At 43.9% G+C, this 230,686-nt stretch carries 186 protein-coding genes and 2 tRNA genes (2 of these 188 cut by a window edge); 111 read left to right on the forward strand and 77 right to left on the reverse strand.

Annotated elements, in window-relative coordinates:
• From QQL36_RS12880 to QQL36_RS12895, 4 genes are all read left to right on the forward strand, one after another.
• Positions 1-1,600, forward strand: partial view of a TonB-dependent receptor gene (locus tag QQL36_RS12880; RefSeq protein ID WP_321569901.1) — the 3' portion only. The gene continues 1,592 nt to the left of window position 1, outside the view; only the last 1,600 of its 3,192 coding nucleotides appear in the window; the start codon falls outside the window, past its left edge; its stop codon occupies positions 1,598-1,600.
• A 68-nt stretch (positions 1,601-1,668) separates the two neighbouring features.
• Complete coding sequence (locus QQL36_RS12885; RefSeq protein WP_321569902.1) at positions 1,669-3,066, forward strand: hypothetical protein; 1,398 nt, start codon at positions 1,669-1,671, stop codon at positions 3,064-3,066.
• Between the two features lie 27 nt (positions 3,067-3,093).
• Entirely contained in the window at positions 3,094-3,897 is an 804-nt protein-coding gene (locus QQL36_RS12890) for a hypothetical protein (RefSeq protein ID WP_321569903.1), read from the forward strand.
• 24 nt (positions 3,898-3,921) lie between these two features.
• On the forward strand, positions 3,922-4,530 hold the full coding sequence (locus tag QQL36_RS12895; RefSeq protein ID WP_321569904.1) for a hypothetical protein: 609 nt from the start codon (positions 3,922-3,924) through the stop codon (positions 4,528-4,530).
• Between the two features lie 130 nt (positions 4,531-4,660).
• Here the strand turns inward: QQL36_RS12895 and QQL36_RS12900 are convergent, their stop codons facing one another.
• Positions 4,661-5,974: a S41 family peptidase gene (locus tag QQL36_RS12900; RefSeq protein ID WP_321569905.1), complete on the reverse strand. Its 1,314-nt coding sequence runs from the start codon at positions 5,972-5,974 to the stop codon at positions 4,661-4,663.
• 23 nt (positions 5,975-5,997) lie between these two features.
• On the reverse strand, positions 5,998-6,519 hold the full coding sequence (locus tag QQL36_RS12905) for an RNA polymerase sigma-70 factor (RefSeq protein WP_321569906.1): 522 nt from the start codon (positions 6,517-6,519) through the stop codon (positions 5,998-6,000).
• A 125-nt stretch (positions 6,520-6,644) separates the two neighbouring features.
• Between QQL36_RS12905 and QQL36_RS12910 the strand changes: the two genes are divergently transcribed.
• The 8 genes from QQL36_RS12910 to QQL36_RS12945 all read left to right on the forward strand — a co-directional run bounded on the left by QQL36_RS12910 (position 6,645) and on the right by QQL36_RS12945 (position 17,407).
• The gene (locus tag QQL36_RS12910; RefSeq protein WP_321569907.1) at positions 6,645-7,253 is read left to right on the forward strand and encodes a DUF4254 domain-containing protein; all 609 of its coding nucleotides are present in this window, start codon (positions 6,645-6,647) and stop codon (positions 7,251-7,253) included.
• A 3-nt stretch (positions 7,254-7,256) separates the two neighbouring features.
• Entirely contained in the window at positions 7,257-8,261 is a 1,005-nt protein-coding gene (locus QQL36_RS12915) for a glycosyltransferase family 9 protein (protein WP_321569908.1), read from the forward strand.
• Positions 8,262-8,345: 84 nt separating this feature from the next.
• Positions 8,346-8,416 (forward strand) — tRNA-Gln (locus QQL36_RS12920).
• Between the two features lie 53 nt (positions 8,417-8,469).
• Positions 8,470-9,258 carry a carbon-nitrogen hydrolase family protein gene (locus QQL36_RS12925; protein ID WP_321569909.1) on the forward strand — a complete coding sequence of 263 codons (789 nt, stop codon included), beginning with the start codon at positions 8,470-8,472 and terminating at the stop codon, positions 9,256-9,258.
• Between the two features lie 672 nt (positions 9,259-9,930).
• A complete protein-coding gene (locus QQL36_RS12930; RefSeq protein ID WP_321569910.1) occupies positions 9,931-12,936 on the forward strand; it encodes a TonB-dependent receptor in 3,006 nt (1,001 codons plus the stop codon).
• A 19-nt stretch (positions 12,937-12,955) separates the two neighbouring features.
• Positions 12,956-14,461, forward strand: coding sequence for a RagB/SusD family nutrient uptake outer membrane protein (locus tag QQL36_RS12935; RefSeq protein ID WP_321569911.1), 1,506 nt, complete (start codon positions 12,956-12,958; stop codon positions 14,459-14,461).
• On the forward strand, positions 14,461-16,047 hold the full coding sequence (locus QQL36_RS12940; protein WP_321569912.1) for a glucoamylase family protein: 1,587 nt from the start codon (positions 14,461-14,463) through the stop codon (positions 16,045-16,047). Before QQL36_RS12935 ends, QQL36_RS12940 begins: the two co-directional genes overlap by 1 nt.
• Position 16,048: 1 nt before the next feature.
• Positions 16,049-17,407 carry a glucoamylase family protein gene (locus QQL36_RS12945; protein ID WP_321569913.1) on the forward strand — a complete coding sequence of 453 codons (1,359 nt, stop codon included), beginning with the start codon at positions 16,049-16,051 and terminating at the stop codon, positions 17,405-17,407.
• Between the two features lie 61 nt (positions 17,408-17,468).
• Here the strand turns inward: QQL36_RS12945 and QQL36_RS12950 are convergent, their stop codons facing one another.
• Positions 17,469-17,675, reverse strand: coding sequence for a hypothetical protein (locus tag QQL36_RS12950; RefSeq protein WP_143708875.1), 207 nt, complete (start codon positions 17,673-17,675; stop codon positions 17,469-17,471).
• A gap of 81 nt (positions 17,676-17,756) precedes the next feature.
• On the opposite strand from QQL36_RS12950, the gene QQL36_RS12955 reads away from it, so the two are divergent.
• The 10 genes from QQL36_RS12955 to QQL36_RS13000 all read left to right on the forward strand — a co-directional run bounded on the left by QQL36_RS12955 (position 17,757) and on the right by QQL36_RS13000 (position 37,055).
• On the forward strand, positions 17,757-19,679 hold the full coding sequence (locus tag QQL36_RS12955; protein WP_321569914.1) for a beta-N-acetylhexosaminidase: 1,923 nt from the start codon (positions 17,757-17,759) through the stop codon (positions 19,677-19,679).
• 408 nt (positions 19,680-20,087) lie between these two features.
• On the forward strand, positions 20,088-22,268 hold the full coding sequence (locus QQL36_RS12960; protein ID WP_321569915.1) for a fasciclin domain-containing protein: 2,181 nt from the start codon (positions 20,088-20,090) through the stop codon (positions 22,266-22,268).
• A 9-nt stretch (positions 22,269-22,277) separates the two neighbouring features.
• Positions 22,278-25,553 (forward strand): SusC/RagA family TonB-linked outer membrane protein, encoded by a 3,276-nt coding sequence (locus QQL36_RS12965; RefSeq protein ID WP_321569916.1) that lies wholly within the window; start codon positions 22,278-22,280, stop codon positions 25,551-25,553.
• A 10-nt stretch (positions 25,554-25,563) separates the two neighbouring features.
• Complete coding sequence (locus tag QQL36_RS12970) at positions 25,564-27,042, forward strand: RagB/SusD family nutrient uptake outer membrane protein (RefSeq protein WP_321569917.1); 1,479 nt, start codon at positions 25,564-25,566, stop codon at positions 27,040-27,042.
• Positions 27,039-28,670: a fasciclin domain-containing protein gene (locus QQL36_RS12975; RefSeq protein ID WP_321569918.1), complete on the forward strand. Its 1,632-nt coding sequence runs from the start codon at positions 27,039-27,041 to the stop codon at positions 28,668-28,670. The genes QQL36_RS12970 and QQL36_RS12975 overlap by 4 nt, the downstream gene beginning before the upstream one ends.
• Before the next feature lie 14 nt (positions 28,671-28,684).
• On the forward strand, positions 28,685-30,082 hold the full coding sequence (locus QQL36_RS12980; protein ID WP_321569919.1) for a fasciclin domain-containing protein: 1,398 nt from the start codon (positions 28,685-28,687) through the stop codon (positions 30,080-30,082).
• Between the two features lie 15 nt (positions 30,083-30,097).
• The gene (locus tag QQL36_RS12985; protein ID WP_321569920.1) at positions 30,098-33,115 is read left to right on the forward strand and encodes a SusC/RagA family TonB-linked outer membrane protein; all 3,018 of its coding nucleotides are present in this window, start codon (positions 30,098-30,100) and stop codon (positions 33,113-33,115) included.
• 13 nt (positions 33,116-33,128) lie between these two features.
• The gene (locus tag QQL36_RS12990; protein WP_321569921.1) at positions 33,129-34,874 is read left to right on the forward strand and encodes a RagB/SusD family nutrient uptake outer membrane protein; all 1,746 of its coding nucleotides are present in this window, start codon (positions 33,129-33,131) and stop codon (positions 34,872-34,874) included.
• A complete protein-coding gene (locus QQL36_RS12995) occupies positions 34,875-36,641 on the forward strand; it encodes a rhamnogalacturonan lyase (protein ID WP_321569922.1) in 1,767 nt (588 codons plus the stop codon). It abuts the gene before it with no gap.
• Positions 36,642-36,665: 24 nt separating this feature from the next.
• Complete coding sequence (locus QQL36_RS13000) at positions 36,666-37,055, forward strand: acyl-CoA thioesterase (protein WP_083723817.1); 390 nt, start codon at positions 36,666-36,668, stop codon at positions 37,053-37,055.
• A 108-nt stretch (positions 37,056-37,163) separates the two neighbouring features.
• Here the strand turns inward: QQL36_RS13000 and QQL36_RS13005 are convergent, their stop codons facing one another.
• Positions 37,164-37,955 carry a class III extradiol ring-cleavage dioxygenase gene (locus tag QQL36_RS13005; protein WP_321569923.1) on the reverse strand — a complete coding sequence of 264 codons (792 nt, stop codon included), beginning with the start codon at positions 37,953-37,955 and terminating at the stop codon, positions 37,164-37,166.
• A 31-nt stretch (positions 37,956-37,986) separates the two neighbouring features.
• Positions 37,987-38,760, reverse strand: coding sequence for a TerC family protein (locus QQL36_RS13010; protein WP_083723813.1), 774 nt, complete (start codon positions 38,758-38,760; stop codon positions 37,987-37,989).
• A 150-nt stretch (positions 38,761-38,910) separates the two neighbouring features.
• On the opposite strand from QQL36_RS13010, the gene QQL36_RS13015 reads away from it, so the two are divergent.
• Positions 38,911-39,618 (forward strand): HAD family hydrolase, encoded by a 708-nt coding sequence (locus tag QQL36_RS13015; protein ID WP_083723811.1) that lies wholly within the window; start codon positions 38,911-38,913, stop codon positions 39,616-39,618.
• Here the strand turns inward: QQL36_RS13015 and QQL36_RS13020 are convergent.
• Both QQL36_RS13020 and QQL36_RS13025 read right to left on the reverse strand, forming a co-directional pair.
• Positions 39,590-40,330: an ABC transporter permease gene (locus tag QQL36_RS13020; protein ID WP_321569924.1), complete on the reverse strand. Its 741-nt coding sequence runs from the start codon at positions 40,328-40,330 to the stop codon at positions 39,590-39,592. The two genes, QQL36_RS13015 and QQL36_RS13020, sit on opposite strands and share 29 nt — an antisense overlap.
• Positions 40,331-40,487: 157 nt before the next feature.
• The gene (locus QQL36_RS13025; protein ID WP_083723807.1) at positions 40,488-41,234 is read right to left on the reverse strand and encodes an ABC transporter ATP-binding protein; all 747 of its coding nucleotides are present in this window, start codon (positions 41,232-41,234) and stop codon (positions 40,488-40,490) included.
• Between the two features lie 175 nt (positions 41,235-41,409).
• Here QQL36_RS13025 and QQL36_RS13030 point away from each other — a divergent pair, with 175 nt between their 5' ends.
• Both QQL36_RS13030 and QQL36_RS13035 read left to right on the forward strand, forming a co-directional pair.
• Entirely contained in the window at positions 41,410-43,443 is a 2,034-nt protein-coding gene (locus QQL36_RS13030; protein WP_321569925.1) for a beta-L-arabinofuranosidase domain-containing protein, read from the forward strand.
• A 21-nt stretch (positions 43,444-43,464) separates the two neighbouring features.
• Positions 43,465-45,723, forward strand: coding sequence for a glycoside hydrolase family 78 protein (locus QQL36_RS13035; protein ID WP_321569926.1), 2,259 nt, complete (start codon positions 43,465-43,467; stop codon positions 45,721-45,723).
• A 182-nt stretch (positions 45,724-45,905) separates the two neighbouring features.
• On the opposite strand, the gene QQL36_RS13040 is transcribed toward QQL36_RS13035, so the two are convergent.
• Positions 45,906-46,703 (reverse strand): hypothetical protein, encoded by a 798-nt coding sequence (locus QQL36_RS13040; RefSeq protein ID WP_321569927.1) that lies wholly within the window; start codon positions 46,701-46,703, stop codon positions 45,906-45,908.
• 306 nt (positions 46,704-47,009) lie between these two features.
• Here QQL36_RS13040 and QQL36_RS13045 point away from each other — a divergent pair, with 306 nt between their 5' ends.
• Positions 47,010-49,214, forward strand: coding sequence for a GH92 family glycosyl hydrolase (locus tag QQL36_RS13045; protein ID WP_321569928.1), 2,205 nt, complete (start codon positions 47,010-47,012; stop codon positions 49,212-49,214).
• A gap of 38 nt (positions 49,215-49,252) precedes the next feature.
• Here the strand turns inward: QQL36_RS13045 and QQL36_RS13050 are convergent, their stop codons facing one another.
• Entirely contained in the window at positions 49,253-49,546 is a 294-nt protein-coding gene (locus QQL36_RS13050) for a helix-turn-helix transcriptional regulator (RefSeq protein ID WP_320580717.1), read from the reverse strand.
• 96 nt (positions 49,547-49,642) lie between these two features.
• Between QQL36_RS13050 and QQL36_RS13055 the strand changes: the two genes are divergently transcribed.
• The gene (locus QQL36_RS13055; RefSeq protein WP_321569929.1) at positions 49,643-50,266 is read left to right on the forward strand and encodes a hypothetical protein; all 624 of its coding nucleotides are present in this window, start codon (positions 49,643-49,645) and stop codon (positions 50,264-50,266) included.
• 134 nt (positions 50,267-50,400) lie between these two features.
• Entirely contained in the window at positions 50,401-51,141 is a 741-nt protein-coding gene (locus QQL36_RS13060) for an SDR family oxidoreductase (RefSeq protein WP_321569930.1), read from the forward strand.
• Between the two features lie 155 nt (positions 51,142-51,296).
• Here QQL36_RS13060 and QQL36_RS13065 read toward each other — a convergent pair whose 3' ends face one another.
• The 6 genes from QQL36_RS13065 to QQL36_RS13090 all read right to left on the reverse strand — a co-directional run bounded on the left by QQL36_RS13065 (position 51,297) and on the right by QQL36_RS13090 (position 55,321).
• Positions 51,297-51,929, reverse strand: a complete 633-nt coding sequence (locus QQL36_RS13065) for a hypothetical protein (protein WP_321569931.1) — start codon at positions 51,927-51,929, stop codon at positions 51,297-51,299.
• A gap of 9 nt (positions 51,930-51,938) precedes the next feature.
• Positions 51,939-52,133 (reverse strand): hypothetical protein, encoded by a 195-nt coding sequence (locus tag QQL36_RS13070; RefSeq protein WP_083730228.1) that lies wholly within the window; start codon positions 52,131-52,133, stop codon positions 51,939-51,941.
• Between the two features lie 131 nt (positions 52,134-52,264).
• Positions 52,265-52,459: a hypothetical protein gene (locus QQL36_RS13075; protein WP_083730230.1), complete on the reverse strand. Its 195-nt coding sequence runs from the start codon at positions 52,457-52,459 to the stop codon at positions 52,265-52,267.
• Between the two features lie 295 nt (positions 52,460-52,754).
• Positions 52,755-54,284, reverse strand: a complete 1,530-nt coding sequence (locus tag QQL36_RS13080) for a TROVE domain-containing protein (RefSeq protein WP_321569932.1) — start codon at positions 54,282-54,284, stop codon at positions 52,755-52,757.
• Positions 54,285-54,365: 81 nt separating this feature from the next.
• The gene (locus QQL36_RS13085; protein ID WP_321569933.1) at positions 54,366-55,181 is read right to left on the reverse strand and encodes an ATP/GTP-binding protein; all 816 of its coding nucleotides are present in this window, start codon (positions 55,179-55,181) and stop codon (positions 54,366-54,368) included.
• Positions 55,182-55,195: 14 nt separating this feature from the next.
• Positions 55,196-55,321, reverse strand: a complete 126-nt coding sequence (locus QQL36_RS13090) for a PQQ-dependent sugar dehydrogenase (protein ID WP_321569934.1) — start codon at positions 55,319-55,321, stop codon at positions 55,196-55,198.
• Positions 55,322-55,487: 166 nt separating this feature from the next.
• On the opposite strand from QQL36_RS13090, the gene QQL36_RS13095 reads away from it, so the two are divergent.
• From QQL36_RS13095 to QQL36_RS13105, 3 genes are all read left to right on the forward strand, one after another.
• Positions 55,488-56,117 (forward strand): YiiX family permuted papain-like enzyme, encoded by a 630-nt coding sequence (locus tag QQL36_RS13095; protein ID WP_321569935.1) that lies wholly within the window; start codon positions 55,488-55,490, stop codon positions 56,115-56,117.
• Positions 56,118-56,279: 162 nt separating this feature from the next.
• A complete protein-coding gene (locus QQL36_RS13100) occupies positions 56,280-56,597 on the forward strand; it encodes a hypothetical protein (RefSeq protein ID WP_083730235.1) in 318 nt (105 codons plus the stop codon).
• 56 nt (positions 56,598-56,653) lie between these two features.
• The gene (locus tag QQL36_RS13105) at positions 56,654-57,022 is read left to right on the forward strand and encodes a DoxX family protein (protein WP_321569936.1); all 369 of its coding nucleotides are present in this window, start codon (positions 56,654-56,656) and stop codon (positions 57,020-57,022) included.
• 3 nt (positions 57,023-57,025) lie between these two features.
• Here QQL36_RS13105 and QQL36_RS13110 read toward each other — a convergent pair whose 3' ends face one another.
• The gene (locus tag QQL36_RS13110) at positions 57,026-58,372 is read right to left on the reverse strand and encodes a hypothetical protein (protein WP_321569937.1); all 1,347 of its coding nucleotides are present in this window, start codon (positions 58,370-58,372) and stop codon (positions 57,026-57,028) included.
• 223 nt (positions 58,373-58,595) lie between these two features.
• On the opposite strand from QQL36_RS13110, the gene QQL36_RS13115 reads away from it, so the two are divergent.
• Both QQL36_RS13115 and QQL36_RS13120 read left to right on the forward strand, forming a co-directional pair.
• Positions 58,596-59,135, forward strand: coding sequence for a hypothetical protein (locus QQL36_RS13115; RefSeq protein ID WP_321569938.1), 540 nt, complete (start codon positions 58,596-58,598; stop codon positions 59,133-59,135).
• 104 nt (positions 59,136-59,239) lie between these two features.
• Entirely contained in the window at positions 59,240-59,404 is a 165-nt protein-coding gene (locus tag QQL36_RS13120; RefSeq protein WP_179091371.1) for a hypothetical protein, read from the forward strand.
• 85 nt (positions 59,405-59,489) lie between these two features.
• On the opposite strand, the gene QQL36_RS13125 is transcribed toward QQL36_RS13120, so the two are convergent.
• Positions 59,490-59,951, reverse strand: a complete 462-nt coding sequence (locus QQL36_RS13125; RefSeq protein WP_143709161.1) for a hypothetical protein — start codon at positions 59,949-59,951, stop codon at positions 59,490-59,492.
• 94 nt (positions 59,952-60,045) lie between these two features.
• On the opposite strand from QQL36_RS13125, the gene QQL36_RS13130 reads away from it, so the two are divergent.
• Entirely contained in the window at positions 60,046-60,459 is a 414-nt protein-coding gene (locus QQL36_RS13130) for a hypothetical protein (protein ID WP_143709162.1), read from the forward strand.
• 151 nt (positions 60,460-60,610) lie between these two features.
• Here the strand turns inward: QQL36_RS13130 and QQL36_RS13135 are convergent, their stop codons facing one another.
• Positions 60,611-61,063, reverse strand: coding sequence for a hypothetical protein (locus QQL36_RS13135; protein ID WP_083730241.1), 453 nt, complete (start codon positions 61,061-61,063; stop codon positions 60,611-60,613).
• Positions 61,064-61,280: 217 nt separating this feature from the next.
• Here QQL36_RS13135 and QQL36_RS13140 point away from each other — a divergent pair, with 217 nt between their 5' ends.
• Positions 61,281-61,679, forward strand: a complete 399-nt coding sequence (locus QQL36_RS13140; protein ID WP_321569939.1) for a hypothetical protein — start codon at positions 61,281-61,283, stop codon at positions 61,677-61,679.
• Positions 61,680-61,894: 215 nt separating this feature from the next.
• Here QQL36_RS13140 and QQL36_RS13145 read toward each other — a convergent pair whose 3' ends face one another.
• The 4 genes from QQL36_RS13145 to QQL36_RS13160 all read right to left on the reverse strand — a co-directional run bounded on the left by QQL36_RS13145 (position 61,895) and on the right by QQL36_RS13160 (position 63,919).
• Positions 61,895-62,068, reverse strand: coding sequence for a hypothetical protein (locus tag QQL36_RS13145; protein ID WP_321569940.1), 174 nt, complete (start codon positions 62,066-62,068; stop codon positions 61,895-61,897).
• Between the two features lie 97 nt (positions 62,069-62,165).
• On the reverse strand, positions 62,166-62,603 hold the full coding sequence (locus QQL36_RS13150) for a hypothetical protein (protein WP_143709175.1): 438 nt from the start codon (positions 62,601-62,603) through the stop codon (positions 62,166-62,168).
• Positions 62,604-62,776: 173 nt separating this feature from the next.
• The gene (locus tag QQL36_RS13155; RefSeq protein ID WP_321569941.1) at positions 62,777-63,220 is read right to left on the reverse strand and encodes a hypothetical protein; all 444 of its coding nucleotides are present in this window, start codon (positions 63,218-63,220) and stop codon (positions 62,777-62,779) included.
• 321 nt (positions 63,221-63,541) lie between these two features.
• Positions 63,542-63,919 (reverse strand): hypothetical protein, encoded by a 378-nt coding sequence (locus tag QQL36_RS13160; RefSeq protein ID WP_321569942.1) that lies wholly within the window; start codon positions 63,917-63,919, stop codon positions 63,542-63,544.
• A 152-nt stretch (positions 63,920-64,071) separates the two neighbouring features.
• Here QQL36_RS13160 and QQL36_RS13165 point away from each other — a divergent pair, with 152 nt between their 5' ends.
• The 7 genes from QQL36_RS13165 (at position 64,072) to istB (ending at position 71,648) form a co-directional block, all read left to right on the forward strand.
• Positions 64,072-65,595 (forward strand): ISL3 family transposase, encoded by a 1,524-nt coding sequence (locus QQL36_RS13165; RefSeq protein WP_321569943.1) that lies wholly within the window; start codon positions 64,072-64,074, stop codon positions 65,593-65,595.
• A gap of 226 nt (positions 65,596-65,821) precedes the next feature.
• Positions 65,822-66,607: an IS21 family transposase gene (istA, locus tag QQL36_RS13170; RefSeq protein ID WP_321569944.1), complete on the forward strand. Its 786-nt coding sequence runs from the start codon at positions 65,822-65,824 to the stop codon at positions 66,605-66,607.
• Between the two features lie 109 nt (positions 66,608-66,716).
• The gene (locus QQL36_RS13175; protein WP_321568522.1) at positions 66,717-67,976 is read left to right on the forward strand and encodes a site-specific integrase; all 1,260 of its coding nucleotides are present in this window, start codon (positions 66,717-66,719) and stop codon (positions 67,974-67,976) included.
• Positions 67,969-68,943 (forward strand): tyrosine-type recombinase/integrase, encoded by a 975-nt coding sequence (locus QQL36_RS13180; protein WP_321568521.1) that lies wholly within the window; start codon positions 67,969-67,971, stop codon positions 68,941-68,943. Before QQL36_RS13175 ends, QQL36_RS13180 begins: the two co-directional genes overlap by 8 nt.
• 4 nt (positions 68,944-68,947) lie before the next feature.
• Positions 68,948-69,967, forward strand: a complete 1,020-nt coding sequence (locus tag QQL36_RS13185; protein WP_321569945.1) for a tyrosine-type recombinase/integrase — start codon at positions 68,948-68,950, stop codon at positions 69,965-69,967.
• 154 nt (positions 69,968-70,121) lie between these two features.
• Positions 70,122-70,874 (forward strand): Mu transposase domain-containing protein, encoded by a 753-nt coding sequence (locus QQL36_RS13190; RefSeq protein WP_321569946.1) that lies wholly within the window; start codon positions 70,122-70,124, stop codon positions 70,872-70,874.
• 72 nt (positions 70,875-70,946) lie between these two features.
• Positions 70,947-71,648 carry an IS21-like element helper ATPase IstB gene (gene istB, locus QQL36_RS13195; RefSeq protein WP_321569947.1) on the forward strand — a complete coding sequence of 234 codons (702 nt, stop codon included), beginning with the start codon at positions 70,947-70,949 and terminating at the stop codon, positions 71,646-71,648.
• Positions 71,649-72,211: 563 nt separating this feature from the next.
• Here istB and QQL36_RS13200 read toward each other — a convergent pair.
• The 11 genes from QQL36_RS13200 to QQL36_RS13250 form a co-directional block, all read right to left on the reverse strand.
• Positions 72,212-72,829 (reverse strand): hypothetical protein, encoded by a 618-nt coding sequence (locus QQL36_RS13200; RefSeq protein ID WP_321569948.1) that lies wholly within the window; start codon positions 72,827-72,829, stop codon positions 72,212-72,214.
• A 169-nt stretch (positions 72,830-72,998) separates the two neighbouring features.
• Entirely contained in the window at positions 72,999-73,268 is a 270-nt protein-coding gene (locus QQL36_RS13205) for a hypothetical protein (protein WP_321569949.1), read from the reverse strand.
• Positions 73,269-73,356: 88 nt separating this feature from the next.
• Positions 73,357-74,310, reverse strand: a complete 954-nt coding sequence (locus QQL36_RS13210) for an IS3 family transposase (protein ID WP_321568416.1) — start codon at positions 74,308-74,310, stop codon at positions 73,357-73,359.
• Positions 74,270-74,602, reverse strand: a complete 333-nt coding sequence (locus tag QQL36_RS13215; protein WP_321566443.1) for a transposase — start codon at positions 74,600-74,602, stop codon at positions 74,270-74,272. The genes QQL36_RS13210 and QQL36_RS13215 overlap by 41 nt, the downstream gene beginning before the upstream one ends.
• Entirely contained in the window at positions 74,565-74,894 is a 330-nt protein-coding gene (locus tag QQL36_RS13220) for a hypothetical protein (protein WP_321569950.1), read from the reverse strand. Before QQL36_RS13220 ends, QQL36_RS13215 begins: the two co-directional genes overlap by 38 nt.
• Positions 74,895-75,146: 252 nt before the next feature.
• Positions 75,147-75,680: a hypothetical protein gene (locus QQL36_RS13225; RefSeq protein ID WP_321569951.1), complete on the reverse strand. Its 534-nt coding sequence runs from the start codon at positions 75,678-75,680 to the stop codon at positions 75,147-75,149.
• Positions 75,681-75,711: 31 nt separating this feature from the next.
• Positions 75,712-76,128, reverse strand: a complete 417-nt coding sequence (locus QQL36_RS13230) for a hypothetical protein (RefSeq protein WP_321569952.1) — start codon at positions 76,126-76,128, stop codon at positions 75,712-75,714.
• Between the two features lie 132 nt (positions 76,129-76,260).
• Positions 76,261-76,578, reverse strand: coding sequence for a hypothetical protein (locus QQL36_RS13235; RefSeq protein WP_321569953.1), 318 nt, complete (start codon positions 76,576-76,578; stop codon positions 76,261-76,263).
• 79 nt (positions 76,579-76,657) lie between these two features.
• Positions 76,658-77,290: a transposase gene (locus tag QQL36_RS13240; protein WP_321569954.1), complete on the reverse strand. Its 633-nt coding sequence runs from the start codon at positions 77,288-77,290 to the stop codon at positions 76,658-76,660.
• A gap of 266 nt (positions 77,291-77,556) precedes the next feature.
• Positions 77,557-77,811, reverse strand: coding sequence for a hypothetical protein (locus QQL36_RS13245; RefSeq protein WP_321569955.1), 255 nt, complete (start codon positions 77,809-77,811; stop codon positions 77,557-77,559).
• Positions 77,812-77,826: 15 nt separating this feature from the next.
• Complete coding sequence (locus tag QQL36_RS13250; protein ID WP_321569956.1) at positions 77,827-78,495, reverse strand: M91 family zinc metallopeptidase; 669 nt, start codon at positions 78,493-78,495, stop codon at positions 77,827-77,829.
• Positions 78,496-78,702: 207 nt separating this feature from the next.
• Here QQL36_RS13250 and QQL36_RS13255 point away from each other — a divergent pair, with 207 nt between their 5' ends.
• Positions 78,703-78,954: a hypothetical protein gene (locus tag QQL36_RS13255; protein WP_415751057.1), complete on the forward strand. Its 252-nt coding sequence runs from the start codon at positions 78,703-78,705 to the stop codon at positions 78,952-78,954.
• Here QQL36_RS13255 and QQL36_RS13260 read toward each other — a convergent pair.
• The 9 genes from QQL36_RS13260 to QQL36_RS13300 form a co-directional block, all read right to left on the reverse strand.
• The gene (locus QQL36_RS13260; protein WP_321569957.1) at positions 78,949-79,452 is read right to left on the reverse strand and encodes a hypothetical protein; all 504 of its coding nucleotides are present in this window, start codon (positions 79,450-79,452) and stop codon (positions 78,949-78,951) included. The genes QQL36_RS13255 and QQL36_RS13260 overlap by 6 nt on opposite strands.
• A gap of 3 nt (positions 79,453-79,455) precedes the next feature.
• Positions 79,456-79,857, reverse strand: coding sequence for a hypothetical protein (locus QQL36_RS13265; RefSeq protein ID WP_321569958.1), 402 nt, complete (start codon positions 79,855-79,857; stop codon positions 79,456-79,458).
• Between the two features lie 83 nt (positions 79,858-79,940).
• Complete coding sequence (locus tag QQL36_RS13270) at positions 79,941-80,315, reverse strand: hypothetical protein (RefSeq protein WP_321569959.1); 375 nt, start codon at positions 80,313-80,315, stop codon at positions 79,941-79,943.
• Between the two features lie 5 nt (positions 80,316-80,320).
• Positions 80,321-81,253 (reverse strand): RHS repeat-associated core domain-containing protein, encoded by a 933-nt coding sequence (locus QQL36_RS13275; RefSeq protein WP_321569960.1) that lies wholly within the window; start codon positions 81,251-81,253, stop codon positions 80,321-80,323.
• Positions 81,254-81,282: 29 nt separating this feature from the next.
• Positions 81,283-81,729 (reverse strand): hypothetical protein, encoded by a 447-nt coding sequence (locus QQL36_RS13280; RefSeq protein ID WP_083730323.1) that lies wholly within the window; start codon positions 81,727-81,729, stop codon positions 81,283-81,285.
• Between the two features lie 3 nt (positions 81,730-81,732).
• Positions 81,733-82,524, reverse strand: a complete 792-nt coding sequence (locus tag QQL36_RS13285; RefSeq protein ID WP_321569961.1) for a hypothetical protein — start codon at positions 82,522-82,524, stop codon at positions 81,733-81,735.
• Positions 82,525-82,658: 134 nt separating this feature from the next.
• Complete coding sequence (locus tag QQL36_RS13290; RefSeq protein ID WP_321569962.1) at positions 82,659-83,093, reverse strand: DUF4265 domain-containing protein; 435 nt, start codon at positions 83,091-83,093, stop codon at positions 82,659-82,661.
• Between the two features lie 4 nt (positions 83,094-83,097).
• Positions 83,098-83,475, reverse strand: coding sequence for an HNH endonuclease signature motif containing protein (locus tag QQL36_RS13295; RefSeq protein WP_321569963.1), 378 nt, complete (start codon positions 83,473-83,475; stop codon positions 83,098-83,100).
• A 372-nt stretch (positions 83,476-83,847) separates the two neighbouring features.
• Positions 83,848-84,294: a hypothetical protein gene (locus QQL36_RS13300; RefSeq protein WP_321569964.1), complete on the reverse strand. Its 447-nt coding sequence runs from the start codon at positions 84,292-84,294 to the stop codon at positions 83,848-83,850.
• Between the two features lie 92 nt (positions 84,295-84,386).
• Here QQL36_RS13300 and QQL36_RS13305 point away from each other — a divergent pair, with 92 nt between their 5' ends.
• Positions 84,387-84,704, forward strand: a complete 318-nt coding sequence (locus QQL36_RS13305; RefSeq protein WP_321569965.1) for a helix-turn-helix transcriptional regulator — start codon at positions 84,387-84,389, stop codon at positions 84,702-84,704.
• A gap of 92 nt (positions 84,705-84,796) precedes the next feature.
• Here the strand turns inward: QQL36_RS13305 and QQL36_RS13310 are convergent, their stop codons facing one another.
• The 7 genes from QQL36_RS13310 to QQL36_RS13340 all read right to left on the reverse strand — a co-directional run bounded on the left by QQL36_RS13310 (position 84,797) and on the right by QQL36_RS13340 (position 91,278).
• Complete coding sequence (locus QQL36_RS13310; protein ID WP_083730257.1) at positions 84,797-85,243, reverse strand: DUF4265 domain-containing protein; 447 nt, start codon at positions 85,241-85,243, stop codon at positions 84,797-84,799.
• Between the two features lie 10 nt (positions 85,244-85,253).
• Positions 85,254-87,350, reverse strand: a complete 2,097-nt coding sequence (locus tag QQL36_RS13315) for an RHS repeat-associated core domain-containing protein (protein ID WP_321569966.1) — start codon at positions 87,348-87,350, stop codon at positions 85,254-85,256.
• A gap of 399 nt (positions 87,351-87,749) precedes the next feature.
• Positions 87,750-88,073 (reverse strand): hypothetical protein, encoded by a 324-nt coding sequence (locus QQL36_RS13320; protein ID WP_321569967.1) that lies wholly within the window; start codon positions 88,071-88,073, stop codon positions 87,750-87,752.
• Positions 88,074-88,574: 501 nt separating this feature from the next.
• Positions 88,575-88,769: a hypothetical protein gene (locus QQL36_RS13325; RefSeq protein ID WP_321569968.1), complete on the reverse strand. Its 195-nt coding sequence runs from the start codon at positions 88,767-88,769 to the stop codon at positions 88,575-88,577.
• Between the two features lie 52 nt (positions 88,770-88,821).
• The gene (locus QQL36_RS13330; RefSeq protein ID WP_321568416.1) at positions 88,822-89,775 is read right to left on the reverse strand and encodes an IS3 family transposase; all 954 of its coding nucleotides are present in this window, start codon (positions 89,773-89,775) and stop codon (positions 88,822-88,824) included.
• A complete protein-coding gene (locus tag QQL36_RS13335) occupies positions 89,735-90,067 on the reverse strand; it encodes a transposase (RefSeq protein WP_321566443.1) in 333 nt (110 codons plus the stop codon). The genes QQL36_RS13330 and QQL36_RS13335 overlap by 41 nt, the downstream gene beginning before the upstream one ends.
• A gap of 719 nt (positions 90,068-90,786) precedes the next feature.
• Positions 90,787-91,278, reverse strand: a complete 492-nt coding sequence (locus tag QQL36_RS13340) for a hypothetical protein (protein WP_321569969.1) — start codon at positions 91,276-91,278, stop codon at positions 90,787-90,789.
• A 172-nt stretch (positions 91,279-91,450) separates the two neighbouring features.
• On the opposite strand from QQL36_RS13340, the gene QQL36_RS13345 reads away from it, so the two are divergent.
• A complete protein-coding gene (locus tag QQL36_RS13345) occupies positions 91,451-93,022 on the forward strand; it encodes an IS5 family transposase (protein ID WP_321566779.1) in 1,572 nt (523 codons plus the stop codon).
• 39 nt (positions 93,023-93,061) lie between these two features.
• Here QQL36_RS13345 and QQL36_RS13350 read toward each other — a convergent pair whose 3' ends face one another.
• The 4 genes from QQL36_RS13350 to QQL36_RS35650 all read right to left on the reverse strand — a co-directional run bounded on the left by QQL36_RS13350 (position 93,062) and on the right by QQL36_RS35650 (position 94,697).
• Positions 93,062-93,382, reverse strand: a complete 321-nt coding sequence (locus tag QQL36_RS13350) for a hypothetical protein (protein WP_321569970.1) — start codon at positions 93,380-93,382, stop codon at positions 93,062-93,064.
• Between the two features lie 96 nt (positions 93,383-93,478).
• The gene (locus QQL36_RS13355; protein WP_321569971.1) at positions 93,479-93,655 is read right to left on the reverse strand and encodes a hypothetical protein; all 177 of its coding nucleotides are present in this window, start codon (positions 93,653-93,655) and stop codon (positions 93,479-93,481) included.
• Between the two features lie 152 nt (positions 93,656-93,807).
• Positions 93,808-94,536, reverse strand: coding sequence for a DUF4262 domain-containing protein (locus QQL36_RS13360; RefSeq protein ID WP_321569972.1), 729 nt, complete (start codon positions 94,534-94,536; stop codon positions 93,808-93,810).
• Entirely contained in the window at positions 94,536-94,697 is a 162-nt protein-coding gene (locus tag QQL36_RS35650; protein WP_415751074.1) for an HNH endonuclease, read from the reverse strand. The genes QQL36_RS13360 and QQL36_RS35650 overlap by 1 nt, the downstream gene beginning before the upstream one ends.
• A 346-nt stretch (positions 94,698-95,043) precedes the next feature.
• Here QQL36_RS35650 and QQL36_RS13365 point away from each other — a divergent pair, with 346 nt between their 5' ends.
• Positions 95,044-95,379, forward strand: coding sequence for a helix-turn-helix transcriptional regulator (locus QQL36_RS13365; RefSeq protein WP_321569973.1), 336 nt, complete (start codon positions 95,044-95,046; stop codon positions 95,377-95,379).
• Between the two features lie 38 nt (positions 95,380-95,417).
• Here QQL36_RS13365 and QQL36_RS13370 read toward each other — a convergent pair whose 3' ends face one another.
• From QQL36_RS13370 to QQL36_RS13380, 3 genes are read right to left on the reverse strand one after another with little or no spacing between them, the layout of a single operon-like run.
• Positions 95,418-95,777 carry a DUF1493 family protein gene (locus QQL36_RS13370; RefSeq protein WP_321569974.1) on the reverse strand — a complete coding sequence of 120 codons (360 nt, stop codon included), beginning with the start codon at positions 95,775-95,777 and terminating at the stop codon, positions 95,418-95,420.
• Between the two features lie 4 nt (positions 95,778-95,781).
• Positions 95,782-99,951 carry a DUF6443 domain-containing protein gene (locus QQL36_RS13375; RefSeq protein WP_321569975.1) on the reverse strand — a complete coding sequence of 1,390 codons (4,170 nt, stop codon included), beginning with the start codon at positions 99,949-99,951 and terminating at the stop codon, positions 95,782-95,784.
• Positions 99,952-99,955: 4 nt separating this feature from the next.
• Positions 99,956-105,097: a DUF5977 domain-containing protein gene (locus tag QQL36_RS13380; protein ID WP_321569976.1), complete on the reverse strand. Its 5,142-nt coding sequence runs from the start codon at positions 105,095-105,097 to the stop codon at positions 99,956-99,958.
• Positions 105,098-105,421: 324 nt separating this feature from the next.
• On the opposite strand from QQL36_RS13380, the gene QQL36_RS13385 reads away from it, so the two are divergent.
• Both QQL36_RS13385 and QQL36_RS13390 read left to right on the forward strand, forming a co-directional pair.
• Positions 105,422-105,655 (forward strand): hypothetical protein, encoded by a 234-nt coding sequence (locus tag QQL36_RS13385; RefSeq protein ID WP_321569977.1) that lies wholly within the window; start codon positions 105,422-105,424, stop codon positions 105,653-105,655.
• Between the two features lie 6 nt (positions 105,656-105,661).
• Complete coding sequence (locus tag QQL36_RS13390) at positions 105,662-106,063, forward strand: hypothetical protein (RefSeq protein ID WP_321569978.1); 402 nt, start codon at positions 105,662-105,664, stop codon at positions 106,061-106,063.
• A 38-nt stretch (positions 106,064-106,101) separates the two neighbouring features.
• Here QQL36_RS13390 and QQL36_RS13395 read toward each other — a convergent pair whose 3' ends face one another.
• On the reverse strand, positions 106,102-106,371 hold the full coding sequence (locus QQL36_RS13395; RefSeq protein WP_235644009.1) for a helix-turn-helix domain-containing protein: 270 nt from the start codon (positions 106,369-106,371) through the stop codon (positions 106,102-106,104).
• 86 nt (positions 106,372-106,457) lie between these two features.
• Here QQL36_RS13395 and QQL36_RS13400 point away from each other — a divergent pair, with 86 nt between their 5' ends.
• Complete coding sequence (locus tag QQL36_RS13400) at positions 106,458-106,757, forward strand: immunity 53 family protein (protein WP_321569979.1); 300 nt, start codon at positions 106,458-106,460, stop codon at positions 106,755-106,757.
• 737 nt (positions 106,758-107,494) lie between these two features.
• Here QQL36_RS13400 and QQL36_RS13405 read toward each other — a convergent pair.
• The 8 genes from QQL36_RS13405 to QQL36_RS13440 all read right to left on the reverse strand — a co-directional run bounded on the left by QQL36_RS13405 (position 107,495) and on the right by QQL36_RS13440 (position 117,185).
• Positions 107,495-107,565 (reverse strand) — tRNA-Gln (locus QQL36_RS13405).
• 202 nt (positions 107,566-107,767) lie between these two features.
• Positions 107,768-109,330 carry a S8 family peptidase gene (locus tag QQL36_RS13410; RefSeq protein WP_321569980.1) on the reverse strand — a complete coding sequence of 521 codons (1,563 nt, stop codon included), beginning with the start codon at positions 109,328-109,330 and terminating at the stop codon, positions 107,768-107,770.
• Positions 109,331-109,473: 143 nt separating this feature from the next.
• The gene (locus tag QQL36_RS13415; protein ID WP_083721737.1) at positions 109,474-109,854 is read right to left on the reverse strand and encodes a hypothetical protein; all 381 of its coding nucleotides are present in this window, start codon (positions 109,852-109,854) and stop codon (positions 109,474-109,476) included.
• Between the two features lie 69 nt (positions 109,855-109,923).
• Positions 109,924-111,324, reverse strand: a complete 1,401-nt coding sequence (locus QQL36_RS13420) for an efflux transporter outer membrane subunit (RefSeq protein WP_083721738.1) — start codon at positions 111,322-111,324, stop codon at positions 109,924-109,926.
• 3 nt (positions 111,325-111,327) lie between these two features.
• Positions 111,328-114,468, reverse strand: coding sequence for an efflux RND transporter permease subunit (locus tag QQL36_RS13425; protein WP_321569981.1), 3,141 nt, complete (start codon positions 114,466-114,468; stop codon positions 111,328-111,330).
• Positions 114,469-114,489: 21 nt separating this feature from the next.
• Positions 114,490-115,641 (reverse strand): efflux RND transporter periplasmic adaptor subunit, encoded by a 1,152-nt coding sequence (locus tag QQL36_RS13430; protein ID WP_321569982.1) that lies wholly within the window; start codon positions 115,639-115,641, stop codon positions 114,490-114,492.
• A gap of 67 nt (positions 115,642-115,708) precedes the next feature.
• Positions 115,709-116,293 carry a TetR/AcrR family transcriptional regulator gene (locus QQL36_RS13435; RefSeq protein WP_321569983.1) on the reverse strand — a complete coding sequence of 195 codons (585 nt, stop codon included), beginning with the start codon at positions 116,291-116,293 and terminating at the stop codon, positions 115,709-115,711.
• A gap of 94 nt (positions 116,294-116,387) precedes the next feature.
• Entirely contained in the window at positions 116,388-117,185 is a 798-nt protein-coding gene (locus QQL36_RS13440) for an AraC family transcriptional regulator (RefSeq protein WP_321569984.1), read from the reverse strand.
• 84 nt (positions 117,186-117,269) lie between these two features.
• On the opposite strand from QQL36_RS13440, the gene QQL36_RS13445 reads away from it, so the two are divergent.
• From QQL36_RS13445 to QQL36_RS13455, 3 genes are read left to right on the forward strand one after another with little or no spacing between them, the layout of a single operon-like run.
• Positions 117,270-118,607 (forward strand): TolC family protein, encoded by a 1,338-nt coding sequence (locus QQL36_RS13445; RefSeq protein ID WP_321569985.1) that lies wholly within the window; start codon positions 117,270-117,272, stop codon positions 118,605-118,607.
• A 5-nt stretch (positions 118,608-118,612) separates the two neighbouring features.
• On the forward strand, positions 118,613-119,665 hold the full coding sequence (locus QQL36_RS13450; protein ID WP_321569986.1) for an HlyD family secretion protein: 1,053 nt from the start codon (positions 118,613-118,615) through the stop codon (positions 119,663-119,665).
• The gene (locus QQL36_RS13455) at positions 119,662-121,263 is read left to right on the forward strand and encodes an MFS transporter (RefSeq protein ID WP_321569987.1); all 1,602 of its coding nucleotides are present in this window, start codon (positions 119,662-119,664) and stop codon (positions 121,261-121,263) included. Before QQL36_RS13450 ends, QQL36_RS13455 begins: the two co-directional genes overlap by 4 nt.
• Here QQL36_RS13455 and QQL36_RS13460 read toward each other — a convergent pair.
• Positions 121,260-122,549 (reverse strand): hypothetical protein, encoded by a 1,290-nt coding sequence (locus QQL36_RS13460; RefSeq protein WP_321569988.1) that lies wholly within the window; start codon positions 122,547-122,549, stop codon positions 121,260-121,262. The genes QQL36_RS13455 and QQL36_RS13460 overlap by 4 nt on opposite strands.
• A gap of 251 nt (positions 122,550-122,800) precedes the next feature.
• Here QQL36_RS13460 and QQL36_RS13465 point away from each other — a divergent pair, with 251 nt between their 5' ends.
• A complete protein-coding gene (locus tag QQL36_RS13465; protein WP_321569989.1) occupies positions 122,801-123,082 on the forward strand; it encodes a hypothetical protein in 282 nt (93 codons plus the stop codon).
• Here QQL36_RS13465 and QQL36_RS13470 read toward each other — a convergent pair.
• Positions 123,079-124,554 carry a hypothetical protein gene (locus QQL36_RS13470; RefSeq protein ID WP_321569990.1) on the reverse strand — a complete coding sequence of 492 codons (1,476 nt, stop codon included), beginning with the start codon at positions 124,552-124,554 and terminating at the stop codon, positions 123,079-123,081. The genes QQL36_RS13465 and QQL36_RS13470 overlap by 4 nt on opposite strands.
• 592 nt (positions 124,555-125,146) lie before the next feature.
• Here QQL36_RS13470 and QQL36_RS13475 point away from each other — a divergent pair.
• The 17 genes from QQL36_RS13475 to QQL36_RS13555 all read left to right on the forward strand — a co-directional run bounded on the left by QQL36_RS13475 (position 125,147) and on the right by QQL36_RS13555 (position 150,422).
• The gene (locus QQL36_RS13475; protein WP_321569991.1) at positions 125,147-127,996 is read left to right on the forward strand and encodes a SusC/RagA family TonB-linked outer membrane protein; all 2,850 of its coding nucleotides are present in this window, start codon (positions 125,147-125,149) and stop codon (positions 127,994-127,996) included.
• Positions 127,996-129,501 (forward strand): RagB/SusD family nutrient uptake outer membrane protein, encoded by a 1,506-nt coding sequence (locus QQL36_RS13480; RefSeq protein ID WP_083721275.1) that lies wholly within the window; start codon positions 127,996-127,998, stop codon positions 129,499-129,501. The genes QQL36_RS13475 and QQL36_RS13480 overlap by 1 nt, the downstream gene beginning before the upstream one ends.
• On the forward strand, positions 129,498-131,063 hold the full coding sequence (locus QQL36_RS13485) for a carbohydrate-binding protein (RefSeq protein WP_083721276.1): 1,566 nt from the start codon (positions 129,498-129,500) through the stop codon (positions 131,061-131,063). Before QQL36_RS13480 ends, QQL36_RS13485 begins: the two co-directional genes overlap by 4 nt.
• A gap of 5 nt (positions 131,064-131,068) precedes the next feature.
• On the forward strand, positions 131,069-132,091 hold the full coding sequence (locus tag QQL36_RS13490; protein ID WP_179090985.1) for a DUF5007 domain-containing protein: 1,023 nt from the start codon (positions 131,069-131,071) through the stop codon (positions 132,089-132,091).
• Positions 132,092-132,103: 12 nt separating this feature from the next.
• Positions 132,104-135,223: a SusC/RagA family TonB-linked outer membrane protein gene (locus QQL36_RS13495; RefSeq protein ID WP_321569992.1), complete on the forward strand. Its 3,120-nt coding sequence runs from the start codon at positions 132,104-132,106 to the stop codon at positions 135,221-135,223.
• 9 nt (positions 135,224-135,232) lie between these two features.
• Positions 135,233-136,771, forward strand: coding sequence for a RagB/SusD family nutrient uptake outer membrane protein (locus tag QQL36_RS13500; protein WP_083721279.1), 1,539 nt, complete (start codon positions 135,233-135,235; stop codon positions 136,769-136,771).
• Between the two features lie 10 nt (positions 136,772-136,781).
• Positions 136,782-137,483: a fasciclin domain-containing protein gene (locus tag QQL36_RS13505; protein ID WP_083721280.1), complete on the forward strand. Its 702-nt coding sequence runs from the start codon at positions 136,782-136,784 to the stop codon at positions 137,481-137,483.
• 18 nt (positions 137,484-137,501) lie between these two features.
• Positions 137,502-139,076 carry a DUF5008 domain-containing protein gene (locus QQL36_RS13510; RefSeq protein WP_321569993.1) on the forward strand — a complete coding sequence of 525 codons (1,575 nt, stop codon included), beginning with the start codon at positions 137,502-137,504 and terminating at the stop codon, positions 139,074-139,076.
• A gap of 9 nt (positions 139,077-139,085) precedes the next feature.
• Positions 139,086-140,810, forward strand: coding sequence for an alkaline phosphatase family protein (locus QQL36_RS13515; RefSeq protein WP_321569994.1), 1,725 nt, complete (start codon positions 139,086-139,088; stop codon positions 140,808-140,810).
• A 10-nt stretch (positions 140,811-140,820) separates the two neighbouring features.
• Positions 140,821-142,182, forward strand: a complete 1,362-nt coding sequence (locus tag QQL36_RS13520; RefSeq protein WP_321569995.1) for a BT_3987 domain-containing protein — start codon at positions 140,821-140,823, stop codon at positions 142,180-142,182.
• A 57-nt stretch (positions 142,183-142,239) separates the two neighbouring features.
• Complete coding sequence (locus QQL36_RS13525) at positions 142,240-142,722, forward strand: O-acetyl-ADP-ribose deacetylase (protein ID WP_321569996.1); 483 nt, start codon at positions 142,240-142,242, stop codon at positions 142,720-142,722.
• 32 nt (positions 142,723-142,754) lie between these two features.
• Entirely contained in the window at positions 142,755-143,516 is a 762-nt protein-coding gene (locus QQL36_RS13530) for a hypothetical protein (RefSeq protein WP_321569997.1), read from the forward strand.
• Between the two features lie 32 nt (positions 143,517-143,548).
• Entirely contained in the window at positions 143,549-143,821 is a 273-nt protein-coding gene (locus QQL36_RS13535; RefSeq protein WP_235643467.1) for a hypothetical protein, read from the forward strand.
• Between the two features lie 283 nt (positions 143,822-144,104).
• The gene (locus tag QQL36_RS13540; protein ID WP_321569998.1) at positions 144,105-147,299 is read left to right on the forward strand and encodes a SusC/RagA family TonB-linked outer membrane protein; all 3,195 of its coding nucleotides are present in this window, start codon (positions 144,105-144,107) and stop codon (positions 147,297-147,299) included.
• A gap of 11 nt (positions 147,300-147,310) precedes the next feature.
• Positions 147,311-148,792: a RagB/SusD family nutrient uptake outer membrane protein gene (locus tag QQL36_RS13545; RefSeq protein WP_321569999.1), complete on the forward strand. Its 1,482-nt coding sequence runs from the start codon at positions 147,311-147,313 to the stop codon at positions 148,790-148,792.
• A gap of 18 nt (positions 148,793-148,810) precedes the next feature.
• The gene (locus tag QQL36_RS13550) at positions 148,811-149,452 is read left to right on the forward strand and encodes a hypothetical protein (protein ID WP_321570000.1); all 642 of its coding nucleotides are present in this window, start codon (positions 148,811-148,813) and stop codon (positions 149,450-149,452) included.
• A 1-nt stretch (position 149,453) separates the two neighbouring features.
• The gene (locus QQL36_RS13555; RefSeq protein WP_321570001.1) at positions 149,454-150,422 is read left to right on the forward strand and encodes a hypothetical protein; all 969 of its coding nucleotides are present in this window, start codon (positions 149,454-149,456) and stop codon (positions 150,420-150,422) included.
• A gap of 11 nt (positions 150,423-150,433) precedes the next feature.
• Here the strand turns inward: QQL36_RS13555 and QQL36_RS13560 are convergent, their stop codons facing one another.
• On the reverse strand, positions 150,434-150,787 hold the full coding sequence (locus QQL36_RS13560) for a DoxX family protein (protein ID WP_321570002.1): 354 nt from the start codon (positions 150,785-150,787) through the stop codon (positions 150,434-150,436).
• A gap of 78 nt (positions 150,788-150,865) precedes the next feature.
• Positions 150,866-151,258: a response regulator gene (locus tag QQL36_RS13565; protein ID WP_179090987.1), complete on the reverse strand. Its 393-nt coding sequence runs from the start codon at positions 151,256-151,258 to the stop codon at positions 150,866-150,868.
• Positions 151,259-151,597: 339 nt separating this feature from the next.
• On the opposite strand from QQL36_RS13565, the gene QQL36_RS13570 reads away from it, so the two are divergent.
• From QQL36_RS13570 to QQL36_RS13655, 18 genes are all read left to right on the forward strand, one after another.
• Positions 151,598-152,557: an Ig-like domain-containing protein gene (locus QQL36_RS13570; protein ID WP_321570003.1), complete on the forward strand. Its 960-nt coding sequence runs from the start codon at positions 151,598-151,600 to the stop codon at positions 152,555-152,557.
• A 521-nt stretch (positions 152,558-153,078) separates the two neighbouring features.
• Entirely contained in the window at positions 153,079-153,510 is a 432-nt protein-coding gene (locus QQL36_RS13575; protein ID WP_321570004.1) for a MauE/DoxX family redox-associated membrane protein, read from the forward strand.
• A 91-nt stretch (positions 153,511-153,601) separates the two neighbouring features.
• Positions 153,602-153,850 carry a hypothetical protein gene (locus QQL36_RS13580; protein ID WP_143708717.1) on the forward strand — a complete coding sequence of 83 codons (249 nt, stop codon included), beginning with the start codon at positions 153,602-153,604 and terminating at the stop codon, positions 153,848-153,850.
• 547 nt (positions 153,851-154,397) lie between these two features.
• Positions 154,398-157,550 (forward strand): TonB-dependent receptor, encoded by a 3,153-nt coding sequence (locus QQL36_RS13585; protein WP_321570005.1) that lies wholly within the window; start codon positions 154,398-154,400, stop codon positions 157,548-157,550.
• Between the two features lie 11 nt (positions 157,551-157,561).
• The gene (locus tag QQL36_RS13590; protein ID WP_321570006.1) at positions 157,562-159,331 is read left to right on the forward strand and encodes a RagB/SusD family nutrient uptake outer membrane protein; all 1,770 of its coding nucleotides are present in this window, start codon (positions 157,562-157,564) and stop codon (positions 159,329-159,331) included.
• Between the two features lie 18 nt (positions 159,332-159,349).
• Entirely contained in the window at positions 159,350-161,446 is a 2,097-nt protein-coding gene (locus tag QQL36_RS13595) for a DUF3826 domain-containing protein (RefSeq protein ID WP_321570007.1), read from the forward strand.
• On the forward strand, positions 161,436-164,447 hold the full coding sequence (locus QQL36_RS13600; RefSeq protein ID WP_321570008.1) for a DUF6298 domain-containing protein: 3,012 nt from the start codon (positions 161,436-161,438) through the stop codon (positions 164,445-164,447). The genes QQL36_RS13595 and QQL36_RS13600 overlap by 11 nt, the downstream gene beginning before the upstream one ends.
• A 7-nt stretch (positions 164,448-164,454) precedes the next feature.
• A complete protein-coding gene (locus tag QQL36_RS13605) occupies positions 164,455-165,789 on the forward strand; it encodes a glycoside hydrolase family 140 protein (protein ID WP_321570009.1) in 1,335 nt (444 codons plus the stop codon).
• 46 nt (positions 165,790-165,835) lie between these two features.
• Positions 165,836-166,741 carry a glycoside hydrolase family 43 protein gene (locus tag QQL36_RS13610; protein WP_321570010.1) on the forward strand — a complete coding sequence of 302 codons (906 nt, stop codon included), beginning with the start codon at positions 165,836-165,838 and terminating at the stop codon, positions 166,739-166,741.
• A gap of 1 nt (position 166,742) precedes the next feature.
• A complete protein-coding gene (locus QQL36_RS13615) occupies positions 166,743-169,547 on the forward strand; it encodes a SusC/RagA family TonB-linked outer membrane protein (RefSeq protein WP_321570011.1) in 2,805 nt (934 codons plus the stop codon).
• A gap of 10 nt (positions 169,548-169,557) precedes the next feature.
• Positions 169,558-171,261 carry a RagB/SusD family nutrient uptake outer membrane protein gene (locus tag QQL36_RS13620; RefSeq protein ID WP_321570012.1) on the forward strand — a complete coding sequence of 568 codons (1,704 nt, stop codon included), beginning with the start codon at positions 169,558-169,560 and terminating at the stop codon, positions 171,259-171,261.
• Between the two features lie 12 nt (positions 171,262-171,273).
• Positions 171,274-173,022 (forward strand): exo-alpha-sialidase, encoded by a 1,749-nt coding sequence (locus QQL36_RS13625; protein WP_321570013.1) that lies wholly within the window; start codon positions 171,274-171,276, stop codon positions 173,020-173,022.
• Positions 173,022-176,666: a family 78 glycoside hydrolase catalytic domain gene (locus QQL36_RS13630; protein ID WP_321570014.1), complete on the forward strand. Its 3,645-nt coding sequence runs from the start codon at positions 173,022-173,024 to the stop codon at positions 176,664-176,666. The genes QQL36_RS13625 and QQL36_RS13630 overlap by 1 nt, the downstream gene beginning before the upstream one ends.
• On the forward strand, positions 176,639-177,646 hold the full coding sequence (locus QQL36_RS13635) for a sugar phosphate isomerase/epimerase family protein (RefSeq protein WP_321570015.1): 1,008 nt from the start codon (positions 176,639-176,641) through the stop codon (positions 177,644-177,646). Before QQL36_RS13630 ends, QQL36_RS13635 begins: the two co-directional genes overlap by 28 nt.
• Entirely contained in the window at positions 177,639-181,850 is a 4,212-nt protein-coding gene (locus QQL36_RS13640) for a glycosyl hydrolase (RefSeq protein WP_321570016.1), read from the forward strand. Before QQL36_RS13635 ends, QQL36_RS13640 begins: the two co-directional genes overlap by 8 nt.
• 368 nt (positions 181,851-182,218) lie before the next feature.
• Positions 182,219-187,240 (forward strand): family 78 glycoside hydrolase catalytic domain, encoded by a 5,022-nt coding sequence (locus QQL36_RS13645; RefSeq protein WP_321570017.1) that lies wholly within the window; start codon positions 182,219-182,221, stop codon positions 187,238-187,240.
• A 313-nt stretch (positions 187,241-187,553) separates the two neighbouring features.
• A complete protein-coding gene (locus tag QQL36_RS13650) occupies positions 187,554-190,643 on the forward strand; it encodes a TonB-dependent receptor (RefSeq protein ID WP_321570018.1) in 3,090 nt (1,029 codons plus the stop codon).
• Positions 190,644-190,667: 24 nt separating this feature from the next.
• Positions 190,668-192,149, forward strand: a complete 1,482-nt coding sequence (locus QQL36_RS13655) for a RagB/SusD family nutrient uptake outer membrane protein (protein WP_083721425.1) — start codon at positions 190,668-190,670, stop codon at positions 192,147-192,149.
• Positions 192,150-192,250: 101 nt separating this feature from the next.
• On the opposite strand, the gene QQL36_RS13660 is transcribed toward QQL36_RS13655, so the two are convergent.
• The 5 genes from QQL36_RS13660 to QQL36_RS13680 all read right to left on the reverse strand — a co-directional run bounded on the left by QQL36_RS13660 (position 192,251) and on the right by QQL36_RS13680 (position 201,725).
• Positions 192,251-194,812 carry a zinc-dependent metalloprotease gene (locus QQL36_RS13660; protein ID WP_321570019.1) on the reverse strand — a complete coding sequence of 854 codons (2,562 nt, stop codon included), beginning with the start codon at positions 194,810-194,812 and terminating at the stop codon, positions 192,251-192,253.
• 27 nt (positions 194,813-194,839) lie between these two features.
• On the reverse strand, positions 194,840-196,219 hold the full coding sequence (locus QQL36_RS13665) for a RagB/SusD family nutrient uptake outer membrane protein (RefSeq protein ID WP_321570020.1): 1,380 nt from the start codon (positions 196,217-196,219) through the stop codon (positions 194,840-194,842).
• 20 nt (positions 196,220-196,239) lie between these two features.
• Positions 196,240-199,596, reverse strand: a complete 3,357-nt coding sequence (locus QQL36_RS13670; RefSeq protein WP_321570021.1) for a SusC/RagA family TonB-linked outer membrane protein — start codon at positions 199,594-199,596, stop codon at positions 196,240-196,242.
• A gap of 235 nt (positions 199,597-199,831) precedes the next feature.
• Positions 199,832-201,010 carry a FecR family protein gene (locus QQL36_RS13675; RefSeq protein ID WP_321570022.1) on the reverse strand — a complete coding sequence of 393 codons (1,179 nt, stop codon included), beginning with the start codon at positions 201,008-201,010 and terminating at the stop codon, positions 199,832-199,834.
• Positions 201,011-201,134: 124 nt separating this feature from the next.
• The gene (locus tag QQL36_RS13680; RefSeq protein WP_083721310.1) at positions 201,135-201,725 is read right to left on the reverse strand and encodes an RNA polymerase sigma factor; all 591 of its coding nucleotides are present in this window, start codon (positions 201,723-201,725) and stop codon (positions 201,135-201,137) included.
• Between the two features lie 111 nt (positions 201,726-201,836).
• On the opposite strand from QQL36_RS13680, the gene QQL36_RS13685 reads away from it, so the two are divergent.
• The 22 genes from QQL36_RS13685 to QQL36_RS13790 all read left to right on the forward strand — a co-directional run bounded on the left by QQL36_RS13685 (position 201,837) and on the right by QQL36_RS13790 (position 225,992).
• Positions 201,837-202,811 carry a pectinesterase family protein gene (locus QQL36_RS13685; RefSeq protein ID WP_321570023.1) on the forward strand — a complete coding sequence of 325 codons (975 nt, stop codon included), beginning with the start codon at positions 201,837-201,839 and terminating at the stop codon, positions 202,809-202,811.
• A 20-nt stretch (positions 202,812-202,831) separates the two neighbouring features.
• Complete coding sequence (locus QQL36_RS13690; protein WP_321570024.1) at positions 202,832-204,280, forward strand: MGH1-like glycoside hydrolase domain-containing protein; 1,449 nt, start codon at positions 202,832-202,834, stop codon at positions 204,278-204,280.
• A gap of 145 nt (positions 204,281-204,425) precedes the next feature.
• Positions 204,426-206,717, forward strand: coding sequence for a beta-glucosidase BglX (gene bglX, locus QQL36_RS13695; protein ID WP_083721313.1), 2,292 nt, complete (start codon positions 204,426-204,428; stop codon positions 206,715-206,717).
• Between the two features lie 493 nt (positions 206,718-207,210).
• Positions 207,211-208,065 (forward strand): ATP phosphoribosyltransferase, encoded by an 855-nt coding sequence (hisG, locus tag QQL36_RS13700; RefSeq protein WP_321570025.1) that lies wholly within the window; start codon positions 207,211-207,213, stop codon positions 208,063-208,065.
• 12 nt (positions 208,066-208,077) lie between these two features.
• Positions 208,078-209,352, forward strand: coding sequence for a histidinol dehydrogenase (gene hisD, locus QQL36_RS13705; RefSeq protein WP_321570026.1), 1,275 nt, complete (start codon positions 208,078-208,080; stop codon positions 209,350-209,352).
• A gap of 14 nt (positions 209,353-209,366) precedes the next feature.
• Positions 209,367-210,416, forward strand: a complete 1,050-nt coding sequence (gene hisC / locus QQL36_RS13710; protein WP_321570027.1) for a histidinol-phosphate transaminase — start codon at positions 209,367-209,369, stop codon at positions 210,414-210,416.
• A complete protein-coding gene (gene hisB / locus QQL36_RS13715) occupies positions 210,416-211,552 on the forward strand; it encodes a bifunctional histidinol-phosphatase/imidazoleglycerol-phosphate dehydratase HisB (protein ID WP_321570028.1) in 1,137 nt (378 codons plus the stop codon). The genes hisC and hisB overlap by 1 nt, the downstream gene beginning before the upstream one ends.
• Positions 211,553-211,959: 407 nt before the next feature.
• The gene (locus QQL36_RS13720) at positions 211,960-213,366 is read left to right on the forward strand and encodes an anthranilate synthase component I family protein (RefSeq protein WP_321570029.1); all 1,407 of its coding nucleotides are present in this window, start codon (positions 211,960-211,962) and stop codon (positions 213,364-213,366) included.
• A 1-nt stretch (position 213,367) separates the two neighbouring features.
• Positions 213,368-213,937: an aminodeoxychorismate/anthranilate synthase component II gene (locus QQL36_RS13725; RefSeq protein WP_321570030.1), complete on the forward strand. Its 570-nt coding sequence runs from the start codon at positions 213,368-213,370 to the stop codon at positions 213,935-213,937.
• Positions 213,938-213,948: 11 nt separating this feature from the next.
• A complete protein-coding gene (trpD, locus tag QQL36_RS13730; protein ID WP_321570031.1) occupies positions 213,949-214,944 on the forward strand; it encodes an anthranilate phosphoribosyltransferase in 996 nt (331 codons plus the stop codon).
• Complete coding sequence (gene trpC, locus QQL36_RS13735) at positions 214,941-215,741, forward strand: indole-3-glycerol phosphate synthase TrpC (protein ID WP_321570032.1); 801 nt, start codon at positions 214,941-214,943, stop codon at positions 215,739-215,741. Before trpD ends, trpC begins: the two co-directional genes overlap by 4 nt.
• Entirely contained in the window at positions 215,742-216,362 is a 621-nt protein-coding gene (locus QQL36_RS13740) for a phosphoribosylanthranilate isomerase (RefSeq protein WP_321570033.1), read from the forward strand.
• Positions 216,363-216,383: 21 nt separating this feature from the next.
• Positions 216,384-217,595: a tryptophan synthase subunit beta gene (gene trpB, locus QQL36_RS13745; protein WP_321570034.1), complete on the forward strand. Its 1,212-nt coding sequence runs from the start codon at positions 216,384-216,386 to the stop codon at positions 217,593-217,595.
• 8 nt (positions 217,596-217,603) lie between these two features.
• Complete coding sequence (trpA, locus tag QQL36_RS13750; RefSeq protein ID WP_083721324.1) at positions 217,604-218,374, forward strand: tryptophan synthase subunit alpha; 771 nt, start codon at positions 217,604-217,606, stop codon at positions 218,372-218,374.
• A gap of 5 nt (positions 218,375-218,379) precedes the next feature.
• Positions 218,380-218,976 carry an imidazole glycerol phosphate synthase subunit HisH gene (hisH, locus tag QQL36_RS13755; RefSeq protein WP_083721325.1) on the forward strand — a complete coding sequence of 199 codons (597 nt, stop codon included), beginning with the start codon at positions 218,380-218,382 and terminating at the stop codon, positions 218,974-218,976.
• A 3-nt stretch (positions 218,977-218,979) separates the two neighbouring features.
• Positions 218,980-220,122, forward strand: coding sequence for a 1-(5-phosphoribosyl)-5-[(5-phosphoribosylamino)methylideneamino]imidazole-4-carboxamide isomerase (gene hisA, locus QQL36_RS13760; protein ID WP_083721326.1), 1,143 nt, complete (start codon positions 218,980-218,982; stop codon positions 220,120-220,122).
• A gap of 12 nt (positions 220,123-220,134) precedes the next feature.
• Positions 220,135-220,890, forward strand: a complete 756-nt coding sequence (hisF, locus tag QQL36_RS13765; RefSeq protein WP_083721327.1) for an imidazole glycerol phosphate synthase subunit HisF — start codon at positions 220,135-220,137, stop codon at positions 220,888-220,890.
• A 49-nt stretch (positions 220,891-220,939) separates the two neighbouring features.
• Positions 220,940-221,545 (forward strand): bifunctional phosphoribosyl-AMP cyclohydrolase/phosphoribosyl-ATP diphosphatase HisIE, encoded by a 606-nt coding sequence (gene hisIE, locus QQL36_RS13770; protein ID WP_083721328.1) that lies wholly within the window; start codon positions 220,940-220,942, stop codon positions 221,543-221,545.
• Between the two features lie 24 nt (positions 221,546-221,569).
• On the forward strand, positions 221,570-222,658 hold the full coding sequence (locus tag QQL36_RS13775; RefSeq protein WP_083721329.1) for a TlpA disulfide reductase family protein: 1,089 nt from the start codon (positions 221,570-221,572) through the stop codon (positions 222,656-222,658).
• A 123-nt stretch (positions 222,659-222,781) separates the two neighbouring features.
• Complete coding sequence (locus QQL36_RS13780) at positions 222,782-223,921, forward strand: TlpA disulfide reductase family protein (RefSeq protein WP_083721330.1); 1,140 nt, start codon at positions 222,782-222,784, stop codon at positions 223,919-223,921.
• 152 nt (positions 223,922-224,073) lie between these two features.
• Complete coding sequence (locus tag QQL36_RS13785) at positions 224,074-224,433, forward strand: BlaI/MecI/CopY family transcriptional regulator (RefSeq protein WP_083721331.1); 360 nt, start codon at positions 224,074-224,076, stop codon at positions 224,431-224,433.
• Positions 224,434-224,435: 2 nt separating this feature from the next.
• The gene (locus QQL36_RS13790; RefSeq protein WP_321570035.1) at positions 224,436-225,992 is read left to right on the forward strand and encodes a M56 family metallopeptidase; all 1,557 of its coding nucleotides are present in this window, start codon (positions 224,436-224,438) and stop codon (positions 225,990-225,992) included.
• 146 nt (positions 225,993-226,138) lie between these two features.
• Here the strand turns inward: QQL36_RS13790 and QQL36_RS13795 are convergent, their stop codons facing one another.
• On the reverse strand, positions 226,139-227,176 hold the full coding sequence (locus tag QQL36_RS13795) for a formylglycine-generating enzyme family protein (RefSeq protein ID WP_321570036.1): 1,038 nt from the start codon (positions 227,174-227,176) through the stop codon (positions 226,139-226,141).
• 156 nt (positions 227,177-227,332) lie between these two features.
• Between QQL36_RS13795 and QQL36_RS13800 the strand changes: the two genes are divergently transcribed.
• Complete coding sequence (locus QQL36_RS13800) at positions 227,333-228,691, forward strand: GH1 family beta-glucosidase (protein ID WP_321570037.1); 1,359 nt, start codon at positions 227,333-227,335, stop codon at positions 228,689-228,691.
• A 57-nt stretch (positions 228,692-228,748) separates the two neighbouring features.
• Here the strand turns inward: QQL36_RS13800 and QQL36_RS13805 are convergent, their stop codons facing one another.
• Together QQL36_RS13805 and QQL36_RS13810 are read right to left on the reverse strand one after the other, a co-directional pair.
• Positions 228,749-230,005 (reverse strand): hypothetical protein, encoded by a 1,257-nt coding sequence (locus QQL36_RS13805; protein ID WP_083721335.1) that lies wholly within the window; start codon positions 230,003-230,005, stop codon positions 228,749-228,751.
• On the reverse strand, positions 230,005-230,686 hold the 3' portion of the coding sequence (locus QQL36_RS13810) for a DUF4270 family protein (protein ID WP_083721336.1). It continues 671 nt past the right edge of the window; the window shows 682 of its 1,353 coding nt (coding positions 672-1,353); the start codon falls outside the window, past its right edge — the gene reads right to left on this strand; it ends in the stop codon at positions 230,005-230,007. The genes QQL36_RS13805 and QQL36_RS13810 overlap by 1 nt, the downstream gene beginning before the upstream one ends.

Consider the following 230,686-nt stretch of genomic DNA (forward strand, 5'->3'; position numbering starts at 1 on the left):
AACAGACCTTTGGCAACATCAGTTAAAAGGTGAACATTCCATAGGTAACAAGGGCGTGAAATTCAAGTGGATGGGTAATTATTTAGTAATGGACAAACAGAAGCCGGACAATCACCAGATGCTGGCCAATGTGATTACAGATGACAAACTGGAATCCAATGAATTCAACATCAGCAATCCATTTAGCAGTGGTATCAGTGAAGGGGTTTTGCGCTGGTGGAGCCGTGCTTATGAGAAGAACTACAACTGGGATGCAGGTGTGACAGTACCATTCAATTTCAGTCCGGGCAACTTTGTTTCCCGGAATATATTCAAAGCTGGGTACGCCGGCTGGAGGAAAGACAGGTTATTTTATGTATTGAATACCGGTTCTAAAAACTACAATACAACTGACTACCCGCCATTAGCACAGGCATTTACACCAGAAAGAGGAGGCAGTATTTATATCAGTGATTTCTCTGATGATTTTCATAAAACAGCTTCATTGCATGGTATGTACCTGATGCTGGATAACAAAATCGGCGATAAATGGCGCCTGGTATGGGGGGTAAGAGCCGAATACTACAACCTGAACAAAGCGAATGATGCACTGGATTCATTGTTCCATTATATCAATAGTAGCCGTGGCAGTGACGAGCAGTTTGATTATAGTGAGTTACTAAACAGGGAGCCTAACTGGAATTTCTTCCCTTCCGTAAACCTGACTTATAGCCTGACGCCTATGATGAACCTGCGTCTGGCATACTCAAAGAGTATTATTCGTCCTGACCTTCGTGAAATGTCTTTCTTCAGGGAATACGATTTTGAATTGGGTGGTATTTACCAGAGTGAACTGGTACGGTCAACGATTGCTCACCACTACGATTTCCGTTATGAATGGTATCCGGGAGCAGGAGAGGTGCTGTCTATGTCTCTGTTCTATAAGGAGTTTGGCTACTCTATGGAGATTTATAATGACGAGCAGAGTGGTGGTATCTATAACCTGAAGAACAATAAAAACGCAAAGAACTACGGGTTGGAAGTGGAAGTGCGCAAGTCGCTTAACTTTACGAAAGTACCTGTATTGCGTAACATTATCCTATATGGAAACTTTACTACACTGCGGGCATATGTAACGCCAATGACGGTGAATTACAACTCAGTAGACCCAACGAATCCATTGAAAGTAACACCGCTTGAAACGATAGGAAAAGAAGAAAGGAGGCCCCAGACTGGCGCCAGCAATTACATGTTGAATGCAGGTATCTTTTACGATGTAAAACCTGCTTCATTCAGTCTGGTGTACAATTATATATCAAACCGTATGTTCCGTCCGGATGTAGCTTTTATCTATTCACTGTATGAGCGTCCGCTGGAATCGCTGGATGCGCAGCTGGCAGTACGGTTTATGAAGCAGAAGGGAGAAGTAAAACTGAATATTTCCAACCTGCTGAACAGTTCGTCGCTTGTGTATCGTAACAGCTATAGTGATGGTGACATTACCAACGGGAAAAAGACACCATCTACCAAAGAATTGCTGTATCAGAACGGGAAAGATCTGATCAACTACGAAGCGAAGCCAGGCCGTACTTACAGCATTACAATCAGTTACAAGTTCTAGTAAACGCGTTTCACACATATATCCTGATCAGGTATGCAATTTTTAACCTTTAAGAAAACATCAACAAGATGAAAAGAAAACCCTTAATTTTCGCCGCTCTGGCCTCAGTTGCAATCATCAGCGCAGCTCTGGTAAGCTCTTGTAAGAAAGATGCAGGTATAGCAGGCGATCGTGCATTGTCCGCAACCCAGGTAGTTCCTACCAGTTCCACACTGTCTGGTGTTTTAGGTACCGGCCACACTGTAGTAGATAGTATTCACCTGACCAGCAGCGTAGCCTGGCACCTGAGTGGTCTGGTATATGTAGATTCAGCAGACGTGCTGATCATTGATGCTGGTACTACTATCAGAGGAGATCTGAGCACAAGTTCTTCAGTACCTGGTGGTGGTCTGGTTATCACCCGTGGTGCGAAGCTGCTTGCTCAGGGTACAGCTGCAAGCCCAATTGTATTCACATCTGCAGCAACTACCCCTGTTTCAGGTGACTGGTCTGGTATTGTTCTCTTAGGTAATGCGCCAACTAACCACAGTGGCCGTGTACAGGTAGAAGGTATTCCAACAAATCCTCCAGCTGATGCTACTTACGGTGGTACTACCGGTACCAGCTGTTCAGACAACTCTGGTATTCTGACTTATGTTCGTATCGAGTATGCTGGTTATGAACTGTCAACTGATAACGAAATTAACGGTCTGACATTAGCTGGTGTTGGTTCCGGTACTACTATTAACCACGTAGAGGTTTACAAATCTAAAGATGACGCATTCGAATTCTTCGGTGGTTGCGTTAGCCCTTCTTACCTGATCGCTGTTGACGCGTTGGACGATATGTTCGATTTCGACAATGGGTTCTCTGGTACAATTAACTATGCATTAGGTCTGTCTGATACTACCCGTGCAGACAAGAGCCAGTCTAACGGTATCGAAAGCGATAACAATTCAACTGGTGATTCTACTGCATCTCCTGTAACACTGCCAGTAGTTAACCACATGACTATCGTAGGTGTAACTCCAACCCGTGCTTCTATCACCAATGGTCAGCCATCTGGTACTGGTAGCTATGGTCGTGCTGCTCACCTGAGAAGAAGTTCCCGTTTCAACATCCAGAATTCAGTATTCCTGGGCTTCAACAAAGGATTCTCCCTGGATGGTACAGCGGGTAATACACCATGTGCTTACTTCAGAGGTCTGTCTGCACTGACTAACAACATTGTGCATGCATATGTTACTCCGTTCGGTACAGAAGGTACGAGCCCTTGCTCTGTATCCCTGACCAGCGGCAACGTAGCTATTACCAACTCAAGCAATGCCAACGCAGCTATTCAGCTGGTAGCTCCGTTCTCAAGACCTGCTACTGCTTCTGCTGCTAACTGGTTCCCTGCTTCTGCTGCAAGCCCTGCACAGGTGAAGTTGTCAGGTGCATTCACTTTCGGTGGTACAGACTGGACTTCTGGTTGGTCCAGGTACTAATATTCTTTCAGTTTCTATCATTCAAGTGTGGAGAGTTTTTCTCCACACTTGCTTTTAAAAATTAATCAACAAATGCTCAAGTTTACTTTATTTTTTTCATTGGCCGCGCTGACATTGATGACGGCTTGTAGAAAGGGGGATCCAGTTAAAGAATATGCTTTTGGTTCTTTTTCTGCTGAAATGCTGGCATTGCCGGGTTCAGGTACATTAGATGTTTATGTCGGGGATAGCAAAGTAGGTTCCCTGACCGGTGGAACTGCTATTGGAAATGCTTCTCCGCTGATGTTGACAGCCGGAAAATCAACAACTATTTCATTTAAAACAGCAGATAAGGATTCGGTAATACTTGATACTATTATATCTGTTGGTGCAGGAGAAAAGGTGGGCTTAAAAATCGCATATAGCGAGGCATTGGGAATAAACGCATTTACCAGCGCAAGTGATGCGAGTGTAGGTGCTGATTCTACCGCATTTTTCCTCTTCAATGGCTTGCCTGAAGGTGCAGTGGCCGATGAAAAGGTAGATGCTTATCTGTTTAAATTGAATAATACAGATGGAAATTTTGAAGAAACGGATATCGTGTGGAGAGATGTAGAAAGGGGTAAACTTCATCCAAATCTGACAACAATCAAGGTGACCGACGACGATGGTTCATCTATCATATATGCTATTAAAATAAAGAGTCAAACTACCGGAGAATTTATCATGGATGGTATTGGCTCAGCGTATTTATCCCCATATTTTGAGGCAGGCAAGCGTGAGATCATCACCTTGAATGCGCTTGATTTGGGAGGTTTGTATATGTATTTACCGGATTATGCTATTTATTAGTGAGCTATTATAGCAGTTACTATCATGAAAACCCTGTTTTTATATATCGCTATTTTGCTCCTGCTGGCATCCTGCGATAAGGAGGATGCACCACTTCGGTCCACGAAAGAGGAGATCGTACCCGTCAATGATACATTGCGGGGCGTGTATAGTGCCAATACACTATTGACGAATGACCGTAAGTGGTGTGTGAAGGGATGGGTATATATTATCAACAGGTCTTCATTGCGTATAGAACCCGGAACGAAAATCAGGGTATTACCAGATCCTGCTGCCAAAAGTGGCGGCGGGATCATCATTGTTCGTGACTCAAAATTGGTGGCCCAGGGTACTACGGGTTTACCAATCAGATTGCAGTTTATAGACACTGTCCATACACGACTAAATGGGTTGATAATAATGGGAAATGCATTTCAGCGGAAAGCATTTTTATTGCCGGAGGGTAAAGAGTTGTCTTACGGCGGCGATTTGCCTGAAGATAGTTCAGGAATCATTGATCATGTGGAGATGAGCTTTCATCACATGATATCACCTGGTATTTTACTGCTGGGAGTGGGAAGTAAAACCCGCATTGACCATGTTAACATGGATAAAGGAGTTTCTATCAGTACTGAAGGTTATAATGATCTTTGATAAATGTTTGATGCAGGTATACTGTTTCTACAGTATACGGTATAGGTCTCTCAATAAAATATTTGAAGTTAGCATTAAAACAATCCCCATTTAAAAGAAAAAAGTTGGCTGTATCTACAGCAGACTTTTATTATCTGCATATCATTATTCCTTTTTGTGCAGCCGGTATTTGTGAATTATAATAATGTCTGATGGTACCAGTATGGGTAGTGGTTTTTGCATTGCCATCGATGATAGAGATAGCTTTGGCGATAAGGGGATCGGTATGATTGCCGAGCGTTTTTAACGGAAGTTCAGACATTTCATCGATGGTATAATCAGGGGAGATACCACTGGTGTATCCGCCAGTACCGTTAGCATTTAACAGGTTGTAAGTAATGGGCATGAGGGTCCAGGGAATCCGGGCGTCACTGATGATGACAGCTCCTTTATCTTTTCCAAACGTTTTTTCGCCGATCTGTATGACCTGTGTATACGGCTTTAGTGAGTTGATCGTAAGCTCTGCTGCGGAAGCAGTCGCTTCTCCGGAAATTATAAATACCCGTGAGAGGGAGAGGCGTTTATCGGTCAATGCGGAAAAAGAAATGGGGTTGCCGCTTTCGGGTACAGAGAGTGCAGATTTGTAGGTAACGTCTCTACTACCCAGGTGGTTATTACCTGTATATTTTGCAAAAAGACTTTGTTCACTAATACCCGGGGCGATCATGGCATTCAGTAAAGCAGCTGCAGCAACACTTCCTCCGGGATTATAGCGCAGATCAAGAATTAATTCTGATGCACCGGCGTTTTTAAAGGCCTGAAAGGCTTGTTGCAAAGCGGTGTTATAGGTATCGTTGAAGTAATTGTAGAACAGGTAGGCAACTACTTTGTCTTTCACCATAAAAGTATCCTTCTGGTACAGCGGGTCCTCCCCCAGCTGCTGGGCGGGCAGGGTAATGACAGCATCGTTAACGGTGAGGGTAGCGGAGGTACCGGCCAGCATAGCGGCTGTCAGCTCACTGGCATTACTGCTGGTAAGGGTGTTGCCATTGATTGCAGTGAAATAGTCGCCTCTTTTGATACCATTCAGGGCTGCAACGGAACCGGGAATGACGAGTTGGACAACGCCTTTGGGGCCATCCTGCTCAATAACAGAAAATAGGATGCCGTACTGGTACAGCATATATTTAGGATACGTGGAGTTGTCACTGGGTTTGTACAGGAAAGAAAAACGGTCTTCGGCGTTTTTCAGGCTGGCAAAGTAATCGGTGGTACTCAGGGTCGTATCGACAGTGGCAGGCAGCGTACTATTCCAAAGATAGAAGTAACGCATACTATCCAGTATCCACTTATTGGTTTCCTGCTGGGTGACAGGGCCAGTGGGTGTCACATCGGGTGCATTATCCTTGTGGCAGGCCGCAAAAAAAATTAATACTGTCAGTGCAATAATAGCTGGGCGGAGCATAAGAAAAGATTAATTGGGTGAGGTCACATGTCGTAATGGGCCATCATTTCGCGCCTGATGTATTGCAGGGCGAGGTTGAGATGGTTTCTTACAGTGGCTGGTGATAAGCTAAGCTGATCGGCTATTTCCTTATAACTTTTTCCTTTATCACGGCTTAGCAGGTAGATATTCCGGCGCTGTTCCGGCATTTTTTCAATCAGTTTCTGGATCTGTTCGCGGAATTCTTTGTGCAGTAAAGTCTGGTCTTCCCGGTGTTCGCTTACGGGGGGATGACCGGAGGAGATATGGGCAAGAGATTTCCGTTCCCGGTAAAGCTTCCGGGTTTCATCGATGACAATATGCTTGACATAGACGAACAGCAGAGGAAATACATCCTGATTGACCTGTACTTTATGTATGTTTTCCCATAACTTAATAAAACATTGTTGTGTCACCTCCTGTGCTCGTAACCGGTCGTCAGTAAGCTTGTATGCGAACCTGTACACTTTTTCCCTGTTCGCTTCAAACAGCTGACCGAAGAGAATCCTGGATGGGTTATCAGACATATAGTGTTGATATAAGGTTGCTAAAATGCGAATTAAATGTAAGCAGCAATTGTTACTTGAATGTTAAAGTTCGGATGATTAAAATCTCTATTTACCTATTTAACCATTTTGTATACATTTGCTCCATGTTTACAGAACTTTGCAATCAAATATTTGATCAGAGCATAGCTGATTATCATGTGCATAACAGCGTGTACCAACCTATTCTGAATCCCTATGAAAAAACTACGATAGAGCACCTTTTATATCTGAAAAACTGGATTGACACCGTACAATGGCACCTGGAGGATATTATCCGTGATCCATTGATTGATCCGGTCAAGGCATTGGAAATCAAGCGTTGGATTGATAAATCTAACCAGGAGCGTACAGATGTCGTAGAATATATTGATAGTTATTTCCTTGAAAAATATAAAGATGTAACGCCTGGAGTGGGTGCATCTATCAATACAGAGAGTCCGGCCTGGGCAGTAGACCGTTTGTCTATCCTGGCACTTAAAATTTACCACATGCGGGAAGAAGCTACCCGTACAGATGCGACTCCTGCGCATCGTGAAGCATGTCAGCGTAAACTGGATGTGTTGCTCGAGCAAAGGAGGGACCTGGGTACGGCGATCAACCTGTTGCTGGAAGATATTGATGCCGGTAAAAAGTATATGAAGGTGTACAAGCAGATGAAGATGTACAACGATCCTTCTCTGAATCCTGTTCTCTACAAGAGCGCTTCCAATTAATTTATGAGGACATTACTGGCCATCCGTTTTTCGGCCATGGGCGATGTGGCAATGACGATACCTGTTATGCAGCGGGTATTACAGGCTTATCCGGATGTGGAAATCGTATTTGTGTCAAACAAGAACTGGGGTGCTTTGTGTGAAGGTATTCCAAGGTTGCACTTTTTCCCTGCTGATCTGAAAGGCGCCCATAAGGGAGTGAAAGGGTTGTACCGGCTATTTAAAGCCGTGCGTGCGCAATATCGTATTGATGCGGTGGGGGATCTGCACCAGGTGCTGAGATCACAGATCGTGAGGACGTTTTTTAGGTTGACTGGTCGTAAAGTGGCGGTAATTGATAAAGGACGGTCCGGGAAAAAGGCATTGGCGCGGCAGGAGAATAAGGTGTTACAGCCTTTGAGGAGTACGATAGAGCGGTATGCGGATGTGTTTCGTAAACTGGGATATGCTGTGGATATGAGTACGACACCTCCGGTGTTCGGGAAACGAGCCTTGCCAGTGGGCATGGAGGCGAAGGGGGATTTGAAATGGATAGGACTGGCGCCTTTTGCGACTTATAAAGAGAAAACGTATCCTTTTGATAAAATAGCGGCGTTGTTAGGGCAGTTGGTGGAGCGTAAGGATACGAAGGTATTGTTGATGGGGGGGGGTGCTGGTGAGGTAGCAAAGCTACAGGAGCTGGCGGAACGGTATCCACAGGCGATAGTGGTGGCAGGAAGGTTTAAATTGCCGGAAGAGTTGGCTATTATTAGTCAGATGGATACCATGATCAGTATGGATTCGGCCAATATGCATCTGGCTTCATTATTTGGTGTGCCGGTGGTATCAGTATGGGGTGCGACGCATCCTTTTGCAGGATTTATGGGGTATGGGCAGAAGATTGAGAAAGCAGCGCAGGTGGATTTGTACTGTAGGCCGTGTAGTATTTTTGGTAATAAACCGTGTTTCAGGGGAGATCATGCATGTATGGAACAACTGCCGGTATCAGGAATTCTGGAAAAGATTTAAAGGTTTTTTTGGTGGGTTAGAAAATTTTACTAATTTCGCCATCCCAAATCGCAGCAACATGTTGTTGAAGGATACGGGAGGTATTGTCCTATAGTATAATGGTAGTACATCTGATTTTGGTTCAGACTGTCTAGGTTCGAATCCTGGTAGGACAACTTACTTAAAGGCTCGCTTCAATAGCGGGCCTTTTTTTTGTATTTTTATTTCCATGAAAGTAGCTTTAGCCTCTCCTCCCTTCCCCTCCTCTATCCAAGATGGATTGACCTGGACTGAAAAATTAACCAAAGAAGCTGCCAGCCAACAAGCAGCAATCATTTGTTTTCCTGAGTCTTATATTCCCGGTTATCCTGGTATGGGATATTCTCCTGAAGAACGTACGCCTGAAAAATTACAAAGCGCGTTGAACAGCGTCTGTGCTATTGCAGCAGAAAATAAAATCGCAATTATAATGCCCTTGGACTGGTATGCCGCAGAAGGTTTACTAAATGTAGCATTTGTGATAGATGCAAATGGGCAGGTATTGGGTTATCAGACTAAAAACCAATTAGACCCTACAGAAGATGTGATGTGGGTACCGGGTACAACAAGAAGTATATTTGAGATAGATGGGGTGAAGATCGGGATTACGATCTGTCATGAAGGATTCAGGTATCCTGAGTCTGTGAGATGGGCGGCGCAGCAGGATGCGAAGATTGTATTCTTCCCGCATTTTGTAGGTAGCAATGCGGAAGGTGTGTTACCGAAGGAATGGGGGAGTATAGAGAGTCCTTATTATGAAAAGGCGGTAATGTTGAGAGCGATGGAGAATACTATTTTTGTAGGGAGTTCTAATTATGCCTCTAAATATCCGGAAGCGGCGTCTTCGTTGATTGCACCGGATGGTAGATGTGTTGTGCATGGGGAGTATGGAAAGCCGGGTGTGGTGGTAGCGGATATAGATGTGTCGCTGGCTACAGGATTACTGGCAAAGCGATTTAAGAATTGGTTGTATGTATAAAGGTAAAGCCACTGCCTAAAATATACACAGGAGATTTGTAGTGAATACGAAAAAAGGATTGCTTTGTTTTTAGTATTACTCACTCTTAAGGGATCATATTATTTATAAAAGAATAAAATAAACGTCCAGTTAAAAAACTGGAAAATTAGCCTCCAAAACACAACCTTTCCACTCTTATTTTTGTTACTGCCAACTTACATGTCGCAACATTTATCTATGTATTTCCCCTATATATCGATAAATAAACATTCATTATCATCAAAATACATTTTCCTTTGCCTTCCCTCCACTAATACTTTTGCTAAATACAATAATCTTCCTATCTTACGGCCGTATTGTTATGTAAATGTTAAAATTCGGAAATCACATAGAGTGAGTTAAACTATTTAACTGATACTTTTTATTTAACAACAGTGAAAATCCATGACGTAATGAAAAAAAAACTGGGACACGTGCTCCATTGATTTTGACCTAAGCTGCGGGCGTGATCTACAGATAGGCGGTTAGATATTTTGACTGTTAAATTCCACTACAATGAGCAAGAATAATCATGAACAATCACCTTAATTTCTGGTAAATAAATAGGGAGAATGTTGGCGCATTCCCCCCTGTTTACAATCGAAATAAACCCAGTCTTGGCGGGCTGGATTCATCATCTCAATACATAAAATTATGAATTCTACAGTTATGGCTGTTCACAAAAAGTGGACGGCTGGATGGTTGTTTGTAGTACTTTTCCTAACTCTTTCATTACCAGCAACTATGTTTGCTGCTTCCTATGCTGATATCGTTATTAAAGGAAAGGTAATCGACGAAACCGGCGAACCTATGCAGGCCGTTTCAGTCGCTATCAAAGGGACATCAAGAGGAACAACTACAGCACAGGATGGTACATTCTCCATCTCAGCAAATGAAAATGCAACACTTGTATTCTCCTTCATCGGTTATGCCAACCAGGAAGTACCTGTAAACGGACAGGCTACGCTGAATGTTACTTTAAAGAAAAATGCCAGCCAGCTCGACCAGGTAGTTATAGTAGGTTATGGTACCCAGCGTAAAAGCCAGGTAGTTGGTTCCGTGAGTTCTGTAAAAGGTGCTGAAGTGACCAAGCAACCGGTATTGACCGCTGCACAGGGCTTACAGGCTAAAACTCCGGGTGTGCAGGTAACTGCTTCCGGTACGCCAGGTGCACAGCCTCAGCTGCGTATCCGTGGTGTGAGTTCCGTATCTGGTGATGCTAACCCTATCTACGTAGTAGATGGTGTGATCACTACAGATATTACGAACATCAACAACTCCGATATCGAATCTATTTCAGTATTGAAAGATGCTTCTTCACAAGCAATCTACGGTAGCCGTGCAGGTAATGGTGTGGTACTGGTAACTACTAAGAAAGGTAAATTAGGTGGAATGAAAGTAAGCCTGGATGCTTATTCAGGTTTCAGAACACCAACTTCCAAAGTGAAAATGGCAAGTGGTAAAGCATATGCACAATATTCCAACGAAGCGAATATCCGTGGTGGCTCCAGCGCTATTTTCGACGTGGATACTATCAATACCAGCACTGACTGGTTTGATCAGATCACCCGTAACGGTATTGTTCAGAACTATAATATCAACCTGAGCGGTGGTACTGAGAAAACTACTTACTTCTTCAGCGCCGGTTATTTCAATGATAACGGTATCCAGAAAGGTACTGGCTTTAAACGTGGTGTAATCAGGATTAACAACGAATACAGACCAGCTACCTGGTTGAAATTCGGTCATAACCTGAACCTGAGCATTGCTCATACTGATAACAAAAACAACGAATTCACCAATGCTTATCGTATGGCGCCATCTACACCAGTTAAATATGCTGATGGTTCCTGGGGTTTTGAACAGAACCTGAGCGTGGCTAACCCTGTGGCTGATATCGCTTACACCAATAACTACCTGAACGGATTGAGAATGCAGGGTAATGCATACCTGGATATCTCTCCAATCAGAGGTCTGAACCTGCACAGCAGCTTCAACTTTGATAACCGTAATCTGAATGCAACTGAATATACACCTGCTTACCTGGTATGGAGTGGTCAGAAAAATGATACCTCTATCCTGAAAATAGGTCGTGCAAAGAATTTCTACTATATCATAGATAATAACCTGACCTACAACACCACTTTCGAAGGTGGTCATGAGATCTCAGCAACTGTAGGTTACTCTGCAGAACGTACCAAAGGTGATACGCTGAATGGCTCTGTAAAAGGAGTACCTAACAAGAAAAACCTGTGGTACCTGGGACAGGGTGACCTGACAAACGTAACCATCTACAACTCCGGTATACTGATTCAAAGAGCTTCTGCTTATGGCCGTCTGACTTACACTTACAAACGTAAGTATAACCTGAGTGGTAGCATCAGAAGAGATGGTTCCAGCAACTTCCCTACAAATCAGAAATGGGGTACTTTCTACTCAGCAGGTGCTTCCTGGATCGTGACAGAAGAAAACTTCATGAAGGAGCAGAACTTCTTTGATGACCTGAAACTGCGTGTTGGTTATGGTCGTGTAGGTAATGATAATGTGAGCGGTCTGAGCACCCTGAATAGTGTGACCGTAGATGGTTATTACTACAACTTCGGTGGAAATGCTTATTCCCCACAACAGGCTATCACTATCAACCAGATCAGAGATGCAAGTGCTAGCTGGGAACCAACCACTGGTGTGGATGCGGGTCTTGAATTCACCGTGCTGAAAAAACAACTGAGTGGTAGTGTGAGCTACTATAACAAGCTGACTAATGCTTATATCAATGTAACCGTTCCTGCTACCCTGGGTGATGCTGACCAGACAGTTTATTCCAGAGCTGCTGACGTTAGAAACAAAGGTGTGGAAGTTACCCTGAACTGGAACAAGTCTGTCAATAAAGACTTCTCCTACTTCATCGGTGGTAACATTACTTTCAACAAAAACAATGTTGAAAAAGTAAATGGTAACCTGCAGCTGAAAGGTGGTAGCCTTGGCAACGGTAATATCGTAACTTATACTGTAGAAGGTAAAGAAATCGGTAGCTTCTGGGTATATGAAACAGATGGTATCTACCAGTCTCAGACTGATATTGACAACACTGCACACATCACCGGCGCTACTGTAGGTGACTTCAAATACAAAGACAATAATAATGACGGTACTATCGATGATAACGACCGCGTTTTCAAAGGTTCTTATCAGCCAAAAGTGTTCTATGGTATCAATGCTGGTTTCAACTACAAGGCATTTGATTTCTCTGTAGATATGTACGGCAATGCTGGTAACAAAGTATTCAATGGTAAGAAAGCCGTTCGCCTGGGTAACGATAACGTAGAAGCGAGTGTGGCTGCAAACCGTTGGACATCTACTAACACAAACACAAGTGTGCCAAGAGCTTCCAACGCTATTCCAACTCCATCTGATTATTTCGTGGAATCAGGTTCATTCTTCCGTATTAACAATATCACCCTTGGTTATAGTGTGCCTGTAAACAGCTGGGCTGGTATCAGCAAACTGCGCGTATTTGCTACTGCACAGAACCCTATCATCTTCAAGAAGTATAGCGGTTATACGCCTGAATTGCCTGGTTCAGCCATCGCTTCTGGTATAGAACTGGACATCTATCCGGTAAGTTCTACTTACATGGCAGGTTTTAATCTTACTTTCTAATCGTCTAAATGTGTGATATATGAAAAAGTTTAGTTTATTCATCATAACAGTAGGGGCTGTGGCGATCTCACTGACTGCCTGTAAAAAGGACTGGTTAAATGTGGACGCGGAAGACCAGTTATCTACCAGTGATTCTATTTATAACGATAACAGCAACGCTACCAAATTTACAAACGCATGTTATACTAACCTGCTTACCTGGGCCGAAACCAGCTTTGCATGGTTAGGTACCAGCAGCATTACTTCTGACGATGCTGATAAAGGTAGTTCCTCAGGTGATAACGGTTCTGACAAGGACCAGATGGACGCCATTACTTACACTGCTACTTCAGGTAGTGTGAGCGATGGATGGAAAGGTAACTATCAGGGTGTATCCAACTGTAACGTGGCACTGCAACAAATTCCACTGTTCACTACACTGGATGCAAGCACTGCTACACAGCTAAAAGGTGAAGCCCGCTTTCTGAGAGCTTACTATTATTTCAACCTGGTGAGAATGTTTGGTAACATTCCATTGGTTGATACAGTATTAAATGCAGATGATGCAGCTTCTCTGGCAAAAGGTAATACACAGGTATCTTCCAGTGAAATCTATACATTCATCGAAGCTGACCTGAACTACGCTATCAGCGTACTGCCTACTGTTGACAACCAGGCATCAAAAGACATCGGCCGTGCAAACAAAGGTGCTGCTACCGCATTGCTGGCTAAAGTAAGTCTGTATGAAAAGAAATACCAGCAGGCATATGACCTGACTACCCAGATCATCAATGGTGCTGTAGGTACTTATTCACTGGTAAGCGACTATAGCCAAATCTGGCGCGAAGTGGGTGAAAACAGCTCTGAGTCACTGTTCGAAGTACAGGCTAAATCCGGTAGTCCTACCGCTGGTGTACAACAATATTCTGTGACACAGTCTATCCGCGGTGGTACCTTTGCTGGTGTAACTACAGTTGTAACCGGCTGGGGTTTCAATACACCTAGTGAAGACCTGGATGATTCATATGAAACAGGTGACCTGCGTAAGAAAGCAACCATCATCCACGTGGGTGATACCCTGTTCGATGGTGTAATTCTGACAAGCGCAGTAAACGAGCGTTATAACTATAAAGCATATGTAAGCGCTACACAGGAAACATATAGTGGGGACGCGGATCTGGCTAACAAGAACGTGCGTATCCTGCGTATGGGTGAGGTCTACCTGATCCATGCAGAAGCTGCAAATGAACTGGGTAATACTGCTACTGCCATCACTGATGTTGATAAGATCCGTACCCGTGCTGGTCTGGCAGGTACTACTGCTGCTACTCAGAGCGATTTGCGTACAGCTATCTGGAATGAAAGAAGATGGGAACTGGCTATGGAACATGACCGTTTCTTCGATCTGATCAGACAAGGTCGCGCAGGTACCGTACTGCGTGCACTGGGTAAGAGCTTCGTAGATGGTAAGAACGAAGTATTCCCGATTCCTCAATCTGAAATCAGCGCCAGCGGTGGTGCATTGAAACAGAACAGCGGATACTAATGAAAAAATTATTAGTGGTCAGCTACAGCTTACTCCTGCTCTGGACGGCTGTCAGTTGTAAAAAAGAGCAAAACGTTACGGAGTCCCCCACGGACTCCGTAACTACTTCTATACCAGACCTCACCATCATAAATGAGGTGCAGAAAGCCAGCTTTGGGTACTTTTGGGATGGAGCGCATGCCAGCTCCGGAATGGCTTTAGAGCGCAGCAGTAGCGGAGATGTAGTGACTACCGGTGGTACCGGTTTCGGTATCGCGGGTATCGTAACAGCTACTTCCAGGGGATGGATCTCCCGTACTGATGCAGTCAACCGATTACGTACTATCTGCACTTTTCTGGGAGCTGCTGATCGTTTCCATGGCGCCTGGCCACATTGGCTGAATGGTGCTACGGGCAGGGTGCAGCCTTTCAGTACTTATGATAACGGTGGCGATCTGGTAGAAACGGCATTTTTAGTAAACGGGCTCCTCATTGCCCGCGCTTACTTCACAGGTTCAGATACGGCAGAGACCAATCTCCGGAACACCATCACCACTCTCTGGGAAGAGGTGGAGTGGAACTGGTACGCCAGCAGGGGAGATAACAAACTCTACTGGCACTGGAGTCCGGATTATGACTGGACCATCAACATGCCTATCACAGGTTGGGATGAGGCACTCATCACCTATGTGCTCGCAGTAGCTTCACCTACACACCCGATTGACGTAAGCGTTTATAATAACACCTGGATTACTTCCGGCTTTGGGGTACAAAATTCTTATCAGGGTTACACCGTCTCAATTTCAAGTAATGACTACATCGGCCCATTGTTTTTTTCTCATTATTCCTTCATTGGGTTAGATCCCCGTCAGCTGGAAGATAACTATACCAATTACTGGCAGCAGGTGGTAAAGCATGTGATGATCAACCGATCTTATTGCATCTATAACGCCCCTTCTACCTACGGTTATAGTGCTACCTTATGGGGATTGACTGCGAGTGACGGACCTGATGGCTACAATGCTTTTCAGCCCACCAGCGACAATGGTACGATAGCGCCTACAGCGGCCTTATCTTCCATTGCGTACACTCCTTACTATTCACTGCAGGTGATGCGGAATCTGTATGAAAACAAGAAAGCCCTGTATGGCAAGTATGGTTTTTACGATGCATTGAATGTAAGCAGGAGCTGGATGGACAATGAATACCTGGCCATCGATCAGGGACCCATCGTCGCCATGATAGAAAACTATCGCAGCGGTCTGTTGTGGAATCTGTTTATGAATATCTCTGAGGTAAAGACTTCACTGACACAACTAGGATTTCATACACCCGTGCGCAGTACAGGGTTCTACCTGTCTGTTCCCGAAGTAGAAAACAAAGTGGTAGATTTGGTGAAGCATCCGGATACAGATACTTACCAGTTGGATGTATACATGACCACTGCAGGTACATTTACACTTGAAAAATCAGATGGTACCGTAGTGAGCACTACTTCGCTCAATGCGGGTAGTACACCCGTCACATTCAATACCCCGGTAGGAAAATATACAGCACGATTAAAAGGTAGTTCAGATAATATTACACAGGTAGTTCAACTTCACTAACATGAGAACATTACTATTTGCAGGGTTGATTGCGCTGGTGGCAAATACAGGTTGTCATCAGGCAAACAAATCCGCTTCAAAAGACACATTGGTAGATACAACATTGACTACCGATTCTATTTTCAACTTAGTAGAGAAGCAAACTTTCGAGTACTTCTGGGATGGGGCAGAGCCGCATAGCGGACTGGCAAGAGAACGGTATCATGTGGATGGCGACTATCCGGAGCATGATCAGAATGTGGTGACCACAGGTGGTTCCGGATTCGGTATCATGTCGATCCTGGTAGGTATTGAAAGAGGGTACATTACCCGTCAGCAAGGGTTTGAGCGTTTATCGCATATTGCTGATTTCCTGGAAAAGGCAGATCGTTTTCATGGTGCATGGCCTCACTGGATATATGGTGAGACTGGTAAGGTAAAGCCTTTCGGACAGAAAGATAATGGAGGAGACCTGGTGGAAACAGCCTTTATGATGCAGGGGTTGCTCTGTGTAAGACAGTATTTTGCCAATGGTAATGAGCAGGAAAAAGCACTGTCTGCAAAGATCAATAAACTGTGGGAAGAGGTAGAGTGGAGCTGGTATCGTAATGGTAAAAATATACTCTACTGGCATTGGTCACCCACCTATGAATGGCAGATGAATTTTGCTGTGACAGGGTATAATGAATGTCTGATCATGTATGTACTGGCAGCGTCTTCCCCGACTTATAGCATTCCTGCTGAAGTGTATCATGAAGGATGGGCAAAAGGGGGTAAGATCAGGGACAGTGTAAATGCATATGGATATACACTGAAGCTGCATCATAACTATGCACGTGAATTAGGTGGTCCGTTGTTCTGGGCGCATTATTCTTATTTAGGCCTGGATCCACATGGATTGAAAGATAAATATGCTGATTACTGGGAGCATAATGTAAATCAGGTGTTGATCGACAGAGCATGGTGTATAGAAAATCCCAAACACTTCAAGGGGTATGGTGCTGATAGCTGGGGATTGACTGCGAGCTATTCTGTGAGTGGCTATGCGGCACATGCACCCGGTAAGGAGACTGACTTAGGAGTGATTTCTCCTACAGCAGCATTGTCTTCTATGCCGTATACACCGGAGTATTCCAAACAGGCAATGGTACATTGGTATAAGAATTACGAGGGTAAACTGTTTGGTAAGTATGGTTTTTATGATGCATTCAGCGAGACTGATCACTGGTATCCGCAGAAGTATCTTGCTATCGATCAGGGTCCGGAAGTGGTGATGATGGAGAATTATAGGAGTGCGTTGTTGTGGAAGTTGTTTATGAGCTGCCCTGAAGTGCAGGGCGGGTTGAAGAAACTTGGCTTCGAGAGTCCATATATTAAATAAACAAAATGGCCGGCCTTTCGGCCGGCCATTTTGTTTATTTAATTGAAAATTCTTTTTCGCATCAACATACACGACCCATCACCCCTGCTTTATCCCCTAACTGAGACAACCTTAACTTCGTATCATTATTCCCCAAACTCAAACTAAACTTCTTTATCGCGCTCTTCACCGGCAGGTACAAACTATCACCTGTCGCCGCTATACTGATGGGAATAAAATGGCGTCCGGAATATGGTGGGATGCGGCACAGTAACCCGTTCTGCCACACATCACACAGATTACGAATAGTAAATAAAAAGTATTATACTTATAGCCTATCGTTAATTTGTTAAGCAATTCAATTTAAATTATGACTACAGCACGATTGTTAGATTTTAGGTTAAGGTTGCTCTTATCAAGGAGCGGATTAATTCTTTTCTTTGCCCTGATAATGGTTCGTACCTATGCTAATGATGGAAGAATCAAAATCATCCCTGAGCCAGTGAAGGTGACGGAACAAAGTGGGGAATTTACGCTGGATAATGGAACTGTATTATCCCTCTCTGATAGCAAATTAAAGGAAACAGCAGACTGGTTCACTACCAGGCTAAAAGCCAGTACTGGTTATGATCTGAAACGCAGTAATAGCGGAAAGAAAAGTATCCGTCTTGAGCTGAATGCAAAAGCGGACGATGCGATTGGCGAGGAAGGCTATACCCTGAAGGTAACTCCTTCTGAAGTAGTGCTGAAAGCCAATACCACCTCCGGTATCTTTTACGGTTTGCAGACTATCCTGCAACTGTTGCCTCCCGATATCGAAAGCCAGTCAGTAAAGAACGTAGCCTGGACGATGCCCTGCGCTGATATTCTCGACTATCCCCGTTTTGGATGGAGAGGATTGATGCTGGACGTATCCCGTCACTTCTTTACCAAGGAAGAAGTAAAGCAGTTCATGGACGAGATGATCCGCTATAAATACAATACCCTGCACCTACACCTTGCGGATGATGAGGGATGGCGTATCGAGATCAAGAGTCTGCCCGAACTGACGAAGGTAGGCGCGTGGAGAGTACCACGCACGGGTCGCTGGGGTAAACTGCCAGCAGACCTGGCCAATGAGAAAGCGACTGATGGCGGTTTCTATACTCAGGAGGATATTAAGGAACTGCTGAAATATGCAGCTGCCAGAGGTATCACTATCTTACCTGAAATAGATGTGCCGGCACATAGCCTGGCTATGATCGCATCTTATCCTAATCTCTCCTGCACACAACTACCTTACAAGGTAAATGCAGGCCGCGAGTTCTACACCCGCGAAGACAATGTACTTTGCGTAGGCAACGACAGTATCTTCACCGTATTAGACAAAGTGTTCACTGAACTCGCTGCATTATTCCCTTCCAAATACATTCACGTAGGGGGAGACGAAGCATACAAAGGTTTCTGGAAAACCTGCCCCAGATGTAAGGCCAGGATGGAACATGAGCATCTGAAAGATGTAGACGAACTGCAGAGCTATTTCGTTAAGAGAATGGAGACCATGCTCAAAGCAAAAGGTAAAAAGATGATCGGGTGGGACGAGATCCTGGAAGGTGGTCTGGCGCCTGAAGCAACCGTGATGAGCTGGAGAGGCATGAGTGGTGGTATCACCGCTGCCAAAATGAATCATCATGTAGTAATGACGCCATGGGACTTTGTATACCTGGATCTGTATCAGGGTGAGCAGTCTGCAGAGCCACCTACCTATGGTATGTGCCGCCTGTCTGATTCTTACAACTACGATCCCGTACCTGACAGCGTAGATGAAAAATACATACTGGGTGGTCAGGGCAACCTCTGGACAGAATCAGTTCCCGTGTTCCGCCATGTAGAATACATGACATGGCCGCGTTCTATCGCGCTCTCCGAAGTATACTGGAGCCCTAAGGCAAAAAGGAACTGGGATGACTTCATTCCAAGACTGGAAGATAACTTCAAAAGACTGGATGCCGCGGATATCAAGTATGCCCGCAGCGTATACAATGTGATCTTCAGGCCGGTGAGAATTAATCGTTACGATTATGAAATCAACCTGGCGACTGAGATCAAAGGACTGGATCTGTATTACAGCTTTGATAATACCAACCCTGATGCACATTATCCAAAATATACGGGTCAGCCCCTCAGGTGGCCTGTAGGTGCCAATATCCTGAAAGTGATCACCTATCGCAACGGCAAGCCGGTAGGCGCACAGGTAGATATCACCAAAGAAGACCTGGCTAAGCGGCTGGATGAGAAACGTCACGTATATTAATGTAAAGCACGATATCCGGTGTGTAATGGAACAGGTCAATCGGCCGTAAATCTGTCCCGCTGAAAGGAAACTTATTTTAAGGGCCTTTTCACCTCCCAGGACAAGAGTTGTACTGCTATTAACTATTAAATCAAAAAATGAGGGTGATGCTGTAGGCGTCACCCTCATTTTTTGTATAATTTTCCATCCCCCCACCAATTATTCCATCCCCAAAAATGTCAATTATTCCATGCAATAGTACTATTCTACATTTTTTATTATCTGGCACCACTCTAACTTAGCCTTACTGATACAATAGCACATTTTCTGACTGTAATTAAGCGCCGGGGGATAAAAATTCCAGATCATCTAAATTCCAATATCGACCAAAATGTAGCATTCCACAAAATGCCCTGAAATATCGTTGTTATGAAAATACTCTTCCGAAGATCCCTGGTCTTTGGTGTGGGATTCCTTTTGCTTGCCATCACCGCCTGCAGAAAAAAGGAGTTCGATGCCTACTATGGACGTCCCGATTGGTTGGCACAACCAATATACCAGCAACTTGAAGCCCGCAAAAACTTCACCCATTTGCTTGCTACCATCGACAAAGCAGGCTACAAAGACATTCTTGGCAAAGCCGGTTACTGGACCTTTTTTGCACCTACTGATTCCGCTTTTGAAAACTACTTCAAAGCCAACGGCCTCAGTGGTGACGACGCTATCGACTCTGCCCACGCCAGAAGGATCGTAGCCTACGAGCTGGTATATAATGCGTATAGAAAAGAACAGCTGGTGGATCAACAGACAAGCGCAGGGCCGGATACCAACCAGGCCTTTAAGCGCAAAACCGCTTATTACGACTGGGTATATGCTGAAAATGGCCGGCTACTCATCGCTGCCAATAGAAATGGTACCTACGCTACCAATGATAATAATAACAAGAACATTCCTTACTTCATAGATGGATTCCTGTCGCAAAATGGACTTAGTGCTGCTGACTATAATTACTTCTATCCCGGTGCCTTTTATAGTGGCTTCAATGTAGCAGATGCAAAAGTACTGGAAGCCGATATCCCCGCTGAAAACGGCATTATCCACACCATTGATAAAGTCATCACCCCGCTGGACAACCTGGAAAGGTACCTCGCTTCAAATCCCAACTACAGTGAGTTTCGTAGTCTGTTGGAAAAGCTTGTTACCTATCAGTCCAATGCCGATATCACACATCGTAATATGGTGCTGACCGGCGATGCAGATTCTGTATTTGTAAAAGTATATAGTGCGGCCCTGGCATTCTCACCAAACAATGAGAACTACCTGGCCTCCGGCACCGATGCGCAGAAGTCAGGCTGGACGCTGGTCGTACCTACCAATGATGTGCTCATACCTTACGAAAAAAAGATCCTTGAATTCTACCAGACTTTTGAAGCAGCACCCCCTTCCGTACTCACGAACCTGCTGAATGCACACATGTGGCAGACAGCCGTATGGCCAAATAAAATGAGTCATACCACGAATAGTCAGCAGGAGGTACCCACCTTCACCCAATCGAATATTGTGGACAAAAAGGTATTAAGTAATGGGTTCTTTTATGGTATTAATGCTGTGCAGGATGCCAATGTATTCAGAACGATTTATGCCAAGGCTTTTCTCGATCCGAACTATTCACTCATGACCCGTGCACTGGATGCTGACCTGAAATATTCCATCATCAACCCCAGCATCAGTTATACCATGTTCATGATGCCGGACAATCTGTTGCGTGCCGCCGGATACGATTGGAGCTCTGAAAGAAATGACTGGTCTTACCTCGCATCCGGTAGTAGTATCCAATATGGTTCCGGTGCCATGGACAGGGTATACCGCATATTACAAACCTCCATCCTCACCACCAATAATGGTGAAATGGACGACCTCTCCGGTGAAGGTATCATGGAAGCATGGAATGGTGAATACATCAAATATAAAAACAACACCGTATGGGCCAGCGGTAATGCAGATGCCGGCACCGTATTGCATATCAACAGCATCGGCAAAGCCGCCAATGGACAAGTCTTTTACACAGATGGGCTGCTTACTTTCACTGAGAACACCATCGGTTACCACCTGGAAAAACTCGCTACCAACGATCCTGCTGGCTTCAACAGTTTCTTCCAGTACCTGAAGAATTCTACGCTGTGGACCGCCGCCACCAAGGATATCGTTGGCACAGTACCGGGTACCAGCTACACCATTTTTGTACCTGTGAACAGTGCCATTACACAGGCGGTGCAGGACGGGGTATTACCAGGTGATAAAACCACCGGCACACCTAATTATACCCCCACTACTGATGCGGATAAAGACAAGGTGGTCCAGTTTATCAACTTCCACATCCTGAACCGCAACACTGTAGTACCTGATGGTAAAAAGGAAGGCGCTTTTGAAACATTGATGAAGACCAGCGATGGCGACCTCTCTTTCATATTTATCAACAGTCAGCATCCCAATAGTATGGAGCTCAGAGATTCATACAATGATATTGCCTACCTGGATTACACACGTAGCAACAACCTCTCTGCCCGTACTGTCATCCACGCCATTACCCACTACCTCAGAGGGAAATAAAAAACTGTTATGAACAAACTACTGTTTATCATCTGTCTTTTATACAGCGCTGCACTGTTCGCCCGCCAGGAACAGTTACCACAAAAGAAAACCATTCGTGGAAAGGTAACAGATGCCACTACCCACCTGCCGGTGATTGGCGCCTCAGTGGTAGAGCTGGACAAGGATAAGCGTACGGTAACAGGTGTAGCCACCAATATAGATGGCAATTTCGCCATTCGTGTCGCTGATTTACAACACCAGCTCTCCGTATCTTTTATCAGCTATAAAACCATCATACAGGGCATCAATGGGCGTAATACTATCAACGTACAGCTCCAACCCAATACCCGTGATCTGAACGAATTCAATGTCGTTGCACGGCAAACGGTGAACAATGGTACTGGTATGAATATCGAAGCGCGCAACTCTACGCTGGCCACTGCCACCATTCAGGCAAAGGAACTGGAAGAACTCTCCGCTGCCTCTATCGATCAGGCTTTGCAGGGAAGGCTGCCCGGTGTGGATATCGGTACCACCTCCGGTGACCCCGGTGCAGGCATGTCTATCCGTATTCGAGGTACAGCTTCCATCAATGGATCTGCGAATCCACTGATCGTATTGGATGGAATGCCTTATGATACAGAAGTACCTTCTGATTTTAACTTTGGCAGTGCAGATGAACAGGGTTATGCACAATTGCTCAACATTGCTCCCTCTGATATCAAAGAGATCACTGTGTTGAAAGATGCTGCTGCAACGGCTGTATGGGGCTCCCGCGCGGCGAATGGTGTACTGATCATCACGACTAAAAGAGGGATGGTAGGCAGGCCTGCCATCACGTATAATTTCAAAGGTACCTTTGGTAAGCAACCCCGCAATATTCCGCTCCTGAATGGCGATCAGTATTCTACCCTCATACCTGAAGAAATTGCAAACACCAATGGGCTGCCGCTGAACATCAATGTGAATAAAGAATTCCTCTACGATCCATCCGATCCATACTGGTATTACAATTATAGTAACAATACGGATTGGGTAAAGGCCATCACCCGTATCGGCTATTCACAGGATCATAATATTTCTATGACCGGCGGTGGTGAAAAAGCCCGCTACTACGCATCCATCGGCTACTTCGACCAGAAAGGAACGACGAAAGGTACCGCATTGACAAGGATCACATCCAAAATTAACCTGGACTACAACGTATCCAACCGTATTCGTTTCCGTTCAGACATTACCTACACACATGTGGATAACCACCTGAATTATGTTCCTGACAAAGACTACCAGGTACGCGGTATCGCTTATACCAAAATGCCGAATATGGCCATCTATGAATATGATGAATATGGTAATGTGACACCGAATTACCTGTCGCCTGCTTCCAACATACAAGGTTACTATTATACTACCTACAACCCGGTAGCGATGGTAATGGAAAGCCTTTACAGACAACAAGGGGAACGCATCACACCGAAGTTCAACATCCAGTATGATATCGTCCCATCTGTGCTCACATCTACCTTCGATGTACAGTTCGATATTAACAATACAAAAGCGCAGACCTTTCTGCCACAGGTGGCTACCGGCCGCCCGGTTACTGAAACTGTGGTAAACAGGGCAGGGGATAGTGATGGGGATATCTTCGATGTCTATACAAAAACGAACCTCATTTATACTCCAAAAACGAATACGCAGAAACACCAGCTGCAGGCACTGTTATCGCTGCAAACAGAAGACAGAAGTTATGTTACGCACAATGTGCTTACCTCCAACACCGCTTCTTCCAATTTTCAGGATCCATCCAATCCCAGCCGTACGGCAAATTCTGATCTGGATCTTGAATCTACTTCAGGCAGAACAAGAAGCGTAGGATTGCTCTTACAGGGGCAGTACGGATTATTGGACAGGTACATCATCAATGCAGGTGTAAGAGGCGACGGTAACTCCCGTTTCGGTCCTGATTACCGGTATGGTTTATTCCCTTCCGTATCTGTGCGCTGGCGTACCTCTGGTGAGAAATTTATGCGGAAGTATAAGTTCATAGACGACCTCAGTTTCAGGGCATCCTACGGACAGAGTGGCGCCGCCCCTCCTGACAAAGCAGTCTGGAACTACTTTAATACCTATCAGCCTTATTCATACACTTATTTAGGCATGTCGGGAGTATACCCCTCCAATATGGAACTCACCAGCCTGAAATGGCAGACAGTCGTTGGTACAAACCTGGGCTTTAACCTGTGGGTACTGAAAAACAGGATCCGTATTGATGTGGAAGCTTACCGTAACCGTACCAGAGATATGTTCTACGAAAATCTGCAGATCCCTACCTATTCTGGTTTTTCAACGGTTGCGATGAATGTGGGTACCATGGATAACCAGGGTTGGGAAGTACTGTTAAATACCATTCCTTACCGCAGTAAGAACCTGACGATCGGCTTCGATCTGAACATTGCCCGCAATGTGAATGTTGTGCGAAAAATATCTGAGTTCTTCCCAAGAGAAAACAGCGTAGCCATCAACCAGAATGGTGTGTATAAAACGTATCTGCAAATAGGGAATCCATTTGGTTCCTACTATGGGTTCCGCTACAAAGGTGTGTACAAAGACAAAGATGCGACTATCGTAAGAGACGCCAATGGAAAAAAGATCGACGGCGCCAATGGGCAAACACTCTACATGCGTTTCAACTATCCCGGTACTGACTACGTATTCCAACCCGGCGATGCAATGTATGAAGACATCAACCATGATGGTAATATCGACAACAAAGATATCGTATACCTCGGTAATGGTATCCCCAAAATAACCGGAGGTTTTGGTCCGAATATCACCTTCAAAGGTAACCTGAAACTCACCACCTACTTCGTTTACCGGGTAGGCTACCAACTGGTGAACAGGGCGGATATGATCACCAGCAACATGTATGGTTATGACAACCAAAGTACCGTTGTCCTCAAGCGCTGGCGCAATCCGGGCGATGAAACCAACGTACCCAGGGCACTCTACAGATCAGGTTACAACTGGTTAGGTTCTGACAGGTATGTACAGGATGCATCTTTCATCAGGTTGCAATCACTGACCCTTCGCTACAACTTTACCAAAAAAGTGCTGGATAAACTGAATATACGCAACGCGAGTTTCTACTTCACTGTGGAAAACCTCGCTACCTGGACAAAGTACAAAGGCCAGAACCCTGATGTATCCATGAAGGGAGATAACGATCCATTCGCTTACCCGGTGGACAATGCACTCACGCCACCTGCCAGGAATTTCCTGATGGGTATTAGTGCCAGTTTTTAAAAATATAACTATGAAAAAATATATTCTGATAGTCGCCCTGTTGCTCACCTCATCCTGCGGTAAATGGCTGGATGTAAAACCACAGGACGGCATCATCCGCGACAACTACTGGCAAAATAAGGAGCAGCTAAAAGCCGCTGTCATAGGTTGTTATTCCTCTTTGCTCAACAATGGACTGGTGTCAGAACTCTTTGTATGGGGAGAACTACGTGCCGATATGGTCAGCAGTACACTCAATACTGCTGTAGATGAAGTAAATATCATGCAGGCGAATATCCTGGCTACAAACAGCTACACCAGCTGGTCATATGTATACAGCACTATCAATTACTGCAATACCGTGATCGACTATGCGGCCAAAGTAATGGAGACCGACAAGACACTCACACAGGCAGCGCTGGATGGTTATCTTGCCGAAGCTCATGGTCTGCGGGCACTCATGTACTTCTACCTCCTGCGCACCTTTGGCGAAGTCCCCTTACAACTCAAAGCTACCGATAGTGACAATAGCCTGGATCAATTGGAAAAAAGCACACAGGACCAGGTGTATGCACAGATCGTCGCAGACCTCACCTTTGCAGAAACCCACGCACTGGAAACTTACGGTAGTACCGCACAGGATAAAGGTCGTCTTACAAAATATGGAATCTACGCACTGGAAGCCGATGTATATCTGTGGAATGAAAAGTACGATGACTGTATCGCTGTCTGTGATAAAGTGATCAACTCCGGCCGCTATGGATTGATGGATGGCAGTGTACAATCCCAATGGTTCAACAATGTATTTTATATAGGCAACTCTGCCGAGAGCATTTTCGAATTCCAGTTTGACCAGCAGCAGCTGAATCCTTTCTATTCCATGTTTATAGTGGCTACCAATCGTTTCATCGGCTCCTCAAGAGTAATGGATGAAGTTTATGGCATAGACCTTACCGACGCGACTAAAAAAGACATTCGGGGAGATGGCGGTAGCATACGGGCAACTGATCAGATGATCTGGAAGTTTGCCGGCGCCACAGGTGGTACGACTTCCGTTGCCAGAACTGCCGCAGACTCCTGGGCACACTGGTTTGTATACCGCTATTCCGACATCCTGCTGCTCAAAGCAGAAGCACTGGCATGGGTAGAGAGAGGGCAGGAGGCACTGGACCTGGTGACCACTATCCGTACCCGGGCAGGTGCTATAGATGGTACCTCAGAATCACCTGATCCCGGTTCTGCAATAGACGTATCCAATTATATACTGAATGAAAGAACCCGTGAGTTTGCCTTCGAAGGCAAGCGCTGGTATGACATACTGCGCCATGCAAAACGGAATAACTACGCACATCTGGAAATCATGCTCGATATGGTTGCCATGACAGCTCCCGGCAGTATGCAACAGTCGATTATCAATAAATACAAAGATGTACGAAGCCACTATTTACCCATCAACCAGTATGAGTTACAAGCTGACAAAAAACTGGTACAAAACCCGTACTATCAATGAAAGCGTTCTATATTATCTTAATTCTTTTTATTGCGGGTTGTAAAAAGTCGCCCATCGTTTCGCAAACCTCAGATGAAGTGACCATCATCGGTTACCTGGAAAACTATCCTGACCAGTTCTCCGAATTCCGGAAGATCCTCAACATCACCGGCGATGATGGATTCCTGGGGGTATACGGTACGTACACTGTCTTTGTTCCTAACAACAATGCGGTGGCATCGTTCCTGAAAAGTACAGGACATTCCACCCTGGAATCAATGGATGTGCAAAAGCTAAAGGACATCGTGAAGTTTTGTATCATACAGGATACCATCAATACTACTACTTTCTCTGATGGTAAGTTGTCAAAGCTCACCATGTTTGGGCAATACCTCATCACAGGTGCGGCAAATGTGAGTGGTGAAACCAGGATCACGGTGAACAGACAGGCGAATATTTTAAAAGCAAATATCCGTGTAAGCAATGGCATCGTTCACGTAGTGGATAATGTATTAACTCCTGCCACAGAAACATTGGCAGGCATGCTCGCCAATAATCCAAAGTACAGCATATTCACACAGGCACTCCGTGAAACGGGTTTGTATGATACCCTGAATGTGCCGGCCGGCAGTAATACAGATAGCAGTCGAAGATGGTTGACGGTGTTGGCAGAATCTGACTCTGCCATCAATGCTGCGGGCTTTGGTACTTATGCAGCGCTCAAAGCACGTTATTCACATACCGGTGATCCAACACAATTGGAAGACAGTTTGCATTTATATGTAGACTATCACATCCTGTATGGCGTAAAATACCTCGCTGACATTGTCACTTCCTCTTCGCATACTACCCTGGCGCCACTGGAAGTAGTCACCGCTAAACTCTCCGGCCAGCATGTACTGATCAATGATGATGACTTCAATGGTGTGCATGAAACAGGTGTAGAGCTTGAAAGAAGTACTTCTGACAACTCTGCTACCAATGGTGTATTGCACAATTCCCTCGGCCATTTCGCTGTCAAGATCAGGAACCCGGTACCTGTCTACTGGGATGTAGCCGACTTTCCTGAAATCCGCAACCTGCCAGCTTATTTCCGCAAGCAGGCCTATGCGTATTCTCTCACGAATATGCCGGCGGACTTCGTTGTGCCCGGACCTTCTACCATGACTTATTCCGTAGGCAGCACGTATGTAAACGGCGATTTTCTAATGATACCCTTAGGTGGTCCTGGTCGCAGTACTTACATCGATATGAAAACACCGCTGTTGGTAAAAGGGAAATATAAAGTATGGATCTGCTATCGTGTACAGAAACAATCGAATAGTTCCAACAACCTGAACCAGATCTCTATAGACGGCGAAGTGATGCAGCGTACCATGAACTTCACTACTGCCATGCCGGCTAGTACCGCAGGTGAAATGGAAGCACAGGGCTGGAAATGGTATACTGATCCTACCTCCAACAACTGGGGCGCACGACTGGTGGGGACCATTGAAATCAAAACTACTGAACGCCATACCCTCCGGTTTACAACGCTACAGGGAACACAGAACAATAACAATCTGGACATGATCCACTTTATCCCACAGGATATGGATCAGCTCTATCCACGTTTCAAAGCTGATGGTACACAGGTACCAAGGCCATGACTTTCAAATTTTGAATGATGATACGATACCTGATCATAATAGGTTTATTGCTGGGCATATCCTGCCGCAAGGAGAAATGGAATGACCGGAACAAGCCAGCTACCACCCAAAACCTGTTGCAAACCATACAGGCCAATACTGAACTTAGTCAGTTCTATACATACCTTGTCAAGACGGGCTATGATCAGGTACTGGCTTCTTCCAAAACCTTCACGGTATGGGCCCCGGTCAATAGTGCATGGGCAGCAGTAGATCCTGCCTTGTTGAATGATACGGCGCTACTACGCTTACTCATCGCTAATCATATCAGCACCCTATCTTATACTGGTACTGCCGATGAACAAAGGATCGCTACCCTGAATGGTAAGAAGATCGCATTTACAGCCGGTAGTGTAGAAGGTATCAAAGTGAGCGAAGCCGATCAATATACTGCCAATGGTGTATTGCAGGTAATTGATGCCGCTATCATTCCTAAGCAAAATGCCTGGGAATACCTGAATAGCACCAGCTATCAGCAAAAGACGTTTCTGCAATCCCTGGCATACATCGGGATAGACACAGCGACTGCCGAACAGATCGGCGTTAATCCTACTACCGGTGCACCTATCTATAAGCCCGGCACCGGCGAAGTAGCGCTAAATCATTTCCTTGAAAGCGTAAATATCAATAACGAAGATTCTCTGCTCACCTATGTAATCTTAGCAGATGATGTTTATAAAGACGAGCAACAAAGATTAACCAAATACTTTACAGACAGTACAGAAGCCGTTACGGATACTACTACCCAGTGGAATGTGATCAAAGATCTTGTATTCAATGGTGTGTACGACAAAGAACATTTACCCGCAACCCTCTATAGTATTCGCGATAGTGTACAGTTTCATATCAATGCCAGTGACATCATCAGCTCGCAGAAGGTAAGCAATGGCATCGTGTATATAGTTAATCATATCGACTATGATCTGTCTACTAAGATCAAACCTGTCATCATTGAAGGAGAATACTACAGTGGAGTAAAAGATGCAACAAAGACCATCGCCATTCGTACACGTGTCAATTCCAATACCGGCAATATATTCAGGGATGTGTACATGTACAATTATGGTGTGGCTTCCTACTGGCTGAATTACAGGGCACGATTAAATTCAGTGGCATACCAGGTGTATTGGATATCTGTCAATGATGTGCAGACAGGCACGTATCCCATGCGGGTGGCTTTTGACGATCCGGGTGTCATAACTATACCATATACCACGGTTCCGGTTCTTAATTACAATGAACAATACGTAGGGAACTATACCAATGTCCGCTATGGTGTGCACAATGTATATCTCGTGGGCAATTCGGTCACGACCAATGGTAGCAATACAATCCTGCTGGATTATATCAAACTGGTACCTATTCTGAACTGATCATCTCAATCTATTATGAAGGCATTTATTTACATAACGCTGGCGGTTTTATTGGGGTTTCATGCAAAGGCGCAGGATACAGTAGTGGTAACAGGACTGATCAAAGAAGCAGCTACTGGCACGACAATACCCGGTATCAATATTAGTATACCAGGATTCTCTGCTGCCATCACTAATGAAAAAGGAGAGTTCCGCATCAAAGCACCTGATTACCGCACCGCCCTTACTGTATCCGGACCCGGCTACCAAACGAAGATCATCACCCTGAATGGCAGGCATGCAGTCACCGCGAGTCTGCATGAAGAAACATTCAATTCTATCTACGACCGCAAGCAGACCACAGATCCTGTTACCACTCTCAATACAACCGACAACTGGCAGCAGATCACTACCTCCCCTGAAAACTATTTACAGGGCAAAGTACCGGGGGTACAGGTCATCAGGCGTAGCGGTACACCCGGTATGGGCGCTGATTTATTTATGAGGGGATATACCTCTCTCTATGCGACTAACAGACCACTGGTAGTCGTGGATGGCATGATCTACGATACCAATGAATACGGTGGCTCCTTAATAAACGGCTATGTGAATAACCCACTGGCAGATATCGATATCAAGGATATAGACAACATCACCGTCATGAGAGACGGTACCAGTACATATGGTACCAAAGGCGCTAACGGTGTGATCCTCATCACTACCTCACATGCAAAGGAACTAGCTACCCGCATCGATTTCGGTGTGATGGGCGGATTTAATACACCACCTGCGCAGCTTCCTGTAATGGAATCAGGTGATTACCGTTTATATCTCTCTGACCTGTTACAAAGTAGTGGAAAGACCCCTGCGGAAATAGCTGCATTACCTTACATGAATGACAATCCTAATCCGGATTATTATCGCTATCACAATAATACAAACTGGCAGAAAGAAGTCACGAACCAAAGTTTCAATCAACAGTATTTTCTGAAGGTAGCCGGTGGTGATGATATTGCCACTTATGGCTTATCACTGGGATACCTCAAACAAAGCGGTACTATCCGTCGTACAGATCTGGGCCGCTACCAAACCCGTTTTAATGCGGACCTGAACCTGTCTGCAAAACTCAAGGCGGCTATCAATCTCGCATTTACCAGCAATACGCAGAAAGACAAAGATCAGGGTATTTCGCCTAAGACAAACCCATTATACCTCGCGCTCATCAAAGCACCTTTCCTCCACCGTCAGGCCATTAGTGATGAAGGCATTGCTTCGCCCAGTCTCGCTGATTATGACATCTTTGGCGTTTCCAATCCTGCTTCCATCATCGACAAGATGCAGGATATTAACAAAAACTATCGCTTCTTTGGTAGCATCCGGTTCAACTACCTTGTTACAAAAAATATCAGCATCAATACCATCACAGGTGTCACTTTTGATAAAGTAAGAGAGACCTTCTTTATTCCTGAAGCTGGTGTTAAACCTGATACACTGTCAAACGCTGTCGCATACAATCGCTCAGGTAGCAATGTAGAAAGATATTATAGCCTATACAACGATACCCGTATCACCTACGATAAGCAATTCACCAGATACCATCATCTCAATACAGGTTTGGGTGTACGCTATAGCAATAATAACAGTGAATCAGATTACGGCTTAGGTTATAACTCTGCCACTGATGAATTTGTCAGCGTGGGGATGGGACAAAACCAACTGAGAAAAGTAAGTGGTACAATTGGCAAATGGAACTGGCTGAATACTTACTTTAATGCTGATTACTCCTATAGAGATAAATACTTCCTGCGCTTCAACCTGGCCGTAGATGGCTCTTCAAGATATACCTTTACCCGCAATCAATACGCCGTGATGCCCGGTTTATCTGCCGCCTGGCTCATTGTCTCAGATCAGCACAATATCGATGCGCTCAAACTCAGAGCCGGTATCAGCAGAACAGGCAATGATGACATCGGCAATTATACCTCCCGGCAATATTACATTTCTCAGAACCTCTTAGGCTTACAGGGATTAGTACGCGCTAATATCGCCAACCCTTACCTGAAATGGGAAACGGTCACAAAATACAATGCCGCACTGGATGGTGCCTTCTATAACGAAAGGCTAAGTTTCAGTCTTGATATCTTTCAGCATCGTACCACAGATATGCTGACCATAGAACCTGTGGCCGCTGCCACCGGATTCGATCATGTGATCACCAACAACAGCGCAATGGAAACACATGGTATAGAAGTATCACTATTTGGCCGTGTAATAGATCATATCCTGAAGTGGGATGTAGGTCTCACGCTATCTACCTATAAGAATAAAATTACCAAAATACCCGGCAACCAATTGCTCACAACCTACGGAGATGCCACCATCCTCACAGCTGTAGGCCATGCCGCCAATCTGTTTTACGGCTATAAAACCAAAGGCATCTACAAAACTAATGAAGAAGCCAATAAAGCAGGTATGGGTGCTCAGGGAGGAGATATTCGCTTTGTGGATACGAATGGCGATCACAAGATCGATGAGAATGACAGACAGATTATTGGGGACCCCAATCCCGATTTTACCGGTGCTTTCACGAACCATGTAAGCTGGCGGCGCTGGGCGCTGGATGCCATCTTTACCTTCAGTCATGGCAATGATATCTACAACCACACCCGTGCAAACCTGGAATCTATGAGCAATTACAACAACCAAACCTTAGCAGTACGCAACCGCTGGAAACAGGATGGCCAGGAAACGAATGTCCCCCGTGCTGCATGGGGTGATCCTAATGGCAACGCACGTTTCTCCGATCGCTGGATAGAAAAAGGTGAATACATCCGCCTGCAACAACTGAGCCTCTGTTATGAACTTACACTGAAGCATGGCGCCATGAAATATGTACGCATCTCTGCCACTGCCAATAACTTATTTACCCTGACTAATTACCTGGGCTTTGATCCTGAGTTCAGCAGCGGCAATAGCGTGTTCACACGTGGTATCGACGACGGCTTATTTCCTCAATACAGAACGGTACAACTAGGTATCAGGATGGGCTTATAAAATTAACAAGAACATGAAACGATTACTATATACTGGACTGCTTTGCTGTAGCATATTGTGCAGCTGTAAAAAACTATTCGACATCAAACCTGAAGAAGCACTTGATCATTCACAGGTCTACGAAAATGTGAATGATGCAGATGCCGCCGTGATCGGGATTTATGGGAAAGTCATGGGATTGGCAGACAGGTACATGATCCTCAATGAACTGAGAGGCGATCTGGTAGATGTTACTACATCCACAACAGATAAGTATCTGCAGGAACTCAATATCCACGAAGTCAGTGCAGATAATACCTACGCTGATCCCCGCCCATTCTATGAAGTGATCATGAACTGCAACGATGCACTGAAGAACTTCGATGCCATGCTACAGGATAAGCGGATCAGCAATGACGATTATATACTACGCTACGCTGCTGTAGGGGCGATGCGTACCTGGTTATATTTACAATTGGGTATTCACTATGGAGAAATACCTTACATCACTGATCCATTAGAAACTATCGATGCCATTAAGGATGTATCCAAATTTCCCCGTGTCACCTTCAATGAATTGCTGAGTAAACTCATCACCTTTACAGAAGGCTTACCTTACAAATATCCCTTCCCGGCCGGCACCTCATTGCTCATTACAACAGATGGTTATTCCACAGAAAAGTTCTTTATCAATATAAAATGCTTACTCGGCGAGTTGTATCTCTGGAATGGCAATTATACACAGGCAGCAACTAACTACCGTGTCATGATGAACTATGCAGATGTGTTGTACCCAGCCATGAACAGTGAACAATGGTACGAAGTATACAGAGTGGGATATACTGCTAACCTGTCCGGTGCCTTATGGAGCAACATTTTCAGCCAGCCATACGGAGAGCGTTATTCCAATTACGAAATCATCTGGAACCTGCCATTCGACAAGAACTTTACACCAGCTAATCCTTTCATAGAACTCTGTGACAATGTAAGTGGTAGCTACCAGATACGCCCTTCCGACCTGGCGATCGCCAACTGGAATAAGCAATTCAGAAGTGATAATACCCCTATAGACCTGCGGGGGCCAAATATCTCTTTCAAGTATTCAGGTACACAACCAGTCATCAAAAAATACACGTACAACTATACTTCTTTACTACCTTTCGAAACCTCCAGTAAGTGGATACTGTTCCGCGCAGCCGCCCTGCACCTGCACTATGCAGAAGCTGCCAACCGCGACAATCGTGATAAGATCGCCTATGCACTCCTGAATACCGGTATCAAAAATACCTACGACCCTGTGTATATGGCTACTGGTGTAACAGGAGGCGAGGGCCGCAATGTCACCGATATAGAGCAGACAAAGGATGTGCCTCCTTATGACTTTGATGCCCGTGATGGCAACTACCCACAGTTCCGCAATGTCTGGTACCGAAATATAGGGGTACGCGGTAGGGTAGGGCTAAAGTCAGTAAAAGTAGACTCCACCGGTGTATTTGAGATGAGTGACCCACTGCTTACCGATAAACCTGTCATAGACAGACCTACACTCACAAACAGGATGGAAGATCTGTTAATAGATGAAGATGGATTGGAACTTGCCTTCGAAGGTTATCGCTGGCCTGACCTGTTGCGTGTTGCACTCCGCAGGCAAGCTACTGATCCTGCCTGGCTGGCTAATAAGATCGCAGCTAAATTTGTAGCTGCCAACGATAGCAGGGCAGAAGCTGTGAGATCAAGATTAATGAACAAAGCAAACTGGTACTTACCTTTTAAATGGTAGATGATGATGCACCTCTTATTTCTTTTATTATTCGCACCCGGTGAAAAACTGGATCGTGGCCTCATTGCTATTCCGCAATCACCTACCCAGACTTTCCTCAGCTGGCGCCTGCTTGACACAGATCCATCTGCTATTACTTTCAATATCTACAGGCAAACAGATGGTCAACTGCAAAAGTTATCTTCCCAGTCTGTCACCAACTATGTGGATAACCACGCCGATATTCACCATACCCATACATATCTGGTCAAATCTGTCATTGGTGGAAAAGAAACCAACACGGCTACTTACACCATCCAGGCAGATGCACCCATTCAGCAATACCTCACTATTCCCCTCAAAACACCACCTGGTTACACACCCAACGATGCCTCGGCCGCGGACCTGGATGGTGATGGCCAATACGAGATCATCCTCCATCAAACCGGCCGGGGCAAAGACAATTCCCAATCCGGCATTACCGATCCGCCCATCTTTCAGGCCTACAAACTGGATGGCACCTTCCTTTGGGAAATTAACCTGGGGCGTAACATCCGCGAAGGCGCCCACTATACCCAGTTCATGGTCTACGACTTAGATGGTGATAGCATTGCCGAATTTGCCTGCAAAACCGCCGATGGCACTATCGATGGCAAAGGGAAGGTAATTGGCGACAGCACAAAAGACTACCGCGATCTGGACCCGACCTCCAAATCATTCGGCAGGATCCTGACAGGGCCTGAATACTTTACGATCTTCAGTGGCAAGACCGGCGAAGCACTGGCTACTACCGATTACATCCCTGGTCGTGGCGATATTGGTGGCTGGGGCGGTTATGGAGGCAATGGTGGTACAGACCATTACGGCAATAGGGTAGACCGCTTTCTTGCCTGCGTAGCTTACCTCGATGGCAAGCGCCCCAGCGTAGTCATGTGCAGAGGTTACTATGGCCGCATCGTACTCGCTGCCTGGGATTTCCAGGACGGCAAACTCACTTCCCGCTGGGTATTCGATACCAAAGACGGACGTAGTCCTTACTCCGGTATGGGCAACCACAACCTGAGTGTGGCCGATGTGGATAACGATGGCAAAGACGAGATCATCTATGGCTCCATGTGTGTAGACGATGATGGCAAAGGGCTTTACACCACTGGCCTGCGTCATGGCGATGCCCTGCATGTAGGTGACCTGGATCCTGATCACCCGGGTTTGGAAGTGTTTGGAATTCATGAACTGGAAAATGGCGCCAAAGGCACTGGCGCTGCATTGTACGATGCCCGCACCGGCCAGATCCTGTTCAGGGGGTCCATAGATCAGGATGTAGGTCGTGGGGTCGCTGAAAATATCGATAGCACCCGCAAAGGCGCCCAACTCTGGTGGTCAGGCTCCAAAGGACTCTACGACACAAAAGGCAACCGTATTGGCGATGCGCCCCGCTCTACGAACTTTCTCATCTGGTGGGATGGAGACCTGAGCCGCGAACTCCTCGATGGCAACCATATCGACAAGTATGGCAGAGGAACCATTTTCACGGCTGAAGGTTGTGTTGCAAATAACGGCACCAAGGCCACACCTACCTTAACAGCGGACCTTTTTGGCGATTGGAGAGAGGAATTAGTCATGAGAACGTCAGATAATCAATCTCTGAGAATTTATACCACAACCATCCCTACCACCCACAGGATCATTACTTTAATGCAGGATCACCAGTACAGAATGAGCATCATATGGCAGAATGTGGGCTATAACCAGCCGCCCCATACAGGGTTTTATCCTGGAAAGTTTTAATTTTGCGTTGCAATAGAATGTGCAATGAATTTTTATACTAGAAAATGGGTAAAACCGGAGGATTTAAATGCTCACGGTTCTTTGTTCGGCGGTAGTTTATTATCCTGGATCGATGAAGAGGCCGCCATATACGCCATCATCCAGTTAGGTACCAACCGTTGTGTGACTAAGTACATGTCTGAAATCAATTTCATCAGCTCCGCCAAGCAGGGGGATATCCTGGAATTAGGTATCAAGGCAGTGCACTTTGGTAACACCTCTCTGACCCTTACCTGCGAAGCCCGTAACAAAATTACCAAGAAGAGCATCCTGACCATCGATAAGATGGTATTTGTGAGTGTAGATGAGAATGGTAAACCACTGGCACACGGCAAGACGGAGATTACCTATACCGACGAGCGCCTGCGCGAATAATACCCGCGTACTTTACAATTTCATAATCGTTACTAACTTGTAGAAGATCATCCTTTTACAGGATGAAAAGTCTGCTGACTTTACTATTCAAATAGAAAAGAAGGTGAATCATCCTACTCTGAAGCATCGCATACTGAATGCTGAAAATACTTCTTCATAAGTGTATTGAATCTTCTCATGCTTATCTGCCATTGCAATGGCATACAGCATGGGAATATAATGATCTGTGGTAGGTACTGCTTTCAAGGCGATCTTACCCAGATTATTATAGTAAAACAAACTACCGAAATCCCGTTCGTCAATTCGCTTTTTTACCCATTCATCGAACTCAATCGCCCATGAATAAGGTTTCGCTTTGAAAAATCCCTTTTCAAGGTTATGTACAATATTGCCACTCCCAATGATCAGTACACCTTTTTCCCGCAGCGGTTTCAGGTACTGCGCCAGTTTCCAGTGGTAATCCAGTCGCTGTGCCATGGGGATACTTAACTCCATCACCGGTACATCCATCTCAGGCGCCATATGTCGCAATACTGAAAATGCACCGTGGTCCATATCCGTACTTTCGTCCACGGTCACCTGCGGCACTTTATCTTTAAAAGCAGTGGCACCGTACACGCTGTAGTAAGGACAATTGAAATGTCCGGGTACTTTCAGGTAAGATTCTTCGGCGGTGAGGTAATGTGCCGAAATCACCATGATGGCTGTGGGCTTACGGGGTAGTTCTTTCCCCATTTTTGCGAGGGCCTGCGTAAAAGGATTATCCCGGAAAGCATTTTCCGGATCGCCATGTCCTACAAAAAATAGAGGCATTTTCTCCGTTGGCTGGAACATACCTGGCAGGTTCAGCGCCTTTTCTATCTGTGAAGAGTAAGGCAAAAATGGCAGCAATGCTGCCATTTTGATAAATGATTTCCGGTGCACTGTTCTATTATAATTTCGTCTGTTTGAGCTTTACCGGATGAGCGCTCTTTGCACGCATTTTCAGATTTAATAATTCGATAAATACGGAGAACGCCATCGCAAAGTAAATATACCCCTTTGGAATGTGCTGATCAAATGCTTCTGCCAGTAATGACACACCGATGAGTAGCAGGAAGGACAGTGCCAGCATTTTCACGGTAGGATGTATGTTCACAAATTTACTGATCCCTTCTGATGCCAGCAGCATAATACCGACAGCAATGATCACGGCCGCGATCATAATTTCAATATGATCTGCCATGCCCACAGCGGTGATCACAGAATCCAGGGAGAAGACAATATCCAGGAGTAAGATCTGGATGATCGTCTGTGAAAAACTGGTTACTTTAGGCGTATTGGTAGTATGCTCTCCGCCTTCCAGTTTCTCATGAATTTCTGATGTGCTTTTGTAAATCAAAAAGAGACCACCAATGAGCAGAATGAGATCCCTGCCAGAGATTTCCGCCATTTCCAGCCACTTAGGATTTTGAATGCCAATCCAGTTACCCGGATTGAAAAGCGGGGCTGTCAATGACATGATCCAGCTGATAGACATCAATAAGCCAATGCGGATAAACATGGCCAGGGTCAAACCCAGCCTCCGGGCTTTTTTTTGTTGTTCTTCCGGCAGCTTGCCGGCAAGGATAGAAATAAATACAATGTTGTCTATACCCAAAACAATTTCGAGTACGCTTAAGGTTAACAGGCTGATAAGAGAATCAACTGTAAACAAATTTTCCATGACAGTAGGTTTAATTTAGTTCGCAGGGGCAAGATAGGTCAGAAAAAAATCAGTTTGCCGAAGGCGTATTGATTTTTTTTGCAATCTCTTCACTGCACCCGATTCTCCATCAAAAAGAATTATTTTAGTATTGTAACCCGTTGTTAACTTATGAGTATAAAAGTAATCGCATTCGATGCAGACGATACACTCTGGGTCAATGAACCCTATTTTCGTGAAACAGAGAACGAGTTCTGCCAACTAATGGAAGCCTACCTGCCCCAGCACACTGTAGCCAGGGAACTGTTGCACACAGAAATCAAGAACCTCACCCTTTATGGGTATGGTATCAAAGGATTCATGCTTTCCATGATTGAGACAGCTCTTACTGTCAGCAATAATACCATCGACATCACTGCCGTTGACAAGATCATCACCTATGGCAAGGCGTTATTGGCACGCCCTATCGTAGTACTGGATGGTGTGGAAGAAGTATTGCAATCACTAAAAGGTGATTATCGGCTGGTAGTAGCTACCAAGGGAGACCTGCTGGACCAGGAACGGAAACTTAAAAACTCCGGCCTGGATCATTACTTCCACCATGTAGAAGTAATGTCCGAAAAGCAACCGAAGGACTATAAGAAGTTATTGAAACACCTGGACATCCAGCCAGAACAATTCCTGATGATAGGCAATAGTCTGAAGTCGGATGTACTGCCGGTACTGGATTTAGGGGGTCATGCTATCCATATTCCTTTTCACACTACCTGGGCGCATGAACATATAGATGTGCACATAGACAGCCCTAACTTCAGGCAGGTGGAACAGATACTGGATATATTGCCAATGTTTATTTCACCGCCCAGCGAAATTTCCTGATACCGATTCCGGCAAAAACGACCGCATAGATCAGGCAGAACGCCAGCGCCTGGGTACTAGTGGTATCCCAGTGTCCTGGCTGCATGCCTGTACTGATGATCGCCTTCACTGTTCCATAAGGTGACCAGATGGACACCGTTTTTAATTTATCACCCAGTGTACCCAGTTCACCCAGCATACCTACCATGATAAACACAAAGTAGATCATCCTGGTAGCGCCATTCACTGACTCTGGATTGGTGATAAGCCCCGTGATCAGTTGGCCGAGACTCAGGTAAACAGCACCACCTATTAAAGCGGTAAAGAAGGTGACCACATAGCCCTGTGTAGAAATCGTGATGCCATCAAAATAATAACCACTCACGAAAATTAGGATCGTTAACACAAAGATCATCATGAGCTGCACGAGCAACTTGCTGGCCATAATCAAGGCAGGGTTAAAAGGGGCGACCCGTAGCCGCTGGAACACGCCTTTGTCCCTGTCGCGGGATATGGTGGCTGAGTAGCCCATGAGGCCAATGGAGATCAAACCTAAAGTGAGGCAGGTACTTAATACGAAGTAAGGGCCGATTTTGGCAACTGCATTTTTCCAGCAGAAGAGGATAAATACAGGGATCAGCAGGACCATGAAAACCGCTCTGCGGTTACGCCATTGAATAAGGAGGTCTGCTTTGAATAAGGCTTTGAAAACATTAGTAGAAGAAGGTAGCATATAAAAGAATATTTTGTTTCATTTAAAAGCCGGCCGCAGGCCACGCCTCGGGTCTGACCAAAAAGGTTATCCCCTCTCGGGTAGGTGATGGAGCCGAAATTGCTTTTACGCAATTCTGAACGCCTTCATTTTACTTTTTAGTCAGGCCCGAATATTTCTAAAATCTAACCGCCCGTCCGGTCAGGGCAATAAATACATCCTCGAGTGTAATCTTCCCTTTCCTTGATACACTCACCACCTCCGGATCATCCCTATATTTCTCTATCAACCCTTCTGGCGTATCAATCGTCAACACCCTTCCATGATCAATAATTGCCAATCTATCACACACTGCCTCGGCCTCCTCCATACTATGTGTAGTCAACACCACCCCATTCCCGTTTTCCCTGATAGCCTCTATCTTCTCCCACAGGTTTCTCCTCGATTGTGGGTCCAGCCCTGTCGTTGGTTCATCCAGCAACACCAGTTTAGGATTGTGAATAGTAGTAATAAGCAAACTCACCCTTTGTTGCTGTCCACCTGACAATTCAGACATTTTCTTATGGGGAGGTATTTCTCCCAGCTTTTCCAACCGTGGTTCCACCCCATATAATCCTGCATACAAACTAACGATCTCCGCCACTGTCAGCTCCGGTTGAAAACTGGTGCTTTGCAGTTGTACCCCCATATTAGCTTTTGCAAGCAGCGGCTGCTGTCGTATATCGTAACCGGCTATATGGACCTGCCCGGATTGTGGACGAAGTAAACCTTCAATCGCGCTAAGTGTACTGGTTTTCCCGGCCCCATTCGGACCGAGCAACCCAAAGATTTCACCTGCCTTTACATCGAACGAAACATCCTGTACGGCGTGCAGGGAACCATACCTGACATTAAGCCCGGATACGGTGAGGATACTGTTTTCCATGAGAGTGAATTATTAAACAAATTTGCTATTCTTCCGGTAAAAGCACAATAGAAGAGAGGTTAATACGACTAATATTGCCGGTGAAAATGGGGTTAACTTCGGTAAACATTATATTTTTACCGCTTATTTTTCTACCTTACCTCCTCACGTTATTATTGTACTCAAGTCTCAACGAATGAAAATCAATTTCCTCGCGGGTTGTACCCTTGCCGTATTATCCATACTCCCGGCAAGGGCCCACATCTCTCCACATGCGGACTCCTACCATCCCCCCGTGTACACCACCCTACCTCTTGGTAGCATCAAGCCAGCCGGTTGGCTCCGCCACCAGCTCCTCATCATGCGGGACGGCTCCACAGGTCACCTGGACGAATACTATGCTAAATTAAAAAACGACAATGGCTGGCTCGGCGGCAAAGGCGACGGCTGGGAAGAAACGCCCTACTGGCTTGACGGCGCCCTTCCTCTCGCTTATCTCCTTGACGACAAAGCATTAAAAGAAAAAGTTCTCCGCTACGTCAACTGGACCCTCGACCACCAGCGCCCCAGCGGCTACTTCGGCCCTCTCACCGGTGCTGAAAGAGAAAAACACACCAGCGTAGAAGTTGCCAACGCCACCGACGGCGACGACTGGTGGCCCAAAATGGTCATGCTCAAAGTACTGCAGCAATACTATTCCGCCACCGGCGATCAGCGTGTCATCACCTTCATGACCAAATACTTCCAGTACCAGCAGAAAGCCCTCGACATTGCCCCCATCGGCAAATGGACTGACTGGGCAGCTTCCAGAGGTGCGGACAATGTAATGATGGCCCAATGGCTCTACAGCATCACCAAAGATCCCTCCCTCTTACAACTGGCAGACAAGATCGAACAGCAATCCTTTCCCTGGACCCGCTGGATGGGTGGCCATGAATGGGTGATCAGCACCACCACCTATGCCCACATGGGCAACTGGATGAACCGTCACGGTGTGAACGTAGCCATGGCCCTGAAATCGCCCGCTATCAACTACCAGCGTACCGGCGATCCGCAGGACTTACAGGCACTCCACACCGGCTGGCATGACCTCATGACCGTTCATGGTCTGCCCATGGGCATCTTCAGCGGCGATGAAGACCTGAATGGTAATGAACCTACTCAGGGTATTGAGCTCTGCGCCATCGTAGAAGCCATGTACTCATTGGAAAACATCATCTCCATCACCGGCGATGTTCACTACATGGATGCATTGGAAAAAATGGCCTTCAACGCCCTGCCTACGCAGACAACAGATGACTATAATAACAAACAATACTTTCAGGTAGCCAACCAGGTACAGATCAGCAAAGGCGTATTCGATTTCTCCCTGCCTTTTAGCAGAGAAATGTGTAACGTACTCGGTCCCAGAAGCGGTTATACCTGCTGCCTTGCAAATATGCATCAGGGCTGGACAAAGTTCACTGCTCAACTCTGGTACAGCACACCAGACAACGGCATTGCCGCCCTGTCTTATGCACCAAATGACCTGACCACCAAAGTTGGCGCAGCGCAAACGGAAGTGACGATACATGAAGCCACTACTTATCCTTTCAATGATGAGATCAGCTTCACGCTTTCATTGAAAAAAACAGCGAGCTTCCCATTACAGTTACGCATCCCTGCATGGTGTAAAGATGCTACCATTCTCCTGAATGGACAGCCACTCCGCAAGGACACCGGCAATCAGGTGATCACCATCAACCGGAGCTGGAAAAACAACGACAAACTGGTATTACAATTACCAATGGATATCACCACTACTGTATGGGGCCGACATTCCCGCGCCATAGAAAGAGGCCCGCTGGTATACGCCCTGAAACTGAATGAAAGCTGGGAGAAAGCGACGGACGAAGTAGAAGGCGAATACTTCAGTGTATATCCTACAGACAAATGGAACTATGCGCTGATCAGGGACAATGTGGATAAACCTGCTGCTCATTTTAAAGCAGCTGTGGTAAAACAGGTAGACGACCAGTTCGTATGGAATCTGGCACATGCTCCTGTCACCATCACCGTACCGGCCAAATCCATCCCTTCCTGGAAAGAACTGAATGGTGTGGCCTTTCAGCCACCTACCGACAGGGAAGGTATTTACAAAGGAAAAGTAGACAATACAGTACAGGATATTACGCTCGTGCCTTATGGTTGTACCAAAGTACGCATCGTAGCTTTCCCTGTAGTGCCATAAATCACAAAAAAAACAGAAACCTTGCAACGTATTTTATTTTGCCTGCTATGTTGCCTGCCCGGTTTCCTGTATGCACAGGTCAACTGGTCAGGTAGCTGGATCACGAATACCACAGATACCACTATCACAAAAGCACCTTTTTTCAGGAAAGTATTTCATACGGGTAAGCCATTGCAAAGTGCAGTCGCTTACGTATCCGGTGTAGGGTATCATGTGTTGTATGTAAACGGAAAACCTGTCACCGATGCCGTGCTGGAACAGGGCTATACCCGCTATGACAAAAGATTGCTGTACAACACCTACGACATTACCGCCCTGTTGGCTAATGGAGACAACGTCGTAGCAGCAGAACTGGGAAATGGCTGGTACAATGTACAATCCCATGCAGTATGGGAATTTCACAAAGCACCGTGGCGCAATACACCCCGCATGCTCATCAACATCCTGCTCATCTACAAAGATGGTAGTAAAGAAACCATCGTTACGGATCGTAGCTGGAAGTGCACCACCGGACCTAGCCAGTACAACAACCTGTACACCGGCGAAATCTACGATGCCCGGGCAGAACTACCGGGCTGGAACAAGCTGGGGTACAATGATGCCAGCTGGCAGACCGCCCTTGAAACCCATTCTCCCGGTGGTGTACTGGTGCCACAGGAAATGCCTTCTATTAAGATCATCAGGCGTATCAAACCTGTAAGTGTAAAACAGGTAGATAAGGATGAATATCTCTTCGATATGGGCCAGAACTTTGCCGGCGTTGTGACCTTAAAAGTAAAAGGTACAGCAGGTACTAAAGTGACCCTTTCCTACAGAGAGGTATTGAAAGATGGTAAAATAGACCTTGCTCATAACACAGAACACATGCGTAGCTGGCCGGGTGAACTGCCTTTCCAGACAGATGTGTATATCTTAAAAGGGAACGGTGGTATCGAAACTTTCACACCGCAATTCACCTATCATGGCTTTCAGTATGTATCAGTGAAAACTGATGCAAAACTGGATAAGAATGCCATCGAAGGCCTATTCTACAGTACAGACTTTGAAGAAGCCGGTCATTTCACCAGCTCTGATCCTATGATCAATAAGCTGTACGAAGCAGCCCGTCAATCTTACAGAAGCAATTTCCTCAGTATTCCTACCGACTGTCCACAGCGTGAAAAGAACGGCTGGACGGCTGATGCGCATATCTCCGCAGAAATCGGTCTGTGGAATTACAAATCTGCACCGGGTTATCGCAAGTGGCTGAATGACATCCGGGATGCGCAGACACCGGATGGATCTATTCCAGGTATCGTTCCTTCCAATGGCTGGGGCTATGACCGCAAGGACTTTACCTTTGGTCCGGCATGGGGTAGTGCACTGCCCATCATCACCTGGTATTTATACCTCTATGAAGGCGACACCGCTGCGATAAGAGAGAACTACGATGCGATCAAAAAATACACTGACCTGCTCACCAGCGAAGCGCAGAACCATATCTTCAAAATGGGCCTGGGCGACTGGATGTCATTGGTAGAAACCCCCGTGCCATTTACATCTACAGCCTGTTATTACACCGACGCGGTGCTGGTGTCTAAAATGGCACGTGTATTAGGTAAAGACGAAGATGTGACTGCATATACTGCACTGGCAGAAAAGATCAGTGCTGCTTTCAACAAGGAGTATTATAATACGCAGACCATGCAGTACAATGTGACCACTGCCACGGCTCTCAGTACCACTGTATACCACGAGCTGGTGCCAAAGCCTGCGTTGACTAAAACAGTAGAGCAACTGGCAAAGAAGATCACAGACAACCATTATCATGCTGATTTCGGCGTATTAGGTACCAAATATGTGCTGCCTTCACTCAGTGATAACGGACATGTAGAACTGGCTATGAAAATGCTGACAGATACAGGTTATGCAGGTTGGGCACACTGGATTGCAAACGGTGCCACTTCCTTGTTCGAAGACTGGCCGGGGGAATTATCACACAATCATATCTTCTTTGGAGACTATTGTGCATGGTTCTACAAAACATTGGCGGGTATCCGTCCGGATGAAACAGCGCCCGGGTTTAAGCATTTCTTTATTCAACCCTCATTTGTGTCTCAGCTCACTTTTGCAAAGGCTGATTATCAATGCCGCTATGGTAAGATCGTCTCTTCCTGGAAGCGGAATGGGAAACAGGTGATGTTGGAAGTGGAAGTACCCGCAAATACAACCGCGACATTAAAATTACCAGGTAAGAAAGATCAACTTTTACAACCGGGGAAACATAAGCTAACTATATAAAAAAAACGAGGCTGACTAAAAGTAAAATGAAGGCACTGAGAGTTGCGTAAAAGCCATTTCGTCTCCATCACCTACCCGAGAGGGGGACCCTTTTTAGTCGGCCTCGTTTAATTCGGCTACCTAATGGAAATAGGTAGTCCTTTAAGCACTTCTGAAGAGGTTTATTTATTTTTGATACGCTCTCATTTAAATATATGTGAATAGAAAAACAGATCCGGTTTCTTCCCCTCACTGATCGTCAGGTATCCCTTATTATCCACGCTAATCGTTACCGCTTCTCCTTGTTTTTCACGCACATATGGCAATAAGGTCGCCGGCCGTGCCATCGTCATTTCGATAGCTTCATTGCCTTTACGTCGCCAGTAATAAATATGTGATTCGTCTTTGATAACAATGTGTTCTCCATTCTGCGAGATGTCGCCGGCTGTAATCCAGGTGTAGGGTAAGGTCAATACCTTTTCCAGTGTTACCTGTTGCTGATCTTTAAAATTGAAGTATTGTGCTGGTACCTTATACAGGCTCACCTGTTTTTCTCTTTTGCTTACAACATACATACATTTTCCAATCGGATCAATCATTAGTGACTCTGCATCTCTGGCGCCATCAGGAAACCTGATAAAGAGCGCATCCGCATGCACAGATGTTTTATCACCCGGTACGGTCAAAAAATCCGGAAACCTGTAGATCTGCATATCTATGTTCAACGCGTGGTTATTGCCGATATCTCCAACATATACATAGTGTTTGCCGCCGGGACCAATATTCTCTGCAATATCCTCCCAATCCCTGTTCACGGCCCCTTTCAATTTCACACTGCTGACCAGCTTCCCCTTGCTATTCAGCAGGTATACTTCATTCTTTCCGCCACTGTCATTGTGTGTCCAGAAGTATCCCGGTAGGGTAGCACTGGCTGCCAGACCTGAGGCCTCGTCCAATTTATCCGATTTTACTTTTCCTAACACCTGCGGTGTTTGTGCCATAACAGGCAGATTAATAAGCAGTAATATCCCTAGCATTCTCATACTACGATACTACGAATATTTTCTGAGGATCAGACAAGGCCCGTTTGTAAGGCTACTTTTACCAATCCGGCGGTATGTATTGATCCCAGGTGGTACAGCAGCACGTTCAGCTGTGGACTGGAAAGATTATAACAAGGTGAAGGCGTACCTGCACCTGAAAGACTAAGAATATAGCTTGCCGATTTCCTTTTTCCGGTTGTCCTCATTTAATGAGGGTGACCGGATTTTTTTATATTTTTAGTCCTCTCAAAAAAAACGAAAGATATGCAACTAAACAGGCTGCTATTGGGTATGGCATTATTTGCCTCCCCATTCGCACGGGGACAGAGTACAACCAGCAATGTCAACTATGTAGATCCCACTATCGGCGGTGTGGGCATCATACTGGAACCCACCCGTCCTACAGTTCACCTGCCTAATAGTATGGTGAGGGTATTTCCCATCCGCAAAGATCAGCTGGATGACCGCATTCATGATTTCCCACTTACCATTGCATCGCACAGGCAGGAAAGCCTTTTTGGTATGATGCCCATATCAGGCGACGATTATTTTGCACCCAGGGTATGGGACAGGGAGCGTACTACGCCTTACTATTACAGTACTTTCCTCGACGATGCGGACCAGGTAGAATTTACGCCTGCAGCGCGTAGCGGATATTTCCGTTTTCACTTCCAGGGAAAGGAGAAGCACTATCTCCGTTTTCAGCCTTTGAATGGTAAAGGCACTATCGAAGCAACCGGCAAACAGGTGATCACCGGTACAGAACAATTCCACGGCATGGCAGCTTACTTTTATGCAGAGCTGAGCACCCCGATCGTAGGTGTACAAACTTTAGATAAAGAAGGTCAAAAGATATTGCTGGCAGAAGTGCCGGCAGCAACAGCAGTAAAATACGGTGTTTCTTTTGTGAGCATCGAACAGGCAAAAATTAACCTGCAAAAGGAGATCCCTGACTGGAACTTCGATGCAGTAAAAGATAAGGCATTTAAAGCCTGGGATAAAGTATTGGGCCAGATCAATGTGAAAGGCGGTACGCCTGCACAGAAACGGGTATTCTATACCTCTCTGTACCGTACTTACGAGCGTATGATCAATATCAACGAGTACGGTAAGTATTACAGCGCATACGATCACCAGGTACATTCCTCAGATAAGCCCTTTTACGCGGATAACTGGCTATGGGATACCTATATCGCATTAGAACCATTACAGACCCTTTTACACCCTTCTACAGAAGCAGATAAGATCAGTTCTTATATCCAGATGTATGAGCAGAGTGGCTGGATGCCTTCGTTCGCAGTCGTAACCGGCGATATGCCTTGTATGACGGGCAATCATGCCGCCGCGTGGATGGCAGATGCGTGGTTCAAAGGCGTACATAATTTTGATGTAGCCAAGGCATATGAAGGACTAAAAAAGAATGCTTTAGAGGCAACCCTGCTGCCGTGGAGAAATGGCCCGGGTACAGAGCTGGATGCTTTTTACAATACACATGGCTATATGCCTGCCCTCAGACCGGGAGAGAAAGAGTGGGTGAGTGAAGTACATGGTTTTGAGCGCAGACAATCTGTGGCCGTGACATTGGAAAATAGCTTTGATGACTGGTGTATCGCTCAACTGGCTATACCGGCAGGTAAAAAAGAAGATGTTCCATTGTTTTTAAAGCGTGCGGCTAACTATAAAAACGTATTCCGGGCAGATAAAGGCTTTATGTGGCCAAAGGACTCCGCCGGCAGCTGGATCGAGCCATTTGACCCTAAATTCTCAGGTGGTCAGGGTGGTCGTGATTATTTCACAGAAAACAATGCATATACCTACAATTGGGATGTAAAGCATGACCTGACAGGATTATTTGGTCTGATGGGCGGCCCTAAGGCAGCAGAGGCGAACCTGGACCAGCTGTTCCGTGAAGGACTGGGCAGAAGCAAATACCAGTTGTGGTATACCTTCCCGGATGCGACGGGGTTGGTTGGGCAGTTTGTAATGGGCAATGAGCCTAGTTTCCACATCCCTTACCTGTACAATTACCTGGGAGCGCCCTGGAAGACACAGAAACGCATCCGCATGCTAATGGATACCTGGTATACAGACAACCTATTTGGCATTCCCGGAGATGAAGATGGGGGTGGTATGACGGCTTTTGTAGTGTTTTCCATGATGGGATTCTGTCCGGTAACCCCGGGTATTCCTCAGTATAATATTGGTAGTCCGGTATTTACGCAGGTAACGATACAGTTGGAAAATGGTAAGGTATTCACGATCAATGCACCTAAGAGTTCAGGAGAGAACAAGTACATTCAAAGTGCAAAACTGGATGGAAAAGTGCTGAATAAGCCCTGGTTTACGCACCAGGAGGTGTTGAAAGGCGGGGTATTGGAGCTGGATATGGGTGCTGCGCCAAATAAACAGTGGGGAAGTGGGGAGCAGGCATTACCTCCTTCTTCAATTAATTATAAATCAGGAGAATAGGTAACAATACGGCCATCCTGAAAGGATGGCCGTATTGTTTATAGATCTTCCAGAATCAGTTTTCCCAATTCTTTAATAGCATCTTCATTTCTTTTGTAATATGTCCACTGTCCCTGCCTGGTCACGGTCAGCAGTCCTGTTCGCTGTAAGAGCGATAAATACTCAGAGGCAGTGGATTGTGTAACCCCCATTTTAAGCTGGATTTGTCCTACACATACGCCATTTTCGCAGCATCCTTCTGCCGGAAAATTATTTGCCGGGTCCTTCAGCCATTGTAATATCTGAAGCCTGGCCTTGTTGGATAATGCTTTGAATACTTCCACGTGTTCCATACTACAAAGGTATCGGAAAAATGCGATTTTATCATACTGTTGTATCAATTCAGCAGATTGGAAGAACTTTACTATAGATCTGTTAAACCTTAACCCATGTATTTTAGATTAGCTGTAAACCCCGTAGAAAATTTCAGAGTTAAAGACGTTCTCTCTCTACCCTATTTCAAGCATGTTAACCGGTTTGCCAAACCCTATTTATACAAATCCAACTATGTAAATGTACTCTTACAGGAGCGGAACATAGATGGATTCGCCATGGTACATCTGGTATACTTTATTAAGCAACCCGTATTGGTAGTGGTATCAGAAGAATCGCCCCGAACTGTTGTCCAGCAGGTAGTAAGCGGACAGATGGAGCTTCTTATCAAAGGTCAGAAACCCATGGTGTTACAACCAGACGGTTATGATATATTACAATTAAATACTGACGAGTATGCTCTCTTGTTGCAGCCTGGCATTTGTGAAGTGCTTCGCTTCGATTTTGAGGAATCGGTTATGAAAACAGTCAGTAAAACAGCCACTGTTAAACAGTGGCTGGATAAACTGAAATCCGGTAAATCTGCTTTTTATAGTCACCGCCCTATAGATGAGAAATTCCGCTCTCTGCAGGGTGAAATGCAATATTGTCGTGCATTTACAGAAGAAGAGCAGGAATGGTTCAATGGTAAGTTGGACGAAGTATTTGAAATGGTGACAGAACAGGGGGTGCTGCGATAACCCTTGTTAGAATAGAACAGGGAGTGCTGGCAATAACCTTTCTTAGAATTTTACATCTCTTCCTTTAATCTGTGTAATTTTTCTGTGCGCATAAAGTATGACCTTTGTTTTATCAAACACAAAACAAAGGATATATGAAAACGCTCACAGGGAAAATTATTTTAGTAACAGGTGCATCAAGAGGTATTGGCGCGGCCATAGCGCTGAAACTGGCTGCAGAAGGCGCGACAGTAGTGATCAACTACGCTGGCAATAAAGAGGCGGCAGACAAGACCGTGGCGGCTATACAGGAGCAGGGCGGAGCATCAATGGCCATACAGGCGGATGTAAGTAAATCCGACGAAGTAAAAAGAATGTTCGACACCATAATAGCACAATATGGAAGAATGGATGTGCTGGTGAATAATGCAGGGATCCTGCTCTATAAATTAATCAAAGATACGACTGACGAAGAATTTGACAGGCAGTTTGCTATCAATGTAAAAGGTACTTTCAATACCATGCGCGAAGCTGCTACAAGGCTCGCTGATAATGGGACTATTATCAACTTCTCTTCTTCTACTACCCGTTTATTATTGCCTACTTATGGGCCTTATGTAGCTACCAAGGGAGCGGTGGAGCAGATGACACGTGTATTTGCGAAAGAGGTAGGGGCAAGGGGAATTAATGTGAATGTGGTATCTCCTGGTCCTACTAATACAGAGTTGTTTCTGAATGGGAAGACGCCTGAGGCGTTGGAGAGGTTGGCGGGATTGTCAGCGTTTAACAGGATTGGTGAGCCGGAGGATATTGCGAAGGTGGTGGCTTTTTTGGTGAGTGATGATGCGAAGTGGATCAGTGGGCAGAACATAGGAGCGAATGGAGGGATGGCGTAGTTAAAGTGACGGGGTGGAAAATGAAGTGGGGGGCATTACTGGATTGGCGAGGGGATGGATTCGTTTCTGAGTGGGCTGTATTTATTGGGGAATAGTGGGGTGATGGATTAAAATTCATTAGGGGTTAAATTTTTCACGCATAAGTGGTTGTTTATTTATGCCGCTTTATACCATTCCGGGTCTTCGAGTCTTGGGAGGAAGAAGCCTTTGATACAGTTTGGATTACGAACGCAGACCTGGATATGGGTTTGGTCGTAGAAGCCGGAGTCGTCGTAGATGGGATTGCCTTCTATGAAGACGCAGCGGACTGTGTCGAAGGGGATTTCTCCGGTTTTGATTATTTCCCTATGTAATGTTTCAATTACGTTGTAATCCAAACCCCGTAATACTTTATCTTTTGGATTAAGAGATCCCGGGGCAGGCCTGTTTTTAGGCATAGGAGTGTTTATCTCACAGAATGTGTCTTTTAAAAGATAATATGATTCCCTGATTCTATCGATATACGATTTGTCAGTGAGATCAAGACAATTTCCAAGGCTAAAAACCGCTCCCAGTACAGCCGGATTATCTATTTTACTTTTACCAGGTGGATTTTTAGCAAAGTCCATCGCTCTTGCATGATTGTTTTGCCAAAAATAAATTCCTGATCCAAGCCAGTCATATCCATTATGGCTGGCTTTCATCCTAATCTGACCCAGAATGATTTGGTCCCTGATGGATTGATCACATCCATGGAAACCCAATAAAAGACCCTGGTCAGATGAATAAATGATTCTTGAATTATTCATATGTGAGTTTTAAGATTTTTTGTCTGATACACCATATCTTCTATCTGCTATCTTCCAATGTTCCTCAGTCATTTGGCTGAAAAGTTCTTCCAATCCTAATTCTTCAATTAATTCTTTCCTATATTCCGGATCGTTCTTTACCCGTTCCCGTGCTTTTCTCAGCATTTCCATATGCCTTTGGTATTCTGCATAACCACCGTACATAAATTTTAGTTTTTAAAAGTGAAGAAAAATAAATGATTTGATCCTTCAATGGATTGATCACATCCATGGAAACCCAATAAAAGACCCTGGTCAGATGAATAAATGATACTTGAATTATTCATATGTCTGGTTTAAGATTTTTTGTCTGATACACCATATCTTCTATCTGCTATTTCCCAGTGTTCCTCAGTCATTTGGCTAAAAAGTTTTTCCAACCCTAATTTGTCAATAACTTGCTGCCTGTATTCCGGATCGTTCTTTACCCGTTCCCGTGCCTTTCTCATTATTTCCATATATCTTTCGTGTTCTGCATAACCGCCATACATGATTTTACATTTTTAAACGTGAATAAATTGAATAATTTGACCCTCCAAAGGTAAATAATTTCAACCCGAAAAAACAAATAAAAACAGCCACTGTATTGGTTTTTATCGTTTCGATCGCCGCATTTTCAAAATAAAAAAAGCCCGTCCAAAGACGAGCTTTTAGAAAGCCAAAAGGGTAAAAAGAATAAGGGTCGGTTTTTTTCAATTTAAAGAATGAAGTAACCCGTTATAACGACACCTTCGCTTTACTATTTTTTGAGGTTTAACTATGAATGAATCTCAGGGTATAAACAAACTAGAATGTCAACGCCTTTATATGCTTCACCGCATCCTGCCCGTTCTCTATCGCTGCTAATATCTCAAATACCTTATCACTCCACCCACTTATCAAAAACACATCATTTCCCCCCACACTCACCGGTGTCTGACCTAATCCAGCCAAATCAAACAAATACAACTTCGCATGTGGAACCATGTATTTATACAGCTGCCACTGCGCTGCCAGCGTATTCTGATCATTCTGATTATTCGTCGTACTATCCCACATCTGGCAATCTGTAAACATCATCACCTTATCCGCTACATGTTTACTCTTTATCAGATCAGCCAATACTTTATAACCATTCGTGCTATAACCCACCTCACCTTCTCTCCTGTAAAACGCATCCACATTTGCCAGTATATTCTTCTTAGGAAGATCAACCACCTTCCACTTATCACCAAACATACCCGTTATCACATTTTTGCATTTATACTGCAGCAACATACCTAGCAATAATCCAATATCATAGTATTTCACCACACTTCGTGCTGATAAGGCTGTCTGCATAGAACCAGATACATCACAGGCAATCACGATACGCGTATCATCATCAAATCCCTTCAGGTGTTGTACTGAAATCTGTATTGCTGTTTCCAGCGCTTCCAGCACATCCTTTGTTCTTTTATGTTTTACCTGTTTCAATTCACGGTAGGCAGACAAAAATCTAAAAGGCAATTGTTTTGAATGCAACACTGCTTTTTCATCAGTCAGGTGTGCACAAACCTTTTTAATAATCCTGTCATCCACATCTGCCTGCAATAGGTTACGCAGGTTACGTATCATTGCCATATACCCCATCATGTTAGAGTCGATCAATTGTTCCCACGCATAGCGAAAGGCCTTTTGCCTATCGCCAGCGTCGGAATACTTTACCTGACCGGTAGTTGTCAGGGTCGTCTCCCAGGTATAGGGTACCTGTAGTTCATCCTGCGCAATTTTATCGAACAGTAACTGCTGATCATCATCCTTTGGTTTTGGATGAACAATAAACAGGGCATCTTTTAATGTTACTGCCGCTGCGTGGTTATATTTTGCAAACTGATATTCATCAAATTTGTTGAATGCCATCGACAGTCCCTTTTGTATCTGCTTGCTCAGGCGATGTAACTTTTTAGTCTCCTGTCGTTTATTAGACAGGGCATAGCATGCCAGCAACTCAGTAATTTCATCTGCGCGCTGTACTACTCTGTTCACCATATTACTCACCAATGCATTTCCAGTATGCACCTTCGCCAGCTCTACAGCCAGCGCCAGCGGAATACTACGCAGGTACATTTTTTCACGGGCATATACAGCCAGGCGGGCTACGAACTGCGGATCATTTTTTTTGATCAGCTCACGTATGCGCACCAGCCGGTTTTCACTTCCTTCATAAAACTGGTCATGGAAAGAAGCTGTAACAACAGCACTATACAGTTCCAGCTCTGGTGTAAGGTTGTAAGCCCTTGCACCTTCGTAGTTAACAGTGGAGGATACGTCCTTCTTTGATGTATTGAATCTCATGACGGTTTTTGTTTTCGTTTGTGATAACAATACAAAGGTTGGACGCAAGTGCGCAGTTTTTTTGCGCACTCAAAAAAAGTTTTATTTTAATTTATAGGCTACAATCGTATTTTTAAAAAAGGTAGGTACATATAATGTTTGTGTCGCTGCATTATACCATATATCAGCAGTATTACTTTTTTGCTCGCGGGTGTCAAGCAATACCTGTTTGGAACCGTCTGTCTTTACATAATAGATAATACCCTGCCAGCCACTTATCACGAATTCATTTTCTTTTACCTGCACAATTCCATCTGTACTGCCTTCCAATCCTTCTGCAATGATAGTAGGGTTTTTCTGCGCATCTATTTGTACCAGTTTACCGTTAGTCAATGCATAGAGCATGGACCCAACTGCCAATAACCCATTTGCATTATCCATGTTTTCAAGGTACACAGCTGGTTGCCCATCTTTAATTCTGTGAATTTTGTTGGCTCTGGAATCACTTACATACACCACACCTTTGGCATCTATGGTAATGTCATTGAGCATCTTTGCACCTTCGATGGGGATCCTGCGTACGATGGTACCGGTTTTGACATCAATCTCGGCTACAGCTGTCAGCTCCGCCACATACAGATGACCTTTATACAATCCCAGGCCCTTGTTGGCATTCAAGCCCCTGACCCATTCTTTGGTAATGATCTTACCATCCAGTGCTACTTTACTGATATAGCCGCTGCCTTCCTGTTTAGTACCCATGCTGGAAACGTATAAGAACTGTCCATTGGGCGCCAGCAGGGCAGACTCCGGGGTAGTAAGCAGGGTATCCGTCTGCCATAACTTTTCCAGTGAGTGCTGGGCGAATAATGATACATGCGTAAAGATGATCGCGATTGCAATAAAGGTTGTTTTCATAATTATGTTATTTATTAACGTGGCGTAATTCGTAACAGCGCATCCGGGCTATTGGTGATCACGTATATCGCACCATCCGGTCCCATCTTCACATCCCTGACCCGGCCATAGCCTTTTAACAGGATTTCCTGTTCAGTCACTTTATCTTTGTTAATGACACGTCGCTATAAGAAGGCCTGCTACGCTTTTCATAAGGTCAACATTTCAACGTGTTATAACCGAATATAAGAAAGGAAAGGGGCAAAAAGAAGAATATTATGCATAAACCGTTTGTCTAAAATCTATTATCTTGTATTGACAATACATATGAAGAAAGGAATACTCATTATTGCCCTTTTAGGTTTGACCCTGTTCATTGGTGTGAACGCCAGAAAAAGATTTGTAACTCCCCCTGCCATTCACAGTGGAGATCTGATTTTCCAGACCTCTCAGTCCGCACAAAGCAAGGCGATCCGGTTGGCCACAAAATCCAGGTACTCTCATTGTGGAATCGTATATAAAGAAGGCGATAACTTTTATGTGTTCGAAGCCGTGCAGCCGGTAAAGCGGACACCGCTGGATCAATGGATTGCGAGAGGGAAAGGTGGCCATTATGTGATTAAACGACTGAAGAATGCGGATAAAGTGTTGACGCCAGATGCGTTGAAAAAAATGCAGCAGGTGGGAAAGACGTTTACCGGTAAAAATTACGACCTTACTTTTGAATGGAGTGATGACCGGATGTATTGTTCAGAACTCATCTGGAAAGTTTATCAACGGGCCACAGGTATTGAGATCGGAAAATTGGAGAAGTTAAGTGATTTTGATCTGACGAGTGATGTGGTCAAAGCTAAGATGAAAGAACGATATGGGAATAATATTCCGAAAGATGAAGTGGTGATTTCCCCAAAAGCAATATTTGAGAGCGAACTGTTAGCAACGATTATTGATAAGTAATGCCTATGAAAGTATCAATTTCTCAATTGATGGAATGGTTGACAATACAGTTGGTTATCTTTACATCGCACACAAAAAAGATTTACCTGAAATGAATCCCGGCTGATTGATCATGTTGAAAGAAATAGGAGATGGCTGGTACATTTATAAGACAACCTGATAATGAGCAAAAGGAAATACTCAAAAGCAACAATAGCCATTATAAATGAATTAAAAACCGATCAACGGGCCTATCGGTACGAAGAAGACGGTAATAAATATGGGTTACTGATCCTCTACCGTGGAGAAACCTTGTTTTACCAGGAAAATGACCGTGCCCTGCTGTGTGAGATCGCAGCGAGGTTTGCAGTCATTAACCCTGAAACAATTGCTCAATGGGATGATAATACTGACATTAACTCAGATGAACGCGCGGCTATCCTTGATAAAATCATGACACTCTACAAAAAAGCATACAAAGACGATCTGAAAATTTATTAGAGAATATATGCGTAGTTAAATAGCTACGCATATATTTGTAGTCAAATAGCTACATAATGACAAAGCGAAACAATATCATCTATTGGACAGTGACTATTTTCCTTTCCTTATTTATGTTTGTAGGGGGAATAGCGCAGATTCTCAGACAAAAGGACAATGTGGATGGAATTATCCATTTGGGATATCCGCTTTATTTCATGACCATCCTTGGGGTGTGGAAAATATTGGGTGTCATCGCCATCCTCACACCCCGGTTTCCGCTGGTAAAAGAATGGGCGTATGCAGGATTTTTCTTTGCCATGACAGGCGCTGTCATTTCACACATTGCTGCAGGAGATCAATTTGCACATTTCATAGCACCACTGGTATTTGCAATACTGACCGTGGTATCCTGGTATTTCAGACCTGCAGGTAGAAAGCTGTAAGGGTCAGGACAGCTGGCCCCATACCTCCCTGAAATCCTCGTCGCGCAATACTTCGCCCAGGTCGTAAGCATCATACCCGGTAGAACGTATAGCATCCCTGCATTGTAGCAATAGTTGTACACATTTTTCTTTATTGCCTGATTTTATGGCAAGCCTTGCCATGGAAATGTAAGGATGTGAATAGTAATTTCTGCCCATTACGGCCGCCAGTTGCAGCTTTTCTTCTGCCTGGTGGTTGATGGAGGGAGACTTGTAATCGTAGGCCATTCCGGTATAGGCAAGCAGGAAATCGCCCCAGTAAAGATTCAGCTGAAAATCCTCTTCATGCTTATATACCTGTGCAAAAAGCTGTAGTCCGTGTTCAAAGGTATTGATCAGTTTTTCGTAAGCCCCCTGCTCATGATAGATCTGCGCGATGGCAAGCAATGCGTTAGTGGCATATACAGGAAAGGTCCAGGCAGCGGGCTGTTGTACATGACCTTTGGTGAAAAACTCTACCGAAATCCAGTAATATGCCAGTTTCAAATCGTTCTCTTTCAATCTTTTGGCAGTATCTGCAAATCCTTTGCCCAAACGGTTCAGCAGTTCAGGATCTTCTGTATAATGGCCTTCAAGTGGCTGTAACAGCAAGGCTGTTTGCGCGACCATTATAGCCTTGTATGCTGTATCAATTTCCGGCGAGTCGTGAAAGAGGATGTAATGGTAAGTTTCAGCCCAGTCGAGGTAAACGAGTGGATGTTTTTCTGCCAGTTCATGCATAGCGCCTTCGAACTCATGTAACAGCCGCTGATGCCAGTAATGGTTCTGCTCAAAAGGAAGACTGCGTACCCTGAAGCATAGATGAACCAACGCCCTGATAGCAGTGATATCCCTGAGCACAGGTCTGAAAAAATACAGTAATTCAGTGAACGCTTCAGTCGTGAATTGCTTTGTGATTTCCATTTTATCCGTCAGCGCCCTCACCATAGACATTTGTATGTCGGTGGTTTGTGGAGCGATGTTGTAAATGCGGATAGCTTCCTGGATGTAACGTACCTTATCCTCAAATACTTTCGCACGATCTGCCAGGTTTTGGTAACAATAGCCCCGTTCCTGGGAGTATAGCTGATCGGGAAAGAAATGCTGAATGGAGTCGATAATACCGAGCAGGTAAAAGATAAAGTCTTCCGGGTTGCTTACTTTATCGCAGTCCAGGTCATACACACCATAGGAGTAAACCATATCATAGGCGGCAATTATTTCTTCCTTATATTCTTCCAGTTGGGTAGGTGAAAGGCTTTCTACCAGGGCATCCATTTCTTCGACGTCATATCTTTCGGCCAGTTCTTTCAGCTGAGGGATGATATTCATTTGCTAAAAATAATCAAAGAGAACAATTTTTCCGAGGGGTAAGATTAATAGCTAAGCTATAATATTATCAGGTTACCATAAGTACATTAAAAGGACATCTTTATATCAATTTGATATTGAGGTGCCCATTAAGTGATGTGTTAGTACTCATTTGGCGTTATTGTCGCATTATTCTTTCAAAGAATTGTTTTAAATTGATCTTACAACCCCAAAATTGTTTGTTATGGCTATTGTCAAGGATAACTTACTACTTCAGTCCGTGGAGGGCACTCTCGGCAATCAATTCACAATTTATAAACGGAACGGGCAGATTATCATAGCGAAGAAGCGTGGTCCGTCAAAGAACAAGCCGACTAAAAAGCAGCTGGAAGCGAGGTATAAGATGCGCGTTGCGGCAGCTTATGCAAAGGTGATCATACAGGATCCTGATATAAAGGCATATTATAAATCACTGGCCGGACCGGGCCAGAATGCCTATAATATGGCCGTGAAAGATGCTTACAAGTCGCCCGAGATTCAGAATATTCAGTTCGAAGACGAGACCGTAGTGGTAACGGCAAAGGAAGAATTCAGGGTAGCAGAAGTGGAAGTACGGGTGCATGATGCAGCGGGTGTAATGCTGGAAAGAGGGAAGGCGGTTTTAGGTCGGAATGGCGTGGATTGGTATTATAAGGCTGCGGGTTTACCGGCTGGTGGCAAGGTTGTGGTAGTGGCGGTAGACCTGCCGGGGAATGGAACGGTCAGGGAAATAAGGGTAGAATAAATGGGGTATTGGAAATTAGAAAGTGGTAATCCTTTCTCATTCTAATCTTAGGCTGAATGAATTGAAGGCGGCAAAACGGACCTTCATTTTCTGCTGTGATTCGTATGGAAAAAGCTCCTGGTGTAGAACTGCCAGAACTGTTTCAGGCTAATGAACTTTTTAAAGAAGTAAATTCTAAGAACCGTGAACTGATGAAAAAAAGTTTTTTAGTTGATACTTTGGGCAAAGATGAACAGCTAGCCATCAATGATTGGCCTGACTGTCTCTAATAAAAAATAAAGGATAATTTTTCGCAATTGATTGCTCAATAAAATAAAGCAGCATCACTGCGGCTTTGTTGTTATTGTTTTAACTTCACTTTGGTTTTTTCTTATAATAAGGTTTAAACTCTTGTATATAACAAGGTTTATCTGTTTTAAATATACCTTTCTCAAATGCTTCTTTATGTAATTCTGGCAGCTTATCAAATTGTTTCTTTCGAAGCCTATCTACCTTCTTAAGAGTCATAAAATCATAAGTACAGCTTAACATCATTACAACCTCTAATTCATCACATTTATCTACAAGGTTAATAGTTGCTGTTTCCATTCCAACAGACCAAAATAATATTTTATTCACGGAGACAGGGATGTCTATTTGGAAAAAACCATCGAAATCTGTGCTGCCAACTTTAGCTGTATCATTAATCATAATTGTTACTAATGACCCAGTTTCAAAATGATCAGACATCACTCGCCCTTTGATTATTTTATTCTGAGAATAAAGACTATATGTTGAAACAACGCATACAATAAAAGCGAGTATTAATTTTTTCATCTTATTTTCAATCTTTTTTAGGTATATATTCGTGGGTATAATTGTATTCTCCTGCTTCTCATTATATATATTCAAAGACACAAATAAAAACATTATGAGAGTGCACGTAGGAATTTTATTTTTATTATTTTCTTCAATCAAAGTGTATTCCCAATCTCTATTTGATACCATCCACATGCCTATATATAGGTATAAAATACAACGTATCGATTCTGTAGGGTCAGTGTATGTAATATATGCTAAAAAAGACGGCAAAGTTTTGAAAATTGCCTCTCCCAAAAGTATTTTAAATGTAGGAGTACCTATTCAAAAGAGGAAATATTACGATTTGGAACTAATTTCATATTTAGATGAATCAAGAATAAGTGGGAAATTGCATATAGGTGGAATTAATGTAGGTGGCATATTCATAGAACTTGAAGGTGGAAAGGTAATATGGGATCTGTTTTATTGTAAGAACCTAAAAGGTTTATATATTACTCCACCTAATCAGGTTACAAACAAATAGATTGGAGTATATGCCTTTAAATTTTATTAATTGGTAGCGATAATATGCGAAAACCTATCATCATCTTTACCTTTAAATCACTACTTTTTTCTAAAGATAAAGTACCTGATGAATGGTCATCAGCTACCTGAACATATATATCGCGTTTTAATTATTGAATTAATTGAGCCCCAGGTTTGTCTTTGATCTGTTGTAGCCTTTTTTGGGCCAGTTGCCGAAATGACGCTTTATAATTAGAATCTTCAAATGGCATTTTGATAGAGCATTTTTTATCAAGTGATTTGTTTTGGGTTTTAATAATCTTTTGAAGAGTGATATTATTATATACTCTTTCAAGAATTGCCCATCTTGGTGATTCATAATCATCAGCCGCTTTTGAAGCAGTAAATGTAACGTCAAAACATTCATCAGTTATGAAATGTGGTAAAGTTTTGTCTGAATAGTAGTTTAAACTATCGGCATAGACCCTGATTTTGCGTTCCCACCTATCTCCTTGGCTTATAGATCCCCTTACAAGTACAATATTGGTACTATCCTTTATTTCCTGAGCCCAGAGGGTATGAGTGAAGAATGTTAAAAATAATAGTACATATATGTGTTTCATTTTTCCTATTTAATGAAAATTGGAATGTTAATGTATTGAAATTAATTGAATTGGGGGGATAGTTGTATTTTAAATTTTGTTGTCCACCTAATTTATTTGCAGATCTTGCGTTATCATCATTTTCTGTAGTTTGGCCTTTTGGCCATTTCGTATCGACATTGTTGGTCATTTGCTGCATTCATGGGTCAATAATATAATTAATCTGTAAATTTATAATATGCTCAGACTATCTTTATTCTTCTTATCAATTATTTATTATTTAGAAGCTAAATGTCAGCATCTGGAAATTTTTAATCATATAAATAATAATAACATTTCTTATGGAGTATGGATTGTAGGTCCTCAATATAAGAATGGTAAAATGATGGGGGCTTTATACCAGGTTAGAGTAGAAAAACAAACTGGAGATTCAGGTCTCATTGCTAATATGAAATCAAATGAATGGATCTCAGCATTAAAAAACCCTGAAACAGATTGGGCCGCTAACTTGCTATTATATGAATTATACAGGAAAACAGGATTTATTTTAAGTGATATGAAACCAGATATTTGGAGGGAAAAATTTAAAAATGAAGATCTGGAGTTTTGGATTAGTTTCTTGAAGAACAATAAATAGTATTTTTCTTCACCTGGATAAAAGTAAAACTATAGGTAAGTACCTGCAGTTTTACTATGAGAGTGAAAAAGAAGATTTATATCTAAAAGGGAATTTATAAAAAGGGAGTAGCAAAAGTGGAAACTAATAGAGCTGTTTGGGGAATCAGTTCATTAGCAATTAAGGTTCCAATGTCATATCCATTTGTAATTTTTTCATGACTTATCCCTAAAATTCTAATCCTTACACCATTGAGCTGAAATTAATTCAGGGCTAAATTTTTCTATCATCATTTTATCCTGGGCTTGCTTTTTCAGATCAGATGAAAATAAAATAAGTTTACGCTTTTCGTTATGCCGTAAGTCCGTTTTTTTCTGAGCACTGGATAACGCCGCTGATAATAACAACATAACCTTCATAAATAAATATTGTATTTGCTATATTTAAAAATAATGAGAAGGAATTGGTTCTTCCTTTCATTATTTAATATAATATTTGAAATTACATTCATATCTGAATCACACATTCAATAAAATCTTTTTTAAATTTCTCTTTATCAAAATCAGGTATCTTTAAAACGTCAATTGCGGTAATAGAATTAATCAAATTTGATTTAATTATCCCAATTACTTTATCATCATCTCCATTCATAATCTCTGCATAATCCGCTATGAATTCATATTCGATGGCTTTCTCAAGCACCCTGTCTTCAAGTCCTGGCATTTTAATAATTTTAGGAGGGCCAATATATTTAGGCTTTCTAAGTTTTAAAATTTTCAGGCTTCTTGGATTCATGCAGTTTAAACCAATAAATAAATATTCGACGCCAATCCCGTAATGTCTTGGTTTAAGAAAAGAAAGAATTAGTTCATTAAATTGATTGATAATTCCAAGTTTAAATTTCACTTCTGGGCTTATATATAAGCTAATTGAAAAATCTTTCATACAAATAAGTGATTTATAAAAAGCTTTAGAAACTATTGTAATAATATCCCCTGGCATCATTCAAAATACTAACGAAGGTCCTATTCACTATATAATCAGGAGCAGGGATTTAACTAAAATTAAAATAAGGAGAAGAAACACTTCCTTCTCCTTATTCAATATAATATTAGAACTCATATTTGTATCTGACTTACACACTCAATAAAGTCCTTCTTAAATTTCTCTTTATCAAAATCAGGAATTTCCAAAACATCAATTGCTACAATGGAATTAATAAGTTCGGTTTTAATTCGTTTGATTAATTCTCCTCCTTGTGCATTTAATATACTTTGGAAATCAGCAATGAATTCGTACTCAACATTCCTTTCAATTATTGACTCAGGAAGTCCTTTAGTTTTAATTATTTTGGGGCCCAGGACATAACTAGGTTTTCTTAATTTCAAGATCTTTAAGCTTTTAGGGTTCATACATATAAACCCAATAACTAAATTTAATACACCACTACCATAATCTCTTTCCTTAAGAAAGGAACAAATTTTTTCATTAAAAATTGATATAACACTTAGATTCGGGCCGACTTCGGGACTAATCATTTCACCTATATAAAATTTTTCCATTTGTTTTGAAGACGTTATGATCAAAAAATGTATAATTCAAACTAATTTATCTAAAAATAGAATTTCCGGGTGGCAGCGTCAAATTCGCGCGATAATAGTTGTATAATTTCCATCGGGGTCAATGATGAATCGAATTGGGTTAAGATTTGCATAATTATATGGCGAATACCTTCTTGATTTCTCACATAACAAGTCTACCCATTGCCGTCTGGATATCTGCACTTCATACATCCTTCCACCGTAATCATACCAATGAAGTCCCTTCTCATCCAAAAACTCCTTCTGCTGAATTTCCTTGCCGTTATATTGTAGCAAATTTTTTTAGTATCCGGCTCCTTTCAGCTCATTACTACTAATCCCAGCCATCGTCAATCCAAATGGGTAATAGTGAGTTTCTTCTAACAGTGGTCCACTATTGTGAGATATAACAAGATTGTCGAAGTAGACATTTTCCCTACTTTCATTGCTTGTATAAATATAAACAAATCCTGTTTTTTTAATAACGAACTTCTCTACCGTCAATGTTTGTAATTCATCAGGATTTCCCTGTACCTGTTTCACACCACTATTATCATCTACCATGTTGAACAGGTCGTCAAAAAGTACATAGGTGAGATACGCCCTGTGTTTAGTGGCAAGGTTCTCATCAGCATCCTTGCTGATCAACTCTTCGTACTCACTGGATGTATATGCTGACAAAATAGCGGAATTTGTACCTGCAGCCGCATGCGTACCATCAGAGTGCTTATTCCGAGCAAAGTTTACCAGCATTCTGCTTTAAACCGGCTCTTCGTCAATTTTGGTGGAAATTTTCAATGGTGTAACTTGAGTTGAATGTGTGATCAGCCCCAATGAATTCAAAAAATCTCATATTTGAAAGGAGTGAAGCTTTTAATATCAAATCAATTATACAAGTACAAAATATAGTATACCTTAATGTAGAGAGCCGATTGAAAACTGCTAAATGTCCTAATTGCCAAAGGAAAAGTGGTAGTATACACAGTTATTACTATAGAAAGATAAAAGACTTACCATCATTTGGCAAACAGGTATGCATAAATCTCTTGACAAGGAAATTTTATTGTAAGAACAATAATTGTGAAAAGAAAATATTTTCGCAACGTTTTAACGAGCAATTCAAGCCTTATTCCCGTATGAGTGAACGGCTTGCAGCAATACTTCTAAAAACAGGATTATTGACTGGGGGAAATGCGGGAGCAAGGCTGTGTAAACTACATAATGTCAGTGTTAGTGCTTCTACTATCCTTAGAAATATACATAAAGCTCCTATTATAAAACCAGAAACACCTCAAGTATTAGGAATCGATGATTGGGCCTATAAGAAGCAGCACAGGTATGGAACTGTGCTTGTAGATATGGAAAAACATAAAATCATAGAACTATTACCGGATAGAGAAGCTGCCACCATTCAAAAATGGCTGCAGGATAATCCTGGAGTAAAAATAGTTAGTAGAGACCGGTTTTCGAATTACGCAAATGGTGTAAGAAACGGTAGCCCTGAAGCAATCCAGGTTGCAGACAGATTTCACCTATTACAAAACCTTAGTGAATCATTGAAAAAGCTTCTGGTGCGGCATTATAAAACATATAAGGGAATCATTAAGCAAAAAGACGAGGAGAAATTAGACGGGAATATTACAGTACTGGCACCAGCAGATCTGCCAAGGCAGATTACACCCAGTTATTATAATCGACAATGTCAAATGGATGAGATTAAATCCCGACATGCAAATGGTGAATCAATCAGGAGCATAGCATCATTAATGAAAATAAGTAGAGAGAAAGTGACTAACTTTCTAAGGCTTCAGGAGCCTCCAATAAGATTATCTCCTAATCAATTTTCATTTACAAAATATGCTGATCTTATCAAAAAAAGTATTATCGCAAACCCACGAATAACCTCTAGTAAGATAATAATTGAGCTAAAAAATTCAGGGTATAATGGAGGCAAGACGGCTGTTTACAATTTTATTAAAAATTGTGTACGGATAAAACCTAATGCTGATCAAGAAGAGTTGCCCAGGCAGTTATGGTCTCCTAATAAAGCATCTTTGTTATTATCTAAACCAGCATCACTGTTAAATGAAATTGAAAACAAAGTGGTAAATGCACTGTGTAAATCAGTTTCTGATATTGAGAGATCATGTCTTCTATCACGCCAATTTAGAAGAATGATCATCAAGAGAAAGGGAGAAAGATTAAATAATTGGGTAAATAAGGCATTAAAATCTGGAGTGAAAGAAATGATATCCTTTGCGAATAGCCTTCTTTCAGATTTTGATGCCGTTAAGTGTCTAATACGGAGGTCATTGGGCCAGCCCCAACGGAGCATACCGGGCCAGTCAAAACGGTGATATTGGGCCAAAATGAAGGTATCCTATTGGCCTAAAACGGAAGTTACTGGGCCAAAAACCACCTTCCACTCTTTAAAACGGAGATCATTGGGCCAAAACAAGTTTAACCTCTGCTTAAAACGGAAGTCGCTGGGCCAAATTAATCGATAACCGTAGCTAAAAACGGAGGTCATTGGGCCACTTTCCATGATTTGCAATAGTCTTGTACCTAAAAAGCATTAGGTATATGGCGGGTCAAAGAATCAATGTCATGGAAGTACGTACATTAATTTCACTGAAACAGAAAGGCTGGAGTAACCGTAAGATTGCGGATTATATTAAGATCAACCGTAAGACTGTAGACAGTTACATGGCCCGCTTTAAAGCATTGGACCTGTCATGGGACGCTTTATTGCAGCTGGAAGATACCGAGCTTGCAGAATTGTTTACAGAGGATAGCCAGACAGAGAAAGAACGCTATGAGACACTGGCAGGTTACTTCAGCTACTTTGAAAAAGAACTACTGAAGCCGGGTTGTACACTTGGAGCATTACACCAGGAATACCTGTTAAAACATCCGGATGGTTATCGTTACACACAATTTTGCTGGCATATACGACAATGGAATAAAAGAACCACACCAGGTGGAAAACTGCTACATAAGGCCGGCGATAAGCTGTATGTAGACTTTTGTGGAGATAAGCTTTCCTATGTTGATAAAACTACAGGAGAACTCATAGCAGTAGAGGTGTTCGTGGCAGTGCTGCCTTGCAGCCAATACACCTTTGTAAGAGCTGTATCTTCACAGAAAAGGGAAGATCTGATCTCTTGTTTATCTTCCTGCCTGCAGTGGCTTGGAGGAGTCCCACAAGCTATTGTATCTGATAATCTCAAAAGCGCAGTAAGTAAAGCTCATAAATATGCTCCACTGATCAATAAAACATTGGCCGATTTTGCTCTTTTTTATAGTTGCGCGGTAGACCCTGCTCGCCCATATCACCCTCAGGATTATGGAAACAAATATGTTATGTAAACTTTGCGACTAAGATCCACTGTTTACAGCCATATCCTGCACTAAAAGTTTACATAATATTATCTTCTACATGGGTTAGTAATGTCACTTCCCCTTAAAAGATAATATTATGACTAAAGTTTACCGCTCTTATGGAGCTTTAACAAAGGCGGCTTCTGGATATCTTAAAGACATAGGTAGAAGCGAATCTACTATATCTATGTATAACTGGATCTGGGGGAGGATTAAAAAGTACATGGATATTAACAAGATTGTTCATTGTTCCTCAACAACAGTCGCCGATTATATCAACGCCACCTATGGTTTGCGGCCAATACCATCATTAACGCATCACGAAAAGCATTCCCTGCGGTGCGCCTTATGTTTAATACAATTTGCAGAGACAGGCAGGATGATTGAAGTGATACGTCGCAGGGAATGTGTAGTACTTTCTGGAGAAATTGGTAATGAAATTGCAGCTTATGTCGAATCCAAAAGAAAATTGAGGTTGAATGTCAAAACATTGCACAGTTACTCCTATTATCTATACCAGTTTTTAAAGTACTTAAATGCAAGTGAAATACACGCCTGCAATACAATATCTTCACTCGCCCTGATGAAGTACACGTCAAACTTACTGCCTGAAGCTGCGGGAGCTAAACATCTTGCCTTGTCCATAATCAAAGGTTTTTTGAGATATCTGTATGAACAAAATAAGACAGCCAGAGACTTTTCTGTAATTGTTCCTAAAGACAATTATAAAAAGCAACCAAAGCTGCCATCGACCTATACAAAAGACGAAGTACGTACGATATTAAACTCTATCGATAGAAGCACCGCTTTGGGAAAGAGAGATTATGCTCTGCTAATCCTGGCAGTACGCTTGGGAATGCGAGCTTCTGACATTAGCCGGCTTAAGTTTGAAAATATTCGATGGACTGAGAATAGTATATCTTTTAATCAGTTTAAAACAAATGAAAAAGTGGTGCTTCCGTTAACCACAGATGTTGGCGAAACCCTCATAGATTATATCAAATATGCAAGACCAACCTCCAATGATGCGCATGTTTTTCTTGAAAAGCAGTTCCCTGTTATACCGATTAGTGCTAAGAGAGTGTCATTGACGGCGAGCAGGAATATTACAAAGTCAGGAGTCTTTATTGGTGAGCGAAAACATGGTTCACATGCATTACGACATACAATGGCCAGTTTCTTACTAGAGCAGAAAACGCCCTTACCCGTTATATCAGAATTGCTCGGGCATGCCAGTACACAAACCTCGATGTGCTATTTGCGCATAGATATGGAATCGTTACGCCAATGTGCGATGGAAGTGCCGGTTGTTTCTGAAGCGTTTTATACGCAAAAAGGAGGAGCATTTTATGAATAATAAATATAAGAACCCTGGTATACTGGCGCCTATTGTTCAGGAGTATATCAATATGAGAAAGAACCTTGGCTTTAGATCTGAAGCTCAGAAGTATAGTTTGTTTGCTTTTGATGCTTTTGCTTGCAAAGAAGGACTTTCTTCCGTAACCATTACAAAAGAACTGGCTGAAAAATGGTGTAACAGGCGCCCTGATGAAGCTACAGATACCTGGAGCCACAGAAACTGCTTTTTACGTCAGTTTGCTATCTATTTATCTAATCTTGGATATGATACTTATATTCCCTGTAAGGTATTTACAAAACATGACAACTTCATTCCTTATATATTTTCTGATGATGAACTAGGAGCTATCTTTAAAGCCTGCGACACACTGGATCTTTATGATAAGCATGCCAGAAGCAACCTTTTTGTACTACCGGCTTTTTTTCGAATGCTGGCAGGAACTGGTATTAGAATCGGTGAAGCGTCGGCATTATTGAACAAAGACGTTAATCTTGATCAAGGGTATATCGTTCTACGCAACTGTAAAAACGGTAAAGACCGGATGGTGCCCTTATCAGAATCGCTGGTCGAAGTCTGCAGGCAGTACAGGAAATACAGAGAACTGCTTCCTCATCACAGTGATTGCTTCTTTGTTAAGATGAATGGCTGCCCTTGTCCACCAAATAGCTTCTTTCATTGGTGGACTAAGATACTAAAAGCGGCCTCTATACAACGTCGTGGAAAAACAGTTGGTCCGAGGATACATGATCTTCGACACACTTTTTGTGTTAAATCCATGGCTTCCCTGGCAAAGGAAGGAAAAGATCTGTACTATATACTTCCCATACTGTCTACCTATATTGGCCATCAGTCTATAGCAGCAACTGACAGGTATGTAAGAATGACTTCGGAAATGTACCCTGATCTAATAAGTCAGACCGATAGCATCTGCTTATATATCTTTCCTCACCTCAAAAGCCAGTAATCGTATGAAACAAACTCAATTTGCCAAATACTTAACCTACTTTATGGTGAAATATCTCGTTGGAGAAAGAGGTTGCTCGAAGAATACCGTTGCTGCTTACCGGGATGCAATAAGCCTTTTTATTATCCATATGCGCGATAATCACTACATAAAAGTGGATCATCTTGAATTTATAGACATAACACAGGAGCGTATCGTTGGTTTTTTAGAATGGCTTGAGACCGAAAGGAAATGTAGTATATCCACCCGAAATGTGCGTCTGGCTGCTATCCATGCTTTTGTCCGCTTCCTGATATATAAGTCTCCGGATTATATGGAAGAATGGCAGCGGATACTTGCTATCAAAGTGAAACGAGCCCCCAAAGCAACAGTAGTTTATTTAGGTGCTGACGGCATGAAACTATTATTGGCCCAGCCGGATACATCTACTCCTAAAGGAAGGCGGGATCTGACGCTCTTGTCGCTTATGTACGATTGTGCCGGACGGGTTCAGGAAATAGCTGATCTGGTTCCCGCCAGAGTCAATTTTGGAAAACCAACTTTGTTAAGGGTAACGGGAAAAGGAAATAAAACGCGGCTAATCCCATTGTCAGATCAGGCGACAGCCTCGTTAAAGATATATATGCAGGAAAACAGGCTTTTAGAAGGGAAGGCCACTGAGTACCCCTTGTTCAGTAATGGAAGAGGAAGCAAACTAACACTAATGGCTATTACCATGATACTGAAAAAGTATAGTGCGGCTGCTAGAAAAATAAACCAAGCCTTAATACCTGCCAATGTAAGTCCACACTCCTTAAGGCACAGCAAAGCTATGATGCTGCAACAGAACGGCGTGAACTTAATATGTATACGAGACTTTTTAGGTCATGAGTCAGTGACTACGACCGAAATATATGCCAGAATCGACAACAGGCAGAAACGAGAAGCGATAGAGAAAACAAGTCTTTCTCCAGATCTTTCTGAGGATCCATCCTGGCAAAAAGACAAAGGGCTGTTGAACTGGCTGGAAAGCCTTGCCAAATAAGTGAAGTGTTATGTAAACTTTTGAGTAAGGAAAGTCTTGTAAGTACTCGGGTTAAGCGTCAAAAGTTTACATAACATATTTGTTTCCATAATCCTGATTATGTAAATATTTACATAAACACGATAAGGCGTTAGTCGAACGTTCAGTTGAGCTGGTGTATCAGCGTATTTATTATCCGCTATCCCGTCATACCTTCTTTTCCCTCGACGAGATCAATGTTGAGATCAGCAATATGCTTTTAACTTATAATGATTACCTGTTTGCGCATGGAGGTACTACCCGCCGGCAACAATTTATTGACACTGAAAAGGAATGGTTGCAACCATTACCTCAGGGGCGTTATCATCTACGACAATACAGACGTGCCAAGGTGCAGAAGACAAGCTATATCTTCTTAAGTGAAAACCGTAACTACTATAGCGTACCTTATCGATATCAGGGCCTGCATGTGGAGGTGCAGTATAATCAATTATCAGTAGAGATCTTTTATAATCACACCCGCATAGCCAGTCACCGTCGCTGTTTTACTTCAGGGCACTATACCACAGTCAGCGAACATATGCCCTCCACTCATCAGGTATATAATGGCTGGAGCCCTCAGTTTTTTGAGGATAAAGCAGCTCTGGTAGGTAATAATACTCTTCTCTATATACAAAGGCTATTAGCTCAGTATAATTATCCTGAAATCGCTTATAAGCAATGCCAGGGCATACTGGCATTAGGAAAAGATTATGGCATACAACGCCTGGAACAGGCATGTCATCGTGCACTGGAATATCATAAAGCAGGCTATCATACCATCGAACGCATTTTGAAGGCTGGGCTTGACCAGTTAGAAGAACTTCTTACAGAGCTACCCACTATCCCAGAGCATACTAACATCCGTGGAGCTTCGGAGTACCGCTAATCTATTCCTCCACAATTATCTATAAAACATATCATAATGAATGAAAACAACACCGTAGAAAAATTACGTCGAATGCATCTAATCGCAATGGCAGGTCTTTATCATCAAAGTCTTACTGACCAACATTATGCACATTATACAGCAGATGAACTACTGACACTGTTGGTGGATGCTGAATGGGAACATCGTCAGAAAAACCGTATTGAAAGCCTGATCAGGCAGGCTGGGTTTAAACAGGTCGTATCACCACAGAATATTGACTATCTGACTAATCGTAATCTCGACAAGAATGTGATAGAAAGATTACTTAATCTACAGTTCCTGGAGAAATCCGAGAACATTATTATAACCGGTCCTACAGGCTGTGGCAAAAGCTTCCTCGCACAATGCCTCGGTGTAAAAGCTTGTCAGATGCTTAACCGTACTCATTATTACCCTTCCACACGCTTCCTTGACAAAGTCAAATTAGCCAGACTGGATGGATCCTACTCCAAGATGTTACGTACACTTGGAAAGCTCCCCTTACTAATTATAGATGATTTTTTATTGACTCCAGTAGATCAGGCAGCCCGCGCAGCCTTACTTGACGTAATCGAAGAACGTTATGAGAAAGGGGCTACTATTATATCTACTCAGATACCAGTGGAACAGTGGCATCCCCTAATAGGAGAAAGCACCATGGCTGATGCAATACTAGACAGACTAGTATACTCTTCACACAGAATATCACTAACTGGGGAATCTTTGAGAAAGAAAAAGAAACTTACTGCTTAATTTTTAATCAATACCCGTAATATTGCAATGGAAAGTGGCCCAATGACTCCGTTAACCCTGGCCCCATATCCTCCGTTTGGGCCGGACCAGTATCACCGTAATAGACATTAAGAACGCAATGTTGTTGGAATGGAGTAATGGGCAGGTTGAGGGGCAGATAAATAAATTGAAAACAGTCAAAAGACAATTGTATGGAAAGGCAAGTTTTAATTTATTGAAAAAAATGTTAACCATTCAATAGCCTTATAAAAATGCAGAACTTTCCACCAAAATTGACGAAGAGCCAGTTTACTCCGGAATATGCAATCAGAGATAGTGGAAGAACTGAATGCCTGTACAAGTGCGGCTAGCATACTGCTTGTGGTCGTACCGGTGGTGCTGGCTGCCGTGCTTTTATAAAGTGCTTTGACCCGCAGCTGCAGGGTATCACTTGCTTAATATTTAAAAAGCAGGAATATTTGAGTGATTCTATTAATCATTTGCATCCATTATAAGTTAAATCGTTATTAATATGCATATTTTTCTTCCAGGAATCACTTCAACCCTTTTGCACATTAAACTTATCAATTATTATATCTCTCGTAAGACGAAAGATACATGGATAGAACCTTAGGGATAAAGTTACCACCTGGTAATGCAAAAACACCAAAATACTTTGATAAGAGCACATTATCCCCCTTAAATTGAGTAACAATAATATCTTCCATATTAAGGCCCTTAGTATCAACAAGTATTTCATTTAACCCCCTTATTTCTAATTTTATTCCTTTACTTATACCTACAGATTCCCAATCACCAGCAACCCTCCAAAATCCATAAACATTCACTGTATTATTCGCATTTACTTCTACGATAAACTTAAATGTTCTTAGCAATTCTCCTAATTTCGTTAATTCAATAACATAATAATCATTAAAAAAATCAGGATAGAATAATGATACATGTTTCAAAAATGTGAAACGATCTGAAATTTCATCAATGCTATCGACTGATAACATTTCCAAATAGGTTGAATAATTTATAGAATCCCGATAATATAATTTAGGATCATTAATTTCAGATTTTAATTGGGCCGCCATATCAGACAACGTTCTTTTGTTCCATTTAATGTTTATCTCATCTAAGGAGGATGATTGTCCATAAAGCGTGGTGCTAATTAATAAGGCGAATATCCATCTCATAAAGATTGCAGTTTAGGCATTTTTTTCATATCTAAAGGTTTAGGCGTTCTATTGATGTACGGCTCTGCTCTGGGAGTTACCCCATTTTCTTTTCTAATCATAGATTCGTTAGGTCTTACAATTAACTCTTCACTTGGTATTGAGATATTGTCAGGGTGATCCGGATCAGTTATTCCACCCATTGATCATAAAACCTATTTCCAAAATCGTATTCTTCCAGGCCGGTTCTATCGCTGAACTCTTTATTTTGGAGCTCCTTCCCGTTAAACCTAACTTTGTTTTCATCATAGTTCCCCTTCAACGCTTTGTCAGAAATTCCTGCCATCGTGTGCCCGCCAATAATGCGTCTCCTCCAATAAAGGTCCTTTATTGTGTGCAATAACAAGATTGTCGAAGTAGACATTCTCCCCACTTTCATTGCTTGTATAAATATAAACAAATCCTGTTTTTTTAATAAGGAACTTCTCTACCGTCAATGTTTGCAATTCATCAGGATTTTCCTGTACCTGTTAGATACTCCCCATTTATTAGACAGCAATAGGTGGGTTATTAATTAAAGAATCAAATCTATTACTACTATTATAAACTTTCTCTTTTTTTGTTACTTTTTTTCTCTTTGTGAATTGCTGTGAATATGTGGATAACTTATCAGCAGCGCCATAAACATCAGCAGGAGTAACATATCCAAGGCTTTGATGTTTTCGTTCCCAATTATAGAATTCCACATACCTGTGAATTCCTTTGTATAATTCCAGCGTGCTGTCGTAAGCATTGAGATAGATGTTCTCGTATTTGATGCTACGCCAAAACCTTTCAATACAAATATTATCTGTAGCTCTTCCAACACCGTCCATGCTGAATTTGATCTCAGCATTTAATACCGCTGAGGTGAATTCCTCACTGGTAAACTGGCTTCCCTGATCTGTGTTTAGGATCTCAGGAGTGCCATAGATGGAAACGGCCTTTTGAAGGGCTTCCAGGCAGAAATCAACAGTCATGGTATTACTTAGCGTCCAGGATAGCAAATACCGGCTATGCCAGTCTATAATCGCACACAGATACATAAAACCTTTCGCCATCGGAATGTAAGTGATATCCATGCTCCAAACCTGGTTGTTCCTGTCAATATTAAGCCCCTTTAGCAGGTATGGATACTTTTGGTGGTATTTATATGCCTCGCTCGTATTGGGAACCGGATATATGGCCGAAATATCCATTTTTCGCATCAGGCGCCTAATCCGCTTCACATTGACAACCAGATCATCTGTACTCAAATGTTTGGCCATCCGAACAGCCCCGAAATAAGGATGTTCAAGGTGGAGACGATCAATCTGAGCCATCAGCTCCAGATTTTGTTTGCTCTCTCCTTTAGGCTCATGATAATGACTGCTACGGGATACTTCAAGCAATTGACATTGACGTACAATGCTAAGCTCCGTATCATCCTTGCTTACTATAGCCATCCTTCCAGTTCTTCCCATAGACCTGTTCAGATTTTTTTTTCAACCAGTCATTCTCTACCTTGAGTTGACCGATTTGCTTATATAGTTCATCCTTTTCTTCCTGGTGATCTGTTGCTTCAGAATCAGCTTTCTTACCCTGATCAAATACCTGTTCAGAGCCTGATAACAGCTGTTTCTTCCACTCCGTTATCTGAGTGGGATGTAAATCATACTTCTCAGCCAGCTCTGCAAGTGTGAGTTGTTCTTTTAAGGCTTCTACTGCTACCTTCGCTTTAAATGCTGCATTGAACTTTCTTCTTCCCTTGTTCATATCGTAAATTTAAGATGTTTTTCCACTTAAACTTACTGTCCGATTTTTGGGGAGTATTATACTGTTTCACACCACTATTATCATCTGCCATGTTGAACAGGTCGTCAAAAAGCACATAGGTGAGATACGCCCTGGGTTTAGTGGCAAGGTTCTCATCAGCATCCTTGCTGATCAACTCTTCGTACTCACTGGATGTATATGCTGACGAAATAGCAGAGTTTGTACCCGCAGCCGCATGTGTACCATCAGAGATAGTGGAAGAACTGAATGCCTGTATGAGTGCGGCTAGCATACTGCTTGTGGTAGTCTTGATTGGTGGAACAGCTAAAATGGTATTGGATAAAAAGCTCCTTAAACGAATAGAAGATATTGAAGCATTACCCGAGGACGAGAAAGAAAAAATCTATTACTTTATCGATATGGCTATCACTTACAATAATACTAAAAAAGCTTCCTCCCGATAAACAGCAAATCCGCAGGTATTTGCCTGCGGATTAGTTTGTTATGATTATAATTTTACCCGATAGATCACGCCAGCAAGTACTTATTTTTGGAATTTAGGAAAACTTTGCAAAGACTTGTTGTATAAACTATATGGTATATTATTTTCGCTCCATAATTCCAACAATCTTTTAAGTTCGTTTACAGATTCTTCTTTCATCAAAAATCTAAACTGCTTTTTCTCACCCATATGTCTGAATTTCAGAAAATTATTGGCGCCCTGATTCAAAATAAAAGATCTGCCTCGATTAAATTCACCATGAATTCCTAAAACGGTAAACTCAAGTTTATCTGCTTCTAAAACTGAGAATGAAGTTTGTTCCTGTGTATTATCAATAATAATCTCATCCTTTGTAAGCCTGATTGTCCCTACAGTTTCATATGAGCTCATAATTTGCATAGGAATAGCAGATGCAGCAAACAAAACAAGGAAGCCTAATGTTATTTTACCCGACCAAAATATCAAGCTCAGAAATATCAGGGGGAAAGTTATAAACAGAATCCATGTTAGTAGTCGAAGCATGAATATCTTTCTAGCCGTAAGTAATGGTAGATCAACTACTGTTTGAAGTTTCATTTCTTTGTTTTTTCTTATTAAACAAACGATATTAGTTTTCTTCTGTTTTCGGTTGTGGATTTTTAATTCCATCCAAAAGCCCTAAGTCATTTGAAGCTCCTACCACCGTAGCGCCTATGTCAGTAGCCGCTCCCACTTTCGCAGCTGCAGTCCCCAATTTGACAGCAGCTGCCTCTCCAATGAGGCCAAATCCGGAAAATGAGGATATTGCACCAACTACCGCCATTGTTTTATCAAACTTACTTGTCACTTTAATCCCGTAAACATCCTTATTTAAAACCAACACCATTTGGGCATTAGGTACAGCAATTAGCGGATTTAAATTTGCGAAAGCCTTGAGTCCTGCAGGCGCCTGTCCGTCTCTATTAAATTCACCATCTCCCCTTGCCCATGCATCTGCTTTCAGTACCGCCCCCTTTATATATTCGAGTTCTGATTTTGTTGTCAAATCAATATCATAATTATCTTTTCCAGTAGCACGAAGTAAATCTGAACGGTCTTTGCCAGGTTTAAATACCTGTGAAGCAACATTGTATTCTTTGTTGTTTCTCCTATTTGCAGCTTCTTTTTTTAATTTCTTTTATTTGTAATAATATTGATCAACCTTATCAAATATATTTTGTAATCCGCACTTAGAAGACAATGATTTTGTTATAAAATATTCGGACATTTTTAGTTTCCCTTTTGAAAATTTTGTGATTATAGTTTCATTAAAGTTTATACCTTTTCCATTTTCAAGATAATAGGTGCTCAAATTTTCCTGAAGGAAATATTCATCACAACTGAAGTGTTGAATTGCTATCCATTTTTTACCATTAAATCTAAATGCATCAACAATAGCTATATGATTGTCATTTCTGTGAATTATTAAATCAGTAAAACTTATTGCTGAAGTCATTGTTTTTATTTCAATAATAAATACATCTCCTTTTGAAGATATAATATTTGTAAAATGGTCTTTTAATAATAGAAGTTGTTTATACTTTTAATTTTCTACAAAAAAGGGTTATAAGAGCCAGCCATTGCAATGCCATCCATGTTTCAACAAGTTTTTCATATCTGACAAGCAATGCTTTAAAAGCATCCATCCAGGCATTGGCATGTTCAATTTTTGTTCGTCTTTTGTAAAGTTGATCATCAAAATATCGGTATTCATCACTTTGCTTCTTTTGATTTCGCAAGTTGGGTTTTACATTTAATTCAATCTCGTAGTCAATGCATACTTGTTTTAAATCTTCGCTGTCAAATCCAGGATCGGCATTTACAAATATTCCATTGCAATTGATATCGGATTGTTCCAGAACCCCGATCATTTCTTTAAACAGCTTCACTATATCGTATAAGTCATTATGCTCTCCACTTTGCGCCGTTGATACCGTCAGCATCTGACCTCTGTTGTCACATAAGAACAAACTATTACTGGTTTTTGAAGCTTTTCTGCCTTGATAACCTACCGCCTGGCCACCACGTTTGACAGGTGTATGGCTACCATCTAACTGAGCGCTTGACAGATCCAGCAGTTTCTTATTACAAGATAAAAGATTGATCCAAGCCCTCTTGAATGAACCGTCTTTACTCCATTTAAAAAATACCTGTGAATATTTTGCCACGAGGTCGCCCCTTTATCAAAATATTCGCAAATACACAACTCTCGCCACTGGCAGCCTGTTTTCATTCGCTTTAAAATCAACAGAACCACTTTTACTAAATCTATCCTGGCCTTAAAGCCTCTTTTGCCTTTGCTTAAATGTGGTAAAATCCAATCTCGTACCTTATCTTCGTCTATGAGTCCCAGAATTATTCGTTTTTATTTGCCAAAACAAAAATCCTTAATTCCTGGGACTTCCTTTTTATCCTTCAAAAAGTGTAAACAACTTCATAGATATCTTATTGCCAATGTATCGATTTTCATTGACTCTTCTTTTTGAGTTACAACATTAACTGCATTAATTCTATTAAGAAAAGTATTTCTTTTTAGAGAATCTGTGGTATTGTTTGCCCGTTTTTCCAAGGCTTGTATTGTGACTTTTTTCCAATCTAAATATAATTTATCTAATCCTTTTATAGGATTAGATAAATTATATTCCAAAGGGCAAAGTAAAAGACTTAATAAAAAAAGCGATTGAATCATTGTTTTATTATGTTTTTATGGCAATGGTGCCATTTTTCTTAATTTAATATTTTGCTCTCCTCTGATTTCATTTTCTTTTTGTCTCGCTTCATATTCGGATTTAGTCATTGCATTTAATAGACCTGAATCTACATCTTTATAGCCTTGAATTATGCTATTGTCATAAGTTTGGTGTTTAAATTGCTGAGAGTGGACCAATTCATGACCCAAGAAAATGAATAGTCTTGCTCCTGATGTTCCATCTACATTGATTATTGGAAAGCCAGGGGCGTCTTTCCCATTACTGATTGTATAGTTATAGTAAACTGTTGAATTAGTACCATATGTATTGACAGTTTTGTCTTCTCCAGTAGTTGGCAGAATGGTCACATCCGTGTTATTTTGTTCATCATGTTTCATTAAATCGGCTACTAAAGCTGTATCAGCTTTTTTCTCCACAGCATTACCATTCCTATCCATATCGACATCTCCCGTAAACTCTATTTCGTCTCCTTTTTCGACTTTATTAGCAGCAGTAACAACCCCGGTATTTAATAATACCAGTTTTTCAGATGTCAACTTTTGAAGATCGTAAAATGCAATCATTCTAAATTTTTGATCGCCACCAATTATTATATCATCAGGATTCATGCCATCAGGATCGATAAACCTCATTGGATTATTGAAGCCATAAACATAAGGCATTTTTTCAGATAGGGGGGATCAATTACAAACCACCTTCCGATTTGCTGATTATACATTCTAGCCCCATAATCATATAGTTCCAGCCCTGAACTGTCACTAAACTCTTTATTCTCCACCCTCCGCAAGCAAAAAGACATGAGCCGGATCAACTTGGGTAAAGCAGTGGGCGTGTCACGGTAGATCATTGGAAGATATGAACGTAATGAAGTGTTACCCTCTATTGAAGTGGCGGTAAAAATTGCCAATGCCCTTTATGTATCATTGAATTACCTGGCTGGCAATACCGACCAGCTCCTCGAAAAAAATATTGTAAAGAATATATCCGATATACAACAGCTGCCGCAGGATGATAAAGCACATCTTTTAGCCCTGATGGATGCTTTTCTTCGAGACCACAAAGCAAAAAAAGCTTATGCTCATTATAAACAAAAGCCGCATCACTGCGGCTCTTGTTTATAAACCGGAACTCATTTCACCAGTATCAATAATAATTCTAAATCGAGAACTCACTTTATAAAAATCGTCTGACAACATTACTACAAAGTTGTTTTCCCATCCTTTACCCAAAAGCCTATTGATTTTACCAGGCTTTTTGTTATTTACTAATTGAACAATAATATTCCTTTTGCCATTGCTATCAACTACTCCAATATATTGACGCACCCAATGGCAGAAAGAACTTTTAACGTCAATACTTGTGCCCTGTAAATGGTTATAACGATTGCTAAAAATTTCTTCTGCTCTTTCAATATCGGTTACAGTAGGTGAGAATCGGTTCTTCGGATTTTTAATGTCAATTCCTACTGCATAATCTTCATTAAAGATTATCCCTTTCTCTTTATAGAATTTTGGCAAGTTCACTATACTAAAAGGATTGGTTTCTTCAGTTTTATTTTGTCCTTTGCTGGCAATAGATGTGCAAACTATAAGCATTGCAATCAGTAAAATGTTTTTCATAGATTAATAGATTGGATTAACAAGATTTAAACCATTAGCTGTAATCGTATTGGCATTCTGCCGTGTTTCTGGTATCAAAACAGGTCCTGTCAAACCAAACGGATAATAATGCGTCTCCTCCAATAACGGCCCTCTGTTATGGACTACCACCAAATTATCAAAATACACATTCTCCCCACTTTCATTACTTGTATAAATATAAACAAATCCTGTTTTCCCCGCCATGACCCGTAATACAATGGATGGACCTATTTTTTTACCACTTTCTGCATTCATCCTGGCTACATATGCATTTGGATTGGTAGTCTTTGTTCCTGGGGTGAGAGTGGCGACACGCGTACTGGAAGAACAAAAGCTTTCGGATAATGAACAGGAACACATCTTTATTACCCTCGATACTCTCATAAGAGATTTTTAAAATAAAAAAGCGTATGCTTCATAAAATAGCAAAGCCACTCAATTGAGTGGCTTTGTTGCTTAACATTTTATCACTTTTTCTTAAATGATAAAAGATATTTCTTATCGCCATTGTAAAAGAACAATAGCCGTCCTTTTGTAAGGACAATTGTATCGCCCTGCTTTAATGATATAAGATGTGGGTTTGATTGGCTAACATTTCTAATTATCAAATAGTCATCCTTTATTTTTGAAAAAACAAAGTCCTGATTAAAAACCTTCGTGCTTTCATAATTATTCACAAACAAACCTGTTGTGTCATTTGCAAGCTCAATACTTAGTTTTTCTTTAGGATAGTTTATGTTTTTATCCCATTGGTACAACTTGTACTCTTTTGCTAATTTACTTGTGTTACAACTGTAAAATACAGCCATAAAAAACAATAATATATACGCAACCTTTTTCATAAGCTTTAGTTTCTGTTCCAAACGTCTAATGGGATAATCAAAATACCTGCTACATTTCTTGGGGGATAAATAGGGATAAACCCTGGGTCAACCATTGAGTTTACAACCGCACCTGTTATTTGATTAATTTTATTTATGATACCTTTTGTGGGGCCTTGACCTGCTCGTACTCTTTGCATCATAACATCTGCTGCTGGCTGGTCTCTGTATTCTAAGCCGCCGCTCCATGCATATTGTGCCCTGTATGCACTTATTTCATCGGCAACACCATAATTGGCTGCTGTGGCTATATTAAATTCATTTCTTGCATTTTGTCCTCCATGTCGGGTTTCATGAAGTTGGCTTCCCATATTACTCTCTATAAACATTGTTACCACTCCATCACCTTTGGCATTTGTCCCTGTTGAAGTGGTTGTTGGTCCAACCAAACCTAATGCCATAAAATCTTTACTACCTACACTTCCATATTTATACTCGGTGTTTTCATCGCTACGCATGTTTGCTATATCGGTTTTAGAACTTCTTAATTCTGCAACTCGTTCTCTTCTATCGCCAACATCTTGCCCCTTCCTATCCATTTTGGCTATTTGCTTTTCAAGCTTAGCAACCTGTTTATCAATTTTCCCTTCCATCTTATGAGCTTTCTTCTCATCAAAATATCTTCCGTCTATTTCAATATTATTGATAGGATTGTTTTGCACAAAAGCATATGGCGATATATCAATGTACTTTCCTGCTAATGGGGCAACACCCCCCCAACGTCCTATTTGATTGTCGTACATCCTTGCTCCGAAGTCTGTCCACTCTAAGCCACTTCCATCGCTGAACTCTTTGGATTGTAATTCCTTGCCTTTAAACTTGTAATTATTATTTAGAGTTCCAGCCGCCTTAGAAGATATCCCCGCCATTGTCAACCCGAAAGGGTAATAATGAAACAATTATTAAAAACAACTCACTATATACTATTTTATTTGAATATAGTTTTCCGTTCAATATACCTGTAATAGGCATCCTCTGTGCTTACTCCGATGGAACCTTCCTGAGTTTTTTTCCCGTTCTTAATAATAGCACCTTTCTTTTCCTTCGTATTGTAAACCAATGTATCTCCTACAAAGGTATTTGAAGTAGAGGCATGATCATATACTTCAGCCACACCATCTTTGATAACGCAAAAGTAATATTGGAGCTTCCCACGTGGATCATACGTTTGTATATTGGAGCTAACTATTCTTAACCTGACAATACCATATCCGTGAAAATTATCCCCATTTTCAACATTTTCAACAATTCCTGTTAACTGCAAGTCCAGGTTTTCTAAAGCAAGTTTGTTAGTCTGATTTTTCCTGTGGCAGTCAGAACGTAGAACCCACACGAATAAGACTATTCCAACTATAATGATTAGCACTTTTTTCATTTTTTATAATTTACGCTTGACATTAGTACCAACTCCTGATAAAATGGGTGCCTGAGCATTAAATATTCTATCTGCCCAACTTCTATCCTTGGTTGGGATTTCATTATTCAATAATACGGATGTCGATTGTCCTGCATTTGCTGTGCCTGCATTAGCACTCTGGCCCACACCTGCAATTACTCCAAAAGATATTCCTTTCCAATCGTCCATTGTGAATATTGAAGCATTCCACCCGCCACCGACAACATCTTTTAAATCCTGGGAGACACCATAAGAAGAAGTGGCCCCAGCAAAAGTAGAAGGAGCAGAATTTTTGTTGGTCATTACATCATTCGTATTCACCGCTACGAAAAAATTAACTCCAACTGATGCCGAGGCTCCTTCTTGAACACCTGCACTTGCTTTATAGGCACCACCTGCATAAGTATAATTATAACCGCCATAAATACTATTTGTAAAATTAACTACTGACAAATTCCCCGCAACAGAAGCTCCTGAACCAACAGCTACTTGTGCAGATCCCTCTAAAGTGTACCCTACAGCATACTGGCTTCCATCTGCCAACTTATCTAATCCAATGTCTATAGTTTTATTTTCTTTAAGAGCTACAGGAATGTTAACAGTATAATCCTCTCCTGGTGCTTTTATTGTCCATATCTTGTCATCCTTCCCCTTTACAATAATATCCGTGGGGGCCATTCCATCAGGATCAATAAATCTTATTGGATTATCAAAAGCAAAATTATAGGGCGAAAATCTTCTCATTTTATCTGCGGAAGGATCGATCCCCCCCACCTGCCTAATGTTTGAAACCCTGCCGGGATGGGGAAGGGGAAATGGCGCGGTAGCAGCGCCTTCAACGGTTTTGGAGCCTGTCAAGACAAGGCGCTACAATAGACCCAATAACACATAAAATTTTACAGTCTCGCCTAATCTTCATGACATAAACAAGATTCTTCATAGGTCCAATCCCCATTTTCTTCGCCTTTGTCTAAATATTTCTTTACGGGAGAATAATTTACGGCTTTGGGAATACTAACTGCCATCATTGCTTTTTGGGTAAAACCTTCCCAAATACATCCTAATTTCTCTAATTCCCTTCCAACAACCTCAATCATTTCTGGGGTCTTAAAGAAAATCCGAATGGTTGAGTTTCCAGAAACTTCTATAAAATCATCAAAATAATACGCCTTTTCTTCTTCATCGTATTCCACTTTTATTTTATCCCCTAATGATATTCTTTTAGCGATGAAAGGAATATTATCTACAATACACCCATCTTCAACTTTTCCACACCATAAAGATTCAAATTCTAGATTGCCATTATCAGCATTTTGAACAAAAATGACTTTTAGTTTATCCATTTAATTAATATTTATTACTTTTCTTAACATTGCAACTACGACTTGAAGCTGCGCCATTATTCGGTGTTCCGCTACCTCCTGCGGATTGAGGTATTTTGTGATCAATTTGCAATTCATTTTGGGGAGGAACGACACCTTTTTTTGATTGTTTAACCTTCACTGTCTCAGTTCCGCAATATTCACATACCACCTTTCCTCCATTTTTTTCTGCATTTACATCCGCTGTCGCTTTTTTACCTGCTCTGGTGAAAGGCTGTCCTGGACGTTGTGTTTCACTTAGCTTATCTGCTCGTTGTTGCGCTTTGGATTTTTGGGGAGTAGACGACTCACTAAACTTAATTGGATTCGAGAGCAAATTTTTCAAGCCAATACCAATGGTCACGGTGCCGTGAATAGCAACTGGAACAGCAATAGCCGTTGCTCCTCCAACTGATAAAACCTCTCCGCCACCTGCTGCTATGTCCTCTAATGCTCCAGTGTAAATGGATACTGCATCACCTATTTTCTGCCCTACTTGATAAGCAATTGAATTTCCATTCTGTAAACCAGTCTGCGAAATATCTTTCCTACCTACACCACCAAAGTTATCTGAATAAAAGGCATTAGCGGCTCCTAATCCTGCTGAAATGACCTTTTCGCCAACATTACTAACAATCTGCTTTATATTGTCTAGGATTCCGGGGCCTTCGTCAGGTTCATCTCCTAATAGATCACTAAAACGAATTGGATTATCATAGTTCGAAGCATAGGGACTTCACGCTTCCATATCATCCACTTTCGGATCTGTCAGCCCATATGGGTAATAGTGAGTCTCTTCTAACAGTGGTCCACTATTGTGAGATATAACAAGGTTGTCGAAGTAGACATTCTCCCCACTTTCATTGCTTGTATAAATATAAACAAATCCTGTTTTTTTAATAAGGAACTTCTCTACCGTCAATGTTTGTAATTCATCTGGATTTCCCTGTACCTGTTTCACACCACTATTGTCATCTATCATGTTGAACAGGTCGTCAAAAAGTACATAGGTGAGATACGCCCTGGGTTTAGTAGCAAGGTTCTCATCAGCATCCTTGCTGATCAACTCTTCGTACTCACTGGATGTATATGCTGACGAAATAGCGGAATTTGTACCCGCAGCCGCATGTGTACCATCAGAGATAGTGGAAGAACTGAATGCCTGTATGAGTGCAGCTAGCATACTGCTTGTGGTAGTACTGGAGGTGCTGGCTGCCGTGCTTTTATAAAATGCTTTGACCCCCTGCTTTTACAGGGTATTTAAAGTACCTTTTTATGACTTTTGGTGAACACATTGCGACGCAACGTAAACAGCTTAAAATCTCCCAGGACGAACTGGCTAAAAGAGTGGGAACATCTGCGCCCATTATAGGCCGCTATGAGCGGGGTGAGATCAAGCCTTCTATTGAGATGGCTAAAAAAATTGCAGATGAACTGGGCGTTACCGTGGATTACCTGATTGGTGGCTCTACCAGCATGGTACTAGACAAAAAATTGCTTAAACGCATTGAAGATATTGAAGCTCTCCCGGAAGAAGAAAAAGAAAAAATTTATTATTTCATCGATATGGCTATCTCCTATAACAAAACTTAAAAAGCATATTCAAGATAAATAGCAAAGCTACAGGCACTGCCCATAGCTTTGCTATTTATCTTGAATATGCTTTTTAAACCGTTCCTTTGATTCTATACATGAGCCAAGCAGGCTTCCTTATAATCCCACTTTTTATTTAAAGCCCCATCTTCCAAATATTTTTTTATAGGAACGTAAGATATAGTAGCCGGAACATCAACTGATATATAACCTTCAAGATGACTCCCTTCCCAATCACACCCTAAAGCAACCAGCTCTTCACCTATTCTTTTAACATCCCCCTTATTGTAGATAATCATTTGTATTGTACTGTGACCTGAAGGCTCTATCAGCTCATCAAAGTACAACTGTCCATCATCTTCTTCTGCACTTACTATATCCCCATATGCAAGGTTACTCGCAAAAAAGGGAACATTAACTATTCTATAATAGTTGCCAACTTTTTCTGCCCATACACTTTCAATTTTAATATTACCATCAAAATCTTTATACACTAATTTGACTTTGACTTCCTCATTATCACTTTGACTATTGCTCATTTTTATTCATTTAATGTTTTTCTACGTTACAACCACCGCAAAGCACTTGCCCATTATCAGGATTCCCTCTCCCGCCTTCTCTCTTTCTCTTAACATGATCAACATGCGCTTCATTCTTCGGAGGCGTAACACCTTTCTTAGACTTTTGAGCATTGGGCGTTTCCACTCCACAATTTTCACATTTCATCGTACCCCCATTCTTAACTTTATTCTGTTCTTTAACAACCTCCCTTCTTGCAGGAGTAAAATCTTTTCCAGAGCGATCTTTTTCATTGAGTTTTGCAGCTCGTTCTTCAAGTGTAATATTTCTAATGGGATTAGTTAGCAGATTTTTCAACCCAAGACCAGCTGTTGTAGTTCCATGTATTGCAACAGGAACAGCAAGAGCTGTACCTGCTCCTGCTGAAAAAAATTCTCCAGCTCCTGCCGCAAGATATTCAACAACGCCTGTATAAACAGCAGCAGCATCCCCTAATTTTTGCCCTACCTGGTAAGCTATGGCATTCCCCCCGATAAGACCAGTATTATCTACATCTATTCTACCTCCGCCCAATAAATTATTAGACACATAAGCATTCGTGGCGCCCGCTGCAGCTGATACTATTTGCTGTCCAGTTTGCACAACAGCATTCCCCAACCTCTCCCAAAGCCCAGGCCCACCTTCTGCCGGCTCATCTCCTAAAAAGTCATTATACCTGATCGGATTATCATAGTTAGAAGCATACGGCGACCATGCCTCCATATTCTCGATCTTCGGGTCTATCTGACTCCACCTGCCTATCTGTGGATCAAGGTTCCTAAACTGTGCATCATATATATCCAGATCCAGCTCACTCGTATACTCTATCCCGCTATATTTCTTCCGGTTCTCAGGGTAATTCGCCCCCTTCAACGCATTCGAACTTATCCCGGCCATCGTCAACCCAAACGGATAATAATGCGTCTCCTCCAATAACGGTCCTCTGTTATGGACTACCACCAGATTATCAAAATACACATTCTCCCCACTCTCATTACTCGTATAAATATAAACAAATCCTGTTTTTTTAATAAGGAACTTCTCTACCGTCAATGTTTGCAATTCATCAGGATTTCCCTGTACCTGTTTCACACCACTATTATCATCTACCATGTTGAACAGGTCGTCAAAAAGTACATAGGTGAGATACGCTTTGGGTTTAGTAGCAAGGTTCTCATCCGCATCCTTGCTGATCAACTCTTCGTACTCACTGGATGTATATGCTGACGAAATAACGGAATTTGTACCCGCAGCCGCATGTGTACCATCAGAGATAGTGGAAGAACTGAATGCCTGTATGAGTGCGGCTAGCATACTGCTTGTGGTAGTACTGGAGGTGCTTGCTGCTGTGCTTTTATAAAATGCTTTGACCCCCAGCTGCAGGGTATCTCCCGCCATGACCCGTAATACAATGGATGGACCTATTTTTTCACCACTTTCTGCATTCAGCCTGGCTACATATGCATTTGGATTGGTAGTTTCATCCGTTGGATAGCCAGCAGGAAGCGCCGTGCGGGTATTGTCTATGTTACTGAATAAAGCGTTTTCAGTCACACTGCTGGCAGTCTCCATGGTAGCGGCGTATACGCTGGTGTCTGCATTATCTCCCAATACTACCCGGACATTGCCCAGGTGATCTTTTTCAAAATAATCCCAATGATAAACGAGGGCTTTGCCGGAATCGTATTCCGGGCGAATACGGCCTTCTTCGTGAATAATATATCGTAAGGTGTCCCGTTCATACACTAATCCTTCTATGTAATCAGTCACAGTGGTTTTGACAGGAGACGAGGTACTGTCCACCACGGTTTTTTTCAGTTTCCTGCCATCTGCCGTATATAAATAATTAATTGTACCCTTGCCGCTGACCAGAATTTTTTCGGGAAGATTCAGCAGGTTATAACTGATAGAAGTGATTTGCTTATTCTGATCGGATATTAAATTGCCATTACCGTTGTATGTATAGTCATCGCCTGTGTTTGTACCATCATTAAAATCACCAAGTTTGGCGGTGCTTGTATTACTGGCATCTGTCACAGTCAATAGCTTATTACTATTGGCCTGGTAGGTATATGTCAGGTTATCCACATTATCGACATAATCACTTCATAGTGAAAACTGCAATTAAAATGATTGGTAATAAGAATGATATCAAAGAAATAACTCCCCACATTTTTCTTTGAGCAATTGTCTTAAGTTCAAATATTTCAATAGTCTTTCTCCCTTTTTCTTTCGAATAATACTTAAAAAGAAGAAATAACCATAAAAGAATTAAAGGTAAGAGGTAGAATTTATTGATACCTATTTCCCTTAGATTGATCATTCCAATTCTTTGAAAAATTGCGAATATCAGAATACATAACATTATTTGGCATACAGCCACGACACAGATGGCACTTGACCGAGGTTCTTCCCGTTTAAACCGGGAATAGAATTTATAAGTTGCGGCGTATATATTATCGTAATATCCCATTTTTATTTTTCTGTTTATTTTTTATCTATTGAGTCTTGAATCGTATCACTAATGCCCTTGCCATCATTAACCGCCATCGTTGCTAAATTTCCAAAAAAACAGACAGGTCCAACAACTTCACCAATAAAAGGAACAAAAGTAAGGATTCCAACAGTGGCCTCAATAGTATGTTTAGTTTGCCATCCCTTTCCATTTGTCATAGCATCAAGGCCTGTAAGCCCCAAACCAGCAACTCCTAAAATTTTGCTAGCTTTACCGATTACTTTTCCTGAACTTTCATAAATTGAAGCAGGAGCAACAGTATTAGCCTCTTTAAAGCCTATTTCAGCAGCTTTCAAAACCGTATTATCCAACACTTAGCTCACTTTCTGAGTTGCACCTACAACTTTATTTATATCAGCAGTACTAATGTAAACATTGTTATCACGCAAATAAAATCAACGCTGCAAGCAATATTTGTTGAGACAAAGCTGGACTCCCTGATCAATGCAGGCGTAGGCAGCTATGAACCTATTGCGGATACGACGGAGGCTTCATTAGATTATACATTTCAAATCTGTATTCCTGTTAGCGAAGAGGTTTAGTGAATTGATTGCTGAAGGTGGATCGATTGTCAAGGTTTCCTCCGGATTCACCAGGTTTTCTGCCATTGGATATGCTGCTTATGGTACGCAGGCATTGCCTGCGGCTTCCCTGTTTAGTGAAAATTAATTGGATGCAGAAATTCGCCGGCTCAAACTAGGCCAATATTTCACATACTCAATATCTATGGAATCTCCTATCTGTAATTTAGGATCTTTTGAATCATTTTTATATGCTTCCCCATTAACATGAAAAAGTTATGAATAAGAGCTTTCACGAATTACAGGGCTATTACCCATATGATTTTTCTCATCAATAATTACAGCCCTTGCCCGCTGTGCATCATGCTTTAATAAATATTCAGTTAGCTGCCTTTTACCAACCTTATAGAAGATATAACCAAACATTATTAAAAAAACAATAATTGTCACTATACTCTTTAATTTATTCATGGCGTTTTACCTCCGTTTTCTCTTTTACTTTATCTTAGATACTCCCCATTTATTAGACAGCAATAGGTGGGTTATTAATTAAAGAATCAAATCTATTACTACTATTATAAACTTTCTCTTTTTTTGTTACTTTTTTTCTCTTTGTGAATTGCTGTGAATATGTGGATAACTTATCAGCAGCGCCATAAACATCAGCAGGAGTAACATATCCAAGGCTTTGATGTTTTCGTTCCCAATTATAGAATTCCACATACCTGTGAATTCCTTTGTATAATTCCAGCGTGCTGTCGTAAGCATTGAGATAGATGTTCTCGTATTTGATGCTACGCCAAAACCTTTCAATACAAATATTATCTGTAGCTCTTCCAACACCGTCCATGCTGAATTTGATCTCAGCATTTAATACCGCTGAGGTGAATTCCTCACTGGTAAACTGGCTTCCCTGATCTGTGTTTAGGATCTCAGGAGTGCCATAGATGGAAACGGCCTTTTGAAGGGCTTCCAGGCAGAAATCAACAGTCATGGTATTACTTAGCGTCCAGGATAGCAAATACCGGCTATGCCAGTCTATAATCGCACACAGATACATAAAACCTTTCGCCATCGGAATGTAAGTGATATCCATGCTCCAAACCTGGTTGTTCCTGTCAATATTAAGCCCCTTTAGCAGGTATGGATACTTTTGGTGGTATTTATATGCCTCGCTCGTATTGGGAACCGGATATATGGCCGAAATATCCATTTTTCGCATCAGGCGCCTAATCCGCTTCACATTGACAACCAGATCATCTGTACTCAAATGTTTGGCCATCCGAACAGCCCCGAAATAAGGATGTTCAAGGTGGAGACGATCAATCTGAGCCATCAGCTCCAGATTTTGTTTGCTCTCTCCTTTAGGCTCATGATAATGACTGCTACGGGATACTTCAAGCAATTGACATTGACGTACAATGCTAAGCTCCGTATCATCCTTGCTTACTATAGCCATCCTTCCAGTTCTTCCCATAGACCTGTTCAGATTTTTTTTTCAACCAGTCATTCTCTACCTTGAGTTGACCGATTTGCTTATATAGTTCATCCTTTTCTTCCTGGTGATCTGTTGCTTCAGAATCAGCTTTCTTACCCTGATCAAATACCTGTTCAGAGCCTGATAACAGCTGTTTCTTCCACTCCGTTATCTGAGTGGGATGTAAATCATACTTCTCAGCCAGCTCTGCAAGTGTGAGTTGTTCTTTTAAGGCTTCTACTGCTACCTTCGCTTTAAATGCTGCATTGAACTTTCTTCTTCCCTTGTTCATATCGTAAATTTAAGATGTTTTTCCACTTAAACTTACTGTCCGATTTTTGGGGAGTATTATAATCCTTGGTCGCATTAGTAGTAATTTTAACGGCACTTTCAAGTGTACTCTTAGTACCTTCTACTACTTCCACTGCTACTTTATTAATGGCTTGATTAGTGCTTCTTGTAACCCTTCCTCCAGCAGTCCTAACTACACTTTTAGCGGTACCTGTCAGGCAGTACGGTTACGCTATCCTTTTTTATTGTAGAATCGGCAGGGACAACTCGGGTTGGATTGAAAAACGCAGTAAAGGTAGCAAGTAGAAGTATATTCATGGTATAAGTAAAAGGCTTACAAACTCGTGTAGTAAAAGTATTGCTATAAGTGAAAAAGGAATAACACATTCGTAGTATGGATATAGAATGCATTAAACATTCAATTCTTCGTTATTAATTCATGAATAATTGCTCCTATCCAGAATACGCCTGTTATAGAAAACCCCAATCCCAATATTCTCTGCTTGTATCCCCAAAAGATGATCGCTCCTATCACAATTAAAATCGGGCCACTGAAAAAAACTTGGATATAAGAATGAAGTGGTAATAAAGGGAAGTAATTATAAATAGCTTTATAGTCTTGTAAAAAATATAATAATATGGGATAAACCATGATTATTCCTATGATATACAAGAAAATTAAAACTGTTTGTCTTACTGAAGTAGCTATAAATATTGATTTCATTTTACTTCGATGTTGTCTTTGTATTTTACATTTTTAATTGTATCTCCTGTTTTAGATAAATAAACCCATGTGCTATCCTTTATCCAAATATCTTCTTTAGTACCTATTCTATCAATACTCCTATAATATTCAATTCGTTTGCCACCTGTACTTTTATCTTTATCAAATGTTAGTACTTTATACCGTTTTCCATTTTTATTAAAAATCCATTCAGAACTTACATTTTCTTTAAATGACATAATAATCATAAAAACTATTATGCTTATTAACGGCGTTGCAGTGAAAACCCCAATCTTTTCAAATATTGTTTTAGGGTAAATAATTCTCTTAATCAAGAAAAAGACTAATAGGACTGCTGCTATAACCCAAAACATAATTATAAAATAGCCATAACCCAAAGAACTGCTGGGATTGTCTTGACCTAATTTTATTAAGCCAATAATAATAGCATAATAAATAACATTAAATAAAATAATTCTTTTGCTCATAGCAGACGATTAAGGAGGTTATTGTTTGATCCATTTTTGGTTTACATTGTCCCATGTATAATTAGGGTCTGCTGAATAAGTATTAAGATATTGTTAATCAATATTATATGGCTTATTATTTGCTACAGAAGTGCTTATATATTGAGTGATTCATCTCCAAAACCATGCAGCAATGATACGTTACACTCCTTCAAAACAGTTAACATTAGACGGATTTTCTACACCCTTCTCGCAGCAATTATCAACTAGCAATCGATGGGTTATACTGGCTGCAAAGATTCCGTGGGATAAACTGGCGGAGGTGTATTATAAAAAGATGCGGGCAGATTTTGGAGCTCCAACATTGAGTGCCAGGATGGTGATTGGTGCGGTGATCATCAAACATATACTGAACATAGATGATCGGGAGGTAGTAGAGCAAATCACGGAAAATATATATCTGCAATATTTTGTAGGCTTAAGCAGTTTTCAACAGGAGGCTCCCTTTGATGCATCGTTGATGGTAAGTATTAGAAAACGGTTAGGCATAGAAGTTATGTCCAGATTGAATGAGATTATTTTGCAGGAAGCGGGATTAACTAAAGTGAATGAAGAGAAGGTAGCGAATACCGAAGGAAATAGTGATCAGGATGAGAATGGAGGGGATAGAAATAACGATTGCTCGCAGGATCATATGAACAGTGTAAAAGAAAAGCCACCTGAAGCGCTATCAGGAACAGTGATGTTAGATGCGACTGTGTCAGAGCAACAGATCGAATATCCAACAGATATCAAATTACTGAATGAAGGACGCCGTCAATTGGAAGGGATGATAGAGCGGGGATGTCAGGCGGCGGAACTGGTAATGCCGCGGATGTATAGGAAGATAGCCAGGAAGCAATATCTGAATATTGCCAAAAAGAAAAACAAGAGCAAAAGAGATATACGCAGAGGTATCCGGCAGCAACTACAATATGTTAAGCGTGATTTAAAGTATATCAATTGGCTGATAGAATCAGATGCTACTTTTAAGGAGACGTTGAAAATGAAGGACTGGACCTTAATACAAGTGATTCAGGAAATGTATCGTCAGCAGGCAGAGATGTATAAGAAAAGAGAACAAAAAATGTCGGATAGGATTGTAAGTATCTATCAACCGCATGTACGTCCAATGCCTAGAGGTAAAGACCGTGTATCAACAGAGTTTGGGAGCAAGCAACTGGTGATGTTGAAAGATGGTTACACACATATAGAAAAGCTGAGTTGGGACAATTACAATGAAGGTGGATTGCTGATAGCCAGCCTGGAAACATATAAACGCTTGTTTGGTTGCTATCCTGAGCGTGTATTGGCAGATCAGTTGTTCGGCACACGTGAAAACAGACGATTCATGAAGGAAAAAGGGATCCGTTATGTTGGCAAGCCATTGGGTCGACCATCACCGGAGAGTAAGCAGCAAAAGCGATTATTACAAAAGGAGATGCCAGAACGAAATGCGATTGAAGGGAAGTTTGGACAAGGAAAAAATGCATATGGCCTGGGTAAGATCAAGGCCCGTCTAAAGGATACGGCTGAGAGTTGGGTGATGTCTATATACTTTGTCATGAATCTGCTTAAACTGGCAGCTGGTTCTTTGTTGTCAGCACTCCAAATCTATTACTGGCTGGTAACAGAGGGCTATTTGACCATAATGGTAAATAGCCCCGATGCACAATTTATACCCCGATATATGAGACGTCAGAAAGGGGAAATAGCCAGGTGTTAAAATGAAATATAATTGATCGGATAACTTATTCAGCAGACCCTAATTACCTTCAGCCAATTTACTAATGTCACTAAATAATGAAAATATTGAATGGTCTGAGCTATCATTTTTATTTACAGAAACTTGTTCAGCTCCGTCCTCGGTTCCATTGGCAAGCCACCCCATACCAATAATATTCCAACCATTCTTATGTTTAAATTGCTGTGTTTTAACATCAGGATTTGCATGAAAATCTTCAGCTTGATAAGGGTCAAAGTCTGCCGCTAAAGTGATTTTAATCTGTCTTTGTATTTCAATCGGCAACATAGAGATATACCGTTGCAACCCAGCAATAAGACCATTTCCGTAAGCCCCTCCCATACTATTTGTAATAACATTACGCCTATTTTCCTTTGCTGCAATTGCCCCAGCTCATTATAGTTGTTCTTTGCGATCTTTTCCTCGAGGTTGGAGCTGTCATTCAGCCGCTTGACGAGTGAAATCAGGTGGACCAGCTGCATCATAACCCATTTTGGTCAGTAAGGTTGTCTGAGGCGTAACAGTGCTGGAAGGGTTAGTATGCGTAAGGTAGGTACTTAACATTTTACCATAGTAGTTATATAGAAGGTTGGTCACATCTTTTCTATGAGCCATTGGTCGGTGACTAATATGCGAACCTTTGTTCCTGTGATGAGAATGACGACACGCTTACTGGAAGAGCGCGACAGAAGATTCAGGTATCCTTTCACGATCCTTATCGATCCTTCTGAAAATCCAAACCAATTGATCGATTCTTTTTTACCTAATTACCACCTCCATTTCTTCCATTCGTCATCTGCACTTTCTCTATACAAACCTTTTTCTAATGGTACATCAAACGCTGCTATTAATGATGGATCAATTCCAAGCATAGTCCCTATCGATACAACTCTTATTTGATCCTTTGGCATTTCATTCCCATCACCGTGGTACATCTCCCAATAGTCATCCTCCCATCTTGTGACTTCAGTGATAGCTTTCCCTTTTAAGGCATCAAGATCAGTACCGACAGTTGATTCCTTCGACACATTATATTTCCACTCCTTTGCCATCCATTGCCAGACTGGTTCATTGTTTACATTAAATGGTACAGACATTTTAGGAATGTCCAATGTAAAATGATTTTGATCTGGAACTATTCCCAATGCTACGACAGTTTCTTTTTTTAAGATATCATAAACTCCAAGTAGGAATAATTTACTCCATGACTCATCTACAAGTGAGAGGGAAAATACGCCTAGTTCCCCAAGATTTATGGACTGAGGAATTTTATTATCCGTCTCAATTATTTTATCTGCTATACTTGTAATTATTGTCTCTTTTTCTGCTCTGTTATAAAATGCACCACCAGCAATTACTAACTCAAAATTGAAAGTTTGGGAAAGGCCAATGGTGTATGCAAAACTTGGTGAAATATCAGCAATTACATACGTTACATGATATCCAAATTTTTGGATATTGGATTTAATTTCTTCTATATACTTTTCTTTTTCCATTATTGATGTAGTTCAGTATGACAAGTTTTACAAACACCTTTTACATTTTCCTTTGTTGATGGACCGCCATCCGCATGCCTTTTAACGTGATGGAATTGCATATCCTTTCTGGGCGTTTCTGTTTCACATTGTGCGCACTTTTCATTCTGTTCAACGTGAATTTCATCTTTTTATTTTTCCGTAACATTTCTCCTTCTATCTCTGTTAGCAGGATCAACAGTTCCTTTCCCTGTTGGAGGTTTTTTGATATTTGGAGTTTTTTCACTTTCTACAATCTTTACTGGATTGCTTAATAAATTCTTTAATCCAAATGCAATAGTAGTAGTAGTACCATGAATAGCTACCGGTACAGCAACTGCGGTCGCGCTGCCTAAAGATAATACTTCTCCACCTCCTGCCGAAATATCCTCAAGCGCACCGGTATAGATGGAAATGGCATCTCCTACTTTCTGTCCAATTTGATATGCTATTATCCACTAAAATGGGTCTATTTTAATACGTTTCAGTATGACTATTGGTGAACATATAATGCTCTTGCGTAAGCAGAAATCCTTATCCCAGGCCGATCTCGGCAAACAGATCGGTACCTCCGGTGATATCATCGGCAGATATGAGAGGGATATCATGACCCCATCCATTGATGTAATTATTAAAATTGCAGATGTGCTGGCCGTTTCGATTGATTACCTCGTAGGTAAAACTAACCTAGTCCTAGATAAGGCTACGTTAAAGCAGTTGGAAGATATTAATACACTCCCTGAAGCGGCCAGGGGATATATCCTCAACCATATTGATATGATGATTCGGGACTTTAAAAATAAAACAGCTTATAATCATAAATGAAAAAGCCGCAGGCAACTGCGGCTTTTTTGTAATCAATATCATAAAAGGACTCCTGACTCTATTGCCTTCTGTAAATCTTGGACTTTTAGCTTAGGCATATATAAAAAGCTAGCGACCCGTTTGACCCATTCATTCTTATATCCAAAAATACCCCTGATAATACCGACTAACACAGAACTCGTTGGATATCCATATTTCTCCCAGCTAAAATTCGAATAATCAATTTTAAATCTATTCACAAATTCCGTTATGAACAAATCCATATCATCATCAAATATATTAAGGTCTAAATCTAGACTGGTATTTATATTTATATTATCTAAATCAATTCTTTTAATCTTATTCTCTTTGCAAAAATCAATAATAAAATCCTTTAACGCTGGTTTGATTTGTTCCATATTTTTATTTATTAGGCTCTCCTAAGTTTATTAACCAAGGTTCTATTCTCTTATATAGCCAGAACATGGGACTTAAAGTTACATCATCATAATGTTCTTGAACTTGATCAAATGATTGCTTCCCTTGAATTATATCGTTGTAGTAATAACCATTATCTACAGCAAGCGAAGTAAATGCTGCCACAGCAGAAACATCTCCTATAATTCTACCACCATGCTGCCAACCTAGTCTCCTCATTTGAATGGATAAAACACTCGTATATTTATTTGCCCCTTTCATAGCTATACTACGACCATATTTCCCTACAAACCATTGTGGCAATTTACTTAAGGTAGCCTTAGGTATGTTAATATTCAATAAGTAAGCAGGTACACTAATATGATTAGTCATCGTATTAATAGTTCCAAAATTATAAAACGGGTATGCCATTGAATTTGCATTTGTCGTACTCCCAGTTGCTTGGTTTGTATTTGCACTTTGTGCTGTTACTGTAACCGGCTTTAATGGAATTACCCAATTAATCGGAGCAATCGGAGTAGCAGGTACTGTTGAATCTCCATTAATATCAATGTATAAAATAGGATTGTTATTCGCATAGTGATAGGGTGAAAAATCTGGAACAGAATCAGTAAACCTATCAATTCTATTGAATCTTCCTATCTGCTGATCATACATTCTTGCTCCATAATCATACCACCCTAACCCACTCCCATCTCCAAATTCCTTTGACTGAAGTTCTTTACTATTATACTTCAACCTATTCTCCGAATAGTTCACACCCTTCAAGGCATTCGAACTAATCCCTGCCATTGTCAACCCCCATGGATAATAATGCGTCTCCTCCAATAACGGCCCTCTGTTATGGACTACCACCAGATTATCAAAATACACATTCTCCCCACTTTCATTACTCGTATAAATATAAACAAATCCTGTTTTTTTAATAACGAACTTCTCTACCGTCAATGTTTGCAATTCATCAGGATTTCCCTGTACCTGTTTCACACCACTATTATCATCTACCATGTTGAACAGGTCGTCAAAAAGTACATAGGTGAGATACGCCTTTGGTTTAGTAGCAAGGTTCTCATCCGCATCCTTGCTGATCAACTCTTCGTACTCACTGGACGTATATGCTGACGAAATAGCGGAATTTGTACCCGCAGCCGCATGTGTACCATCAGAGATAGTGGAAGAACTGAATGCCTGTATGAGTGCGGCTAGCATACTGCTTGTGGTAGTACTGGAGGTGCTTGCTGCTGTGCTTTTGTAAAATGCTTTGACCCCCAGCTGCAGGGTATCCCCCGCCATGACCCGTAATACAATGGAAGGTCCTATTTTTTCACCACTTTCTGCATTCAGCCTGGCTACATATGCATTTGGATTGGTAGTTTCATCCGTTGGATAGCCAGCAGGAAGCGCCGTGCGGGTATTGTCTATGTTACTGAATAAAGCATTTTCAGTCGCACTGCTGGCAGTCTCCATGGTAGCAGCGTATACGCTGGTGTCTGCATTATCTCCCAATACTACCCGGACATTGCCCAGGTGATCTTTTTCAAAATAATCCCAATGATAAACGAGGGCTTTGCCGGAATCGTATTCCGGGCGAATACGGCCTTCTTCGTGAATAATATATCGTAAGGTGTCCCGTTCATACACTAATCCTTCTATGTAATCAGTCACAGTGGTTTTGACAGGAGACGAGGTACTGTCCACCACGGTTTTTTTCAGTTTCCTGCCATCTGCTGTATATAAATAATTAATTGTACCCTTGCCGCTGACCAGAATTTTTTCGGGAAGATTCAGCAGGTTATAACTGATAGAAGTGATTTGCTTATTCTGATCGGATATTAAATTGCCATTACCGTTGTATGTATAGTCATTGCCTGTGTTTGTACCATCATTAAAATCACCTAGTTTGGCGGTGCTTGTATTACTGGCATCTGTCACAGTCAATAGCTTATTACTATTGGCCTGGTAGGTATATGTCAGGTTATCCACATTACTGTTGGTAGTACCTATTAACCCCTGTTGTTTCATTGAGCTAATGTTACCATTTGCATCATAAGCGAGGTTGCTTACTGTAAAGTCAGCTTTGTCTGATGTCCATGCTGCTCCAGTATTGTTTTGCTGGTTAAAGACAGCCTTTTTTAGGCGGTTGGCGCCATCATAACCAAACCCGTATGCCCTTGGTATGCCGTTGGACCTGGTTTTCCATTTGATGCCTGCAATGTTGCCATTGTATTGGCTGCTATCAAAGCCATTATCATAACTGATTTCTTCACCGAACCAGTTGTCTGTGCCGGTGGAATTGACGAATGCTTTGTTGATACCCGCTAACCAGCCTTTTATATTATAAGTATAGGTGAGGGTATCTAACTGCCCACTGGCAGCTACGCCTATTTTCTTTTGTAGCAATTGTCCCAGCTCATTATAGGTGTTCTCTGCGATCTTTTCCTCGAGGTTGGTGCTGTCATTCAGCCGCTTGACGAGTGAAATCAGGTGACCAGCTGCATCATAACCCATTTTGGTCAGTAAGGTTGTCTGAGGCGTAACAGTGCTGGAAGGATTGGTATGCGTAAGGTAGGTGCTTAACACCTTGCCATTGTAGTCATATAGAAGGCTGGTCACATTTTTTCCACCTGTATGATTATCTGCAATTGTCTGGATAGTCAGGGCATCATCGTCGAAGTAGTTTGTGGTGGTGAGCCATTGGTCTGTGCCTAATATGCGAACCTTTGTTCCTGTGGTGAGAGTTGCGACACGCGTACTGGAAGAAGTATTGGCCTGGCTATAAGGATTGTCGCCTGCTTCCGGTTTTGAAAGACCTGTGTTCACAAGGCTATGTACACCAGTATAGTTATAATTATCATAGTAAGTGTAAGACAATGGTGAAAGTGCACCCGCGCTGATGTCCGGCAGGGGATTATAGACCGGAGAGGTATCGCTGGTAGAAGTATTCAGCGTGCATTGCAGGGCTTCTCTGCTGCTGGTAACCGTGTAAAGCGCCGTTTCATAGGGGCGGTTCAATCCATCGTAGAAGGTAGTCAGCCACTCGGGAGAAGACTGGCCTCTTTGTAATGAATCCTGTGTAAATACGACTCTGTTTCGGCTATCATAAGCCATTAAAACAGCTCCTGCTCCGGGGATTTTTTTCGAAATCATGCGGCCACGTGCATCATATTGATACTGGAAGCAAAGTTCATCGGCGACGGTTGAAGTGATCTTCCAGTCAGACATGATATTTTGTACTGCCAGTGGCGGTATTACAAAACGAAGACTACCCAGATCGTCATACACATAGTAGGTGCATAACCATCCATCATGGGCTTTACCAGGACTATCGGCCAATTGTACTTTTTTGAGAATGAGTTTGCCGTCTTTGTCCTTGTATTCTATCACCTGGAGCCCTGCTTCATCGATTAAAATGTTTTTATTGAGCTGCCCGGTACTGTAAATGCCGGCAGTATCGGGAAGAGTTGCGGAACCGGAACCATAAGTAGCAGTGGTGGAACAGTTCTTTTTACTAATTGCAATTTTCCAGATCAGCACAGCATCGTCGCTGGTATTGTAATAGTACTGCATTTCTACCGGATGATTTCCGCCCGTTTGTGCCCAACTATCACCGGGGTCCCATTTCTTTAATACCCGGTTTAGTGGAGAGGCTTCATACTCAGTCTGGCTATAGTACACATGTTCATTTGCGATGCCGGGGTTGAGTGCAGTATTTTGATAAAAAGATGCTTGTGCTGCAAATGGATCTGATTTTATTTTCCCATTATGGGCACTATCCTGTTGATGTATATAGGGCAGGTATTGATATTGTTGCCTGCCAAGAGAATCGTATGTATAGGCGGTAACCATATCATTGCCGTTAGGACTGATCCTTCTCTCTACAGTTTGTAAGGGACGTCCCAATCCGTCCAGGTATTGTGTCGTCAGTTTTACCGCTGCAGCAGTATGGCTGGTATCTAATACGGCATCAGCATCTGCTGTGATCATAGCCGGTGTCCAGATGTATAAGGAGCTGTAAGCAGTAGTTGTATAAGCGGAAGGTCGTATAACGGGAGTAGCAGCAGTATGTTGGGTGGTAACAGGCACCTGTGCGCTGCCGGGATGGAATATTCCCAGCAGGCAGCAAAATATGATATATATAGATAGATGTTTGTTCATGGGTTTAATTTTTCCAGATAAGAATCATAATAGGAGCGGAATTGCCGGTGAAAGTGATGGTGGAGCCAGATGAAACTGTTTTCTGGGTGCCATTTACATCGGCGGTCATAGATATGCCGGAACCAATGGGGGCAATAGAAATTGTAAATGTTTTACCACTGGTGATGGCGGCATAATATGGCCATTCCGTGATGGCTGTTGTCTTCACCTCTGCCGTGCTACTACTGGTATTGGTAGCGGTGATGCTGACTGTACCAGGGTCGGTACCACCTTTCTTTACTACTATTGCGAAATTCTTACCTGAAGGGAAGCAGTAACCATTTGTATTCGCATAGGATGGTCCGTTTGCAGTAGCATATGCATTGGCCAGTGAATCAACATATTCCTGTGATAGGGTAGACGTATACTTGCCGGCTGCCACGGTATAGGTAACGTAAGATCCTGTAGAGTCTCTGGTACAGCTGGTTTTCTGGAATGACTTACTTACAGCAGCACTGCTATATGTAGTTGTGCCGGAGGAAGAAAAGACAATGGTCAGTGTAGGTGCCAGTGACCATGATTTGCTGTAGCCCGGACTGATCGCCTTTTCTGTACCGTTCACGGTGGCATACAGATAATTCTGGGCTGTAATGGTAATAGTATAGGTGGCATCACTGGCGATGATGGAGCATACTGCCAGCTGTGCATCTGTCGGATCGACAAAGGTCTGTTGGTATACGGTGGATCCGGTAGAGGTATTGGTAATGGCCACATTAAAGGTGCCTAAATTGCTGCTACCGGATTTCTTACTGAAGAGAAGGTTACAGGTTTGACATGCACCATTGGTATTTGCATAAGATTGTGCATTGGCTTTTGTATATCTCAGCGCTGCAGCATTGGCTGAATCCTTGCTGATAAGGGAAGAGTCGTGCCGCGCTGCTACGGTGTAGGTGACGGTTGTACCTATATAACCTGTAGAACATTCGCGGGTAGCGCTTACAGATTGTGCATCACTGTAATAATAACAAAGACCGTTTCTGTTGGCATATACCTGTCCGCTATCGGATACTTCCTGTTTTGCCAATGCATTGGCAACTGAGAGGCTGACTGAAGAGGTGTATTTACCGGCTGCAACGGTGTAGGTAACCGCTGTTCCTTCTGCATTGGCAGCTGTACATGCCCGGGTATAGGTACCACTTTGTGCCTCATTGCTCCACGTACAGGTACTGTTGGCATAGCGTTGCCCCAGTGAGTCAAGACGTGATTTTGCTTTTGTATTCGCATCGTCCTGGCTGATGGTGGATGTATCTGCACCTTCTGAAAGGGTATAGGTGACTGTTGTACCTACACCATTATCGGTGCATGTTGCAGTAAAAGTGTCTGTCATTTGCTGACTCAGGAAATAACTACAGTCTCCCATCAGGTCTGCATACGCCTGTCCGTTTGACTGAATATCGGCGAGTGCTTTTGCATTGGCATCACTCACACTTACGCTTGAGCTATATTTACCAGCATCGACCGCATAAGTAATGGAGGTAGTGGTTCCACTCAGTGTACAGGTTTTGCTGAAAGTTTGACTTTGATAATCGTTGTAATAGGTAGTGCCTTCACACCTGTTTATATCGCCGGCATAGTTGTAGCAATACATTTTCAGGATGTTCTTATCCTTATTCCTGATTAGTTTCAGCCGGTTCAATCCGTCGAATTCATAGTACAGGGTATGATTTCCTTCATCTGATTTACTGCTCATACCTACCAGTGGTAAATAAGAATAGTGGCTCATTTGTGATGCTGCGGGTCGTAGTGCCACTTCATCAAACCATACTTTACCACTACCCTGGTTATCGAGGCGAAGGCTGATGTAGGCGACGCCGGCAGGGATGCTATATTCTTTTTCGAGATATACCCATTGCCCGGTGGTGGATGTAGATACATTATCTATATAGGTATAGCTGCCTGTTTCGCTGCTGGTCTTCATGAGTAAACTGATGGCTGCCCCCGGACCATTACTGTATACCCAACCGGAATAGCGGAAGGAAGTAGCGGTTGTCAATGCGACATTGCACCAGGAAGCATTGGTATAGGTACTACTTCCTGTAGTCAGACCTGCATAGGTGCCGGTATGAGATAGGGTCGCATCGCGGGTGATACCTGTCCAGCTGTCAGCATCTTCAAATCCATCGTACATGACCTGGTTAATAGCAGCACCTGCTGTTTGTGATACAGGGTAGGTGCCATTGGCAGACCAGGTAAACGCAGAAGTGAGACCATTGCCATCTCTAAGCTGGCAGATGTTGCCATACTTACCATAGCTCTGATAGGCCGTCGTGATGGCAGGTAAGCTGTTATCATTACCGAATTGCCAGTTGCTGTCAATTTTTGGTGCGATCAGGCTGTCATTAGCACTCCAGCTGTCGCTATAAATGGTATGTTTATAACTTAATAAGGTACTGTTGGTATAGTTGCCCTGCCAGTAGGGTTGACGAAGCATGTTTTTAGTCACCATGTGGTCCAGCACACCAGCATTTACATCTGTACTGCTATGTTCACCGGGGTAGCGCATTTCTGTGACCAGGGTATCATTTTTACTATTGAGTTTTGTGATTTTTTGAGGATAGTTTTTATCATTATAGGTGTAGTTGACCGTATTAGTGAATACAGTACCATTATCATCGTAGTTATTATCTGTAACAGCAGCCAGATGCCGCCCACCGCTTTTTACCATGTAGACAAATGAACTGTAGTCAGTATAAGAGTCTACACAATGCTCAGAGGTAGCGTATTCTATTGTCGGGTACACCATGAGGGCAGAGTCCTGACTAAAGTTGAATAGCTCCCAGGTATTGACTGATTCTTTTATAAGTGAAAAGGAGCTGTCAGTGCTGTTGAATTTATAATACGAAGTCTTTATTGGCAATTCATCTGAAAGCCCGTTATCAATTCTTTCCTTTCCTCCAAGGGCAGATTGGTTACCAATGGTGACAAAGTCATTGGGTATATTAAAAGTAAACATTGTTTTACCATTGGGGCGGGTATTGCTGTATTCATACTTTGTAACATAAGGGTACAATACATTCGCTCCCTGGAAGGTGACAGTAGGATAGGTAGATTGGGCGATATAAGTATATTTGTTACCATCTTCCGTTTTACAACCAGTAGAAGATACCGCGACATATCTCCTGGTTCCGGTAGTGTAAAAGATATTAGTCATCATATCGTCCGCTGAAGTAGGCATGTAGCCAATACCAGATTCATTTTCCCCATACTTATACACATCTTTCTTCTGTAGGGTATTGTCAAGATTATAACTACTGATTGTTTCTACACGGATTCCACCACCATATTTGTATTTTGTACTATTGTCCGGAACGGCGATGGAAATGATTGCAGTCACCGTAGTAGTGGGTAGATCATTGATCCCCACGTATAACTGGTATGTATGACTGGTATCGCAGGTGTAAGTGGCCGTGAGCGTATGAGCTGTCCCGTTTGTACCTGCATTGAGATAGGTATCAGAATTCCAGCTGGCTACTATTTTGGCAGTGGTAAGATCTCTCAGCTGTACCTCCTGTGCATAACTCAGCGGTGGATTGGCAGAAGATGCTGAAAAATCTATTGAGATATCCAGCTCGTAATAATCCTGGTTATTGTTAGGAGGTCTGACCTGGAATGTCGTTGTGGCACTATCCCAGCCATAAGTGACGCCTACCTTTGCAGGACCGGCCAGTGTGATGGAAGCTATTGTAGAATCTTTATTATCAGGTGTTCTCTCATATTTATTCATGGCATAATCGTAAGTGGTATACCCTCCGGTTGGATAGGTCACCTTATTCAGGATTCCTGCCATAATATATGTTTCAGAAGCGGACCTGTCTGCAGTGCCTAACTTCCCATACTTTTGAATTTCTGTCTGAGACGGGAGTTGTTTGGGCATGAGGGTGTATTGTGTTACACCATTGTAGAATCCCCACCAATCCTGTGAACAGGATAAGGTATTGGGTAAGGTTGTGCTGTTGTAATTGAAGGTATACTTTTCTGGTTGTTCTCCATTCAGATCCTCGTTGGAAAATGAAAGGAGTTTGAGCCGGTAATCTGTAAAGCTGGGATATGAATTACCCGTGTAAAAGTAACTATAGTTAAATGAAACCTTTTTAACACGGTTGTAAGTGCCATTATCATTGCTATATACGACAATGCTGTCCAGCGCATTGCCTGCATAGTCGGCCCTGACGGTATTGGCATAGAACTTCACTTTCCCCTGACGGAAAATGATTTCACTGATTTTAGGTACGTTATTATAAGAGTAAGAGATGGTTTTGACAACTTCATCTGCTACATAGGAGGCCGCATCATCTGTACCAGATACGTTCTTGCGATATACCTTATTAAAGGTTAGTACGTCGTCGGCGGCTTTATCACCGTTACCTGTGACGGTTGCATAGTTAAATAGCACACTGTCTGCACCATCATTGGATATGATTTTAGTCAGGTTCCAGCCGATGACGTGTGTTTGCAGACCTGAATTATCAGTAGTCGTGTTGAATTTTTGTGTAAAGAAATAGCGGCTACCATCGTCATCTGTGATTACATAGTTATTATCACTGGTATGTGTAATGCTGACAGGTTGATAGGGGGCGGTGACAAAATTCTTCTGGTCCCTGGAATATAGAAACCGCCCGGATTTACCAGTGAAATTATAATTGAAAAAATCTGGTTGCAGGTCAGGCCTGCTTTCGTAATAGTTTTTTCGTCCATCATAAGTCACCACACTACCAAAACTGTTAATAGGTGTGCTTTGATTAAACCAACCATAGGTTTCTGTCTCATCTTCATCTCCCCTGATCTGGCGCGCGATAGAGCCGCCTGCCATAAGTGACCATCCAAGACCTACCCATGTTGCTTTTTGGCCGACCTTTATGCCGGATGCATGGTAACTGAGTGAAATTGGGACCTTGATCCAGCCTGTATTGATTTCATAAAGCGGGTAAGAAATCTGGGGGACGCCGGTCATCATGCTGACCGGGGTGCTATTGTACTTAAAGAGTTCTGCCTGTTCTGCGGGTAGTGGTATAATGGACGGGGATTGTCCCTTTCCCCAATGACAAATACTTAATAACATCCACAGAAATAAAATCGTCTTAGTACGGGTGCGGGTTGTGATATACATAATTGAATACAAAAAATGGCAAAGGGATTACACACCTAATAATAAGGTACAGGTAATGGTTTTGATTCGAACTACAATGCAGTGGAGAAATGGTATGAATTACCTAAATTTAATCAAGCTGTTTTCTAATAAATGTAGAAAAATATGGAAAGGCTATTTTTATGGATGAATGCCGGGAAATAGGCTTTGAGTATGCGAGTCATGCAGATAGAATAAGTGTGCTATGCTGGTTTTAAAAAGGTTCTTTTTTAGTGTTAGGCCAGCTGGGGGGCAATCGAACTTTTTTATCGAAGATTTGAATAAAATCGATACTTTTTATAAATTATGGCACACTACAACAACTACTGTTTATTTATAGGTGTAAGTGCAGCAAATGGTAATCCATATACAAGTCTGCCTGGCAATAATAATAATAATAATAATAGATCAATGATGTCAGCAAATTTTACAGTAACTATGGATGATATGGGTGTTTTTACTGGAGTTCAACAAGGGAACAAAACTTATAGTATAACGGATTGGAATAAGATGAACCAAAATAAACCAACAGTTCAGTAGTAAAATATGAAAATTATCAAGACAAATTGGATTAATATTATAGGTGTTTTTATAGCAGTTTTTTTATATGCTATTGCCTTAAATCTAATTGATACAAATGTATCAAGGAACTTATTCCAGTCGGTACTTCCCGCTTTAATATTAGTTTGCTTGTACGGACTTGTTTTTTGGGTGTTGTTAATATTATTATTAGTAATACTTGATTTACTACTTGATTTACTACTTATTGTTAAAAAAACAAGCAATCCCAGAGTAAAGCTACTGATTGAATGGTTAATTATAGGTAGCCCCTTTACTTATTGGGCAGTTAGATACGGGCAGGGAATATTTATAGCTGGTGTTATATCCCTTTTAATAACACAATTTATCCGTTGGAAACATATAAAGGCTGTATTAAAGGCTAACTGAGATACTACAAAAGCCGCAGGTGATTGCCTGCGGCTTCTTTATGAGTTAAAGGCTTTTTTAGCCTTAGTATTTTGAATAATGTTATCAATAAGGAAATACACCTTCTCTTTAGTATCCTCATCGAGCTTCTCAATGTCCTGGATACGTTGCAGCGTTTTTTTATCAAAGTGAGCGTTAATCCCTTCACCCACCAGGTAATCCAGTGATACGCCCAGTGCGTCAGCAATCCGTTTTGCGAAATCGATGAATGGCGTAGCATCCCCACGCTCATACTTGCCTATAATCTCTCTGTATACGTTGCTCTCCACAGCCAGGTCTGCAGATCCGTCTGAATTCCCTAAAAATAACAGATTTTTGATTCCAGGATCAATTTAATAATAAATATAATATTGTTATGTCAGAAATACTTTCGTGGATTTCACAATGGATGACTTCTAATTGTAATGGATCTTGGGAACATATGTATGGAGTAAAAATTGGTACCCTTGATAATCCTGGTTGGTATGTTACAATTGACTTGACTGATACAGAACTAGAAAGCTTGGAGATGGAAACAGATGTAATAGAAAATACTGAAGATGATTGGTATTACTATAAGGTTAAGGATAAAAAATATTTTGGTGCCGGAGATTTAAATAAATTAGAATTCTTGCTTTATGCATTTAAAGACTTAGTAGAAAAACATAAGGCGTAAAATATTTTGTGTAAACCCCTTCCCCATTGTTTGAAACCCTGCCGGGATGGGGAGGGGGGAATGGCGCGGCAGCAGCGCCTTCCCCGGTTTTGGGGCCTATTGAGATAATTCACCACCATAGGCCATTTACACAGGAAATTTTACAGTCTCAAATATGTTAAGTCCAGTTGCTAGAGGGGTGTGGTTCCCAATGGGGTATGATTTGTAATAGTTTAGATTTGATCCAACAGTCGGGGTTAATATTTTGGGGCAGCTGGCAATATTGTCCAGCTGTTTTACTTTTGCAAAAGATAGTGTTTCCTCAAAAGTTGCATTGGAGGGCCAATACGTACCGGATGTGAATTTTATAGCGCCTGTTTGGCTTAATATGATTTCGCCAATTATATACGGGACGAAAAACAGGTATTTCCATGAAGGCCTCCTTTCTTGCGCTAATGCAATACAAATTTCGTTAAAATGATAGATTGATCAGCATTGATTAAGTGATTCTGTTTTCAGATTACCCCAAAAGCGTAAATAAAAGTGTAAAACAATACAACGCTAATGAGATGAAAAGTAACAGCATCAAAAGAACAGGGTGCGATAGAGAGTTTGACGATTAAATAGATATAAAGAAGAAGTAGTAATAAAGTATCAAAAAAACGAAGATTCGACTTTTTGAGAGGCTACAACCTAAAAAAATAAACCGCTGAAAATGAATTTCTCAGCGGTTTAAAAAAGATTCTCTTTTTGAGTAGTTGCCTGACCTGGATTCGAACCAAGACAAACAGAGTCAGAGTCTGTCGTACTACCGTTATACTATCAGGCAATAGTTATTCGTTGTTCGGGACGGCAAAATTATAACTTTCTAAAATAAAAAGCAAAATTTATTTTAGAAAGTTCTGAACCTTTCCATGAATCCCCGCTATAACTGCCACTGACGGGGATATAGCCTTGCGCTTGCCACTAAAATCAGGCAATAAAAAAGCCCCGCTTATTAAGCAGGGCTTTCCTTCTATAAAAAGAATAGATTATTTATAAGTCGCAGCCAGTTGCAGTGCTTTGTAAGCATTTACTACACCACCTGTTCTACACAGATCTTCCATATATGTTTCTTTAGGCTGACCATTTTCATCACCAATTGTTACGGAATGCTCCACTTTCACTACAGACTTTAAGATGATCTCTTTTACCTGTACTGCTGTCAGTTTAGGATAATAAGAACGGATCAGCGCAGCCAGACCGGTTACTACCGGTGCCGCCATACTGGTACCATCATGGTAATCATATTTAGAACCAGGAATAGAAGAATAAATGCTTACACCAGGTGCAAATACGTCTACCGCAGTCTTACCATAGTTAGAGAAAGAAGCTGGCAGGCTCTCATCATCTTCCGGACCGGAAGCACCTACTTCGATCCAGGCTTCAGCAGTACCACCACCCAGGTAAGTACGGTTAGGATAGTTAGCTACAGAATCTGTGTTCTGACCATCGTTACCTGCTGCGTGTACCAGCAGTACATCTTTAGACATGGCGTATTTCACCGCATCGTCTACTACTTTCTTATTTGGAGAGTAAGGTTTACCAAAGCTCATGTTGATCACTTTAGCACCATTGTCTACTGCATAACGCAGAGCATTGGCCACGTCCTTATCTCTTTCATCACCGTTAGGTACCGCACGCACTGGCATAAGCAATACATTGTCAGCTACGCCATTGATACCGAGGTTATTATTTCGGCCAGCACCGATGATACCTGCTACGTGGGTACCATGATCCGCATCCGGACCAGTTACATCGTTATTGCCATAATAGTGTTCTTCAGGATTTGCATAATTGTCACCTACGATGGCGCGGTTATCATAATCCAGGTTCAGCTGGTAATCTACCTGCTCTTTGAAGTGATCGTATGCTCTATCCAGTTCATTCTCTTTGAATGATTTATAGTCAGGGTAGCGCAGCAGTTGCTGACTTACGATCTGCTTGATCTGTGATTCTACCGGATTGTCTGTATTAAATGTCTGGAAATCAGCAGCAGTAGGATTTTCCTTGTTCATTTTGGCCACCATCGTATCCAGCATACCTTTGAAGCGGGACACACCGTAGAGTGACTTTTTAGCCTCGTCCAGCTCGTCCTCGTATTTATCAAGCAGTCTTTTATATTGGTAGAGACCGTTGGTGTCTGCAGAGGGATTGGCAAAACGGGCCTTACCTGCACGTACCAGGCGGGTAAGCTCCAGGTTGTCATAATCTACATTGCCTTTGGCAGAACCGATGAAGTCCCAGCCATTGATATCATCAATATAGTGATTCTTGTCGTCGTCTTTACCATTACCTCTTTTCTCCTTGAGGTTCACCCAGAGGACAGATTTCAGGTCTTCATGAGCGGTATCAATACCGCTATCGATAATGGCTACTACTACAGGTTTAGATTTCTTGTCTTTCAGCAGTTCATTGTACGCCTTTTCTACACTGATACCGAAAACGGAATCTTTTTGCAGGTCCATATTTTGCCAGTTAGGTATCTGTGCATGCACTAATGAGGCTGACAGTAACAGTGCGGCGGCGATGGCTGCGTTTTTGAAAATATTCATATGCTTTGTTCATTGACTCCACAGCAGCAGTTCAATAGTAAAGATGTGCTCCCGGGGTAGATTTTATTGTTTATTGATAAAGTTGTCTGAGCGTAAAGGGGATTTAAAGGGCCGAAAATAGCCAATATAAACCTTTAAAAATGTTAAAAATTAAAGTACCCAATCACGGCCAGCCACACTATAGCCATGATAATCAAGGGTATCCACGCGGGTAATAATTTGTAGGGAGGAATGCCTCTCAAAAGCAGTCGCCATACCGGAAAGCTCAATAGAAAAGCAAAAATAAGGGAGGGTACAAAAATGACGTCAGTTCTGCCGGTTCTGTTATGCAGTATCATCTGCAAATGGAAGTATTCAAAAACCATGGCACCCAGCATGACAAAGGGAATGCTCTTTAACCTGCCTGTGTTTCGGAGGTTCACACAAAAAAGAATGGCGCCACCAATGGGCGTCATCAATATTGTATAGATGGCAATAAAGATCCTTGAATAAAGCGCCGTTCTTTGATCACTGCTTGCTGTCATACATTAAAAAATATGTCGCAAGATAGTATAAAAAGAAAGAGGTCCACAATTGCGGACCTCTTTCTTTGATTATTTCCATCCTCCACCAAGGCTTCGGTACAGCGTCACAACGGCTTGCAGCTGTTGTAGTTTGTCGCTGATACTGTTCAGCTGGGCGGTGAGCAGGCTTTGTTCTGAGGTGAGTACATCCGTATAGTTGGTATTGGATGTATACTTCAGTAGTTCTTTTGTATAGTCTACAGACTTTTGCAGGTAAGTGATCTGCTGGCCCCTGATGGAAGCCTTGTCTATCGCGGCATTGTAGTCAAACAGGGCATTGGTCACCTCCTGACCTGCAGAGAGCAGGGTTGATTTGTAGGTAGCCAGGTACTCTTTCTGATTGGCTTCCGCCACCCGTAACCGTTGCTTGTTCTGACCCTGCTTGAAGATAGGCTGGGTTAGACTACCTACGATACTGCCAAAAAGGTGGGAAGCATCGAAGTAGTTATTCAGGCTGGTACCATTCAATCCACCGGTAGCGGTTATAGACAGGCTGGGGTAGAAGTACGTTCTGGCCACATTGGTCAACTCGTAATAGTAACGGAGCTGGTATTCAGCTTCCTGTACATCCGGACGGTTAGCCAGTAACTGTGCCGGCACCCCTGTTTTCAGATCCACATTGATGGATTGTTCCGCCAGTGTACCTCTGTCGATAGTACCTGGAGAACGACCCAGGTATACGCTGATGGTATTTTCTGTTTCCCGGATGTTTTGTAACAGATCCGGAATAGTCACCTCGGCAGAGTAGCGGTTAGCTTCACTCTGTACCACGTCAGCGCCGGTTACCACATCACTTTCTTTCAGTGTCTTCATGGTTTCCACATCAGCTTTGCGGTTTTCCACGGTTTGGCGGGTCAGTTTCAGTTGTTCGTCATATGCCAGCAATGCATAGTAATTAGTGGCGATGTTGGCGATCAGCTGGGTCAGTACCGCTCTGCGATAAGCTTCACTCTGAAGGAGGGCGGCCATGTAGGAGCGCTTTGTACTACGCAGTTTTCCCCATATATCAGCTTCCCAGCTGGCGGTGGCGGAAAGCTCGTAGGTACGGTTGTAAGTAATAAAGCTACCGCCCTGTGAGATGGCTACTTTTTGCTGGGTCACAGAGGCAGTGGCTTCTGCTGTAGGCAGGAACGCCTGTTTGCTCTGGCGGAGATTGGCCGCTGCCGCTTCGAGGCGTGCAGTGGCAACCTGCAGGTCCAGGTTATTTTCTATGCCTTCTTTGATGAGGGCCTGTAAATGTGGATCTGTGAATAACTGCGTCCATGGAAGATCGGCCATGGTCGTGCTATCGGTAGTCGTACTGTCGCGGTACAACTTACTGTCTGCCACATTCTCCGGTTGTTTGTAAGGTTTAGTAACCCTGCACGAAACAGCAAAGGTAGCAGCAGTCAATATGACCAACAGTGCTTGTTGTTTATTATTGGATTTCATGTGTTACGCTTTTATTGTAGTATCCTCATCTTCTTCTTCATGCTTTTTGGTACTTACTTTTTCCTGTAAGGTCTGGAAGATGATGAATAATACAGGGATCATGAATACGCCTATCACGGTACCAAAGAGCATCCCGCCTACTGCCGCCGTACCAATAGAGCGGTTACCATTCGCACCGGCGCCGGTAGCGAACATCAGTGGCATCAGACCAAAGATGAAGGCGAAAGATGTCATGAGGATGGGTCGGAAACGGGCTTTCGCACCTTCTACCGCCGAATCCAGCATAGACATACCATGTCGCCGTCTTTCCACCGCATACTCTACGATCAGGATGGCGTTTTTGGACAGCAGACCTATCAGCATGATCAGGGAAATCTGGAGATAGATATTATTGTCAATGCCAAAGATGCGGGCAAAAAGGAAGGTCCCTGTAAGGCCCACCGGCAGTGACAACAGTACTGCGAATGGCAGCAGGTAACTTTCATACTGGGCACTCAGCAGGAAGTATACGAATACCAGGCAGAGGATGAACACATATGTCGACTGGGAACCACTGGATTGTTCTTCACGGCTGATACCGGAGAACTCATATCCATAACCCGGTGGCAGTTTCTCTGCAGCCACTTCCTGGATCGCTTTTAATGCCTGACCAGAGCTATAACCTGCATTTGGAGAACCGTTTACTGCCATGGCGGTGAACAGGTTGAAGCGTGCTATACTTTCCGGGCCATATGCCCTGGTAAGGGTAACAAACTCACTGATAGGCGCCATTTTGGAATCAGAGGTCCGTACATATATCTTGTTCAATCCTTCAATATTCGCCCTGTAGGCGGTATCTGCCTGTATCATTACGCGGTATTGCTTACCATACAGGTTGAAGTTGGAAGCATAATAACCACCATAATAAACCTGCATAGCATTCATCACATTGTTCACAGTCAGACCTGCTTCTTTCACTTTAGCCACATTTACTTCCATCAGGTATTGAGGGAAATTCGGGTTGAAGGTGGTTGAAGCATACTGGATTTCAGGGCGCTTGCTCAGTTGTGCCAGGAAATCCTGTGCTACTTTATAGAACTCAGCGGTCGAATGTCCACCTTTATCCTGCAGCTGGAAGGAGAAACCACCAGCAATACCGAAACCGGTAATGGTAGGCAGTGACATCGGCATAATCTGCGCTTCCCTGATATGAGCTGTTTTTTGCATCAGGGCGGCAATTACATCGTTATTGCTCATCGTACGATCACTCCATTTTTTCAGTTCCAGGATGATCATACCATATGAACTACCGCTACCCGCCAGCAGGTTCTGACCTGCCATACGAAGGGTATTGTTCACCGCCGGAATAGTATGGCAGATGCTATCCAGTTCATTGGCGATAACAGTTGTACGTTCCATACTGGTAGCAGGCGGCATACTGATGTTTACGAATATGGTACCCATGTCCTCATCCGGTACAAAGCTACTGGAAGTGGAAGTCATCAGGTAATAAAGTCCACCGCCAAATGCTGCAACACCCAATAATACCAGCCACAGTTTCTTCGAAAGGAAGGTAACAGAGCGCGTATATTTAGTAGTAACAGTATCAAAAGCGGTATTGAATGAAGTATAAAACCGTTGTAGTACGTTCTTTTTCTTGTGTTCTTCCGAATGTGGTTTTAGAAAAAGGGCTGCCAGTGCAGGGCTCAGCGTCAAGGCGTTGATAGCGGAAAGTATGATGGCAATAGCGAGGGTAATACCAAATTGCTTATAGAACACACCCGAAGAACCACTGATGAAAGTAACAGGTACGAATACTGCTGACATTACAAGGGTAATGGAAACGATCGCGCCGGAGATTTCACTCATCGCGTCAATAGAGGCCTTTCTGGCAGATTTATATCCCGTATCCAGTTTGGCATGTACGGCCTCGACGACGACGATCGCATCATCCACCACGATACCAATGGCCAGTACCAATGCGAAGAGGGTCAGCAGGTTGATACTGAACCCAAACAGATTCAGGAAAAAGAAGGTACCAATAATCGCCACTGGTACGGAGATCGCAGGAATGAGGGTAGACCTGAAGTCCTGCAGGAAGATGAATACCACAATGAATACCAGCACAAATGCTTCGATCAGTGTATGAATTACCTTCTCGATACTGGCATCCAGGAATTTGTTGATATCCACCAGGTTGGTAGTATGTATTCCTTTAGGGAAATTCTTTTCCGCTTCAGCAATCACTGCTTTACAGTCATTAATAACCTGGCTGGCGTTGGAACCTGCCGTCTGGCTTACAGATACGTTGGTAGCAGGATAGCCGTTCACAGTAGCCATGCTGCTGTAAGACTGGGCACCCAGTTCAATGCGTGCAATATCTTTGAGGTGCAGTAATTGCCCGTTGCCGGTCGACTTGATGATAATATTCCCAAATTCATCGATGCTTTTCAGTTTACCGGAATAGCGGATTACGTACTGAAAGCTTTGATTACCCTGTTCACCAAATTTACCAGGCGCAGCTTCTATGTTCTGGTCACTGAGTGCATCTGTTACATCAGCAGGCGTAAGTCCATAAACAGACATGACATCAGGTTTCAGCCAGATACGCATGGAGTAGTTCATGCTACCGAAGGCGTTTGCATTACCTACCCCGTTCACCCTTTTCAGAGCAGGGATCAGGTTAATTTCTACATAGTTTTGCAGGAAAGTCTGGTCATAAGCCGGGTTCTCGCTATAAAAAGCGGAGATGAGCAGATTACTACTCTGTTGCTTTTTCACTGTTACACCCGCCTGTGTTACTTCAGCTGGCAGGAGGTTGGAAGCAGTAGATACGCGGTTTTGCACGTCTACAGCTGCCTGGTCGGCGTCCCTTCCCACGTTAAAATATACGTTGATGGTGGCGCTACCGTCGTTGGTAGCAGTGGAGGTCATGTAAGTCATCCCTTCCACACCATTGATCTGTTCTTCCAGCGGCACGATCACACTATTCAGTACCACGTCGGCATTAGCGCCCGTATAACTGGCGGATACCTGCACTGTAGGAGGAGCGATATCCGGGTATTGCGCTATCGGAAGCGATACGAGTCCCAGGATACCCAATATGACAATGATCACCGAGATCACGGTACTGAGTACAGGACGTTCTATAAATGTCTTAAGCATAATTCCTTTTTTAATAATAGGCTAGTCAATCTTCTGGTAGAGGCTGTCGGCATTTACTAAGCGGGGCTTGATCAGCGTGCTGTCGCGCAGGTTGCTGGCGCCTTCGATCACTATTTTGTCACCGGCTTTCAGACCACTTTTTACAATGAAGAATTGCCCGTTGTCATTGGCGGTTGTGGTGATAGGCTTACTTATGGCATAATTATCTTTGGTCACGATGTAAGCAAACCGTTTGTCCTGCAGTTCATAAGTAGCGCTTTGTGGAATCACAAGTGCAGAGTCTTCAGACCTTGGGATCCTGAGAATGGCACTGGCACCGCTTTTAATGATGCCCATTGGATTGGGGAAAGTAGCTTTGAACTGAACGGTACCGGTAGCAGTAGCAATGAGGCCACTGGCTGTTTCTACTTTACCTTTCAGTGAATATTCACTGCCATTGGCCAATACCAGTGTTACTGCAGGCAGGTGTTTCACTTTTTCTTCCAGCGTATTACCCGGGATCTTCTCGGAGAAATCAAGCAGTTGCTTTTCGTTCAGGGAAAAGTAGGCGTATACGTTACTTATATTAGAAAGGTTAGTCAGTGCTTCGGTGCTGGTGCTGCTTACCAGGGCGCCGATCTTGTAAGGGATGGTACCGATTACCCCATCAGCAGGCGCTTTGATAATGGTGTAGCCCACATTGGTTTCGGCGTTGGCCAATGTGGCCTGTGCCTGTGCCAGTGCGGCCTGTTTGGATTCCAGTGTATACAGAGCAGATTCCAGCTGGTATTTGCTCACGATATCTTTCTCTACCAGCGGACGTACTTTATTTACATCCATCTGTGCTGCATTTACGTCTGCAACAGCACTTTTGATAGAAGCTCTGGCAGTTAAAACATCTTGTTCATACTCAGGGTTGTTAATAGTAAACAACAGTTGGCCTTTCTTCACATTGGCGCCTTCATTTACATAGATCTCTTTCACATACCCATCTACTTTGGGGCGGACCTCTATGACCTGTTGCCCCTGGATGGTAGCAGGAAAGTCATAGTGTATCGTGGCCTTGATAGGGGCTAACGAAATGACAGCATAGTCCTTTGCCGCGTCGGCCGGGTTCGGAGTCCCTTTTTTGTTATTGCCACAGGACAGCAGTAGAAGTGCTGCGCCGGCGACCGGTAAATAGATCTTCGACATATAAGTATTTAATTATGTACATGACAAAAAAAAGTTCAGCTGATCACAGGGGCATATAGCTTACGGATTAGTTGTTAAAGAGTGTGTTCAGTATCACAGTCTTCCTTTCTTTAACAATATTTTCATATTCCTGTTCATTCAGTCCAAACAAATGCTGATTAAGGGGTTTCACAATAAATGGATAGACTACAAGCGAAAAGAGATTCATAATAAAATGTACCGGGTTGGAGCGCTGAATGGTGCCTTTATCCATTTCCTGTTGTACTTCGGTAATGAACTGCTGCATGAACACTTCCGGTTTATCTTTCAGATAAATACCTTCCTGAATAGAGGCAGTCATGGATATTTCCAGGAAAGGATAGGTCTGCAGGCGTAGCAGTAATATCTCTACGAATTGCTCTATCTTATTCCGGAAGGGCAGTGCAGCACATAGTACAGACTGGGTTTCCCTGATGGATTCCAGTCTGGCTCTTTCAAATACTGTGTCAAACAGCTGGTCCCGTGACTTGAAATAATAATGTATCAGGGTCCGGTTTACCCGCGCTGTATCGGCAATATCCTGTGTAGTGGCGTGCAGACGGCCTTCTGTGAAGAAGACATGCATAGCAGTATCAATGATGTGCTGCTCTGTTTTTTTATCTTTGGACGCCATGTTTAACAAAATTGTTAAACAAAAATAAGGAGAGGGGTGCTTCGATTTGAGACATTACGCCAAATTGGCGATTTTCTGAGATGTAATCGGAAATTTATACGGACATCACTTCCTGTTGAAAGGCACTGGGTCTTTTGTTGGTAACCTGGTAGAATACCTTGCTGAAAGCGGCGATATTACTATATCCTGTTTGATATGCGATCTCGCTTAGTGTCTGGTTTGTCTGCAAGATCATCTCTATTCCTTTCACAACCCGGAGCATTTTCAGGTATTGAACAAAGGACATATCGAGTATATTAGTAAATAAACGGGAAAGGGTCCGGGGGCTGATATCAAATTCATTACTGAGTGACTCTAGGGTGATCTCCTGATCAAAATGGCGGCTGATAAATTGAAGTATGGGGGCCAGTCGTTCATGTGTGGTAGTAGGCAGGGCCACAGGCAGGGTAGTCGTACTTACTTCCGGCAATATATCTTTCAGCGATGCCAGAAACCGGAAGCCGGGGTCGCCAGGTCGTATATGTCCTTTCCAGCGGGTGGTATAGTTGATCATCTGCAACAACAGCTCATTTACAGGATAAATACCCATTTTATTATAAAAAGGGGATTGCTGGTCATCTGAATTATAAAAATAGATGTTACGGGTAGCCGTGAACCTGGAGTGCCGCACCTGGATGTAGTGTTCCTGGTGTTTGGGTATCCATATATAATGGCGTGCGGGTATAACAAAAGATCTGTCCGGCAGGTTACAATATGCGATGCCGCCTTCCACGTAGGTGAGCTGTCCTTTATGATGAGCATGCATCGGCCATTTACGCTCAACCTTATCAATCATGACAAATACAGAATCGGGAATAGTGTCAATATCGGCTAAATACTCTTCGAGGAACATGTGGCGCGTTTGGATAAATAATTGGCAATTTAGATAAAATGGCTCGTTCCCCATAATCCTAACTTTGCATGCAGAATAATGATTATGCAACCGAATACCAAAAGGGTATGTGCATTACTGCCTGTTTTAATTTTTTCGATGTGTGCAGTAGCACAAAAACCTTCCGATATTACAGCCCCAATTCATTTAACACTTGAACAAGTATGGGATAAAGCAGCACAGAACAACAAAAAAGTTCAGATGGCGCATATCCGTGTACAAACCAGTGAAGAATCCCTGAAAGATGCAAAGGCAGAAAGACTGCCGGAGATTGATGTGAGTGGCGCTTATGCAAGAGTAACGAATATGCCTGTGTATGAAGATGGATTTTTTCATACACCTACGCAATATCCAGTGTTACACAACTACTACAAGGTTGGGGGGGATGCTTATTTCAATATATATAATGGAAATAAGACCAACCTTGAAATTCAGAAAGGACAAACGGAACATGCTATAACGAAAGAACAAGAAAATCTGACGCTGTCTGAAGTAAAATTCAGCGCAGCGGTATGTTACCTGGATCTGGTGCGCAGCTGCCGGTTCAAAGAATTAATAGCAAAGGATATAGAAGACCAGCAGAAACAGTTGGCCCACATCCAGGAACTACAGAAGAATGGTGTTGTACTAAAGAGCGATGTGCTGAGAGCACAATTGAGATTATCCCGGCAACAGATGGGGATGGTGCAGATAGATAATGATATTGCAATTGCCCGTCAGAGGTTGGCTATCCTGATTGGAGATGATGAAAATGAGCGCATAGATGCAGATAGTATGCTTACTGATGGCAATGCAATACCGGGAGCTTATGAAGAGTACCTGAATATAGCAGGTACACATGCTTTCCAACTGAAGATTTCAGAAGGAGAATCAGAACTGAAAAAGCTAACGTTGAAGAGTGTAAAGGCAAATGTCTCGCCAAAGGTAGGACTGTTTGCAGAATACAATTTTTCGTATCCGCAAATCATGTTCTACCCTTACGCAGATGCGGCTTATGGATTAGGAATGTATGGTGTAAAAGCAAGCTTTCCTATTTCCTCCTTCTACCATAACAAGCACAAAGAAAAGGCCGCTGTCCTTGAATTAAAAAGAGAAGAAGTAGCGCACGAAGAAACCGGTGATGTAATCAGACAACAGGTAAAAGAAGCTTACCTCCGTTATCAGGAGGCACTGACGAGAATAGATGTGGCAGAGACCAACATCAAACAGGCAACAGAGAACGCAAGGATTGTAAACAACACTTATTTTAACCAATTATCCCTCGTGACCGACCTGCTGGATGCAGACACACAAATGCTCCAGACCCGTTTTGACCTCGTTTCAGCAAAGATCGCAGCACGCGTACAATACTATCAATTACAAAAAGTAATAGGCAATCTATAATTATTATGGCAAATTATGCAAAGACCGATAAGGTGATAACCACTATCACCGGATGGGTAGCCGGTTTAATATTAGTGGGATTGGCGATATGGGGCATCATCACGCTCATGACCCTATATAAATTCGAAGAGACGAATGATGCCCAGGTGGAAGAATACATTAACCCTATCACAAACCGGGTAGTGGGATATGTTACAAAGATCAACTACGAAGAAAACCAGGACGTGAAGAAAGGAGATACCCTGCTCCTGATTGACGACAGTGAATATAAATTACAGCAGCAGGAAGCCAATGCTGCACTGCTGAATGCAAAGGCACAGATCCAGGTAATGGAATCAAGTATCTCTACAACAGCAAAAACAGCAACGGTAACACAGGCACAGATTGCGGCAGCGAAGGCAAAGTTGTGGAAGCAACAACAGGAAATGGACCGTTACCAGAAACTGTTTGATGTGGAATCAGCGACCAAACAACAATTGGAAAATGTACAGACCGCACTGGATGTAGCGAAAGCTGATTACCAGACAGCGTTGAATAACTACGCAGCGTCTGAATCGAAAGTAGGTGATATCAAAGCACAGAAGCAGGCGTTGCTGGCCGAAATAGAGCGTAGAGAAGCCATGCTGGGCCGAAATACACTGGATGTATCCTACACCGTAATTAAAGCCCCATATGATGGCAAAATGGGCCGCCGTACCATCGAAGAAGGACAGCTGGTACAGGCAGGGCAGACACTGGCATTCATCGTGAACCAGACTGCCGGTAAATGGATAGTGGCCAACTTCAAGGAAACACAGGTGCGCCATATGCACATAGGACAGGAGGCAAAGATTGAGATAGATGCTTACCCCGGAAAGATATTTAATGGCCAGGTAGAATCCTTATCTCCTGCTACTGGTTCCAGATTTTCATTGTTACCTCCGGATAACTCAACGGGTAACTTTGTGAAGATCGTACAACGTATACCAGTACGCATCAAATTGACTGACAAAGCAGATGCCGATTTACTACTTCGCGCAGGTATGAATGCAACTGTGAAGATTGCAAAAGCACAATGACAAGAAAACTGACGATATTCAAACCATGGGCTACGGCTTCGGAATGGTTTATCAGGTTTGTGATATTTCTGAACCTGTTGCCAAACCTGCTGATGTTCGGTATCTCTGTATCCAGTGCCCCCGGTTCTGCGGGTTACTATGGCATAGAGCCGGCGGATGTACAGTATTCCATGGTATTGTTCTATGCTTCACTGGCAGGGTTCTTTGCATTGGAAAGGCGATTCTTTCAATACATTGCAACGAAGGAATACCTGTTGATGGGAGCGGTGATACAGATCCTGACTTCTTATGGATGTTATAAAACGCATAACCTGTATATATTACTGAGTCTGCGTTTTATACAGGGTATGGCGAACTGTATTTCATCATCTGTATGTATTACATTAATCTTTAGCCGGCTGCGGAGTAATCGCCAAAGAGAGATCGGGTATTCACTTTTTTATATGAACCTGTTGTGTATTACAGCAGTTAGTGCACTGGTGACAGCGCCGTTATTAGATGCGTTTGATTACAATGTACTGTACAAGTGGATGATCTTTACTTATATACCTGGTACCTTGTTGTTGTTTGTGATGATGAACCCGGTGCGGTTGAATAAGCGGTTTCCCCTGTATCAGCTGGATTGGGCGAGTTTTGTGATATATACTACGGGACTGAGTTTATTAGGATATGTTCTGTTGTATGGGCAGCAGTATTACTGGTTTAGTGATAGCAGGATATTGCTGGCGGCTATAGGTGTAGTGGTATTGGGAGTGTTGCATGTGATGAGGCAGAAATATTTGAAACGACCCTATCTTAGTCTGGATGTGTTTAAGAACAGGAACTATGTGGTGGGGATGGTGTTGATCTTCGTGTTGTACATCTGTAGAGGGGCATTGAATATTACGAATAACTACTTTACGGGGGTATTGGGTATGGATCCAACACATCTGTCTTATATCCTGATGGCGAATGTGACGGGAATTGTATTGGGCGTGTTAGTGAGTTCACGTATGATTATTACCAATGTGAAGATGAGATGGATCTGGTTGATTGGGTTTAGTTTATTGCTGGTGTTTCATCTGTGGATGAACTTCCTGTTTGCCACGATGGCGGATGCGGAGACTTTCATTGTGCCATTGATCACGCAGGGGATGGGTGCGGGTATGCTGATGGCGCCGTTGATTATCTTTTGTATTTCTTCAGTACCGGCGCATCTGGGTAGTACGGCTTCGGCTACGGGGGTATTTTTCCGTTTTGCTGGTTTTTGTGGCAGTATTGCGTTGATCAATTATTTCCAGTTGTATGAGAAGAGCAGGCATTATAACCGTTTTCTGGATAAGTTGACAACATTGGATCCTTTAGTGAATTCCAAATTGGGGGTGTATAAAGCAGGTTTAATGGCGAAGGGATTGCCTGCGGACAGGGCCACGAAAGCTGCAACAGGGTTGTTGTATCGTTCTGCGGATATACAGGCGCAGATCCGGTTTTCGATGGATTATTATTATCTGATCAGTATAATGATCATTGGGGTGATATTGTTGATAGCTTGGATTCCATATTTGAATAAGACGGTGATAGATTTGAGGAGGAACCAACCGGCGCCGGCGGCTTATTAGGTGGATGAAAATTGTTTTTCTGTAAGCAATAGTGAAAATGTCAGTAAGATGATCATTGGTAATACCTGGTATCGTAATACTATCGGTGTAGCAAATACGCTAAAACCGAAGTTGATAATCAGGAATGCAATGGTTAATAGTATAGCAATTCTGAAGGTTACATGTTTCTCTTTTATTTTGCGGTCGGTCAGGAAGAAAAATGCGCAAATGGTAAAGTAAATATTCAATCCCATAAAGAAGAGGGGATAGGGCCGGAATATCCGGCCCTGAAAGTTAATATCAGGTATCAGGGATATTTTATTGCTTTTTAGATCAAACCAGGTGACTGCTGGTTTCCATACATCCAGCTTACCAATATTATAAGAACCAAATTTCTCAAGATAAGGATTGAAGTAGTTCTTCACATTAGGCCATAAATAATAACGGGAAAAGGCCATCGGATAATGCATGATCAACCATTTTCCATATGCATTGTAGACAGGAGACACAGAGCCCCAGGCCTGGAACCAACCTGGCGCTCCATTTAAGTTAGCCCTTCCATAACTAAGCATATAAGGTTTTAAGATAGCCTGTGGCACTTTAATAAAAAAGGTACCCGGTACAGCAGCAAGGTCAGCTTCAGTAGGTGCTTTTGCTTGCCAGAATACTTTTGTTACACTATCCAGCGTTCGGGTGTGTGTAGGTAATTCAGTGCTATCCACATTGATGTGTCCATACATATACAGGGCATTATTAGCAAGTTGCCACCCGCCAAATACAGAGAATTCGGCCGTTCCCGTCAGTTTTTTTGTTTCCTGCTGTGTATATATAATGAATGGAATAATCAATATCCAGGGTAGTAAAACGGCTACCAGTTTTAAATGCCATTTATAATCTGACAGCATGATAGCAATTACCGTCAGCAGCGGATAATAGATGGCTGTATAACGGATAGAAAACGCAAATGCAATCAGTACCGCATGAAAAATGATATTGCCAGTTCGAGGCCGGTGTAACATCCATAAGTATTGTGTGAACAATACAAGACTGATGGCACAAAAGATAGCATCACTTAGAATACAATTAGCCAGTACCAGAAATATTGGATTAAGAAAAAAGAAAATAAATAGCACTATGCTATAGATACGTGAAAGATGATATAGGTAACGTACTGTGAAGAAAAAATACAATAACGCAGTGAGCAGGATGAGGTACTGAATATATACCAGGCCCACATGCGAGGAGGTAAAGAGATGAATAAATGCAATAAACCTGGAATAACCGACAGGCCATAAATTGACGTTCATATGGTAAAGGTTGGTATCAATATAACTATAAGAATCAGAAATGAAATCCGGGTAGGGATAAAAGTGTTTAAATACCATTAGCTGGATGAGCCCAACAATAAAGGCAATCGACAGATACAGTCTATTGGTATTATTCTTGAATATGAAATAAAGGAAAGGTAGAGATGTTCCCATAGAACCAGTTGTAAGGTTTAAAAATGTTAGCCTGGTTAATGGGGATTCAGATAAAGTTAACAAAAATTTGAAAAACTATGAAACAGATTATCATTCTTTCACTTGGCATACTACTACTAAGTAGCTGCGCTTCGGACTACTATGTAGCCGAACGCCCAGCCCCACCACCTGTAATCGTACAACCAGCACCTCCATACCCCGGGGCAGTCTGGATCGGCAATGAATACAGATGGCGCAGTGGTCACTATTACTATGTACAACCTCATTATGTACGCCCACGCCCTAATCGTACATACGTACCAGGACGTTGGAACAGTGGACCGCGAGGCCACTCCTGGCAAAGAGGCCATTGGCGTTAACCGTCGGCCTCCCGTTCAAATTTATCTTTCAATATCTCCTTTAATGGCTTTCTCAGGATCCTCGATTCTGTCCATGCCGAAAAATCAAAAAGCTGTAGCTGGTGTTTTTCATAAGGATCTTGCCTGATCTGCTGAAACACTGTCTGCAGCTTTTTCCATAATGTAATTCTATGTACCATCACAGGAGATAACTCTCCTGCACTGAGAAATTTGATCATCGTCCGTTCTAACAAAAACGCACGTTTATTATCCGGTCGCAGATACCGCCTGAAAGCCCGTGTTTCGTAACGGATGTATTCATAGTTGCCCAGTTCATATTGAATGAGCAGATGTACCAGCCGGAAAGTGCGGTAGAGGGGGAGTGTGCTGTACAAACTGCTTTGTTGTAGTACATGGTCCAGTGCATTGTGTGCATTGTTGATATCTCCATTACCAAGATATACCAGTGCACGTGATAAATAAATTTCTGCACGTTGTACGAGGGTGAGTAATTGAAAGTGTAAGGAAGGTAGTAGCTCCTGTTGTAAAGTGAGTGCGTGGTTAAACTCTCCACTATCAATATGTATAGCTGGTGAATAGATAAATAACAACCGTACAATCATCACACTGAAATAACCGGAAGTAGCTTTGAATCTTAATACCTTATCCAAAAACAGCGACAATTCTTTATATCTTCTTGCCGCCCGCAGACTATATAAAATTCCTTCTATCACCATCAGCTGCTCTCCCGGTGCTTCATACAAAGGCGCCGATTCATAAAAGTATTGCAACGCTGTCGTAAACTCTCCCGCCAGCAAGAAATAATTTGCCTGAAAGAGCAGATGTAATTTCTGATCTGTATTCACCAGTGCTTCCCGCGCAGCCATTTCATCTAATACCTGTCTTTCTACAGGCGTACGTGCAGGGCCGTTGTAGAGCCATTGATATCGTAGTTGTTCATAAAGCGCCTGTTGTTCCTGGTAGTTGTCCAACTGTTTGATGGTAGTAGCAATCTCTGCCTGTTTTTCTTTCAGTTCAATTTCATTGATCTCAGGAAAATTTAATAACTGCAGCAACTGCATTTCCTGTTGCCGGCTCCATAGTGATAATATCCATTGTGCTTTCATGTCTGCCTGTTCTGTCGTCTTTTGTAATTGCTTCAATGCATCTTCATATAAGGATCGTTCTACCAGTATCTCTGCTTTCAGCAGACCAGCTATCAGTGGTTCCCGCTGTAGCCGCATGTGAAGCAGACAATCCAGCAATACCTTATACAAATACTTTCCTGCTACGTCATAACTACTACCAGTATATTGTTGCTGAAAGGCAACTTTTGCTGCAGCAGGCCCGGAAAAAGAATGTCTGTCCAGCAGGTCAAATAGATTGACATAATCTTTGTTCCCCTGTTGCATGGATGAATATAAACGGAAATACCTTTTTTCCGCTTTGGTAAGTGTACTAACAAGCCTGCCAAGCATATCCGCTTTAGCCATAATTCAAGATGTTTTTTAATGTTCAGGGCATTTTTAACGGTTGCTCAACGTGATTATAAGAGGGTAGATGATTCGTCACTACAGCATCATTAACGTGATCAAGGTTGATGTCGGAGACAAAATAAGTTAGATTTTCCTAAGGCAATAATAATGCAGCCTTCTTTCACATAGCATTGTCTGAATTGTATAGGTGTAAAACATAATTTGATACTGAATATCAAATAGATATAAGCCTGTGGTGGCCACCAAAAACGATTTTGGGAATGTCTGAACAGGTGGAAAAATGGTATATTTTTTATCATACAGCTAACTATATTTGAGCTGTTATTCAGTGTTCCCGTTAAGTGCTATGAGCGTTTGTATTTCAACCTTAATCTAAAACATTTAAACTGTAGCCGAATCATAAGTCCATTTCAGCAAACCTAAATAACCTTTAAAAAATGTATTTAAACTAAAACGCTAAATCGTTTTACAATCTTTTCCACGTTTTTGTATTCACGGGTCAGGTTCGTGTTGTTCACCCTATTATACTCCACGTATAACATTTAGCGCCAGGTGTAATCGATTACATCTTCTTTAAACATATTCTCATATGCATCTATCTGTACGGATCATCATCACGTGCCTGGTATTGTATGGCCATAACGTACACTCACAGTCATTACGGAAGGATTCCCTGCCCCTCAGCGCCGACAGCATGCGCATGGAAAGGGAAGTCCTCTACCCTTATAATAGCCTGCAACAATTGCTCAAAGGCAATGCTGCCGGTGTTTATATCCAGGAGCCATCTGCCGAACCGGCATCGATGAGCAGCATTGTATTGCGCGGTACTGCGGTTCCTTATATCAGTGCACGCAATAATTATGAAGCACAGCCTACCATCTTTTTAGATGGTATTCCATTGATCGCTGATCATCCTTTTACTTTCGATATACAGGAGTTTCAGTACAATCATTTAGGCCCGGCCAGCAATATATTTGCAGCCATTGATCTGAATAATATAGAGAGTATTGAGGTGCTCAAAGACTTTGGACAGGCAGCTATTTACGGCCCAAGGGCCGCGAACGGCGGGGTTATTCTGATAAATACAAAAAAGCCTGTAACCGGTAAAAGAAAAATAAGTTTCAACACCTGGTTTGGGATGGTACAGCGCCCACACCTCTATACCACCAATGCTAAATTTGAAAACGATTTCAGGCAGGTATTTTACGATAAATATGCTACGGAAGAAGAAGGTCAGAATTATCCATTATACCTCCGGGATTCGACTAATAATGCCTATTACGGGCCAGGTAACTGGACTGATCTTTATTTCAAAAATACACCTGCCTACGGTATCAATGTCAGCCTTTCCAGCGGCACTGACAGGGCGAATTTCCTCTTTGCCGCCGGCAACCAGCGTTCCGCAAATGCCGCCGATGCGACAAAATCAGATCGCTACAATGCCATGTTTAAGATCAACATGGTGCCGCTCAAAAACTTTACAGTCAGCGCTATGCTCAGCGCCACCCGCCTGGAACGAAAACGCAATCGCTGGCTCCGCGACCGCTTTGCCGAAATGCAATACCTGCCGGATCTGAGTAGTCCACTACCACCCAATAAAACATTCTATGCACAATACCTGAAAGAATGGGACAAATCTTTCGATGATAATAAGACCAATGAAGTGAATGGCTACTTCTCCATTAATTTAAAAATCTCTGACAGCTGGCAGTTTACCTCTCTCTCTGGATTTGATTACAACGAAGGGCTGCGTGATGTATTCTACCCCAGCACCCTGCTGGAAACAGTAAATTATCTCTCTAACTACTTCGGGTATAATCAACGTGTGTTTGTGAATAACACCCTTCAGTTTCAACACCAGTGGGGTAAACACGGTGTGAAAATCGAAGCCGGCGAAAACTTTCAGGCAGACTTCAACCGTTACAACTATGCCTACGCCTACAAAGGACCCAATGACCTGATCAGGGTAAACCTCCTGTATTCTGATAATACTAAAGACAATTACCTGTCGCCCAAGTCATTCAACCACGCACTGATGTTCACCTTTCTGGACAAAGAAAAACATCGCCTGCTGTCATTCTATGGCCGCATGGCTTATCAATACAACAACCTTTTTGACTTTTCCCTCATGATGAGAGCAGATGGCTCTTCCAGTGCACAACCGGACAACTGGTGGTTCTATTCACCCACCTTTACCGCCGGATGGCAACTGAGTACCACATCCAGGCTTCACGCCAGCTGGGGAAGGGTAGGCCGGTTGATGCCGGATGACCGCTTTGGTGAAGGTCCACAGTATACCTCCGACCTTTCATTCAGCAATAACCCTGTTCGCTTTTCGTACAACGGGTTTCCGGGCATCAGCCGTGCCTATTCTTCCGGTTACATCGGCTACGGCATCCGCTGGCCATTTACCGACCAACTGGACATTGGCTGGAACACAAGTTTATTACATGACAGGATCAACCTCGCCGTCGATGTGTATCACAAAACGGATCACAACATGCTGCTGGAAGTGCCTTTCTCTGCTGAATATGGCTATGCCTACCAGTTTAAGAATGGGATGAAAGTCCGCAACATGGGCGTAGACCTGAGCGCCAATGCCATCATCGCTACAAACCACATCAGCTGGCAACCAGGCATCAACCTGAATTACAATCGCAATACCCTCATGGCATTGCCCGGTGGCTTGCAGCAACTCGTAGTAGCAGATGGTACCCGCCTGCTGAAAGTAGGTAGTAGCATCGACCAGTTCTGGGTATTGGAAAATAACGGGATCTACAACCGCGATACCGATATTCCTACCAATCACGCTACCGGCAAGACATTGAACTATAAAGGAATTCCCCTGCAGGCAGGTGATCCTAAATGGAAAGATCAGAATGAAGACGGCGTGATCGACGATAAAGACAAGGTCTTGAAAGGACATGTACTCCCTGTCATCTCCGGTGGTTTCACCAACGATATCAGGTGGAAAGGCCTGACCCTGGGTGTTAACTTTTACTTCACCGCTTTCAGGAAAGTGATGAATGCAGAAATAGCGAACCACTTTGACTTCGTAAACAGAGAAGGGAAGATAGACATGAGTGCTGTAAAGGAAATCACCTTCTGGACCAAAGCCGGCGACTATGATAAATACCCACGTTATAATCCATGGAGTACAGTAGATCCCTATCGCACCGACCAGGACCTCTTCCTGGAAAACGGCGCTTTCCTGAAACTACGTACGCTGTCGCTCACCTACGATGTTACGACCGCCAAGTGGTGGAAAAAAAAGAGCCCGATTCATAACCTCGCGGTATACGCCACTGCCAGCAACCTGTTTACCCTTACCCCTTACACAGGTGGTGATCCTGAACTCGTAGACTATAGCGGCTTTGATACCGGCTACTCACTTCCTTTCTCTAAAACCTACACCATCGGCATAAAAATGGATTTGTAATGAAACGACTATTTATACTGCTGCTCCTGTTCTGTAGTACCAGTTGTAAAAAACTACTGGATATAGATTCCACGCATGCTGTTTCGGAAGAAAACTTCTGGAACTCACACGAAGATACCCGCACGGCCCTTATCGGTGTTTATGGTTTACTCCGTGCCGCCATGGCAGATAACGATGCCTGGTGGATGTATGGAGAACTACGCATGGGCGACTTTCAATCCGTACAGCGTCAGGACCTGAAAGCCATTGTCAAAGGCAATCTCCGGGCCGCTTACCCGTTATTGCAGACATTGTCTAACTGGCGCCGCTTTTATGCCGTGATCAATGCCGCCAATATGTTCATGGAGCACGTAGGTGAAGTAAAGGAACGTGACCCTAAGTATTCAGATCAGAATATGAAAGTGGATATTGCTCAGATGCGCTTTATGCGGGCGTATACCTATTTTTTCCTCGTATCTGTATGGGGCGATGTGCCTTTAATTACCTCCTCCCACGATGGGGAATTTGAGAATAAAGCAAGAGATGACAAAGCAACTATACTGGCTTTTGTAGAAAAAGAATTGCTGGAAGTTGCTCCCGACCTGCCTTATAAATACAGCGTAGACGATCCGCAGCAGCTGGGTCAATACTACAATGAAACCAGCACCCGCTGGGCAGGTGTACTGGCCCGCAAACTCACTGCCTACGCTATTCTGGCACACGTAGCCGCCTATCAGGGAAAATATGTGGATGCCACTGTGTACGGACAGTTTGTACTGGACAACTATTCCAAAGGGGGTAGCTATTATGTAGGCACTGACGAACTGGTGAGAGGCACCGGTTTCTTCCACTGGAAACAGGACAACCACATCCTTGGTTTCAACTTCGACTGGGGCCATGTGGACGCTACTTTCTCCGGTCACCTGGAAGAACTTACACTCGCCAAACCTGTTGTAGACAAAGCATTGCCTGATATCTATGTACCCAAGGATACTATCCTCTCTGTATTTGATCAACCACTGGACGAGCGTTTCAGTCTGGATACCCTGACAGGCATACCTACCTCTGAGCATTACTTCACCAGCTTCAATACCCAGATCCCCATCTTCAATAAAGTGAAGGTGATTCAGGATGGCAATACATCTGATCCTTCATTCAGAATATTTTCCAGCACCATCATCATTACCCGTCTTGAAAATATCACACTGCTACAGGCAGAATCGCAGGCGGTGATCGGTCAGCAACAAAAGGCAATTGACCTGTTGAACACCATTCGCGATCTGCGAAGAATAAAACGTTACGATGCCTCCACCGAAGGCGACCTGATCGACGCCATTTTCAGAGAAAGACGTAAAGAACTGATGGGAGAGGGCTGGCGCTGGTTTGACCTGATTCGTTACAACAAAATCAAACAAAACGATCCATCGTTTATGGCACTCATCAATAATGGTGGTATTTACTGGCCGGTAGCGGATGAAGTCATCACACAAAATCCATTGATCACACAAAATCCTTACTGGCAATGAGTAAATACACCTTGTTTTTTCTGCTGCTCGCCTTTGCTGCCTGTAAAAAGGATAAAGGATATTATGACTATACCAACGAGTTGAAGAAATATGATGGTAATACCTACGACTTTCTGCATAGTCAGCAGCAATACGATTCATTCCTGCTGGCTGTAGACCGCGTTGGATTAACGGATAGTCTCAAGTCAGGTAGTTACACGGTATTCGCACCATCTGATGCCAGCTTTAAACAGGCGATCGAAAACATGAATACCCTGCGTACTATTCAGGGACGTGGCCCTATGTACATCAGTACACTCCCCCAGGAACAACTGGATACACTGGTCTGTCGCTACATAACAAGGGATACCATTTCAGCAGGTAGAATGCAGTTACAGGATGGGCTGGATCTGCCTGCCATCCGTTATGGTTATCCTATGCATGGAAAATTTAGTCGTACAGATGCGGAAGGGCATGTGAACGGTGGACCCGGCATCATTACCTACAGCGATACCAAAGGTGTGATCTATACAGATCGCTGGTCCAATGCAACAACGGTGGCTATTGACATTGTGACCAACAATGGTATTGTGAACATACTTGAAAAAGATCACCAGTTCGGCTTCGACGAATTCATTGGTCGTATGAACCCGACTACCTCTACCCCCTGGAATGACTACCCCTTCTTTATTCCAGGTGTCATTGGCTTAGAGCAATTCAATCGTGGCGGTAACAAAGTCGCTTACCTCGATTTCTCTATTGACAATAGAGGAGGCCAGTACCGCCCTGCGGAAAACGTAGACATCGCTGCTGCTGAAGGCGGTTTCAAAATAGGCTGGACAGAAACAGATGAATGGATGGATTACAGTGTAGATGTGACAGAAACCGGTAGTTATCAAATGATGCTGCGTTATGGTACCTCTGCCGACAATGGGAAACTGCACCTGCTGCTCGATGGGGTGACAGTAACAGGTAGTGCCATGACAACAAAATCTACCGGTGGCTACAGCAATTATACTGATATATATGCCAGCGGTGTGCAGCTGAAAGCCGGTAAGCACCTGTTGCGCCTCTACTTTGACTTTGCAATCTACGACTTACGATTTATAAAACTCATACCCGAAGGCCGCCCTCTACCCATACCCGGTGTGATTACACTGGAAGACTATGATCCGGGAGGCGAAGGCGTAGGTTACCACGATGTGACTACCGAAAACTCAGGTGGTAAATACCGACCCAATGAAAGTGTGGATATCGATTATTCTAGAAATGAAGGTGGCGGTTATCAGGTAGGTTGGACAGATACCGGCGAATGGATGAACTACACGGTAGATGTAAAGCAAACCGGCTACTATGTGGTATCTACCTTAATGGGTAGCCCTAACGACGGCGGAAAATTCCATATAGAATTCGATGGGGTGAACGTCACTGGTTCCGTAGCTGTACCCAATACGACCGATTATCACAAACGGCAGAATGCCACTGCCACCATCTATCTCACCAAAGGCGTCCACGTGATGCGCTTTTATGAAGAAACCGGTGGTTACGATGTAAAGTCCGTCACTTTCAGACCCTTGAACTAATGACCATGAAACGACTGATATTAATATTGCTATTATTCATTTCCTGCCGCAAATGGGCACCAGATGACCTGGATTATCTGAGTGCCAGGGCTGTGTACAATCAGACCGTATTTGCACCTGTAATGGGCAGGACCACGTTGTATTCCCAGATCTTCAATACCGACAATTCCAGTACGCCTATCCAGTTTAAAATACTGAACGTACGTATAAAGAAAACCGGGGAGGCAGTTACCGACCTGGATCAGACTGTAGATGCGCTGGTATGGAAACAAGCCTATACAGGCTATGAGACCTCGCTGGATGAGATCAATGCCAAGCGTACGATAGAAAAACATACTGTATGGGAAATCAGACCTGAATCCGGTGATTTTGTATTGTGGTCAGCGACCGGGTTGCGGGCGCAACCTGATTCAGGTTACCTCTTTGATGTGGAAGCGACGAACTCCGGTGGTAAAAATGTGTATAAGGATATGAGCCTGATGCCCTTTAGGGAACAGCCATATTCACCGTATGAATACGACCCTGTCACTGGTTTACAAAAGGCGACTTATCCCAACACGAATGATTCTTCCATATTCGTATTGCAATACAATCACCCCGGCATTAGCAACATCACTAACGATGATAATAACCTGGACCTGAAATCAGATAGTGTACGTGTATTGTTTCACAAAGCAGGCAATGGCCACAGCGTCACATTTAAGTTTATGGACAAGGATTCCCTGCCTATAGATCCGGCTCAATTCAACCTCACACCCTGGGATAGCCTGATGCACGGATTTGATATACAGCGCACCACGACAGGCGTGACCTATCAGGTCGCCTATCCCATTCCATTGATGCGGTACAAGACCCGCTTTACCAATGGAGATGGTTCTCAGGCATATGTGAAATTCAGTTTTACAAGAGTGGGCTTTGGCAATCTCAGGCAGACAGGCACCATAGATCTTTCCTTCAATATCTATCAGGAAGGAGATTGGGAAATTATCTTCTATTTCAGGAACAACCCCCGGTTCAGGGATGAATAAACAAAGAAAATTATGAAACAAACTATACTGTTGCTTTTTTGCCTGCTGACCGTTGCTTTCCTACAGGCACAGGACAAGGTTCCCATCACCGGGCAGGTCAGGGATGCAGCTACCAATGAACCTTTGGTAGGGGTAAGTATCATGGCTGGTGCACCGCTCAAAGCAGTAGGTATCACCGATGCCAATGGGCATTTCTCTGCGAGTGTGTTGCCTAATTCCCCGCTGGTGTTCCGCTATATTGGTTATTCCGATTATCGCTTTACCCTGAAGGATAAGAAAGAACTGGTGATCCGGCTGGTGGTTACAGAAAATAAACTGAATGAAACAGTGATCATCGGTTACCAGAAAAAGACGCGTGAGATCACCACCGGTTCTGCTGTGATCGTGAGTGGAAAGGAATTGCAGGATGTACCAGTGTCGAACGTAGAACAATTGTTACAAGGCCGTGTAGCAGGTTTGAATATCCAGAATAATACCGGTGCACCTGGTGCCCGTGGTATGATCCAGATCAGAGGCCTGTCTAACATCACAGTGACAGGTAGCGGGAATGATGCCTTCCTGTCGCCTACTTCTCCTTTGTATGTGATAGATGGGGTACCAATTGATGCAGATGCAAACTTTGAATATGGATATCAGTCAGCAGGTCCCGGTGTAAGTCCCATGTCTTTGATTCCTCCTGAAGATATTGAAAGCATGGAGATCCTGAAAGATGCACAGGCCACAGCGCTGTATGGCTCCCGTGGGGCGTATGGTGTGATCCTGCTCACTACCCGCAGAGGTAGCTCGCCTATACCATTGGTGCGCTATACAGGTAACTTCTTTGTGAATACACCGCCACAGTTGCGCAAGACTATTGGTGGCGCAGCAGAGCGGAAATTACGCCTGCAGCAGATATACAATAGTGGCAATATCAATGATATCTACAACATTACTACTACCCACTTCCTGGCAGATAGTCTCAATCCTTATTATAACAATTCTACTAACTGGCAGGATGTATTTTATGCTGCTACTTACAACCAGACACACAATGTCAACATCAGTGGTGGGGATCCTAAATTCAACTACAAGGTGGATCTGGGATATTACCACGAGAATGGTGTAATCCGCAATACGGGCTTTGACCGCTACTCTGTGAATACGAATATGCTGTACCAGCCTAATCCAAAGTTCAGGGTATTCACCAGCTTATCCACACAGGTTGGCAAAAGGAACAAAGGTGATGGTAATGGACTTACACAAAGTGGGGTAGCTGCCAATGCATCTGCCTCTTCTTTGCTGCCGGGTCCTTCATTTTATCAAAGTACTTCCGGCGTATTGTCATCATTAGATACGAAGAATGATAACAAGACTGCCAATGTGAGAGCAAGTATCGATGCCAGTTACCAGTTGTTAAAAGGGCTGAGCCTGGGTTCAAGTGTGAGCTATGATTACGCCAGTAATACAGAAGACAGGTTCACGCCAGCTGCTGCTCATGGAGACTTTTCACAGGTATATGCATACAATGACCGCAAGTTTACTTTGTACAACAGGAATACGTTGTCTTACTTCACCTCTATCAAAAATAACCACAACTTCTTCATCTCTGCTTTCAATGAAATCTACAGCAAAGGATTTCAGGCGCAGGTAATACAGCAGGAGAAAACACCAAATGACCAGTATCAGGGACCATTGGGTTATGACGGCTATGCGTCACTGGGTGGTGGTTTGCTGGACAACTACAGCAAGCAGCACATTGCCAGCTTTGCAGGTACATTCTCTTACAACTACAAGCAGAAGTATGTGATGGATCTTAGCTACCGTATGGATGGTACATCCAGCAGCGGTTTTGAAGATCCTTATTCTAAAAATCCGGCAGTGGGTGTGAGATGGAACTTTAACAAAGAAGGTTTCCTCAGTGAAAAGAAATGGCTCACCTACGGCTCACTGAGAGGTAGCTGGGGACAGAACATTGTACCATCCGGCGATATCTTTTCTATCTATGGCACATTCGATCCCCGTGGTACGTACAATGCCAATCAGCGACTGGGTATCAACTATTCACTCCTGCCGAATACAACCTTACAACCCACTGCAACCACGCAATACAACTTTGGTTTTGAAGCGGGGTTCTTTGACAGTCGGTTAGAAGTGATCTTCGATGCTTATTACAAAACGGTGAAGAACCTGTTAAGAACAAAGAACCTATCTAACATCACCGGTTTTGATCAGATCACCACGAACGAAACTTCGCTCATTGACTATGGTTATGAGCTGACCCTGACCTTCCGTCCACTGCCGCGTACCAGCAAGGTACAATGGACCGTGTCTGTGAATGCTGCTCTCAATAAGGACATCCTGACCCATTTACCCAATGGCGCCAGACAACTCATTGAATATGATTATACCAACAGTCAGCATACCTTATTCCGTGTAGGTAGAAATAGTCTTACAAACTACCTGTTCAAAACAGAGGGAGTATATGCCACAGATAATGACGTGCCGGTAGATCCCGCTACGGGACAGCGTTATCGCACGGCAGATGGTACGTACTTCAAAGCAGGTGATCCTATTTTCAAAGACGTAGATCATAACTATATACTGGATAATAATGACTATGTAGCTGCGGGCAATTCACAACCGCTCATTACTGGTGGTCTGCAATCTTATGTGAACTATAAGAACTGGTCACTGAACCTCAGTACATCTTATACACTGATCCGTAAAATTCTCAACAACGCATTTGCAGAAAGAATGCAGTACCTGGGTGATCCTTACAATGCGAAGGCGGTAGTAGATGTGAGCGATGTGGATTACTGGAAACCGGATCATACAAATGCGAAGTACCCGAACCCATTTGATTATACCCGTTATTCTTCCATAAAGCCATACAGGTATGATCAGACATTGATAGAGGAGGATGGCTCTTACTGGAAAATAAACACCATTACACTGGCTTATTTACTCAACAGGAAGTTCACCAACCGCTATGGTGTGAATTCAGTGAGGACATATTTCTCCTGCAATAACCTGATCACGTTTTCGCCCTACAGCGGTCCGAACCCGGAAAACGTATCCGCGCTGGGTCGTGATCAGTCCAGTGGTTACCCCGTGCCACGCAGTTACAATTTCGGGATGAATATAGAATTCTAACACACTAAAATGAGAACGATTATGTATCGCAGGATATATCTCATCGCTTGTTTACTATTGATTACCCAGGGAAGCTGTAAAAAGTTCCTGGATGTAAAGGCACTGGACAAACTGTCTGGTAATGCTTTCTTCCAGAGTGCCAGCGATGTAGAAGATAATATGTGGGATATCTATGGCCTCTTCAGAGATGTAGTCGGCTCCTGTCCCTTGTATGCAGTAGCAGGAGAGGTGAGGGGCGGTATGCTGGGTTATTCACCACAGAAGAACGATGGCAATGATCGCAGCTTTGTAGAATATGCTGCAAAAAACGATTTGATACCATTGATCTATACCCCTTCAGGCAAGGATTTCTGGAACATATTTGACCTGGCAAACCTGTCGGACTGGAAACCGTTTTACCGGGTGATACAAGCCTGTAATATCCTTCAGTACGAAATAGGGCGCCGTAGTATACCGGACCTCTCTAATGAACAGAAACTGGAATACCAGGCAGAAGCCACCTTTATGCGTTGCCTCTCTTACTGGACCATGGTACGCCTGTGGGGCGATGTCGCTTACTATACAGATGCGTATCATGAAGCACCACTACCCAGAGAAAAAATGGTCACCGTAATGAAGAATTGCATTGCTGACCTGAGTGGTGTAATGGATAACCTGCCATGGACATTTTCAGACCCTGCCAACCGTGGTGCTCGCGCCAGCAAAGGTGCCGCCATTGGTCTTATCATGGAAATGAATATGTGGAATGCAGGGTTTGATAAGGCCAATGCACAACAATACTATAAATCCACTGCCGATCTGGGAAATGACCTGATCCAGAGTGCGGCGTACGAATTGTTGCCCATAGATCAGTCCTTCACCATCTTCAAAGGTCGTAGTAAAGAAAGCCTGTTTGATATCGTGATCAGTAGTAACTATGGAGAAACCTTGTCAGAGAAATGGAATGACCTCTCAGAGCTGGTGGTGCACTATCCATATAAGCGTCCGGCTGCCAATCACCAATACAGCTTTTGCTATTTCAGGGCCGAATACCTGCGTCGGCTATATCCTACAGGCGTACCGGATGCCCGTATAGAAATGTGGTTTGACTCCCAGATGTTTGCCAACGACGGTACCTTCCTGTTCCTGAAATACAACAGTGTGTATGAGCAGGGGAATGACGATGTGAATGTGGATAACAACCTCATTGTACTCCGCTATGCAGGTGCGATCCTGCTCAGGGCAGAAGCACTTGCAGAGATGGGCGAAGATGCAGAAGCAATACGCATGATGAACCTGATCAGGGATAGAGCCAGGACTACGCTTTATCAGGGGGCTGGTGGTACCGCACTGAAGGAGGCCATCTTCACAGAAAGGTCCAAGGAACTGATGATGGAAGGGCACTATTACTTCGATCTGATAAGAACAGGCAGAGTGACGAATACAAACTGGTGTTATTACGCCCTGACACAATCCCAGTTTGACAATGGCGGATGGACCTGGCCTGTATCCACAGCTTCGCTGGATAACAACCCTTACATGCAATTAAATAATTACTGGTTAAGATAAAATATGTCTTATGCTGCGAATGATTTTATTTTCTACCCTGATATTGATGAGTTTATTCGCCTGTAAAAAGGATGAATACTACCAGGACTCCGGTACACAGGATCCGCATTTCAATGGCAATACCCTGGTTTATCTGGATGCTGTACCATTTTTCTTTGATTCACTGGCGCAGATAGTGCGCCTGTCAGGCATGGAAGATGTATTTACAAAAGATACACTCACCTTCTTTGCACCCACTGACCGTAGTATCAAAAACCTCGTAGAGTTAATGAACGACAACCTCTATATGTATGGATATGATACGATCAAAACTCTTTCAGATGTACCACAGGTCGTGTGGCAAAAATATCTGCAGCGATATATGTTCCATGGTGCGAATCAATTAAAGGATTATCCACAGATTGACTTCAGTCTAAAATCTATTTATCCCGGACAGGACTATCTATCCTGGAACAATACCACGATGAATATAGGTGCGATTTATACAGATGATAATGGCGTGAAGTATGTAGGCTACCGGCAGCTCACCATTTCCTACATACCGGATCTGACCTACCCATATGATAACTGGAACACAGCGATGGTATCTTCCTCCAATATTCTCACAGATAATGGAGTCGTACATACGCTGGATAAAGATCACAATTATTTCGGTTTTGATATCGATAATTTCCTGTCCGATATGATATCCGTAATGCAAACCGGTGGATGATAAAAAATAGCACACGATATGAAAATACTCGCTTATATACTGACTGTCAGCATAGCACTTATTGCCTGTAGCAAAAAAGATAAAGTCTACCCGGATCCCTATGCGGGCGGACGTGCGCCACTGGGTGTGACACTCAGTACAGATGCACCTGCTCCGTCAGAAGCAGCGGTTGGCACCGTCATTACTTTCAAAGGCAGCGGATTGCTGTCACACAAGGATAGTATTCATTTCAATTTCAATGGCGAAGCTGGTGAAATAGTCGCTGTTGATTCTACCGGCATCCAGGTAAAAGTACCTGCTACTGCAAGTACGGGGGTGACCAGTGTATCGATTGGGGATCAGGTATTTATCGGACCGGTATTCAAAGTTAAGGGCAACCTGGATATTGATAATACGTGGAAAGGGGTAGTAGGTAGCAGCAGCTGGGTGAATGATTTATACCGTTTTTCAGACGGCCGCATCCTCCTTATTGGCGACTTCCTGGATTATGAACACAAAGGTGTGGTAAAACCTATAGGTCGTATAGTGCTCATCTCCAAAGATGGTGAAATAGATCGTTCGCTGCAATCAGGCAGAGGGTCAGATGGTTCACTCAGCACGATCGGAGCCCTGCCCAGTGGCAAGCTGGTAGTGGGTGGCAGCTTTGCATCGTACGATATACACCTGGCAGAGATGCACAACATCACGGTATTGAATGCGAATGGTTCAATAGATTCTACAGTCGTAAACACATTTGAAGGGAAAGATACAGTGCCTGCATTCAATGGTGGAACAGATGGAAATATCTCAAGGGTATTTGTACATGAAAATAAGATCACTGCAGTTGGATCATTCAGTTATTATGAGCAGTACGTGTATGGAATATCTGACTATTTGCATGAGCGGGATTCGCTGGTGGTAGACAGTATTCCAGTCAGGAACCTGATACGCTTTTTCCCGGATGGGTCGCTTGATTCTTCCTTCAACTACAATACAGCCTTGCACAGAAGTAATGATGGTGCAAACGGACCTATTGCCGATGCATGCATGCAGGACGATGGCAAACTGATTATCGTAGGGCGCTTTACCCGTTACAATGGTATGGATGCTCCCTACATTGCCCGTATCAATACAGATGGCAGTCTTGATCAGGGGTTTGGTGGTGCCGGTGCAGACAATACCATCGCCAGTATCCGCTATAATGCCACTACCCAACGATTTGTACTGGCGGGTGTGTTCCGCAAATTCGACGGAGTTGATCATCATGGACTGGTCATGCTGAAAACAGATGGTACGGTCGATCCGCAACTGACGCCGTTGCCCATGGCAACTGATGTGAGTTACAGGCTGGCGCAGCAACTGAACAATGGATTGATTGTAGTAAGTGGTTATTTCAATAAGTATGGCAATGTTCACCGTAGTGGGTTCATGGTATTAAACCCTGATGGCTCGCTGGCGGCAGGCTATAACAATACCGCTGATTTTAGTGGCAGTCTGACCAAAGTATTTGAAACTACCAATTCTTCTGGTCAGACGCAGACCCTCATCACAGGGCTTTTTAGTACGTTCAACAGGGTACAGATCACCAATGTAGTAAGGTTACTCTTTAAGTAAAGGTCAATTATGCAGCACAGAATATATATCCTCCTGCTACTGGTCGGCTTCATGGCCTGCAATAAAGGCTACGACCGTATACTGGATAAGAAAGATTATAATGACAGTACCGGGGTCATAGCGCGTACCCCCAAAATATTGTTCCTCACCATCGACGGCGCGCGGGGAGAATCTGTGAGAGATGCCGGTGCACCCAACCTGTTGGCACTATCAGAGCACGCTATCTATTCCTGGAACAGCATCAGTGATACCATTGCCCTGCGCAGCACGGGATGGGCAGATCTGCTCACCGGTGTACACAAAGAAAAACATGGTGTGATAAAAGATGATTTCAGCAACAACCACCTGCAGGCATACCCTGTATTTTTCAAATATATCAAAGATAGAGAGCCTAAGTTCCGTATTGCAGCATACAGCTCCTCAGATAGCCTGGGTCAATATCTAATCACAGATGCTGACGTTAATCAAACCTTTGCGGACGATGATGCCGCCGCTACCCAGGCTATCCTGCAGGAGTTAACGATCGATACTGCCAGTATGGTATTTGGTCAGTTCTCGCAGGTAGAACTGGCAGGGCGCCAGTATGGATACGATGTGAGTGTACCCGAATATAAAGCGGCTATCTTACAGGCAGATGAAAATATCGGAAAGATCATCACTGCCCTCCGGCAACGTAAGACGTATGCTGCCGAAGACTGGCTGGTGATCATTACTGCCGGTAATGGCGGGGCTTACACCATCGATCCTTCAAATGATGATGGTACAATCCTGAGCAATACAAAGGTGAATACCTTCACAATCTATTACTCTCCCCGCTATGCGCCAGGTTTCTTAGACCGCCCATATACTGGTAACCGTTATACCGGCAAGGCAGTGCGGCTGTATGGTAATACTTCGGCCAGTGCAGTGTATGCCATTGTTGACAGCGGAAAGGAAGATTATAACTTAGGTAAAGATGCAGAAGCGACGATAGAATTAAAGATCAAAAAGAACAAGACGTCCGCAGGTGATTATTCCTATACCTATCCTTCCGTCATTGGTAACAATATGTCGCTGGACTGGTGGAACAATACCGGGTGGAACATTTCGCTGGAAGTAAATGCCTGGGGGGTACACTTTGGTCAAAACGGTGCAGGATTTAATATGGCGACAGCCAGCAATATCAGTGATGGTAAATGGCATGACATTGCCGCCGTGTTTGTAAACAGGGATAATAAGCGGTACCTCCGCCTGTTCACAGATGGTAACTTCAACACAGAAGCAGACATTACCAGCTATGGCAATTTTGATACAGATGCACCGCTTACATTAGGCTATATGCCCGGTAATATTGTGAATAACCGCTGGCTGGATGCTTATATCACAGAGGTGAAGTTCTGGAAAGCGGCGATTCCAGACAATATCATCAGTGAATATGTATGTGCGGCAGAACTGCCTTCCTCCCATCCTTACCACGATTATCTTGTGGGTTACTGGTCCTGCAAAGATGGGTATGGCAATATATTCAGAGACCAGAGTGAATGGTCGCATGACTTCCAGATCAAAGGTGGTTATCAGTGGGATGACTTCAGTGACCTGATGTGCCCAAGTAGTGCCAATAACCTTGCCCAGCTGGTGCCACAGCCGGTAGATCCTGTGCGTCAGATCCTGAACTGGTTGCAGATAGCTGCTGATACTAAATGGGACCTGGATGGAAAAGTATGGGTCACTTCCTATGTAGATATTAACAAATAAACCTGCTGCTATGCGCCCTTATATATTTTTACTGTTAATTTTGTTTGCCTGTAAAAAAAATGACCGGTTTAAGGATGAACAGTTAAGCCCTGTCAGTGTCGCTATCAGTAGTGAGAATGGGATTGTGAATATACCTGGATCGGAAAACTATACCAAGGCGACAGATGATATTACCATTCCGGTTAAGCTCGTGTTTTCTGCTGCCACACCTAAGATCTTTACAGTGAATATTGGAGTGGATAACGATACTGTCAATACCCTTATCAATCACCAGCAACTGGGTAATGCTGTATTACTGGATGAATCTTATTACACACTGCCAGGTACTGCTGAAATCCGCTTTGGGCTGGATACATTCAGTATTCCGTTAAAGGTAAGTATGCAGGCGATAGAACGGTATTATGGTCATGATCTGGCACTGGCGGTTCGTTTGTCTGACGCTACTAAGGAGAATACGCTGGATGCAACAGGGCAAATGGCGATCATTCTCATTCATACGGATAAGGTGATTGCTGAATCGGAGATCCACTATCTTTATTTCACCAAAGCAGGATCTGTATTATTAGAACCAGATGGTACTGATCATACACTGGGTAATACAGAAGTGACATTGCCAGTCAGTGTCACGCTGGGTGGTACGGCTGGTGGCGCATTCTCCATCAACCTCTCTGCTGCACCCGATACGGCACAGGCGCTTATTGACAATGGTACGCTGGCAGGATCAGTACTATTGGCATCAGGAACAGATTATACATTGCCGGCCACGGTGAATTTTCCAGCCAATACTAATGTGGCAAAATTCAATCTCACAGTGAAGACGGCTTCCATCATCAATAATGTTAACAACAAACCTGTATTGGCGATTCAGCTAAGTGATCCTACCCGTCACCTGCTGGACTCTTCCAAAAGCACCATTGTGTTGGAACTGGATCCTTCCAAACTGATAGAAACTGATATTACCAACCAAAATATCAAATACACAACACAGTACGAAAATGGCAATGCCAATGAGAATTCTCCAAAATTGATCGATAACAATACCAATACAAAGTTCCTGTTAGGTAGTTTCTCTACTGTATGGGCGATGCTGGAATTTGATACACCACAGACCACTGGCGCTTACACCATGACTTCAGCGAACGATGCTCCCGATCGAGATCCTAAAGACTGGACGATAGAAGGTTCCAACAATGGTACAGACTGGGTAGTAGTGGATAAGCGGGTAGATCAGAACTTCGGCTCCCGGTTCCTGACGGTGAAATACACCTTCTCAAACCAGGATGCGTACAAGTTCTACCGCCTTTATGTAACGGCGACACATGGTAGCTCTCTTTACCAACAGGCAGAATGGCGGCTGATAAAACGGCCCTGAGAAATTAAAAAAGCTTCTGCCTTTGGCAGAAGCTTTTTTCGTCCTATTTTTGACCCAATGAAACTCGAACTCATTCAGGGAGATATCACTAAAATTGAAGCAGATGCAATCGTAAATGCTGCCAATACTTCCCTCATGGGAGGTGGAGGTGTAGATGGCGCCATTCATCGCGCCGGCGGCGCTGCCATACTAGAAGACTGCCGGAAGATCATTGCCCGCCAGGGCAAATGTGCTACCGGTCAGGCGGTGACGACCACTGCCGGGAACCTACCAGCCAAATATCTTATCCACACAGTAGGGCCTGTATGGAATGGCAAACCGAAAGAAGAAGAATTACTGGCCAATGCTTATCGCAATAGTTTGGAACAGGCTGTGGCACACGATGTGAAAATCATCACGTTTCCTAATATCAGCACAGGTATTTACCACTTTCCAAAAGATAAAGCAGCACAAATAGCTATCACTACAGTAAGAGAATTCTCCGAAAAAAATAATACAATAGAAAAGGTAATCTTTGTATGTTTCGACCGGGAAAATTAAGACCTGTATAAATCCCTATTATAATAAAATCTATGAGAAGAATCAGCATCCTAATGGCCCTTGCAATAGCAGGATGTCATCAGGAAAACAAGACATCACAACGAGAAGACACAGCCACAGCAACCAGCACGACTACACCCGGCTCAGCGACTTCGCCAGCCGGATTCGAAGGGAAAAAAGTACAGGAAGGGGTAAAGGTACTGTTCGATACAGTGATCGCTACCAAACAAACGGATGCCTTTATCAGGGCTAAGTATCCTTACAATACACCCGGCATTCCTTTCACACACAACGATGAAGACATCACTGGTGATAGTACGACCACCCGTGTATCAGTTTTCCACATTCCGGGTTATGATATTATCTACAAGTTCGAATTTAAAGAAGAGTTTGAAGGCGGTAGCAGCACCATTACTGTCAATAAAAAGCAGATCACCCGCATCATCGACGAAAGTGGCAGCACTGTGAATGATTGCGGATATTTCAGCTGGGGTGGATCACCAATGGAGACCTGCACTATCAACGGACAGCAATATGTGATACTCTCCGGTACCAACGAATGGGCTTCCGGCATGTTTACCAATCTTGTGTATGGTATTCTTGTACCACTGGCGGAGAATAACACTACTGCTTATCTTGTATCCAGCTATGGTCAGTTGTCTTTCTATCCAAAAGGAGAGGCCGGCAGTACGAAGCTGACCTTTTTACAAGGTGGCCGTCTGGAAGAAGATGAAGAAGAAGACGAATTAGACAGCTTACGTATACAAATCGCACAGCTTGACATCCGTCAATAAAAACAGTAACTTTCTCATACAAATATTTATGTATGAGAAAGTTCCCGTTATTATTACTCTTAATAGTAGTTTTTAGCCTACAGGTCTCTTCACAAGGTCTTGACAATCTATACCGACTCTCCAATGCCAAAACCCGTAGTATCAGTCCTGAAAACCTGACAGGCGAGAAAGGTAAAGGAGGTATGGCATCGCCCTCCAAAAATGCACCCCCTAACACAGCCAATGCATCTGATGCTGCCCGCGATCTGGGTCAGGGCTGGAAAGTAAATCCCTTCATCATCATCAAACCCGGTCAGACAGTCTGATATATCTTCCGTTGTATACTGGTATCAGACAGAGCCACATCAGCCATTCCCCACATTGCCGTCAAAAGATGCACTGGAAGTGTATTGAGCGGCATGGGTAAAATATGGTTATCATCAGTCATTATCATTGAATCTTTATAATCCTCTTTATAATATTTTTATTTCCTGACGACAATGTAGCAAGCAACCCAATAAAAATCATATGAAATAATAAATGTGTTTTCCGTGTAACTGACGGACAGGAGAAGTACTGCCATTTATCAAAGACCAAAATTTAATCGCCATGAGGGGACTCATAAAATCTGCGCCACTACTATTGTGGCTGCTAGGCTATTTATGCCTGTTGTCCAATGCACAAAACCCTGTCGTAGTAAAGGGTGTAATAAAAGATGATACCGGCACACCACTGATTGGAGCCAGTATACAGGAAAAAGGCCAGCCGGCAAACGGTGCACAAACAAATGTTGATGGCCACTTTCAGCTCACCCTGAAAGGCAATTCAAATACCCTGCTTGTTACATTTGTAGGGTACAAAAGAGAAGAAGTAAAAGTTGGAAAAGGTGACCTCAGCATCGTACTGAAACGCGAAAGCCAGTCAGTGAATGATGTGGTTATCATCGGCTACCAGAGCGTGAAAAGACGAAACGTTACTGCTGCCGTATCCTCTATTTCAGGAAAGGAAATTCAGGATATTCCTGAAGCCAGTTTCGACCAGATGCTGCAGGGCAGACTGGCGGGTGTAAGCGTCTTATCAAGTACCGGTGAGATAGGACAACGACCAACCATCGTGATACGTGGCGCCACTAATGTGGATTACGGCAATGCGAATGGGGGCAACACCGGACCGTTGTATGTAATAGACGGTGTGATCTTCGATGTCAATACCATTGGTAGTTCTTACTCAGGTACCAATCCGCTGAGTATGATCAACCCCAACGACATCGAATCTATTGACGTATTGAAAGATGCTTCTGCTTCCGCTATCTATGGCGCCCGTGGGGGAAATGGCGTTATTATCGTGAAAACGAAACGCGCTAAGATGGGTAAGCCACAGGTGAACATGGGCGGTTATGTGGGCATGACCACCCGCCCTTCATTTAGAGACGTAACGACCGGCGCCGCAGAGAGACGATTGAAAATGCAGTTGCTCAATGATAACCTGAGTTATCTGCTCACACAACAGAATACAATTCCCGTTCAATTGACAGACAGCCTGAATGTAGCTTTCAATAATGATGTAGACTGGCAGGGATTACTGATCCGGGATAATGCAATTGTGAATAGCGAAGATGTATCAGTAGCCGGTTATTTAGGTTCTTCCAATTATCGCCTGTCACTGAACCACTATAATGAACAGGGTATGCTCAAAGGTTTTTCAATAGACAGGATGGCCCCTTCTTTCAACATATCCACCAATCCCCTGAAGAATTTAGGGATCACTGCAAACATCATCCTGAGCTCTGAACGCCGTAAGCATGGCACTGGCGGACAGGCAGGCCAGCTCTTTAACTCCTGGAACCTGCCTACCTCTTTTGCACACCTCACAGAGGAACAATATGCATTGTATACTGGACAGGCTAATCCGTATGATGATAACCGGATCTTTAGTTTCAATGGATCAATTGGTCTGACGGATACGATTGTGCGCAACCTCGTACTGCATAGCACATATGCTGCGAATAACTTTATGGATAAATGGGATTATTTTTCACCTGCTACACTGAATGGATTACAGAATACCGCTTATTCCATTTACAGTAATAATCCTTCGTGGTCTTTTGAAAATTACCTGGATTACGATCTGCATGTCAAGGACCATCATTTCAATGTGGTAGCAGGGGCCTCCGCCTATGATTTCAAAAATTATTACAGCTATGCATCGGCTGCTGGTATCAATGTAACAGGTATTACTACGCTACAGACGGTGCCGGCAGGTACGAGCCTCTATGTATCGACTACGAACCAGGAAAAGACAACCGTATCTTACTACGGTCGCTTATCTTATGATTATAAGAATCGTTACATCATTTCGGGTACGGTTCGTCGTGATGCCAGCTCTATTTATAGTCCGCAGTATCGCTGGGGTACTTTCCCATCAGTATCAGCAGGCTGGATCGCATCAGATGAACCATTCTTTGAGCCTGTTAAAAAAGTGGTGAGTTTCCTCAAATTCAGAGCCAGCTGGGGTATTACCGGAAATGATCCGGGTAGCTTTTATGCCAAGTACCAGGCACTATCCACCAATGCTTCTTACGTAGGCGGTACAACCGGTGTGTTGTACAACTATGGTACTTATACTACTGTAGGCGGCATTCCTTCTACCTACAATGGTACTACAGTAATATCACCTTATGGTAATACCGGCAATTACCTGAACAATGGAGTAAGTGCCAGTACCAGCGTAAGATGGGAGAAATATATTCAGCCTGATCTGGGTATAGATGTCACACTCCTGAATAACAGGATTAATCTGACCATGGACTGGTACCGAAAGGATGCGAAAGATAAATACTTCTACAACATCCCTGCACAGGCTACTACAGGTTATCAGTACTACTCCGGCAACTTTGTGGATGTGCGCAATGAAGGATTGGAAATAGGCATTAATACGAATAATCTTTCTCCCAAATCTGCCTTCCAGTGGAGTACCAGTTTTAATATCTCCTTCAATAAAAACTATGTAACAAAGCTGCCGAACAACAACCGCGACTTCATGTTCGGCGAAACCTGGTTCCAGCAAACATTTACTGTGGGAGAGCCTTTGTTTAATTACAAAGTATATAAGATAGACGGTTCCTTCGCCAACGATGCCAGTGTACCTACGGACCCGATTACGGGCAGGAAACTCACTTATATGGGTACGACCCTGCATGGAGGCGATCCCCGCTATATCGACATGAATGGGGACTACAACATCGATTATGATGATAAGGTAATAGCAGGAAATCCGATGCCGAAGATAACCGGTGGATTTGGGAATACATTTACATACAAAGGTCTTAGTTTAAATATCTTCTGTTCCTTCCTCACAGGCAGAAAGATCTTCAATGGTTATCTCTCCGATGCATTGAATGGTAGTAAGCTGTATCAATATTCCTGGGGCAGTAATGCCGGACCGGCAGCATTAACATCGCTGTTGAATCAGTTCTGGATGCATGAAGGTGATCAGACGAAATATCCTACGCTGGTAACCAATGTGGATAACGACCGGTATAATATTGCCAGTTCTTACTTCGTGGAAGATGGTAGTTTCCTGAAAATAAAGCAGGCTACGCTGAGTTATACCTTACCTCAATCAATCATTAAGCATATTAAAGTCAGAGGATTGAGTGTATATGGTATGGGTGAAAACCTGGTGACCTTCAAGAAAGCTGCCACCATACCAGATCCTGAGCTGGTAGATCCGACCACCGGTTCATCTAATATCGCTTATCCATCAGCGCTCAAATTTACTTTGGGCGTACGTGTAGAACTTTAAACAGCCAATACATGAAACTTACATATATCTTAACCGCCCTGATCCTGTGTAGTGCCTGTAATAAATTCCTGGACAAGGATCCGCTGAGTACAGCTACGGACCAAACTACCTGGAAGTCAGAGTCCGATGCAAATGCTTCCGTCGCTGCCTGCTATTCCTTATTGCGCACAGCTTTCAATGCTTCTATACAATTTTATGTATATGGCGATCTGCCTACAGATGAATTTACGCCTGACTTTGTATATGGCGGTGATGGCAGTGCTTATATGAATGCTGCCAAAGTGAACTGGGGCGTGAGTGTGCCTGTAGCCAATACATACGATGTACGCCTGAAGTTACGGGTGTATACTAACTTTTATTCTGCTATAGCACAGAGCAACCGTTGTCTGCACTTTATCAGGACAATGCCGGAGTCTGTATTCACAGGTAGCACTCGTAACAAATACCTGGGAGAAGCTTATTTCACACGAGCATTCACCTACTTCTATATGGCGCGCGTATGGGGCGATATACCCTTGGATACGACTTACTATGCCGATAATTCTGCGGCGCCACAATTGGCCAGAACACCACAGGCAGAAGTATTAACACAATGTATAGCGGATCTGGATCTGGCCAGACAATACCTGGATTGGAAAGATGCTTCCAGTACTGATAGAGTGGTGCGTGGAGACAAAGGCGCCGTATTCGCACTGTTAGCACATATCTATGCCTGGAAAGGTGATTATGATAAATGTAATGCTGCCTGCGATAGCCTCATTGCTTCAGGTACTTATTCTTTATTGCCAGCGGCTTCTTACATGAATTTATACAAAGGGCAGTCAGACGAAAGTATCTTTGAAATCTCCAATAACAGTACTTCAGAATCTTTGCTGACATCATCCAGCATTACAGGTTACACTGTCTGTGCGCCTTATTTGCAAGGAACCACAGTGCCCCAATGGCAGTTTAACAATGCGACAATAGCAGGGTTGTATTATGATGAAGGTGACACCCGGTATAAGCAGGCTTTTACCACTGTTTCGAGTGGTTCTGCGGATTTCTACAGTTGTATCAAATATGCACAGGTAGCATATGTCAATAATAACACATCTTATTCCATCGCTAAAAATAATCTCCTCATCTTCCGTCTGGCAGATATTAAACTCCTCAAAGCAGAAGCGTTGGCAGCCAAGCCCTCACCTGACGAAGCAGGAGCGCTCGCACAGGTGAATGAGATCAGAACAAGAGCAGGTATACCTACCTATAGTAGCATCACCGGTGCGGCATTGCAGGACTCTATCGTAGCCGAACGGGGACGTGAACTCTTCCTCGAAGGGGCCCGCTTTTATGACTTTGTAAGGTTAGCCAGAAATACAGGGCATATTAAATTCTCTTACATCAATGCCACAGAATTTGCGCAGGGTAAGTATTACTGGCCGCTGGATCCATCCCTGTTCCTGCTGAACAATAAGTTGACACAAACACCTTACTGGCAGGGAAAAATTCAATAACCAAAAAAACAGCAATACATGAAATCATTATATATCATCTGTTGTATCTCCATGCTGCTGGCCACCGCCTGCAAGAAAGATAGCTACCTTACAGATGGCGGTGTACACAATGCAAACACCGGGTTATCCACATACGAGTATCTGGCACAGCATTCTGCCCATTATTTCGATACCACCATCTTACTCATCGATCACTTTGGTCTCAGGGATTCTGTGAATAAAGCAGGTACATTCTTCGCCTTTACTGATTACTCCATTAACCTGCTCATGAACAAGGAAGGCTATGCCAGTCTGGAAGATCTGTATAACAATACTACCGCTAAGATCATTACCCAATACCTGTTTACAGACAGCATCAGTTTGTACAATACGTCGACCAATGTACAACCGGAAGAAAACTGGGCGGGCGAAATTGCACCCTGTGGTGTGAAGAAGCTGCTGGGTACCTATACGGTATACCTGACTAATAGCAGTGCAACCTATTCTTATTACTACCTGCAATATGTGAAAATAAATGGTGTACTGGATGGCTCAACAAATGCCCCGGAAAATGATCCTACTGATCTGGCCATCAGCTGTCAGACAACTGGCATCAAGACATCGACTGGTACTACACTGCATGTACTGGTAAATAATGCATCCATCAATAATATTCAGTAAGATGAAAATAACACGCATCCTATTATTATCAGTCGTATTGCTGAGTTGTGAAAAGATAGAGAAAGGATTTCTGAGTGACAGTGTATACTACCTGGAGAATCCGTTTACCGTACAACAGGGCACGACTACTACCTCTTCTACATTGGTAGCCGATGGATCGACCAATCCCATTAATGTAAAGCTCCTGTCAGTCAGAAATGCGTATACAGGCGAGAGCGCAGACAGTATGTTTCTGCGCCCGCAAACGATCACGATCTTCAAAGACGCCGTGACACAATCAGATTCTACGTTGGCTATGCTCAATGCCAAGATGCAGGATAGTACGGTGGCGCCGTTCAGCATCAACCCGATCGGTGGCCGCTTACAGTTCACCAGAGCCTCTTTATATTTGGATACAGGCCGGTATACCATAGATGTCAATGTATCGAACATAAAAGGGCAGAAGATGCTGAAGAATGCCTGTGACATTATTGTAACGCCATTGAGTTCTACTTATACTGTAGTGTATCGTCGTGTACAGACTACTCCTCCGGATAATGATGCAGACCGAACTACTGTGCAGGAAAACGATACCTATCCGGTAGATATAAAATATACACCATCAGATGTGAGTAAGGTGATTATTAAGTGGTTGGATAAAAACGGGAAGCCGTTCAATCCATCGACAGATATGCAGCGATTAGCACTGACTTATCCTACATTCCATGATTGGGATCCGTATTATCCGGTGGTGACGACAGACTCTACGATGGAAATGGAATTTCCGAAACTGGGCATAGGCATGCCTTTGTTCTCATCGCTGACAGTAGGAGGAACGGCCTGGACAGATGAGTCCTGTTTGTCCTATTACCGTATATTGCCAAAGGCGACAGATATTAACAAGACCCTTCGTCTTACGCATTCTATCAAGTTCCTGACAGATGGTATTTATGAAATTACATTTCACATTACAGTTGCAGCAAAGATCTGAAGAGATTGGCTTTATGCCATTCTCTTCCTTCCCCATGCAATGAACGCAGCAATGGTCGCAACTACAATATTGAATCCTATCACACTGGCTTCGCCACGGGCAATGTGGAAAACGGAGGCACACACCATGAGCAATACAATTCCACTGGCGACATACGTAGCCAGCAAGGGGATGAGTAACCCTATACCACCCAGCAGGTCAATGACACCCATAAAACGCAGAAAACCTGGCGCTACCTGTCCCGTCCATGGGTATATAGCCGCCTGTTGGTCAATAGGCATAAACAATTTCATGTAGCCGGAATAAATAAACAGTGCACTCACTAAGATCTGAAAGATCCAAAGGATGGGATTCAATACTTTCATTATTGCTTATGTTTAGTGAGGCAAACTTAAGCAGGTTAACTACCCAAAAAAGTTGAGTTACTTACAGGTAAGTGGAGATTATCCGAGGGCTTTTTCCAATACGCCTTCCAATTGCTTGACGAGTTCTCCGAAGCTGGAAGGTTTGGTCATAAAGTGGGCAGCACCCAGCGCAGCAGTTTCAATACCGTCTTTTTCTCTCAAAGAAGTGGTAAAGATCACGACCGGTATTTTTTCCAGTTGTTCATTTCGCTTGATAATTTCCAGGAACTGTTTGCCATTCATCTTTGGCATGTTCAGGTCAAGGAAGATCAGTTGCACATCGTTTGAATTATCTTTCAGCAGTTCCAGTCCCTCTTCACCATCTGATGCAAAGTGACAAACTGCAGCGCTGTCTACGATAGACATCGCTTCACCAAATAGTTCCTGATCATCTCTATCATCATCCACCAGTAAAATAACCTTGTTCGTCATGTGCGCAAAAGTACCAATTAAACAATTATAATACCCAATTAAGATAGATAGTCGGAAGGATGTTGAAAACATGAATTTATTTATTAATAGACAATCATTAGTAAATCAGGGTTGTTTTAGGCTTTGCTGCGCAAAGATTCATCAACTTTCTATGAAAAAAGGTTTTAGCCCTCATTTTATTGTTATCAATTGAAAGCCAGATATTAAGAAACTTTTTCACTCCCTAACCCTTACCTGTATCGCGTTTTACTATTTTTATTATCGACATATTATTATTTTCTTTAAATAATTATTTATAATTTTAACCTACTAAAAGAAAAACCGGATATCCCTATCCTAATGGACCGCTTTTTAATACGAAAAACCATAGCTCAAGGGCTCATTATATCATGCTGTATACTTTCCTTTGTATTTGCTAATGCTAACGCACAAGGCTTTGCTAAAACAAGTGCCTCGGGAGAAGTAACCAACGTCAATATAGTGTCTAACAATGAGAATACATCCTTTGCAAAACTGGGGGATGTAGTGACCCTATCTTTCATTGCCAGCAGTGACCTTGCTTCACCCCATGTCACCATTGCGGGGCACAATGTATCACCTACTGCCGTGTCATATCTGCAATATACCGTTTCATGGACAATGACGGATACAGATACAGAAGGGGAGATATTATTCAACATTTCTTACATCAACAATGCCGGCGATACATTGAACGTCGTGAGCGAGACGACGGACAATAGCAAGGTATATTTTGATATGACCCGGCCTACATCCGGTTTATTATCAACAGCAGCTAATCCGGTATCTGCGCCGTTTAGTATAAGTATAAGTTTCAGTGAGGCGATCAGCACTTTTGATGTGAATAAGATCATAACTGTCAATGCTACATTGTCTGACTTTGATCGTGTACGTAATAACCTCATTACAGCAATTGTAACTCCGATACATGATGGTAGGTTGTCAGTTCAAATTCCTGATAGCACGGCCACAGACCAGGCCGGAAACCCCAATACGGCATCAGTAGTACTCACCAGGACAGCTGTATCCACAGGTATGTTTGATAAGATCTATCCCAATCCGGCTAGCAGCAATCTCACAGTAAAATATTTGCCAGCAGTGAATGAAAAAGCAGTGATCACATTAATGAGTTACAACGGAGTTACCGTATTTGAAAAAGAAATGACACTGGATGGATTGACAGTAACTATTGATGTGAGCAATTTCCCTGCAGGTATGTACATGTTGTTTACAAAGTCAAAAGATTATAGTTTTTATACAAATGTAATGGTGATCCATTAATAAATACATTTTCCGCAATCCATTGCAATTTGCAGCTTGATAATAACCAAAATGACAAGCGCAAAATGACTGTTATTTTACATAGAAAATTTATCGCTAAATCCAAATAATTACCTACTTTTACTTTGTTATGTTAAACAGTTGGTAGCCCCCCACTTTATGAGAATCCGAACCGTAGGTCTGCTGCTTAACATAAGAACTCAAAATACCCGGTAGAATGTAATATGACTACAACAGAATCTAGTATCAGCATTTAGTTAATTATTAGCCAAAGAGTCTCAATAGTAAATTTAATTCCCTTGGTATTGTTTCTTTTTTCTTTGCTGTTCTACATGTAGAACAGGTAAATATTATGTACTGATAAAATCGTGCCTGTCAAGATGTATTGAATCGTGCCTCTATCGATACCTGAAAAGGTATTGCCTGTGACGATGCCATAGAAGTCATTTAATTTAATGATACCAGAGAAGGTATGCCCGGGAAAAGTATGTCCACCGTATACTCATGAAATGTTATGAAAAATGAAGAAGCTGCTTATTGAAATCATTGCGTCATTACTCGTCATATTGTTTTTGTACACCGGATTAAACAAGCTAATAGAGCATGCCACTTTCAGGCACCAGCTGAGTATTTCACCCTGGTCGCTGCTCGCAGCCTGGTCTGGTGTTGTATCCTGGGCACTGCCAATAGGAGAAGTATTGCTCGCAGCAATGTTACTGATCACTGCATTTCGCATGACGGCTTTCATTGCAAGCGCCATCCTCTTTGCCGGATTCCTGGTATACCTGGGTATTCTGCTGAGTAGTGGTGCAAACTTACCCTGTACCTGCGGGGGAATCATCAGCAGTATGAGCTGGAATGCACATGTGTGGTTTGATGCCGCATGTTTATTATTGTGCATTGCCGGCATTTACCTGGTGAATAATACATATCGGATATTAAATCAGCACTAATACTAACAGCACAACGAATGTATCTGAAGCGCAACAACTAATTAAATCACATACGCCAAACTTTAACATCGTAAATTAAGAAACCAAAGCAATGAAACACATCCGTCTTACTGCACTAGCGGCAGTATTAACCATTGTAACCATTAGTGCCACACAGGCTGCTAAATCTTTCCGGTCTCTCGTCTATTGGTATGACCCGTACACGTATGAATATCTGGGATCGACTTTCGATAAAGATAATCCGCCAACAGGTTGTAAAGGAAACGGAGCCCTGTGTGCCTACGGCTATTCATCTCCCAATCCTACTACAGCATCCATAGCCCGTGCCTTCAAAGAGTGACGACAAGCCTGATCCAGGCTGCCTCGCCTACAACAAAACGTTGCTGCCCCCGGTAGCAACGTTTTGTGCTTCTGGGAGAAGCGATTTCTGCACTAATCATTTCCGGCAACGATTGCGTAAATAAAATTTCCCCGATCTATTCTTTTGCTTAAAACTTTGTGTAGCTTGGCACCTATTAGTGTCAGTAAGACACCGAAGACGACAACTGCAGTTTGTGTAATTTCCATGATTATGAGTGGCGTTTTTTTTACTGTAGAATGGCCCATAAACCAATAGCAGACCGCGCCCTGCTATCCAATTTGAAAAATTGTATAAAATTCCATCAGGTATGAAAATGTATGAATATCACCACCTAAGGGTAAGGTTCTCATTGTTGAATGTTACTACTACAAAATCGTAGTATCACGAAAACCTTACTGGATTAAAGTTCTCACACAGGGATAAAAACCGGTACTCTCCCATTGAAATTGTGGGCCGTATGCCTGCTATAGACATACCACCATGCGCTGACTATCCCTCATTGTATATGCCTTAAATAATGCGGGCAATGTTTAAAAATCTACCATGTATCCTGATAAGGATAACAGGATTGCTATTTCTATGTTCCACGGCCTTTGCACAGCAGCCAACCACACCTGCTACGCCGGCAAAAGAAATTATCTTAAAAGGGAAGATCTATGACGCAGATGAAAGATCTGGACTCCCGGGAGTAACGGTTCGCGTAAAAGTAGGTAATAAAGGAACCACTACTGCTCCCGATGGATCTTACACTTTGAAAGTCCACGAAAACTCTACCATCATTATTTCCCTCATCGGTTATGTTCCCCAGGAAATCGCTGTCAACAAACAGGAATCGATCGATGCTTTTCTCGGAAAAGACGTGAAGTCCCTGAATGAAACTGTCATCATTGGTTATGGTACGCAAAAACGTGCGAACGTACTGGGCTCGGTGGCAGTAGTAAATACTGCCGAAGTAGAAGACCTGCCAGTAGCCAACCTGGCTACTGCCCTGCAAAACAGGGTGCCCGGTGTATCTATCAGCCAGTCATCCGGCCGCCCCGGTTCTACTACCAGCCTCACCATCCGAAACCCTGTCACCTGGGCTGCTACCGGCGCTTCTACAGATCCGCTTTATGTAATTGACGGTTTCCAGATGACGAAGGCCGACTTTGACAACCTGGATGCAACTATGGTGGAAAGTATTTCCTTCCTCAAAGATGCTGCCGCCTCTATCTACGGCGCCAGAGGAGCAAACGGTGTGGTACTGGTGAAAACGAGGATGGGTAAACCCGGCAAACCACGTATTAGCTATGCTGGTTCCTATGGCTTGTCTAATGCGACTTACATCCCTGAAATGCTCTCCGGCTTTGATCAGGCAACCATGCTCAATAACAAGTATACCAGTCTCAAAGATGCCAACACTGCAAAATATTATACCGACGATGAACTGACTTATCTCAGATCCCATAACTACAACTGGATCGATGATGTCTGGAAAAAATCACATCTTACCCGCCATACCATCAATGTAAGCGGTGGTAGCGAAAGAGTGACTTTCTTCACCGGTGCTAACTACTATAAAGAAGACGGAAACGTAGGTGATCTGTATAGCAACAAATTTGGCGTGCGCCTGGGTATCAATGCCAAAATCGTCGATAACCTGACCGCTACTGCATCCTTTGCTACAGATAACTCCATCGTGAACAGGCCCACACCTAAAACCGTTCAATCAGGTCTTACCGAGCAGTCAGACCAGATGAATGCTACCGTGAGTGCGCTGCTGCTCACTCCCGGATGGGTGCCTATGTACATCGATGGTAAACCTGTTTATTCCTCAGTGCCCGGCTGGAGCCCTTCAGAACTAGTGAAATCGGGTAGTTATGCCAAAACAAAATCACAGGGCCAGACTATCAACGCTGCCCTGGATTATAAACTGCCGGCCATCAAGGGGTTGTCTTTCCGCGTACAATATGGCCGCAATTCCCGTACTGATTTCGGCAAGGAATACTATGTACCTTACTACCTCTACAATTTTATCAGGGAAGGCGTGCATGTGACCACACAGAACGTGATCTTTACCAATCAAACTACCACTACCAACCCAACTACATTTATCAAGAATGGTAACGTGATGCTGGAGAATTACGGTGGTTCCAGCAACTATCAGCTGGATGAAATGATCACCTACGCCCGCACTTTTGGTAAGCACGACATCAACCTGCTACTCGTAGCTGAACAGGCGGAATCACAAAGTGACGCTTTCAATACCCGTCGTGAAACGGTGGTGATCCCTGGTATCGATGAACTGTTTGCCTTTAGTCAGGATAAATCTTTGTATGACAACGGTGGATCCGCAGGCGAAACGGGTCGTGTGAGTTACCTGGGCCGTCTGAACTATGGCTTCTCTGAAAAATACCTGCTGGAAGCTACTTTCCGCACAGATGCTTCTCCTAACTTCCCTAAAGACTCCCGCTGGGGCTATTTCCCATCAGTAGCAATTGGTTGGAGAATTTCTCAGGAAAAATGGTTCCATCGCAGCGTGAAATTTATCGATGACCTGAAGATCCGCTTCCAGGTGGGGCTGACCGGTAACGATGCCGTGAAGAACTATCAGTACAAGGAAAGATATACCCAGACGACCGGTATGCTCTTCGGTAGCACTTACACCAGTGGTTTGAGTAACAACGATGTGCCCAATGAACACATTACCTGGGAAAAAGCCCTCTACAAAAACCTTGGCTTTGATGGTACCTTCTTCAACTCTAAATTCAACTTTGCAATAGACATGTGGCACCGTTACAACTACGATATGTTGCAACAGCCTACCAGCACAGTGCCGACGACCTTTGGTACTGCCATTGCAGACCAGAACTATGGCAGACTAAAATCATGGGGTGTTGAAGCGTCCATCGGCTATAATGGTACCATCCATAAAGATTTCAAATACTTTGCTTCCATGAACTTCGGGTGGAGCGACAATAAAGTTATCCGCAAATACTATGGCGCAGGTGATACTGCATGGAAGAACCCTATTGGCCGCAGAACTGATAATGGGATGGAAGGGTATAAATCAACTGGTATTGTACGTACGACCAAGGATGCGGAAAACTTCCTGGCTGCACACCCCGGATGGACCATCGATGGTAACCCGCTCATTGCAGGATACATGAACTACGAAGACATCAATGGCGATGGGAAGATAGATGCAAACGATAAAACCCGTATTGCCCCCAGAAGCAGCAGCATATTTGGGGTAGGCTTTAATCTCGGTGCCGGGTGGAGAGACCTGAAGCTGAGTTTCAACATCAGTCTGCAGGTAGGTGGCTACGAAGCATATGATAAGACGGCGAGAACACCACCTACAGAAAACGCCCGCGCACTCGGTATCTGGAAAGACTCATGGTCACCCACCAATACAAATGCAAAGTACCCTCTCATGAACTCACCGCTCATCAGCGAAGTATCTGACTTCTGGATACGTAGCGCTACTGCCATGCGTGTGAACAATGCACAGCTGTCTTACAGTTTGCCAAAAGAACTGTCAGCAAAATGGAAAATTCCTGAACTGCGCATGTTTGTAACGGGTACTAACCTGTGGGTGCTGATCAATCATCAGCCTTACAAGGATCCGGCTACCAATCTGGCTATTGACTACCCGGCATTGCGTACCTATACATTTGGCCTGAACCTGAGTTTGTAAAATTAACAACTATGCAAAGTAAGATCATCTATATATACATCTTCCTCCTGCTGGGGCTTTGCTCCTGTTCCAAGATACTGGATAAAACCGACCTCTCAGGTATTGATGAAACGGCCTGGAATAATGAATCTACAGCTACGCTGTACCTGAACAGGCTCTATGACATCGCCATGCCTACATGGCCCAACCTGCAAGGGTCCGCTACTATACCTACAGCTATTCACGATCTGGCAGACGACTATAATGGTGGTGATTCCAAGCTGTGGTATGGCACGCTGTCAGTTGACAATATCACTGACTTTTACGGTGGTAATGCGTCTAACAATGCATGGGCATATATCCGCAAGATCAATATCCTGCTGACTGAAATAGATAAGGGTACCCTGGATATAGATACCAGAACCAAAATCAAGTCACAGGCATACTTTCTCCGTGGCTGGATTTACTTTCAGCTGGTGAAACTCTATGGTGGGGTACCTTATCTGAACCATCCACAGGACTGGATCACAGAAGATCTGTATGTAAAGAGAAATAAGACTTCTGAATGTATAGACTCCATCGCAAGAGATTTTGATATGGCAGCGGGTTGTCCTGCCAGCTGGGGTAGTGCTGACAGAGGTCGGATTACCAGAGGTGCGGCATTAGGTATCAAGGGCCGTATGCTCATGTACTGGGCAAGTCCGCAGTTCAATCCAAACAGTGATCAGACCCGTTGGGAGCGTGCTTATCAGGCAAACAGAAATGCGTATGATACCCTGCTCATAGATGGTTATGCTTTATATTCGAGTTATGCAAACATCTGGCTGGATGAAGGCTCTGGCAACAAAGAAGTAATCATGCTGCGTTCATTTGATGGCGCCAACAAAGCCAGTACATTTGACGATGCCGCCCGTCCTTACTCAGAGTCCAACGGGGGCGGTGGTTCGTACCAGCCTACCTGGGACATGGTAAAATCATATCCTACCAAAGATGGCAAGTCTATCGACGATGCAACATCCGGGTATGACTCCGTATATTTCTGGAAAAACCGCGATCCCCGCTTTGATGCAACCATCGCATACAATGGCTGTACCTGGCCACTGAGTAATAAAACCAACCGCAGACAATGGAACTACACAGGTATGACTGATGATAAAAGTAAACCCTGTGTAACGGGTTTCTATTGCCGCAAGAATTGTAATACGGCTACTATAAAGGATAATACCAAACTGGGTAAAACGGACTGGATAGAATTACGCCTGGGCGAAGTGATGCTGAACCTTGCAGAATGCGCCAATGCCACCGGTCGTACACAGGAAGCCTACGATATGCTGATCGCGCTACGCAAAAGAGCAGGTATCAATCCCGGGTCAGATAACATGTATGGTTTACAAACAGGTTTGTCACAGGAAGCACTGCGCACGGTGATCCTGAATGAGCGCCGTATAGAACTGGCCTTCGAAGGCAAACGTTACGATGACATGCGCCGCAATAAACTCTTCGACAAACTAAATGGCACTACAAGAAAGGTACTCACGATTGCCGTAAAAGCACCTTACACCGTAGCGATCCTTGAAAAAACAGACAGCGAAGGCATTATGCTGCGCGATAAGCTGGATATCAATGGCACTGACTATACCACTTATTTTACAGCAACAGTGGGTAACCTGGATACTCAGCAGCCTATAAATTATCCTTCGAATTATTATTTTTACGGTATACCTACTTCAAATATACAACGGAACCCATCGCTGGAACAGACACAAGGATGGAACAGCGGCACCTTTAATCCTTACGAATAATCTGAAATTAAATAACCGATGAAAAAGTATTTCATACTGGCAGCAATTTGTTTCGGGCATCATGCATTTGCTCAATATCCAACCATACCAAAAGCTGTACAGCAGGTAAGTGATTCCATGCTTGATGGTGCAAAGAAACATGCAGACGACATGTGGCAGAAAGCATTACCCATTGTGACACAGGAAGCGCGCAATGGCAAACCTTATATTCCATATGCTTCCCGGCCTACTGACCTGCCACAGGCAAGCATCCCCGCTTTTCCCGGAGCTGAGGGTGGTGGTGCATACACCTTTGGCGGTCGTGGCGGTAAAGTATATGTAGTAACAAGTCTGGCAGACGATGGACCCGGTACACTGCGTGATGCCTGTGAGCAGGGTGGCGCACGTACCGTGATATTCAACGTAGCTGGTATCATCCACTTGAAGACCCCCATTATCCTTCGGGCGCCCTATATCACCATTGCCGGCCAGACAGCCCCCGGTGATGGAGTTTGTGTAGCAGGCGAAAGCTTCTGGATCGACACCCATGATGTGGTGATCCGCTACATGCGCTTTCGCAGAGGCGAAACAACCGTAGGCCGTCGGGATGATGCACTGGGTGGAAATCCTGTGGGCAACATCATCATTGACCATTGCTCTGCCAGCTGGGGCCTGGATGAAAACATCTCCCTGTACCGGCATATGTACAACCCGGGGGAGGGTTATCAGGAAGAAAAACTGCCAACTATCAACATCACTATTCAGAACTGTATATCCTCCGAAGCATTGGATACATACAATCATGCTTTTGGTAGTACACTGGGTGGTGAAAACTGTGCTTTCATCCGCAACCTCTGGGCTTGTAATGCAGGACGTAACCCTTCAGTAGGTTGGTTCAGTGTGTTCAATTTTGTGAATAACGTAGTATTCAACTGGAAACATCGTACTGTAGATGGTGGCGATTATCGTTCACAGTTCAATATCATCAATAACTATTTCAAACCGGGTCCTGTTACGCCAGGAGATGAGAATGTAGGTCACCGTATTATTAAGCCAGAATCCGGCCGTAGCAAACTGAAATACCAGCAGTTTGGCAGAACATACGTAACCGGCAATATCATGGAAGGTTATGATAATATCACCAAAAACAACTGGGATGGCGGTGTACAGGTAGAAGACCTGCCAAATGCAGGCCAATATATGGTAGATATGAAAGTAGATCATCCCGCCCCAATGCCAAAGATGACGATCCTTTCTGCGAACGATGCTTATCAGTATGTATTGGACAATGCAGGTGCTACCCTGCCAGTGCGTGATCCTGTGGATAAAAGAGTGGTAGAACAGGTGCGTACCGGTAAGATCATTTACAAAGACAATACCGAGTCTAAAATTGGTAGTGAATATATCAAGCGCAGACTGGCGCCGGATTCGTACAAACTGGGCATTATCTATGACATTGCACAGGTAGGTGGTTATCCTGAATACAAAGGCAAACCTTACAAGGATGCTGATGGTGATGGTATCCCTGATGAGTGGGAAACCAAACATGGGCTGAATCCAAAAGATGCCAGCGATGCAGTGAAAGATAAAAATGGTGATGGCTATACCAATATCGAAGATTTTCTAAATGATATTAAAGGTGATAAGAAACCTTATACCATGATCATCAATGAGCGTGTCGCAAAGATCGTATCTACACTGGGTATTGATGATGATTCAAAGAATGATCAGGTACAGTCAATTATTGCACAGCAATATATAGATATCAAAGATAACGAAGGTAAAAAAGATACAGTGCTCATGCGTGAGCTGCACCAGCACTACCTGTCCAGACTGTCTTCCGTATTAACGACTGAGCAGGTCACAAAAGTAAAGGATGGGATGACTTACAGCATACTACCTGTCACTTACAATGCTTACCTGGATATGCTGCCTAACCTGACACCTGCGCAACAGCAACAGATCATGACATGGCTGATAGAAGCCCGTGAAAATGCAATGGATGCAGGTACATCTGAACAAAAACATGCAGTGTTCGGTAAGTACAAAGGTAGGATCAATAACTATTTATCAGCATCCGGTATTGATATGAAAAAAGCGGAAGCAGACTGGAAGAAACGTAGGAATGAAAAATAAGATCTTATGGATGCTGGCATGTTGTATGTCTCTTACAGCAACGGCACAGCAAAAAATACAACCACCGGTATCGGTGAGTAAAGAAGGGCGTCTGGTGTATACACCAGACGCCTTAGGCAATCGTATACCTGACTATTCCTATTGTGGATATATGGGTGGGGATAGTACGATTCCGGATGTGCCTGCACGGATAGTGGTACCTGTAGGTGGTGATATACAGGCAGCGATCGATCAGGTAGCTGCTGGTGGTGGTGCTGTGTTACTTGAAAAAGGTACTTATCAGGTGTTTGGCTCTTTGCACATCAATACTGGGAATGTTGTACTGAGAGGCAGTGGGCCTGAAACCATTTTGCTGGGAGCAGGTACAGACCGTGCACCACTCATTCGCGTCGCTGGTGTGAATAATAAGCGCTACAGTACAACTGTAAATATCATCGATGCCTATGTGCCTGTGAATGCAACTACGATTACGGTAGCACAATCTGTTTTCAAAACAGGAGATAGGGTGGAAATCAGCCGTCCCTGTACAAAAGCATGGATCGCACAATTAGGTACGGAACATTTTGGCGGAGGCATTACGGCCTTGGGCTGGAAGCCTAACGAGCGCGTGATTCACTGGGATCGCAAAGTACTGGCTGTTCATGGCAATCAGGTCACACTGGATGCACCTTTGACCACGGCACTGGATACGACCTACGGGATTGCTACCATTACGGCTTACCAATGGCCGGGGCAGATTACACATGTGGGGGTGGAAAACCTCCGTTGTATATCTGCTGTTGATGAAAAACGACCCAAAGACGAAGATCATCGCTGGATGGGTATTACCATCGAAAATGCGACAGATAGCTGGGTCAGACAGGTCTCATTTGAACATTTTGCCGGTTCAGCAGTGGCCATATGGGAAACTGCGGGTCGTATTACGGTAGAAGATTGTATCTCATTAGCGCCTGTGAGTGAAATTGGGGGGCAGCGCAGGAATACCTTTTTTACTGCCGGTCAGCAAACGCTTTTTCAGCGCATCTATGCACAATATGGCTATCATGATTTTGGAGTAGGCTATTGTGCTGGCGGGCCTAATGCATTTGTACAATGTGAATCCTGGATGCCGTTTAGTTATAGCGGTACATTAGATAGCTGGGCCTCCGGCGTATTGCTGGATAATGTGCAGGTGACAGGGCAGGCATTGGGTTTTCCGGATAGAGGGCAGGATGGACAGGGTGCTGGCTGGTCAGCAGCGAATAGTATGCTCTGGCAATGTGCGGCTGCAAAGATCATTTGTCCTGCACCACCCGGGGCCATGAACTGGTCATTTGGCGCCTGGGCACAGTTTCAGGGCGATGGGTATTGGAATAGTTCCAATGAATACATCAATCCACGTAGTTTGTATTATGCACAGCTGGCAGACCGGTTGGGTAAGGATGTATCGGATAGAGCGAGGTTGATGCCTGCTACATCGGAGGCTTCAAGTAGTCCATCACCCCAGCAGGCGGCGGAACTGATTGCGCAGTCAAAGGAGCCGGCATTAACATTACTGGAATGGATCACAAAACAAAAAACGATCGAAGTCAATACAAAAGGAATTAAGGTAGCGCCTGTCAAAAAAAATGAATTGGTGCGTGCCAATGCTGATGTTATCCACATTCAAAATGGAAGAATACTAAAAAATAACCAGCTACTTACGGGAGGCCGTCATGAAGAACCCTGGTGGCGGGGTGGTATCCGTCCTGAAGATGCAAGAGAAGCCGTACCTGCACTCACCCGTTTTGTACCCGGCCGCACCGGTACTGGTTTTACAGATGACCTGGATAGCGTAGTCAACTGGATGCAACAAAAGAACATCATTGCTTTTGATCACAATTACGGTCTCTGGTATGAGAGAAGAAGAGATGATCATGAACGGGTATTGCGCATAGATGGCGATGTATGGCCTCCATTCTATGAACAGCCTTTTGCACGCAGTGGTGAAGGCACAGCATGGGATGGACTCAGCAAATATGATATCACCAAATACAATACCTGGTACTGGACCCGTTTACAACAGTTTGCATCCAAAGGCATGGTATTGATTCACGAGAATTACTTCCAGCACAATATTATCGAAGCCGGTGCGCACTATGCAGATTTTCCATGGCGCCCTGCGAATAATGTGAATAATACAGGTTTTCCGGAACCACCACCATATGCAGGTGGCAAGCGCATCTTCATGGCTGCACAGTTTTATGATACGACTCATCCGGTACGTCGTGCCTTGCATCAGGCCTATATTCGGCAGTGTATGGAGAGCCTGCGTAACTACAGCAATGTGATACAGCTGATTGGTGCAGAGTTTACCGGGCCTTTGCACTTTGTGCAATTCTGGGCCAATACCATTGATGCGTATAAAAAGGAACATGCATCCTCCTGTATCATAGGTCTCAGCACAACAAAGGATGTACAGGATTCCATTCTGCAAAATCCTGCTTATTCACATGTTATTGACCTGATAGATATTCGCTACTGGCATTATCAGCAGGATGGTAATGCATATGCTCCACAGGGTGGGCAGAACCTGGCCCCCCGTCAGCACGCACGGTTGCTAAAACCTAAAAAGGCCAGTGAAGAAATGGTGTACAAAGCAGTGCGTGAATACAGGGGGAAATATCCTGAGAAAGCAGTCATTTACTCAGCAGACAGTTACGATCGTTTTGGGTGGGCGGTATTGATGGCAGGAGGCTCCCTGCCGGATATTCCTGTAATAGAGGTGCCCGGTTTCTTAACAGCCGCTGCTGATATGCAACCTGTAGATATACCCGGTGCAATGGCGCTGAAGAATACGGCAAACGAATACATCATTTACTGTAATACAACTACAGAAATAACAGTAGATGCAGGTGTAAAGGGCACTGCCCGCTGGATAAATGCAAAGGATGGACACCTGATCAGTAACAAAAAGATCAGTAGCTTTAAATTCCATAACCCACAACAGTCTCCCGCTGTGTTATGGATAAGCCACAAATAGTTTAAGCATGAAATGGAATACACTGTTATACGTATTATTACTCCCGTTCCTCACTTACGGGCAAAGTAAAACCCTGACACTGAAGGTCTCAAAGGATGGGCACTTTTTTCAGACATCTGATGGGCAGCCTTTCTTCTGGTTAGGAGATACCGGTTGGTTATTGTTCACTAACCTGAATGAGTCGGAGGTAGATCATTATCTGGCCGATCGCCAGCAGAAAGGATTCAATGTGATCCAGGTGATGCTGTTGCCAAAGCTGGCCGCCGTGAATCAAAAAGGAGATTCCGCATTGTTGAAAAACAATATTGCTGAACCTCAGAAAAAGTACTTCGATTTCGTAGCAACTGTCGTTGACAAAGCTGCGGCCAAAGGACTCTACCTGGCATTGGTGCCGGTATGGGGTTCGCCTGTCAAAGAAGGCAAGGTGTCACCAGCCGCTGCCGCTACTTATGCCCACTTCCTCGCTACCCGTTTTCATGATAAAAAGAACATTATCTGGCTGAATGGTGGCGATATCAAAGGCAGTGATTCTTCTACGGTATGGAATGCTATTGGCAATACCCTGCACAAAGAAGACTCCGTACACCTGATGACCTTTCATCCGAGAGGCCGTGCCCAATCTTCCGACTGGTTCCATCATGCAGCCTGGCTGAATTTTAATATGTTTCAGTCCGGCCACCAGCGCTATAACCAGGATACGACAAAAAGAAAATACGGCGAAGATAATTTCAGGTATGTACAGGCAGATTATAAACGTACACCTGCAAAACCAGTATTGGATGGAGAACCATCCTACGAAAGTATTCCACAGGGATTGCATGATCCGAAAGAGCCTTACTGGTCAGATAAGGATGTGCGTCGTTATGCCTACTGGTCTGTATTTGCCGGTGGTGCCGGGTTTACTTATGGACATAATTCAGTGATACAGTTTCACAAAGCAAAAGAGAAAGGTGTATATGGTGTAAGAGAAGTGTATACAGATGCACTCAATGCACCGGGTGCGGGTCAGATGAAATACCTGAAACAATTATTGCTCTCCCGTTCCTACTTTGATCGTGTACCTGATCAGTCATTGCTGGCAAAGGATACGGGTACGCAGCATCAGCGTATTCTGGCAACAAGAGGAAAGACATATGCCTTCTATTATACGGCTACTGGTCGCAGTATTCCTGTACAGTTAGGAAAGATTGAAGCGGGTTATATCAAAGCATCGTGGTATGATCCACGCACCGGGTATACATCCCGGATAGGTACATTTCCAAACAAAGGCGTGAAAGTCTTTGACCCACCCGGTAAGGAAGAAGAAGGAAATGACTGGGTATTGATTTTAGACAGGTCTTAAAGAATTCAATGCTTCCAGCTGAAAATTACATCTGATTCCACTTGTTATGCGACCTATATTGTTACTACTTATTATCTGTATGGCCTGCCGCTCCGGAAAAGATGTGTACCTCTTCACATCTTTCCGGGAGCCCGGCCTGGATGGCCTTCATTTGTTATATAGCCACAATGGCTATAACTGGACGGACATTCCCGGCTCATTCCTTACACCAGCAATAGGAGGAAAGAACATGCGGGACCCCAGTATTCAGCAAGGCCCTGATGGCATATTTCACCTTGTATGGACCAGTGCCTGGAAAGGTGATAAAGGCTTTGGCTATGCGAGCTCCAAAGACCTGATCCATTGGTCAGACGAACGATATATACCCGTGATGGAACATGAACCCACAGCTGTAAATGTCTGGGCGCCAGAACTCTTTTATGATGATGAAAATAACCAGTTCCTCATCATCTGGAGTACCACCATTCCCAGTCGTTTTCCCAAAGGTACCGAAGAAGAACACAACAACCACCGGCTGTATTATACCACCACCCGGGATTTCGTGACCTTTTCACCTGCAAAGCTCTTCTTTGACCCTGGCTACAGTGTGATAGACGGTACGATCGTAAAAGAAGCGAACCACAGGTATGTGCTGGTGGTAAAAGACAACACACGCCCTGAAAGGGATATTAAGGTTGCCTTCAGTGAGCATGCTACAGGTCCATATCAGGCGATTTCAGCTCCTTTTACAGATAAACTGACTGAAGGTCCATCCGCAACCAAAGTAGGGAAGGAATGGCTTATTTATTACGATAACTATGGCACACACCATTACGGCGCAATAAAAACAATCGATTTCAAAAGCTTTACCGATATCTCAGCCAAAGTCTCACTGCCAACCGGACATAAACACGGCACCATATTCAAAACCACGAAAAAGGTCCTGAAAGGACTTTTAGCCCAAACCAAATAAAATGCGAGTATCCCTCACCATCCTCCTGACCATTTGTTGTGCGGTCACCTACGCACAAGACACCACACATCATCCACCCGATTCCATGAAGGTGCGCGACCTGAATGAAACCGTCGTAATCGGGTATGGCGTTGTTAAGAAAAGAGATCTCACCGGCGCTGTTTACACCATCAAAAAAGATGTGATTATGCAGGCGCCTGTGGCCAATCCGCTGGAATCCCTGCAGGGCAGGGTACCCGGTATGGACATTACTCGCAGCAGCGGCGCACCCGGCGCCGGTGCGGATGTGCTCATCAGGGGCACCCGCTCTATTGCCGGCGGTAATGGTCCATTGTACATTATTGATGGATTGCAGGGAGGCAGTATGTCTTACCTGAATCCTTCAGACATCGAAAACGTGGAAGTATTAAAAGACGCCTCTGCTACCGCCATCTATGGTTCACAGGGTGCAAATGGGGTAGTCATCATCACTACTAAAAAAGGTAAACCCGGCAAAACAAAAGTATCCTACAATGGTTACTATGGTGCGAACGGATATACACAATACCCGGCTCCCCGTATGGGCGAAAGCTATTTGCAGCTGAGAAGAGAAGCATGGAGAGCCAGCTTCAATCCCGGCGAAACCTTACCTGACGATGCCACCATCTTTGCCAACCAGGGTGAGTACGATGCTATTCAGAAGGGACAGTGGGTCAATTGGGTAGACCTCCTGATGCACAACAGTACCCAGCAGAGTCATTCCGTGTCCGTCAGCGGCGGCACTGACAAAACCAAAGCCTTTATGTCTTTCGGTTACTACAGGGAAAATGGTGCACTGAAGTATACGAATCTCACCCGCTATTCTGTACGATTGAACCTGGATCAGGAGATCTCCCGCTTTGCGAAAACCGGTATCCAGAGTCAGATCAATTATACTTCCCTCAACAAACGGAAGGATCCTATGAGCGTCGCCTTGTCTACCACCCCACTGGGTGTGCCTTACGATGCATATGGTAATGTAAACGTCTATCCGGTAGCAGGAAATACCAATACGATTTCTCCGCTTACGGATGACAGAGGCCCGGAAGTGGCTACGGATCAGACCATCGGTGCGACGGTGTTCATGAATGGCTACTTGGATGTCACGCCGGTTAAAGGACTGACTTTCCGCTCCAATTTCGGCACCTTCCTCAGCTTTAACAGGGACGGTATTTTCCAGGCAGCGACCTCTCTGAACAGGGCAGGTGATGCCACCAGTTATACCTCCATCACCAATGGCAATACCCGTTTCTACAACTGGGACAATGTGCTTACTTACAACCTGAATAAAGGCGACCATGCCATTACCATCACAGCCCTGAGCAGCTATACCCACAAGGATGCCGACACCAGCAGTGCATCAGGTGTGAAGCAGGTATTGGGCACACAACTCTTTTATAACCTGGACGCAACAGAAGCTACCAGTAGAAAACTCCAGTCTACTTACAAGGGTTCTGCTACTATGTCTTATGCCGCCAGAATTAATTATAGCTATAAGGGTCGCTACCTGTTTCAGTTCAGTGAAAGAATGGATGGTGCTTCCCGGTTGGCCGTAGGACATAAGTGGGCTGGATTCCCTTCTGTCTCTGCAGGTTGGAGACTGAGTGATGAACCATTCATGCGCAATGCACATAACGTCGATGACCTGAAGCTGAGAGTGACATATGGTGTAGCCGGTAACTCAGCTATCTCCGAATATGGTACCCAGTCAGGTCTCACTCAGGCAAATAATATCTCGTTCGGCGAGGTGCCTGCATCCGGATATGTGTTCAATTCCACTATTGGGAATACCAACCTTGGTTGGGAGCTCTCTGCCACTACAAACGTAGGACTGGATATGTCTTTTCTCAATAGCCGTATCAATGCCAGCATCGATGCGTACAATACAAAAACAACCAAACTATTATTACTCAGAACCCTGCCTGTATCCACAGGTGTATCATCTGTATACCAGAATATCGGTTCTACAAACAATAAGGGAATAGAAATCGCATTGAACACGGTGAATATTGCCCACAAACATTTCAAATGGACATCCACCATTACGTTCACAACGAACAGGGAACGAATCAACAGTTTGGTAGGGAATAAAGATATAATTGATAAGGAAACGAATTCCCTGCTGCTGGGGCATCCGGTTCATTCATTTTATACTTACCAGAAGCTGGGTATCTGGCAGACGAACGAAGCGGACAAAGCTGCTGCACTCACCATGGGTGGTACTGCTTTTAAACCCGGCTCCATTAAACTGGCAGACGTGAACCGGGATAGTGTTATTAATAACGCGGACCTCAAGTACTTAGGCTCTCCTGTACCTAAATGGTCTATCGGCTGGCAGCATACATTTAACTACCGCGCCTTTGACCTGGGAATATTCGTTGTCGCCCGCTGGGGACAAATGATCTATGGTGAATTCCTGGGTCGCTATAATGCAGGTGGAGAAAATGGAGGCCCTGCTTTTGTGAACTACTGGACGCCGGAAAACCCAACCAACGATTATCCCCGCCCTAAGAAAAGCACCAAATTCAGTGACTATGCCGGTTATCAATCCATGCTCTATATAGACGGGTCATATTTCAAGGTGAAGAATATCACACTGGGATACACATTGCCACATGCCGTGAGTAGCAGGCTGTCTATAGATAACCTGCGTGTGTATGCCACTGCTGCTAATATTTTCACAAAGGCACGTAGCCACCTGCTGAAATATTATGACCCGGAAAGAGGTGGCGCAGAATCATCTCCACTGAGCAAACAGGTAGTAGTTGGATTAAATGTGGATTTCTAAACCAAAACAAATGAAAAACTATTTACTCGTCATATTAATGCTCACAGGTATTACAGCCTGTAGCCTCGATGAATACAATCCTTCGGGCATTACTGCCGATGCGATCTGGTCCAGCCCGGAAGGATTTATCACTGTCGTGAATTCCGCCTATTCAGAACAACGTGCCTGGTATGGAAAAGATAATGGAGAATGGATGGGCGAAATGGGAACGGATCTCTGGTTCAACTCAGGGCGTGCTAATTATGCCAATGAGCTGATGCGATATGAGAACTTTATTCCCAGCAAAGGCAATCCCAACATTACTACCTGGGGAAACATGTACAAAGCTATCAATATCTGTAATGCAGGCATCAACCGTATTGGCAATGCAGGTTTTACAGACACGGTGATGCGCAATCAGCGGGAAGGGGAGTTGCGCTACCTCCGCGCATTCTATTACTACCATGTAGTAGAACAATGGGGTGGTGTGATCCTGTCTACAACTGAAACAAACGATGCGATCGTAACTGCTACCCGTAGCGATGTCAAAGACTTTTATAAACTCATTCTCAGTGACCTGGACTATGCAGCAAAGCACCTGCCTGTAAGTTATGGTGCAGAATACAGCAGGGCTACACAAAAATCTGCACTGGCCATGCTGGCACGTGCAAACCTTGCCTGCGCGTATTATTACACAGGTGGTGAACAGCAGGAGTATTTCAAAAAAGCAAAAGCTGCTGTGGATGAGATCATTGCCCGCAAAGGTGAATTTGGTGTAGCATTATGGGATAACTATGCGGATGTTTTCAATCCTAAAAATAATAAACAGAACAAAGAAGCATTGTATACGATCAGTAATTCGCTGACCTATTCATTGGACTATGATCAAAATGCAAACCGTCTGCATATGTGGTTCCTCACAACTTACAGCTCTAAACCCGGTTTGCAGCAGAGTATGGATTATGGCAGAGATGGTACCCGCTACTTTATGCCTACCCGTGCGCTATTGGATTTCTATGATGATGAAAAGGATAGTCGTTTCGATGGTTCTTTTCAGACAGTGTGGATTTGTAACAAAGCATATACCTGGACAGAAACAGATGTGAAGAATTATGGCAAAGATCCATCGCTGGTAGGGCGAACAATGGTCGTTGGTGTGGATACCGCGATGTATATCACTAAACATTCAGTGTCAGACAAGAGCACCCGTCCTTACCTCGTCGTAGATCGTGATAGCGTGTACAATACGAATGGAACCATCAAAGTGGGAAATGATTATGTGCCATTGAAGAAGTTCATGGACCCTATTACACGTTCCGCGGCCAATGCGCAACCGGGCTTCCTGGATGTATTGGTGATCCGGCTGGCAGAGATGTACCTGATCGGTGCAGAAGCCGCTTTACAGTTGGGCGATAATAATGCTGCTGCTGCTTACATCAATGTATTGAGAACGAGAGCGGCTAAGAAAACACCTGTGGATTATACAGCTGCTATGCAGATCACTGCGAGTGATGTGACGCTCGATTTCATTCTCGATGAAAGAGCGAGAGAACTGGCAGGGGAACACGTTCGCTGGTTTGATCTGAAACGTACCGGTAAACTGGTGGACCGTATTCATACCTACAATCCGGATGTAACGCAGGTAAAGGAATTCCATCGGCTGCGCCCGGTGCCACAAACACAGATAGATGCATTAACGAATGGAGCTGAATTTGGGCAGAATGCCGGCTATTAAATATTAATGATTATGAGGATACTGATCGCGATTTTATTGTGTACGACATCTGTGCTGGCACAGGACAAAGTACATTATTCCGGTAGTACACTGGTGAATGTTGATTACCACCACGGACAGTTACAACCTGCTACAGGTGTGCACAACATACAGGTGATGCGTGCCAATCGTAGTAATGGTGGCTGGACTTACAACCATGCCCCCATGCTGGCTTACTGGAATAACCAGTTTTACCTGGAATACCTGAGCGATAGTATTGGCGAAAGCGTACCTCCGGGCCGTACGCTCCTAGTGACCTCCAAAGATGGACAGGCCTGGTCGGAACCATTGGTTATATTTCCCCCCTATAAGATCCCGGATGGCACTTCGAAACAAGGCCATCCCGGGGTCGCTCGTAATCTGTATGCAGTCATGCATCAGCGGATGGGCTTCTATATATCAAAGAGCAATCACTTACTGGTATTGGGTTACTATGGCATTTGCCTGGATGCAAAAGATGATCCTAATGATGGCAAAGGAATAGGCAGGGTGGTGAGAGAAATACTGCCTGATGGTAAATATGGACCTATTTATTTCCTTCATTATAACAAGGGCTGGAATAGTGGTAACACGTCTTATCCTGCATACACTACCAGCAAAGACAAGGCATTTATAGCGGCATGCAATGAGCTGATGGCTACGCCACTCATGATGATGCAGTGGAATGAGGAAGCTGATAGAGATGATCCGTTAATCCCCTTACAAAAAAACTATAAAGCATTTTGTTATTACCACCTGCCTAACCATGAAGTGGTGGGATTGTGGAAAAATGCGCTCTCTGCTATTAGTAAAGATGAAGGCAAAACATGGTCTGCAGTGGCCCGTGCACCGGGTTTTGTGAATAGTAATGCGAAGATATGGGGACAAAGTACTGCTGATGGCAGGTATGTGACGGTATACAATCCTTCTGAATACAGATGGCCGCTGGCCGTATCTGTGAGTGATGATGGGCTTGATTATAAAAACTTATTACTGGTAAATGGAGAAGTACCGCCTATGCGCTATGGAGGGAATTATAAATCTTATGGGCCACAGTATGTACGGGGAATACAGGAAGGTAATGGTACGCCTAAGGATGGCAAAGTATGGGTGACTTATAGTATGAACAAGGAGGATATATGGGTGGCGGCTATACCTGTGCCGGTTACAACAGATGCTTCTGATTCCTCGTGGAATACATACAGTCCTTTATGGGCACCGGTGACTATTGATGGGGAACATATCACGCTTTCTGATAAAGATCCTTTTGATTATGCAAAAGCAGAAAAGGTGATCACGCCTGCATCTCAATTGGAGGTTTCTTTTACTGTCACCCCAAAGCAAAACAATTATGGTCAGTTGCAGATTGAGTTAGTAGATAAAAAAGGTACAGGCGGCATTCGCCTCATCTTTGATGCAGATAGCACGTTGAAAGCAAAGTCGGGTGCACGCTATAAAAACTTTCTAAAGTATGCACCTGATTCTGTATATCATATTCGTCTTACTGTCAATACTACCAATCGGTTTTATACCGTGAATGTAAATGGAAAAGATGTATTGACCAGTTTGAGTTTTGCACCGATAGATGCGGTAGCCGGAATCGTATTCCGTACAGGGGAGCCCCGTCATTTCCCGGATGCAGATACTCCTGCTGATGTAGATACAGATCTGCCGGATGGAAACAGTGTAGCATCTAATACTGCAATTTATCATATCCAGTCACTTAAAACGAAAGTATTGTAATGCATGCATTGTTGCTGATATTATTATTCCATCTGCGTTGTGAAACGCTGGAAAATCCTGTTGGGATAGATGTTGCGCAGCCGGGGATGAGCTGGGAGATACAAGGGGAGGAGCATGCGGTAATGCAGACGGCTTACCAGATATTGGTAGCTTCTACACCTGAAAAGTTAGCGAAGAATGAAGGTGATCTATGGAATTCAGGGCGGGTGGTGAGTGATCGATCTATTCAGGTAATTTACAAGGGTAAGCGTTTGCGAAGCCGTCAGGACTGTTATTGGAAAGTGAAAGTCTGGACAAATAAGGGAGAAAGTGAATGGAGTAAGGCGGGCCATTGGAGTATGGGATTGTTGTTGGCAAATGACTGGAAAGGGGAATGGATTGGGGTGGATACTTCTTTTGCTTGGGATAGTGCGCATACACAGTTTTCAAGGCTTTCTGCCCGGTATTACAGAAAGGAGTTTACTAGTCAGCAGCATGTTAGGAAGGCTACCTTATATATTGCTGGTCCCGGTTTGTATGAGGGCTTTATGAATGGTGATCGCATTGGTACGCAGGTATTAGCACAATCGCCGACTGATTATAGAAAGACAGTGCGATATAATACCTATGATGTAACAAGTCTTGTGCATAAAGGTGATAATGCGATTGGTGTAACCCTTGGTAATGGCCGTTATTTCACCATGCGCCAAAACTATAAACCTGCAAAGATTAATACTTTCGGGTATCCCCGCTTATTACTACAATTAGAATTGGAATATGATAATGGCAAAAAGCAAATCATTGCCAGTGATAAAAGCTGGCAGTTAACAGCAGATGGTCCTATCCGTACCAACAATGAATACGACGGAGAAGAATACGATGCAGGAAAGGAAATGCCGGGTTGGAATAAACCCGGGTTCAAAGCCCGGAACTGGCAGGCAGTGGATATCGTACCTGCACCCGGTGGCAAACTCATGGCTCAGCTCAATGAACCACAACGTATTACAGACATCATTAAACCCGTCTCAATAAAGCCCCTGCGCGATAAATGGATCGTAGATATGGGCCAGAACTTTGCAGGTTGGTTACAGATAAAAGTAAAGGGGCTGCGCGGCCAACAGGTGACCATGCGCTTTGCAGAAAGTTTGCAGAAAGATGGAAGTCTGTACGTCGCTAATCTCCGTGATGCAAAGGTTACGGATATCTATACCCTCAAAGGCGTCGGCGTTGAAACATGGCATCCGACCTTTGTATACCATGGCTTTCGCTATGTGGAAATCAGTGGTGTACTACCTGAAGGTATAGAAGGACAGGTGATCAATGATGACCTGACTACCATTGGTACATTTGAAACGTCTGATCCTACCCTCAATCAAATATACCAGAATGCTGTATGGGGAATTCGTTCCAACTACAAAGGTATGCCGGTCGATTGCCCGCAGCGCAATGAAAGGATGCCATGGTTAGGAGACAGGACCACCGGCGCCCTGGGCGAGAGTTTCATCTTTGACAATAGTAAGTTGTATGCGAAATGGCTGGATGATATAGAAGATGCACAAACTGAAGCCGGTGCAATCCCTGACGTAGCACCGGCTTATTGGCGGTATTATTCTGATAATATGACATGGCCGGCTGCTTATATTCTTATTGCTGGTTATCTCTACGACCAGTTTGGTGATGTGGCGCCCATGCGTAAACATTATCCTTCTATGAAACGCTGGCTCACCTACATGCGTGAAAAGTATTTTGTAGATGGCATCATGACGAAGGATAAGTATGGTGACTGGTGTGCGCCTACACCAACCGATGGTAAACTGATCGCTACAGCTATGTATTATCACCTGCTCACGGTCATGAATACCTTTGCAGGTATTTTACACTACCCGGCAGATCAGGCTTTATTTGCACAACAGGCGGCTCAGGTAAAAAAATCATTCAATCGGCAATTTAGAAATGGCAACAATACCAACAATACCCTGACTGCCAATTTGCTCCCGCTATATTTCGATATGGTGCCAGAAAATGAGCGTCAGCAGGTATTTAAAAACATCGTCGATACTATCCATCAGCATGGTGATCACCTCTCCACTGGCGTGATCGGTACCCAATTCCTGATGCGCGCGCTCACAGAAAACGGACGTCCTGATCTGGCTTATCTGATTGCTGCTGATAGGGACTATCCCGGCTGGGGATACATGATTAATCAGGGCGCCACTACCATATGGGAATTATGGAATGGGGATAAAGCTGCTCCAAACATGAACTCCCAGAACCATATTATGCTGTTAGGAGATTTAATTGTTTGGTTCTATCAAAGCCTTGCTGGTATAAAAGGTGAAAACGGGTTCAAACACATAATAATGAATCCGCAACCTGTGCCCGGTTTGGAAGAGGTAAATGCCAGTTACCAATCAATGCATGGTCTCATCCGTTCACATTGGGAAAAAACTACTGAAGCTTTTGACTGGGAATTCACCATCCCTTCGAATACCACTGCTACGATCTATTTGCCTGCCAATGAACAGGTGCAAATAAATGGTTTAGGCAATGATGCAAAATTCATCAAAGCAGAAAATGACCGCCTCGTGTATGAAATCGGATCTGGTGATTACACTATCCATGTATCCCAACCTGATCGCTGGAAGAGAGGCATCGTCATTGATGAAGACATTTTCACCACTGCACCATTCCCTGAATCACACGCAGCTACTATTGCTGAAACCAGCAAAGGCCTTGTCGCTGCATGGTTTGGTGGTACCAAAGAACGAAACCCGGATGTCGGCATCTGGGTAAGCCGTCAGGTTGCCGGTAAATGGACGGCCCCTGTAGAGGTAGCGAATGGTATACAAAACGATACATTGCGCTATGCCTGCTGGAATCCTGTATTATTCCAGATGCCGGGAGGAGATCTATTGTTGTTTTACAAAGTGGGGCCTAATGTAGGAGGGTGGAAAGGATACATGAAAACCTCTAAAGATGGTGGTATTAGTTGGTCTGCTGCCAGACAATTACCTGGTGGTTTCTTAGGCCCTGTAAAGAATAAACCCGTCTTATTGCCGGATGGAAAACTCCTTTGCCCCAGTAGTACAGAAGGTCATGGATGGGACATTCACTTTGAAGTGACGGCCGATACAGGTAAAACCTGGACGATGATAGGGCCTTTGAAAAAAGACAGTACCATCAATGCTATTCAGCCCGGTATTCTGCAGTATGGCAATGGCAAAATGCAGATCCTTTGCCGCAACAAAGGAGGTAATATCGTGCAATCATGGTCATTGGATAGTGGCAAAACATGGTCGCCGCTTTCGTTGAATACCTTGCCCAATAATAACTCAGGCACAGATGTCGTCTCATTGCAGGACGGTCGTCAGCTGATAGTGTATAACCATGTCAGTACACCAAAAGGTGCTGGCAAAGGAAAGCGTACACCACTGAATGTGTCTTTGAGTGAGGATGGTATTCACTGGTCTGCAGCCTTAGTGCTGGAAGATTCACCGGTGAGCCAGTACTCTTATCCCGCAGTTATCCAATCATCAGACGGATATATTCACATTGTATACACATGGCGCCGGCAAAGGATCAGGTATGTGAAGATTGATCCCCGGCAACTGGCACTCACACCCATAAATAGCGACATATGGAAAACAGCAGACGCAGGTTTATAGCGCAATCGGCATTACTGGTAGCAGGCGTTTTTATTCCACGTTCACTCGCAGCAAGAATCCTGGCACCCCATTCATTGCCTGCTGGAGATTTAATGCCTCGTTCGCTCGCGGGCGAAGACTTAATTTCACCTTCACTCATAGCAAAAGACTTAAGGTCTCCTTCACCCGCAGGCATGTGGAAAGAGCCACGTTATCGTATCTCTGTATGTGACTGGATGATCCTGAAACGCCAGAAACTGGGTGCCTTTCAGTTGACCAAAGAGATTGGTGCTGACGGGTTGGAGCTCGACATGGGAGGATTGGGCGACCGTCCTGCATTCGACAATAAACTCAGGGATGCGGCTACCCGTCAGCAGTTCCTGGACAAAGCAAAAGAACTGAACATTGCCATCAGCTCTATTGCTATGTCAGGTTTTTATGCACAGTCTTTTGCAGAAAGACCAGAAACACCTGACCTGGTGCAGGATTGTATTGATACCATGGTGGCGATGAAAGTAAAGATCGCCTTTCTGCCACTTGGTGTAAAAGGTGACCTGGTACAACATCCTGCATTACGCCCACAAATAATACAGCGACTCAAAGAAACGGGTGCAAAAGCAAAAAAGGCGGGTGTGATTATCGGTATAGAAACAGCATTGTCAGCTACTGAAGAGGTGAAGTTATTAGACGAGATCAATTCAAAGCATATTCAGAGTTATTTCAACTTCTCTAATGCGATAAAGGAGGGGCGTGATTTACAGCAGGAACTAATTACGCTGGGCCGGCATCGTATCTGCCAGATCCATTGTACCAATACAGATGGGGTATGGCTGGAAAATGATCCAAAGATCAATATGCCGGCAGTGAAGAAAACGCTGGACGATATGGGCTGGAGTGGATGGTTAGTAATAGAACGCTCCCGTGATGCAAACGACCCGAAGAATGTAAAAAAGAACTTTAGCGCAAATGCGGCTTATCTGAAATCAATATTCCATGCGTAGGATATTTATTTGTTGCCTTTTATTATTGAGCATATCTGTGCATGCACAGGAAAATGCTAAACCATGGGTATTTTGGTACTGGATGTATGCAGCGGTATCTCAACCCGGTATTCATGCGGATCTGGTAGCTATGAAAGAAGCGGGTTTAGGTGGGGCTTATCTTATGCCCATCAATGGCAAAAGTACTTATACACCTGTAGCAGAGCAATTGTCACCAGCATGGTGGGATCTGGTGCATTATGCTTCACAGCAGGCGGATAGTCTCGGTTTGCAATTAGGTATGCACTTCTGTGATGGATTTGCAGTAGGAGGGGGACCCTGGATTACACCGGCGCTCAGTATGCAAAAAGTAGTGTGGACAACTACTGAGGTAAATGGGGATTTCAATGGCATCTTGCCGCAACCTGCTACGAATGAGGGGTATTATGAAGATATTGCCGTACTGGCTTTTCCTTTTATCAAAGAAGATAAATCGACTCCGGTAGTTACTACAAGTCTTCCCAATGTAAATGCGCAGATCCTTTCCAGTAAAGAGAATAAAGAGAATGTGAAAAGTACTGATCCCTGTTGGATTCAATATACTTATGCAGCGCCATTTACCTGCCGCTCTATTACTATTCGTGGCAATAACTATCAGGCACAGCGCCTGAAACTTTCTGTAAGTGAAGATGGTACACAATTCCATGAAGTATTGCAAATGACAGCGCCGCGCCATGGCTGGCTGGACTCAGATGCAGATCATACTTATTCTATTCCGGTGACTACCAGTCGTTATTTCCGTTTTGATTATAACAAAGCAGGTTCAGAACCCGGTGCGGAAGATCTGGATAATGCGAAGTGGAAGCAAAGTCTGAAGATTACAGGGATTCATTTATCTAATCAACCACGCATTGATCAGTATGAAGGAAAAAGTGGGGCTGTTTGGCGCATTACCAACACAGTTGCCAGTGCAGTTCCTGCTAATACCAATACAGGCAATTCTCATACCAATACAAGCAATTCTATTACCAGTAAAATTCCTGCTAATATCAGTACAGGCAATTCTATTACCAATACAAGCAATTCTATTACCAGTACTGTTCCTGCTCATACCAATACAAGCAATTCAATTACTAATACAGTTCCTGCTAATATCAATACAGACCATGCTATAACCAATTCCGATCTGGCTATTGCTCAGGATCAGATCATTGACCTGACAACCAGAATTGATACCCATGGCCACCTTAAATGGAAAGCTCCCAAAGGTGACTGGACCATTCTACGCATAGGCCACACTTCCACCGGACATAAAAACGTAACCGGTGGAGCTGGTGCTGGATTGGAATGTGATAAGTTCAACCCCGCTGCTGTGCGTTTCCAATTCGATCATTGGTATGGCGAAGCCCTCAAGCGGGCCAAATTGAGTGTATTACATGTAGATAGTTGGGAATGTGGAAGTCAAAACTGGTCGCCTGTATTCAGCGCCGCCTTCAAAAAGCAACATGGATATGACCTGCTTAAATGGCTCCCTGCAATGGCAGGTATACCTGTGGATAACGCTGCTGCCTCTGAGCAATTCTTATTAGATATTCGTCGTACAATCAATAATTTAATTCAAGTTAACTTCTACGATACTTTAAGTGCATTGGCACATACAAATGGTGTTGCTTTCAGTGCTGAAAGTACAGCGCCTATGATCACCGGGGATGGCATGGAGCATTACCATGCTGTTGATTATCCAATGGGTGAATTTTGGTTGAGAAGTCCCACCCACGATAAGCCCAATGACATGCTCGATGCCATTTCCGGTGCGCATGTCTATGATAAACAAATTATTCAGGCAGAAGCATTTACAGAGTTGCGTAATAACTGGGACGAATATCCAGGCATGTTGAAAACAGGCATTGATCGCAACTTTGCATTAGGAATCAATAAATTAGTTTTCCATGTGTTTGCACATAATCCATGGATGGACAAAAAGCCGGGCATGACCCTGAATGGGATCGGGCTTTATTTTCAGAGAGATCAGACATGGTGGCCTTATGTATCAGCGATGGTGAATTATGTGACCCGGTGCCAGCACTTATTACAACAGGGGAAACCCGTTGTGGATATTGGTGTGTATACAGGGGATAACCTACCTAGAAGAGCTGTTTTGCCAGAGCGCCTGGTACCATTATTACCCACGCTATTTGGAGACAGCACTGTACAAAGAGAAAAGAGAAGATTGGCGAATGTAGGTGAGCCAACCAGAGAGATGCCTGCGGGTGTGACTGCAAGTGCAAATATCTCAAAGGCGGAAGATTGGATAGATCCTTTGCATGGATATGCTTATGACTCTTACAATAAGTTGAGCGATAGTGCGAGATACCGTATATCGCTCAAACTCACGGATACTTTAAAGCATATTGATATTCCTCCTGATTTCATTTCAGGAGAACAGGGTATTGCATGGACACATCGTTCTGCTCCTGATAAAGAGATCTATTTTGTTTCTAATCAACAGGAAAAGGAGCGTCACTTGCAATTGTCTTTCCGGATAAAAGGCAAAACTCCTGTATTGTATGATGCTGTTAATGATGCTTATTTGCAACCGGGGGCTTTTAAAACAAATGCAGATAGAACATCGCTGACATTGTCTCTTCCTCCAAACGGCGCTATGTTTGTTTTATTCACAGACAAACCAATGGATAATGTGCATAAACAAACCAATTATGCACCCTTTCAGACACTAGATAATCCATGGAAGGTAAGCTTTGCACCCAACGATACTGTGTTATTTGAAAAGCTCACGGATTGGAGCCAGCATGCATCAGAGAAGATCAAATACTTTTCTGGTACCGCTCATTATATTCAGAATGTGCATTTGTCAAATCCCCCGTCTACAATTTTGTTAGATGCTGGTAATATTGCCAATATCGCTGCTGTAAAGGTGAATGATATTGACTGTGGCATCATCTGGACGCCACCTTATAGAGTGGATATTTCTAAAGCCGTGCATTCAGGTCTGAATAAAATAGACATAGCTGTTACAAACACATGGGCCAATCGTATAATTGGAGACAGAATTCAAACTGCTGCCAGCAACCGATCCGGAGATAGCATTCAACTCAAAGAAACCTACACTGTTTTTTCAGACAAGCAGGCTGGTGATCATTTACTCCCCGCAGGTTTATTGGGGCCTGTAAGACTCCTCACCGATTATCAGGTAGCAGACACTGTGATGGAACGCGTCTACAACGAAGTCAAAACTCCTTACAAATATGGTCTTGTGATGGTCCCTGCGAATGATACCCTCAAAATGGACTGCCCGACTATCTTTAGGAAAAACAACCAGTGGTACATGGTCTATATTGTGTTTGACGGTCGGGGTTACGAAACCTGGCTCGCCAAAAGTAAAGACCTTCTTAACTGGCAAACCCTTGGCAAAATGATGTCTTTCTCTGACAGTACAAACTGGGATGCGAATCAGAAAGCGGGTTACACGGCCTTACAGGATTACAAATGGGGTGGTAATTACGAGTGGACTCCCTACAAAGGGAAATATTGGTTATCTTACTTTGGAGGTGCAAGTACAGGTTATGAAGCAGGTTTGTTATCCATTGGTATTGCTTACACAAATAAAGATATTACCAGACCACATGAATGGCAGCGAATGCCACATCCCGTGTTGAAAGCTACTGATACAGATGCTGGCTGGTGGGAAAACAATACTATTTACAAAAGCTCCGTCATCCGGGATGATAAAAAACTAACGGGTCATTCTTTTGTGATGTATTACAATGCAAAAGGGGATAGCCTGAAACCTAAGCGAGGTAAGGAACGCATCGGCATGGCGGTATCTGATGATATGGAAAATTGGGTAAGGTGGGGAAAGGATCCTTTGCTGGATCATTATACAGGTATTACAGGGGATGCGGTGATTCAGCAAATGGATAGTCTCTATGTCATGTTCTACTATGGTGCATTCTGGAAAGATAAGCCAAAAGAAGCCTTTAACCGTTTTGCCTGTTCTTATGATCTCGTGCATTGGACAGATTGGAAAGGGGCGGATCTTATTAATTCTTCTGAAGCTTATGATAATCTATTTGCGCACAAATCTTTTGTTGTAAAGTGGAAGGGAGTTGTGTATCATTATTATTGTGCGGTAGATAAGGCGGGTCATAGGGGGATAGCGGTGGCGACTTCAGTGGATAAAGGGAAAAGTAAATTGAATTATTAAGTAGAGTCTTACTCAATTGCTGACAGAAATCGTGGCTGAGTTACTAGAACTCATTTCATAAATGGGTATTTGTAATTGATAGTCAATGCTTGAAGGGTAATTATGAAATGAGTTCTGATTAAAGTTATGCTCAATTGCTGACAGAAATCGTGGTTGAGTTACTAAATAAAGTCATGCTCAATTGCTAACAGAAATCGTGACTGAGTTACTAAATGAGGTCATGCTCAATTGCTAACTGGCATAGTGACTGAGTTACTAATTGAGGTTATGCTCAATTGCTAACAGAAATCGTGACTGGGTTACTAAATGAGGTCATGCTCAATTGCTAACTGAAATGTTAAAATAGATTCTTAACTGAATTGTAAATTATGATCCGGATTATACTCATCAGCATCTGTTTAGGTTTCCTGTTTCCAGCCAGTGCGCAGCAGCTATTTGATGACGATTGGTTATTCTATAGAGGCAATGCACAAGGCGCTGAAAATCCTTCATTCAATGATCAGGAATGGAGAAAAATCGACCTGCCACATGATTGGAGTATAGAAGACCTGCCCGGTACCAACTCTCCTTTTAGTCAGGGGGCAATCAGTCAGGTAAGCGGAGGGTTTACAACAGGTGGTACTGGTTGGTATCGTAAGCATTTTACGCTGCAGGCGGATAAAAAGCCCGTCATCCTGCAATTTGATGGGGTTTACATGAATGCAACTGTATGGCTCAATGGGAAGAAACTTGGCAAACATCCATATGGTTATACCACCTTTAGTTTTGATATCACTGATAAGATCATTCCCGGAAAAGAGAATGTACTGGCTGTACTTGTTCGGAATGAAGGAGAGAATAGCCGATGGTATGCTGGTTCCGGAATTTACAGGCATGTATGGTTAAAAAGCAATCAATACAAGATTGCTATTACTACACCAGTTGTAAATAGAAGTTTAGCTACTGTTGCTATTCATACGGAAAAGCCGGGTACTACCCGTATTTACAATCAAAAGGGAATATTGATTACAACAACTTCACCATCCATACTGTCCAGCTCATCCAACCCATCTAGCTCATCTAACCCATCTAAGTCATCTAACGCATCCAACCCATCCAACCCATCCAGTTCATCCAACTCATCGAGCTCATTTAACTCATCTAACTCATCTTCCCTGTCTACCGATCAGCAATTCCAGATCTCCAAACCATCCCTCTGGTCAGTAGACACTCCCAACTTATACACCGCCATCACAATTATTGACGGCGATACCATTCGCACTACTTTCGGTATCCGCACCTTCACCGCTGATGCCGTAAACGGTGCCCGGCTGAACGGTCTCCCCATCAAACTAAAAGGCGGCTGCGTTCACCACGACAATGGCCCTCTCGGTGCCAAAGCATACGATCGGGCAGAAGAGAGAAAAGTCGCTCTGCTAAAAGCAAGTGGATACAACGCCATCCGTTGTGCCCATAATCCCCCTTCTCCTGCCTTTTTAGACGCTTGCGACCGTTTTGGCATGTTGGTGATCGACGAAGCATTTGACACCTGGAAAGACCCTAAAAACCCCGAAGACTACCATGTATACTTCAACGACTGGTGGCAGCGGGACATTGAAAGCATGGTAAACAGGGATAGAAATCACCCTTCTGTCATCATGTGGAGCATAGGCAATGAAATCCCTCACAGGGAAAAACCGGCAGTTGCCGCCGTCGCTCACACCCTGCGTCAATACCTTTTACAGTTGGATAGCACCCGCCTTATTACCTGTGGCGTCAATGGCATTGCTCCTGATAAAGACACTTTCCTCTCTGCCCTCGATGTGGCAGGGTATAATTATGCTTTGGATAAATACGAACCTGATCATGCCCGGGTCCCCAACCGTGTCATCATGGCTACAGAATCTTTCCCGCTGGATGCAGGTGCTTACTGGGAAGGTGTGATTAAACACCCCTGGGTAATTGGTGATTTCGTCTGGACGGCTTTCGACTATATTGGAGAAGCCAGCATCGGTTGGCTTGGTTACATGCAGCATCAGGGTTTTTACCCATGGAACCTTGCTTATTGTGGGGATATTGATATCTGTGGCTGGAAACGTCCGCAATCTTATTATCGCGATGCTCTCTGGATGCCGGATCAGTTATCCCTTTTTGTGCACCCACCACAACCTACTTATCCAACCAACCCAGACAAAGTAGACTGGAGCCGCTGGGAATGGCAGGATGTGACCGATAGCTGGAACTGGCCGGGTAATGAAGGGAAACCATTCGAAGTAGTAGCCTATAGCTCTTATGATCAGGTAGAATTATTCCTCAATGGTAAATCACTGGGTAAAAAAGCAGTAAAAGATCATACTGCCAGCTGGCAGGTACCCTATACAGCAGGTATTCTTACCGCTACTGCCGGGAAAAAGAAAGTATCTCTTTCTACAACCGGGAAAAGTGTTCGCCTGCAATTACAAGCGGATACATTACAACTTGCACCTAATAATCAGGATCTTGCTTATATCACTGTCAATTTACTGGATAGTGCAGGTCATCGTAATCCAGATGATACAACATTAATCAATTTCAAATTAGAAGGCCCTGCCACTATCGTAGGTGTAGGCAATGCAGATCCACGTAGTCTGGAAAGTAATCAGGCATTACAAAACAATCAGATAGCACAAAGTAATCAGTCCTTACAAAGCAATCCGTCCTTACAAAGTAATCAGACACTACAAAACAACCAGAAATCACAAAGCAATCCGTCCTTACAAAGTAGTCAGACACTACAAAACAACCAGAAATCACAAAGTAATCAGTCTTTACAAAGCAGTCAGACACTACAAAACAATCAGATCGCACAAAGAAAAGCCTTCCATGGCCGTGCGCTTGTCATCATCAAAGCAGGCAAAACACCCGGAGCTATCCGCCTCATTGCCAGCACTCCAAATCTGCAACCTGCTGAGATTACCTTCAATAATCAGGAAAATCCTCTGGTCACCAGTCCAATCTCACAACCAGCCAATACCACTGTTAAAAATAAACAATCTTCCCCCCAATGGATCGGCTATGAAGAAATGCCCGACAGCCTCAGGCTCGTTCCAGGTCTCCCCAATGACAAAACCAAAGCGCAACAGCGGGCCATTACTCCCTTATTCCGTAAATCCTTCACCACCAACAAACCAATAGCAACCGCCAAACTCACCATCACCGGCCTCGGTCATTACGAGTTTACCATCAATGGCAGGAAACCCGTTAATTCCTTCCTCGCCCCCGGCTGGACAAACTACGACAAACGTGTTTTTTACAACACCTACGACATTGCCAATTACCTTCAAAAAGGTGAAAACGTACTCGGCGTCATCGTCGGTAATGGCTTCTACTACATCAACAAAGAAAGATATTATAAACTCCTCACTGCCTTCGGCTATCCAAAAATGTACTGCCAGTTACACATCACCTACACCGATGGTACCACTACTACTATTGTATCTGATCAAAGCTGGAAAACATCACCCTCACCCATCACTTTCACCAGTATTTACGGTGGTGAAGACTACGATGCCAGACTGGAACAGGATGGCTGGGACCGTCCCGGCTTTGATGACAGCAACTGGAAAAACGTTTTATTGGTGAAGGCCCCCACTGGCAAACTGCAAGAAGAAAAAGACTACCCGGTCACCCTCGCCGATACTATATCCGTTAAATCAATCAACAGTATCCCTAATTTAAGCCAGAACCCCTCCAATATTTCCGTAAAATCAATCAACAACAGCCAGAACCCCTCCAATCCCTCCCTCCAATCCCCCACCATCTACGATTTCGGCCAAAACGCCTCCGGCATCATCGCCCTAAAAATAAAAGGCCACAAAGGCCAAACCATCAAACTCACCCCTTCCGAATTACTCACCCCCACCGGCCTCGCCAACCAGCGCGCCACCGGCAAACCTTATTACTACTCCTATACCCTAAAAAGTGATGAAGTAGAAGAATGGCAACCCCGGTTCACCTACTACGGCTTTCGTTATGTACAAATAGAAGGCGCTACCCCCAATCAGATCCTCGACCTGAAACTATTACACAACCGTAACTCCTCTCCTGAAAACGGTACCTTCGAATGCTCCAACCCCTTGTTCAATCAAATCTACACCCTGATCAAATGGGCTATCAAAAGCAACCTCCAAAGCGTAGTCACCGACTGCCCACATCGCGAAAAACTCGGCTGGCTGGAACAGGATTACCTCATGGGCAATTCTATTCAATATAATTACGACATCCGCCTGCTCTATCAAAAGTTAGTTAACGACATGATCGATGCACAAACACCTGAAGGCCTCGTTCCCGACATCGCTCCCGAATATGTCTTCTTCGATGACAAAGGCTTCGGCTTCCGCGACTCTCCTGAATGGGGCAGTGCCTGCGTGATCCTGCCATGGCTCCTCTACAAATGGTATGGTGATAGCACAACCATGCAAAACGCCTACCCTATGATGCAACGTTACATTGCTTACTTAGAAAGTAAGGCAAACAATCACATCTTATCCTACGGTCTTGGCGACTGGTTTGACTATGGTCCTGCCCGTCCCGGCGTAGCACAATTAACCCCCAAAGAACTGACAGCCACTGCTATCTATTACTACGATTGCAAGCTACTCGCCGACATAGCCACCATCTTAAAAAAGAAAGAAGCCAAAACTTATCAAAAACAAGCCATAAACATCAAACAAAGTTTTAACAACACCTTTTTCAACAAACAAACCAACATGTACGCCACCGGCAGTCAAACTGCCATGGCCATGCCCCTGTGCGTAGGTCTCGTAGATGAAGTAAACAAGACCAAAGTTTTCAAAAACCTCATAGACAGCATCACAACCAACAATAATAAACTCACCGCCGGCGATATCGGGTTTCATTTCCTGATACAAGCTCTCCACCAGGGAAACGCTTCCCGGATCATCTACGACATGAACTGTCGTAACGACGTGCCCGGCTACGGCTACCAGATCGCCAAAGGCGCCACCGCCCTCACCGAATCATGGCCCGCCCTCGCTGAAGTCTCCAACAACCACCTCATGCTCGGCCACATCATGGAATGGTTCTTCAGTGGCCTCGCCGGTATCCAGCAATCAGAAAACTCCATCGCCTACCGCGATATTATCATCTGTCCCGAAATAGTAGGGGATGTCACCTACGCGAAAGGTACTTACAACACACCCAACGGTACAATCGTCAGCCAATGGGAAAAAGGTCAACTTTTTAAGTTATATGTAAACATTCCTCCAAACACAAATGCAACTATAAAGATCCCTGCCACCCCCACCCAGCACATTACCCAAATGAGTGAGCCTGTCAAGCCCACACACTACGAAAACGGCAGAGCTATTATCAGGATAACCTCAGGTCAATACTTATTTACAGTGATTTAATACCGCACTGTTAAAAAAAATATAAAAAGTTGGCGCACGTTTATAAAATTTTTTTAGATTTGTTACTCAACCTTGTGTAATTACAAGATCACGTTATGGCATTTATTGATTAATCCAGTGTGTTAGTTATTTGATTAATCCATTTGTTATTTTTTTCACTTAAAACTTATTGCTGAACCAAAAAATAAACGTAGCAACCATCTTTATTTAATTAAACTAAAACGATTTACTTATTAACCCTTGCACTGAACGGTGTTCGGGGCTGTATCATATGTCCATAAAAGAGTAATCAGATCACATACAAATTAGTTCCATGATGAAAAGAAACAACCATTTCATGCGTTGTACAGGATTGCTATTCCTGTTAACCATGCTGCACTTTCATACCCTGATGGCCCAGCAAAAAAAGGTCACAGGGCAGGTCTCAGGTAAGGAAGGCCCCCTCACAAATGTATCCGTGCAGATAAAGGGCACTACTATAGGTGCATACACAGATGACAAAGGACAGTTCACTATTTCAGTACCCAATTCCAGCGCTGTACTTGTAGTTCGCTATGTAGGCATGGAAACAAAAGAAGTACCTGTAGGCGATCAGACAAACCTGAATATTGTACTCACCTCATCTGCCAGTGATCTGAGCGAAGTGGTCGTAGTCGGTTATGGTACTACCAAACGGCAGGACCTCACAGGTAGTGTGGGTAGCGTGAACGCCGATGAGCTGATGGAAAGACCCTCTCTCACCCTGCAACAAGCCATGGCAGGTAAAGTAGCAGGTGTAAACGTCAATACCAACTCAGGTCGCCCCGGTGGCCGTACCAACGTACGTATCCGCGGTTTTGGTTCCATCAAGGCTACCAACGATCCGCTGTATGTAGTAGATGGTATCGTATATCCTGCTGATATCTCTACCATCAACCCAAATGATATCGAAAGCATGGACATCCTCAAAGATGCATCTGCTACCGCTATCTATGGTACCCGTGGTGCGAACGGTGTAATCATGATCACTACTAAAAAAGGTAGTAAAAAAGGTGGTCAGGTGAGCTACTCCGGTTATGTTAGCGCCGGTAAAATGGCACGTAAACAGGATGTGCTGAATTCAAAAGAATTCCTCGCTACTGAAGACCTGGCCTATGCCAACGCTGCTAAATACGATCCTACCGGTTTCGCAAATGGCGCATACAAAGATCCTAAAGTAAAACGTGCTCAATATATAGGTACACTCTTCGACGACAACCTCAATCCACTCTATGATGTAGACTGGCAGGATGCCGTAACCCGTACCGCTATCAGCCAGGGACATAACCTGTCTTTCACAGGCGGCGATGAAAAATCTACTTATGGTTTATTTCTTGGCTATAACGATGAACAGGGGGTGATTAAAAATTCTTATGCTAAAAGATATACTGCCCGCGCTACTATCGACCGTCAAATGAATGACTGGCTGAAAGTAGGTGGTAGCATCGGTTATGTGGTAAACAAGGAAAAAAGACAGGATGCAACCACTGGTGGTAACAACGTGACCCGCCAGATGATTGAAATGATTCCTATCGTTCCTTTCAAATATCCAGACGGTACTTACGGTAAAAGAGGCGATTATGAAGGCATGGAATCAGGCGATAACCCGCTCTCCCAGTTGTATGAAGACAACCGTCTGTATAATAACAACGTATTTAACGGTAACGCATATGCAAATATCCGGCTGTACAAGGACCTGACATTTACCAGTACCGTGGGTGCCAACGTGCGTGATGAGTACGATCCTTATTTCAACAGTACCTTGTCCAACCTGGCCAATGAATATGGTAAAAACTATGCGGAGATCACCTCTTACCGCTCTACTTTCTACCAGTGGGAAAACCACTTCTCGTACAATAAGACAATCGGTAAAGACCATCGCATCAGTGCAACCGCAGGTCAGGAAATACAGAAGTTAGACTACCTGAAATATGTGGTAGCTGTTCAAAGTCTGAGTGATGACTACTACGAATGGAATAACCTGGGCTCTGCCTCAACGGTGAACACACCATCGTCTGAAGCTTATACATGGGCAATGGCTTCCTTCTTTGCCAGAGCGAACTATGCATACAAAGATCGTTATCTGGTCACATTCACCGGTCGTTACGATGGTAGCTCCCGCTTTGGTGCAGACAATAAGTTTGCCTTCTTCCCATCTGCGGCAGTAGGCTGGCGTGTGTCTGAAGAACCTTTCCTGAAAGACAATCCAACTGTCAATAACCTGAAACTGCGTGCCAGCTATGGTCTGACCGGTAACTCTGAAATTGGTCAGTATAAGTCACTGGCAAACATGACTTCGAATACCCTGATCTTCAACGGTAGCCGTGCTGCCGGTACTGTGATTAGTACCATGGCAAACCCTGACCTGAAATGGGAAAAAACCAGACAGGTGGATGTGGGTTTTGACGTCTCCCTCTTCGATAGCCGGCTGAACATCGCTGCAGATTATTATAAAAAGAATACCAAAGACCTGTTGCTCGATGCGCCAGTACCTGCTTCCAGCGGTTATACTACACTGACCCGTAACATCGGTAGCCTGCAGAACTCCGGTTTTGAGTTCAGTGTGAATGCTGTGAACATCGATCGTAAGAATTTCTCCTGGAATACTACGCTCAACTTTTCCACACTGAAAAACAAAATCACTGCACTTGGAAGCAACAATGAAGATATTTACATGAACCCGAACTTCCTGGATTATACCAACATCCTGCGTGTGGGTAAATCTGTAAGTTCCTTCTATGGTTACGTACGTGAAGGTACCTGGGGTACAGCTGAAGAAACAGAAGCCACCAAGTATGGAGCCAAACCCGGTGACCTGAAGTTCAAAGACATGAACGACGATGGCCAGATCAACAGCCAGGACCGCACCATCATCGGTAAAGGTATTCCTGACTGGTATGGTACATTGTCCAACACTTTCCGCTACAAACAATTTGACTTCCTGCTGGAATTACAATATTCCTATGGTAATGATGTATTCAAACTCTCAGAACACTCTTCAGAAGACAGAACAGGTATTGCAAACAGCTTTGCCACCGTACTGAATGCATGGACACCTGAGCACCAGAATACACCTATTGCACAGATCAGGCCTACTGCTGCCGGTTACACCAGTAAACTGGATAACCACAAAGTGGAAAACGGCTCTTTTATCAGGGGCAAGAACATCAGCTTTGGTTATAACCTGGCAGCACCTACCTGTAAGCGCCTGGGGGTAAGCAATGCCCGTGTATATGTCGCTGCACAGAACTTCTTCCTGATTACCAAATACATAGGTTATGATCCGGAAACGACCACATGGGACGACACCTTTGCACAGGGCATGCAGTTCCATGACTATCCTAAAGCAAGAACTGTCATGCTTGGACTGAATGTAACTTTCTAATCACGGACCTTTTAAATGCACATTATGAACCGCAGTATAATAGTATTATTAAGCCTCTCCCTGATGGGAATGACAGGCTGTAGTAAATTCCTGGAAGAAAAGAATCCTTCATCTATTACAACGGATAATTATTATAAAAATGCCACCCAGGCACAATCAGCCGTGGATGGTGCTTACGAACAACTGAGAGTATTCCAGAACGGAGACGGCTATGGCGAAACACCATGGATCTCTATGGAAATGCTGGTAGGACATGCCAAAACACTGGGACAGAGTACCTACAACAGTAGCATGATCAAACACACCGCAGGTACCAGCGATCCTGTATTCATGTCTGTATGGAAAGGGTTTTACAATGGTATCTCCAATTGTAACGTGGCCATCCAGCACATCCCGGATGTAAGTATGGATGAGTCCCAGAAGAGCAACCTGATGGGACAATTATATTTCCTGCGTGCATTCTACTACTACCATCTGGTAAGATTGTATGGTGATGTTCCACTGGTACTGACAGCTGTAAGCGCCAACAGTCCTGATCTGTACCCAAGTCGTACCGCTGCTGCTGATGTATATGACCAGATCGTAAAAGACCTGCAGCTGGCAGAAGCCTCTTCTTTGCCAACGACTGACGTGACCGGCCGTGTATCTGTAATGGCAGTAAAATCTCTGCTGTCCAGCGTATACCTGACCATGGCAGGGTATCCATTGCAGAAAGGTAGTTCCTACTATCAGCTGGCTGCCGATAAAGCTGCCGAAGTAATAGATGGTGGTGGTTATGAACTGTTCACCAGTTATGCTTACCTGCATGACAGGGCACATAAAAACGGCAGTGAGTTCATCCTGCAGGTACAGTATTCCGGAAGTATTGTTTCTAACAATATTGCCCGTCTGATCATTCCTGAAAAGATCGGTATCTCTAAGTTCGGTGATGAATATGGTGCGCTCATGCCATACAACCAGTTTGTAAATTCATACGAAACCGGCGATAAACGTACAGAAGAAAAACAATTCTTCTTCACGAATTACAACGGCAGAGATTTCGGTGAATATGCACTGTATAAATACTGGCTGGAAGAAGCCGCGAATCCAACTACCGGCGATGCAAACTCAGATGAGAACTGGACACTGTTCCGTTTGCCAGAGATCATGCTGATCTATGCAGAAGCCAGCAATGAAGTAAGCGGCCCTACTGATAAAGCCTATACACAGATCAATGCGATCCGTGCAAGGGCAAATCTGGCGCCTCTGTCTGGTCTGAGCCAGGCTGATTTCCGCCAGCAGGTGTACAAAGAGCGTTATCATGAACTGGCCTTCGAAGACAAAGCATACTTCGATATACAACGTACACATATGATCTATGATCTGCCAAACAATGTATTTGTAGATGCGACCAGCGCTGCAAATATTCAGGGTGTAACTTTCACAACCAAGTATTACATCTGGCCACTGCCGCAGAATGAACTGGATGCGAATAAGAATCTGACACAAAATGAAGAATGGAAATAAGGTATTCTCTCAAAATACTTAAATAAAAAAACGTCCGCGAAAGCGGACGTTTTTTTTAAATAGGGTTCTTAAGGATAGGTGGGGTTGCGTTCATTTTATCTTTACTTTATCAATCCTTGTTTTTCTGCAGCTAACTGCGCGTTGATCTTCGTTACCATATCATCATAGTGTAACTTAGTCAGCTTGTCCAGTCCTGCATTTGCCGCTTGTTTTTTACACAAAGCTAATACGGTCATCAGGTTGTCTTTCACCATTGCTCTTTCATCTGATTTCTCAAAGTTGAAACCAAACGGCATGACCTGATCGCTGATATTACCTTCGCCCTGGTTTGCAAATACCTGCTGCATCAATCTGGCTACATATCCTTTTTGCAAAGCACGGCGGTACATATCTACATTCTTACCTGCATAAGCCTCTGTAAAGATGCCTTTGTTCAGGTCCCCTAACATTTCTGTCAGTGTATATACTTTTACATGCTTCTGTGCTGCATACACCTGCTCAGACCATAAGAGACGGCTGAAACGTGCACGGCCCAGTATAGCGTTCAGCATATCGCGCTGTGCATCGTTAATCTCAGTAGCAAAGTTCATTGTGGTTCTGTTCAGCAGCTCACTGTTCAACCAGGTTGGCGTTTCAAACAATTGCTTGTTGATAAATGCCATTGCTGCTTTCTGCTTTTCATATGGAGCTGGTTCTACGTTGCTGTTGCCTGCATCGCCCACCATATTTTCAGTCACGTATACGCTACCGATGTTTGCCACAGCATGACCTATGTACATGAAGAACTGGCTGTACAGGGTTTTGATCTGCTCCATTGGCTTATCAAAATCTTCCCCTTTCTCACCAGCCCAACTCAGTACACCCGGCATTAATCTTTTCAGATTTTTGATACCATATTCACCTGCTTTTACTGCATCGTCGCCGAGGTCTTCGTTCTGACAACGGGCATCTGTGAAGTTAACTTCGCTGCCGAAGTACAGGCGGTGGTTAGCAGCAAGGCTATCGCTCACCATTTTGGACAGGGCTGTTTTTTCTTCTTCAGCAGTTTTGTATTCCTTGTGCATATCATATCCCCATTGAATGGCCCAGAAATCGTAGTCATTTATACGTGGGAATAAACCTGCTTCACCAATATGATCTTCAGGCTGTGCTACGTAATTGAAACGTGCATAGTCCATGATAGAAGGTGTATGACCATGTGCTTCCACCCATGTTTTGTCGCGCAGTTTCTCAACAGGTACAGTGGAGCTTGAACCGAAGTTGTGCAGCAGACCCAGTGTGTGACCTACTTCATGAGAAGATACGAAACGGATGAGCTGACCCATCAGAGAATCTGGCAGTTCATTGTTCAGTGCACGCGGATCAACAGCACCACATTGTGCCATATACCAGCGTTGCAGGAGGCTCATTACGTTGTGATACCAGAAGATGTGGCTCTCGATGATCTCACCGCTACGAGGGTCAGATACGCTTGGACCCATTGCATTGGCAATCACAGATGGACGATAGATGATAGCAGAGTGAGTGGCATCGTCAATGCTCCAGGTGCTGTCTTCTTCTTTGGTAGGTGCAATGCGTGCATATACAGCATTTTTGAAACCGATCTTTTCAAAGGCTTTCTGCCAGTCGTTTACACCCTGCATCAGGTAAGGTACCCATTTCTTAGGGGTAGTAGGATCAATGTAGTATACGATTGGTTTAGCTGGTTCTACCAGTTCACCACGTTTGTATTTCTCTACATCTTCCGGTTTTGGTTCCAATCTCCAGCGTTTTACATAGATCTTTTCTTTTACACCCTGTGGATCTGCATCAAAGTCAATATGACCTACGGCGAAGTAACCTACACGGCCATCCATCGCTCTTGGTTTCATTGGCTTTTCAGGCAGCAGGACCATAGAAGAGTTCAGCTCTACGGTATAGGAAGAAGAGGTAGGGTTCAGACCCGCATTGTAAGTCTTTACGGTATGAACCTCTACATTGGAAGCAAATGCACGTACATAATCTACAAAGCTGCGGTCGTTTGCCTGTGCACCCATACCAGCTTTGTCTTTGAGCGCTTTTTTCTGGAAGTACAATACTTCGTTGTCGCTGTTTACAAAGTCTGTCGCATCGAATACAACACCGCTGGAATCAGGGGCGTAAGCAGCGATCGTAAAAGCCATGGCAATTGCCTGTACATTGTTCTTTTGTACGCTGGCGAACATTGCTTTGGTACTGTCATCACTATATTCTCTGAAAGAGATACGGCGGAGCAATAATTTTTTAGCAGGACCCAGTTCAAACCTGAACACAGTTTCACCAATCTGATCGCCTGAATAACCTGAGCTGCCATTGCGCATTTCGGCAGATGCTTTTGAAATACGGCTCACGATGAGAATGTCTCTACCCATCATTTTGTTAGGAACCTCGAAGAAGTACTTTTCATCTTTCTGGTGTACAGTAATAAAACCCTTGCTGGACTTCATATCAGCAGTGATCACATCCTTGTATGGTTTAACAGGTATGCTGGTGGGTTTCTTGGTTGTGTCAGCAGGTGTGGCGCCTTTCTGTGCGGTGGGCTGTTGTTTCTTCTTGTGTCTAAAGATCTGACCATGAACGGTGGTCACCGCCATAAGAGAAACTCCTATGGCGATGGCTATCGTTGAACGTTGGCTTTTTAGCATGATTTGTTTGAATTTTGTTATTTATTTCTAGTAACCATCATTCTGAATAAGGTTGGGATTTGCCTGTATCTGTGTAGAAGGAATAGGAAGCAGTGCAGCAGTAGATTTCCAGGAAGATTTCTCAGCACCCAGTACTGCATCAATAGTACCTGTACGTTTCAGATCGTACCAGCGGTTGCCCCACTCGAATGCCATTTCAACCTGGCGTTCGTGGTAGATGGCAGTCAGCAGATCTTCGTCAGTACCAGCGTAGCCAGCGAGACCCGCTCTTGATCTTACGATATTCAGATTCGTAATCGCATCTGAGGTATTGCCCAGGTGTGCCTGCGCTTCTGCCAGTACCAGGTACATATCAGCGAGGCGGAACATTACATATGCTTCCCTGTTAGCTGCATCATATGTCCTGTTCTTGTATTTTGTCGGGTAATTATATGTGGTTCCATATAATGTAGTTTGCGTGATCCAGGTGGCCTTACGGAGGTCATTTGCTTCAAATGCATTCACCAGGATAGGATTTACCTGGTAAGCTGGAGCTGAGTAGATAGAAGATGGCAGTAAGGTATAACCTTCACCCGTCTGAAAGTTAGAAGTACTCACAATGCTACCGGGCAGGTTCCAGATGACTTCATTGCTGGACTGATAAAATACAGTGGATGGCGTGGATGCCATTGCATAAAGACCGGAGGCTAAGATCTGATTTACCATCTGCGCTGCACTATCCCATTGCTGGCGGTATAAGAATACCTTGGCAGAAAGTGCCATCGCTGTGTACAGGTTTGGACGGTATTTGGTGCCGGAAGTAGACGGATATTTTGCCTTGAGCAGGGAACGGGCTTCTGCCAGATCTGCCTGGATCAGTTTATACACTTCATCTACAGTTACTCTTGGTTGGGTAGCGGTCACGTTATAATCGGTAACGGTGACCAAAGGTACACCACCAAACAGGTTTACCATCTGGAAGTAATAAAAGGCACGGTCAAATTTCATCTCAGCTACGAGTGCACGTTTAAGTGAGTCACTGATAGCAGAAGTACCGCTAATGCCAGCTATACAGCTGTTCATCTGGTAAATATTGGTGTATGCTGAATTCCACAAAGTGGATGCAGTTCCATCGTCTGCCAGGTAGGCGTTGTTTACATAAGTAGAACTATAGGCATATATCAGTTCATCGGCAGCCTGGCCTCCATTTACAGTCACTATAGTAGCGCCAATAGAACCACCGGAAGCATTTGCTTTAAAGTTGGAATAGACACCAGCTACAGCAGACATGATATCTGCACTGTCACTAAAAACGGTGCCTTCTGTAATCTGATCAATTGGATGAGCAGGAATATCAACCAGCTTGTTACAGGACATTGCGAACAGGGCTGCCGCCGCAATTATATATATAGAACGATTCTTCTTCATGATAGATACATTTTAAACAATTAGAACTCCAGGTTGAAACCACCAGTTACGATCAGCTGCATAGGCACTGTATAAAGCGTACCTGGCATTTCAGGATCACCAAACTTATAGTTGGTAATAGTGAACAGGTTCTGTGCAGTGACATTGAATGAACAACCCTGGATACCCATTTTTTTCACAGTAGCTGCAGGCAGTGAATAGGACAGCATGAGGCTTTTCAGACGCAGGTAAGTATTGTTACTATACACTGCATCAGAGCTGGTGAAGTAACTACCGTAACGTTGTGCCAGTTGTCCGTTTTTGGCAGCACCATAATAACCTGTGGTCAGGCGCTGTAATTGTGCATGATCACCAGGTTTGGTCCAGAACATATCCTGCATAAATGCAGGCAGATTGATCTGGCCGCCAGGTAACGGAGATGCATAATTAATACCTGCCAGGTAGTTTTTGGCCATCGCCCTGGAGAATTTGAAGAACAGGCTCAGGTTCCAGTTCTTATAGGAGAAAGTGTTGTTCAGACCACCATAGAAATCAGTCTGTGCATTGGCAATTGCCTGCATATCTCCACCCTTGGCGATATTGGTAGTAGCTGGTGCAGAAGTAATGGTGCCATTCGCCTTATAATATTGGAATACACCGGTTGTGTCGTTCACACCTGCATATTTGAATCCATATATCATGGAAGTAGATTTCCCAACTGCATAGGTAGCTGCATAAGCAGATGTTGCTAAACCAGGGAAGGAAATCAGTTTATTCCTGTTGCCGGAGATATTGAAAGATGTAGTCCATCTGAAATCTTTTGTGGTGATATTGCGGGTCGTAATGGACAATTCGAGACCTGCATCCTGCAGCACAGCATCCATATTTTTCACTACACTGTTGAAACCAGTTTGTGTAGGCAGTGTATAACCTGTAAGCTGGTTACCGGTTCTGCTACGGTAATAAGCCAGGTTCAACAGGATCTTATCATCAATAAAGCCGAGGTCCAGTCCCAGGTTAATGGAATGTTTGGAAGCCCAGCTATAATCCGGATTGTAAAGATTGCTGGCTGTGTAAGGACGGGTACCGTCAAAGGTCTGCGTAGATGTTGTGGACGCTACTTTCCAGTATGGCTGATATTTATAGGGGGCTACACCGTCGGAACCATTGGTACCATAGTTACCGGAGATCTTTACAAAGCTAAGCACAGGTTTGAATGATTCCATGAATCGTTCTTCGGAGATGATCCAACCGATACCTACTGCACCAAAGTTACCAAAACGGCGGCCAGGTCCAAAATTGCTGGAACCATCGCGACGACCGGTCAGGTTGATGATGTACTTTTCCTTATAGACATAGTTAACACGGCCAAACCCTGCTACATATTTGGAGATATCAGCGCCATCTGATACACTGATACCAGTTGCCGCCATGATGGTTCCTAATAATCCATCGTCTGTGTAACCAGTACCCAGCTGCTGATTAAAACTGGATGTTACTTTTCTGTAGGTACCGCCTGCCAATATTGTTAGTTCACCATCTCCGATGGTCTTTCTGTAATCGACCTGTGGCTCCAGGTTGATCGTCTGGTCATTACTCTGGCCAAAGTTGGCACTGGCAGTTGTACCATTACCCGGTTTCACGGCCGCAAGCGGGGTGGCGCTATATTGTTTGGTCATGTTCATAGCCCAGCCTGCATTTGCAGCAATGTTCAATCCTGGAATTATTTCGTAAGTTAAACGGAGGTAATTATTAAACAGGTAGCTGTTGATATTGTATGGCTTTTTTTGCTCCGCCAGCAACTGATCAGAACTTACATCCTGCCCTTTGTATGTCCAAACCAGGTTACCTTTTGCATCCAGCATATCCGGATGGTCAGGTACAGTCATCATGGCTTTACCCAGGGTGGTGCTGCCTGAAGAATTATTGGTTTCGTAAGACACATCACTGCCAAAATCAGCCCTGATCTTGTTATTTGAAGAATGTGTGCTCAATGCACTATGCAGCGTGTAGCGCTTATCTGAAAAATCGCCCGGCATATTATAAGACTGTCTGGTATAACCGGCAGACACCATATAGGTGCTATTCGCAGCGCCTCCTGACATGCTCAGGTGTGCATCTGTACTGTTAGCTGTACCACCATAATATTTCTTAACAAAATCAGTATACATGGTAGTATCATATACAAACAGGTCTTTGAAATAACTCTGATCTGTAGGGAAGGTCGTAATACTATCCATGGTGATTGCCTGATGACGCATACGCAGATATTGCTTTGTATCCATCATATCCAGTCCGCGGGAAATCTTGCTGGGACCAGTTACCACACTTACATTCACCCTGTTTCTGCCTGGCTTCCCTTTTTTGGTCGTGATCACCACTACACCATTCGCACCCTGTGAACCATAGATAGAAGTAGCATCTGCATCTTTCAGCACACTGATACTTTCGATATCAGAAGGGTTCACGCCATTCAATGCACTGAAACCACTGGCGCCACCGCCGGAGTTGAAGCTGTTCAGCAACATCGAGATGTCATTGTTCTGTGTAGGCAATGGAATTCCATCTACGATGATGAGGGGTTGATCGTATGCAATTGCAGAAGCAGAGCTGGACAGTGTATTCTGCCCTCTGGACTGGAACGTTTGTCTTGCACCCGGAACACCGCTAAATACATTTACTTCCAGACCTGGTACACGACCATTGAGGGCATTGGTAATGTTGGTAGCACCTGAACTTTTGATATCAGCCGAATTCAGGGTCGCCACATTACCCACGTTAAAACGTCTGGTATTGGTACCGTAAGCGATCACCTGCACTTCATCCAGCGGGTTGTTGGAGCGTAACAGCCTGATCATGTAGACTCTTGAACTACCTTCTTTTACAGGTACTTCTTTCGTGACATAACCTGTAAAGGAGACGATCAGGGTTTGTTTGTCATCAACATTTTTGAGAATAAACATACCACTACCGTCAGTAATCACCACTTCCTTGGTTCCTTTCACACGGACAGTGGCGCCAATCAGCGGATTTCCCAGGGAATCGGCCACACGGCCATGCAGATCTTCCGGCGGCGCTGGCACAGATGTAAAATCCGGTGTGGCCATCTTATCTTTCAGCACTACTGTTTTGTTCACAATAGAAAAGGTAAGCGGCTGATTGAGCAATGCCTGCTTTAAAGCTTCCTCAAGCGGCATGGATTTCAGGTCTACGGTCACAGGAATACCTGTGCGGACCATCGCATCATTGTAAAAGAAATTGTACCCTGTTTGCTTCTTAAATTCTTTAAATACCAGCTCCAGGGAAGCGTTTCGAACATTCAATGACACATTCTGTGCATAAGTGCTGGCCTTAACCTGTAAACAAGCGACCAATACAAATACGACTGTGAATTTCATAATCAACAGAAGTTTGGTTGATGACAGACACGGCAATGTTTTGCCGTTTGCATTTAACAGCATAGATTTGGCTGGATTTGAGTCATCCCGGATGGACTCCGTTCAGACGGTAATAAAATAAGTTAGTCTGGCTTGACTATTTATGATAAGTGACTCAGATTTTTCGCGCCCCGAACCCCCATTCGGGGCGTTTTCGTATCTAGTCACATGATCCTGGTATAGGTGGTGTATGATTTTAATTTAGTACAGTAAGCCGTCTGCCTTCTAACCGGAAGTGGACCCGGCTCATTTGTAAAATTTGTAATAGCTCAGTCAGCGTAGCCGTACGCGGTATCTCTCCTGTGAAGGTGTCGGCAGGTACCTTGCCTGCATACACAACATCTATATCATACCAGCGGGCGGCATCGCGCAGCACCTGTGCGATACTGTTGTTCTGATAAGCGAAAAGCCCTTCTTTCCACGCTACTACATCATCAGTAGATGGTGTACTTACATAGATCTTTTGGCCGTCAGCATAGGTAGCCTGTTGTCCGGGCACAATCCGGAGGCCCTGTTGCTGATGATCTACCTGTACGCTACCTTGTAATAGCGTTACTCTCGTGTCTGCTTCATCTTCATAAGCTTTGATATTAAAATGTGTACCCAGCACAGTAACAAGACTGCTATCTCTTTGGTTGGTTTTAATATTTACTGAAAAAGGAATTTTGTGGTCACCTGCTGCCGCTACTTCAAAGTAGGCCTCCCCTGATACAGTCACTTTCCTTTCGCGGCCTGAAAAGGCTACAGGGTAGGTGAGAGAAGTGCCTGCATTGAGCCATACCCGGCTTCCATCAGATAACGTGATCGAAGTCACCTGACTTCCTTTTGGATTCGTAAGCGTATTGAGTAAAATTTCGTCGTGTTGTCCCTGTGGTTGGTAAACAATCTCTCCGTTGGCAAGTCTGACTACTTTGGTTTGACCCTGCATGACCAGTTGATGAGCGGAGATACTGTCTGCCGGTACCTGTTGTCCATTAGATAATGTGATGGTGGCCTTGTGTGTGACAGGGGCTTTAATATCTGATACGCTGGCAATTGGTTCCTTTGTGGCGGAAGGAGTACCTGTAAATTTGTAAATGCTGATTCCAATTAATAGCGCAGCTGCGGCTGCTACAGCCGCAGCGCGCCATTTTCGGATAAATAGAACTCTAATTGGCTGTTTCCGTTGTAAAATGTTGTCAAGAATGACTCTTGAGGAATAGTCGGATAGGTTATGAACTGGCTGGTTATATTGTAGCCACGCAGCTTCCAGTACAGCTTTTAGCTGCGGATCGTCCACGCTTTCGATGAGCGTGAATAGCTCTTTTTTCTCCTGCCAGGTGCAGGTGTTGGATGTTAATTTCTCCAATAATGCTGTGATCCTGTCTATCGACATGTGGCTGATTTTATTAAAAAATGTTCGTCCCTTACGTATAAGACAAACAACTGAAACTTTCGGTCTAGTCGATCCGAAAAAAAATTTAAAATATTTTTAAAGAGGGAGTTCTAAGGAACAATGTTTATTTCATCTTCTCTGCTAATATGATGTACAGATAAATAATGCTGATAATATGTGAAGACTCCAGGTACGTTCTGATCTTTTTGAGCGCCTGCACCATATGATTGCGGACCGTGGCGGCAGAGATGCCCATTTCAGCCGCAATTTCTTCATACTTGAGTCCGTGTTCACGGCTGAGCATAAACACCTTATATTGCTGTTGCGGCAGGGTTGCCAGCGCTTTGGCCAGTACTTCCTGCACTTCTTTCTCCGACATGGCCTGTGCGGTGCCGTTTTCATCGATGGTATACAATTGTAGCTCATCGAGGATCCTGATTTCCCGGCTTTGCCTGCGCATCAGGTTAATAGCCTGATTGGCAGCCATGCGGAACAAATAGGCGTTGAAATTATCGATTTCACCCAGCTGAGCACGGCGTGTCCATAGCTTCATAAAGACGTCCTGTAGTACGTCTTCTGCCGCTGTAGGGGAGTTGCCAAGGTGTAGGAGGAATGAATATAGTTTATCCTTGTACTTATGGAAAAGCGCCTCGAAGGCTACTTCATCATTGCCTGCCAACTTATTCACTAGTGCTATGTCATCCGGGTGGTGCATCGACGATAAAATTACATAAAAGACGCTATTTATTTCCGGTAACGATTGCGTAAATAAACCTTCGGTAAATAAGCGGATTTTTATAGCTTCCGCCTGCTATAAATTCCTGTTATGAAGCACCTTGTTTATTTATGCCTGCTATTTGTTACGTTTTCCAGCTCCGCCCAGGAGAAAAAACTGTTAGTCGTAGCCCACGATGGGAGCGGAGATTTCTCCAATATCCAGGATGCGGTGAATGCCGTACGGGACTTTCAGTATTGGAGAGTGACCATTTTTATAAAGAAAGGAACTTATCATGAGAAACTGGTCATCCCTTCCTGGAAGACGGGGATTACGCTGATCGGTGAATCCCGGGATAGTACCATTATTACCAATAGTGATTTTTCAGGGAAACCATATCCCGGTGGTAAAGATATAAATGGAAGGGACAAGTACAGCACATTTACATCTTATACCGTTTTGGTACAGGGGAATGATGTGATCCTCCGGAATTTAACAATTGTAAATGCAGCTGGCCAGGTAGGACAGGGAGTCGCACTCCATGTGGAAGGAGACAGGTGTATATTCCGGAATTGTAAATTGCTGGGCAACCAGGATACACTGTATGCCGGAAAAGAAGATAGCCGGCAGTTTTATGATAGTTGTTATATAGAAGGCACTACAGATTTCATATTTGGAGCGGCCACGGTGGTGTTTAAGGATTGCACCATTTTCAGTATCAGGAATTCCTATGTCACAGCTGCCTCTACGACCGCCAACCAGCCCTATGGTTTTGTATTCATGCATTGTAACCTGATCGCTGCAGATACGGCTACGAAAGTGTATCTGGGGCGGCCATGGCGACCTTATGCCGCTACATTGTTTATGGAGTGCACATTGGGTAAACATATCCTGCCTGTGGGCTGGCATAACTGGGATAAGACAGAGAATGAACAGACCGCCAGATACAGGGAGTATAACAATAATGGCCCGGGAGCCGGCACCAGCCAACGTGTGAGCTGGTCTAAGCAATTGAGTAAGCCGGAGGCGAAAGCGATTACAATCACTAAAATTCTGAATGCGTGGGATCCAACCGTACGACTTTAGTTATAATTTTTTTATTAGGAATGCAAGGCCTGTTTGCGCAAAGCCCCTTGCAGCGTTATGTACACCAGTTCAATACTGTAGACAGTGAAACCGTGCAGAACTATGTGAATAATGCACAGGCTTATGAATGGTTGAATAAAAACATTCCTTTGCTGGAATGTCCGGATAGCATTATTGAAAAGACCTATTACTACCGCTGGTGGACATTTAGAAAACACCTGAAAGAGACGCCGGATGGGTTCATATTTACTGAATTTATCTTACCGGTAAAACATGCAGGCAGGTACAATGCGCTGAGTTGTGCTTTAGGACATCACATCAATGAAGGCCGATGGCTGAGAGATACTCAGTACATCAACCAGGATATCCGCTATTGGTTTATAGCAGATGCACAGCAAAAGGCGCCGAAGTTTCACCAGTTTAGTAGTTGGGCGGAATGGGCAGTGTATGAAAACATCAAAGTAAGCGGAGACCCTGCATTGGCAATAGATCTGCTCCCATATATGGATGCGGATTATCATTTATGGGAAAAGGAAAGGCGCCTTCCTGATGGACTCTTCTGGCAGTTTGATGTAAAAGATGGTATGGAAGAATCTATCAGTGGTAGCAGGAAAGAGAAAAATATCCGCCCTACCATTAACAGCTACATGTATGGCAATGCGGTGGCGATGGCGGCTATGGCAAAGCTGGCACACAATGACACGCTGTTTAAAAAATACGTAGCTGATGCAGCAAAAATAAAATCATTGATACAAGATAGTATGTGGGATAGCAAAGCTGATTTTTTTAAAGTCCGCCTGGCAAAAGGAGGATTGTCAGATGCGCGTGAAGAAATCGGTTTTATCCCCTGGTATTTTAATTTGCCCGACGATCAGGCATTCTATGCCCGTGCTTGGCAGCAATTGATCGATACAACCGGTTTTAATGCACCCTGGGGTATTACAACAGCAGAGAGAAGACATCCTGCTTTTCGTAGTCATGGTACGGGTGGCTGTGAATGGGATGGCGCGTTGTGGCCGTTTGCCACTACTCAGACCTTGAAAGCCTTATCCAATCTGCTCCGTGATTATCATTATAAAGGCGGCATGACGCCCGCTATTTACTATGAGATGCTAAGGACCTATGCCCGTTCTCATCAGAAAAACGGACAGCCTTACCTGGGAGAGTACCAGGATGAAAAGAACGGATATTGGTTAAAGGGAGATAATCCCCGTAGTAGTTATTACAATCATTCCGGTTTCTGTGATCTCGTCATTAATGACCTGATAGGTATCCGGCCATCATTAGATAATAAAGTAACCATCGATCCGATGGTGCCATGGAAATGGTTTCAGCTATCCAATATTCCTTATCATGGTCACCTGATCACAATCAACTGGAATTACAAAAGCAAAGGATTCATCATATTTGTAGATAATGTAGAAAAATACAGGGGCAAAAAGCTGAAATCCGTAATGCTGGCACTCTAAGCCGGCCGCAGGCCTACGCCCGGAACGGGGCACTTCTGCGAAGGCGGAAGTGCCCCGTTCTGCAATTACCTAACTTTTATCATGATAAGACCAATCGCATTTTTGTATCTTCGCCACTCTGATACGAACAAAAAACACACATGTTATGAACAGCCGTAAACGAATCCTTACCGGCTTGCTGGCGTTAAGCATAGCAGGCGGTACAACAACTGCACAGACTAAGACAAATCAGAATGGTAAACAGGCGTTTATTAATAACCTGATCAAAAAAATGACGCTGGAGGAGAAAATCGGGCAATTAAACCTTCTCACCAGCGAAATGGACGTAACCGGCCCGTTTATGAATGCGGGATATAAAAAAGACATCGAAGACGGCCGCTGTGGCTCCATCTTCAATGCGTACACTCCTCAGTACACCCGCCAGTTACAGGACATGGCAATGAAAACCCGTCTTAAGATTCCTTTATTATTTGGATATGACGTAATTCATGGTCACAAGACCATCTTCCCTATTCCATTGGGAGAAGCCTGTACCTGGGATATGGCCCTCATGGAAAAGAGCGCCCGCATTGCTGCTGTAGAAGCCAGCGCGGACGGTCTGCAATGGACCTATTCTCCAATGGTGGACATTGCACGTGACCCCCGCTGGGGACGTGTAGCCGAAGGAGTAGGTGAAGACACCTGGTACGGCGTACAGGTAGCCAAAGCAAAAGTAAAAGGCTATCAGGGTACCGACCTCTCTCTGAACAACACCATTCTGGCCTGTGTAAAACACTTTGCCCTCTATGGTGCTGTGGAAGCCGGTCGTGACTACAACACTGTAGACATGAGCCGCCAGAAAATGTACGAGTACTACCTGCCTCCTTACAAAGCTGCTGTAGATGCAGGTGTAGCGACTGTGATGACTTCCTTCAACGAAGTAGATGGTATCCCTGCTACTGGCAACAAATGGCTGATGACCGACCTGCTGCGCAGGCAATGGGGCTTCAAAGGCTTTGTCGTGACAGACTACACGGCTATTAATGAAATGATGGCACATGGTGTAGGTGATGAATACAAGGTAGGCGAACTGGCACTGAATGCCGGTGTAGACATGGATATGCAGGGTAGCGTATATACCAGGCAGCTGGCAAAGCTGGTGGCCGATAAAAAGATCACCATGGCACAGGTTGATACCTGCGTATACCGTATTCTCTCTGCTAAATATGATCTGGGCCTCTTCAAAGACCCCTATTTATATTGCGACAACGAAAGACCTGCCAAAGAGATCCTGACGCCTGAAAACCGTGCTACCGCCCGCGAAATCGGCGCCCGCTCTATCGTGCTCCTGAAAAACCAGCAGGAACTGCTGCCACTGAAGAAAGGGGCGAAAATTGCCCTGATCGGCCCGCTGGCAGACAGCAAACGTGATATGATCGGTAACTGGTCCGCAGCTGGTGATTATACCAAATCAATCACCCTGCTGGAAGGTATCAAACAGAAACTCGGAGGTGCAGGTAATGTCACTTACCTGCGTGGAGCACACTATACAAACGATACCACGCTGCTGAAAAGAGCATTGCAGAAAGCTGTGCTGACAGCCGAAGATACAGCCAACAGCGCAGGTATGCTGGCTGAAGCTGTTGCCCTGGCACAGCAATCAGACATCGTGGTACTGGCTCTGGGTGAATCATATGGTATGAGTGGTGAAGCTGCCAGCCGTTCTAACATCAGCATTCCTGAAAACCAGGAAAAACTGCTGAGAGCTGTATATGCTACCGGCAAACCAGTAGTTCTGGTGCTGATGAATGGCCGTCCGCTGACCCTGGAATGGGAAGACGCCCACATCCCTGCTATCGTGGAAACATGGTTCCTGGGTACCGAAGCTGGTAACTCCATTGCCGACGTACTGTTTGGCGATTACAACCCAGCCGGTAAACTGACTATGACCTTCCCCCGCAGTGTAGGTCAGATCCCTATCTACTACAATCATAAGAATACCGGTCGTCCGGAGGATCCAGCCAATAAATATTCCAGCAAATACCTGGATATCACCAATGAACCGCTGTATCCATTTGGTTATGGTCTGAGCTATACCAAATTTACCTACGGTCCTGTACAGCTGGATAAAAACCAGCTGAAGCAGTCAGCAACCGGCAATGTGAAAGTAAGTGTAGCAGTGACCAACAGTGGTAATTATGATGGGGAAGAGGTAGTACAGCTGTACATTCGTGACAAAGTAGCAAGCGTAACCCGCCCGGTAAAGGAGCTGAAAAACTTCAAAAAGATCTTCCTGAAGAAAGGAGAGACCCGGACAGTGACCTTTGAACTGAGCGTAAATGATCTGAAATTCTATAATAAAGACCTGAAATATGTGTCTGAACCAGGTGATTTCTCCGTATTTGTGGGTGGAAACAGCCGCGATACACAGTCTGCAGACTTCGCATTAGTACCTTAATACAATATTGACAGGTATAATTGAAAGGGCTTGCCATACCGGCTAGCCCTTTTTTTATTCGGGGCTTCTATAGCACTTCCTTAGGTTTTTCCCGGAGGTAAGCCGCCCATAAGCCGCCTATATCCCGCCCATAAGCCGTACATAACCCGCATCTATATAGAGGCGGGTTATGTACGGCTTATGGGCGGCTTAAGTATGGTTTATGTACGGGAAAAGGTCGGGTTACCCATATGGTTGCCTTATCTTTGACCTTATCTTTGAAATGATTCAATAACAGCCTTAAAATTTTAATTTTATTTTAAAAAATACTTCCTAACTTTGCCCCGTTATAAATTCAAACATGAACGCAAACGTACATACACATCATCACCATCATTTCTTACCACGCAGGTAGGCTGGGATGACTATATGTACTATCAAGATATTAGAACATCATCAGGGGCTTACCAAACGGTAAGCCCCTTTTTTGTTTTCACGGAACATTAACAAGAACATGAAACTGAGAATTGCCATTCAGAAATCAGGACGTTTACACGACGATTCCATTAAGCTGTTGAAAGAATGCGGTATCGACATCAATAATGGTGTTAATAAGCTGAAAACAGAAGCCAGTAACTTCCCGCTGGAAGTATTCTTCCTGCGCGATGATGATATTCCGCAATACGTGGAAGATGGCGTAGCAGACCTGGGTATCGTTGGCGAAAATGTGGTACTGGAAAAGAACCGCCCTGTAACAACAGTTGAGAAACTGGGTTTTGGCAAATGCCGCCTCTCCCTCGCTGTTTCCAAATCAGTGGAATACAATGGCGTAAAAGACATGGACAAGCTGCGCATCGCGACCAGCTACCCGGTGATCCTCGAAAAGTTCCTGCAGGAACATGGCCTGACTGCAGATATTCATGAAATCAGTGGTTCCGTGGAAATCGCTCCCGGCATTGGTCTGGCAGACGCTATCTGTGACCTGGTAAGCAGTGGTTCCACCCTGTTTATGAACGGTCTGAAAGAAGTAGAAGTGATCCTGAAATCTGAGGCAGTACTGATCTCTAACGGTAGTCTCGCTCCGGAGCAGCAAGCTATTCTCCGCAAGCTGCAATTCCGCATCCAGGCAGTGAAGAAAGCGAAGAACACCAAGTACATTTTGCTGAATGCACCAAATGATAAACTGAAGGAAATCATCGCCCTGTTGCCAGGTATGAAGAGTCCCACCGTATTGCCACTGGCAGAAGAGGGTTGGAGTTCCGTACACTCAGTGCTGAATGAAAATGAATTCTGGGATATCATTGAAAGCCTGAAAGAAGCAGGTGCACAGGGTATACTGGTAGTTCCAATTGAAAAGATGATCATTTAATATCGCTGTCATATGTTGGTATTCGAATATCCAGAACGTTCACAATGGCCGGAGCTGCTGCGCCGCCCGGTATTTGACAACACTGCACTGGAAACCAGTGTAGGCAACATCCTCGCGGATGTACGCCAGAATGGAGATGCAGCCGTTCGCAAGTATGCGCAGCAATTTGATAAGGTACAGCTGGATGCACTCGCAGTCACACCTGCGGAGTTTGCACAGGCAGCTGCTACCCTCGATCCCGCACTGAAAAAAGCCATCTTACAGGCTAAACAAAATATAGAAGTCTTCCACAAAGCACAGCAGGAATCCGGCAAGGTGATCGAAACCATGCCTGGGGTACAATGCTGGCGCAAACCGGTGGCGATAGAGAAAGTAGGATTATATATTCCGGGTGGTTCTGCACCGCTGTTCTCTACCATCCTTATGCTCGGTATTCCGGCGATGATAGCAGGATGTAAGGAAATTATTCTGTGCACCCCTTCCAATGCAAAAGGTGAAGTACATCCTGCAGTGCTGTACACAGCAGAGCAGATTGGATTGGATCGTGTTTATAAAATAGGTGGTGTGCAGGCGATTGCTGCCATGGCATATGGTACAGAAAGCATTCCCCGTGTACACAAGATCTTTGGTCCGGGCAATCAATATGTAACCTGTGCAAAACAGCTCATCAACAAAGATGGTGTAGCCATCGATATGCCGGCTGGACCTTCGGAAGTAGCAGTACTGGCAGATGAAACCTGTGTACCTGCTTTCGTAGCGGCCGATCTGTTGTCACAGGCAGAACACGGCCCTGATAGCCAGGTATTGCTGGTGACCACCACTGCTGATATTATTAAACCGGTACAGGAACAGGTAGCTGCACAGCTGGCGCAATTACCTCGCAAAGACATCGCTGCAAAGGCATTGGAAAACAGCCGTATCATACTGGTACGCGACAATGAAGAAGCGATGGCACTGCTGAATGAATATGCACCAGAGCACCTGATCGTGGCCTGCAAAGATGATATCTCCATTGCAGATGCGGTCGTGAATGCAGGTTCTGTATTCCTGGGTAACTATTCTCCTGAGAGCGCCGGCGACTATGCTTCGGGTACCAATCATACATTGCCTACGAATGGTTATGCCACTGCTTACAGTGGTGTATCGCTGGATAGCTTCGTCAAGAAGATCACCTACCAGCGCCTGACCAAAGAAGGTTTGCAAAATATAGGTAGTACCATCGAAATCATGGCTGCGGCCGAAGGGTTGGAAGCACACAAGAATGCGGTGACCCTCCGTCTGAAATAATTTAATCTTATCGTATGTTCGATTTAAATAGCTTATTACGCGACAACATAAAACGCCTCGTTCCTTATTCTACAGCGAGAGATGAGTTCAAAGGCGAAGCATCCATTTTCCTGGATGCAAATGAAAATAGTTATGGTTCACCATTGCCGGTGAATTATAACCGTTATCCTGATCCGATGCAGTGGAAGGTAAAATACAAACTGGCAGAGATCAAGGGTGTACCCCCACAGAATATTTTCCTGGGAAATGGGAGTGATGAAGTGATCGATGTATTGTATCGTTCCTTCTGCCGTCCCGGAATTGATAATGTAGTACTGTTTCCGCCTACCTATGGTATGTATGAAGTGAGTGCGAATATCAATGATGTGATCGTACGTAAAGTATCTCTCACACCTGATACTTTCCAGATAGATATGCCGGCATTGCAGGAAGCAGTGGATGAGCATACAAAGCTGATCTTTATCTGTTCTCCAAACAACCCAACAGGTAATTCCATTGACCGTTCAGACATCGAAATGATCCTGAACAATTTTGATGGTATTGTAGTGGTAGATGAGGCGTATATCAACTATGCACGTCAGAAAACTTTTATCACTGAGCTGACTGAATATCCAAATCTCGTAGTGATGCAAACACTCTCCAAAGCATGGGGACTGGCGGCACTGCGCGTAGGAATGGCGTTTGCAGGAGAAGATATTATCAATGTGCTGAACAAAGTAAAAGCTCCTTACAACATTAACCAGTCTGCACAGGATCTCGTACTAGAAGCACTGAACAATATCGGTCAGGTGAATGACTGGATCAAAGATGCAGTTGTAGAAAGAGATAAACTCGCAGCTGCGCTGGAAGGATTGCCACAGGTAGAGTTTATCTATCCAAGTGATGCGAACTTCCTGCTGGCGAAGACCACAGATGCAAAGGGTATTTACAATAACCTGGTTGAGCAGGGCATCATTGTACGTGATCGTTCAAAGGTAGAATTGTGTGGAGGCTGTCTGCGTATTACAGTAGGTACGCCAGAAGAGAATGTGACATTGGTAAATGCTATAAATAATTTCAAATAATGAAAAGAGTTCTCTTCATAGATCGCGATGGTACTTTGATCAAAGAGGTGCCACCTACTTACCAGATTGATTCACTTGATAAAATCGAATTCTATCCTAAGGTATTCACCTGGCTCACGCGTATAGCAGCGGAGCTGGATTTTGAACTGGTGATGGTGACGAACCAGGATGGGTTAGGCACTGAGAGCTTTCCTGAAGATACCTTCTGGCCGGCGCAAAACTTTATTGTTCGTGCGTTTGAGAATGAAGAGGTATTTTTTAAGGAGTATCATATAGACCGCAGCTTCCCTCATGAGAACGCACCTACGCGTAAGCCGGGTATAGGAATGCTGACGAAATATTTCACAGCTGATTATGATCTGGCAAATTCATTTGTGATCGGAGATCGTATTACGGATGTACAGTTAGCCAAGAACCTGGGAGCGAAAGCGATCTGGATGAATGAGGGTACTGGTCTTGGTGGTGCGGAAGTGAGTGCAGATGCGAAGGCGCTGGAATCAGTGATTGCTTTGGAGTCTACAAATTGGGAGAAGATCTATGAGTTCCTGAAATTAGGATTGCGTAAAGTATCTCATACACGTACTACTAAAGAAACTGATATTCATATTGAACTGAACCTGGATGGTACTGGTAAAGCAGATATCGAAACTGGTTTAGGTTTCTTTGATCATATGCTGGATCAGATAGCGCGTCATGGTAGTATTGATCTTACTATCAAAGCGAAGGGCGATTTGCACATAGATGAGCATCATACGATTGAGGATGTGGGTATTGCACTGGGTGAAGCGGTAGCGCAGGGTTTGGGTGATAAGAGAGGGATAGAGCGTTATGGTTATTGCTTACCGATGGATGATTGCCTGGCGCAGGCAGCGATTGATTTTGGAGGAAGGAACTGGATAGTCTGGGATGCTAAGTTTAATAGGGAGAAGATAGGAGAGATGCCTACGGAGATGTTCTTCCATTTCTTTAAGTCTTTTTCAGATGCGTCAAAGAGTAACCTGAATATCAAGGCGGAAGGGGAGAATGAGCATCATAAGATAGAGGCGATCTTCAAGGTGTTTGCAAAAGCGATTAAGATGGCGGTAAAGAGGAATCCATCTAATATGCAATTGCCAAGTACGAAGGGGCTGCTTTAATAATAGTCGCGATTGATCATCGGGCTATAGCCATCGAAGCTGTATATAATTGTCGCGGTTGATGATCCGGCGGTAGCCGGATCATCAACTGCTTTTGGCGAATGATTTCCTGCCGGAGGCAGGAAATCATTCGCGAGACAGGAAAATCACCGGCGAGACAATTATCCGCGAGACAGAAAAAAATCTGACAGAACATTTGTAATTTCAAATAATTCCCCGGATATTTGTTCCGTAAATAGAAATCAAACAAATCATGACCACATTCATTACAAACAATCATTGGCGTTGGCACAATATCAGTTCCTGATAATGTGTTACAGTGCCATGATCCGTAGTGATCGTATATAATTCGAAGGCTCGCTGTTACACAGCGGGCCTTCTTCGTTTTAATACCTAATCAAAATCAAATGGGTAGTATTCAAGTAAAATCAAGATCAAAGCAAATGCTGGCAGATGTATTCACCCCTGTGGGCATCTACCTGCGTCTTCGTGACCGGTTCCCTGGCTCCGTACTACTGGAAAGTACCGACTACCGCGCCAGTGAAAACAGCTATTCCTTTATCTGTATCAAACCGATTGCAGGCATCGAAGTAACCAGCACCAACGACTTTGAATTCAAGTATCCTAACCTCCCGCCAGAAAGGAAACAGCTCAAAAGCCGCCAAAGCGTACTCGACGAACTCCAGAAGTTCCTCGGCAACTTCTCTTTCGCGGACAAACCAGTCCTGCCCGTCGTTCACAGCTTATTTGGATACAGTACTTTCGACTCCGTACAATTCTTCGAAACAATAGAATTCAATAAGAATAAAGCAAACGGGAACACTATCCCCCTCATGCGCTATCGTTTCTATCAATACGTGATCGTCATCAACCACTTCAAAGATGAACTGTATCTCTGCGAAAACAGTGTAGATGGCCTGGACAGCGACTTTGAACTGATTGAATCACTGATCCGCTCCAAAGATGTACCGAACTACCACTTCACGGCTACAGGAGAAGAGCAGAGCAATATGACCGATGAGCAGTACATGGAAATTGTTGAAAAAGGTAAACAACACTGCTTCAGAGGAGATGTCTTCCAGGTAGTATTATCCCGGGCTTTCAACCAATCCTTCAGAGGCGACGAATTCAACGTCTACCGCGCACTTCGCTCCATCAATCCTTCCCCTTATCTCTTCTTCTTCGATTACGGCGATTACAAATTAATGGGTTCTTCTCCCGAAGCCCAGCTCATCATCAAAGATGGTAAAGCCACCATTCACCCGATAGCAGGCACTTTCCGCCGTACCGGCAATGATGAGGAAGATCGTAAACTGGCAAAATTACTGCTGGAAGATCCAAAGGAAAATGCAGAACATGTAATGCTGGTCGATCTGGCACGTAATGATCTGAGCCGCCTCGCTACTGATGTAGTCGTAGACTCTTACCGCAATATCCAATATTACTCACACGTCATCCACCTGGTAAGCGAAGTATCCGGCAAGGTACAGAAGGGTAATCCTTTCTCCCTGCTGGCAGCTACTTTCCCTGCAGGTACCCTATCCGGCGCACCGAAATACAGGGCTATGCAGATCATTGACGAATACGAACCTACACAACGTGGTTTTTATGGTGGATGTATCGGTTCCGTAGGTTTCAACGGCGACTTTAACCATGCCATTATGATCCGCAGCATCCTGAGCAAATCAAATGTCCTGTATTATCAGGCAGGTGCCGGTGTGGTTGCAAAGTCCGTAGCCGAATCGGAAAAAGATGAAGTGAACAATAAACTGAATGCATTAAAACAGGCCATTCTGTTGGCACAAAAAATCTGACATGAACATTCTTGTGTTTGATAACTACGACTCTTTTACATATAACCTGGTACACCTGGTGGAAAAGATCATCAACGCCAAAGTCAGTGTATTCCGTAATGATGAAATTCCATTGGTGAAAGTAAAAGACTATGATAAGATCATTCTCTCTCCCGGTCCTGGTATTCCGGAAGAAGCAGGTATGCTGCTGCCCCTGATCAAAGAATATGCAGCTACCAAATCCATATTCGGCGTATGCCTTGGCCAGCAGGCCATTGGCGAAGCTTTTGGCGCCAGTCTGATCAACCTGAAAGATGTATACCACGGCGTAGCCACTCCTGTAAACATCATCAGCAGGGAAGGCAGATTATTCAACGGCCTCCCCGACCAACTCGAAGTTGGCAGATACCACTCCTGGGTAGTAGATGAAAAAACATTGCCATCCAGCCTTACCGTTACTGCAAAGGACGACAACGGCTATATTATGGCACTGCAACATCAGCAATATGATGTGAGCGGCGTACAGTTTCACCCTGAAAGTGTGCTCACACCAGAAGGGGAAAAGATCATCCGTAACTGGTTAAATGCATAAATCCCGGGATTATGAAAAAGATACTGAATTTCCTTTTTGAACATAAAACATTCACCCGCAGCGCAGCCAAGGAGATACTGATCGGTATTTCCAAGGGGATGTACAATGAAAGCGAACTTGCTGCTTTCATGACCGTATACCTCATGCGCAGCATCACTGTAGAGGAACTGCTCGGCTTCCGCGATGCCCTGCTGGAACTCTGCATCCCTGTCAACCTGAATGGCTACAATGTACTGGACATCGTAGGTACAGGTGGCGATGGTAAAAACTCTTTCAACATCAGTACCCTCTCCTGCTTTATCGTAGCAGGTGCAGGTGGTAAAGTGGCCAAGCATGGTAACGTAGGTGTATCTACGATCAGTGGTGCCTCTAACCTGATGGAGACTGCTGGTTATAAATTTAAGAACGACGATGCGAAGCTGCGTACGGAGCTGGAAGAATCCGGTGTTTGTTTTCTCCATGCACCGCTGTTCCACCCTGCACTGAAAAATGTAGCAGGGGTACGTCGCCAGCTGGGTGTGCGCACCTTCTTCAACGTACTCGGTCCATTGGTGAATCCTGCTTTTGCACAGCACCAGTTGATTGGAGTATATAGCCTGGAACTGGCCCGTGTGTATAACTACCTGTTTCAGCAGACGGACAAGCAATATGCCATCGTGCATAGCCTGGACGGATATGATGAAATCTCGCTGACCTCGGATACCCGTGTCATCACCAACAAAGGTGAGCGTGACTGGACCCCTGAGCAGCTGGGTAAGCGCAAGGTTTTCCCGGAAGATATCTACGGAGGCAACTCTATTGAAGAAGCCGCCAAAATCTTTATGAAAATTTTAAAGGGCGAAGGTACCTGGGCACAGAATGCAGTAGTCATGGCGAATGCCGCTATGGGCCTGCATACGCTGGGCAAGTACCCGACGTATGAAGAATGTTTCCTGGCAGCTGTAGAGTCGCTGGAATCCGGTGCCGCACACAATTCTTTTAAGAAGTTGATAAGTTTGCAGTCATGAAAAATATCCTTACTGAAATAGTCGCACATAAACACGTGGAAGTGGCCGCTCGTAAACTGCAACGCCCGGTAGCCGAGCTTGAACAGTCATCCACTTTCAAACGTGAGCCTTTGTCATTGTCCAGCTTTCTGCTGAACCCTGAGAAAACAGGTATCATCGCAGAATTCAAAAGGAAATCTCCTTCAAAGGGGCTGATCAATGGCACCGCCACTGTACATGATGTGACCATGGCCTATACCCGCTATGGGGCTTCCGGCCTGTCAGTATTGACAGATGAGCAGTTCTTTGGTGGTAGCTCAGACGATCTGGTACAGGCGCGTGCAGCGAATAATATTCCTGTGCTGAGAAAGGATTTTGTGATCGATGAATACCAGATCCTGGAAGCAAAAGCGATCGGTGCAGATGTCATTTTGCTGATAGCAGAATGTCTGACTAAAGAAGAAGTAGCAAAATTAGCAGCCTTTGCACACAATTTAGGACTGGAAGTACTGCTGGAAGTACACAGTGGTGATCAGCTGGACAAGGTGACAGATCATATTCAGAACGTAGGCGTGAACAACCGTGACCTCACTACTTTCAGGGTAGATTTCAACCGCAGTTGCGAACTGGCGTCACAGATCCCTGCCGGCAAATGTAAGGTAGCGGAGAGCGGTATCAGCAACACGGATAATATTGTGACGCTGAAGAAAGCCGGTTTTAACGGTTTCCTCATCGGCGAACACTTCATGAAGACAGAAAATCCTGCAAGGGCATTTGAAAACTTTGTAACGGAGCTGTCCGGTAAACTGAAAGGATAAATGATGCAACTGAAAGTATGCGGTATCACCAGGAAAGAGGACCTGGACAAACTGGTCGAACTGGGTGTACACTATGCCGGCTTTATCTTTTATGAGAAATCGCCCCGCTTTGTAGGGAATAAACTGGATGCCCGCACCGTGCGGGAAACGAAGGGGATCCTGAAGGTAGGTGTGTTTGTAAATGCACCATTGGAGCAGGTAAAACAGCTCATCGGCAGTTATGGACTGCACCTGGTACAATTGCATGGCGACGAAGATCCTGCATACTGTGCAGCATTGCAGGCATTGGTTCCTGTGATCAGGGCTTTCAGGATTGGTGAGGATGTGAACTGGGATATACTGGCAGCGTATGTACCTGTGACCAACTACTTCCTGTTCGACACCGCTGCCGGTAAGGCGTACGGTGGGACAGGTAAGTTATTTAACTGGGAGTTGCTGCATACCTATCCGTTCGATCATCCGTTCTTTCTCAGTGGCGGCATTGGCCCTGAGCAGCTGGAAGACCTGCTGGCATTTGAACACCCTGCATTGTTTGCAGCTGATGTGAACAGTAAATTTGAGACTGCACCGGGAGTGAAAGATATGGTGAGCGTGCAGCAGTTCTCCACAAAGATTTTATAAACTTATTTAAAATAATCAAGCATGAAGATCGCTGACAATACGCTGGGATTACCCTATCATGTAGATGAAAAAGGCTTCTACGGCCGCTTTGGCGGTGCCTATGTGCCAGAGATGCTCTTCCCCAACGTGGATGAGTTACAGAAAAGGTACCTGGAAGTTCTGCGTGAACCGAGCTTCCAGCAGGAGTTTGAACAATTGCTGCGGGATTATGTAGGCCGTCCTTCTCCTTTATATTTTGCAAAGCGCCTCTCTGAAAAATATGGTGCACAGATCTACCTGAAAAGGGAAGACCTGAATCATACAGGTGCACATAAGGTAAACAATACAATTGGTCAGATACTGCTGGCAAAGCGACTGGGCAAAACCCGCATCATCGCTGAAACCGGTGCAGGTCAGCATGGGGTAGCGACAGCTACAGTGTGTGCCCTGATGAATATGGAATGTGTGATCTACATGGGTAGCATCGACATCCAGCGCCAGGCGCCGAACGTGGCACGTATGAAAATGCTGGGTGCTACAGTAGTAGCTGCAACCAGTGGTAGTCAAACGCTGAAAGATGCGTGTAACGAAGCTATCCGTGACTGGATCAATAACCCTGTCACTACCCATTACATACTGGGTACAGCAGCAGGTCCTCATCCATATCCTGATATGGTGACCCGTTTTCAATCCGTGATCAGTGAAGAGATCCGCAAACAGCTGGAAGAAAAAACCGGTAATCCGAATCCAAATTATGTAGTGGCCTGTATAGGTGGTGGTAGCAATGCTGCCGGTACTTATTACCACTTCCTGAACGAACCGGGTGTGAAGATCATTGCTGTGGAAGCTGCGGGCAAAGGAGTTCATTCCGGACACTCTGCAGCTACTACGCAACTGGGTAAACTGGGTATCATCCATGCTGCGAAAACACTGCTGATGCAGACAGACGACGGACAGATCACTGAACCATATTCCATTTCCGCAGGTCTGGACTATCCTGGTATCGGTCCATTGCATGCACATTTGTATGAGACCGGCCGTGGTACTTTCCTGGCGGCAACAGATGATGAAGCCCTGCAGGCAGCTTACGAGCTGACCAGACTGGAAGGTATTATCCCTGCACTGGAATCCAGTCACGCACTGGCGAAACTGGGTGAAATTCCTTTCAAACCATCAGACGTTGTAGTCGTATGTCTGAGTGGTCGTGGTGACAAGGATATGGAAACATACATTCGTAATCTGCCCAATAAATAAATTATTTTATGAGCAATCGTATAGATCAGTTATTTGCCGGTAAAAAAAATGGCATTCTCAATATATACTGCACAGCGGGTTTCCCGGAGTTGAATGATACACTGCCAGTGATGACGGCGCTGCAACAGCATGGTGCAGACCTGATAGAACTGGGCATGCCTTTCTCCGATCCACTGGCCGATGGTCCGGTGATACAGGAGAGCAGCAGCCGCGCTATTAAAAATGGGATGGGCCTCCGTGTATTGTTGGAGCAATTGAAAGACTTCAGGAAAAGCATTCATGTACCTGTGGTCCTCATGGGGTACCTGAACCCGGTATTGCTATACGGCATTGAAGCTTTCTGCCAGAAATGTGCGGAAGTAGGGGTAGATGGTCTGATCCTGCCTGACCTGCCAATGGACGAGTACGAAAATGAATATAAAGCGGTCTTTGAACACTACGGTTTGCACCTGATCTTCCTGGTGACACCAGAGACGAGCGAAGCACGCATCCGTAAGATCGACAGCCTGAGCAAAGGATTTATTTACGCTGTATCTTCTTCTTCTACCACTGGTACAGACAAGAATATGGGCCACCAGCAGGCATATTTTGAAAGACTTGAAAAGTTGCAGTTAAAGAACCCTGTATTGATCGGGTTTGGTGTCAAAGATAAAGCTACCTTTGCGGCGGCCTGTGCACACAGCAATGGTGCAATTATAGGTACTGCCTTTATCCGCGCTATAGAAAATGCGACCAACATCGACACTGCTGTCAAAGACTTTATCAGCAGCGTAAAATAGTTTTTATGAAAACGGTAATCATCAAGTACAACGCCGGTAATATCCGCTCTGTATTATTTGCACTGGACCGCATTGGCGTGGAAGGTGTGGTAACAGATAACCCGGAGGAAATCCGTGCTGCAGACAGGGTGATCTTTCCAGGAGTAGGAGAGGCGAGCACCGCCATGAACTACCTGAAAGAAAGAAAGCTCGACCTCCTCATCAAGGACCTGAAGCAGCCTACACTGGGCATTTGCCTGGGTATGCAGCTGATGTGTAAACACTCAGAAGAAAATAATACACCCTGCCTCGGCATTTTCGATGTGGAAGTAAAGAAATTCCAGTCACCGGTAGATAACCTGCTGAAGATCCCTCAGATCGGCTGGAACAATATTACAGGATTGTACAGCTCTATATTTGAGCATGTGGGTGAAAACAGTTACATGTATTTTGTACACAGCTACTATGCGGCCTTGTGCGCGGATACCGTAGCGACTACAAACTATGTGATCAACTACAGCAGTGCCCTGCAGAAAGATAATTTCTATGCGGTACAGTTCCACCCGGAAAAGTCAGCAGATGGAGGACAGCAAATTCTGGAAAACTTCCTGAAGATCCAATAAACAATGCAGGTAAGAAGAATCAATACAGTCGATACACTCACCCTGCGCAGGGATGTGTTGTATCCTGATCAGTCGCTGGATGCCGTGAAGGTAGAAGGTGATGATGATGGCCTGCACTTTGGATTGTTTGAACAATCTACACTAGTCGGTGTCATTTCTTTGTTCCTGGAGCGGGCAAGTGCCCGTTTCCGAAAGCTGGCTATTTCTCCGGCTTGTCAGGGAAAAGGTTATGGCAGCATATTGTTAGCTCATGTGGAAGACTTTTGTCGCCGGGAACGCATTCCTTCACTGTGGTGCGATGCCCGCAATTCGGCATTTGGCTTCTATGAAAAGAGAGGCTATGTATACGACAGTGCGCCTTTTAAAAAAGGGAATAATACATTTCGCAAAATGAAAATTGAACTTGGTCAGGCATCCGCACAAAAATTCAGCGTGATTCCGGCAATCGATATTATAGATGGTAAATGTGTACGCCTCACACAGGGAGATTATGCACAGAAGAAAGTGTATAATGAACATCCGCTGGAAGTGGCGAAAGAGTTTGAAAGCATTGGCGTGACCCGCCTGCACCTGGTAGACCTGGATGGGGCTAAGAAGGGGAGTGTGGTCAACTGGAAAGTGCTGGAAGCGATCGCTGGCCATACCAGCCTGGTAGTAGACTTTGGGGGAGGTATCAAGACAGAAGACGACCTCCGCATTGTGTATGAAAACGGTGCAGCACTGGCTACTATCGGTTCTATCGCTGTAAAGGAACCTGAGCTGTTTTTTAGCTGGGTGAAAGCGTATGGTGCAGACAAGATTTTCCTGGGTGCAGATGTAAAGGAAGAAAAGATTGCCGTAGGCGGTTGGCTGGAAACGACTGACCTGACTATTTACGATTTCCTGGAATCTAATATCAAAGAAGGTGTGCATCACATCTTCTGTACAGATATCGCGAAAGACGGTTTGCTGCAGGGGCCTTCCATCCCACTGTACAAAAAGATCCTGGAGCGTTTTCCCAACATTGACTTTGTAGCCAGCGGTGGTGTGAGCAATATGGATGATATCTATGCACTGCAGGAAGCAGGTTGCAATGGTGTGATCGTAGGGAAAGCGATCTATGAAGGAAAGATCTCAATGGAAGAGTTGAAACAATTAATGAAGTAAACAACACAAGCCATGTTGACAAAACGTATCATACCTTGTCTGGACATCAAAGATGGCCGCACAGTAAAAGGGGTGAACTTTGAAAATATCCGCGATGCGGGGGATCCGATTGAATTGGGTGCCCTGTATGCGCAACAGGGAGCGGATGAACTGGTATTCCTGGACATCACAGCTACCAACGAGCGTCGTAAGACCCTCTCTGAACTTGTGAGAAGTATTGCCAGGCATGTGAACATACCGTTTACAGTAGGAGGGGGCATCTCATCTGTAGAAGACGTAAGTGTATTGCTGCAGAATGGTGCTGACAAGATCTCCGTAAATACGTCTGCTTTCAGGCGTCCTGAGCTGGTCGATGAACTGGCAAGGGAATTTGGCAGTCAGTGTGTGGTACTGGCGATCGATACCCGTTTTGAAGACGGGGATTGGTATGTATACCTGAATGGCGGCCGTGTGAAAACGGATGTAAAATGCTATGACTGGGCTAAGGAAGCGGTGTCAAGAGGAGCGGGCGAGATTCTGCTCACTTCTATGAACAACGATGGTACCAAGCAGGGTTTTGCATTGGACATCACCGGCAAGCTTTCTCAGAACCTGAATGTACCGATCATTGCCTCCGGTGGCGCAGGTACCATGGAGCACTTTACGGATGTGTTCGAAATTGCCCAGGCCGATGCAGCATTGGCGGCAAGTATTTTTCACTATAAGGAAATCGAGATCCCGGCCCTGAAGACATATCTTTATCAAAAAGGTGTGAACATCAGGTTCTAATAAATAGCTACTTTTGCACTGCTAAAGTCAATTTTAAAGAGCGCACCAAATGTATAATTACAAGCAGATAGATTTTCAAAAATCAGCAGACGGACTGGTACCTGCCATCATACAGGATGCCGCTACTCACAAAGTTCTGATGCTGGGTTATATGAACCAGGAATCCCTGGACAAAACCCTGCAGGAAGGGAAAGTCACCTTCTTCAGCCGTTCAAAACAAAGGCTGTGGACAAAAGGAGAGGAGAGTGGTAACTTCCTCACGCTCGTAGACCTGCGGGTAGACTGCGACAACGATACTCTTCTTATCAAGGTAAACCCTGCGGGTGTAGTATGCCATACAGGTGCGGACACCTGTTGGGATGAAAAGAATATCTCCAACGATTTTCTGTCCAAACTGGAAACCGTCATCAACGACCGGAAGAACAACCCTTCTGACAGCTCTTATACTTCCAAACTCTTCGCCAGGGGTATCAATAAGATTGCCCAGAAGGTAGGGGAAGAAGCGGTAGAAGTGGTGATCGAAGCAAAGGATGACAGTGAAGAACTGTTCCTGAATGAATCAGCCGATCTGCTGTTCCATTACCTGGTATTGCTCAGTGCCAAAGGCTACCAACTGTCTGACGTACTGGGGATATTGCAGCAAAGACATAAGTAACACAAATATTTCATATATTAGGGCGTGAAAAGACTTACTGTTATCTGCGCCGCAGGCGTACTATGCTCACTTTCCATCACTGCACAGCAGGTATCCGGTTCCCTGAAGGGAGCGGAGGGCAAAAAGCTGTATCTCTATAGTGATGACGACAACAATCCGAAGGATTCCCTCGTCATTAAAGAAGATGGCAAGTTTACCTTTAATACCGATGCGACCAAAGCACCAGCGGTGAACGCCCTGGTACTGGAATCTGTGAATAATCCCCTGTTGTTTGTAACAGGTAAAGAGAAGACTTCTTATGTGCTCACGGCTGCTGACTTCCCGATTGCGACTTCTATGAAGGGTAGTGCGGATGACAAAGCCATGCAGGAATACCAGAAGGCCTTTGCTCCCTTGCTGAAACGTGCGGGAGAACTGAATGCAGAAGCCAAAGGCATTAATCCTGACGATGAAGCTGCCAAGCAGGCTTTTCGTGATAAAGCAGGTAAATTCAGCGATGAAGTAATTGCCACCGGAAAGAAGCTGGTAAAAGACCATCCAAAGGAAATAGCCAGCATCTGGGTATTAATGAATGAGTTGCGTAGCCGTTTATCTCCTGAAGACTTTGAAGCATTATATACTTCTCTCGACGCGGGGCTGAAAGAAACCAAGTATGGCAAATCAGCGGGTAAGTACCTGCATGATCTGAAAGGTGAAACAGAAGTGGTTGAAGCAGAAGACTTTGAACAGACCGATGTAAATGGCAACAAAGTAAAGCTGTCTTCTTTCAGAGGTAAATATGTGTTGGTAGATTTCTGGGCCAGCTGGTGTGGACCTTGCCGCCAGGAAAACCCGAATGTGGTAAAAGCTTATAACAAATTCAAAGACAAGAACTTCACTATACTTGGGGTGTCTCTGGACCAGGATAAGGAAAGTTGGGTAGCTGCTATCAAGCATGATAACCTGGACTGGACACAGGTATCGGACCTGAAGGGATGGGGTAACGAAGCTGCCCGGTTGTACAACATCAACGGGATCCCTGCGAACCTGCTTATAGATCCAAAGGGTCGGATAATAGCCCGCAACCTGAGAGGGGCGGCGCTGGAAGAGAAGCTCGCCCAGATACTGAAATAAGTAAGTAAGAAAGATAATAGCTGAAGCCCGCTCTGCGGGCTTTTTGCGTTTTTAGGCCGCTTATCACAATACCTTTGATTATCCTGATGGTAATCGGGATTTTTGTTATAAAATCAGAAACTAATGAAGTCAGTAATATTGGCCGCGGCGCTATTGTCGCCCGTGGTCTTAGTTGCGCAGGACAAGAAAAATGAGCAACCCTTTACCATTGAGGGATCTGTCGCGCAACTGCAAAAGCCAGCTAAAGTTTATCTGAGTATCCGTAATTCAAGTAAGAATAAACTGGATAGTGCAGAAGTAAAAGATGGTAAATTCTCCTTTACAGGTAGTTTGGAAGAGCCGATGATGGCCAGCCTGCTGCTAAAAGTACAGGATCCGTCGGCACCTGAGCTCACAGGACCGGTAAAAAAGGATATCCTGACCGTATTCCTGGATAAGGGAAAGATGAACATCTCTGCACAGGATTCTATCAGCAAAGCGACCGTGACAGGTTCCAAAGCGAACGACGATTTTAAGCAGCTGAATGAGAACCTGAAAGATGTAAGCAGCCAGATGCAGGAATTACAACAGCAGTACCGGCAGTTGTATATGGCGAAGGATGAAGAGGGAATGAAGAAGCTGGAGCCTAAATTTGATGAACTGGAAGCTAACCAGAAGACGATTCTGGGCGATTACCTCAAAAGTAATAGTAGTTCCCCGATAGCATTGTTTGTACTGAACCAGTATGCTGGTTATGAAATAAACCCTACCGAGATCACGCCTGTATATAATAAGCTGAGTAAGACATTGCGCACAAGCCCTTCCGGAAAAGAATTTGCAACAAGACTGGAATCTGCCCGTAAAACCGCGATAGGGCAGCCAGCGATGGACTTTAGTCAGCCTGATGCCGATGGCAAGCAGATTAGTCTGGCTTCATATAAAGGTAAGTATGTGTTGGTTGATTTCTGGGCGAGCTGGTGTGGTCCTTGCCGTGCTGAAAATCCGAATGTAGTGAAGGCTTATAGCCGGTTTAAAGATAAAGGGTTTGACATTTTAGGCGTGAGCCTGGATGATAAAAAGGATAAGTGGCTGGCGGCTGTGCAGGCAGATAACCTGCCATGGACACATGTAAGTGATTTGAAAGGGTGGAAGAATGTGGTGGCAGAGCAGTATGGGATCAGGGCGATTCCCCAGAATTTGCTGTTGGATCCGAAGGGGGTGATTATAGCTAAGAACCTTCGTGGTGATGCACTCGAAAAGAAATTAGAAGAAGTAATTAAATAGGCCAAATCAAAAAGGTTTTGCCTCTGGCAAAACCTTTTTGATTTGGAGGCGAAATGGTTCTGGTGGCTTTCGCCACCAGAACCATTTCGGTTTTTAGGAAATTAATTTGGTGGTTTACGAAACTTTCGTAGATTTACGAAACAATCGTAGTTATGGAGAAACTAACTCAACAAGAAGAAAATGCCATGCTTGCCATCTGGAAAATATCAGGTGGATTTGTGAAGGATTTCCTCGAAGCTCATCCGGCTCCACAGCCACCATATACAACCCTGGCATCTACAGTCAAAAACCTGGAGAAGAAAGGTTATTTACAAAGCCGGAAGATTGGTAACGTATATGAATACCAGCCCATCATACCGGAAAACGAGTATAAGCAAAAATTCATGAGTGGGTTTGTCAAAGACTACTTTGAAAACTCATATAAAAACCTCGTCACCTTTTTCGCCAAAGAGAAAAAGATCAGCCCTGAAGAACTCAAAGAAATCGTAAAAATGATCGAGAAAAATCAATAATTATGTTGCTCTTTCTGCTCAAGGCTAATATAGCCCTCACGTTATTCTACCTGGCCTACCGCTTTGGTCTGCGTCGCCTTACATTCTATACTTTAAACCGTGCCTTTCTTCTGCTGGCCATCATTTGTGCCGCTGTTTGCCCATTCATCAACCCGGAAACCATTTTCCGCCACAATCGTCCACTGACGGGTGCAGCCATCGCTTATGTCATTGACTTCAATGACCTCCGCCAGCCGGCTACCCCCTGGATCAATGTGGTGCTTATATATATCTTCTGGGCAGGCGTGATCGTCATGACATTGAGAATGCTCCTGCAACTCAGCTCTCTCTGGGCCCTGCACAGAACTACCAGCAAGGATAAACTTTTTGACCAGCAGGTAAGGGTGACTGATAAATCATTACAACCTTTTTCATTCTTACATAATATATACATCAACCCTGATATGCACAGTCCAGCAGAACTCTCCGCCATTATGCGGCACGAGCAGGTCCATGTGCGGCAATGGCATACACTGGATGTATTGCTGGGAGAACTGAACAAGATCTTCTACTGGTTTAACCCCGGTGCATGGCTCATCAGCACTGCCATCAGGGAAAACCTGGAGTTCATTACCGACAGGTACATGCTACGGCAGGGTACAGATATTAAAGTTTATCAATACAGTCTTTTAAAAGTAAGTGGGATCCCATATGCGACGGCCATCGCAAACAATTTCAATTTTTCACACTTAAAACAAAGGATTATGATGATGAATAAACAACGGTCATCAAAATATAATCTGGTAAGGTACTTAGTACTGGGGAGCCTAATGATCATTGCGCTTGTGTCGCTGAATTATTCCCGGGCAGCTATCACTGTTACTGTAAAGAAAGCGCTGCGGGGTGATACGACTGTGACCCCATCACCGGCAGATCCTAAAGCACCAATAGTACGGGAAGATCCGGTTATTGTTAAAGATGTACCGCCTCCACCGCCACCGCCGGCACCAAAGTCGCCGAAGCCATTCATAGTACAGGCAGATCAGGTTATTGTTGAGGATGTAGCGCCTCCGCCACCGCCACCGGCACCGAAGTCGCCAAAGTCAGCGAAGACTCCTCCACCGCCACCGCCGGCACCAGCAGTATTTTCAATAAGAGCAGATGATCCAAAGCCTGTGGTGCCACCACCTCCTCCTCCACCACCACCTCCTCCGCCAGTACCAGATTCAAATCATGTAGTGATCCTGCGTTCCATAACTGGAAAGGGATCTCTTAATCCGCAAGGAGAGCCATTGGTTTATATCAATAATGAATACAAGGGTAAGGGAATGTCTGTCGCATCAGGGTATAACAATAACGATATTGAATCTGTATCTGTATGGAAAGGCGACAGTGTACCTGCTGAATATGGAGAAGATGGCCGGAAGAATGGCTTAATCTTTATTTACACAAAAGATTATACCGGACCCCAGGGCCCGACACTCCCTAAAGCAGAGGTGGTGACAGTGGAAGCGAAGAAAATAATAGTCGAATCAAAAGACGGTAAAAAAGCAGAATTTCAAAATTCTGCGCATCCATAGAAAAAAAGAAGAGGCCGTATCAGCAATAAGATACGGCCTCGTTTTATTCGGATACCTAATGGAGATAGGTAGTCCTTTAAGGACTTCTGAGTAGGTTTATTTATTTTTGATACACTCTCTTCTTTTTGGGTTCTTATCAACCCGTTCTATCTTACACACCTGAAACCAAGATTCTCCAACCCTGACTCCGGCGATGACTTCATTCTCGCTGTGACCCTATATCCTGAACAATACTGATCAGTACACATAAAAGAACCACCTCTGATGGTATGTTTTGCCACTGCAGGATCATCCGGATCATTCCCTTTTGCAGGCCCTTTCGGATTATGCAGATGATCGGCATGTTTGTAATAATCCACATCATACCAGTCGGCTACCCATTCCCATGCATTCCCCGCCATATCATACAGTCCGTAGCCGTTAGGAGGGAAGGACCTCACGGGTGCCAATCCCGTAAACCCATCTACTGCTGTATTCTGATAAGGGAAATTGCCACTCCATGTATTGGCTTTTGGTTTGCCGGAAGTGATCGGATCGCTGCCCCATGAATAAGGTTGATCATTCAACCCACCCCTTGCTGCAAACTCCCATTCTGCTTCTGTAGGCAGTCGCTTACCTGCCCAGCGGGCATATGCCTGTGCATCATCCCATGACACCTGTACCACAGGCAGGTTTTCCTTGCCTTTGATATCACTGCCCGGACCCTGTGGATGTTGCCAGCTGGCACCCAGTGTAAACGTCCACCATTGAGATACATCGTCCAGCGGTACAGCATGATCAGGCGGTGTGAACACCAGTGCACCTGGTAACAGCATGCTGCTGTCAGGCTCTGGTGAACCGGGAGGCAATTGTTGCATCAACTCTTCTTTGCTAATAGGCTTTTCGGCTGTAGTGACGTATCCTGTAGCTTTCACAAAGGCGGCAAACTCTGCATTGGTCACTTCATGTTCATCTATCCTGAAGCTATCGACAGTGACCCTGTGCCTGGGTTGCTCATCCTGACGGGCTTCCGCATCGTTAGCACCCATTATAAAGGTGCCGCCGGGTATCAGTATCATATGGTTGGCGGTATCCGCCGTCGTGGCCAGCACACTGTCATTGCTGGGTATCTTCTTTTCACTGCTTTGGCAGGCATTGAGCGATATGGCTCCTGCCAGCAGGTAGAGTGGCATATAACGAAACATATCTCACAAGTTCGGAATTATTTCATGAAATATTAGCCTGCGGCAGCAAGGACGCAATCATTTTTATTTTTCTGAAAACATTACATATGGTGAAAAATTAACACTAAAATAATCGCTACTTCTGCGAAACTGTTGTAAACTGCATCAGCTTAACATATGGAACAATTTTCAGCACCCTTCCACCGCCACGATTTTGGAGCGCATTTCCTCTGGGGCATCACCATTTCTGCATTTCAGAATGAAGGTGCACATGATCATGACGGAAAAGGCGCTTCCATCTGGGATGATTTTACAGCCCGCAAGGGTAAGATCAAAGATGGCACCCATGCACAGGTCACAACGGATTTCTACAACAGATACCGGGATGATATTCTTCTCGCCAAATCTATGGGTTTTAAAATATTCCGTTTTTCTATAGCATGGCCACGTATTTTGCCTAATGGTACCGGGGCCATCAATCCTGCCGGCATTGACTTTTATCACCGCATTATAGATACCTGCCTGGAACTGGACATGGTTCCTTATGTGACTTTATATCACTGGGACCTGCCGCTGGCATTAGAGCATAAAGGAGGCTGGTGCCACAGAGGTATCATCTTCGCCTTTGAAGAATATGTGCGGATCTGTGTAGAAGCTTACGGAGATAAAGTGAAAAACTGGGTGGTGATGAATGAGCCGTTTGGTTTTACATCGCTGGGCTATATGTTAGGAGTACACGCTCCGGGTAAATTTGGATTATCTTATTTCTTCCCGGCAGTGCACCATGCTTTACTGGCACAGGCCGCCGGCGCCAAGGTGATCCGTGAGTTGGTAAAAGGTGCAAATATCGGGATTGCATTGTCCTGCTCTTATATTTTACCCAATACCCAAAGTCAGGCAGATATCCAGGCGGCCCGCAAGGCAGATGCGCTATTCAACCGGATCTTTCTGGAGCCTATCCTGGGTATGGGCTATCCTGTAGCTGATTTCCCCTTACTGGGCAAAATAGAGCGCCGCTATGCCCTCTGGCGGGATCGCGATAACCTGTCCTTCGACTACGACTTTATAGGGGTACAGAATTATTTCCCGCTGGTGATCCGCCGGAATCCGTTTATGCCTATCGTTGGCGTATCGGAAGTAAAGCCACGTTACCGCAAGGTACCGGTGACTGCAATGGGGTGGGAGATTAGTGGAGAAGGGATATATAATATCCTGAAACAGTTTGCTGCCTATCCGAATATCCCCAGGCTGATTGTTACTGAAAACGGGGCGGCTTTCAACGATGTATTGACAGAGGGGCGTATTCACGACACAGACAGGATTAACTACTTTATCACCTACCTGGAAGCGATTCTGAAGGCAAAGAACGAAGGAGTGCCATTGGATGGCTACTTTGTGTGGACGCTAACAGACAACTTTGAGTGGGCGGAAGGGTACCGCGCCCGTTTTGGATTGGCGCATGTAGATCTCGATACACAGGTGCGCACCCTGAAAGACTCGGGGTTATGGTTCCAGGATTTCCTGCATGATAAATGAAAAAAGGTCGTTCCCGTAGGGAACGACCTCAATAATATTAAACCATCTGTCTTGCGATCAATCGTAAGTTCTGCGGATGAACCAGATATCTCTCAGTGAGAAGTGGAATACCGCATTCAAATACGTTTCCTTAATCAACCCACTGTTATAAGATCCACGTTGTCCGGCTTCCAGACCAATGTAGTAGCGGATAGAACCACTTTTACTAGGGATGGAGATGCCCGCAGTACCTGATACATCTTTCAACTGCTCACCATACACCTGCAGGTAAGAATTATTATATGCAAAACCAGCCTGCACCACGATACCTTCTACACGCAAATCACCATAAGTACGTCTGAAAGAATATTCCAGACCGGTAGAGTAGCGGTCTGCATCTACCAGCTGGTAGTGTGTACCTTTCTGTCCGTACTGACTCCATTTCTGGTGTTTCCAGTCAGCCAGCCAGGTAACTGTACCATTGGTGAGGGAGATACCACCTGTATACATTTCCGGTAAGGTGTATTTTTCCTTAGCCAGATCATATGAGTAAACAGTGGTTTCGCTGCTGTTCTGTATAATGAGCTTCTTATCGAAGTTCATATTGGTCTTGAAGCGGTAAGTAGCCCCTAAACCAATTACCCATTTGGTACCGATCTTACCGGCATATTGTATACCTGTATTGAGGTTCACGTTGAAAGCGTAGCGTTGCAGCTTGGTAGAGACAGTATCGCCTCCTACGTTTTCAACGGTATTGATAGGTCCAAAAAGGAAATTGGTAGCTACACCAACAGAGAAGTTCTTGTTCAGCCTTACTGAGTTGGTGATGTATCCTTTATTGAGACCTCCATCGCCAGTCGTAGTAGTGGTTTGAGCAGTGTTATCTATATAAGTGGTGGAGATTAACTTATAATTCACAGAGCTGTAAGGAGAGAAACCTGCGCTAATACCCCAGCGATTGTTCGCTTTGAAGCCAATAGCAAGGCGTCTTACAGAGAGGTCTCCGGCAGTCTGGTTCAGACTGCTGCTGTTTTTATAACCAACGATCTGACCCCTGAGGGACACGTCGAACATAAAATGCTGCCGTGGGATAGCGGAATAGGAGGCGGGGTTCAGCTCGTTCAGAAAATAATCTGAGCGGCGGGCAACACCACTGCTACCTACACCAAAATTTCGGCTATAGTCCCTTTCTTCCAGATCGCCAATGGCGTATGCCGAGTAAAGGGAATTAATGCCATGCTGTGCCAGTGCCTTTGATCCCATCAAGAGCATCATTAAGCCGCATAAGCCTGTTGTATATTTTATTCGCTTCATGTAGTCTGTTCTAGCTTGCATTATTTATACAGCAGATAATATACCTTCAACTCGATCGGGTTGGACTTATTGTAAGGTCCGCCTAGTACAAGACGATCGAAGTGAGTGAGGCCGGTAGTACCTGGCGTCATGAGGCCCAAAGCCCTGGTTGTATTGTCAGTGCTGGAAATCTCGTTAATCACATAGTTGGTTACATCGTAAGTATATTCAGTGCCAAGGTTATATACATAATCGGTGACCAGGCTGCCTGTTTGTACAGCACCGGTACTTGGGTTGGTAACGGAGTCAGATACTGCGTTACCACTGTTCAGTCTTACCAGCGTCAGTTTAGACGGCAGTTCGTACGGATATACATAAGTATCTATGTAAGGTTTCACCGTCAGTGTAGCCCGCATGATCTTATAGAATTTGGCCGTCTGGGAGAATTGTCTCAGATAAGGGAAGTCAATTCTTGTTACCAGGTTGGTCAGTGGCTGCACATAAGTAAGGTTATCAGCATTCTCAGCCAGCAATTTGTTTGTGCTCAGTTCTGAGTTAGGTGTCAGGTTTGCCAGTGGTGAACCTACAGGACGGGTAAAGTCTACGTGATTGAACTGGGAAGTTGCATCATACATGGCAAAATCCACAGATTTCCACTCATAAGAAGAAGAATTCACGTGATAATATAAACGTAGAGACAGGGAGTCATCAGCTCTCAGCGGT

The sequence above is a fragment of the Chitinophaga sp. LS1 genome (assembly GCF_034274695.1).
In the GTDB taxonomy this organism is placed as follows: Bacteria; Bacteroidota; Bacteroidia; order Chitinophagales; family Chitinophagaceae; genus Chitinophaga.

Excerpts from the sequence above, each read along its gene's own strand:
- QQL36_RS13720 (WP_321570029.1), top strand. The coding sequence starts at position 211,960 with ATGGGTAGTATTCAAGTAAAATCAAGATCAAAGCAAATGCTGGCAGAT.
- QQL36_RS13095 (WP_321569935.1), top strand. The coding sequence starts at position 55,488 with ATGAAGAAAGGAATACTCATTATTGCCCTTTTAGGTTTGACCCTGTTC.
- QQL36_RS12915 (WP_321569908.1), top strand. The coding sequence starts at position 7,257 with ATGAGGACATTACTGGCCATCCGTTTTTCGGCCATGGGCGATGTGGCA.
- QQL36_RS13625 (WP_321570013.1), top strand. The coding sequence starts at position 171,274 with ATGAGGATACTGATCGCGATTTTATTGTGTACGACATCTGTGCTGGCA.
- hisC (WP_321570027.1), top strand. The coding sequence starts at position 209,367 with ATGTTCGATTTAAATAGCTTATTACGCGACAACATAAAACGCCTCGTT.
- QQL36_RS13635 (WP_321570015.1), top strand. The coding sequence starts at position 176,639 with ATGGAAAACAGCAGACGCAGGTTTATAGCGCAATCGGCATTACTGGTA.
- QQL36_RS13115 (WP_321569938.1), top strand. The coding sequence starts at position 58,596 with ATGGCTATTGTCAAGGATAACTTACTACTTCAGTCCGTGGAGGGCACT.
- QQL36_RS13325 (WP_321569968.1), bottom strand. The coding sequence starts at position 88,769 with ATGAATAAATTAAAGAGTATAGTGACAATTATTGTTTTTTTAATAATG.
- QQL36_RS13675 (WP_321570022.1), bottom strand. The coding sequence starts at position 201,010 with ATGTCGATAGACAGGATCACAGCATTATTGGAGAAATTAACATCCAAC.
- QQL36_RS13645 (WP_321570017.1), top strand. The coding sequence starts at position 182,219 with ATGATCCGGATTATACTCATCAGCATCTGTTTAGGTTTCCTGTTTCCA.
- QQL36_RS13245 (WP_321569955.1), bottom strand. The coding sequence starts at position 77,811 with ATGATTCAATCGCTTTTTTTATTAAGTCTTTTACTTTGCCCTTTGGAA.
- QQL36_RS13180 (WP_321568521.1), top strand. The coding sequence starts at position 67,969 with ATGAATAATAAATATAAGAACCCTGGTATACTGGCGCCTATTGTTCAG.
- QQL36_RS13390 (WP_321569978.1), top strand. The coding sequence starts at position 105,662 with ATGAAAATTATCAAGACAAATTGGATTAATATTATAGGTGTTTTTATA.
- QQL36_RS12960 (WP_321569915.1), top strand. The coding sequence starts at position 20,088 with ATGAAAATACTCTTCCGAAGATCCCTGGTCTTTGGTGTGGGATTCCTT.
- QQL36_RS13615 (WP_321570011.1), top strand. The coding sequence starts at position 166,743 with ATGCGAGTATCCCTCACCATCCTCCTGACCATTTGTTGTGCGGTCACC.
- QQL36_RS13075 (WP_083730230.1), bottom strand. The coding sequence starts at position 52,459 with ATGTATGGCGGTTATGCAGAACACGAAAGATATATGGAAATAATGAGA.
- hisB (WP_321570028.1), top strand. The coding sequence starts at position 210,416 with ATGAAAAGAGTTCTCTTCATAGATCGCGATGGTACTTTGATCAAAGAG.
- QQL36_RS13560 (WP_321570002.1), bottom strand. The coding sequence starts at position 150,787 with ATGAAAGTATTGAATCCCATCCTTTGGATCTTTCAGATCTTAGTGAGT.
- QQL36_RS13010 (WP_083723813.1), bottom strand. The coding sequence starts at position 38,760 with ATGGAAAATTTGTTTACAGTTGATTCTCTTATCAGCCTGTTAACCTTA.
- QQL36_RS13490 (WP_179090985.1), top strand. The coding sequence starts at position 131,069 with ATGAAACGACTGATATTAATATTGCTATTATTCATTTCCTGCCGCAAA.
- QQL36_RS13340 (WP_321569969.1), bottom strand. The coding sequence starts at position 91,278 with ATGAGCAAAAGAATTATTTTATTTAATGTTATTTATTATGCTATTATT.
- QQL36_RS13055 (WP_321569929.1), top strand. The coding sequence starts at position 49,643 with ATGTATTTTAGATTAGCTGTAAACCCCGTAGAAAATTTCAGAGTTAAA.
- QQL36_RS12935 (WP_321569911.1), top strand. The coding sequence starts at position 12,956 with ATGAAAAAGTTTAGTTTATTCATCATAACAGTAGGGGCTGTGGCGATC.
- QQL36_RS13520 (WP_321569995.1), top strand. The coding sequence starts at position 140,821 with ATGCGCCCTTATATATTTTTACTGTTAATTTTGTTTGCCTGTAAAAAA.
- QQL36_RS13310 (WP_083730257.1), bottom strand. The coding sequence starts at position 85,243 with ATGAGCAATAGTCAAAGTGATAATGAGGAAGTCAAAGTCAAATTAGTG.
- QQL36_RS13510 (WP_321569993.1), top strand. The coding sequence starts at position 137,502 with ATGAAAATACTCGCTTATATACTGACTGTCAGCATAGCACTTATTGCC.
- QQL36_RS13440 (WP_321569984.1), bottom strand. The coding sequence starts at position 117,185 with ATGTTCCTCGAAGAGTATTTAGCCGATATTGACACTATTCCCGATTCT.
- QQL36_RS13260 (WP_321569957.1), bottom strand. The coding sequence starts at position 79,452 with ATGAAAAACATTTTACTGATTGCAATGCTTATAGTTTGCACATCTATT.
- trpB (WP_321570034.1), top strand. The coding sequence starts at position 216,384 with ATGAAGATCGCTGACAATACGCTGGGATTACCCTATCATGTAGATGAA.
- QQL36_RS13110 (WP_321569937.1), bottom strand. The coding sequence starts at position 58,372 with ATGAATATCATCCCTCAGCTGAAAGAACTGGCCGAAAGATATGACGTC.
- QQL36_RS13120 (WP_179091371.1), top strand. The coding sequence starts at position 59,240 with ATGGAAAAAGCTCCTGGTGTAGAACTGCCAGAACTGTTTCAGGCTAAT.
- QQL36_RS13460 (WP_321569988.1), bottom strand. The coding sequence starts at position 122,549 with ATGAACGTCAATTTATGGCCTGTCGGTTATTCCAGGTTTATTGCATTT.
- QQL36_RS13640 (WP_321570016.1), top strand. The coding sequence starts at position 177,639 with ATGCGTAGGATATTTATTTGTTGCCTTTTATTATTGAGCATATCTGTG.
- trpA (WP_083721324.1), top strand. The coding sequence starts at position 217,604 with ATGAGCAATCGTATAGATCAGTTATTTGCCGGTAAAAAAAATGGCATT.
- QQL36_RS13790 (WP_321570035.1), top strand. The coding sequence starts at position 224,436 with ATGTTGCTCTTTCTGCTCAAGGCTAATATAGCCCTCACGTTATTCTAC.
- QQL36_RS13455 (WP_321569987.1), top strand. The coding sequence starts at position 119,662 with ATGACAAGAAAACTGACGATATTCAAACCATGGGCTACGGCTTCGGAA.
- QQL36_RS13215 (WP_321566443.1), bottom strand. The coding sequence starts at position 74,602 with ATGAACAAGGGAAGAAGAAAGTTCAATGCAGCATTTAAAGCGAAGGTA.
- QQL36_RS13155 (WP_321569941.1), bottom strand. The coding sequence starts at position 63,220 with ATGGAAAAATTTTATATAGGTGAAATGATTAGTCCCGAAGTCGGCCCG.
- QQL36_RS12925 (WP_321569909.1), top strand. The coding sequence starts at position 8,470 with ATGAAAGTAGCTTTAGCCTCTCCTCCCTTCCCCTCCTCTATCCAAGAT.
- QQL36_RS12995 (WP_321569922.1), top strand. The coding sequence starts at position 34,875 with ATGATGATGCACCTCTTATTTCTTTTATTATTCGCACCCGGTGAAAAA.
- QQL36_RS13290 (WP_321569962.1), bottom strand. The coding sequence starts at position 83,093 with ATGGATAAACTAAAAGTCATTTTTGTTCAAAATGCTGATAATGGCAAT.
- QQL36_RS13400 (WP_321569979.1), top strand. The coding sequence starts at position 106,458 with ATGTCAGAAATACTTTCGTGGATTTCACAATGGATGACTTCTAATTGT.
- QQL36_RS12975 (WP_321569918.1), top strand. The coding sequence starts at position 27,039 with ATGAAAGCGTTCTATATTATCTTAATTCTTTTTATTGCGGGTTGTAAA.
- hisIE (WP_083721328.1), top strand. The coding sequence starts at position 220,940 with ATGTATAATTACAAGCAGATAGATTTTCAAAAATCAGCAGACGGACTG.
- QQL36_RS13430 (WP_321569982.1), bottom strand. The coding sequence starts at position 115,641 with ATGTCGAAGATCTATTTACCGGTCGCCGGCGCAGCACTTCTACTGCTG.
- QQL36_RS13280 (WP_083730323.1), bottom strand. The coding sequence starts at position 81,729 with ATGAAAAAAGTGCTAATCATTATAGTTGGAATAGTCTTATTCGTGTGG.
- QQL36_RS13145 (WP_321569940.1), bottom strand. The coding sequence starts at position 62,068 with ATGTTGTTATTATCAGCGGCGTTATCCAGTGCTCAGAAAAAAACGGAC.
- QQL36_RS13415 (WP_083721737.1), bottom strand. The coding sequence starts at position 109,854 with ATGACAGCAAGCAGTGATCAAAGAACGGCGCTTTATTCAAGGATCTTT.
- QQL36_RS13065 (WP_321569931.1), bottom strand. The coding sequence starts at position 51,929 with ATGAATAATTCAAGAATCATTTATTCATCTGACCAGGGTCTTTTATTG.
- QQL36_RS13530 (WP_321569997.1), top strand. The coding sequence starts at position 142,755 with ATGAGAAGAATCAGCATCCTAATGGCCCTTGCAATAGCAGGATGTCAT.
- QQL36_RS13100 (WP_083730235.1), top strand. The coding sequence starts at position 56,280 with ATGAGCAAAAGGAAATACTCAAAAGCAACAATAGCCATTATAAATGAA.
- QQL36_RS12900 (WP_321569905.1), bottom strand. The coding sequence starts at position 5,974 with ATGCTCCGCCCAGCTATTATTGCACTGACAGTATTAATTTTTTTTGCG.
- QQL36_RS13045 (WP_321569928.1), top strand. The coding sequence starts at position 47,010 with ATGCAACTAAACAGGCTGCTATTGGGTATGGCATTATTTGCCTCCCCA.
- QQL36_RS13385 (WP_321569977.1), top strand. The coding sequence starts at position 105,422 with ATGGCACACTACAACAACTACTGTTTATTTATAGGTGTAAGTGCAGCA.
- QQL36_RS13040 (WP_321569927.1), bottom strand. The coding sequence starts at position 46,703 with ATGGCACAAACACCGCAGGTGTTAGGAAAAGTAAAATCGGATAAATTG.
- QQL36_RS13545 (WP_321569999.1), top strand. The coding sequence starts at position 147,311 with ATGAAACTTACATATATCTTAACCGCCCTGATCCTGTGTAGTGCCTGT.
- QQL36_RS12895 (WP_321569904.1), top strand. The coding sequence starts at position 3,922 with ATGAAAACCCTGTTTTTATATATCGCTATTTTGCTCCTGCTGGCATCC.
- QQL36_RS13610 (WP_321570010.1), top strand. The coding sequence starts at position 165,836 with ATGCGACCTATATTGTTACTACTTATTATCTGTATGGCCTGCCGCTCC.
- QQL36_RS13425 (WP_321569981.1), bottom strand. The coding sequence starts at position 114,468 with ATGCTTAAGACATTTATAGAACGTCCTGTACTCAGTACCGTGATCTCG.
- QQL36_RS13585 (WP_321570005.1), top strand. The coding sequence starts at position 154,398 with ATGTTTAAAAATCTACCATGTATCCTGATAAGGATAACAGGATTGCTA.
- QQL36_RS12980 (WP_321569919.1), top strand. The coding sequence starts at position 28,685 with ATGATGATACGATACCTGATCATAATAGGTTTATTGCTGGGCATATCC.
- QQL36_RS13355 (WP_321569971.1), bottom strand. The coding sequence starts at position 93,655 with ATGGCTCATAGAAAAGATGTGACCAACCTTCTATATAACTACTATGGT.
- QQL36_RS13370 (WP_321569974.1), bottom strand. The coding sequence starts at position 95,777 with ATGGAACAAATCAAACCAGCGTTAAAGGATTTTATTATTGATTTTTGC.
- QQL36_RS13800 (WP_321570037.1), top strand. The coding sequence starts at position 227,333 with ATGGAACAATTTTCAGCACCCTTCCACCGCCACGATTTTGGAGCGCAT.
- QQL36_RS13630 (WP_321570014.1), top strand. The coding sequence starts at position 173,022 with ATGCATGCATTGTTGCTGATATTATTATTCCATCTGCGTTGTGAAACG.
- QQL36_RS13650 (WP_321570018.1), top strand. The coding sequence starts at position 187,554 with ATGATGAAAAGAAACAACCATTTCATGCGTTGTACAGGATTGCTATTC.
- QQL36_RS13420 (WP_083721738.1), bottom strand. The coding sequence starts at position 111,324 with ATGAAATCCAATAATAAACAACAAGCACTGTTGGTCATATTGACTGCT.
- QQL36_RS13445 (WP_321569985.1), top strand. The coding sequence starts at position 117,270 with ATGCAACCGAATACCAAAAGGGTATGTGCATTACTGCCTGTTTTAATT.
- QQL36_RS13785 (WP_083721331.1), top strand. The coding sequence starts at position 224,074 with ATGGAGAAACTAACTCAACAAGAAGAAAATGCCATGCTTGCCATCTGG.
- QQL36_RS13220 (WP_321569950.1), bottom strand. The coding sequence starts at position 74,894 with ATGCTAGCCGCACTCATACAGGCATTCAGTTCTTCCACTATCTCTGAT.
- QQL36_RS12970 (WP_321569917.1), top strand. The coding sequence starts at position 25,564 with ATGAAAAAATATATTCTGATAGTCGCCCTGTTGCTCACCTCATCCTGC.
- QQL36_RS13795 (WP_321570036.1), bottom strand. The coding sequence starts at position 227,176 with ATGTTTCGTTATATGCCACTCTACCTGCTGGCAGGAGCCATATCGCTC.
- trpC (WP_321570032.1), top strand. The coding sequence starts at position 214,941 with ATGAAAAATATCCTTACTGAAATAGTCGCACATAAACACGTGGAAGTG.
- QQL36_RS13200 (WP_321569948.1), bottom strand. The coding sequence starts at position 72,829 with ATGAGATGGATATTCGCCTTATTAATTAGCACCACGCTTTATGGACAA.
- QQL36_RS13250 (WP_321569956.1), bottom strand. The coding sequence starts at position 78,495 with ATGCCTTATGTTTATGGCTTCAATAATCCAATGAGGTTTATCGATCCT.
- trpD (WP_321570031.1), top strand. The coding sequence starts at position 213,949 with ATGAAAAAGATACTGAATTTCCTTTTTGAACATAAAACATTCACCCGC.
- QQL36_RS13030 (WP_321569925.1), top strand. The coding sequence starts at position 41,410 with ATGAAAATCAATTTCCTCGCGGGTTGTACCCTTGCCGTATTATCCATA.
- QQL36_RS13070 (WP_083730228.1), bottom strand. The coding sequence starts at position 52,133 with ATGTACGGTGGTTATGCAGAATACCAAAGGCATATGGAAATGCTGAGA.
- QQL36_RS13660 (WP_321570019.1), bottom strand. The coding sequence starts at position 194,812 with ATGCTAAAAAGCCAACGTTCAACGATAGCCATCGCCATAGGAGTTTCT.
- QQL36_RS13375 (WP_321569975.1), bottom strand. The coding sequence starts at position 99,951 with ATGAACAAACATCTATCTATATATATCATATTTTGCTGCCTGCTGGGA.
- QQL36_RS13300 (WP_321569964.1), bottom strand. The coding sequence starts at position 84,294 with ATGCTAGCTGCACTCATACAGGCATTCAGTTCTTCCACTATCTCTGAT.
- QQL36_RS13210 (WP_321568416.1), bottom strand. The coding sequence starts at position 74,310 with ATGGGAAGAACTGGAAGGATGGCTATAGTAAGCAAGGATGATACGGAG.
- QQL36_RS13805 (WP_083721335.1), bottom strand. The coding sequence starts at position 230,005 with ATGCAAGCTAGAACAGACTACATGAAGCGAATAAAATATACAACAGGC.
- QQL36_RS13005 (WP_321569923.1), bottom strand. The coding sequence starts at position 37,955 with ATGGCAGCATTGCTGCCATTTTTGCCTTACTCTTCACAGATAGAAAAG.
- QQL36_RS13465 (WP_321569989.1), top strand. The coding sequence starts at position 122,801 with ATGAAACAGATTATCATTCTTTCACTTGGCATACTACTACTAAGTAGC.
- QQL36_RS13480 (WP_083721275.1), top strand. The coding sequence starts at position 127,996 with ATGAAACGACTATTTATACTGCTGCTCCTGTTCTGTAGTACCAGTTGT.
- QQL36_RS13365 (WP_321569973.1), top strand. The coding sequence starts at position 95,044 with ATGACTATTGGTGAACATATAATGCTCTTGCGTAAGCAGAAATCCTTA.
- QQL36_RS13150 (WP_143709175.1), bottom strand. The coding sequence starts at position 62,603 with ATGAAAGATTTTTCAATTAGCTTATATATAAGCCCAGAAGTGAAATTT.
- QQL36_RS12910 (WP_321569907.1), top strand. The coding sequence starts at position 6,645 with ATGTTTACAGAACTTTGCAATCAAATATTTGATCAGAGCATAGCTGAT.
- hisH (WP_083721325.1), top strand. The coding sequence starts at position 218,380 with ATGAAAACGGTAATCATCAAGTACAACGCCGGTAATATCCGCTCTGTA.
- QQL36_RS13600 (WP_321570008.1), top strand. The coding sequence starts at position 161,436 with ATGAAAAATAAGATCTTATGGATGCTGGCATGTTGTATGTCTCTTACA.
- QQL36_RS13175 (WP_321568522.1), top strand. The coding sequence starts at position 66,717 with ATGACTAAAGTTTACCGCTCTTATGGAGCTTTAACAAAGGCGGCTTCT.
- QQL36_RS13740 (WP_321570033.1), top strand. The coding sequence starts at position 215,742 with ATGATGCAACTGAAAGTATGCGGTATCACCAGGAAAGAGGACCTGGAC.
- QQL36_RS13665 (WP_321570020.1), bottom strand. The coding sequence starts at position 196,219 with ATGAAGAAGAATCGTTCTATATATATAATTGCGGCGGCAGCCCTGTTC.
- QQL36_RS13125 (WP_143709161.1), bottom strand. The coding sequence starts at position 59,951 with ATGAAAAAATTAATACTCGCTTTTATTGTATGCGTTGTTTCAACATAT.
- hisG (WP_321570025.1), top strand. The coding sequence starts at position 207,211 with ATGAAACTGAGAATTGCCATTCAGAAATCAGGACGTTTACACGACGAT.
- QQL36_RS13270 (WP_321569959.1), bottom strand. The coding sequence starts at position 80,315 with ATGAAAAAGGTTGCGTATATATTATTGTTTTTTATGGCTGTATTTTAC.
- QQL36_RS12965 (WP_321569916.1), top strand. The coding sequence starts at position 22,278 with ATGAACAAACTACTGTTTATCATCTGTCTTTTATACAGCGCTGCACTG.
- QQL36_RS13525 (WP_321569996.1), top strand. The coding sequence starts at position 142,240 with ATGAAACTCGAACTCATTCAGGGAGATATCACTAAAATTGAAGCAGAT.
- QQL36_RS13060 (WP_321569930.1), top strand. The coding sequence starts at position 50,401 with ATGAAAACGCTCACAGGGAAAATTATTTTAGTAACAGGTGCATCAAGA.
- QQL36_RS13345 (WP_321566779.1), top strand. The coding sequence starts at position 91,451 with ATGATACGTTACACTCCTTCAAAACAGTTAACATTAGACGGATTTTCT.
- QQL36_RS13485 (WP_083721276.1), top strand. The coding sequence starts at position 129,498 with ATGAGTAAATACACCTTGTTTTTTCTGCTGCTCGCCTTTGCTGCCTGT.
- QQL36_RS13565 (WP_179090987.1), bottom strand. The coding sequence starts at position 151,258 with ATGACGAACAAGGTTATTTTACTGGTGGATGATGATAGAGATGATCAG.
- QQL36_RS13655 (WP_083721425.1), top strand. The coding sequence starts at position 190,668 with ATGAACCGCAGTATAATAGTATTATTAAGCCTCTCCCTGATGGGAATG.
- QQL36_RS13380 (WP_321569976.1), bottom strand. The coding sequence starts at position 105,097 with ATGTATATCACAACCCGCACCCGTACTAAGACGATTTTATTTCTGTGG.
- QQL36_RS13580 (WP_143708717.1), top strand. The coding sequence starts at position 153,602 with ATGAAACACATCCGTCTTACTGCACTAGCGGCAGTATTAACCATTGTA.
- bglX (WP_083721313.1), top strand. The coding sequence starts at position 204,426 with ATGAACAGCCGTAAACGAATCCTTACCGGCTTGCTGGCGTTAAGCATA.
- QQL36_RS13225 (WP_321569951.1), bottom strand. The coding sequence starts at position 75,680 with ATGAAACTTCAAACAGTAGTTGATCTACCATTACTTACGGCTAGAAAG.
- QQL36_RS13435 (WP_321569983.1), bottom strand. The coding sequence starts at position 116,293 with ATGGCGTCCAAAGATAAAAAAACAGAGCAGCACATCATTGATACTGCT.
- QQL36_RS13475 (WP_321569991.1), top strand. The coding sequence starts at position 125,147 with ATGCATCTATCTGTACGGATCATCATCACGTGCCTGGTATTGTATGGC.
- QQL36_RS13360 (WP_321569972.1), bottom strand. The coding sequence starts at position 94,536 with ATGGAAAAAGAAAAGTATATAGAAGAAATTAAATCCAATATCCAAAAA.
- hisA (WP_083721326.1), top strand. The coding sequence starts at position 218,980 with ATGCAGGTAAGAAGAATCAATACAGTCGATACACTCACCCTGCGCAGG.
- QQL36_RS13620 (WP_321570012.1), top strand. The coding sequence starts at position 169,558 with ATGAAAAACTATTTACTCGTCATATTAATGCTCACAGGTATTACAGCC.
- QQL36_RS13350 (WP_321569970.1), bottom strand. The coding sequence starts at position 93,382 with ATGGGAGGGGCTTACGGAAATGGTCTTATTGCTGGGTTGCAACGGTAT.
- QQL36_RS13085 (WP_321569933.1), bottom strand. The coding sequence starts at position 55,181 with ATGAAAACAACCTTTATTGCAATCGCGATCATCTTTACGCATGTATCA.
- QQL36_RS13330 (WP_321568416.1), bottom strand. The coding sequence starts at position 89,775 with ATGGGAAGAACTGGAAGGATGGCTATAGTAAGCAAGGATGATACGGAG.
- QQL36_RS12885 (WP_321569902.1), top strand. The coding sequence starts at position 1,669 with ATGAAAAGAAAACCCTTAATTTTCGCCGCTCTGGCCTCAGTTGCAATC.
- QQL36_RS13540 (WP_321569998.1), top strand. The coding sequence starts at position 144,105 with ATGAGGGGACTCATAAAATCTGCGCCACTACTATTGTGGCTGCTAGGC.
- QQL36_RS13000 (WP_083723817.1), top strand. The coding sequence starts at position 36,666 with ATGAATTTTTATACTAGAAAATGGGTAAAACCGGAGGATTTAAATGCT.
- QQL36_RS13680 (WP_083721310.1), bottom strand. The coding sequence starts at position 201,725 with ATGCACCACCCGGATGACATAGCACTAGTGAATAAGTTGGCAGGCAAT.
- QQL36_RS13105 (WP_321569936.1), top strand. The coding sequence starts at position 56,654 with ATGACAAAGCGAAACAATATCATCTATTGGACAGTGACTATTTTCCTT.
- QQL36_RS13450 (WP_321569986.1), top strand. The coding sequence starts at position 118,613 with ATGGCAAATTATGCAAAGACCGATAAGGTGATAACCACTATCACCGGA.
- QQL36_RS13140 (WP_321569939.1), top strand. The coding sequence starts at position 61,281 with ATGCTCAGACTATCTTTATTCTTCTTATCAATTATTTATTATTTAGAA.
- QQL36_RS13135 (WP_083730241.1), bottom strand. The coding sequence starts at position 61,063 with ATGAAACACATATATGTACTATTATTTTTAACATTCTTCACTCATACC.
- QQL36_RS13495 (WP_321569992.1), top strand. The coding sequence starts at position 132,104 with ATGAAACAAACTATACTGTTGCTTTTTTGCCTGCTGACCGTTGCTTTC.
- QQL36_RS13410 (WP_321569980.1), bottom strand. The coding sequence starts at position 109,330 with ATGAATATTTTCAAAAACGCAGCCATCGCCGCCGCACTGTTACTGTCA.
- QQL36_RS13235 (WP_321569953.1), bottom strand. The coding sequence starts at position 76,578 with ATGACTTCAGCAATAAGTTTTACTGATTTAATAATTCACAGAAATGAC.
- QQL36_RS13130 (WP_143709162.1), top strand. The coding sequence starts at position 60,046 with ATGAGAGTGCACGTAGGAATTTTATTTTTATTATTTTCTTCAATCAAA.
- QQL36_RS12940 (WP_321569912.1), top strand. The coding sequence starts at position 14,461 with ATGAAAAAATTATTAGTGGTCAGCTACAGCTTACTCCTGCTCTGGACG.
- QQL36_RS13595 (WP_321570007.1), top strand. The coding sequence starts at position 159,350 with ATGAAAAAGTATTTCATACTGGCAGCAATTTGTTTCGGGCATCATGCA.
- QQL36_RS13605 (WP_321570009.1), top strand. The coding sequence starts at position 164,455 with ATGAAATGGAATACACTGTTATACGTATTATTACTCCCGTTCCTCACT.
- istA (WP_321569944.1), top strand. The coding sequence starts at position 65,822 with ATGGCGGGTCAAAGAATCAATGTCATGGAAGTACGTACATTAATTTCA.
- QQL36_RS13575 (WP_321570004.1), top strand. The coding sequence starts at position 153,079 with ATGAAGAAGCTGCTTATTGAAATCATTGCGTCATTACTCGTCATATTG.
- QQL36_RS13015 (WP_083723811.1), top strand. The coding sequence starts at position 38,911 with ATGAGTATAAAAGTAATCGCATTCGATGCAGACGATACACTCTGGGTC.
- QQL36_RS12955 (WP_321569914.1), top strand. The coding sequence starts at position 17,757 with ATGACTACAGCACGATTGTTAGATTTTAGGTTAAGGTTGCTCTTATCA.
- QQL36_RS12945 (WP_321569913.1), top strand. The coding sequence starts at position 16,049 with ATGAGAACATTACTATTTGCAGGGTTGATTGCGCTGGTGGCAAATACA.
- QQL36_RS13265 (WP_321569958.1), bottom strand. The coding sequence starts at position 79,857 with ATGAGAGTATCGAGGGTAATAAAGATGTGTTCCTGTTCATTATCCGAA.
- QQL36_RS13025 (WP_083723807.1), bottom strand. The coding sequence starts at position 41,234 with ATGGAAAACAGTATCCTCACCGTATCCGGGCTTAATGTCAGGTATGGT.
- QQL36_RS13165 (WP_321569943.1), top strand. The coding sequence starts at position 64,072 with ATGAATTCAAAAAATCTCATATTTGAAAGGAGTGAAGCTTTTAATATC.
- QQL36_RS13080 (WP_321569932.1), bottom strand. The coding sequence starts at position 54,284 with ATGAGATTCAATACATCAAAGAAGGACGTATCCTCCACTGTTAACTAC.
- QQL36_RS13590 (WP_321570006.1), top strand. The coding sequence starts at position 157,562 with ATGCAAAGTAAGATCATCTATATATACATCTTCCTCCTGCTGGGGCTT.
- QQL36_RS13335 (WP_321566443.1), bottom strand. The coding sequence starts at position 90,067 with ATGAACAAGGGAAGAAGAAAGTTCAATGCAGCATTTAAAGCGAAGGTA.
- QQL36_RS13020 (WP_321569924.1), bottom strand. The coding sequence starts at position 40,330 with ATGCTACCTTCTTCTACTAATGTTTTCAAAGCCTTATTCAAAGCAGAC.
- QQL36_RS13500 (WP_083721279.1), top strand. The coding sequence starts at position 135,233 with ATGAGAACGATTATGTATCGCAGGATATATCTCATCGCTTGTTTACTA.
- QQL36_RS13050 (WP_320580717.1), bottom strand. The coding sequence starts at position 49,546 with ATGGAACACGTGGAAGTATTCAAAGCATTATCCAACAAGGCCAGGCTT.
- QQL36_RS13470 (WP_321569990.1), bottom strand. The coding sequence starts at position 124,554 with ATGGCTAAAGCGGATATGCTTGGCAGGCTTGTTAGTACACTTACCAAA.
- QQL36_RS13305 (WP_321569965.1), top strand. The coding sequence starts at position 84,387 with ATGACTTTTGGTGAACACATTGCGACGCAACGTAAACAGCTTAAAATC.
- QQL36_RS13570 (WP_321570003.1), top strand. The coding sequence starts at position 151,598 with ATGGACCGCTTTTTAATACGAAAAACCATAGCTCAAGGGCTCATTATA.
- QQL36_RS13515 (WP_321569994.1), top strand. The coding sequence starts at position 139,086 with ATGCAGCACAGAATATATATCCTCCTGCTACTGGTCGGCTTCATGGCC.
- QQL36_RS13505 (WP_083721280.1), top strand. The coding sequence starts at position 136,782 with ATGCTGCGAATGATTTTATTTTCTACCCTGATATTGATGAGTTTATTC.
- QQL36_RS12905 (WP_321569906.1), bottom strand. The coding sequence starts at position 6,519 with ATGTCTGATAACCCATCCAGGATTCTCTTCGGTCAGCTGTTTGAAGCG.
- QQL36_RS13535 (WP_235643467.1), top strand. The coding sequence starts at position 143,549 with ATGAGAAAGTTCCCGTTATTATTACTCTTAATAGTAGTTTTTAGCCTA.
- QQL36_RS13725 (WP_321570030.1), top strand. The coding sequence starts at position 213,368 with ATGAACATTCTTGTGTTTGATAACTACGACTCTTTTACATATAACCTG.
- hisD (WP_321570026.1), top strand. The coding sequence starts at position 208,078 with ATGTTGGTATTCGAATATCCAGAACGTTCACAATGGCCGGAGCTGCTG.
- QQL36_RS13550 (WP_321570000.1), top strand. The coding sequence starts at position 148,811 with ATGAAATCATTATATATCATCTGTTGTATCTCCATGCTGCTGGCCACC.
- hisF (WP_083721327.1), top strand. The coding sequence starts at position 220,135 with ATGTTGACAAAACGTATCATACCTTGTCTGGACATCAAAGATGGCCGC.
- QQL36_RS13690 (WP_321570024.1), top strand. The coding sequence starts at position 202,832 with ATGCAAGGCCTGTTTGCGCAAAGCCCCTTGCAGCGTTATGTACACCAG.
- QQL36_RS12930 (WP_321569910.1), top strand. The coding sequence starts at position 9,931 with ATGAATTCTACAGTTATGGCTGTTCACAAAAAGTGGACGGCTGGATGG.
- QQL36_RS13685 (WP_321570023.1), top strand. The coding sequence starts at position 201,837 with ATGAAGCACCTTGTTTATTTATGCCTGCTATTTGTTACGTTTTCCAGC.
- QQL36_RS13555 (WP_321570001.1), top strand. The coding sequence starts at position 149,454 with ATGAAAATAACACGCATCCTATTATTATCAGTCGTATTGCTGAGTTGT.
- QQL36_RS12990 (WP_321569921.1), top strand. The coding sequence starts at position 33,129 with ATGAAACGATTACTATATACTGGACTGCTTTGCTGTAGCATATTGTGC.
- QQL36_RS13780 (WP_083721330.1), top strand. The coding sequence starts at position 222,782 with ATGAAGTCAGTAATATTGGCCGCGGCGCTATTGTCGCCCGTGGTCTTA.
- istB (WP_321569947.1), top strand. The coding sequence starts at position 70,947 with ATGCATCTAATCGCAATGGCAGGTCTTTATCATCAAAGTCTTACTGAC.
- QQL36_RS12985 (WP_321569920.1), top strand. The coding sequence starts at position 30,098 with ATGAAGGCATTTATTTACATAACGCTGGCGGTTTTATTGGGGTTTCAT.
- QQL36_RS13185 (WP_321569945.1), top strand. The coding sequence starts at position 68,948 with ATGAAACAAACTCAATTTGCCAAATACTTAACCTACTTTATGGTGAAA.
- QQL36_RS13670 (WP_321570021.1), bottom strand. The coding sequence starts at position 199,596 with ATGAAATTCACAGTCGTATTTGTATTGGTCGCTTGTTTACAGGTTAAG.